We start from the raw sequence: 225,599 nt of genomic DNA, 5'->3' as shown, positions 1-225,599 counted from the left end.
TCCTGCATTTTGCGCGAGCTGACCGGTGTGGAGCACTACAAGATCGAGCGGCGCATCGCGCTGCAGGACTTCTCGGTGCCGGACACGGAAGCGTTCGTGAAGATGCCGCTGGAGGCGCAATGAAGCTGCGCAGCACGATCATCCTGATGACGACCTTCGCCGTCATCAGCGATGCGATCCTGATTCCCTTCTACCCGCAGTTCTTCGCCGCGCGCTATGGCGTGACGAGCCCCGTGCATGCGGGCGCTTACGTGGCGTTCATCTCCATTGTTGTGATGCTCACGCTGCCGCTCTGGGCGCGCATTGCGAAGCGCCTCGACGCCATGCATCTGCTCGTTTATACGCAGTGCGCCGCGGGCGTGCTTTCGGTCGCGAGCTATTTCGCGGCGACGGTGCCGCTCTTCTGGGTACTCTCGCTCGCGATGTTCATGTGCAAAAGCAGCTATCTGCTGATGTACCCGTACATGATGCGCCTCGAAGCGAAAGAATCGCATCCGCATACCATCGGCGTGCTTTCGGTGGTGGTGCACTTCGGCGCGATTGCGGGCGCGGTGGCGGGCGGCTTCGTCATGCAGGTCTGGGACGCGCATCACTGCATCTTCGCGATGGCCGCCGGCGACTTCGTGCAGATGGCGATCTGCCTTGCCCTGATCCGCACGCACCGCATTGCGCGGCGCTGCCGGTTTGCGGACTCTGCCGACGAAGCACCGGTCAAGCCGGGTCTGCGTGCGCGCATGCCGATCCTGCGTCTCGCACTGCTCATGCTCGCGTTCGACTTCTGCGTGTATCTCATCCGCCCGTTCATGGCGTCGTACTGGCAAGCCGTCACTCATGCGCCCGGCGAACTGGTTCCGGGGCTCGTGTTCGCCATTCCCGGCATGGTCGCGCTCGTCGCGCTGCGCCTGAACAAGCGCCTCGCCACCCAGGGCAAGCGCGTGCCCGACCACATGCTCGCGAACCTGCTGCTGTGCACCGCCGGCATGCTGCTGCAAGGCGTGGAGGCGCCGCTGTGGATCGTCGTGGGCCGCGTGATGTTCGGCTGGGCGCTGTTCCAGATCGTCGTGAAGCTCGACGTGACGATGTTCGCACTGAGCACGCCCGCCTCGTATGCCGCCGACTACAGCGTCATCAACTTCTTCCAGAACCTCGGCGTGCTGCTGGCTTCGTTCGCGGCCGGCGCGATCGTCGACGAAGCCGGCTTGCGTGCGCCGTTCTTCGTGGCGTCCGTGGGCCTCGTTTTCACGGCGCTCGCGAGCGTCTGGCTGCTCGCCCGGCCGCGCGCCCAGGACTCGGCCCTTTCCAACCCGATTGCCGAAACAGGAGTCACCGCCCGTGCGAACTGAAATCGATGCCGAGGAAATCGCGCTGTGTCATGTCCCGGCTGCACGCATGGCCATGCCCGAGGCCTTTCACATCCGCCCGCTCGACGCGCAACGCGACGCGCCCACGCTGCACCGCTGGTTCATCGAAGAACGCGCCGCGTTCTGGAACATGCGCGACAAGAGCGTGACGGAGGTGGCCGCGTTCTATCAGGCTATCGAGGACTCGGGGCACGCGCGCGCCTGGCTCGGTTCGCAGGATGGCGTACCCGCCTTCCTGTTCGAAAGCTACGACCCGGCTCACGAAGAGATCGGCGAGCACTACGACGTGTGCGAGGGCGACCTCGGCATGCATCTGTTCGTCGGCCCCGCGGCCCGGCGCATATCGGGCTACACGCGCCACGTATTCGAAACGCTCATGGCGTTCCTGTTCGAGCGCCTTGGCGCGCAGCGCATCGTCGTCGAGCCGGATGCGCGCAACGCACGCATCCACGCCCTGAATCGCGCGATGGGCTTCGTGTATACGAAGGACGTCGCGTTTCGCGAGAAGACCGCCTCGCTCGCTTTCTGCACGCGATCCGCTTTTTACGCCGCCATTACGCAGGATCACTAAATTCCATATGGACATCGCAACATGAATCACGTCGCAACCCAGGCTTCCATGCAACATGTGCTCCTCACGCCCCATGAGGCTACCGCCCACCTCATACCCGAGGTGTGGCAGCACGCGAACCGCATGTTGGTGCGCAAGGCCATTGCCGAGTATGCGCACGAGCTGATCGTCGAGCCACAGCGTGTGGGCGATGCGCCCGGCGAGCACTACGCGCGCTATGCGCTCGAATCCGACGACGGTACCCGCGTCTACACCTTCGACGCGCGCCTGCTCGCACTGCGCCACTGGAGCATTCGCCCCGAGACCATCGTGTGCTCGCAGGACGGCGCGCCGCAACCGCTCGACGCCCTCGCCTTCATCCTCGACGTGAAAGCGCGGCTTGGCATCAAGGAGGAGATGCTGCCCATCTACCTCGATGAAATCAGCAGCACGCTGTATGGCGCAGCCTACAAAGCGGTGAAAGATGGCCCGGACACAGCCGAACTCCTCGATGCCGATTTCCAGTCGATCGAAACCGCAATGAGCGAGGGCCATCCAGGCTTCGTCGCCAACAACGGCAGGCTCGGCTTCGACGCGGGCGACTATCGCGCGTTCGCGCCCGAGGCAGGCTCGCCGATTCAAATCGTCTGGCTCGCCGTGCACAAGGAGAACGCCGCGTTCCACAGCTCAGCCGACCTCGACTACGAACAGCTCATGGCAGAAGAACTGGGCGTGGAGACCATCGCGCGCTTTCGCTCGATCGTCGAAGCGCGCGGCGTGGACTTCGCCGACTATCGGTTGATGCCGGCGCACCCGTGGCAGTGGTTCAACAAACTCTCGATCGCGTTTGCGAGTTATGTCGCGACCAACCGCATCGTTTGCCTTGGCTTCGGCGCGGACCGTTATCAGGCCCAGCAATCGATCCGCACGTTCTTCAATCTCTCGGACCGTTCGAAACGCTATGTGAAGGCGTCGCTCTCGATTCTCAACATGGGCTTCATGCGCGGACTCTCGCCGTACTACATGTCGGGCACGCCCGCCATCAACGACTTCATCAAAGGCCTCGTGGCGAGCGACCCGTATCTGCAAGGCAAAGGGTTCACCATCCTGCGCGAAGTCGCGTCCATCGGCTTTCGCAATCGCTATTACGAAGCGGCCGTCCAGGTGGACAGCCCCTACAAGAAGATGTTTTCGGCGCTCTGGCGCGAGAATCCGCTCAGTCTCGCGGGAGACGGCCAGCGGCCCATGACCATGGCCGCGCTGCTGCATACGGACCGCCATGGCGCAGCGCTGCTGCCGGCGCTGATCGAGGCTTCGGGGCTCACGGCGCAAGCCTGGCTCGAGCGCTACATGGAGGCATATCTCGCGCCCCTCGTCCATTGCTTCTACGCACACGATCTCGTGTTCATGCCGCACGGCGAAAATCTCATCCTCGTGCTTGAAAACCATGTGCCCGTGCGCGCGATCATGAAGGACATTGCGGAAGAATCCGCCATCCTCAACAAGGATGCGCAGCTTCCGGAAAACGTCAAGCGCCTCGCCGTGGACGTGCCCGAGCGCGTCAAGCTGCTCGCGATCTTCATCGACGTGTTCGATGGCTTCTTCCGCTACATGAATCAGGTACTCGTCGAGCACGGCTGCTGCACGGAAGACGTCTTCTGGGACACGGTGGCGCGCTGCGTTGCACGCTATCAGGACGAGCACCCGCAACTCGCGCGCAAATACGCCGAATACGACCTCTTCGCACCCGAGTTCCTGCACTCGTGCCTGAACCGTCTGCAACTCGGCAACAACCTGCAGATGGTCAATCTCGCCGATCCCGCGGGCAATCTGAAGATGGCGGGCAATCTGCAGAACCCGCTGGCGGGCAGGCGCGGTGCGCCGCGAGACGCCGCGCAAGCGAATGGCATGAACGCCGAAGCGGTCGCGGCATAAGCATGGCGGCAAACCGCGCGCTCGACGACATGCTGCAACTCGCCGCGCGGCTCGTACCGGGGTTGCGGGGCGTGATAGCCGCGCGCCCCGCGCAAGGCATCGTGCATACGCGCCCGGCGCCGCCTGGCGGGGACGCCAATCGCGCTGCGCTCGATTCGCTCCTTGCCTTCTGGTCGCGCACCTACCCTGAAGCGGGCCGCCCGTACTGGTCGTCGCGCTGCTGGGGCATCCTGATCTGGCAACCGCTCTACTTGAGCGTAATCGGAGTGCATGCGGCAGGCGTGTCGCTCTCGCTTGCGGACATCGCGCAACCCATTGCCGAGGGCTGGACTCACGAGGTCCGCATACGCGATCACGAACCGGAGCAGGGCGACACGCACGCATTGATCGCGCACGCCGCACGCGAAATCGTCTCGTGCTGCGAGCAGATGCACGACGAGTTGATGCCGGTGATTCGCCTGAATGCGGCAGCAGCGCGCGGCACGCAAGCCGACGTAGTGCTCGCCGCACTACTTGCGGCACGCAAGGCGCGTCCCGAATGGAGCGACGCACAGGTCGAGGCGCATGGCCGGCAGTGGCTCGCAGCGCTCGGCCTGCAAGGCTGCTCAGGCTATTTCCCGTTTTCGCGCACGGACGGCGCAAACGCACTCGCGCTGGAGCGGCGCACCTGCTGTTATCACTATCGCCGCCGCGACGGCGAACTCTGCAGCACCTGCCCGCGGCTCGCAAAGCATGAACGCATCGTGCGCCTGAACGCGCAACACGAAACAGGATGAAACCGACCGATGAACGATATCAGTGACCTCGCGCATCTCGCGCTGCCGACCGATACGGAGGAGGTGCATGCGCAATTGCCCGCGAGCGCCTATTTCGACGAGACGCTGTTCGAGCGCGAGATGGCGCGTATCTTCGCGCACTCGGCGCTATACGTGAGCCACGAACAGTCGGTGCCCGAGCGCGGCGACTGGCGGCACCTGCCGCAGGACGAAGGCGGCCGCGTGCTGGTGCGCGGCGAACACGGCGTGCAATTGCTCTCGAACGTCTGCCGTCATCGCCAGTCGCTCATGCTGGGCGGCAAGGCCGGCAACGTCGCTGAGAGCGGCGGCCCGCCTGCGCAAGGCAATCTCGCCGCGAGCGGCGGCAACATCGTATGTCCTTTGCATCGCTGGACGTACGCGCCTGGCGGCGAGTTGATCGGCGCGCCCGAGTTCGAGCGCAAGCCGTGCCGCAATCTCGAACGTTTCGAACTGCGAAATTGTCATGGGATGCTCTATGAGGGACCTCGCGAGCCCGCGCGCGACATGGCGCGCGTGTTCATGCGCCCCGAGTTCGACTTCTCCGGGTACGTGCTCGATCACGTCGAAACGCATACCTGCCGGTACAACTGGAAAACCTTTATCGAAGTTTATCTGGAGGATTATCACGTCGCGCCATTCCACCCAGGCCTCGGGCGTTTCGTGACCTGCGAAACGCTCGACTGGGAATTCGCCGAAACGTACAGCATGCAACGCGTGGGCGTGCACGCCGCGCTTGCGCAGCCGGGTTCGGAAATCTATCGCGCGTGGCACGATCGATTGCTCGATTATCGCGGCGGCGAGGCGCCCGAGTTCGGCGCCATCTGGCTCGCGTATTTCCCCACGCAGATGATCGAGCTCTACCCGCACGTGCTCGTGGTCTCGACGCTGTATCCGAAGAGCCCGCAGGAAACGCTCAACGTGGTGGAGTTCTACTACCCCGAAGAAATCGCGGCATTCGAACGCGAATTCATCGAAGCTCAACGCGCGGCGTATCTGGAGACGATGATCGAGGACGACGAGATCGCCGAGCGTATGGATGCGGGACGACTGCGGCTCCACCGGCGCGGCATCAGCGACGCCGGGCCGTATCAGTCGCCGCTCGAAGACGGCATGCGCCATTTCCATGCGTGGTATCGGCGCGCCCTCGCGGGACCGCTCGAAAGAGCCATTGCGTAACCGCACAAGGCAGGCGGTTTCGCATTGGCGCAGCGAATGGAACGCACGCCCCGCGCCTTCTTGTTACGTCAGGCGTTAGCCACTTCGCTCAAGCTCGGGTAGTCCGTATAGCCTTGCGCGGCGCCCCCAAAGAAGCCGTTGCGATCCGCCGCGTTCATCGCCGCATTGCGCTGCAGGCGGGTGACGAAATCGGGATTCGCCAGCACCATCTGACCGTAGGATTCCAGGTCCGCCAGCCCCGTGGCCACATCTGCGCCAATCTGTTCGCGCGGGCGGCCAGCCCGGTTCACGATCAACGCGCCCTTCCAAAGCTTGCGAATGTCACCCAGCAGCGCCTCGTCGCCCTGATGCGCGATGTGCAGATAGGCGAGCCCCAGTTTGTCGAGTTCGGCCACCAGATAGTGATAAAGATCGGGGCCTTGGGCGCCTTCGTCGATGCCCCACAGCGTCGTGCCCGGTGAAAGGCGGATAGCCGTGCGGTCCGCGCCGATTTCGCCGGCAATGGCGCCCGCGACTTCGAGCGCAAAGCGTGCGCGGTTTTCGATCGGGCCACCGTATTCGTCCGTGCGCGTATTGGCGCTCGGCGCGAAGAACTGCTGAACCAGATAGGCATTCGCGCCGTGGATTTCGACACCGTGCGCGCCGGCATCAACGGCGTGGCGGGCGGCGGTACGGAAATCGTCGACGGTGCGGCGGATTTCTTCGATGGTCAAGGCACGCGGCACGGGAATGTCCTGCATGCCGCTGGCCGTGAACATGGCCGTACCCGGCGCAATCGCGGAAGGCGCAACGCCCACGCGGTGGTGCCGCGTATTGTCGGGATGCGACATGCGGCCGGCATGCATGAGCTGGATGAAGAGATGGCCGCCTCTCGCATGCACGGCCGAGGTGACTTTTTTCCATCCGGCGACATGCGCGTCGCTATAAATGCCCGGGGTCGTCATGTAGCCCTGGCCCTCATCCGAAGGCTGCGTGCCTTCGGTGACGATCAAGCCAACGCTCGCACGCTGGGCGTAATACTCGGCGGCCAGTTCGCCGGGCGTGCCGTCGGCCAGCGCGCGCGAACGCGTCATGGGCGCCATGACCAGACGGTTTGGCAGCGTGTAACGTCCGACGCGTACGGATTCGAAAAGCTTGCTCATGATGATCACCTCGACTGGTTTGGATGGTGCATCATCGCCTGCTTCACGATTGGGATAAATATGGTAGTTTGGATATCATTGATCCATTGATGGAGCAGTCAAGGTGGAACTACTGAACGACATGGCCTTGTTCGTGGAAGTCGTCAAAGCCAAGGGGTTTCGCAGTGCCGCCGACGCGACAGGCATGCCGAATTCCACCCTTTCACGCCGCATCAGCGGCCTGGAAAAGGCGATCGGACTGCGCCTGCTCCATCGCACGACGCGCAAGATCGAGTTGACCGAAGCGGGTCAGGTCTACTTCGAGCGCTGCAAGCGCATCGTCGATGAAGCCCGCCTCGCGCACGAGCAGCTAGGCGACATGGTCGCGCAGCCCAGCGGCGTGCTGCGGGCCTCGTTTCCGGTCGATTTCGCCGTCACCTACCTCGCGCCCCTGATCGCCGAATTCGCCAGTCTCTACCCAGCCATCTCTTTCGATTTCGAACTGAATCCGCGGCGTGTCGATCTGGTGAGCGATCCGTTCGACGTGGCGATCCGCATGGGCGAGTCCGAGAGCTCGCAACTCATTGCGCGTCCGCTGGCGTCGCTCACACCATATCTCTATGCGTCGCCGGGCTATCTCCGGCGCGCGGGCGAGCCAGGCAAGCCGGCCGACCTGGAACGGCACGAATGCCTGGTTATCCTGAGGGCTGACACGTGGACCTTGCACGACGCAAAGCGCACGAGCATGGTGAAGGTGGGCGGACGCTTTACGCTCAACAGCGTCGGCATGATCCGCCGCCTCGCTACGCTCGACATGGGCATCGTGCTGCTGCCGGAGGAAATCGTGGCCGACGAGGTGGCCAGCGGCGCGTTGCGGCGGATTTTGCCGCAATGGCATGGCACGCCCACGCCGGTCTACGCGATTACGGAAACGCGTCTGCTGCCGGCGAAGACGCAGCGCTTTATTGAGTTTTTGCGGGCGCGGCTGGCGCGGTAGCGCACCCAAAAAAAGGGCGATCACGCATCAGCAGAGTGATCGCCCTTTTGCCGCGTCGGGCCTGCACGCGGTCAATCAGCCATTAGAACGCGACGTAAGGCGCGGTCCCGCCGGGTGCCGTCCTGCCCGCAATCGCGAAGTAGACATTGCGCCCGAAGAAGAATGGCAATCCCCAGTCGAACGTCGCGCTGGTTGCGGTCCCCGCGAGATTGTTGAAAGCCGAGGCGCGCGTACTCGCAAGTATGTTTGCGTTGGCGACCATGAAGGACATGCTCACAGGCGTCGTGGCTCCCGCGTTGCCAAAGGCTGTCGCCGTCAACGCCTGGGTGGCCGTCGGGCAGTACCACCCGGTCCCGCCGGCGCACTGGGTTATCGAACTGTCGGCGAAAAACAGGCCATTGGATCCGCTGTCGACGTATGACTCGGCCAGCACCTGCCCGTTGTACTGGGTTGAGATGAACAGGCTCGCGTCATAGCCCAGCACCGAAGTCGCACCGAACGTGTTGTTCGATTGCGTTCCTATCCCGAACACGAGCGAACCATCGACGGACGCCTGTCCCGCAGCCGAAATGGCGGGCAACTCGACGATGACGCCGTTGTTGTCCTGCGGGAGAACTGCCACCGGGTTCTGAATCTGGGCCGAGGCGGCCACTGCCGTCGACGTGCAAGTTCCAGTCGTCGTGTTACAGGAATAGTAAATGTCCTTCGACGCATTGCTCGTGCAGCTCGGGCAATCCTCCACGAGATTCGCTACGCCCAGAATCCCGTTGGCGCCAATGACTGACGGCGTATCCGCGAGGGTGACGCCACAGGCACTGGGTGCGGCAGGAAATCCGCCGGGCGTGCCGTCGATCATCATCGGCACGTTGCTGGCAACTTCGCCAGCCAGCTTGATATCGGCGGTAGCCACCGGCCCCCAGAAATACCGGCCGTCCGCGAACGGGTAGCACTCGCCAAGCACATTGCCGCTGCTGTCCTTTTGCTGGGGCAGCGCACTCGCCAGGGCACCGAGCGCCGAGGACGTGAGACGCAGCCCGACCGAACCGGTGTCCACGATAACGTCACTCACGATCGTACATTGCGTGGTGCCATGGAGGCACACCGTCACCGTGGCTACCGGGAGATTGGGCGAATAGCCGCTACCTGAAGGCGCCAATGAGTTGTCCACCCTAATCGGCAGGACGTTACCGGTGCCCAGAGTAGGGTCGATCGAGTTCCCACCGTTGCTCGTGCCCGAACCCGGTGTGCTCGATTGCGCGGTCTGGCCGCCGTTACCGCTGCTGCCACCACCGCCGCCGCAAGCGGCCAGTACGGCACAGAGCCCCATTGCCCAAAACGCGTTGCGAGTCGAGTTCATTTCAGGTCCTCCGGCGTGACACCCGCAGGAACCGCAGCCGGCAACCAGGCCGTGCCTCGCATGTTGTTCATCCGTCCGCCTCCCACATAGCGCATCTGCGCCGACTCGACCGCTACGTGTCGATGCAGGTCAGCGTGGGTCGGCGTCTGCAGCGCGGCCTTGTATTCGGAGAAGTAAGTCCCGAACAATTGCGAAAGATCCGGCGGGCGCGGCCCGCTCCAGGACACGGCGAAAACTTGCCCTGCCGCATTTGCGTATTCGCGTACCGTCGTGCCCGTGGGCAGCGTGATGACCTGGGTGGTGTAGGTCGAGGTCGAGGTAGATGCCGTCGAGGACAACTGCCCCCTGAGCGCGGACGCTTCGATCTGAAGTGAGTCGATCTTCCCGCCCAAGGCGGCCTGTGCAGAAGACTGGCAAATTGCAAATGAAGCGACGCCTGCCAGTGCAGCAATTAGCAAAGCGCGTTTTCCCCGGAATTGATAAGGACGTACTCTCATGTTTTTCTCGTCTTTACTCTCTTTTTAATCGAGGCCACCCGCACAGGAAGTGGATATAGCCTCATGTTGGCACAGCATTTATTCGGTGATTATCTCAGTCGCCCTCAGTTAATTTCAGTCATTGAGCTTTTGTTTGCTGAGGCGCGCATCCCCTCGGCTATCCTGGGCGCTATCTTCGATCTGGTATACGCGCGTTCGCACCACGGGAAGCTCGGGCGGTTCCTGTGCGATTCCCCATGCGCTCAACAAGCCGTCAAACGATGCGCCGGCCGGCGATGTCCGTGGCTCGGGCAGAGGTACGCCAGTCGAGCGGTAACGCGCGGATCCTCGCGCACTCGCGCCCTTATTGACGCGTTCGGCGGCGCCGTTGCGCATGGCGTAGCGAACGACATCCGAGGCTTCGCGCGAACTCATCAATCCCGACGCAGTAATTTCGCTGACTGAGGCGCTTTCACGTTGCGCCAACCAGTGCAGCAGCGTGAGCGCACTAGCGTGAACCTTCATTACTGCCCTCTCCCGTCTTTGTCGTGTGCCTGTCCCCGGCGCAGATCACGCTCGCGGCGTAAGGACGGCGCTCGCCAGGAGGGGGTGAATAGCTCGCCAGGCGCGGGCTTACGCAGTAACCCCGGAGCGGCCGTCAATCCCCGTGTTTGCACTCATCTTTATCTGCACATCAGAGGGTATCGGCAACCGTCAGACGAATCTTTAGCGCACACGATCAACTTATGGCGGTCAGCTCGTTTTGTAATAAAAATGAAGGCATTCGAAATTCAATTGAATCAGCCACCGAGAACCTCAGTGCGCCATCCCGCTCACTCGCACCCCATATCCCGTCACAATCGACGCGGCGGCCGGGCCGCCGACACATGATGCAAAACACATAAACTCCGGACTGACGCTTCCAGACGACCGCAAATCACAACGCTATGCCAACACCCTGAAGGCGAGCCTGGCGCGCTGAAGCCCGCTCACGCTGCCGGCGCGCGCCGCGCGAACAGGCGCCGCGTCAGATCGAACGCTACGAGGTTGCCCGAGACGACCAGCAAAAGACCGATAACCGCAAGCAAGGACCACCGGTAGCCCTCGTAGACCGTCGAAACCGCCAGCGCGACGATCGGGAACAAGACCGTGCAATACGCCGCGCGCTCGGGCCCGATCCGGCCAACGAGCGTCAGATAGGCCGTAAAGCCGATCACTGACCCTGCTACGACGAGCCAGGCCAGCGCGCCGAGATAGCGCGCATCCATTTCGAGCCTGAACGGCAATCCGGCCGCGGCACTGCCGGCCACGAGCACAGCGGTGCCGATCAGCATGGCCCAGCCGTTCGTGACGAGCGGATTGAGCCCCATCGACTGCATGCGGCTGGATAGCAGATTGCCCGTGGAAAAGCACAGCGTGCCGAGGAAGGCCACGGCGAGGCCGAGCCACGCGGTCTGATCGCCGATATGGCCGGCCATCTGCTGCAGGAAAAGACAAACGATCCCGATCAGGCCCAGTACGGCGCCGCCCACGGCGGAGGGTTGCAGCGGCCGCCCCATGAAAATGCGTCCGTTGATCGAATTCAAGAGCGGCGCGGTCGAAAACACCACGGCCACGAGCCCGCTCGGCACGATGTTCTCGGCATAGTAAAAGCACAGGAAATTGAGGCAGAACAGCGCCAGCCCCTGGGCGACGAGATAGCGCCACGCCGCGCGCGGCGGCCAGATGGGGCGGCGCATCACGCCCAGCAGCGCAAACACCAGAAGTGCCGCGAGCCCGAAACGCCAGGCGATCGAAACGGGCGCGGGCACGACGCCAAGCTGCCACTTGATAGCGATCCAGGTGGTGCCCCAGATCAGGACGGTGAGCATGTAGAGTAAGAGATTCATTACGGGAAAGGACCTCGAGTCGATGCCCCAACTATGGCGCACGGGGCCGGCGCGGACTTGTCCAGGATTGCGCATTTCTTGCCTGCGCCCGGCCACGGCCAGCAACGGCGGGGGCGCGAGCGTATACTTTCAAAAGCCGCTCTGACTACCCGCTTTGTGGACCCCATCACCGCCTTGCAGCACGCCGCCCCGACCATGAACGCCCAGGTGCCGCTTCCCGCACCCGCCCTCGCCAATACGCCCTTTGGGCTGCATTCGGTGTGCCGCACGCTGAGCGAGGCCAATGCGACGCTGGAGCGCTTTGCGTGGCTCGGCGACCAGTTCGCGGCCGCCGTGTGGACGCGCGTCACGCGCGAGGCCGAAACCGTCTATGACCGGCCGGGCCATCACACGCTGTCGTGCTATCTCGACGGCGGCTACCGCACGGAGCGGCAGAAACTGCCTGGCGTGTACGGCGCGCCAAGCCGCCTCTGCGCGCTGCCCGGCGACCATGAATCGCGCTGGTGGGTGCGCGGCCACATGCATTTCATGCACCTGTATTTTCTGCCCGAGCACTTCACGCAGCGCGCGGTGCGCGAACTCGACCAGGAACCGCGCGAACTCACTCTCGCTGACCGCACGTATTTCGAAGACGAACGCATTGCCGTGCTCTGCCAGGCGCTGGCCAACGAGAACTGGGCCGATCCAGATGGACTTTTACGCAGCAACGAAACGGCGCACGAAGTGCTGAGCCTGCTGCTGCGCAGCCAGGGCGTGCGGCGCGCGGGCGCGGCCCTCAAGGGCGGCCTCGCCGTATCGACACGGCGGCGGCTGCGCGACTATATCGACGCCCACCTGGGCGAGACGCTGACGCTCGGCGCACTGGCCGATGTCGCGTGCCTTTCCGAGTACCATCTCGCGCGCATGTTTCGCACCTCGTTCGGGCGGCCGCCGCATGCGTGGATCGCCGCCCAGCGTCTGGAGCGCGCCCGCCTGCTGTTGCGCACGACCGCTCTGCCGCTCGCGCAGATTGCCGCAGAGTGCGGGTACGCGAACGCGAGCCACTTCAGCCATCGCTTCCGCGATGCATTCGGCGCCGCGCCGAATGTCTATCGTCAAGCATTCCTGAAGTAGTCGTATGTCCCTCGATCCCGCGGTGCGTGGCTCCATGTTTTGCCGCGCGGCTGGGTCTTGTCGCGACTGCTGGGCCTGCCTATCGTGACGTCATGCCCTCGACGTTCACCGCAAAGAGCCCGTCATGTTCCGAACCATCGTCGAACACACTTCGCGTTTTAGCGCCGTTTTCCCCTTATCGCCCGCTTTGCGCACGACCTTGCGCGGCGGCGCTATTGTGCTTGCGGCAGTCATGGCATTCACGCTTGCGCTCATGTTCGCGCCACACAGCACCCGCGCCAATCTTGCGCTGTGTGTTGCATCGCAGTCCGAATCACTTTCGGAACACGACAGGATAGATGCACACAACGCCCAGTCCCTCGCGATCGAACGCTGCATCGAGTAGCCGCGGCACTCCATCGGCAAAAATCCCCCATAACGCCGAGGCTTTGTCACAATGTGCGCTACGCGTCGGCAATGAGACGCCTTGTCAAAGGAGATCGTGATGGCGGAACTTGTGACTTGCCTGTGGTTCGATGAAGGTAGAGCACGCGAAGCGGCGGAGTTCTACGCCGCGACGTTTCCGGACAGCCATGTCGGGGCTGGCCATGTATCCCCGATACCAGGCATCGGTGCGGGGGCGGAACTGGTGGTCGAATTCACGGTGCTCGGCCGGCGCTTCGTGGGCCTGAACGGCGGCCCCAACTTCCAGGCGAACCAGGCCGTGAGCTTCATGGTCGAGACCCACAGCCAGGAAGAGACCGACCGCTACTGGAACGCCATCGTCGGCAACGGCGGCGAGGAATCGGATTGCGGCTGGTGCAAGGATCGCTGGGGTTTTTCGTGGCAGATCACGCCAAAGCGCCTGCTCGAATGCGTCTTCGGCACTGATCGCGAAGCCGGCAAGCGCGCGATGGAAGCGATGATGACTATGCGCAAGATCGACATCGCCGGAATCGAACGCGCCGCCGCAGCGAAGTAGGCAACACGCCGCCGGACACCGCAATCGCCACATAGCTGGCATGCAGATGGCGCCGACATGGCGCGCGTGTCATATCAGGCGCATAAAGCGCCAACTACGCCGCGAGCAGGGAACGATACCTGCGAGATGCCCTCGTACGCACAAGGGCGACGCTCACGATAAGTGAGCCGCCGCCCTGACATTCATCGAGCGGTCGACGCCAGCCTGAGCTGGCGCCGCCGCGATGCTTGCGAGGGCACCATGGAGTCTCGCCAGAGGCGTTCGATCGAAGTCGACTTTTTCCGCGGCGTCGTGCTGATTGTGATCGTGCTCGATCACATACCGGGCAGCGCCTTGGCGCAGCTGACGCTGCACGCTTACGCGCTGTGCGACTCCGCCGAAGTGTTCGTGTTTCTCGGCGGGTACGCGTCGGCCGCGGCCTTTATGGCCGTGCGCGCGCACCGTGGCATGAGCGCCGCGCAAGCGCGCTTCCTGCGCCGCGGCTGGGAGATCTACCGCGCCTATCTGCTGACCGCCCTCCTCACGCTGCTTTCTGGCGCGATGCTCGCGCTCCTGAACCTCAATCCTGCCGCCGCCGACCTGAGCGGCTGGGCGTCGTTTGCCACGCATCCGCTGCGCGAGACCCTCCACGTCGTCTTGCTCGCCCGCCAGCCGTATCTGTCCAGCGTGCTGCCGATGTATGTCATATTTGCGCTGTGCGTGCCCGCAGCCGTCCCTTTCGCCCGCCGCGCGCCGCTCGCCACGCTGATCTGCAGCCTGCTGCTCTGGGCCTTCGCGCCGCTGCTGGCTGCGCTCATCGGCGCGAGCACACTCGCGAACTGGCCGTTCAACCCATTCGCGTGGCAGTTGATGTTCGTATTCGGCATGCTCTGCCGGCTGCACCCGCTTCCGCCCGGCTTCAAGACCTCGGAAACCGCGCGCTGGCTGGTACGATGCGCGTTCGCCGCGGTGGTGCTGTTCGCGGCGGTTAAATGGTTCCTCCTGATTCAACCCATGCCTGGGGCAATGAAACAGCATCTGGCCTTCGCGCGCGTCGTCAACTTCATCGGCATTGCCATGGTGGCGGCGTATTTCGTCCATCGCGGCACGATCGCGCGGATCGCCGCGCGCGTGCCCGCCGTCGTGACCGTTGGCCGCACGGGACTCGTGTGTTTCGTCGGCGGCACGCTGATCTCGGTGATCGTCGACACCGCCACGCCACACGCGCTGCACGGCGCGGCGGCGTTCGCGGCAGCGCTGGCTGGCGACATCGTCGCGATCGGCGCGACGCTCATGCTCGCCAGGGCGTGGCGCGGCACCCTCGGGCGCCAGAAGGAGAAGGCCCGGGCGAGCGTCAACGGAGCCGGCTGCGGATGATACGACGGGGCAAGCGCGCACTCGGATCCCTCAAGGCGATCGCCATCGCCACGCTCACGCTCATCACTAGCGGCCCCGTTTTCGCCCAGCACACGCCTTCGCTGCCGCTGCATTGCACCGACCTTGCCGGCGCGCTGCTGCCGCCCACGAGCATCGGCCTGCCGACCAACGGTGCGCTCGTGCAGAGCGCCGCGATGATCTCCGCGACCGCCACAGGCAATCTCAACGGCGACTTCTGCCGCTTGACCGGCGTGATCCGCGCCCGGAGCGCCGGGACGCCGGACATCCGCTTCGAAGTCAATCTTCCGAGCCGCTGGAACGGCCGTGCGCTGCAATTCGGCGGTGGCGGCTACAGCGGCGTCGTGGTGACGGGAACCGGCCCGATGCCCTTCTCGCCCGACCGCGCGCCGCTCGCGCGCGGCTATGCGACCTTCGGCGACGACTCCGGCCACAACGGCACCTCGTCCGAGGCCAACTTCGGACTGCTCGAAGAAGCCGTGACCAACTTCGGCTACGCGCATTTGAAGAAAGCGCATGACGTTGCGCTCGCACTGATCACGCTCGGCTATGGCAAGCCGCCGGAGCACGTGTATTTCGCGGGCGGCTCGACAGGCGGCCGCGAAGGCTATACCGTGATCCAGCGCTATCCCGATGACTACGACGGCGTGATCGCGAATTCGCCCGCGCTGAACTTCTCGGGCGTGCGCTTGACGGGCGTCGTGGTGGGCCAGCACGAATACCGCACGCCGGGCGGCTATCTGTCGCCGCAACTGCTGGAGCGCGTGTACGAGCGCGTGATGCAGGCATGCGATACGCTCGACGGCGCGGCGGACGGCCTGATCAGCGACGTCGAAGCCTGCCGCACGAAAGAGCCCGAGATCATCGACTCGCTGCGTTGCTCCTCACAGGATCAGACGGATCGCCAGCACGCCCCCGACGACTGCCTGACGCCACCGCAACTGGCCACGCTGGAAAGCCTGCGAGACGGCCTGCGCCTGCCCTACGCGCTCGCCTGGAATGCGGACACCTATCGCGGCTACAACGTCTTCCAGGGCACGCGCTTCACGAGCATGCTGGGCCTCGCGCATGCGCCGCAGCGGCTGACTCAACTGGGGTTCGTCGCCAATGGCTACCTGTACGCGCAGGGCGATGCGTACCTCAAATACTTCATCACGCACGACCCGACTTTCGATTCGACGAACTTCGACGTAATGCATCCCGGCCGTCACCGCGAGCGCCTGTTTACGCTGTCGACGACGATCGGCGCGATGAATCCGGACGTGTCGCGCTATATCGCGCGAGGCGGCAAGCTCATCACCTTGCAAGGACTCGCCGATGAGGTCATCAGCCCAAACCAGACCATCGCCTACTACCAGGGGCTGGTGGGGCGCTACGGCGAAGAGCGCGTGGACAGCTTCATGCGGCTCTACATGGTGCCGGGTTACCAGCACGGCAACGGCGTGTTCATTCCGTCCGTCGATCTGCTGGGCGCGCTCGACGACTGGGTCACGCATAACAGCGCGCCGGAAACCTTGTTCGCGACCGACATTGCCCAGGCCACGAACGGCCGCACGCGGCCGCTGTGCCGCTACCCGGCGTTTCCGCGCTATCTGGGCAAGGGTAATCTGAATCGCGCGACCAGTTTCACGTGCGTGATGCCGCAATGACCGATGCGCGCTACGCGTCGCGCACCCGGCGAGCGGCACGCTGAGGCAGCACCACGATGCAGCCGACGATGAAGATCATCAGCAGCGCCGATGCATAAAAGCGGCTGAAGTGCAGGCCGCCGTCAGCGACGGGCTTGTCGAGCAGATCGCCCAGCGTCGCGCCGAGCGGACGCGTGAGCACGAACGCGAACCAGAAAAGTGCCGTGCGCGAAACGCGCGGCCACAACCACAGCAGCGCGACGACGACGAGGCCTGCGCCAAAGATCGCAGCGCCATATTCGTAGCCCACGCCAAGGCCGCCGCGGTCTTCGCCCGCCACCCAGTCGCCCAGCGCGGTGCCGAGCGTCTGCGAAAACAGGATCGTAATCCAGTAAAACCACTCGACGCGCGGCGTCGCGACGCTCTCGATCGACACCGTGCCTTCTACGCGGTACCAGATCGCGAGACTGGCCACGAGCAGCAGCAGAATGATCGATACGCCGCCGGGATAGCCTACGCCGAGCGAACGGTCGCAAAAGTCGGCGAGCGTCGTGCCGAGCGTGGTCGTGGCGACGATCGTCGCCCAATAAAGCCACGGGTAGAAGCGTTGTGCGCGGATCTGCGCCCCCACCAGCACGACGAAGCATGCGAGAAAAATGAGGGTGCCAACCAGATAGCCCAGATTCAGTGACATCGTCACCCAGTCACCGCCGGTTTCGCCGAGCGTGGTGCAAGCAATCTTGATGATCCAGAAGCCGAGCGTCACGGCGGGGACCTTGCTGACCGTATCTTCGATGAGACTTCGCGTGGTGGTGGACATGAACACTCCTTGCGCCGCATGACGGGCGGAACGAAACAGCTTGGGACTATATGCCGCCGTTGCTTAACTAAACCTTAACCACGGCCGAATATGCACTAGATGCGCATCGTTGCCCGCGCATAAGCAAACTCTAAGGTTGGCTGCGTAGCCTGTGGACATACGTCGCGGTGATCGGACGTCGCGATGTTGAATGCGCGGTTGCAAAACGGTTTTGCGATCCGTACATTTTTTAGTAATCCGAATTAACTTTTGTTACATGGAGTCTGTATCATGAAACTTATACTTGCTACTGCTATTGTCTCGCTTGCCGTCGCGTTGCCCGCCGCCGCCTTCGCACAGGACACTGAACCTGCGGCACAAACCAGGCAGATGCAGATGCAGATGCAGCAACCGGCAAACCCGCAGCGCGCCAGCACGCAACCCACCGACGATTCCGGCTATGGCATGGAAAGCTCGGGCACCTCGAATGCGTCGGTTGCGCAAGTGTCGCGCCACGACGCACTCATGTCACACGAGGGCCGCAACGACCTGTTCGCGCATCATTGATGTGCGAACAGGTCGCGCCGGCTGGCGTGACGATGGCCTGAAGCGCGGCACATGCGCGATCAACGCGTGAGTTCACCCGCCACCGCGCCGCTTGTCGCGCGCCAGTTCACTCGGCGGCATGGCGTCGCTTTCCTGCAGAGGTTCACCGGCAAACCGGCGCTTGCCGGCCTGATCGCTGGCGATGCTCGACGCTTCTCCTTCTGCGTCATATTCGGCGGCAACCTGTTTTTCGGCGCGGCTCCAATATTCGTCCGCCCGACCTTCCGGCGCGCCGTCGTCTTCCCAGAGTTGATAAGCGCGTCGCCGGATGCGCTCTTCCCGTTGCTCATTCATGGTCATTCCTCCGATGGTGCGTGTGTGAGCAGCGCGGCAACCGGCTAGCCGCGACTGCGGATGGCGCACTGCATGTACAGCGAGCAAACACGGTGCCCGATGCGTGCGTCATACTTACGCCACCCCCAATCGAATCCCTGTCGAAGAAGATCGCTCATGACCGACACGAACACGCTACGTCCCTTCGCTTTCGTCCTTGCCGTCCAGGACCTCGAACGCAACGCGGCATACTTTCGCGACGTGCTTGGCTTTCGGGTAGATTGGGCCGATTCGACCGACTGGCGAATCGTCGAGAGGGGCGGCCTGCGGATCATGCTCGGCCATTGCCCCGATGCGTTGTCCCCGGCGGCGACGGGCGATCACAGCTACTTCGGCTATCTGGAAGTCGATGACGTTCAAGCGTTTCACGATGAAATCGCGCAACGAGGTGCAATTGTCCTGCAGCCTCCGCTCGATCGCCCGTACGGCATGCGCGAATGCACCGTGGCCACACCGGATGGCCACCGGTTCGTAGTGGGTCAAAGCATTACGTGACCCACGCCTGGTGTCTCTCTACGATACCCGCCGCACGAGTGACGTTTCCCAACATTCGCATGCCAAAGTCAGTCAGCGCGACACGGCGAAACCGATGCGCGCAGCCCAGCGGTGCTGGTTGTAATCGAGAAGATCTTCGGCGTAGCCGTTGAAGTAGTTGAGGAACAGATACCCACCCCATGCATTGCCGAATAGCTTGGCAAGCGGGTATGTAAATTGCACATCGACGCTTCCATAGGTCGATCTCGTGCCTTTTCTCAGCGTCGTTGCGAGTTGCCAGCCATCAGGGCTGCCGTATTTGAACAGCAGATCGACATAGCCGCGATAGTGGGCTATATCCCCATTCGTCTCCTGGATGTGCTCATACGCGTAGATTTTCGGCTCGATGGTCAGGTGGTTCGCGTTGAGGTCGCCGAAATCCCAGATCGGCTTCACGTACACGATGTCGACGCCGCGTGAACCCGGACCGGGCGTACCGTTCGATTCGTGCTCGTAGCCGGTCTCGATACCCATCCGGGTGAACCAGCTGGACCTCCAACCGGTGTCCTCGAGGTAGTAGAAAAGCGCGGGCATGTAGCTCGTATCGTGGAACGGCGACTCGTCCCCGCGGACATCCCAAAGCGAAGTCTGCGTATAAGCAAAATAGAGGTTGTCGAGGAAACCGCGTGAGCGCGGATCGTCCGGCAAGATGAAGCGGAATTTGATACTGATCTGGAATCTTGCGAGATCCGCGTCGCTCGACGACCAGCCGTCCGCGAAATAGTTTGGCTGGTAGAACGAAAGACGGCCCGCGAGGAAAGTGCCAATATCGGGCACCAGCGAATTCGAGGGCTTTACGGTGGAAGGCGGCATTTGCGCCGCAAGTGAAGCATTGCCCGCCATGGGTCCTTCGGCTGGCGCCGTGGCGACCGGTTCCGATGCGGACGCAACCGTTGCCGCTGGCACCAAAGGCGCGGAGGCAGGCGCCGCGGCGTTCGCCGTTGCCGAAGCCGGCATGCGCGTGAGCAGGACCACGGAAGGCGAAACGTCCACGCCCGGCACGTCCACTCTCAAAGCGCCGCGCGCCCACTTGGGCCATGCCGCGCTATAGCTCACGGCCTTCATCTCTCCGGCGGCGAGCCGCAAATGCTCGGGTGCGCCGGGTTCGCGCGTGAGCAGCACGGCCTTCGGCAACGCCTCTCCATTGGTCAGCGTGATGCTCAGATCGCGCGGCACGTCGATCGAAGTGCCGGTCGGCGCATCGCCGGTATACACGATCGTCACGACGAGCGGTTCGTCCGATCTCGCCTCGCGCGGCGGGCGCATGATGGACACGGCGGCGCGGCTCGCAGGCACATAGCCCGCCAAAGTTGCCACGGCCAGCGTGGCGCACGCCAGTCTTCCCCACGCTAACCGGGCGACGGGAGCGGAATGCGAATGGGATGCCCTCTGAAATGCCAATCGAATCGCCACGTTGCCTCCTTGTATCGTCAGAATGACTCGCTGCCGGCCGAGCCACGCCGATTTTCTGCGTGAGTGAAGCGTGGTGCTTTGCGGGAATCGTGCCCTATTCCCTCTTTTCCCTGTTATTCGCTGTTACATAGAGGATGCCGAATTTGGTTGCCGCCGCTGCTATGATCAAAATGGTTCGTTCCGACTTGCCGGCCATTGCCGGCGAACGCTTTTCGCGAGGGCTGACAATGAAACCTGTCCTGCTTGCGCTAGCCCTGCTCGGCACTTCCACGTGCTGGGCGCAGGCCAGCGCTCCGGCTGCGTCGTCGCATCAGCATCACGTCGAAACTGTCGACGACCGCGTGAAAGAACTGCATGCCGAACTGAAGATTACTCCCGCCGAAGAGGATCAGTGGGCGAAAGTGGCCGACGTCATGCGCAATAACGCGAAAACGGTGGATGATCTGATCCAGCAGCGGCACGATAATGCCCAACAGCAAACCGCGGTGGAGAACCTTCAATCGTGGAACGAAATCGCCCAGGCGAATGCCGACGGCAGCAAGGCGATGCTCGATGCCTTCTCGGCGCTTTACGCGACCATGCCCGACTCGCAGAAGAAACTTGCGGACGCCGCTTTCCGGCCCGCTGAAGCGCACACGAAATAACCAGCCGCGAGCGTCCGCAACGCGCGCTCGCGACGGAGGATCGGCGATGAAACTCCGTGTGTTGAAGTTTGCATTCCTCTGTATCGCGACGACGCTGTGCGCGATGCAAACCGCACAGGCGCGCGTGAACGTCAATGTCGGCGTGGGCATCGGGATTCCTGGGGCGTTCTACGCGCCGCCGCCGCCCGTATTCTTCATGCATCCCGCCGCGCCGATGTGGCCGCCTCCCGTTGTGTATTCGCGGCACGGCTTTTCTCCGTGGCACCGCCCTCCGCATTTCATGGGTCCGCGACACGTCCGGCATCCCGGCTGGGGACCGCCACCGCCACGCTGGCGCTAGAGGCGCCGTGATCCACTACGTGGTAAACAAAAAAAGCCACGGCTCGCAAAAGCCGCGGCTCATCTCACTCCTCAGCGGTATCAGGCGCCGAGCGCGGGATCGCTATAGCTCGCGTGGCCCGTTTCGACATGCCCCGCAATGCGGCGCACGAACGTCGCATCGCTATCGACCGTGATCGTCAGGTCGTACCAGCCGTACGCGTTGCGCAGGTCGAGATAAAGCTGCTCGGTGTCGCCGCCGGGCACCGTGCGCTGGATCTTCGTGCCCGGGTCGTACGCGTTGACGATCGTGAACTGGCAGCGCGCGCCGCCCTTGTTCTCGAGGCGCAGTTGCAGGTTGCCGTTCGCCACGTCGTAGCCCTCGGCCACTTCGGGGCGCGCCGTTTCGTTGCCGCCGAACCGGTCCGACTTGACCTGCGTGCCCGCGAAACGGCGCAGAAACCCGTTCGGTCCATGCACGCTGAAGTCGTATGCGCCGCTCGCGCCAATCGCGAGCTTGTCCTGCAGATGCTTGCCGGCTTCGACCGTATAGGTGCGCGGCGCATCGGTGCTGCCCGCCGTGTAGACGAGGAACACCGCACCGGCGCGGCCCGAATTGACGAAGCGCGTGGAAACGTCGCCCGAGCTGGCGTTCGAATCGAAGCGCACGAACAGCTCGTACGGCAGCGCCCGCGCGTTGCGCACGCCCGCTTCCTGCTTCGGCACGCTGCCCACGACCGGCGGCACCGGCACGTAGTCGGGGTGACGCAGCTTGTCGGGCGGCGCATAGCCCGTCGTGGAAGGCAGCGCGGGAATCGCCGCGTTAGGCGTGGCGAAGTTGAATGCCGACGTGAGGTCGCCGCACACGGCGCGGCGCCATGGCGTGATGTTCGGCTCGCGCAGGTCGTGATGCAGACCGAAGCGCTTCTCGATGAAGCGGATCACGGAAGTATGGTCGAACGTCTCCGAGCACACCCAACCGCCGCGCGACCACGGCGAGACCACGAGCATCGGCACGCGCGGTCCGAGGCCGTACGGGCCCGCCGCGTACTTGCTGCTGCCCGGGAAAATTTCGTTCGTCGTGTCGACGGTCGAAAGGCCGTTCGCGCTCGAAGCCGGCGGGAACGGGGGCGCCAGGTGATCGAAGAAGCCGTCGTTCTCGTCGTAGTTCACGAGCAGCACGGTCTTGCTCCACAGGTCCGGGTTCGACGTGAGGATCTGCAGCACCTGGTCGACGTACCACGCGCCATAGTTGGCGGGCCAGTTCGGATGCTCCGAATACGCCTCGGGCGCGACGATCCACGAGACCTGCGGCAGCGCATTGTTCGCCACGTCCTGCTTGAGCACGTCGAAATAGCCGCCGCCCGCCAGCACGTTCGTGCCCGTGCGTGCGCGGTCATACAGCGGATTGCCGGGCTGCGCGTTCTGGTATTGATGGAAATACAGGAGCGAGTTGTCGCCGTAATTGCCGATGTACGGGTTGTCGCCCGTCCAGCCCCACGAGCCCTTGGCATCCAGGCCTTCGCCCGCGTCCTGATAGATCTTCCACGTAATACCCGCGCTCTGCAGGACTTCGGGATACGTGGACCAGCCATAGCCCGCTTCCGCGTTGTCGATCACCGGGCCGCCGCCGCTGCCGTCGTTGCCCACCCAGCCCGTCCACATGTAGTAGCGGTTCGGGTCGGTCGCGGTCATCGTCGAGCAGTGGTACGCGTCGCAAATCGTGAACGCGTCGGCGAGCTGGTAGTGGAACGGAATGTCGTCGCGCGTGAGGTAGGCCATCGTGGTCGTGCCCTTGGCGGGCACCCACTGGTCGTAGCGGCCGCCGTTCCAGGCAGCGTGCGTCGTGGTCCAGTCGTGCGGCAGGTCCTGGATGAACTGCAGGCCCAGGTTGGACGCCGTGGGATGAAACGGCAGCACTTCGCCCGCGCCGGCCGCGAGCGGCTGGTTCCACACCGGCTTGCCGGTAGGCAGCGTGATCGCGCGTGTGTCGCCGAAGCCGCGCACGCCGCGCAGCGTGCCGAAGTAATGATCGAACGAGCGGTTCTCCTGCATGAGGATCACGATGTGTTCGACATCGCGGATGCTCCCCGTGCGATTGTTCGCGGGAATCGCGAGCGCATTGCGGATGCCCTGCGGCAGCATCGTCAGGGCGGTGGCCGAACCGGCGCTCATCGCGGCGGTGCGGAGAAAGTCACGGCGGCTTCTCGAGGTCATCTTGTGGTTTCCATCTTCAGGTTGAGAAAGGCACGCACGGCACGCCGCCTTGACGGGCGGCAGGCGGCCAGGCCGCGCGGCCGGGTACGTCAGTCAGCGGTGTGGATAACGGGTGTGACAAGCGGTTCGATCTGCGCGGCTTGTGTGTCTTGCGCGCTCCCGCCGGCGGGTGGCTTCGCCGGCGAGCGCACGGCGTTCGCGGGCAAGGCGACGCCGGCGTTCACCATGCTGTTCGCACTATCTGGGAGATTCGATGCGCCCGCATCCGACGCCAGCGTGAATGCGTTGGCGAGCGCCGGGCGCTGTGGATTGGTACCTGGCTGCGCTTGCGCGAGTTCGCGTGCCGCGTTCGTGGTGAGCGCGACGCGCGCGTCGCTATCACGTGCGCTGCACGCGCCCAGCGTACACAGCGCGGCTGCGCATGCAAACAGCATGGCGGGCGCACGCATCGTTTTGAATGCAGCGGGCAGGCACAAACGTCTGCGCGACGCGCGTTGCCATGGCAAGCGCGCCGGCGCGGATTCGACCGTCATCGAAGTCTCCGTCCAGATAGAGGCACAACAACGGCTCGAGGAGCGGCCCGAGCGGGGCCTCGCGCGCAGCACGGACAGCGGCGAGGCAACGCCGAAGCATAGCGATGCCGCTTTTAAATTTTGTGACGGTGCGTGGGGTCGCGCGAATGGCGGCGCAGGCGGATCAGCCTGGCGCGTTGCGGATCTGCAGTTCCGCGTATCCGGTCGCGGAATCGAGCTCGCGTGAGAAACGATGGCCAGGCAGCAGCACCAGCAGCAGCTCCGCCGTGGTGCGCACGGTGCAGCCGCGCGCGACGTGGCCGCCCATCACGCGGCCTTGCGCGTCGGACACGGACATGTGCAAATGGGCGCCATCGGGCGACACCGAGCCCGCGAGCGTGAGGATTTCGAGGTCGCCGCGCAATGCGGTCGGCGTTTCGGCGCCGGCGAAGCGCAACTGCGCGACGCTCAGGCTGCCGATGCCCTGAATGACGAACGCCGCATGCGAGGCTTGCTGGCCCAGCAAGCTTTCGACGGCGGCGCGCAGATCGTCGCCGGGAGACAGCCGTACGGGATGGATTTGCATGCTGGCCTCGGGGGTCGTCGTATCCGGCACAGGTTAGGCCGGGACGAAGCACGAGGCAAGTCGCGACATGAACAACGGCCCGCTCGAAGCGGGCCGCTCTTGCACTCGCACCTTCACGCACCGATCATTGGTGCGCGTAGATCGAACCCAGGCCGGGAATGTCGTGCGACGCCGAAGCCGTAACCGCGCCCGCTGCCGACGACCCATTCGCCACGCCGCCGAACGCCGACGCCACCGCGCCGTTCTGCGCACTCACCTTCGCTTCGGCGGCCTCGATGTGCTGCGGATAGTCGTTGTAGTCGGCCGCCGGGTTGTAGCCGGCCTGTTGGAGCTGCACCAGTTCGGCGCGGACCTGGGCACGCGTGAGCGGCTCGGCCGACTGGGCGAAAGAGACGACGGGAACGGCGACAACAGCGGCAACGATCAGCGACTTGATGAGTTTCATGGTATCCACCTGTAAGCAATGAGTTGGTTCGGACCACGATGGCGTGGCTCGCGCGTCCAGTCTTTTTCGATGTCTCTTGTGCGACGTCGCTGACTGGCATGGGTGTATTTGAACTCCCGCACGTATCCCGCTTGTTTCCACAACCCCCTGCTTTTGCAAGCCTCTTTGTCCATTGCCACGGCGGATACACAACGATACAAAACCCCTCGCTACTCCCGCATTTCGCTCGATACCCGCCGCGCAATACAGATTGCGGCGAAGATCTGCATCTTGACCGAGCTGAGCGCGATCCGCACGCCGCCTCCCGCTGCGCGAGATGCGCGTACGTGCTGCGCGCCGGCTCCGCGAGCGCGCACATGCCGCGACCATAGCCGCGCGGCGGGCTGGAAGGCCGCCATCACCCGAAGCGCACGCAATACACCGGCGGCAAGTGCGCCGAAACGAGCCGCCAGTTTTCGCCGCCATCGTCCGAGGTCCAGAGCGCGCCCGTGGTCGAGCCCATGGCGAGGCGCGTGCCGGTACCGTCGATGTCGAGACCGTGGCGGTACACGAGGTCGTATGCCGGTGCGGCCGGCAAGCCGTTCGAGAAGCGCTCGAATGTACGCCCGCCGTCGCGCGTACGCGTGACGACGAACCGGCCGTCCACAGGAACGCGGTACTGGTCTTTTTGGGCCGGCACGAACCACGCGGTGTCCGGCTCGCGCGGATGCACCACGACCGCGAAACCGAAGCTCGACGGCTGCGCTTCGATGCGGCGCCAGTGGGCCGCGCCATCGGTCGAGCGGAAGATCGCGCAGTGATGCTGGGTCCACAGCACATCCGGATTCGCCGCGCATTGCACCACGCGGTGCGGGTCTTGCGCATTGGGTTCGCCGCGCCGCTCGGGCGGCATGTAGTCGGCCTCCATACCCTCGGCGGTGAGGCGCCAGCTCGCGCCGCCGTCGCCGGTCTGCCACACGCCGCCGCACGACACGCCCACTGTCACGTGCCGGCTGTCGCGCGGATCGACCATCACCGAGTGAATGCCCGGCGCGTCGTAGCCGCCGCCCGCCCATTCGCGGCGCTCCGGGCGGTCCCACAGCGGGCGGTTGAGTTCCCAGCTGTCGCCGCCGTCGCCGGAGCGAAACAGGCCGCCAGGTATCGTGCCCGCCCACAGCACGCCCGGCTCGTCCGCGCCGCCCGGTTCGAGCGACCAGATCTGCTGGAGCGACCACGGCGCAGGCAGGCGGCCCAATGCATCCGGTTCGCTGGCCTGAATCTCCTCGGCAGGCTGTGGCGGATAGACGGGCACCGCGCATTCTTCCCAGTGCACCATGCCCGCGCGCCGGCGATGCAGCTTCACGCCGAAGTGGCCCAGGTTGAGTGCGGCATAGAGCGAGCCGTCGCGCGTATCGGGCATCACCATGCTCACCGGCTCGCCGACGAATTCAGGTTCGCCGATTGTCCAGCCGCCCTCTCCATCGGCTTGCAGAACGAACAGCCCCTTGCGGGTTGCGACCAGCAGTCGATCGCTCATCTCGCGTACCCTCCTGTCGATCCAGAGTCAGCACTCCGGTCCCACGCAAAGTGGTGACTCATCCGCCGGACAGCGCCTGCACGACGTACACCCGGCTCTCATCGCCGAGCGCGTCGCTCAAATGTTCCCGATCGCGCAGGCGAACGCCGTCCACGAATACCGCCAGATGCTTACGCAATGCGCCCTGATCATCGAGGATATAGCCGCGCAAACGCGGCTGCTCGGCAAACACGGCATCGAACGCTTCGCGAAGCGTGCGCGCGTCGATCTCGCGCTCGGGCGTCGCGACGTGCCGCTGAATCGAAGCTGCGAAGAAGAGGTGCGCCATGGCGGGCCGGCGATGCGGAAACGGCCGCGTCCGCCGGATCTGTAGTTTAGGCCATTCGCCGTGGGCGTCGAGGCGTCGGCGCGCCCCGAAGCCGAAGTCCTGCGATGCACCGCAGCAAGCGCGGCGCCGTCAGCCCAGACCCGCCAGACGCAAAGCCAGCGGTTAAGGCGTGCTGCCTTCGGCCTTGGCCTTGCCGTGCAGGCAAGGTGTCGGCAGACGCATGCGGTACAGGGAAATCGCCTGAATCGTAAGCACGCAGATTATCGCTGTTCCGTAAGCAGCCAGTAAATTCCAGTGCGTGAGCGTGAGGCTCAGGACGAAGAAGAACGACGCAAATCCCAGCAGTCCCGTGCTCATGCCGCGCATCAGTTGCTGCGCCGCTTTGTGGCCGATCAGGCGGTGCGCGAACACGGCGAGGATGATCGCCATGAACGGGAACGATGCGAGCACGCCGCTCGCCTCGGGTCCGACGTAAGGCGCGATCAGCGTCACGCTCACCACGAGGCCGGCGATGAGCGCCATGCGCGACGGCAAATCCCACCACGGCGGCGAGAGGCGCATCGTTCTTGCCGGCTGGTTGGGAATCAGGTTGAGCGCAAGAGCAATGGCCAGAATGGCGAAGAGATAAAGACCATGCGTAGGCAGCGCGCCCCATTGCAGCACGAGGGCCACCAGGGCGAACGTGGCGCCTGCGCCTGCCAGCGCCACCTTCCACCCACGCGCCGCGAGCCGGCAATAGACGACGCAAAACGCCGCCTGCGCAGCCGTTGCGACAAGCGAACCCGCAGTCGCTTGCGCGGCGAACGCCGGTCCGTGCTCCAGCGCGAGAAAAACCGAGACCGGCCCCGAAGTAAGCGGCAGTCCCACGAGCAGCCCGCCGACCGCTTCGCCCCAGCGGCGAGCGGCGAGACTGGCGGCCAACAGCAACAACGGCGTAAAGACGAGCTTGAAAAGCAGAAGATCCATGATGAGCGACGCAATGCGGAGAATGCCAACTGTCAGGAATGCGCGGCGGGCGTCGCACTGGTTACGTTACGTCCCGCGGCTTTATGCCCATATTGAAGCCGGTCGATGTGGCTGACAAACCATTTGTCGTCATATAATGCGTGAGCAAAACTCACACGTCACGTACACCCCGGCTCCATGTTCGACCGCCTTCCCCCGCTGCAAACCCTGCGCGCCTTCGAAGCCACCGGGCGGCTCCTCAGCATGACGCTGGCGGCGCAGGAACTGCACGTCACGCATGGCGCCGTGAGCCGGCACATCAAGACGCTCGAAAGCCATTTGGGCGTGGCGCTGTTCCAGCGCCTCACGCGTCGCATCGTCCTGACCGAAGCGGGCGCCGAGTTCCTGCTGGCCGTGAACCGCGCGCTCGCTGAATTGACTAAGGAGTCCGAGCGCCTGCGCACGCACGACAGCGTCACGCGCCTGAAGATCAACGCCAGCGTGTCCTTTGCGAACCGCTGGCTCGCGCCGCGCCTGCATCGCCTCAAGGCTCGCCATCCGGAACTCGACGTCCACCTCGACGTGACCGACAAATACGTCGATCTCAACGACTCGGATGTCGATGTGGCGATTCGCTACGGCAGCGGACGCTATCCGCGCGTGCTGGCCGAGCGCATTCTCGACGAAACCGTGACGCCGGTTTGCAGTGCTGACTATCGGGCGAAGATGGGCGGCATGGCATCGGTCGAGAGTCTCGCGCGCTGCACCTTGCTGCATGAGGGCGGCATGCTTGCGAACTGGGAGCAATGGCTGGCGCTGGCGGGATTGAGCGGCGTGCGCAGCGATCGCGGCACGGCATACAGCCATGGGAGCCTCGCGATCGAGGCGGCGATTCGAGGGGAAGGCGTCGCGCTCGGGCGCAGCGTGATCGTGGCGGACGACATCGCGGCCGGCCGGCTCGTCGCGCCGTTCCCGGAACTGCGTCTCGAGTCCGAGCGCGGCCATGATCTCGTCTATCGGATTGGCAGCCGCGACGACCCCAAGGTGCGTGCCGTGCGCGACTGGCTCGCCGACGAAATCCGCGTCTTTCTCGCCCCGGCCGGTTGAGCGCGAATCAAGCGCAAGGTCTCAGTAACCGAGCGCCACCTTGGCGAGCATGCCGCACGCCACGCACACCAGAATGGCGGCAAAGCCCATCTGCGTATGCCGCGAGGAAACGCGGTGCGAAACGTGACGCCCCAGCATCATGCCGACGACGGTCGCGACGCTGAACCACAGCGTGAGGTCGAGCCGCAGCGGCACGCCGTGCAGCACCGTCGCCACCACGCCGCCGGAGCCCACGAGCGCGATGACCATCAACGACGTCGCGACGATGCCGTGCATAGAGATGTTCGTGAGCTTGCGCAGCATGGGCACGATGATGAAGCCGCCGCCCACGCCGAGCAGCCCCGTCATCAGTCCCGTCAACGCGCCGGCCGAGGCCAGCGCGAGCGCCGTCGCTTTCGACCACACGAGGCGGCCGGTGTCGGGATTGACGCGGCCCACGCAAAGCGGGGACGCTTCGGGCAGCGCGCGCTTTTTCCCGATGGTCTGACGTAGCAGCCGCACCGCCACGAACAGCATCACGCCGGCAAAGAGCGCGAGCAACAGGCGTTGCGGCATGGCTTGAGCGAGGCGCACGCCGAGCCACGTGGTCGGCACGCCCGCGAGCGCCATGCAGAACGCCGCGCGATAGCGCACGAGACGCTTGCGGAAGGCTTCGAGCGCGCCGATCCCCGCGCTGCTCGCCACGGCGATCAAGGCGACCGGTGTGGCCTGCTGCATGGGCCAGCCCATTCCCACCACGATGGCCGGCACGGCGAGAATGCCGCCGCCCGCGCCCGTGAGTCCCAGCATCGCGCCGATCATGGCGCCCAGTACGAGTGAAACGATCATCGGGTTTCGATGTTCATCGTGACCTTGACCGACGAAATCAGGCGGGCACAGCCGCCGGCAGACACGGCGCCACAACGCGACGAATGCAGTCCACCGCGAAATCGACGTCTTCCGGCTTCGTGAAGCGCCCGAGGCTCAGGCGCACCGTGCGGTTTGCCGCCGCTTCGCCAACCCCGATGGCAGTGAGCACGTGCGAGGGCGTGCCAGCAGCCGAGTTGCAGGCCGAGGTCGAGGAGATCGCGAGGTCGCCGGTCAGCAGAAACGGGAAGAAGCCCGGCAGATCGATCGTGAGGCTCAGCGTGTGGGGAATGCGCCGCGCGCGCGCGGCGTTGAGCGTGACGCCCGGCAACGCGAGCACCTCGGCCAGCAGGCGCTCGCCCAGCCGCGCAATGCGCTCGCTGTCCGCTTGCAGCGCCTCGCGCGCAATCACGCACGCCACGCCCATGCCGACGATCTGATGCGTGGCCAGCGTGCCCGAGCGCAGACCGCGCTCGTGACCGCCGCCATGCATTTGCGGCGCGATGCGCTCGAACGCCTCGCGGTTCACGTAGATCGCACCGATGCCCTTCGGCCCGTACACCTTGTGCGCCGACATCGAAAGGAGGTCGATGCCCATCGCTTTCACGTCGATGGGCGTCTTGCCGAGCGCCTGCGCCGCGTCGACGTGCAGCAGCGCGCCGGCGGCATGCACCACGCTCGCAATCGACGCGACATCGGTGAGCGTGCCCAGTTCGTTGTTGACCAGCATGAGCGAGACGAGACCGGTGTCGGGCGTGAGCGCGGCGGCCACGGCCGCTGCCGTGATTTCGCCCTGCGCGTCCGGTGCGAGCCGCGTGACGGTCATGCCGCGCGCTTCGAGGCTCGTCATCGTATCGAGAATGGCCTTGTGCTCGAGCTGGCTCGTGATGAGATGGCGCTTTTGCGTCGCGCGGTCCGCATAGCCCTTGAGCGCGAGATTGTTCGACTCGGTCGCGCCGGAAGTCCAGACGATCTCCTCGGCATCGGCGCCGATGAGCGCCGCCACGTCCTTGCGCGCCTGCTCGACGAGCCGGCGCGCCCGCTGGCCCGCGCCATGCGAGCTGGAGGCAGGGTTGCCGAAATCGCCTTCCATGCCCAGACAGCCGAACATCGCCTCGATCACCCGCGGGTCCGCCGGGGTGGTCGCGGCATAGTCAAAGTAACGCAAATCGCCCTTCTCGCTCATCTTCGTTTCTCGCACAACGGAATGTCGAAAATGCTACGCCCCGGGCACTAAAAAATGGTTCCAAAATTAAGTGGATTCTCCAGATGACGGAGTATTCGATTCTCTTCCGCCGACGTAACTTGAAATTAAATTCTCAAGACGGTCGACCAGGCAGCCTGGCGGCGCGAAACCGATCGCGCCCTGGATCGGCGCGTAGTAACACAAAGTGGGCGACAACGTTCCCGTGTACCGTATCCACTACGCGCTGTGCGAGCGAGAAAAACGCCCCGGGAAAAGCGCGCCCAATGCCGTCCCCTCCACCTCCGCGAGGTTCGCCATGCCGCTTTCCCGTCGCCGCTTCCTCGAACTGAGCCTCGCCGCGAGCAGCACCGCCTGGTGCACGCAGCGCGAAGCGATGGCTGCGGACATGCAGCCCGTGCCCGAAGAAGACCCGCAAGCGATGCAAAAGGCCCAGCGTGGCGGCCTCTACGCGAACCTGCGCGACCCCAACGCCACGCAGCTGCCACCCGAAGCGTTCATGCAGCGCTTCTTCTATTCGAGCGCTCCGCGCGCCACGCCGCAAGGCGTGTGGACCACGGCCGCGCCCTTGCCGCTGCCGCGCAGCGAAATGGCGTGGGCGACGAGCGAAGGCGAGCGCATGCATGTGATCGGCGGCTACGGCGCAGGCCAGGTCGCGCGGTCCTATCACCATGTATTCGATGCGGCGCGCGGCGCCTGGCGCAACGCCGCGCCCGTTCCGCGCGGCGCGAATCATATCGGCGTGGCGGCGCTCGACGGCGTGGTCTACGCGATGGGCGGTTTCGTCGAGCAGAACCGCATCGCCGTGCCCGACTGCTACGCCTATGTCGTCGCCGACGACCGCTGGCACGCGATTCACCCGCTTTCGCGCGGCTCGCGCGGCGCGATTTCCGTCGTGGCGCACGAGGGCATGCTGCATGCGATCGGCGGCCGCGACACGCGCTCGGTGGACTGGCACGAGGCGTACGACCCGAAGAGCGACACCTGGAAGACGCTCGCGCCCATTCCCGGTCCGCGCGACCACACGGCGGCCGTCTCGCTCGCGGGCTGGATACTCGTGGCGGGCGGGCGCATGGATACGTTCGACTTCAACACCGGGATGCACGTGGCCTACGACGCGAAGCGCGACGCCTGGGAAGAACGCGCGCCCATGCCCACGCCGCGCTCCGGCCACGGCGGCGCGGCGTGGCGCGGGCGGTTCTTCTGCATGGGCGGCGAAGGCACGCGGCGCGTCTTCGGGCAGAACGAGGGCTACGATCCGGCGACCGATTCATGGCAGGCCTATGCGCCCATGCTCACGCCGCGTCATGGCATGGGCGCGGCAGTCGTGGGCGATGCAATTCATGTGGCGGGCGGCGGCCCGATGAATGGCGGCGTGATTCAGACTTCGGTGCACGAAGTGTTTTCCCTTTGAGCTGGGCATGCTCCCCCTTCGGCGCGCAGGGTCTGCTCACCCTTCGGGCGTGGCAATGTCCGCGCGAATCAGCTCATCCGCGAGCGTGAGTGCCTGTTGCCTTGCCTGCGGACCGGTCGCGCACGGCCCCGGACGCGGACAGCCGTCGAACGGATAGATGAGCCGCCCATCGGTCTTGCGGCGAATCCGCAGCAATCCGTAGTAGCGGCCCGCGCCGTCGATCTGCTCGCCGCAGAAGACTTCATAGTCCTCCGCAGTGGTCGGACGGCGCACGGCCTCTTTCGGCCTTTTCTCTGGCATTTCGGCACTCCGGGACTATCCTGGGCGAGATAAGCGGAAGCTCAGCAAGCGCCGCGCCTGAGAGGGGCGTCGCACGGAAGTCGGCGATAACGGGCACAATACGCGCCTGCGCCGCCGCGCCGGACGCCGTGTTCGTGATCCGAACGTGCTTTCCGAACAGCTGCCCCAACGCCCCCCAGCGCCGCCGCACCGGAACCCGCCCTTTTCACGCTGTCATGACTCACGATCTGCCCGAACGTCCCGCCACCGCCGCACGCCAGGCGAACTCGCCGCGCTTCCTGCTGTTCCTGATCTGCCTGTTCGCCTCGGCCGGACAGCTCGCCATCGACATCTACGTGCCCGCACTGCCGGCCATGGCGCGCTACTTCGCGACGTCGCCACAGGCGATCCAGTCGAGTGTGTCCGTTTATCTCGCCGCCTACGCGTTCGGCCAACTCATCTTCGGACCGATTTCCGACGCGCTCGGGCGCAAGCGCGTGCTGGCTTTCGGCCTCGTGATCTATACGCTCGGCTGTCTGCTCTCGCTCGCCGCGCCGAATCTGGAAACTTTCGTGCTGGCGCGCTGCCTGCAGGGCTTCGGCATCGCCGCGACCAACCTGCTCGCGAAGGCCATCATCACGGATTCGTTCGTGGGCACCGCGCTCATGCACGCGTTCACCTACATGTCGATTACGTGGGGACTCGCGCCGATCATCGCGCCGGTGATCGGCGCGCATCTGCAGGAGCTATTCGGCTGGAAGGCCTGCCTCGTGTTCCTGCTCGTCTATTCGCTGGTAATGTGGGCGCTGCTGTGGCGCTTTCGCGAGACCTTGCGGCAACCGGTGCGGCTGGAGCCGCGCACGCTCATCGCGAACGCGGGCAAGGTGCTCGCGAGCCCCGTGTTCCAGAGCTGCTTTCTCGCCCAGGGCTTGTGCTACAGCATCCTGCTCGTCTTCAACGTCGTCGGGCCGTTCATGGTGCAGAACACGCTGCACAGGCCGCCCACCTTCTTCGGCTATCTCGCGCTCGGCATCGGCCTGATGTATTTCCTGGGCGGTCTCTCGAACCGGCTGCACGGCCCGCGCCTGCCTACCCCGGAGCAACGTCTGCGTGTGGGGGCGCGCGTGATGGCGGGCGCGGCCATCGCGATGCTCGTGCTCGCGCTCACGGTGGGCCTGCGCGTGTGGACGCTCGCCGTTCCTGTACTCGTGATGGGTCTGTGCGCGGGTGCGATGTATCCCACGCTGATGGCCAAGGGCAATTCGCTGTTCCCGCATATCGCGGGTTTGACGAGCGCGATTCTCGGCTGCGCGCTGCTGCTCGTTTCCTCGGCGATGATGGGGCTGGCCGGTTTCGTCTCCGTGCACGTGCTCACGCCGCTAGCGGTGTTCTTCGTACTGCTCGCGCTCACCGTCGTCGTGATGGTGACGAAGCTGCTGCGCCACCTCGCGCAAAGTCAGGCTGCTGCCGCCGCGCTCGCGCAGCGCAGCGGCGAGGCGGCGTGAGCCGCTAGCTCCCGGCCAAGCCGTTATCGGATCGCGCGCGCCACGTCCTGCAACTGCGTGAAGGCGCGGTAACGCGCTTCGTGCAGCGCCGCGATCTCGCCCGTGGCCGGTGCGTAGACCTTGCTGATCCGGGACATCGCGGCCATCGCGTCGCGCACGTTATCGTATAGGCCGCCAGCCACGGCGCCCAGCATGGCCGCGCCCAGCAGGACCGGCTCCTCGGCGTGGGTGGCCAGCACGGGCTTGCCCGTTGCGTCCGCCAGCAGCTGGCGCACGAGGTCGAGCCTGCCCGCACCGCCGCTGATCACGACCTGCTCGATCGGCGCGCCCGCCTGGGCCTGCACCTCGACGATCTGCCGCAGCCCATAGCCGATGCTGCCGATGCCCGCGACATAGAGCGCGACGAGGCTCTCCATGTCCGTCTCCATGCCGAGTCCCGCGATGACGGCCCGCGCCTGCGGATCGGCAAATGGCGCGCGGTTGCCGAGGAATTCGGGCACGACGTGCAGGCCGTGATCGTGCGCGAGGCGCACCGCGCCCGATTCGCTCTGCGCAGCCTGGACCGCCAGCCCGGCAAGCATCGTCGGCAGCGACTGGCCTTCGCTCGCCGCGCGGCTCGCGGCTTCTGCAGCGAGCGGATGCATCGCGAGCAAGCGCTCGATCGCCGCGCCCGCCACCGACTGCCCGCCTTCGTTGAGCCACGCCCCGGGCACCATCGCCGCGTAGTACGGCCCCCACACGCCGGGCACGAACACGGGGTCGCGCGTGGTCGTCATCGTGCACGACGAGGTGCCGAACACGTACGCGAGGCACGCCTCGGGCTGCCCCTGCGCGCCGACCGTGCCGATGCCGCCCGCATGCGCGTCGATCACGCCCGTCGCGACGGCAGTGCCCGCGCGCAGGCCGAGCTGCGCGGCAGCCTCGGGCGTGAGCCCGCTGCCGAGCGGCGTCCCGGGCTCGACGATCGTGCGGCCGATGCGCGCAAAGCCTTCATCGGCAAGCACGCCCAGACCCACGTTGCGGAAGTAGCTCTCGTCCCAGCGCTGCTCGTGCGCGAGATAGGTCCACTTGCAGGTCACGGTGCAGGTGGAGCGCGAAAGATCGCCCGTGGCGCGCCATGTGAGGAAGTCGGTCAGGTCGAAGAACTGCCAGGCCGCGGCGAACACCTCGGGCCGGTTTTCCAGCAGCCACAGCAGCTTGGGCGTTTCCATCTCCGGAGAGATCTTGCCGCCCACGAAGCGCAGCACGTCGTGGCCCGCGGCGTTGATGCGCTCGGCCTGCTCCACGGCGCGATGGTCCATCCACACGATGATGTCGCGCTCGGCGACTTCGGACGGGCCAACGGGCAACGGCGTGCCGCCCTCGCCCAGCACGACGAGCGAACAGGTGGCGTCGAAGCCGATGCCGGCGATCTGCTCCGGCGAGATCGCGGCCTGCGCGAGCGCTTCCTTCACGGCCTGGCAGACGGCGTTCCAGATCTGCGTGCTCGATTGCTCGACGATGCCGCCGCTCTCATGAAACACGCTGATGTCGTGTTTCGCCGACGCAAGCATGCGACCGGCGGAATCGAAAATGCCGGCGCGGGCGCTGCCCGTGCCCACATCGACACCGACGGTATGGCGTGCGCCGCCGGCCTGGTTAATTGAGGTCATGGCTCGTTGATTGTGGTTAGGGCCTGTTCACGCTGATAACAGGCCCTAAAGATCGACACTGTTCGGCAGGATCACGAGGTCGCGAATGGTGACGTTGCGCGGCCGCGTGAGCATGAATACCACGGAATCGGCCACTTCCTTCGGCTGCATGAGACTGCCCTGGGCCAGCGCTTCATCCATCTTCGCCTGGGGCCAGTCATCGAGCAAGGCCGTGACCACAGGGCCCGGCAGCACCGCGCCCACGCGCACGCCGTGCTTCGCGACCTGGCGGCGCACGGTGTGCACAAACGCCTGCACCGCGAACTTCGAGGCCGTGTAAATGGGCTCCCACACCACCGGCACGACGCCCGCCACCGAACTCGTGAAAACGATGTCGCCCGACTTCTGCGCGATCATGTGCGGCAGCACCGCATGCACCGAGCGGAACGCGGCGTTGATGTTCAGGTTGAGCATGCGATCCCATTCGTCGGGGTTGCCGTTCGCCACCTCGCCGCCGATATACGCGCCCGCGTTGGCGTGGAAGATGTCGAGCCCGCCCGCGAGATCGAGGATCCTGGGCAGCATCGTCGCATAGTCCGCCGCGTTGAGCAGGTCCATGGCGAGGGGCGCCGCGTTGGGCCCCAGCTCCGCGCAACATTTCGCGAGCCGGTCCTCTGCGCGGTCGATCAGCACGACTTTCGCGCCTTCGTCCACGAACGCACGCGCGCACGCGAAGCCGATGCCGGACGCCGCGCCGGTAATGGCGGCGACCTTACCCTTGATCGATTCAGACATGGGTGACTTTCTCCTTGAATCAGGTGCCGACGCCTCAGGCGCGGCCATGCGAAACACGCGACTGGCGGGCGAGCGAATCGACGATCACGGCAATGGCCAGCACAGCGCCGGTGATCATGAAGCGCAGCGACGACGACAGGTTCAGCAGCGTCAGGCCGCTCGCAATCGACTGGATCACGATGATGCCGAGCACGGCCGACCATGCGCTGCCGCGCCCGCCGAAAAGGCTCGTGCCGCCGATCACGGCCGCCGCGATCGCGTTGAGGTTGACGTCGCCGGTGCCGGCCTGCTGGCTCGCCGAAGCGAGTCGCGCCGCGGTCAGCACGCCGCCGATTGCGGCCAGGCTCGCGCACAGCACGAAGGCGCTCGTATAGATCGCGCCGACCTTGATACCCGCGCGCCGCGCGGCTTCGTGATTGCCGCCCACGGCGTGCATCGAGCGGCCCCAGCGCGTGCGCGTGAGCGCGTACTGCATGACGACGGCGAGACCCAGAAAGAGGCCGAACATCAGCGGCACGCCACGCCCGCGGTTGAGATAGGCCACGACGATTTCGAGGAACACGGTCAGCGCCGCCGCGCGCCCGAGCAGGCCTGCGACCGAAGGCGCCGAAAGCCTGGCCGCATGGCGGCGCGTGCGCGTACGCAGGCCGAGCAGCAGGAGCACGATACCGGGCAGCAGCGCGATCACGTGCGAGACGATCGGCGGAATCACCATCAGTTGTCCGAAGTTCACCATCGCCGAGCCGTAGGGCAAATTGATAGAGCCCGTCGAGCCGAGCACGTAGAGCTGCATGCCGAGGATGGCGAGCAGGCCCGCGAGCGTCGAGACGAAACTTGGCATGCCTATCCAGTTGAGCAGCAGCGCATACAGTGCGCCGATCACCGCGCCCACCGCAATGGCCGCGACGATAGCGAGCAGCACGGGCCAGCCGTCGTTGACCCACAGCGTGCCGACGAGCGCCGAGGCGAAGCCGCTCATGGAGCCCACCGAGAGATCGATCTGCCCGAGCAGCAGCACGCAGACGATGCCAAGCGAAATGACGCCGACCGTCGAGCAGTCGAACAGCATGTTTACGAGGTTGTCAGCGGAGAGAAACACGGGGTTCAGGCTCGTGAATACCGTCCAGATGATGACGAGCCCCGCGATGACCGGGAGCGAACCCAGGTCGCCCGAGCGCACGCGGTCGACGAATGCCGACACGCTCTCGCCGATTCCGCTCGCATGCTTCACGCGCACGTCGCTGCGGTCGAGCAGCGTGGATGGCTTCGCATCGGGCTTTGAGGCATCCGGGTTTTCAGGCTGCGCAGCGCCATGGATAGTCTTGCTCACGATCGTTCCTTTCACTGGACATCCTGTTGCGCCTGGCGGCGGCCCGCGCGGCGCGACACCGCGTTTTCCGTCGCGCCGGTGATCGCCGCCACGAGTTCGGCGTTGGAGGAGTCGGGATAGAAAATCCCGTTGTTACGGCCAAGGCGCAGCACGACGATGCGGTCGGCGACGGCGCGCACGTCTTCCATGTTGTGGCTGATCATGATGACGGCGTGCCCGCGGTCGCGCACGCGCTCGATCAGGTTCAGCACCTCGGCGGTCTGGGCCACGCCGAGCGCGGCGGTCGGTTCGTCGAGCATGATGAGCTTCGGGTCGAGCAGCAGCGAGCGCGCGATCGCCACGGTCTGGCGCTGGCCGCCCGAGAGCGAGGCGACCACGTCGCGCACGCTGGGAATACGCGCCGAAAGCTCGTTGAGGAGCGTCCAGGCCTTCACTTCCATCGTGACCTCGTCGAGCCGGTAAGGGCTCAATTCGCGGCCGAGGAAGATGTTCGCCACGACGTCGAGGTTTTCGCAAAGCGCGAGGTCCTGGAACACCGTCGCGATCCCCAGGTCGAGCGCCGTGCCCGGATCGGACAGGTTCACCGGCTGGCCACGAAACGTGATGGTCCCGGCGCTCGGCTGGTGCACGCCCGCAAGAATCTTCACGAGCGTCGATTTGCCCGCGCCGTTGTCGCCGACGAGGGCGACCACCTCGCCCGCGTGCACGTCGAGCTCGATATCCGTGAGGGCCGAAACCGCGCCGAAGTGCTTCGAGATGCCGCGCAGGCTCAGCACCAGCTCGCCGGGCGCGCCGTCGCTTGTCGTGGCTCGGTCCGTGGCGCTGTCCGTTGCGCGGTTGCTGGATTCGTCAGTCATGAAATGGGTACCTCTTCGTTGCTCTCAGGGCCCGGCGCGCGCCGGGCCCAGCCATGCGTATCAGCCGCCAATGCCGAGCTTCTTGCAGCCATCGGCGTAACGGCCCGTGCACAGATCCGACGCTTTCGCGAAGCCCTTGTCCACCACTTCCGCCTTGATGTTCTTCTGCGTGATGACGGCCGGCTTGAAGAGCTGCGTGGGCGTCTTGAAGAGCGTCGTTTCGCCCTTCACGGGCTTGCCGTCGAGGAAGCCCACGGCCACCTTCGCCGCCGCGCCCGCCACGATCTCGCTCGGCTTGAGGATCGTGTTGTACTGGTCGCCCGCGATGATCAGTTGCAGGCCCGCGGTGGTCGCATCGTTACCCGTGACCGGCGGAACCGGATTGAGTCCCGCCGCCTTGAAGGCCGCGATGGTACCGCCCGCCGTGCCGTCGTTGGCGGCCACGACGCCCACGATCTGCGGTCCGAAACGCGTGATCTGCCCGCTCACCCATTGCTGCGCCTTGGGCGGCGCCCACTCCGGCGTGTCGTACTCGGAGAGCGTCTTGTAGCCGCTGCCCTGCAGCCCTTCGTGAATGCCCTTCTTGATGAGCCCGGCGGCGGCGTCGGTCGGCGAGCCGTTCACTTCGAGCACGCCGCCCTTGCTCCCGGCCACGCCCGACTCCTTCAGATGCTGCACGAGCGATTGGGCGATGGACTTGCCGATTTCCTCGTTGTCGAACGAGACGTAGTAGTCGGCAGGCGTGGACGGCACCGGCCGGTCATACGCGATGACCTTGATGCCCTGGCTTTGCGCCATATGCACGAGCGAAGCCGCGGCCGTGGAGTCCACCGGGTCGAGCACGATGACCTTCGCGCCCTGGGCGATCACCGAATTGAATTGTTGCTGCTGCTGCGAGGCATCGGCATTCGCGTTCTGGTAGAGCACCTTGCAGTCGGGGCAGAGCTTGCCCATTTCGGCCTTGAAACCGGGGAAGTCGTGCTGCTCGTAGCGCGTGGAGGCCTGATCGGGCATCAGGAACGCGACCGTGCCGCTCGGCGCGGCGTAGGCCGACGTGATGCCCGCGAGGGCGAGACTGAGTGCGGCGGCGCGGATCAGTTGGGTGTGAAGTCGGGTCATTGGGTGTCTCCGTTTTTTGGTTGAATGCCTGGTAGAGTGGCCGGTGCTGTCGTGCTGCCTTGTGAACGTGTGAGTTCGTCCTGCGCAATGCCTGACATGCGCACTGCGCTTGAACCTCTTTTGCTGGGCGATCCGCTAGCCGATCGCGGGCACGCCGTACACGGCTTCGCTCTTGCTGGCCGCGCTCGCGGCGTTGAGCCGCTGATAGGATCGCCAGCGCGACGGCGACATTTCCTTGATCAACAGGAACTGGCGGTTGAAATTCGAGAGGTTGTTGAAGCCCACCTGATAACAGATGTCCGTGATGTTCAGTTCGCCCGACATCAGCAGCTGGCACGCCAGATTGATGCGCAGCTGGTTCACGTAACGCACGAACGACACGCCCGTATGGCGGCGGAAATAGCGCGAGAATGCGCTCACGCTCTGCCCGGCCAGTTCCGCCAGCTCCGTTTCGCGCAACTCCTGCGAGAGATTCTTGCCGATGAAGGCGAGCACGTGATTGATGCGCGTACCCGCATAGCGGGCCGGGTCGGCGCGATACGCCTCGCTTGCGAGCGCCGCGGGCTCCTCGCTTTGCACGAGCAGATCGAGCAGGTCGATGAAGAGCGTGACACGTCGCATGCCCTGTGCGCCCAGCATCTCGCGCAGGATCGGCTCGGCGGCCGCGCCCGTTTCCGGCGTGAACAGCAGCCCCCAGCGCGACGCATCGAGCAGCGCCTCCACGCGCCTGAATTCGGGAAACGCATCGATCGCGCGGGCAATGAAAGCCGCGTCGAACTGGAGGACGAGACAACGTTCGTCCACCGCCTCGCCGTGCGGCACGCTGCTCACCCAGTTGTGCGGCAGGTTCGGGCCGATCATCACGAGATTGCCGGGCGCGAAGCTGCCGATGAAATCGCCCACGAAATACTTGCCCGTGGTCGAGGTGATGAGGTGGATCTCGTACTCGGGATGGAAGTGCCAGCGCACCATCCGATAGGGGTAGCCGTGCGACCAGACCTTGAACGACTCGTCGCGCGGCACGGCGACCAGTTCGAGGTCAGGCTGGGAATGCGTGGCGCCGGGCGCGTTCGTGCGCGCCGCGGGTGCCCCAATGGTTTGCATCTCGACTCCTCCTGCACAGTTTTTTCTTGTTCTGCGACGGCTACTTGCGCATACGCTCGACCTGTCTTCGGACCGCGCGCCGCCATGTCTGAAAATTACCCGCCGCGGCACGCCTCCACCACTGAAAATCAGACCGCAGACTGATACTTTCTTGCATTCGGGTTAGTCCTGGGCCGGTTCCAGTGTGCCGGAAGTCAATTTTTGTGCATCGCAACAGTTGTCACTAGCGAACCGCGAGACAGCCCAACCACCAGAAAAACGGCAAATGTTGCTGCCGCTCGCTCGAGGGCGAATCCCGAAGAGCGGTCAAAAGTCGCCACCGCACCCGCTCGACAGGGACGCGCGATGCGCAGGCAGGGAAAGTCCCGATGCGAAATCGTCCTATGACATCGGAAACAGAAATTGACGGGACTAACTTGATCGCTCAAGCGCGCCATTCGGGCCGCGGTTCCTGACAAGAGGACGTCTTATGCGATTCGCCGAAACTTGGCATTCCCCCACGCCGGGCCGGTCCCTATGGGACGATACGTCGACTCCCGACCACGACCAGCACGCCGCCCCCACCGGCAGCGCGCACACGCTGCCACGCCGGGCCATTACCGCCGCTGCGCTCGGCAACGCAACCGAGTGGTTCGACTACGGGATCTACGCCTATGGGCTCGCGTATATCTCCGCGGCGCTGTTTCCGGGCAGCACGGCAAGCGCCACGCTGTTCGCGCTCGGCACCTTCGCCATTTCATTTCTGATTCGCCCGCTCGGCGGCCTGTTCTGGGGGCCGCTCGGCGACCGCTTCGGGCGCAAGAAAGTGCTCGCGCTGACCGTGCTGCTGATGTCGGGCGCCACGCTGCTCGTGGGCCTGCTGCCGACCTATGCGAAAGCCGGCTGGATCGCTCCGGCCGCGCTCATCGTATTGCGCATGATCCAGGGCTTCTCCACCGGCGGTGAATATGGCGGTGCAGCCACCTTCATGGCCGAATACGCGCCCGACGCGCGGCGCGGCTTCTGCGGGAGTTTCCTCGAGTTCGCCACGCTGGCCGGCTTTTCGCTAGGCGCCTTGCTGATGCTCGCGGCATCGCTCGCGCTCGGCAACGATGCGATGCATGCGTGGGGCTGGCGTCTGCCGTTCCTCGTCGCGGCGCCGCTGGGCTTGATCGGCTTCTATCTGCGTTCGCGCATCGAAGACACGCCGGTATTCCGCGAGATGGAAGAGAAGTTCGAGCAACAGGAGCGGGAGCGCCCGGCCATTTCGCTGCGCACCCTGCTGCGCGAGCATCGCGTGCCGCTCGTGCTGCTGGGCGGGCTCGTGGTCGCGCTCAATGTCGTGAACTACGTGCTGCTCGCGTATATGCCGACGTACATGCACAAGGAATTGGGCGTGAGCGAGAACATGTCGCTGCTCATTCCGCTCATCGGCATGCTGGCGATGATGGCCCTGCTGCCGTTCGCTGGCCGGCTCTCCGATCACGTGGGGCGCAAGACGCTCTGGTGGTTTTCGCTCGTCGGGCTTTTCGTCGCCACCGTGCCGATGTTCATGCTGATGCGCCACGGCGTGGGCGGCGCGCTGATCGGCTTCGCCGTGCTCGGCCTGCTCTATGCGCCGCAGCTCGCGACCATCTCGGCGATGTTCCCCGCCATGTTCCCGACGCAAGTGCGTTACGCGGGGATGGCGATTGCCTACAACGTCTCGACCTCGCTGTTCGGCGGCACCGCGCCGATCGTGAGCGACTGGCTCGTGGACAAGACCGGCAGCCCGCTCGTTCCGGCGTACTACATGATGGCCGCATGCGCGGTGGGCGCCGTCGCACTCTTCTTCGTGATCGAAACGAAGGGCTGTTCGTTGCGCGGGCAACAGGTGCCTGGCAAGGCCCAGCAGTAACGGCATGGCGGGCCGCTCGCGCCCGTCATGCTCCGATCGAAATGCCCGACCGCGTGTCGGGCATTTTCTTTTCGGCGACTAACGTTTGAAAATGACCTTCGTCGTCGCGGGATCGATCGGTGAAGACGAATGCTGGTGGAAGATCTTCCAGCCCTCGTCCGTTTGCCTGAGCGTCGCGGTGATGCGATTGTCCATCGAGCGCAATTCCTCGCCGTCCGCCGCGACTGCTTTGTAGCTCACGAAGGCGTACACCACGGCGAGTTCATGGGAGACGGTGGTGTGCACCTCGCTGAAATCCACGATCACGCGCTCGGCGCCCAGGGAGCCGAACCAGCCCTCCACCATGTTGCGCCATGACGCGACGCCCGCGTACGTCCAGACGCCCCACATGTCGAAGGCCAGGATGTCGGGGTCGTACAGCGCGACGAACGCATCGACGTCTTTGGCCAGCACCGCGGCTTTGTACTGGTGCAGCACCTGCAGGATCGGATCGGCGGCTTTGTCCACTGGGTTGTCTCCTGAACCAGGTTGCGTTAGCGAATGAACGGCTGTTTATTAAAGCAACGCCGCGTGGCCTCTGTCCAGTGAATTTGCCGCCCCGCCTTTCAGGTGCGCGAAGCGTTGGCGAGCACGCGGGCGCCCTTGCTCTGCGGACGCAGCAGCAAATAAAAGGCGGCGCCGTGCGTAATTGCCAGCAGCGGCACGACAATTACGGGAATCACGTAGGTCGCTGCCAACTCTCCTGCGTGTACAGGCACACCGGCCTGGATGGCGTGGTAGTAGGCAAGAACCAGGTCCACCGCGCCGACGAGATTGAACGCCACGACGAAGAACCAGAACACCGGCCGCTTTCTTGCCGCGAGTAGCGCCAGCATGGCCAGCGCACCCGTTGCGAGGTCCCCATAGGCCGTGGGCACGGCGAAACTCGCGGGCAGATCGGGACTCACGACGCCCGGCAGCATGAAGACCAGCCCGAAGAAGCGGAAGCTGTGCAGCATGGCGATCGCGCGTTGCGCCTCGAATGGCTCCATCGACCTGAGCCGGGGCCAGACGTAGACGGTAAAACAAAGGAGCCACGCGACATACCCGAGCGCGAGATGCAAGCGAAAGATCGATTCCGGTGACATGTTGCCTCCTGCAAGGTGCGTTGCGATGTGCGGATGAAATGAAGGGAGCTCACGCGGCGCGGCGCCGGAACAATTGACGCAGCGAAAGCGCATGCAACAGGATCGAACTGGGCACGACGAACGCGGGCGTCAGTACATACGGGTACGTGCCCGCGTTGAGGCTCGGCATATCCGGCGCGATCAGCTGGAATCGGCCGGGCGCCGTGATCATCCCCAGGGTCACGGCAACGGCGAAATCGATCAGCCCGAAAATGTTCCAGGCGATGGCGGCCTTGTGCCCCTGCGCCGTGCCGCTTGCCACCGCGATGGCCGCCGGCACGGCGAACAGGCCCGTCAGCAGGTCGCCGGTGCCTGCCGGCAACGCGTCCACGCCGGCCATCGCGCCGTGCAGCCACGCAGCGATCGCCCAACTGCCGAACACGCGATAAAACTGCAGCGCAATGAGCCATGCGGCCGGCATCGCGTCGAGTACTTGCCCGATTCGCTTCGACATCAGCAATAGCGGCGCGCCGACCATCACAGGCAAAAATATCGCCAACGGCAGCATGGGCAACGGCGGCGGGACGGCGCTCAGTCGAAAGACGCCATGGATCGCCGCACTCCAGACGACTGCGAACCAAAGCGCATGCGCCATGAGAATCACGAGCCAGGTCGCGCGGCGCTGGCTCAGCGTCAGGCCGGTGCGCTCGAGGCCGAGCCACAATCCGAGCGCCATGAACATCTGGGCGACGAGCTGGTGCGCCGTGGTTTGAAAACCGCTGCCAGGGATCGCCGGCAGCCAGTACATCACGGCAATCCACAGCAACGTGACCGGCGCAATCCAGCGCAGGCTGCGCCAGGCCGGGCGCGGCGGGATGATGCCAACGGGAACGGCGGGCGTGCTCATCAGCGGTTCTCCAGATGAATGCCAGACTTCGCGGCGGATCCTGCCTGCGCGCGAGGCGATTTGCGCGCGTCATCGGCTGGCACGTTAGGTGTACCATCGTTTGCCGCGAGCAACTATTCATCACAATGTTGATGCGCTATGAAGCAGAACTTCACAGTCAGGCAAGGTGCGCTCGATGGCGTGGAGGCGTTTCTGAGCGTTGCGAGGCACCGCAGCTTTCGCAAGGCGGCGGCGGAGCTCGGGGTGACGCCTTCGGCTATCAGCCAGGCAGTGCGTGTGCTCGAAGAGCGCATCGGCGCGGCGCTGTTCGTGCGCACCACGCGCAGCGTCGGCCTGACCGAAGCCGGCGAACGGTTTCTTTCGCGCGCAAAACCCGCCTTCGAGGAACTGGTCGCCGCGAGCGAAGTCGCGCGCGACCTCGGGCAGCGCCCTACGGGTTTGTTGCGGCTCTCCGTGCCGCGCGCGGTCGTCCCACTGCTGCTCGAGCCGCTGCTCGCTTCGTTTTGCCAGGCTTATCCCGAAGTGGAGGTGGAAATCGCCGCGAGCAAGGAAGTGGTCGATCTCGCGGCGGAAGGCTTCGACGCCGGCATCCGGCTCGGACAGCTCGTCGCCGCCGACATGGTGGCGGTGCCACTGACGCCGCCGTTTCGTCTCGTTGTCGTAGGTAGTCCTGCCTACTTCTCCGGCAATAAACGGCCCCGCCACACGGACGATCTGCGCGAGCACGCCTGCTTGCGCTGGCGGCGCTCCAACGGCGCGCTGGCCTCATGGTCATTCGATGACCACGGGCACGCCATGGAAATCGCCGTCTCCGGACCGCTGATCGCCAGCGACTTCCCGACCATGATGGGCGCGGCGCTCGAAGGCATCGGCCTCGCGCAGCTACCCGAGCCGATGGTTTCCGATGCCGTGAAAGCGGGCAAACTCGTGCGCGTGCTCGACGCCTACGCGCCGATGCTGCCGGGCGTGTTTCTCTGCTATCCCAGCCGCCGGCAGATCATGCCCAAGCTGCGCGCATTCATCGACCATGTGAAAAGCCGCAAGGCGGGCGCGGGTCAAGCCAAAACCCGTTGAACCCGCCCGCGGCGCTTCGACGTCAAGCAATGCTTTCCCAGGCGCCCGAGCGGGCCGAGCGGAACACGGCGTCGATTACGCGCATGTTCGCGCAGGCATCTTCCAGCGCAATCGCCTGGGGCGTGCCGTTCAAAATCGCCTCGGCAAAAACCGACGCTGCCACGCCGTATTGATCGCATACCGGAAGCTCCAGCCAGCGATCGGCTTCTCCCTGCTTGCTCAACAAGAGCCGTGTAGGCCGGTCATTCGGCGCATTGAATGGAATCTCGACCTCGACGCGCCCGGTCGCGCCGTGAAACTGCATGCGCTGGTAGGGATGAATCTGGGTGGAGTAAAAGAAGCTCGCTTGCACGCCGTCGAAATCCATGAGCACGGAGCCTAGACGGTCCACTTCGAACGACGGGTCGCGCTCCACGAGCGCGACCACGCGCTTCGGCTCCCGCCCGAGAATGAGGCGCGATGTCGTGATCGGATAACAGCCGATGTCCAGCAAGCCGCCGCCGCCCATATCGCTATGGTTGCGAATGTCCTGCGCATTGGTGTTGTAGTAGGTAAAGCCGCCTGTCACCGCCCGCAATTCGCCTATGGCGCCCTCTTCGATCAACGCCTGCACCTTCAGCCACTGCGGATGCGTACGAACCATGAAGGCTTCCTGGATATACCGCCCGCTCTTGTCGCGCGCGGCGATCAATCGTTGCGCCTGTTGCGCATCGAGCCCGATCGGCTTTTCGCACAGCACATGCTTGCCCGCCTCGACGGCCTTGATCGTCCACTCCACATGAAGATGATTGGGCAACGGGATATAGACCGCATCGATTTCCGGGTCTGCCAGCAGCGCCTCGTAACTGTCGTACGCCTGCGCGAGTCCGTATTTCGCCGCGGCAGCCTGGGCCTTCTGTGCTGAACGCGAAGCAATCGCTTTAACGCGGCACTTCGGCGCGTGGTGCATGGGCACGACGACCTTGTCGTTGATCTTCGACGTACCCAGGATACCCCAGACGATTTCATCCTTTGCCATGACGTTCCCTTTGGATTCGATTATGCGATGCCCGGAATGGACTGAATGGAACTCACTCTTAACGAGCGCTCCACCGCGAACCGTGAACACTCGAATGCAGGAGTCTACACCCGCGAAAACCCTCACTTCACGCGTCCGCAAACGTGTCTTGCAACAACTGATAACAACTGACGGCAAGATGAAAGCACGCCGTCACGAGAGATTCGCCTTCCAGCCCCACATTGCTCGGGCTGTGCGCAGGTCCCCACAAATGCAATACAAAAACGAGGTGAAAGATGGAGAATACGAGCCGGTGGTCGCGGTTAGGCGCAGTCGTTGGCGCGGGTGCAATGGCACTTGCGGGTGTGCACACAACGGCTTACGCAGGAGAAATGAAGGACGTGAAGCACGTCCTGCTCATCAGTTTCGACGGCCTGCACGAACAGGACGTAGCCCGTTGCATCGGCAGCAATTCGTGCCCCAACCTCGCGCTGCTCGCGAAGTCGGGCGTGACCTACACGAACGCCCACACGCCGCATCTGTCCGACTCGTTCCCGGGCCTCACGGCGCTGGTCACGGGCGGCTCGCCGAAGAGCGCGGGCCTCTTCTATGACGTGTCATATGACCGTACGCTCTACGCACCGCTCGATTCGCAGTGCAAGGGCCCGCAAGGCTGGAACGTCGTGTTCGATGAAACGACCGGCATCGACGGAGAGAACGGCGGCGCGCTGATTCACCTCGACGGCGGCGGCGCGTTCAATCCGCAAGCCATTCCCTACGCGAAGGTCAACGGCGTTTGCACGCCCGTGTACCCGCACAATTACATCAAGACGAACACCGTCTTCGAAGTCATCAAGCAGAACATCCACGGCGCGCGCACCGCGTGGGCGGACAAGCATGCGTGGGGCTATGACTGGGTCAACGGTCCGTCGGGCAAGGGCGTGGACGATCTGGCGCGCACCGAGATCAACTCGATCGATCCGAAGACCGGCACGTATTATCTGGACACCTACACGCATACCGAAGTCTTCGACAACATCCACGTGCAGGCGCTGATCAACGAGATCGACGGCCTCGACTCGACGGGCAAGACGAGCGCGCCGGTGCCCACGATGTTCGGCACGAACTTCCAGACGCTTAGCGTCGCGCAGAAGTCGCCTGTGGCGAAACAAGGCGGCTATCTCGACGCCGACTTCACGCCGGGCCCGCAGGTCGCCGCGGCCATCACGTATCTGGACAACTCGCTCGGCCGCGTGGTGCAGGAACTGAAGCAGCGCAATCTGTACTCGTCGACGCTCATCATCGTGACGGCCAAGCACGGCCAGTCGCCGACCGATCACTCGAAGCTGGTGAAGAACGGCGACACGCTCACGAAGCTGCTCGAAGCCAACAACTATCTGGACTCGACCGGCAACTTCGGCCAGAACAACACGAAGACGGGCAACCTGAACGACGGCTCGGGCCTCTCGGGCACGGGCATGGTGCAGACCGACGACGTTGGCCTGATCTGGCTGCGCGATCAGAGCCAGAAGGACGCCGTGGTGAAGACGCTGCAGGCGAACCTGAGCTGTAACGCGCCGGGCATTTGCGCGGATGGCCCGCAGGCGTACATCCTCACGGGCGACCGCCTTGCGGACTGGTTCGGCAATCCGTCGAACGGCCGCACGCCGGATATCATCGTGCAGCCGAATCCGGGCGTGATCTATACGTCGAGCACGGCGAAGGATGAAGAGCACGGCGGCAACGCGCCCGACGACAGCCACCTCGGTCTCGTCGTGTCGTTCCCCGGTATTCACCACGCCGGCCGTACGGACGACCACTACGTCTTCACGACCCAGGTCGCACCGACGATCCTGAGCGCGCTCGACCTGGATCCGCATCTGCTGCACGCGGTTCAGCTCGAAGGCACGCATCGCCTGCCGGGGCTGGGTCTCGACGAGAAGTAAGGCGTGGCTGGCTGCGGCAGTCATCGGAGGTTCGATGGCTGCCGCGTCGGCGGCCCGCTCAAACCGTCTGCAAGCCCTCGATATCGCAGATGCGGATCAGCTTGCCCTGCGCGTCGATGAGGCCACGCTTCTGGAAGCGCGACAAGATCCGGCTCACGGTTTCGAGCGTGATGCCCAGGTAGCTGCCCATGTCCTCGCGTGACATGCGCAGACGGAACTCGGCCTGCGAATAACCGCGCTGCCAGTTGCGCGACGACACGTCGAGCAGGAAGGCGGCCACGCGTTCTTCGGCGGTGAGCGAGCCCAGCACCATCATCTGCGAGGCTTCCTGGTTGAACTGGTCGCCCATGAGCCGGTGCAGCCGGTCCTGCATCGTGCCGCTTTCGCGGCACAAGCCCTTGAGCGCCGCGTAGGGAAGCGTGCAAATCGAGCTGTCTTCGAGCGCAACGGCGCTGAACGCGTGCACGTCGGTGGCGATGCCGTCGAGCCCCAGCGCGTCACCCGCGAGACGCAGCCCGGTGATCTGCTCGCGGCCGTCGCGGTTGACGATCAGCGTCTTGAGCGAGCCGGAGCGCACGGCGTACAGGCTGTCGAAGCGGTCGCCCGAGCGATACAGGGCCTCGCCACGGCGCACCTTGCGCGCCCCGCAGATCAGCGCCTCGAGCTTCGGCAGGTCTTCTGCCGGCAGACCCTGCGGCATGCAAAGATGGCGCATCGCGCACCCCGAACAGCGTGCGCTGGGTGGCGTTCCGGTGAGAGGAGCGCGGCTGCTTTGGCGCACGACGATAGCCGATCCTGCGACGGGTGAGAGCATCGAACGACTCCTTCTTTAACATTTTTTAAGATTTCGACGCATTGTCACACCATGCGCGTGCGTCAACGTGGTGGCAAAATGCCGCGCACTAGAACCGCGGGCTTTTGAGCCTTGTCAGGCAACGGTTTCACGGCCTATTGCGCAAGCGCAAGCGACCGAAAAGCAACACCTGCGCAAGCCCAGCGGGAACAAAAAAGCCGCCGTACTGGCGTACGGCGGCTCGTGGCATTGAACCGTCAACGGTTGACACGCCTCGCGGCTTACCCCGCCACCAGGCTGCGCTCGGCCACCTCGTCCACGGCCTGTCTGACGACGCCGACGATCTCGTCGGCGTCGGTGCGCGTCATGACGAGCGGCGGCGCGAAGCCCAGGATGTCGCCATGCGGCATGGCGCGCGCGATCACGCCACGCTCCAGCGCCGCCGCCGAAACCTTCGGCCCGATCTTCAGCGCCGGGTCGAACGGCTTGCGCGCTTCCTTGTCGGCCATGAATTCCAGCGCCGCCAGCATGCCCACGCTGCGCACCTCGCCCACGAGCGGATGCGCGCCGAACGCCTCGCGCAGCTTCGCGCCGAAGTACGAGCCGACCTGCGCCGCGTTCTCCACGAGCTTTTCACGCTCGAGGATCGCCAGATTGGCAAGCGCGGCGGCGGCACACACCGGGTGTCCCGAATAGGTCCAGCCGTGGCCCATCGGCCCGTGCTCCTGCGAGCCGCGCGCGATCACGTCCCAGACCTTCTCGCCCACGATCACGCCGGAAAGCGGCGCATATGCGCTCGTGAGGCCCTTCGCGACCGTGATGAGATCCGGCTCGATGCCGAAGTGCTGCGCGCCCATCTTCGAGCCCAGACGCCCGAAACCGCACACCACCTCGTCGGAGATCAGCAGGATGTCGTGCTTGCGCAGCACCGCCTGAATGGCCGGCCAGTAGCCTTTGGGCGGCTCGATGATGCCGCCCGTGCCCATCACCGGCTCGGCGATGAACGCGGCAACCGTGTCCGCGCCTTCACGCGCGATCAGCTTTTCGAGCTCTTCCACGCAGTACGCGACGAACTGCGCCTCGTTCATGCCCGCGGGCGCCTTGCGATACCAGTGTGGGCAGACCGTATGCTTCACGCGATCGATCGGCAGATCGAAATGCTGATGGAAGCTCGGCAAGCCGGTGAGGCTGCCCGTGACGATGCCCGAGCCGTGATAGCCGCGGTCGCGCGAGATGATCTTCTTCTTGTTCGGGCGGCCCAGCACATTGTTGTAGTACCAGACGATCTTGACCTGCGTTTCGTTCGCATCCGAACCGGACATGCCGTAGTACACCTTCTTCATGCCGGCAGGCGCCCAGTCGATGATGCGCGACGACAGCTCGATGATCGCATCCGACGAATGGCCCACATAGGTGTGGTAGTACGCGAGCTGCTTCGCCTGCTCGTACATGGCGTCCGCAACTTCGGTGCGGCCGTAGCCGATGTTCACGCAGTAAAGACCCGCGAAGGCGTCGATATACTGCTTGCCCTGATGGTCCTCGATGCGGATGCCCTTGCCGCCGCGCACGATCTTGCCCGGCAGCGCGCCGCTCTCGTGATCGTAGGCGTGCGTGGACGGGTGCATGAAGTGCGCGCGGTCCTGCTCGAAGAGTGCGTCGATACGTTGAGTCATGTTGTCCTCCTGATTCCGGTTCAGGCCATGGCCGCGAGCGGCAGGCCGAGATTGCCAAGACAAAAATATTTGGTTTCCACGAAGGGCTCGAAGCCCTCCGCGCCACCTTCGCGGCCCAGGCCCGAGGCCTTCATGCCGCCGAATGGAATGGGTGCGCCCGTGAACTTCACGCCGTTCACCGAGACCATCGCGAAGTCGAGCCGCCGCACCAACTGGAAGATCGTGTCCATGCGCGTCGCGCACACGTAGGCCGCGAGGCCGTATTCCGTGTCGTTCGCCTTGGCGATCGCTTCGTCGAGCGTGTCGAACGCGCAGACTGCCGAAATGGGCGCGAAGTTTTCCTCGTCGTACACGCGCATGCCGGGCGCGGCATCCGCGATCACGGTGGGCTCGTAGTACCAGCCGCCCAGCGCATGCGGCTGGCCGCCCGCCACGATGCGCGCGCCCTTCTCGCGCGCATCGGCCACGCGCTGTGCGGTGCTGTCGAACGCGACCTGGTGCATGAGCGGGCCAATATCCACGTCTTTCTCGAATGCGGGGCCGGTCTTGAGCTCGCGCACCGCTGCCGCATAGCGCTCGACGAACGCTTCGTACAGCGACCGTGCCACGAAAATACGGTTCGCCGCGCAGCAGTCCTGGCCCGAAGTCTGGAATTTCGCCCCCACGGCAATCCTTACGGACTGCTCGAGATCGGCGTCTTCCGTGACGATGAACGGTGCATTGCCGCCGAGTTCGAGCGCGACCTTCTTGATGCCCGCACGCGCCGCCGTCTGCGTGACCAGCGAGCCCACGCGCGTCGATCCCGTGAAACTCACGGCACGCACGCGCGTGTCGCCAACCAGCGTTTCCATCGCCATTTGCGGCTCGCCGAGCACCACGTTGTAGACACCAGCCGGAAAGCCGGCCTCCTCCGCGAGTTGCGCCAAAGCGAGCGCCGAATACGGTGTTTCGTGCGCGGGCTTGACGACGACCGTGCAGCCGGCGGCGAGCGCGGCGGCGGCCTTGCGGGTGATCATCGCCACCGGAAAATTCCATGGCGTGATGAGCGCCGCGACGCCCACCGGTTCCATCACCGTGCCCAGATGCGCGCCGTCGATATGGGTGGGAATCGTACGGCCTGCCAGGCGTTTCGCCTCGTGCGCATACCACTCGACGAAGCTCGCCGCATAGCGGATTTCGCCGCGCGATTCGGCCAGCGGCTTGCCCTGCTCCAGCGAGAGCAGCGCCGCCAGATCCTCCTGGTGCCGCACGATCCGCTCGTGCCAGCGCAGGAGCGCCGCGCTGCGCTGCGTTTGCGAAACCCAGCGCCACGATTCGAAGGCGCGCTGGGCGGCGTCGACTGCACCGGTGATCTGCGCGCGCACGAGCATAGGCACGTGGCCGATCACCGACTGGTCCGCAGGGTTCTGCACGGCCACGGTGGCCGCGCTGTCGCTATGTACCCAGCGGCCGTCCACGTAGCACAGCGATTTGAACAGAATGGGGTGTCGTGGCAGCATCTCGCCTACTCCTTGTCAGGTCTGTCGACATGCATTCCATTCTGGGGCCGGCGGCGTCGCGATTTTTTCGGTTTTCGGCCCCGCGCACTTGCGGTTTCTTTTGAACCACCCCGCGCGGGCACGAAAAATTCATGCGCTTTCCAGGGTCCACGCTGGCGCGTGACTCGGTGCACACTTCACCACCTTTGTCACGATGTAGGTGAAGTAGCGCTCGATCCCGAGATCCTCCATCAGCAGCGCGTCGATAAAGCGCTGGTAATGGTCGATGTCGCGCGCCATCACGTGCAGCACGTAGTCCACGCCGCCGCCTGTGGCATAGCACTGCATGACTTCTTCGGCCGCGCTCACGCGTTCTTCGAAGCGTCGCATCTCGGGCGCGGTATGGCGCGATAGCGTCACTTCCACGACGATACGGCTGCCACGCATCGCGCCGACCCAGTCCACCTCGGCGTGGTAGCCGCGTATCACGCCGCTTTCCTCGAGCTTGCGCACGCGTTCCCAGGCAGGCGAAATGGAAAGGTTGACCTCTTCGGCGAGCTTCGATTTCGTAATGCGGCCATCGCGCTCGAGGATGCGCAGGATGGCCAGATCGTAACGGTCGAGCTTGATCACGGCGTGCTCATGCCGCGACGGGTAGGTTGCGTTCGACCACGTCGGCAACCACGGCCACGGTGTCGCCCGCCTGCACGAGGCCGGGGAAATGGCGCGCAGCTAACAGCCCCCCGCATTGCGCGCGATATTCCACGGCGCGCCCTCCGGTTCGGTCGATGTCGTGCACGCGCGCGAGCACGTCGCCCGCCTCGACGGCATCGCCGAGATCGCGGCACATCTCGAGCATGCCGCGATGCTCGCTCGTGGTGTAGCAGGTGCCGTCGGGCATGTCGAGCAAGGTGGTCGTGCGCGGACCCCCACTGCGCTCGCTGGCCTTGCGCTCGATGACGCCGGCGTGCGCAAGAAAGCCGCGCACGCCGCGATCCGCAATCGCCACGCTCTGCGCGGTGGACGTGCCGCCACCACCCAGCTCGGTCGAAACGAACACCTTGCCCGCTTCCTCCACCGCGCTGTCGAACAGGCCCACGCTATCGAGTTCCAGCATGCGCATGGAGTACGGCGCGCCGAACGCACGCATCGCACGCTCGCAACGTGCCTGCTGATCACCATCGGGCAGCACATGAATCGCCGCGAACGGCACGAAGTCGAGCGTGCGCCCGCCCGCGTGAATATCGAGCACGTAATCGGCGCGCGCCAGCAACTCACGCTGGAAGTAGTCGGCGATCTTTTCGGTCACGCTGCCATCGGGGCGACCTGGAAAGCTGCGGTTCAGATTGCCCGCATCGATCGGCGAGGTGCGCGTGCCCGCACGAAACGCGGGATAGTTCATGTACGGCACGATGATCACGCGGCCATTCACGTCCGCGGCCTGCAACGAGCCCGCCAGCTTGGCGAGCGCGATCGGGCCTTCGTATTCGTCGCCGTGATTGCCGCCCGTGAGCAGCACCGTCGGCCCCTCGCCGTGCTTGACCACGGTAAGCGGAATCATGATCGCGCCCCACGCGGAATCGTCGCGCGAATAAGGCAGCCTCAAAAAGCCGTGTTGCACGCCATTGGCGTCGTAATCGACGGTCGGCGTAATCGGTGACGCACGCATCGGCCCTACTCCTTCACGAACAGTTTGCGCGGCGTGGTGCAAAACGCTTCGACGCCGGTTTCAGTGATCAGAATGCTTTCGGTGATCTCGAGGCCCCAATCGTCGAGCCACAGCCCCGGCATGAAGTGAAACGTCATGCCGGGTTCGAGCACCGTGCGGTCGCCCGGACGCAGGCTCATGGTGCGCTCGCCCCAGTCGGGCGGAAAACTCGCGCCGATGGGGTAGCCGCAGCGGCTGTTCTTCTCGATGCCCGACTTGCTCAGCACTGCAAAGAACGCATTGGCGATGTCCTCGCACACGTTGCCGGGCTTCGCGGCGGCAAGGCCGGCCTCGATGCCTTCCACCACGGCTTTCTCCGCATCGAGAAAGTGCTTTGGCGGCTTGCCGAGATAGACCGTGCGCGACTGCGGGCAGTGATAGCGGTGGTAGCAGCCCGCGATCTCGAAGAACGTGCCCGCGTTCGCCGCGAATACCGAATCGTCCCACGTGAGGTGCGGGGCGGCGGCATCGGCGCCGGTGGGCAGGAGCGGCACGATGGCGGGATAGTCGCCGCCGTGGCCCTCCACGCCGGTAATGCCCGCCTCATAGATCTGCGCAACGAGGTCGCACTTCCTCATGCCCGGCTCGACCACATCGAGAATGCGCGCATGCATCTTCTCGACGATGCGCGCCGCGACGCGCATGTACTCGATCTCGCGCGGCGACTTCACCGCGCGTTGCCAGTTCACGAGCGCGGTGGCGTCCACCCAGCGCGCCCTGGGCAAATGGCGCTGGAGCGACGCGTAGGCCGCCGCACTGAAGTAGTAGTTGTCCATCTCCACGCCGATGCGCAGCGTGTCCCAGCCGTGCGCGGCGATGACTTCCGTGCTCAGATAGTCCATGGGGTGACGCACGGGAGACTGAACGTAATGATCAGGATAACCGATGATATTGCCGTGCGACATGAACGCCGTGCGCTTCGCGCCGTTCGCGTCCTGGCCGCGACCGAACCAGACGGGTTCGCCGTCCATGGTCAGCAGCACGCATTGATGGACATAGAACGACCAGCCGTCGTAGCCGGTCAGCCAGTTCATGTTGGTCGGGTCCGTGACGATCAGCAGATCGATGCCTTCGTCCTGCATCGCGCGGCGCGTCTTCGCAATGCGCGCGTCGTATTCGCTGCGTGCGAACACGAGGCGCGGCGCCACCTCACTCTTTTCAGTTGCTGCGGACATCTTTCCCTCTCAAGGCGTGACTGCGTTGTGAAACACCGCGCCCGCACCGGTCGCGCGGGCGCGCTGCAAGGCGAGAACGGCAATGGCGGTGTCCTGCGCCCCGGTGCCGGTGAGGTCGCAGATCGTGATGTCGTTGGCACTTACGCGGCCCTCGCGGCGGCCCGCGATCACTTCGCCCAGCTCCGCGAAGCCGCGATCGGGCGCGACCTTGTGCGCTTCGATCGCGTGCCTGAGTTCGCCGAGCACGCGCGTTTGCTGCAAGCGGTCGCAGACATAGCGCGCCGATTCGAACACCGAGGGTGCGAGTTCGTTCTTGTACTCGGCGTCGGAGCCCATGGCCGTGAGGTGCAGACCGGCGTGCAGGTCCGCCGCGTGCACGAGCGGTGTGCGGCTGGGGGTGGTCGTCACGGCCACGTCGGCTTGCGCGAGTGCGTCGTGCACCGAAGCGGCGACGCGAGCGCGCACGCCGTGGCGGCGTTCGGCGTCGGCGGCGAAGACCGAAGCGCGCGCCGCATCGCGGGCCCAAACGCTCACGCTGTCGATCTTGCGCACCAGCATGAGCGCATCGAGTTGCAGGCACGCCTGCTCACCCGCGCCGATGATCGCCGCATGGCGCGCATCGGGACGCGCAAGCCAGCGCGCGGCCACGGCGCCCGCCGCGGCTGTGCGCACGGCAGTCAGATAACCGTTGTCGAGCAGCACGGCCTCGGTAAGACCCGTGCGCGCAGAGAGCACGAGCATCAGCCCGTTCAGGCTCGGGAGGCCCAACGAGGGATTGTCGAAAAAGCCGGGGCTGATCTTGATGGCGAACTGTTCGAAGCGTGGCAGATACGCCGTTTTCACATCGACCTCGCCATGCCGCTCGGGCAGCGCGAGATTGAGAATGGGCGGCATGACAACGGCTTCGGTTGCGAGCGCAACGAATGCGGATTCGACTTGATCGACGGCCGCAAGATCGAGCGGGACGAGTTCGCGCAGTTGCTGTGCGCCCAGCAACGTAACCTGCGGCAACTCAGGTGACAACTCGGAATGCATTTCAAACCTCCGTCACGAGACGGCGGTGCACCGTCATGTCGATGTTCGCGCCGCTCACGACGATCACGAGCGGGCCTTTGCTGCGCTCGATGTGCCCGTCGAGCAGCGCCGCCATGCCCATCGCGCCCGCGCCTTCCACCACGAGGCGTTCTTCGCGGTACGCATGGGCCACGCCGTGCGCGATCGAAGGCTCGCCGAGCAGGATGACTTCATCGGCCAACGCGCGAGTCAGCGCGAAGGTGTGGCGATTGTCGAGACCAATGCCGCCGCCCAGCGAATCGGCCAATGTTTCGCTTTCCTCAACGTCGACGGGATGGCCCGCCGCGAGGCTCGCATGCATGGCCGCGCCGCGCGCCATCGAAACGCCGATGGCGCGCACGTCCGGCCGGATCTGCTTCGCCGCAAACGCTGCGCCGCTGAACAGTCCGCCGCCCGAAAGCGGCACCACGAGGGTCGCGGTGTCGGGCAGCGCTTCGAGAATTTCGAGGCCGATGGTGGCCTGCCCGGCGATCACGTGCAAGTCGTCGAACGGCGGCACGAACGCATAGCCTTCTTCGCGCATGAGGCGTTGCGCTTCGATCTGCGCTTCGTCCTGGCTCTTGCCCGCGATCACCACGCGCGCGCCCAGCGCAGCCACGGCTTCGACCTTGTTGGGCGGCACGAGCGACGACATGCAGACGGCCGCCTCCATGCCGAGCGCGTGTGCCGCATACGCGAGTGCACGGCCATGATTGCCGGTGGACGCGGTGACGACGCGCTTCACGCCCGACTCGGCGAGATGCGCCACCGCGTTGGTCGCGCCGCGCAACTTGAAGCTGCCCGTGGGCTGCACGGTTTCGAGCTTGAAGTAGACCGGCACGCCCACGCGCGCCGACAACGTGGGAGACGCCACGAGCGGGGTCTGCACTACGCGGCCGGCGAGCCGCTGGCGCGCGCGGTAGACATCGGCAAGTGAAAGTGACGAAAACGAAAGCGACGACATGAAATGCACGTTCCTTCCAGTGAATCTGTGCAATCCAGTCTAATGAGCCAAAACGGGCTTTCTAATGTCCTGGTACAATCCGCGCGCCCGGATGGGCAGACGCAACGTCTAGTTGAAATCGTGCACGTGCGGATACTGCTCGAACACGCCCGCCATGGTCTGCAGCGCGTTGCGGCACGCGGTGTCCGACGCTTCCGCGCCAAGGCTGATGCGCACCGCATTGGGACGCGCTGTGCCGCCCACGAGAAATGGGTCCGGCGAAGTCACGGCAATCTGGCGATTGCGCAATTCGCGCACGAGGCGGTCCGCCTGCCAGTAGTCGGGCACGCGCAGCCAGGCGGACAGCGCGTTGGGATGCGCGCCGAGCACATAGTCGCCCAACGCCTCGCGCACCATCGCCTGGCGCGCGGCGAGCCGCTCCCGCTGCAGTTCCACGAGGCGCCGCGCGGTGCCGTCCATGATCCAGCGCGTGGCAATCTCCGCAATCGGCGAGGTCGCCATCCAGCTGCTCACGCGCAACACGCTTTCCACGCGCAGCGCAAGGCGGCGCGGCATGGCGAGATAGCCCGTGCGCAGACCGGTGAGCACCGACTTGGTCATGCTCGTGCAATAGAACGCCAGCTCGGGAATCAGGCTCGCGACAGGCGTGTTGGCTTTCGCGGGCAGCGCGCCATACACATCGTCCTCGATCACGTACACGCCATAGCGCTCCGCAATGCGCGCAATCGCGCGGCGCCGCGAATCGGGCAAGACGGCCATGGTGGGATTGTTGAAGGTCGGCGTGCACACGAGCGCGCTCACGCGCTCGCTGTCGCACATCTCCTCGAAATGCTCGGGACGGATGCCGTACTCGTCGATTTCGAGCCCCTTGAGCGTGAAGCCCAGCACGTTTGCCGAGCCGATTACGCCGTGGTCCGTGAGGCTTTCGCAGAGCACCGTGTCTCCGGGGCCCACCGTGGACGCGAGCGCGAGGAAAATGCCGTGCGCCGCGCCATTGGTGATGAGGAGCGATTCGGGTTTCACCGGCATGTTGAGCGAGGCGAGCCACGCCGCGCCTGCCTGGCGATGATGCTCGAAGCCCGCGATGGGGCGAAACGAGCGAATCCACGGTTGATCGTCCAGCGTGGCGAGCGTGGCGCACACATCACGCCACGCGGCGTCGTGCTGCGGCGTGTGAACGATGCGCGCAATGGAAAAGTCGACGATCTCGCGCTCGGCCGTGTCGAGAATATAGTTCGACATCGACTCGGTCACGCGCGCGGCGACGAAGCTGCCGCGCCCGACCTCGCAGCGAATCAGGCCCTGTCTTTCGAGTTCCTTGTAGGCATTGGTGACCGTCTGCACGCTCACGCCCAGTTCCGCGGCCACCTCGCGCTGCGGTGCGAGGCGCACGCCGGAAACGAGCGCGCCGCGCTCGATGTCCTGTGCAATCGCCTTGACCAGCCGTTTGTATTTGGACTCTGCGCCGTGCGCGGCCCCGACCGCGTCACGCCACTCGCCCGAAATCGTCGCCCACGCCATCTCGATCCGCTCCTCGGTAAGCGTTCATGGTCGCTCAGAAACGGGGCGGAAAATTATTGTCTCAGGACAATTGCGGGTAAAAAAAGGACAATCAGCGCGCCGCGCTCGCGCTGCGCCAGCGAACCCACTTCGGAGGCGACGAGCTGGCGAGCCTGGTTGGCATCTGACGATAAGCTTTCACTTCGCGCCGAGTTGTTTCCACATAGCGGCCGTAATCCGTTGGCGCGCCTTTTCGTAGCCGCTCCACGGATCGGCGCGCAGCGCTTCGAGCCGCCCGCGCACGTTCGCGACATTCCACTGGTCGCCGCTTGTGAGCGTGTGCAGTTCGTCCCAGTCGACCGGCACCGATACGCCAAGACCGGGCCGCGCCCGCGGCGCATAAGCCGCAGCTGTGCTCGCGCCGCGGTTGTTGCGCAAATAATCCACGAAAATCCGGCCCTTGCGGTTCTGCGCCCCCATCTTCGCGCTGAAGCGCTCGGGCAGCGTCGCCGCCATGTGGCCCGCCACCGCGCGCGCGAAGTCCTTCGCCTCGTCCCAGCCGGCATGGCGCGTGAGCGGCACCACCAGGTGCAGGCCCCGTCCGCCGCTCGTCTTGCACCATGCCCGTAGGCCCAGCGCCTCGAGCAGTTCGCGCGTGAGCTGCGCGGCCTCGAGCATGCGCTCCCAACCGAGCGAGGGATCGGGGTCCAGGTCGAAGACGATGCGGTCGGGCTTTTCGATGCTTGCCGCGAGCGCATTCCAGGTGTGCAGTTCGATCGTATCCATCTGCGCGGCGCCGACCAGCGCTTCGGTGGAATCGAGCGTGAGCAGAGGTGCATGGCCTGGATCGAGACCGGCGTGCTGCGTGGCATGGGGAATCTGCAACGCTTTGGCGTGTTTCTGGAAAAACAGCTCGCCTCCCACGCCCTTGGGCGCACGCGCAAGCGCAACGGGGCGCCCTTGCACGTGCGGCAGCAGCCATGCGGAAATCGCTTCGAAGTACTCAACGAGATCGATCTTGCGCAGTCCGCTTTGCGCGTCGATCACCCGCTCGGGATGGGTGATTCGCACGCCGGCGACTTCGGCTTCGTCGTGCGCGGCCCGGCGCGTGCGGCTCACAGTCTTTGGTGCGTCCGTCGAGGCTTGCTTCGCGACCTTCTTTTCGCGTTGGTTCGCCACCGCCTGCAAGGGCGTCGGCTGCCCTTCGCGCACGATGTCCTTTGCGGGCTTGTCCTCGCGCAGTCCGACGAACGACGCCTGGCGCACCACGCCCGCGCTCGTCCATGTCTTGAAGCGCACCTCCGCCACGAGTTCGGGCCGCACCCAGTGCACGCCCGCGCGACGCTCGGCCGCCGGCACCGCCGCGAACGGCGAGTTCTGGCGCTCGCGCGCACGCAGTTCGCCCGCCATCGCTTCGAGCCGCGCCGCGTCGAAACCCGTTCCCACTTTGCCGGCATATTGCAACGCGCCATCGTCGCCATACACGCCGAGCAGCAGTGCGCCGAACCCCTCGCGGCTGCCCTTCGGTTCCGTATAGCCGCCGATCACGAATTCCTGGCGCCGCGAGCAGCGCAGCTTGAGCCACGCTGCGCTGCGCGTGGACGTGTAGCGACTATCGCGCCGCTTGGCGACGAGTCCTTCGAGATTCGCCTCGCAGGCGGCTTCGAGCAGGGCCTGCGGTTCGCCCTCGAAGGCCGCCGAAAAGCGCAGCGCATCGTCAGGCTTTTGTGCGAGCAGCGCCGAGAGCTTATTGCGGCGCGCCTCGAGCGCCACGCCGCGCAAGTCCGCGCCGTCTAGCCAAGGCAGATCGAAGAGCCAGAACGTGATGTCGCCCGCACGGCCCGCGTCGAACGCGTTCTGCAACGCCTGGAAGTTGGGCACGCCCGCCGCGTCGAGCACAACGGCCTCGCCGTCCAGCCACGCCGATTCGACCTTCAGCGCGCGCAGCGCTTGCACCTGACGCGGAAACTTCGCTGTCCAGTCGTTGCCGGTGCGGGTAAAGATGCGCACATCGCCCTTGCCGCGCGCGTGGCGGTCGATGCGCGCGAGCACGCGGTAGCCGTCGAACTTCATTTCGTAGAGCCAGTTGTCGCCGTGCGGGGGAGCGTCGACCGGCGTAGCAAGTTCCGGGGCAAGTGTCTCTGGCATCGATGCGCGCACTGCGCCTTCCAGTGCCGTGGCTGCCTCCTGCTTCGCGGCCCGGTTGCCCGCGCGGGCGCCCTTTTTTGATGTTTTCGACGTATTCGACGTAGCAGGTTCGTCCTCGACTACATGGAATTCGTCTTCAGGCATGGCCTCGTCGTCGCGCTGCTTGATCAGCAACCAGCTCTCCTGTTTGCCGTCGTGCATGGGACTCCGCACGAGCGCCCAGCCGCCGTGCAGCCGCTCGCCCTCCAGCGTGAATTTGAGCTTGCCTTGCGCATACCCTTCGCGCGCGCCGCGCAAACCGCCCTCGGGGCGCCACACACCGTGGTCCCAGATCGCCACCGTGCCTGCGCCATAGCTGCCTTCGGGAATGCGCCCTTCGAACGAGCCATATTCGAGCGGATGATCCTCCACATGCACGGCGAGCCGTTTCACCGTCGGGTCGAGGCTCGGGCCCTTGGGAATAGCCCACGACTTGAGCGTGCCGTCCAGCTCGAGGCGAAAGTCGTAGTGCAGCCGCCGCGCATCGTGACGCTGTATCACGAACGATCCTTCACCCTCTCGCGGTTTCGCGCTGCGTCGCGCAGTGCGACCACGCGGCTCCGGGGTTTCATCGAAGCGGCGCTTCTGTTCGTAGACTTCGAGTTTGTGCTTCATCGTTCACCCTTGTTGCGCTCTCTGAGCCGCATTTGCGTTCATCATGCCGCGCGCCGTCCGCGCTTCGGCGCCGTTTTCCGCGGCGGCGCACTCGCGCCGCGCTCGCTGCGCTTGCCGAGACTCCGCTTGAGCAACTCGGAAAGGTCGACGATATTCGCGCCGCGCCGCTCGGGCGCGGGTGCCGCAACGGGCGTGAGTTCGTGCGCCTTGCCTTCGCGCGCCTTGCGCCCGGCCAGTTCGAGAATCGCGTCGAGGTAGGTGTCGCGATACGTTTCGGGGTCCCAGTCCGTGCTCATGTCGTCGATGAGCTTGCGCGCCATTTGCAGTTCCTGTGTGCTCACGCCCGCGGCTTTTGCACTGCTGGGCAGCCGCTTCACCGCATCGAACTCGCGCACCTCGGTGGCCCACCGCAGCGTTTGCAGCGCAAGCGCGGGGCCCACCGCCACGAGCGCCGCGAGATGCTGCCGGCTGTGCAGCACGACGCTCGCAATGCCGAGCTTGCCGCTCGCCGCGAGCGCGTCGCGCAAGAGCGCGTAGGTCTTGCCCGCGCGCTTATCGGGGGCGAGCCAGTACGGCGTGTCGAGGTAGAGAAAGGAGACCTGCGACGCCTCGACGAACGCGAGCAGCTCGACCGTCTGCGTCGATTCGGGACTCGCGGCCTTGATCTCCTCGTCGGACATCACCACGTAGGCGCCTTTTTCATACTCGTAGCCGCGCACGATGTCGGCGTGCTGGACCGCCTTGCCCGTGCGCTTGTTGATCTGCTGATAGCCGACTGGGTCCAGCGTGCGCCGATCGAGCAGGTTGAAGCCGGTACGCTCGCTCTGCGTAGCCGGGAACACTTCGACCGGCACATACACGAGCCCGAAGGTGATGGCGCCTTTCCATATCGCGCGTGGCATGCTCGCATCCTCCTCGCCTTCCGTATCGTGCGGCCATCACGCAAATACAATGCCCGCCGCCCTTGCGGCCCGTTCAGAAGTGCGCTGTGTTCAAAGGGACGCAACAAAACGTGCTGGCATCTCCCGGTTTTTATCTACGGGAATACGCGATGCTTACCCGCAAACACAATGGGCTCCACCTGCGTTAGCAACTTTGCACCGAAGATGCGAACGCCGGGGCGGCGGACGACTAAAGCGGAGGCAGCATGCAAGACAACGGCGCACCTGCGCTCACGGTCGAGGAAACGCTGATCACCGAAGCCCTGGTGAACCGCCCGAACCGACTGCCCGACTACCAGGGCGAGAGCCGTGCGCTTGCTGCGCTCGCGCATGAAATGGCGAACAATCCCTCAGGTGTGCTGCCTATGCTCGCGCGGCTCGCCCTCACGCTTTGCCGCGCCGAGTCGGCCGGCGTGAGCGTGCCCGAGCGCGACGGCCCCACGGCCCGCTTCCGCTGGGGCGCGGTGGCCGGCGAACTGGCTGCCGACGTGGACCGCACGCTTCCCGGCGACGATTGTCCCTGCGGCGTGACCGAGGGGCGCAATACCATGCTTCTCTTCGACCGGCCGGCACGCAGCTTTGCCTCGTACCGCGCGATCGATCCACCCATCAGCGAGGCGTTGCACGTGCCATGGCGCGTCAACGGCACGGTGGTCGGCACGGTCTGGGCCGTGACGCACGGCGAAGAAAGACATTTCGACGCCGAGGACGCGCGCCAGCTACAAGGTCTCGCCTCCTGCGCGAGCGCCGCCCACCAGTTGACGAGCGCGCTGAGCGACGCCCAGGACGCGGGCCGCAATCTCGCGCAGCAGGTGGCCGAACGCACGCGCACGCTGCAGAACATCAATACGAAGCTCCACGACGAAGCCGAGCACCGCAAGCAGGTCGAAGAGGCGCTGCGCGAGAGCGAGGCGCGCCTGCAGGCCGCCATCTCCATCGAAACCGTGGGCGTGCTGTTCTTCGACCTCGACGGCACCATGGTCGACGCCAACGGCGCTTTCGAGCAGATGAGCGGCTATAGCCGCGAGGATTTGCGCGCCGCGGCGCACTGGGACCGGCTCGTGCCGCTCGAATTTCTCGGCGTCACGACGCGTGCGGTCACCGACCTCGCCACCACCGGACGCACACAGCCTTATGAACGGCAGTTGATCCGCAAGGACGGCACGCGCTGGTGGGGCCTTTTCGCGCCCACGCGGATCTCGGGCACGGGCATGGCTTCCAGGTGCGCCGAATTCGCACTGGACATTACGGAACGCAAGCGCGTGGAAACTGAATGCGCTGACAGCGAGGAGCGCTTTCGCGCGTTGGTGGAAGGCTTTGCGCAGGCCGTATGGGAAGCCGATGCCCAAGGTCAGGCCGAGTCGGTCTCGCCGGGCTGGTCGGAATATACCGGGCAGCCCGGCGAAGAATGGCTCGGCGAAGGCTGGGCGAACGCCGTCCATCCCGATGACCGCGCCTACGCGCTGCGCCAATGGAAAGACGCGATTGCGGCACAACGCGTGGTGAACGCGGAATATCGCCTGCACGTCGCCGCGGGTGGCTGGCGCTGGACCAACGTGCGCGCCGCGCCGATCTGGAATCCGGACGGCACGGTGCGCAAGTGGGTGGGCATGAATATCGACGTGGACGACCGCCGCAGCGCACAGGAAGCGCTGCGCGAGAGCGAGGCGCGCTTTCGCGCGCTAGCCGAAGCGTCGCCCGCACTGATCTGGCAAATCGACACGCAAGGCAATACGGTCTATCTGAACCAGCGCTATCTCACGGCGATCGGCCTCACGCCCGGACAGCTGCTCGAAACCGGCTGGCAAACCATCGTGCATCCGCGCGATCTGCCCGGCTTTCTGTCGCGCCTACAGGCTGCGCAACTCGACCATTGCGCGTTCCAGAGCCGGCTGCGCGTGAAAATCAAGGATGCAGGCTGGCACTGGTTCGAAACCTGTTGTGCGCCGTGGTTTTCCGCGAACGGCGAGTTTCGCGGCCACGTATGTGTATCGATCGACGTGACCGAAGCCGTGAACGCCGAAGACGCGCTCAAGGAAGCGGACCGGCGCAAGGACGAATTCCTCGCCACGCTCGCGCACGAGCTGCGCAATCCGCTCGCGCCGATCGCCAATGCGCTGCACCTCATCCGGCACAGCGAGTTTCCACCGGACTCCGCGCCGATCCTCGACATGCTCGATCGTCAGGTGCATCACATGGTGCGGCTGATCGACGACCTGATGGAAGTGTCGCGCATCACGCGCGGCAAGATCGGCCTCGTGAAGGCGCCCGTGGCGCTCGCGGAAATCATCGAGAATGCCGTCGAGACGAGCCGCCCCGCCATCGATCAGGCCCATCATGAACTGAGCATCACGCTTCCCGACACGCCGCTCGTTCTCGATGCCGATCGCGTGCGGCTCACGCAGGTCTTCGCGAACATGCTCAACAACGCGGCGCGCTACACCGACACGGGCGGCCAGATCCGGCTCGACGCCACGCGCGAAGGCGAGTGGGTCGTCGTCGCACTGAGCGATACCGGAATCGGCATGTCGGCGGGGCAGATCGATCAGGTGTTCGAAATGTTCACCCAGGTCAGCCGCCCCGCCGACCGCAACCAGGGGGGCCTCGGCATTGGCCTCACCATGGTGCGCCATCTCGTGCGCATGCACGGGGGCACCGTCGAGGCGGCAAGCGCCGGCCCCGGCAAAGGCAGCACCTTCACGGTGCGCCTGCCGCTCTCGCAGCAGACACCCACGGAAGCGCGCGAGACCCCGGCGAGCGTGGCGCGCGCTGCGAAGCCGCTCGCGGGCAAGCGCATTCTCGTGGTCGACGACAACCGCGACGCCGCCGATTCGCTCGCCATGGTGCTCTCGGGCGAAGGCGCGCAGGTGCGCGTGGTCTACGACGGCGCCGCCGCGCTCGGTGCGCTGGCGCAGTCGGTGCCACATGCGGTCGTGCTCGACATCGGCATGCCCGGCATGGACGGCTATGAAATCGCGCGACAGATCCGTCAAAGCCCGCGCTACGCCGGCCTGCAGATCATCGCGCTAACGGGTTGGGGCCAGCACGCCGACCGACTGCGCTCGCGCATGAGCGGAATCGATTCGCATCTCACGAAGCCGGTCGATTTCCACACGCTATTCGAGCTGCTGGTCGCGCGCTGAAAGGCCCCTCACGCGCTTTACACGCCATTGCCCCCGAGCGTCTTGAGGCTCTTCCACTGGCCCTGCTGCACCTCGAAGAGCGTATAAGGCGGCTTGATGAGGTCGCCGTGCGGATCGAACGCGATATTGCCCGTCACGCCCACCACCGTCACCTTCGGGAAACTCGCGACGATCTTCGAGCGGTCGAGCGAATCGGCGTCGCGAATCGCCTTGATCATCGCGAGCGCGGCATCATAGGCGAACGGCGCATACAGTTCGACATCCTGATTGAAGCGCGCCTTGTAGCGCTTCGCGAATGCTTGCGCCGAAGGCAGCTTGTCGAGCGCCGGTCCCGGTTCGAGGTCCTGCGTGCCTTCGCCCGCCGGGCCCGCGATCTGCAGGAAGGCATTGCTCTTCAATGCGCCCGCGCCGAACAGGCGCGCCGGCATGCCGAGCGTGCGCATCTGCTTCGCGAGCATCGCGCCCTGTTCGTCGAGGCCGCCAAAGAAAATCACGTCGACGTTCTTCTGCTTGAGCGAGGTAAGAATGGCGCGAAAATCGACGGCTTTGTCATTGGTGAACTCGCGGTCGACGATATTGCCGTTGGCCTCCTTCGCGCCTTTCTCGAACGCGTCGGCGAGCCCCTGGCCAAAGGCCGTGCGGTCGTCGATGATGCCGATGCGCTTCGCCTTCAACTGCTCCACCGCGAACTTGCCGGCGATCACGCCGCCTATGCCGTCGTTGCCCATGGTGCGAAACACGTTCGCGTAGCCCTGCTGGGTCAGCGCCGGATTCGTCGAGCCCGGCGTGATCATCGCGACATTCGCATTGTGATACACCGTCGAAGCGGGAATGCTGCAGCCCGAGTTGTAGTGGCCGATCACGCCGACCACGCCGTCGTCCACGAGCTTTTGCGCCACCTGCACGGCCACGTGCGGATCGGCCTGGTCGTCCTGCACGTCGAGCACGTACTTCACCGGCTTGCCCGCAATCATGGGGTGTTTGGCGTTCTCCTCGTCGATCGCGAGCTGCGCGCCATACTGCAAGTCCTTGCCGACGCGCGCCACCGGGCCGGTGAGCGGACCCGCGAAGCCGATCTTCACAACCTCGGGGTCGGCCGCCTGCGCGGGGCCGTGCAAGCCCATCAGCCCGAGGGCCATCGTTAGTACGAGAGTGCGGCGGTTCATGTTGCTCATCCTCGCTGGGAGACTGTTGCGGTGGGTGTTATGTGGCGGTTGGCTGGAAAGTGGCTTGGATCACGGGTTAAAAGCGTCGCGGACTATAAGGCGCAAGATCGAAAGGAGGCGCACGCCTTGCAACGAGATCGGCGACCACGCTGCCCGTCACGCCGCCGAGCGTCACGCCCAGATGCTGGTGCCCGAACGCGTAGATCACGCGCGGCGAGCGGCTCGACGCGCCCACCACGGGCAACGCGTCGGGCAGGCTCGGCCTGAAACCCAGCCAGTCGCTGTCCGGTTCCGGCAGCCCGGGCAGCGCCTCCTGCGCGGAGCGCGTCAAGAGGCGCAGCAGGTCCGCGTTCTTGCCCGCGCCGCTGGCCGCCAGCTCGACGGTGCCCGCCGCGCGGATGCCGCCGTCCATCGGCGTCATGTAGAAGCCGCGTTCGGCCCAGCCGCACGGACGCGAAATTCGATTAGCGGTGCCAGGAAAGCGCACGTGATAACCACGTTCCACACCTAGCGGCACTGCGTCGCCGCATTGGCGCGCGAGGCGCCCCGAAAACGCACCCGCGCAGACAATGGCCTGTTCCGCGTCATGTGCCTCGCCCGCCGTATCGATCAGCTTCACCGCACCAGACGTTGGCTTCAGCGTATCGACCGCCACGCGCCGGTGCACCAGGCCGCGCTGCGTCAGCATCGCGTGCAAGGCCTGCAGAAAGCCGCGCGGATCGCTCAGAAACCAGCTGCCCTTGAAGAGCGTGCCTTGAGAAAAGAGCGGCGCGAGGCCGGGCTCCAGTTGCGCTATCTCATCGCGCGCGAGCGTTTCGAACGCCACGCCGAGCGAGCGCCGTAGCTCGAGCGCCGGCTGCGCGGCCTTGAACGACGCTGCGCTCGAATACAGGTAAAGGCATTCGCGTTCACGCACGAAGGCCGCGAGCGTGTCGACGGCCAGCATTTCGCGGTAGCCTTCGAAGGCGCGCGAAAGCAATTGCGCGAGCGCATTCACGCTGCCCTCATAGCGGCGAGGCGTCGCGCTCAGCAGGAAACGCGTGAGCCAGGGCGCGAGCGCCGGCACGTCGCCCCAGCGGATGCGCAGCGGGCTCGTCGACGAGAATAGAAAGCGCGGGATGTTGCGGAACACGTCCGGGTTGTTCACGGGAATGCACGCATAGTTCGCGAACGTGCCCGCGTTGCCGTATGAGGCGCCCTCGCCCGGCCCCTGCGCGTCGTACAGCGTCACGCTGTGCCCGTCGCGCATGAGCCAGTACGCGCACGACAACCCCACGAAGCCCGCGCCGATGACAGCCACTTGCGCCATTACTTCTTCCAGTTGGTTGCAGGCTCACGGAATTCCTGCACGTGAGTCCTCTTGCGTGTGAGCAGGTAAGCCGCCGACACCACCGCCAGGCTCGCCAGGCTCGCCATGAGCTGGCCCGCGAGCGCATGGTCGAAGCCCATCGCGCAGAGCACGCCGGCAATCGCGGCCACCACGGCCCACGACAGCCAGGGAAAGAGCCACATTTTGAATGTGAGCCGTTCGGGCGCCGTCGCCTCGAGGCGCCGGCGAATCACGATCTGCGAAACGGCGATGGAGAGATACACGAACAGCATGATCGCGCCCGATGCACTGACGAGATAGAGGAACACGACCTGGGGCGAAACGATCGCCGCGACGATGGCCACGTAGCCGACGATGCTGCTCGCGAGCACGGCGAGACGCGGCACGCGGCTCTTCGAGAGCGTGAGCAGCGCGCGCGGGGCGTCGCGGCGCTCGGCGAGCCGGAACACGATGCGCGAGGAGACATAGAGCCCGGAGTTCAGCGCCGAGAGCACGGCCACCAGAACGATTGCATTCATGATGTCCGCGGCGCCCGGGATATGCATGGTTTCGAGCGCGGCCACGAACGGCGAGTAGCCCACCTTGATGCTCGCCCACGGCACGATGCAGGCGATCACGAAGAGCGAGCCGACATAGAACGTGATGACGCGCAGGATGACCGAGCGCGTCATCGACGCCACGTTGCGGCCCGGATCGTCGGATTCGGCCGCGGCAATGGTCGCGATCTCCGCACCGCCCACCGCGAAAATCACCGTGGGCACGCCCGCGAAGATCGACATCGCGCCGAACGGCATGAATCCGTGGTCGCCGCTCAGGTTGTTCACGGTCTGGTGCCACGAGCTGAACCCGAACAGATAGCTCGCGCCCACCACGATGAACACGATGATCGCCGCCACCTTGATCGACGCGAACCAGTACTCGAATTCTCCATACGATTTCACCGAGAGCAGGTTCACGGCCGTCATGAGCGACAGGAGCACGAGCCCGATCACCCAGACCGGTGCGGGAATCCAGCGCTGCAGGATGCCCGCGCCCGCCACCGCCTCCACGGCGACCACGATGACCCAGAAGTACCAGTAGAGCCAGCCGTTCGTGAAACCGGCCCAGTCGCCGAGACCGATGCGCGTGAACTCCGTGAACGAGCCGACACCCGGATGCGCGAGCGCCATCTCGCCGAGCATGCGCATGACGAACAGCACGACGATGCCGGCCAGCAGATAGCTCAGGCAGGCAGCCGGCCCCATCGCGCTGATGGTCGCGCTGCTCCCGACGAAGAGCCCCGCGCCGATGATTCCGCCGAGCGAAATCATCGTGACGTGCCGCTTGCGCAGCGAGTGGCCAAGGGGTGTGGATGTTGCGTCTGAAGCGGGTGTGGGTTGCCGGGTTGCCACGAGCCTGTCCTCCTGTAATACAGTGCGTGTTGCGCCGAACTGCCGACCGAACAAAACCTTGAATTCATACTCACACAATAATTTTTTGTGTGCAATTAAAAATGCTTTGTGTGGAGACTAGGAAATTCCCTGGTGGGTGACCTTTCGGCCCGGGACAAAGGCAGCTAAACTCCGGCCAGATATCGTACTATTGGCGTAACGATGCGGCGGCGGCGCTAGCAGCCCATTTCACAGCAGCAAGGCAACGTGGCAGAGGATCGAATTTTGTATGGAGTTACTACTTGCATGAAAGCCGACGATTACCAGACAAAATCGGATGACGATCTCCAGACAAAAGGTCGACAAGCCACGTATCTGGAGGTCTCCCGCAATCTCGAGGAGCAGGTGCGCAGCGGTCAGTACCCACCCGGCAGCCGCCTGCCGCCGCAGCGCGATCTGGCCGTGGAACTGGGCATCAACGTCTCCACGGTCTCGCGCGCGTATAAGGAATTGCAGGCGCGCGGGCTGATCGTGGCGAGCAAGCGGCGCGGCTCGATCGTCACCGGCGGCGCCATGCCTGCCGTCGGCGCGGCGGCGCAGCGCGGCAGCCAGGCGAGCGGCGCTGAAGCGGGTGGCGTGGTGGACCTCACCGTCAACCGGCCGGCGACCGGCGAATTTCTCGCGCAGCTCGCCCGCACGATGGCGTCGATCTCGCGCGACCCGCGCTTTGCGGAAACCCAGGAATACCAGCCGCCCCAGGGCGCCGAATGGGCGCGCGCCGCGGGCGCGCAGTGGATCGCCGCGCCGGGCTTCACGCCCTCGCCCGAGAATCTCGTCGTGACGAGCGGCGCGCAGCACGGCCTCTATGCGGTCCTGAGCAGCCTGATGGGACACGAAGGCGTGATCCTTTCCGACAAGCTGACGTACTACGGCCTCAAGGCGCTCGCGCCCGTATTCCAGTTCGAGCTGGTCGGTATCCCGAGCGACGCCGAAGGCCTCCTGCCCGACCAGCTCGAAGACGCCTGCCGCCGCATGCCGGTGAAGGCCATCTTCACCGTGCCGAACCTGCAGAACCCCAGCGTGGTCACGATGAGCCTCGAGCGGCGCCTCGCGCTCGTGGAGATCGCGCGGCGACATCACGTCGCCATCATCGAGGACGACGTGTACGGGCCGTTGCTGCGCAAGCGCCTGCCGACCATCGCGAGCCTGTGTCCCGAGCTGACCTTCCACGTGGCCTCCACCTCGAAGGTGCTCGCGCCGGGGCTGCGCATCGGCTATCTGCTCACGCCGCCGCACGGTGCACCGCTCGCAGCCGAAGCCGTGCGCACGACGGCCTGGATGCCTGCGCCGCTCACCACGCTCATCACCACGCGTTGGATCGAGGACGGCACCGCTCACCTCATCCTCGAAGCGCAGCGTGCGGAGCTGCAGGCGCGCCAGGAACTCGCTCTCCAGATCCTGCCGCGCGAGTTGCTCAACAGCGACCCGGCGTGCATGTTCGTCTGGCTGCGCGTACCGGCGCCGTGGCGTTCCGACGACTTCGCCGCGAACGCGCTCGCGCGCGGCGTGAATACCATGCCCGCTTCGGCCTTCGCGGTGGACCGCTCGACGCTCGAGCACGGCGTGCGTATCAACCTCGCGTGTGCAACCTCGCGGGAGCAACTCGCGCGCGCACTGAAGGTTCTCGCTCGCACACTGCAGGACCGGCCGCGCGCGCTCTTCGGCACGATCTAGGCCGCACCCGGATTTTCCCCAATGGGTTGGCGTCGATGTGGCGTCGATGGGCTCGCCTGCTGCGTGAGCCCATCGAGCATGCGCACGTCCATGCGCAATTTCTTCCGCTGCGAGTGCGCCTCGCGCAGCTCGAATCGGTCATAACGTCCGCGATGTTAGGCAACGACGGTGCACGTCAACCGCGCTCTGGTGGACTTCGCATCCATCTGCATCGCGTACGCACACATTCGGCTGGCAGGAAGCAAATCAGGTACTAGAATGCATTGGTGCAAGTGATGCAAAGGCAGTCAGTTCGGCAGGAACGTTCGACAGTTTGATGTTTCGAGTTCGTCATTGGAGGCATGCTCATGACGTGCCTGAACGAAAAGATTGTCGGTGCAGCCTTTTTTATGCTGAGCGGTTACGCATTCGCTCAGAGCACCGGTTTGAACATTCCCGAAACCATGACGGTCGCCAATATCCCGTCAATGCCGATGGAAGTGGTTCCAGCGCTGCCGCCGGAACCCCAGGCGTACCTCCACCGGTACGAAATGGAATATCAGGCGAATCAGTCAAAGCCGTTTTACGCGGAAGTCGAAAGCTTTTATAGCGCGCCGGTAGCCCAGGACAAATACCATTACGACTTCGTGAAATCCGCGCCCGGAAGCCGTTACGGTGAGCAGCAGGCTGCACGGTCGAGTGCCGATTATCTGCAGATGGGCCCTTCCACAGCGCCGCAAATCTCGATTCTTCAGGTGCCGGACAGCACGCTGAACATCGGCGCGCAGCCTCAGCGCAGGCTCTCGCTGACCGTCGACGAGTGGGTGTTTTCCGCCACCGCACGCGTCGCCATTCTTCATTCGCATAGCACAGGCGCAACGGTTACCGTTCGGCGCGGCTTCTAGATTCGCGTATCTGATTTAACTGTCGAATCGAGAAAGACATTAATCGAAACAGGAAATGGCGCAACCGGAAGCAAGTGCGCTTTTGCAGACAACCTTCGGTAAGGATTGCAGACTTCCTGCAAGCCGACTTTTCGCAACTTCGGCTTATGGAATTCATTACTCAAGACAACTTCATACGTATTCGCGCTAGCGCACCGGCGACGACACCGCATAACGCACGAGCCTCGCGTCGCGCTGCATTTCGGCAATACTCGCAGCGGAGCCCGGCCGCCGGTAGAAATACCCCTGCCCATAGCGAATGCCCAGACGTTGCAACATCTCGTGTTGCGCCTCGGTCTCGACACCCTCTGCAATGATTTCCATTCCGAAGTGACTGGCCAGCGCCACGATCCCCTTGACAAGCTGATCGCCGCGCCGCTCGAGTTGTCGTACGAACTGCCCGTCGATCTTCACGTAGTCGAACGGAAAGCGCCCGAGCGTGTCGAGGTTGCTGTGATGCGTGCCGAAGTCGTCGATAGCGAATTTCACGCCGCGCGCCTTCAGCGTCTCGAACACCGCCTCGGTGCGAGCGCGCTGTTCGAGCAGGAAACGCTCGGTCACTTCGAGAATCAGGATGATGTCCGGCGGCAGGTGCTCGACTGCGCCGAGCACGTCCGCCACGAAATCCTTGCGTTCGAAGTCCAGCGGCGCAACGTTGACGGCGAGGTGAAACGGACGCTCGCTCGTCGCGCGCACCATCTCTGTGGTTGCGCGTTCGAGCACGAAGCGCGTGACCGGTCCGAGCAGGCGGCTACCCTCTACGTCGGCCATGAACACGGCGGGACTCACTGCGCCGAATTTCGGATGGGTCCAGCGAATGAGCGCCTCTGCGCCGCTCACGCGGCCGGTCGCCAGTTCGACCACGGGCTGGTAGACCACATGAAACTGGCCGTGCCGCAGGCCGCGGCGCACCGCCGAGAGCAGCAGCCGGCGCGGCGCGAATGCGATGAGCCAGGCCGCGCCGATCAGCAGATCGACGAGCAGCGCCGCCGCGCCAAAGCGCAGACCGTATTTCCAGCGCGCGTCGCGATGCGCGCTTGGCGCGAACGCCACGTCGACGGCGAAGCCCCAGCGCGAAGACGTGGCACGCGCACCCGCGTGGCGCGCCGCGTCGCCGGCGGCGAGCAGCGCGCCACGGTCGTCTATCGCCGCAGCGCCCGGCACGGAGAGCGTGACGCGGCCCGCGCCGTAGCGCACGCCGTGCGCGAGTGCATCGGTCAGATACGCCGACTCGATCACGTAAAGCAGGCCAACGTTCTCGCCGGTGGGTACATAGAGCGGCATGACCGGCACGTGGGCCTGCCAGGGCGAGCCGCCGATCAGCGTGACCGCTGTGCTCGCAGGTACATGCGCGAAGAACGGAGCGAGCGGCAGGTCGTAGGGGCCGAGCGCAGACGAACAGTAGAGCCGCCCGTTCGCCACGAGATTGATGCCGCGCACGTAGTTGACGTGCGTTCTCAGCTCGGCGAACTGCCGCGCCACACGCTCGCAGGGCTGCCCCGGAAGTGCGGCGAACGCGGCACTTTGTGCGGTGAGCACGCTATCGAGAATGTGCTCGATCGCGGACACCATATCCTGCGCGATCAGACCTTCATGCTTGCGGATCGACTTGTCGCCTTCCCTCACGCCGGCGGCCGCCGCGAGCAACAGCAGACTTGCGGCGCACACGAACGTGACGATGGCGGCGAGCGTGGGCGTGAGGCCCGACCAAAGGGACTTGCGAATCGAAGACCACGTAGCTGGTTTTGTCATGGGCACACCTGTGCATGGATGGCGTGCCCCGTTCCGGACATGATCCGGGCATAGGCTCCCTGCACGTCACCCGCCTTTTGTATGAACAGACGATACGTTACGTCAACCGCTTCCTCACATGTTGATTTTTCTGTTTTCACGCGCGCCCCGCCTTCCGGGAACGGCGCATGCTACTACGCATCCCGTGCTGAACCCGGCCTTGCCCGATGAATCCTCCCAATACGACCGAGACGACTGATAAGCCCGCCATCATCGCAACCACGCTGCCCGCGCGCCTCGATCGCTTGCCGTGGGGCCGCTTTCACGTGCTCATCGTCGTGGCGCTGGGCGTCACCTGGCTGCTCGACGGTCTCGAAGTCACGCTGGCCGGTGCGGTAGCGAGTGCGCTGAAAACAAGCCCGGTGCTGCATCTCGACAATGCGCAGGTGGGCCTGGCCGGCAGCGCGTATATTGCCGGCGCGGTGTGCGGTGCGCTCGGCTTCGGCTGGCTCACGGACCGGTTGGGCCGCCGCAAGCTCTTTTTCATCACGCTCGCCGTGTATCTGCTGGCCACCGCCGCGACAGCGTTTTCATGGAGCTTCGCGAGTTTCGTCGCGTTTCGCGCGATCACGGGCGCGGGCATCGGCGGCGAGTACGCCGCCATCAATTCGACGATCCAGGAGTTCACGCCCGCGCGCGTGCGCGGCTGGACCGACCTCAGCATCAACGGCACGTTCTGGGTGGGCGCGGCCATCGGCGCGGCGGGCTCGCTCGTGCTGCTCGACCCGCACCTGCTGCCCGCGGACTGGGGCTGGCGCGTGTGCTTCTTCATCGGCGCGGTACTCGCGCTCATCATCTTGCCCATGCGCCGCTGGATTCCCGAAAGCCCGCGGTGGCTGCTCACGCACGGCGAGCACGACGAGGCGAAGCACATCGTGGAAGGCATCGAGACGCGTTTTCGTGATGCGGGCCATACGCTGGAAGACCCGCCTGACGACCCGCTGCGTCTGCATGCGCGCGGCCATACCCCGCTGGGCGCGGTGTTTCATGCCATATTCGTGCGGCACCGCCGTCGCGCGCTGGTGGGTCTATCGCTCATGACCGCGCAGGCCTTCTTCTACAACGCGATTTTCTTCACCTACGCGCTCGTGCTCACCGAGTTCTATCACGTGCCGGGAGGCGACGTGGGCCTCTATCTGCTGCCGTTCGCACTCGGCAACTTCCTCGGTCCGATCGTGCTGGGGCGGCTCTTCGACGTGATCGGCCGGCGCACGATGATCGCCGCGACCTACGCGCTCTCGGGCGTGCTGCTCACGGCGAGCGGCTGGTTGTTCGAGCAAGGCATGCTCACCGCGACGATGCAAACCGCCGCGTGGATGGTGATTTTCTTTTTCGCCTCGGCCGCCGCGAGTTCCGCCTATTTGACCGTGAGCGAATCGTTTCCGCTGGAGATCCGGGCGCTTGCCATCGCCGTGTTCTATGCGTTCGGCACGGCGCTGGGCGGCATCATCGGCCCGGCGTTCTTCGGACGACTGATCGATACACACCAGCGCAGCGAAGTGTTCACGGGCTACGTGGTGGGATCGGCGCTCATGATCGCGGCTGCACTCGTAGCCGCGATCTGGGGCGTGGACGCGGAGCGCAAGTCGCTCGAACATGTGGCCGCGCCGCTTTCGTCTGTCGGCGAGGAGTAGGTTCGCGGCGTTACTGCGTTGCCTTTTGTGAAGGTGCGTCGCGGTCCAGCGCGTCGAGTTCGACGAACAGCTCGGGCAATGATTTCTTCATCTCAGGAATGTCGAACGACACCCGGCTATCGCTGATCTCACTGTGAGGCTTTCCGGGACGAGTCGTCTGCGACGAGGAGAAGCTGGTCGACGAGTTGGAGGTTCAGCGGCTTATCGGCGTCGAGCTTCGTTTTCTCGATCACGTATTTCCAGCCGTTGCCGTTACCCGGGTTCCGGTAGAACGCGACGATGGCCACGTACTTCGTGTCGGCCTTCATCGGCTGCGAGAGACTCGCGGACGCCCCCGGGTTCAACGCAGCGGCCATGCCGTCCTGCAGGTCCTGCGCGAGTACCGTGCGGTCGTTTTTCAGGAGATCGTCATAGGATGCGCCATCGAACAGCTTGCGGTCCCTGAGCTGGTAGATGCGTACCGCGACCGATGTCGGCCGGCCGGCATCGTCCGGATTCAGGGCCTCGCGCGCGGACAGATCGACGTTGAGTACCTTGACCTGTTTGTAGAACACGGCGTGCCAGGCACTCGACGACGTGTCTGACACGGCCTGCCAGGCCCCGCAGGCCGACAGCAGAAAGGCAGATGCAACAGTGGCAATGGCCAGGCGGATAGACATCATGGTTTCCCCGGTTATGTGCGTTTCGGACTCAGGTAAGGATTGGGCGCCGGTGCGGGGAACGCCTCGGTCACACCTAGCGGAATGGTAATCGTGCGCTCTTCCCCGGCAGGCAGCACCGTGGTCCAGCCAAGACGCGGTGCTGGCGTGGCCGATGCCGTGCTGATAGTGCCAATCGTGCCGATGGCCGGCAAAGGCGCGATCCGCGACGACACCTGCATGCGCAGATGAACGTCGGCCTTCACACCCACGTAAAGGCGCACGAATGCGAGCAGTTCACGATTCAGCCACGCCCCCGGCAGGAGATCGTGTGCCTGTTGTGCGTTGGCGGGACGCAGCGTCACCCGAACCGCACGACCACGCCAGGCCAGCCGCCTGCCCAGCACGTAGCCCCCACCCAGTCCCTGCTGGGCGCCGCTCCCCGATTCCTGCGCCGGAGGACGTGAGCCCAGCGGCCTCGGTTGGCCGGGACGGGCGTACACCGGGAAAAACTCGTCGGCGCGCACATCCACGCCCGGAACGGCCAGCGCAATCACTCCCGCAAGGCCCTCTGGCGTACGGGTCTTCAGGCATAGCAGGCCCAGCAGCGCCAGCATGCGGCAATCAGGCAAGCCCGCGCGCCCGGGCTTGCCGCCCCAGCCAAATCCGACCAGGCTCAGCAGGTTGCGTGAATGAGCGTCGGTCCCGCCCGGCCGGAAACTCTCCGGATAGCGGTACTTCTTCCATGCGCGGTACAGCAACGTGACGAAGCGGTGATCGAACCGGTCGAGAAACGACTCGACCGCCTCATGCCCCTCCTCGCGCAGGACGATGTCGTCGATCATGTGCGGCGGCACCGCCGAGTCGACGCCGTACAGACCCATGAAGGTCGTGCGCACGGTGGGCCGCACCGACCGCGCGGTTTCATCTGCCGCGTCGCCGAAGTCGACCGCGGCGACTTCGCCCGCAGGAAATCCGACGCGCGGCCACGACCCGAACCGCACGGGTTCGTGCTCGGGCGTATCGCGCGTGCCCAAGCCCGCTCGATCCGGCACGCTCACCTCGAGCAGGCGGCACAACTGCATGAAGTTCATCCGGGGCGCGCGGGCCAGCAGCGACGCAACCAGGGGCTCAAGATTGGGAAACTCCTCTGGCTTCATAGCGGGGAGCGCTCTGCCTTGCTGCGCGGCCATACTGTGCGGGTCTGCGATGGCAGGCTTACGATCGAAAGTTTCGTGAACAGGTTGATTTCCGCGTACAGCGCGAAGAACCGGTGCAGCAGTTCGCCGAACAGCATCACGTCGCCCTCACCCGCGAACGCATGGGAATCGAGCGTAACCTCGATCAGCACGCCACGCTCGACCGAGCCGCCCGAAACCTCCTCGAGTAGTTCCTCCGAAACCCAGAGGATGCCGTCCAGGCGCCGCCGGTTCAGTTCGTCGTCGGTCCAGTCGTAGAGGCCGAGCGCGCCGCGCAGCACCTCCGCATCCATCAGCGACAGGAAGTTGGGCGCCAGATGCGACAAAACCCGCCACTGAAACCGGTCATCCGTCGGGGGATAGAGCGGCAGCGTCGGCGCGACGAGGTTGCGCACGCCGGCGACGTTCGGCGTGCTCGCGGCGAGTTCGCTTAGACTCGCCTCGCGCAGCCCCTTGCGCGGCAGCATCCCGTTGGTGCCGGTCACGCGCAGCGAGAGGCTTTCTTCCGGCAACGTCTCCATCGTCTCCCAGGCGTGTCCACCCAGGACGACCCACGTCTCATGTAGTCCCGACATGCCGGGGCGCACCCGCGCGTGGAAATACCGCTCCGGCGCCTCGTGACGCAGCATGCCCCCGCGATGCCGGAACGTGGCAAACGGGACGTATTCGTAGCGCTCTGCCGTCACATGGTCGAAGGCCTCGATCGCATCGACTGCATACGTTTCGACGTGTTCACCCTGATGGCCCCCCGGCACGACACGGTATTCCGTCTCGTGGTGGTTGATCTCGATGGGCTCGGCGTCGAGTTCGAAGAGATTGATGACCGGCGAGCAGAACAGTCGTACGTTGTCACGACTGAAACGCTGGTCAGACGGGTAGGGCTCCCTCAGGACGAATTCCAGCTCGAAGCGTGTCGTTCCCGCGGGCAACCTGGCCACGTCGAGTCCACACAGATCGACGAAAAGGAACTTTTCCCTGAAAGAAAAATATTCGAGCAGGAGCTGGTATCCCGAGAACGCCGCGTCGGCCTTGGGCCACAGCCGCTCTTCGGGTGAAAAACCCGCGGGCTCCAGCGTGACGCCAGACAGCGGCAGCGCTTCGCCGTCGCGCAGTTCCGGGATACGCCAAAGGATCGAGTCGACCTGGCGTGTAAGCGCGAGGTGCATGGAAAACGCCACTGGCAGATCGGCGTTCAGGTGCAGGCGCACGCGCGACAGGTCGGTTTCTTCGCGCCGCGCTGAATGATGGAGCTCGAACCCCAGCCGGATGACCGAGCGGCCGTCGTGCCGCACCGACGGTCCGGCATGCGTGATAGTGAGCGGCTGCAGCGTCACTGACTGGGTGGTCCGGTAAAGGCATTGCACGGTGCGTGCCGTCGTACCCTCGGCGCCCGCGGCGAGCGGCATACTGATGGGCGCGGAACGCACCGGCACACCCGCCGGCACCACTTCGGTCCTCTGGAGTTTCTCCCGCAGCGGAATCAGCTCGACGACCGACAGCGACGGCATCATCCGCAGATAATGTGGCCATAGCAGGCTCACGAGCCCTTCTGTCAGTTCCGGCAATTCGTCGTCGAGCTTCTGCTGCAGGCGGCCGGTCAGAAAAGCAAAGCCCTCGTGCAGACGCTCGACGTACGGATCGCGATCGCCCACGCGATCCAGATTGAGCAGGCGCGCCCGGTCGGGATGCGCCTTCGCGAACTCCTTGCCGGATTCGTGCAGATAGCGCATCTGGGCTTCGTAGTAGCGCAGAATCGGATTGTCCATCGCAATACTTCCTGTTTTTAATTGGCAGTACAAATCAGACCGAAATCCATGCTCTTCCCTCATCTACAGGTTTCAGGTGCCGGTCAGTGTCGGGCTCGCATGCACGAGGCCACGCTTTCCGATGGCCGCCGCACGGATCCCGCGCGCCTTATTGGGCCAGCGCCAGTGCGCGTGCCGGGTCGAGTACCGTCATCTCGCCCTGCAGTTCGCCAATGCGACGCGCGAGCGCTGGCTTGTCGGCATCCTTGCGGTTGCTCGCCGCCTTCAGCGCCCGCAGCAGTTGATGCTTCACCTCGAAGACGAGCGCAGGATCCCAGCGCACGAGCGGCAGCGATCTGGCGGACGTGTCCAGTTCGACCAGCAGGGCAAGTGCGGTCTCAGCACGCCCGGCATGGTCGGCCAGGCGCGCCATCACGAGCCGCTGCAGGAAGCGGTGGCGGTCGGTCTTGAGGTCCGGCAGGGAGTCCAGCCACGCGAACGCAGCTTCGATTCCATCGCGTCCTGCGAGATCCCGCGCCTGCGCCTCGATCTCCGGCCAGTCGCCTGAGGCTTCGTTCTCACTACCGGCCGAGACCGGCAGCGGCGCGACACCCTCACCCGCTTCGAGATCGCGGACCACGGCGTGCCGCGCAATCCACTCGAGCGTCGTATCGTCGGCAAACGGCGTGCCGTCGCTGAACGACAGCCGTTCGAGCCCGGGCAGTCGTTCGAGAAAGAGCGCAAAGTCCGCGCGCAGCAGTTCGCGCCATGCGCTGTATGGCGCCCCCACGTGATCGAGGGCGACGTGCTGGAAGTACTGCAGGTCGAACCAGAGATGGTTGACGCCCTCCATGAACGCCCCCTCGACCCGCTCGAGCAGTTCGTGCCACTGCTTCTGCAACATGAGCCGCTTCATCTGCTGACGCAGCTCTGGGCGCGGCGCCGTGAGCCGCGTATGCGATGCGGCATCGGCCGGCGGCACATCGTGGAGCGTGTCCCAGCGGATGCTGCGCACGAGCCGCACCGAGGGCAGGTAGCCGTTCTCCTGATCGCGCAGCCACGCGGCCATCATGCGGGCCTGCTCGAGCAGGTCTCGCGTCGAGGCAATCGGGCCAGACGTGGCGCCTGCCATGGCGGGCGGCGATGATCCGGTCGATTCGGCCGCAACACTTCGAGCCTCGCTGTCCCTCCGCTCAAAACGCGACACCAGCGGCTGCAGATTCGGGCGGGCAGCCACCGGCCATGCGCCCGTGAGCGTCACCAGGACGTCGAGCGCCGCAAGCGCGCGTTCGAGGTCCGCCGGCACAAACTCGCCGCGGGATTCGAGCAGTTCCAGCACGCGCGCGGTGGCGAGCATTTCAAGGGCGCCCTTCTTCGCTTCGGCTCGCGCGGGCAGCACGGCAACGTCAAAGCGCTCGACGAGCGCGGCAGCCAGCTCCAGTCCGTCGGCAAAGCCCGCGGTGCCATCCTGCCGCAGCCGCGCGAACGCGTAGTAACCCGCGAGACGCAAATCCTTGCCGCTCTCCTTCAGCAACTGCTCGCACGACCGGGCGATCAGACTCTCGTCGATGCCCGAGAGCTTGCCCGCCTCATCCCGGAGCGTAAAGAACGCATCCTCGTAGCCGGGATCGCGGCCAACGCCCGCTTCGCCTGCGAACGGCTGCACCCACGGCGCCCACACGTCAAGCCGCGCGCGCGCCAGTTCGCCCGCATCCTTGCGCGCCGGAAAGAGGCTCCTGAACAGTTCGCCCAGCATCATTGCGCCTCCGGGACAATGCCTTGCGGCAGGGGCATTGCAGCGTGCTTCGCCGCGGCGATGGCTGCCGGCGGCAGCGGCGGCGCACTGCTCGCCATGGCCTTCGGCCCAGCCTTCGCGCTGCCGGTCAGAAAGATGCGCGCGGGCAATGCAACGTGCCGCAGCTGCAGGACGTCAAGCGGTCCGGCGCCGGCCTCGCTGCGCAACTGGAGCCTGAGCGCGATGCCCTGGCTTGCATCCGGCGTCCACGTGAGCAGCCAGCGCGCATTGTCCTGCCGGGAGACCTTCGCCCGCTCCAGCAGCCGGATCAGTCCGAACCGGCCCTGCGCATCGAGCGCCGTGCGCAGGCCGCCTTGTTCGGTCTTCCATTCGATGTGCGAGAGGTTCTCCAGCGACTGGCCCGGCCACTCGAACGGGACCCAGTCTTCCTTCTGGTTGAAGTAGTCGAGCTCACGCCCGGACAGCATCACTTTCATGTTTGTCACGCCCGGCGTCGCGACACCGCGCAGATCAAACCGGATATGCGCGTCGCCGGACGGAAACAGCACGCTCGAGACCCGCATCAAGCGGTTCAGCCCTTCCAGAAACGCCGGATCGAGCCGCAGGGCGTCCTGTTGCGTGCCCGCGCCCTGCGCGGCTGCCCAGCGGTCGCCCTGACGCTCGACGATGCCGGCCAGCTGTGTCGTGACGAACTGCGTGATCACGCCGTTGTCCGGGCGCATGAACCGGGCCATCTCGGGCAGCGACGCATCGTTGTCCGAATCCGCAAACGGGTAGCGGCCACCGAAGGCGGCGTTCCAGTCGGCAACGATCGAGCGGCGCCAGATGTCGTTCAGGCTGGCTGCCGCGGGCTGCACCACCGCCTGCCAGGTCTGGTCGAGCGGCGCCTGGAACAGCTGGCCGAAACCGGCCCATTGCTGGCCGAGGCTCGCCGCCACCCGGCTTGCGTAATCGCGGCTGTCCGCGATGTCGGACGTCTTACCCTGCAGCACCGCCTGCGCGGCGGCGCGCGACATCGCTTCCGTATCCGGGCTATTCACCATCTGCTCGAGCTTCAGGCGCATCGCCGTAACCCGTTCGAGATAGCGCGCGAGGCTCAGGTCACCGGTCGTTGCCACCTGCGCGGCGGCCTTGCCGGCCTGTGCCGGCAAGCCGGACAGGGGATCGCTGCCGCTGAGCCGCAGGATCGGACCGAATGCATTCGCGAGGGGGGCGAGCTGGGGCTGTGCCCGCTTCGACGGATCTTTCTCGTCGGCGCCGACCAGCTGCTGTGCCTTGCTGACCAGCGTATCCGAAAGCGATTGCGCCGTGACGCCCGCGCCGGCCTGATACACGATGGCATTCATGAGCGCAACCAGCGGCGAGCGTTGCGGGTCGCCCAGCAGCGAGAGCTGGTCGGCGGTGGCAGACAGTGTCGAGGCCCTCTGCCAGCGCAGGCTGTTGAGGAACTGCGCCCATGCGCGCGCATAGTCGTCGAAGTAGCGTTGACGCAGTTCCGCTTTCAGCGTCGACGATGTGGCGCTGGCCGCCTTTGTGTCGGAGAGCACCCAGTCGCCGGCGACGTCTCCCTGGCTGCTCGCCTCGTCGATCGCTTTCGAGATGCGCTGCTCCCACGCTTCGCGCGTGAAGACGCCCGGAATGGTCTGGCTCGTGTTGAACAGGCCGCGCCCGGTGGTGTCGCCAAGCAGGCCGGCCAGGGAGACCGGCGGATACTTCGGCTTTGCGTCGTCGAGGATCTGCTGGTAGGTCGCGTCAGTTGAGTTCTGGATGCCGCGCACGCCAATGACGGTCTGCCGCGTGGCGGCGACCAGGCTGCTGTCCGGCACGATGGCGAGCGTTGAACCGTTCGCAGCAGGTCGACGGCCCAGGTGATCCGCGAAGAATTGAATGGCGTGCTGGCGAAGGTCCTCCCACGTGCCGGACGACAGCGGCGAGGCGGGCGGGCGGGCAGGCGCCTGCGTTGCCAGAAGCTGGGGCGTGAGGAAGGACGCGACGGCCCGCTCGGGCCTGGCGAGCATCAGGTAGGCCTTGAGCGTATCGTAGGCGGCCTGCGCCTGGGCGTTGCCGCCGCTTGCGATCTCCGCGTCGGACATCGACGCAAGCTGGCGCAGGCGATCCTCCAGTTTCTGGCGGATCGGACCAACGAGGATACGGCCCGCAGCATCCTCATAGCCGGGCCACAGCACAGCGAGTACGGCGCTGTCGCGATTCAGACCGAAGCGCGCGGTCCAGGGCGCGCCGTCGCGCTGACGAGTCTCTAGCGTGTCGATCTGTCTGTCGAGGCTGTCGAGTGCCTGCATGCCCTGCGCCGGGCTCAGGGTTCCAGACAGTTTCGCGAGCGTGTCCTGTGCTGCGGCGATCGTGGCGCGATTCGAAAACCCCGAGACCATCGTGCCCACGATCCAGAGGGCGGCCACGCCTGTTGCCATCCACGCGGCGAGAATCGACGGTGAAAAGCCAACGCGGCGACCGTGGATTTTTCGGCTGTGCTCGGCGACGGTCTGCCAGATCGAGCGGTGCTGCAGGGCGATGGGATCGTCTCCCCCCTCTTCGACGGCTTTACCCGTAGCCGCAGGTGGGGGCAGCTCCCGCTCGCTGAATAGCGGTGCGAAAAGCAGGCCGTGAACGGCGTGGCGCCAGTAGCGCGAGCGGGCCGTCTGCACCACAAGTCCCGACAGGGCGCTACCTAGCCGCTCGATATGCTGCGAAAGTTCGGCCGGGTAGCGGTCGTGATTGTCCCGGGCAATGCGTTCGACCCCGGTGTCGGCGAGATTGCGTATGAGGCTGCGTAGCGACGTGTGGACCTCGTCCGCGTTCACGCGGGCGTTCGACCACGTGAAACCAATGGCCTCGTCCGGGCCCGTGGGCACGGTGCCAAAATCCGTCACGTTGACCAGATAGGTCGGCGCCGCCCAGCGCAGCGCGCGGGCGTGGCGCGCCAGGCGCTGGGCAAGCTCGTCGGCGTCGAACGCAGCCCTCGCCGACGTGCGGTTGCGGGTCACTGCCACGATCGCGTCGATCGGCCGGCGGGAGCGCAGGCGGCGAATCTGGTTGAGCCAGTCGGTGTCGAGTCTGTCGGTGGTCTGCTTCGCGTAGAGCAGGACGGTGCCGCCGGTGATCAGGTAGCCGGTGGCGACAAGGCCGGGGGCGAGACGCTTGACGAGTGGTTCGTCGCCAGACACAAGCACCCAACGATCGCGGTAACGCCAGCGCCTGCCATGGCGGTCCCGGAGCGCTTCTACCAGCGACACGGATCTGGATGAACGGGTAGCCTGATCTGATTTCGGAACGTTCGATTGCGCGTCATATCGCATCAGCCATCGGGTCGCCCGCATGGAAGCGATCCAGAGGAGAATGGCCTCAAACAATTTCACAAGAATCAGGGACAGCAGCAGCCCCGAGAGGAGTGCCAGCTCAATATTGATGCGTGTGTTTTGACTCCACCCCTGTTCCATCCCCCCGAACCACGTCGCAAGGCCAAGAATAGCAAACAGGATGGTTATCGCAATACCAATGAAAAGCGCTGCCGGCCGCGGCTTGTGATCGTTCATGTCTGTTTCTGGCATACCAGTGCAACCAGGTCATCGCCTTCCTGCGCAATAACCAGCTGGGGTTCGTTCATAAGTGCTGCGTTTGCAGCGGCCAGCGTTGTCGCAAGCCACGCGCGTGCCGCGCCGGCATTGCCAACCGTCTCATTTACGTCGACAGGCCTCATCCGGTGTCCGAACCGGCACGACGATCGGATGGTCCTTGAGGCATCCTTGCCGAGTCCGGTGCGCCATGTCATTCCGGTTTTGTCGAACGATGTCCTTCCCCAACGGAAAGCAAGCTTTAGTACGTCCGCCACTTTTTCCAGGGTTCCCCTCGCCGGGCGATGGATGCGTAGCGCAGGCTTTTCGCTCATCTGTCCGGCAACGGCAGGACTGCCAACAAGCAGCATGACCGCTGCCTCGGCCACCCCGTTAGCAAGCACTTCACTTGCCGCCTTGCGCAACTGGACGGAAACGAGAAGGCGAACTACATCAGGGCGAATTCCGTCGTGCCACGAATCGGCATGGAATAGCGAAAGCTCCCTGGTCGCGGGATTCACCTCGGCGCGCAACGACGGAAATTTTTCTTTCAGAAGAGACTGCAGACGTGCAACCCATGTGCCAGGCTGCAATACAGTGTCAACGCAGACGTCCACACTCATTGACACTCTCCGGGGAAGCTGAAGAATCTGGGGGGCTACGTCGCTCATCAACTCGTTCAGTAGCCATTCACAGACTTCCGTCTGACGCGCATGTTCGGTTCGGGTGTTACCCCCATAGAACTGCTTGCCCGGTATCTCGAACCAACGGGCCATCACATCGGTGTTGGGCCTGACCTGGCTGGCAGCCGGGCGCAGCCTGGTTTTCTCGTCAACCAGATCCTCGACGGAGTTCTCTTCCTCGCTGCACGAAAATCGCCAGGCGTGCCCCAGAACTGCCAATGGCTGACTTGAAAGGTCGTGACGCTGCATTTCTATGTCATCGGCGGTCCGGTTTGTCGCCAGTGCTGAGTTCACGCGCGCATATGTCCAGGCGAATCGGCAAGCCAGTAGGAGTCCCCATATCAGGACCGGTAGTGCGCCCGCGCGGAACCAGAACCAGACCGTGTTCATTGGTTTGCCTGCAGGCCAGAGGAAAACGGTCAGGAACGCGCCCGCCGCAAGCATGAGGCAAAGCAGAATTGCCCAGACGAGAATCGACGGCCGCGGTGCTTCCGGAACCCTGACCCGCGGCGGAATACGTGCAAAATCAACGGGCATCGCCTTATCGGACCTTTGCGCCGTCAGTCGAGGCTATCAGGACACTACCGCACTGCGTCGCGTCGCTATCCCTCGACAAGGGCGTACCGGCGTCCTTCATGCTGCTGCTTCCTTCAATGATTTCGTTGTCGCCGTGGATTGGACAGGACACAAGGATGCCAACCTTCGCAGCACGCCGTCCCTTCACCTTGATACGGTCGGAACCCGAAAGTACCTTGCCACCGTGGCTTGTGCTGTCACCTTCGTATGCAAGTTTTTTCATCTTTTAATAGTCCTTGGTCGGTCGACCTGATTCACACTGAAAATGGATTCAATGTACTGTGTGCAGTCAGAATTACAGCCTTATATTGTCATCCTCGAGTGCCATCCACAGTAAAGCACTGTGCATTTCATTTTTAGGCAGCAATCCTTCTCATGATAGCCATTCCATCAATCGACTAATTTCTATTCTTTTCTTGCACGTTGGCATCCAGTGCATGACACATTAGCCACATCACTAAGGGCTTCGTCCCGCCAGAGTACGCAATTTGGCACCATCCCGCAGTAGCCTTATCAACAGTGGCCCGATCTCCTTTGATCAAGTATTTTCTAGTCTTGCTCTTAACGTTGGGGTCTTCAAAAAGATAGCTCTTACTCTTCAATCTTACGGAAATAAGCCCGTCCGTACTCATCAGCGTGGCGAAAGGAGAATTCATTGCCTGCTGAACATCATTCTTTGATTTGTAAGGATATTCATAAATCTTCTTTCGTTCATCCGATACCCAGCTGTAATCGGCTCCAAACCACTCAGAAGCGCGCTCATCACGACGTAAAGTGTTCCCAAACGGAGCAAAGACAGCAACCGAGTAGAATTTCCCGGACGAATTCGGCTCCACGAGAGATTCTCGTATATCCACGGAATGAATTACGAATATCTCTTCCCGATGACCGTGAGCTACCATCAATGAAAATGCGTCAACAATCTCACCAGGCGTATCATCATAAAGGAGCCCCCGGCCTTCCGCTTTCACGGGGGCGTTCCCATTGGAGATGTAGTACATCGAAATTGCGTCTGCACCGATTTGTGTCCCAGTCTTAGGGTTTAGCACTGGTTCCTGAACAAAGCAAATCGTCCCGGCTTTAATGTCCAGCGGCGGATAGCTTTGCTGCCCATGAATATCGGCACATGTACTCTTCGCAAATGTCGAACCGCATGTGAGAATAACCACCCCCCAAAAAAATCCCTTAATCATCCGTACACCCTGATGAAAAAATTTCATTGAATATTAGAGATATCTCTCTATGGTATTGCTGCCGCTCGGAAAGGGCTTTATATCCTGAGTTTATCGGATAAGTAACCTTCCTAACTCCCTCATCACCGGTAGTGGCGGGATTGTCGGCAATCGAGCCAATCCCCCTGCTACGCCAATACCATAGACCAGTTTCTATAATAGTATTTGGATTACTTTCGACAAGTTCCGGCTGACTATCAATAGCGTAATCAATATCTCTGGCGCACTGCTTATAGGTTTCGTAGTGAGTCAACTGCAGCAGGCCGCGACCGCGAAAGTCCTTTCCAGGCTGCTCGCTCGCACCAAAACAGTGTTCTCCATAGGCAGAGTCATTTGCAATCAAATGATTTTTAATCCAAGCTATTTTCTCTGCATGAGTTGAAAAAGTCATATGCTTGCGCGCGAATCCGTTATTAATCGCAGTGGGGGCCATATTGTACAAACTCTGCCCCGTGTAGCTCACATAATTTAGCGATTCTCTGAACGAAGTGAAGTGGGTTGTTTCAACCTTTGCTTGCGCAAGTAGATGTTTTATTTGCCGGCAACTGTTGACGCCATATTTTTGAAATAAATCGATTGAAGCAGCCCGAGGCAATTCATCAACGAAGGCACCATTTGCATTTGGCGCAATTCTCTTCATGAAGTCTTTAGTCAACGTGATTGACGCACCGCACCTCTTGCAAATAAGATTTTTGGCAGCGAAATTCCCCACCAGCGCAACCGGATGAATATGAAAAACATCCGAACCCGGAAATCCCGGCACCCCGGCCTTGACCTCATCCCACCACACGAGATTGGCGACGCGCTTTTTTTCCTCTTCGTGTTCGGGACGAGGGCCAGTGTGCTGCTCAATGGCGGCGATCAGGTCCTGCCACTTGGCCGGGTTGGCCCATTCACTCTCGTGCTTCGGAATCAGGCGCGAAGCCCGGAATGCAACCCATGGGAAACCGGAACCCTGCGCGCTTTGCCCGATGCTGGAGAGTTCGTCCACAGCGTGCGCACCGTCGCCCGTCGGGAAAAGCACACCGTAGATTGCAGCCATGAGCGAGCTAAGTTTGGCCTTGGAGCCCCGGTCGGGTGTCTGCTGCTGTCCTGCCTGGTAGGCGACATAGTCCTGCGTGTTCGCGAAGATGGTGTGCGCTGGATCGTGGTCCTCGTCGTGACACTCGAAGTCCACCCAGCTTTGGGCATGTTCGCGGGTCACCATGCCACCGGCAAAGCTTTGCTCCCGCACCCAACCTGAAACCGGGTTGCGTTGAATATCCTCGCTGTCGATTTTCCACCAGGTGCGCTTGTGCCCGTCGTTGCCAGGCTGCGTTTCCGTGACCATGTGGCTGGAATCGTGCGGCAGCGTGGCAAATCCACAGACCTGAATCACATCGGTCGGATTCGGCTCTTCGCCAGGTTGTGCGGGGGGCGGGGCCTGGTACAGATGCACGCCACTGTTCACGCGCAAAATGGTGGGGTCCGGTGACACACCCAGCTGGTTCCACTGATTCCTGTTCCCGGTCGTTTCCTCGATGTGCGTGTCGACCCAGTTCCGCCCGTCTTCGATGAACTGTTTGATGGTGTCATCACAGAACACCTCAATGTGCACCATCCGGGTGGAAGTTGAATTGCGAAGGGAGTCGAAACGCCCAAGGTAGCCGAGCACATCACCCGCCTTGACCTTGACCCGTCTTCCCTCCGGTACGACGTTCACCGAATCGAAGGACGAATCCGGCACAACGTTTTTTACGACAGGGCCGTCGTGCCCGCGCTCCTTGCCCAGAAATATCCATTTACCGATGGCAACGGCTGGATCTACATGCTCACCAACCTTGGGTGCGTACAGCGCTCCGGGCGCGTCCGCTACTTGTCCCCAGGATCCCTCGCGTTTAGAGAGACTCACCTGTGTTCCCACCGGGAGAATCCCGAGCACGGCTCCGTAGGGTTTGCTTGCGCGGACATTCAGTCCTGTCTGCCCGTCAGGCAACGGCTGGCCGTTGGCGCCGGGTTTGGGTTTGTCGGACGCCTCCTGCGTCACTTCCACCTTCGCGGCCCAGTACGCCGGCCACGGCAATGCCGGATCACTTTCGTAGCCGGCGAAGTCCTGCAGATGCATGTACAGGCTGAAGAATGTGAGCGTCGTGCCACGAGGAAATTCCATCGTGTGCTTCACAAGTGCAAAACCCGTGCTGTACGACGCGTTGATCGCGGGCTGGCCATCGGTGGCCGGGATCCGGTTGACCGGATAGGCCCGATTCAGGCGCCACGCAACAACTTCGCCATCAGCAATACAGCGCACCCCAGCCTTGAGGTCCATTGACTGCCCGGCACCCGCCTCGGTGACATGGATGCCGCCGTGCCACATCCCCCCGCTGCTTACCGGAAACGAGCCTGACGATTCCCGCTTCAGAAGCCGGTATATCTCGTGTTCGTCGGTAAAGTCTGCTGCAGCGCCACCATTGCCTTGTCCCTTCTTGCGAAACGGAAAGGCGAACGTGATCTGCTTCAGGGGCTGTGTCGGTGTAGCCGCTGGCGAACTGTTTGCCATGAAATATCCTATTCAGAAAAACCAAAACCCAGGTTGTCCTTGACATCCGTCAACGGTGTACCGTTCCAGTTCGGAAACGTGAAGTTGCCGCCGGCCGCGTCATCCACTTCCAGATTGCCCTTCGCATCGATCTGGCCGCTTGGGCTGGCCAGTTCAATCCGTCCATTGGCGACCTTGACATACGCGCCGGACCCATCACCGAGCGTGATGCCTTTTGACGCAGTGATCATGACTTCGCCAGTGGAGGAGCTAACCACCACGTTCTTGAGCGCCATCAGTTCCAGCTCGTCGCCCTGCGCCTGAACCTGTACTTTTCCCTTCGCCGAAAAAATCCGGATCCCAAGCTTCGCCGCAAAGAACGATATGGCCTCGCCCGCAGCAAGGGTGATGCGTTTGAACGCTCCCATATCGAGCCCTTCACCTGCAGTGACAAACATCTGCTTTTGGGCCGCCAGTTGCATGTGCTGACCGCTGGCGATACCAACGCCGTCGGGCGCACTCGCGACGATCACGGACTTCTTGAGCTGAATGAGCCTCTGTTCAATAAGGTCTCGCTGCTGGTCAATTTCAGCCAGCCACGCTTTGGCGGCATTGGCCGAATCGTTGAGCGAGCGCAGCAGATCTTTGGCCTGCTGGAGCGTTGCGTTCGCATCGTTCATCGCGAGCTGCTGCCCCGAAGCACCAGGTTGCGCCTCAGCCGAAACGAGCACGCCCTTCGCCCCCCGAACTGACACGTGTCCGTCGGTGCGCAGTTCGACACCCTGCCCTCGCTCCTTGCGATTGCCGTCGACCATATGCCCAAGATTGAGCTCGCTAGTCTGAAACGGCGTCGTCAGGTGAATATGCTCGACGCCTTCCTTGTCCTCCATGCGCATCTCATTCTGCGCGGCCGTGCGAATGAGATTGCGCGTATTGTTCAGGTTGTTGACGAGATCGGGATGCAGGCTGTCATGCAGCGCTCCGATGATGATGGGCCGGTTTGGATCCGCGGCCGTAAATTCGAGCGCGACCTCCGCGGAATCGATCAACGGGAAGTGGTGACCGTAGTTGTCGCCGCTGTAGGGCTTGGCAAAGCGCACCGGCCGGCTCGTGCCACCCGGGCTCCACTCATCGAGATCGAACGGCAGCTTGATGACGTACCAGCCTTCTTCCGTCAGATAGGCATATTTGTAGTTTCCGGGTGACGTGATCCGGGCCGGCAGAATGCCCTTGATTTCCGGTTTCGGGATCGTGTCCATGGATGTTCGCCAGACCCGATCCGAAGGAATCCCCTCGAACGTCACGCGGTACGACTTGTTGCGCCCACCGTGCGAGCGTACCGACGTGATGAAGATCCCGTGCTTCGCATCGACCTGAACCGGATCGACCAGCATGACCTCCCCGGCTTCCAGCCAGAACGGATTGCCCGTGCCGATGAACGTCACCTGACTCGCGAGGTGAGCCTCGTGCCGCAGGCGGGCAACGCGCTGGCCTTCCTCCGGCGTCTCGTAGTGCTCGCCCCAGTGATAGTCGACGGCGTTGGTGGTCTTGTCGCCACGCGCCGTGTTCTCCTCGACCAGCAGTGAGACGTCGGCCTGGCGATGGTTGTAGTCGTGCAGGCGCACGGATTGTGGCACGCGCCGGGTACGCCGCCGCAGCGACTTGATCGAGTCGGCACCCACGCTCTCGAGCCCGGAGTCACGACGATGCGGCACTGTACGCTGCTTGCGCGCGTACGCATCCAGATCGTCGCCGAACACCATCACCGCGTAATCCTTTTTCTGCTCCCACCGAAACCAGATGCCTTCTTCCGCACAGATGCGCTGGATAAACGCGAACGTCGTCTCGTGGTACTGGGTGATGTACTCGTGCCGCTTGTATGTACCGCGCAGGTTGAACCTGAAATCGACACCGGCCCGGTAACCGTAGTGCCGCAGCGTGTCGGTAATGATCTCTTCGACCGACTGCTTCTGGAACAGCCGGCTTGTCCTGCCACGGTTCAGGTCCGCCATCGCAGGCTCGAGCCTGACGCGGTAGCGCGTCTCGTCGGCGGAGGTCTCGTGCTCATCGAACTTCGTGATGATGCCGTGGACGGCCTGTGCGGGCGGCCTTTTGCTGAACTTTTCAGCGTTCTCGCCAAACATGCGTTGCAGGTGGCCCATGTTCGGGTCGACCGGATCGATGATGAACCGGGCTGGACGCCCGAGTACCTGATCCATCGGAATACCCGCTATCGGGCTTGTGAATTCAATCTCGTACTCGTAGAGCTGGCTGATCCGGTCATGGCCCGCGAACTTCACTATCGAGAATGGCGCCGGATGCGGCGCCAGCTTCAATTCATAAGCCTGTAACGGCATGAGCCACGACATCGAAAACCTCCCGGATACGCAAAACGCAAAAGCACCGCCGGAGCACCCACGGGCACCCCGGCGGCTTGCACAGAAAACGTCAGATCAGCGCCGGGTTCACCCCTTGGCCTTCGGCATCTGCGACACCAGCGATAGGCCGATGTCCATGCCTTCGACCTGGAAGTGCGGGATGATGAAGAGCTTGATGCGGAAGAACCCGGGGTTGTCCTCGATGTCCTCGACCGTGACCTTTGCCTCGCGCAGCGGGTGCGACGCCTGGAGTTCGTCGCCCGGGTCCTTCATCTCGGTCACCAGACCCTTGATCCAGTTGTTCAGCTCCAGCTCGAGTAGCCGGCGATCCTTGGTCGTCCCGATGTTCTCGCGCTGAATGAGCTTCAGGTAGTGCGCAATACGCGAAAGCAGGAAAATGTACGGCAGGCGCGAATTGATGCGGCTATTGGCCGTGGCTTCTTTTGTTTCGTAGAGCGCAGGCTTCTGTGCCGAGTTCGCCGAGAAGAAGCAGGCGAAGTCGTGGTTCTTGTAGAACGAGAGCGGAATGAAGCCCAGGTTCGCGAACTCGAACTCGCGCGTCTCCGGAATGAGCACCTCCGTGGGAATCTTCGGCTGGGAGCCGGTCCCGAGGTCATACAGATGGACCGGCAGGTCTTCGACCTTGCCGCCCGCCTGCGGTCCACGGATCTGGACACACCAGCCGTTGTTCACAAAGCTGCGCGTCATGTTGGCTGCAAACGCGAAGGAGGCATTCACCCAGAGATACCGGTTGTGATCCGGGCCTTTCACCGCTTCTTCGTAGTTGAAGGCGCGCACTGGCACCGTATCCTTGCCGTACGGCAGGCGGCCAAGCACGCGCGGCATGGTCAAACCTACGTAACGGGCGTCATCGGTATCGCGGAAGCTCTTCCACTTGATGTACTCGGCTCGGTCGAAGTAGTTGCCGATGTCCTGGATGGCAGCGACTTCCTCCATCGTCTTCTTGCCGAAGAACGCCGGGCCTACCGAGCCGATGAACGGCATGTGGGCAGCTGCCGCAACCTTCGAGACGTTGCGCAGCAGGGCGATATCCTGCGGCGAGTTCTCGAATTCGAAGTCGCTGATCATCGCGCTGACCGGCTGGCCGCCAGGCGTGTCGTATTCCTCGATGTACGTGAGGCGATAAAGACCGCTCTGGATGAGTTCGGACGCGTCCTCGAAATCGCGTTGCAATGCCTCTTTCGAGACGTCGAGCAGTTCGATGCGCGCGTTGCGGCGGAAGTCGGTGCGCGAGACCAGCATCTTCACGCCGCGCCAGCGACCCTCGAGCGCCTGGAATTCGGGCGCGTGCATCACCGCGTCAAGCTGGCGACTGATCTGGCGATCGAGTTGCCCGATATGGAAGTCGAGCAGCGACTTGTCGAGGCGATCGACCGGGCGGCTCGACTTCGCCACCAGTTCGAGAAACGCGCCCATGCCGCGCGCGATGCGCTCGCCAGCCGAAGCTTCGGAAAGCGTGTCGCCGTCGCGGAACGCTTCAAGCGGCCGCGCCTCAGCGACGGGTTTGAGATTGATCTTGCTGCACAGCGCGGCGTACACGCTGTCTGCGTCGAGCACTACGGTCTCGGTTGCGCTCGCGGCGCCTTTGTTCTGGCTCATTGCTGTTCCTGTCTGCGTTTGAAACACAAGCTGATTGCGGAAAGCGGTGAATGCCGCTTTGGCCCGGCGCCTTTCAGGCATGCCCTTCCGGCTGGGTAGCAGCCGTCGCTAGCTGCGCCAGCTCGCCGCGCAGTTTGTCGGACAGACGCTTGTCCTTCAGGACCTTCTCGAATTCGCGGCGGAATGTCCCGTTATCCAACAGATTCGATTTGAGGTCGCGCAGCAGGTTGCGCATGGCGAGCAGCGCCTGGAGTTCGGGAATCTGTCGGGCCACCTGCTCCGGATCGAAGTCCTTCAATGAGCGGAACGAAAGATTCACGGGCAATTCGCTGCCATCTCCAGCCAGCGTATTATCGACGCCAAACTTTAGATTCGGCGCATAATCGCCGAGCACGGCATCGAAATTGTTTTTATCAATATTGACCTTCTTTCTTGCGGCGAGCGGTGCATTTTCCGCACCCGCGCTAAAATTAGCGGCAACAAGCAACTTGAGTGGCAGCTCAACCTTCTTCTGGGCTCCGCCGGTGTGAAGATCCAGCGTGATCGACACGCGGCTTTTTGGGATTTCTCGCTGAAAGCTATCCATAGTATGTCTAATTAATTAGTGTTCAAGATTCCGCAGAACTTGACGGTCGCGATGCGGTGTCGTGCGTTGCATGTGTGGTCCTTCGCCACATGCATACTCGCAGGGATCTAGTACAGAAGGCACCCCATGGCGTGGTCTCCATTCGTGCGACCTGTTTGCGACGGCCCATTAAATCCGAATACATTCATGCCGTCAATTGGAATTTCTTTTCGCCTTTATCTCTAAATACTCAATTGTTAATTTTTGAATAAAATTAAAAACTTTCCGCAACGGCGCCCACCACAAAATTAGGACTTTCGAAATTGACATCCATCATGCTCCCTTGCCTATATCAATATCGAGATACGCGTTCAGCATATTATTTTTATGCGAGTTGTTAACGTTTGTCAGATCTCAAACTTAATTCAATACAAAATCCGGTTTACCTTGTATAAAGCCGTTCGACATCTCCAATTGAAGCCACTTTCTTAAAGAAGATAAGTACAAACCAAAAGAGACCATCACCAATGCGGATCCATAAACCTCTTTGGCACGACGGCCTGATCCTTTCGCAGCAGCACTTCCAGCAGATGGAGCGCGCGAGCGGATTCGCCGTGCAGCAGTTCGTGGCCGCGGCTTTCGCCGAGCCATGGGGCACGCTGGGTGTCGTCGTGGATGAAGAAGCGCTCAAGACGGGCCGACTGAAACTCGAGCAACTCAAGCTGCGCCTGCCCGACGGAACCCCGTTCGATTCGACGGTCAGCGACGCGATTCCCGGAGGACGCGATCTGACGCAGGGTATCCCCGCGGACCGCCAGAGCTTGATCGTTTACGCTGCGCTCGCGCTGCCCGACGCCAATGGGAACAACTGTCGTTTGGATGAAACCGCGCTCGCGCGGCCGCGGCGCTCCTATCGCGAATTCGTGAAGGTCATGGATCTGAACGGCACGGCCGAGACCGAGATTGCGGTCGAACGCCACGCGCTGCGCCTGCTCTTCGATTTCGAGCCGCATGCCGATGACACGGTGTGCGCGGTTGCACGGCTCACGCGCGCGCCGAACGGTCAGTTCCAGGTCGATCACCGCTTCGTGCCGCCGTGCCTCACGCTGGCCAGTCATCCGCTGCACATCGAGCGACTCAACCGCCTCGCGGACATCCTGCAGGCAAAGAGTCTCGCGCTTGGCGCGCGTCGCAGCGAGCGCGTCGAGCAGGTGACCGAATACGGCGTGGCCGACGTGCAGCTGTTCTGGCTGCTGCACTGCATCCACGCGGCGTGGCCACAAATTCGGCTCTTCTTGACGCATCCCGCGCGGCCACCCGAGCAGCTTTATGTCACCCTCACCCAGCTGGTCAGTGCCCTGACGACGTTCTCCACCGCCGTGCAGCTTGCCGATATTCCCGCGTGGGACCACGAGCACGCCGATAACGTGTTCACGAAGCTGGAATCGATGATCCGGGAACTGCTCGATGCAATCATTCCGTCCCGCGTGATCCCAATTGGCCTCACGCGCAAAACCCCGACGACATGGTCCGGACAGTTCCTTGACGAGCGCATCGTCGGTGGTGTGTCCGACTGGTACCTGTCTGTCAACGCGCGCATGACTGCATTTGATCTAGTCGAACAGTTTCCGCGTCTGTGCAAGATCGGCGCACCGGATGATGTCGAACACATCGTCAATTCTGCACTGCCTGGCATTCCACTCAAGGCGGTCCAACGCGTGCCCGGTGCGATTCCGGTGCGACTGGACAACCAGTATTTTTCGCTGGACTCCAGCAGTCCTGCCTACGAGAAAATGCTTGCCTCGAGAGCCTGTCAGATCTATTTGCCGGGGTCCGTCGCTGATGCCTCGCTCGAACTTTACGCGGTGCTGCGCTCATGAAAGTCCTGACCGATCGCCACGACACGCCCGCGTATCTGTCTGAGCCTGGCTTTGTTCGCGCGAGCAACCCTGGCATCCGGGCCCTGCTGCGTGACACCGGACTGCTCGTCACATCACTCGGCGACCACGGGACCGTAAAAAACGCGGAGCAATTCCGCAACGACTGCCGCAAGCTGATCCAGAAGTTCTCGGATGCCCTCACGCAGCATGGCTATCCCGAAGACGTCAAGCACGAAGTCTCGCTGGCGCAGTGCGGCCTGATCGATGAAACGGCGCTACGCCATCTCCCCGAAAGCAGCCGGGCAGCGTGGGCACTCAACCCGATTCAGGTCGAGCGGTTCAAGGTGCATGACGCCGGCGAATTCGTCATTGACCGGATCGAGGCACGCCTGCGGGAAGCAACACCGAATGCAGACCTGCTCGAAAGTTACGCCGCGATCCTCGGCATGGGTTTTAAGGGCCGCTATGCGCTCGATGGCGAAAGCAGGCTCGTCGAACTCATGGGCACACTCAACGCGCGCCTGAGAAAGCTTCGCCCGCATGAGGCGCAGTCGTTTGTCTCAGACCGTGCAGGACGCCCGCTTTCCGACTGGTTCCGCCGACTTTCGCCGTGGGTTTTAGCCGCGGTCGTCTGCGTGATTGCAGCGGTCATCTGGAGTACGTGGGCCGTTGCACTGAATGCGCAAGTCACGCGCGTTCCATCGGCAAAGGTTGCGCAGCCGTGAAGTCAGACCTCCCCTTGCTGACTTCTGCGCCCAACGGTGCGCCGCTTCGCAGCGACGAAGGACTCGATTATCCGTTCCGGCTCCAGGTTCTTCTTGCAAGCGCTCTGGCGCTCGTCCTGGTCTGGTTCGTGGCGCGAATCGGACCGGTGCTTGCGTGGCTGCTCTCCTGCGCGGTCCTGTCTGTCGCCATGCTGCTCGTGGTCCTGTATACCCGGCGAATTTCCATCGCGCGCAGGCAGGGCGCGCAGGTACTCTGCGCACTTGGACAAGCAACCGCCGGCATACCGGTCGACCTCCGTACCCGAATGCCGCTCGTGCTGGTGACAGGTGATGATCTGCCCGCACTGTTCAACAGGAATGAAGGCGAGCGTTTCGCCTATGTTGGCGAAGGCGCAATCTGGCTACGCGTGGACAGCCCTAAAGACCTGGCACGTCTGGCCATCGCCGTGAAGCAGTGGCGTGACGGGCGCGCTCCTGATGGCGTCGTGGTCTCGGTTGTGCCGGCAAGATACACGGATGTCGATCTTCTAACCCAGTCACTGCGCGCGGCGCGCCAGGCAGTTGCAGACGCCACGCGCATGCTCGGCGCGCGCGCCCTGCCCGGCTATGTCGCTGTGTACCAGCGACTGACAACCGAAGCCGTTGGGCTTGCCGGGCCGCAATGGCACGGTGTTTCTTCGGCTACCCGCATGGTTGACGCGCAGCGGTTCGAGACCGTGATACGGGCGGCGGAAGACGAGATCATGAGCGCACCTAACCGATGTGTAGCGGCCACGCGGGCCGCCGCACTTGCGTCGCTCATTGGCTGGACGCAACGCGTCGTGCTTTACACGCTTACCGACCCGCGGCAGCCGGCTAGGCCGCTGGCGCTATTCGGTGCCGGCTGGATCGACTGCGGCCCCGCGGGCCGTGCCGGCAGCCCATGGAACGTGGATGTGGAAATGCAGACGAGCGTCGTGCGCAACACGGCGTCGACATCGCCCGCGCCATGGCCGCTACCGCAGCCGCTGATCGAGGCACTGCCTGTGCGGCACTGGAGATCGCCCCGGCTCCTGGCGCTGATGCATGCCCTTGCGATGTTCGCTTGCGCGTCCGGCATCGCGTTTTACTGCGCCGGAAAAAACAATCAAACGCTGCTCGCACGCATTCAAGCCGATCTTGGCCGTTACTCGATGATTCCGGCCGACCACGACGCGGCAAGGCGTGAAGCGCTCAAGACCCTCGTGAACGATCGCGACGAACTTGATCGCTACGCTCGAAGGGGGGTCCCACTCGATCTGTCGTTCGGCCTGTACCGCGGCGCGAGACTTGCCCCGGCGCTCAACGACGCGATCGCTTCCTATCAGCCTCCCCCGCCGCCAGGCGTTCTCACGTTTGACAGCATGTCGCTGTTCGACAGCGGCAAGGCCCAACTCAAAGGCGGCTCGACACGGATCATGGTCAACGCGCTGGAGATGATCAAGGCGCATCCGGACAGGAGGATTCTCGTGGCGGGCCACACGGACAACATCGGTAAACCCGACCGCAATCTGCGGCTTTCAACCGCGCGCGCCCAGTCCGTGCGCGACTGGCTCATTGATGCCTCCGGCATCCCGTCGACGCAATTCGCGATCCAGGGCTACGGCGACACCCGCCCTCTTACGGACAACGACACGGCCGCCGGGCGTGCGAGGAATCGACGTGTAGAAATCACTCTCCTACCTGATGCGGCACAGCCCGCCCCGGCGGCTATCGCCACGCAAACGGCAGCGTCCGGAGCGGCGCCCAGGTAGGCAGGAGCCTTTGTCCCCGAAGCCCAGGCTTCGGGTTTCGCGAGCCCGGTCACTGTCTCCGGGCGATTCGTAGTACGAAAAAAGGGAGTTAAGGAATGGCAATTCCGTCATACATGTGGCTCAAGGACGATGGTGGCGCCGACATCAAGGGTTCGGTGACTGTTCAGGGGCGCGAGGGCAGCATCGAGATCACGCAGTTCAACCACGACCTGCATATTCCGACCGACGGCAACACCGGCAAGCTCACCGGCACGCGCGTGCACGCGCCGATCACGCTCGTGAAGGAAACCGACGCGTCGACGCCGTATCTCTACAAGGCGGTGACGAGCGGCCAGACGCTCAAGTCGGCCGAGATCAAGTGGTACAAGATCGACGACGCCGGCAAGGAGAAGGAATACTTCAACACGAAGCTCGAGAACGTAAAGGTCGTGGCGGTCCGTCCGAGGATGCTCGACATCAAGATCCCCGACTACGAGAAGCACAACCACCTCGAGGAAGTCGAGTTGCGTTACGAGACCATCACGTGGTCCTACAAGGACGGCAACATCATCCACAAGGACACCTGGAACGAGCGCTCCTGAGCCCTGCTTCCTGACGATAGTCCGGGGACCGTCATCGCATGACGGACCTCTTTCGCCAGTCCGCACAAGCGGACTGGTGTTTTTGCTGCATCGGACGGCCACTTCCAGTGGCCGCATCCCTTCTCCCTTGGCCCGCACAGCCAGCCACGACATGACCCTGTACAACGACCGAAGCACACATACCCGGGATATCAGCCAGCTCCTGCGCAGGCTCAGTCCGCATTGCACGACCGCGCTCGAGGCAGCAGCAAGTCTGTGTCAGACGCGGCTTGCGGATGAAATCACGGTGGAGCACTGGCTACTCAAGCTGCTCGAGGCCGGCGACGGTGATATTTCCGCAATCATGGATCACTACGATGTGGACGTCGACGCCATATGGAGCGCGTTACTTGGTGCCATTGAGCACACCCCGCGCAACCTGCGGGGCCGGCCGAGCCTTTCCCCGCAACTAGCCGCTGTCCTGCAAGACGCCTGGTCTCATGCGCTAAGCCTCGCAGACGCACATGAGACGGAGATCCGCTCGGGACATATTCTGCAAGCGATCGTCGAAGCACCTCACGTTCTGCGCACATGCGCCACGTGGCCGCTGCTCTCCGTGAGCAGCGCGCAAATCCAGCGTCTACTGCCTCGTCTCGGGTCCCGTACCAGCGAAAAACCGCCCGAACTGCCAGAACCGCAAACAGGCGCTATTACCACGGCGTCAGCCGCTGCCAGTGCAGATCATGCGGAGGAGGCAAAAGCACCGCCGCCGGTGGCGCGCAGCGTTGAGGGTGACGCGCTCGCCCGCTTTGCAGTGGACATCACCGGTAAGGCGCGAGACGGCAAGATCGATCCGGTCTTTGGGCGCGATCGCGAGATCCAGCAGATGGTCGACGTGCTCGCGCGCCGGCGCAAGAACAACCCCATCCTCGTGGGCGAGCCGGGTGTGGGAAAAACAGCGCTCGTCGAAGGCCTCGCGCTTCGTGTGGCCGAAGGCACGGTGCCCAACGTGATCCGCGACGTGCGGATCCTCACGCTAGACCTTGGTCTGCTTCAAGCGGGCGCTGGAGTAAAAGGCGAATTTGAGCAACGTCTAAAGAATGTGATCGACGAGGTGCAGGCGTCCAGCGTGCCGATTCTGCTCTTCATCGACGAAGCGCATACGCTCATCGGCGCAGGCAATGCCGCCGGCGGCGCCGACGCGGCCAACCTGCTCAAACCCGCTCTCGCGCGCGGCGAGTTGCGCACAATTGCGGCGACCACGTGGTCGGAATACAAGGAATACTTCGAGCGCGACGCCGCGCTCGAGCGGCGCTTCCAGATGATCAAGGTCGATGAGCCCGATGATGACGCAGCGTGCCTGATGCTGCGCGGGCTCAAGAGCCGTTACGCGCAATATCACAACGTGCACATTCGCGATGAAGCGCTCGTGGCCGCAGTCAAGCTCTCTCGTCGTTACATCCCGGCCAGGCAGCTGCCGGACAAGGCTGTCGACCTGATTGACACTGCGGCAGCGCGCGTACGGATGGGTCTCGAATCGCCGCCGGCCGACCTGCAGCGCGCACGCGCTGCCGTTTCAGCGCTGGAGTTGGAACGCTCGATAGTGGAAGACGACGCCCGCGCGGGCATCGTAGAGATGAAGACACGTCAGGCAGAACTCGGCGCGGCACTCGTCGAGGCACAAGCCGCGCTTGAGACGTTGCAGCATCGCTATAACCATGAACTCGCGTCCGTGCGTGCACTGAATGAATTACGGGTTCCTGCATCGGGTAACGAGCCCGGCACCCTCGTGCAGGCACATCAAGCACTCCAGCACATCCAGGGCAAGACACCCCTGATATTCGCCGACGTGGACGCGCAGGCGGTCGCGCGCGTTGTCGCCGAATGGACCGGCGTGCCGGTTGGGAGCCTCGTCGAGGACGAACTACAGAGCCTTCTCACGCTCGAGGCGCAGCTCGCGAAAAGGGTGGTCGCCCAGGACGACGCGCTCGTCGCACTCGCGGAAAGCCTGCGAACCGCCAAGGTCGGATTGAAGACCGAGCACGCACCGCTCGGCGTGTTTTTGCTCGCGGGGCCTTCCGGTGTGGGCAAGACTGAGACCGCACTCGCATTGGCCGACCTGCTGTTCGGGGGCGAGGCGGCACTCACCACGATCAACATGTCGGAGTATCAGGAAGCCCACACGGTTTCGCAGCTCAAGGGCTCGCCGCCGGGCTATGTCGGTTATGGCCGCGGCGGCGTGCTCACGGAGACGGTGCGACAGCGCCCCTACAGCGTCGTGCTGCTCGACGAAGTCGAAAAGGCTCACCGCGACGTGCTGGACCTGTTCTACCAGGTATTCGATCGAGGAGCGATGCGCGACGGAGAGGGACGTGAGATTGATTTTCGCAACTGCGTGATCCTGATGACCTCCAACCTCGGCAGTGCGCAGATCGACGAGATGACGGCCGGCCATCCGGACAGCGCGCAACCGGCGCTACTCGATGCCATCCGGCCACAGCTCGTCGCGCACTTCCAGCCTGCGCTGCTCGCGCGTTTCCAGACGCTGGTGTACAAGCCGCTCGACGTCGTCGCACTTGGCGCCATCGTGCGCATGAAGCTCGACAAGGTGGCCGCGCGCCTGAAATGTCAGCACGGTGTCGAACTGGATTGCGACGATTCCCTGATTGCGTCCATGGCCGAGCTTTGCCTTGCCCGTGATTCTGGCGCACGCACCGTCGATGCCTTCCTCAATCAGCGCGTACTCCCGACGGTGTCGCGCGAGTTGCTCACCCGCATGGCGAGCGGCACAACGCCAGCAAAGATCGTCCTGTCGAGTTCGGCTGAAGGCAGTCTCACGATTGATTTCGTGGATCAGGCTCAGCCGGTCGCAATCACGACTGAAACAACATCCGGCTAATGGAGGCCTCCCCATGCCGACAGGCCCTTCCCTCTATGACATGCTGCTTGGCCACATCAATGGCGAGGCACTCGAAAACCACGATGACAAGACGCTCGAAATCCTGAGCGTCCAGGCAAACATTGGGCGAATCCTGAACACGCGTGCGGGTGCGCTCAAGCATGTGCCCGACTTCGGATTGCCGGACCTGACCGACGTCTACAAGAACCTGCCAGCGTCAGTCCACGATTTGCGCAACCAGATGGAGAAGACGCTGCTCAAGTTCGAGCCACGTCTGCGTTCGATTGACATCGAGATCAGCGACAAGCCCGATCCAGGGCTTCTCGTGAGCTTTACGATGGTCTGCCATCTCCGGAAGGCCGGGCTGGTTCGGTTCGGAACTTACTTCGAGCCACCCGGGCGCATGCGTATCGAGCGGCTCGTCATTCGTGAGCCTAAGCGCTAGTGCGTTTTCGATCAACTTGCGCGACAGGGCCTCGAGTCCGAAATGGCACCGCGAGATTTACAGTAGCCTTTCACATGAAATCGCCACATCGAGCCCGATGCCCGACGGCGCCCGCCCCAATCGGCTAAGATACGGCTCCACAAAAGCCATTTTTCGAACCAACGGAGTGTTTTCAGTGATTCAGGCAATTCAACCGGGCGCCGTCTTCAAGGACAATCTCGCACTGCTGCCGGGCATCGACGGCATCGAGCGCATCGATCTCGTGGACGCTCAGGGCAACATCGCCGCGAGCATCGAAAACAAGCCCGGCAAGCAGGGCTCACTCGCGGTCTACCACTATCTGCGCGAAGCTTTCGGCACGCTCGACTCCAACGCCGCCGAGCATGGCCTCGCCGTATTCGCCGAGCACACCGCCGACGCGAGCAACCGTCCGGGCGCACACCCGAACGTCGATCGTCTGCTCGAAATCGCAGCAGGCGGCCCGACGCTGCGCATCGACGTGATCGCCGCAGCCTGAGCGTTGCCTTCGCAGGCGTGCCAGCCGGCGCGCCTCCTTGCCTGGCAACTCAAGCCGAAAGTTCTTCCAGCCGAACGCCATTCGTGCGCGGCCCGAATCCGCCGATCGAAATCATCACCGCGAGCATGCACACGGTGATGCCGGCGAACACACCGCTCACGCCAAAATCGCGCAGCAACGCGGCGATGATGAAACCCGACATCATCGCGCCCACGCGGCTCGCGGAATAAACGATGCCGTTAGCGCTGCACCGCACCGCAGTGGGGAAAAGCTCGGCCTGATAAGCGTGATAGCACACAGATATGATCTGCCCCGCCAGACTGATCAGGACACCGAGCGAAATCAGCGCGAGCGGCCCGCGCGCCTGCGAGAACAGCAAGCCGAACACGATCACCGCAAAGGCCGAACCGACGATGAGCCACTTGCGCTCGATGCGATCGGCCACAAGCATCGCGAGCAGCGGCCCGCACGGCAGCGCAATGGCGATCACGACCGCATAGAGCAGGCTCTTGGTGACGCGATGCCCACGCCGATGCCGGTGATGAAGCGCCACAGGATCAGCCCCTGCGAGGTATGCTGAAACGCCATCGCCACCGAGCCCACCGAATACCAGAGCAGCGAGAACGTAAAGACGCTTCGTCGTCCGAATCGGTCGGGCAACCAGCCGAAGCAGAAGGTGCCGACGAAAAGCCCCGCGAAGGTCGCGGCGACGAAGGCCCCGATGCCGTTGAAGCCGAAGAATGCATGCGTGGTGGTTTGCAGCATGCCGCTTTTTGCCATGCCTGGGGCGATATAGCCCGTGAAGATGAGATCGTAGACCTCGAAGAAGCCGCCCAGCGAGATCAGCATGACCAGCATCCAGAGCTGGCGCGTGGCGGGCAGGCGGTCGAGCCGCGCGGAAAGCGCTGCCGCCGCGCGATTGCCTGCGGGTGGGGCCGTGACGGCGTCGAGCGGGGCGTCCGCGCCGAGGGTTCGTTGCATGCTTGTCTCCGTGACGACGCCTCGCCGGGCGTCATTCTTGTGAACGCCGGGGCCGCGAGCGTGCGGCGCGTGCGAGCTTCTGCCGGCTCGTGGCACGCGCAACCGTATGGCAGACCGGCGGGGGAACTGCGAACCTACTGCTTCTACTTCGTCTGCCGCTCGCTCAGGGCGCTGCGTGTGACTTCAGGCCCGCCAGCACCGCTTCGGTATGCTCGCCCACCTTTGCTAGCGGCTGACGCACGCCGGGACGGCGACCGCCCATCATGAGCGGCAGCAGTACGACTTCGGTCATGCCGCCGTCGTCGGTCTGCATCGGCACGAGTCCGCCGCTCGCCTTGAGGTGCGGGTCGTCGAGCAACTGGTCGGGGCGCACGATCGGCGCGTACGGAATGCCGGCCGCTTCGAGACGCGGCATGAGTTCGGCCACCTGTTGCGTGGCGAGCGCAGCGCCGAGACGCTCGAGCAGTTCGGGCCGCACCGCCACGCGCAGCGCGTTGTTCGCGAAGTGCGGCTCGTCGGCGAGCTGCGGGCAGCCGATCACGTCGCACAGCGTCACGAACTGCTTGTCGCTCACCGCGCCGATGAAGAGCTGTTCGCCTTCGGCAAGCGTGAACACGTCGTACACGCTCCAGGCCGACACGCGCGAAGGCATGGGCGGCGGCGCTTCGTGCGTCATAGCGTACTGCTGCATGTGCTGCGCGCTCAGGAACACGCAGTTCTCGAACAACGCGCTCTGCACCTCCTGGCCGCGCCCGGTCGCGTCGCGCTCGCGCAGCGCGGCCAGCACGCCGATCGCACCGAACATGCCACCCATGATGTCGTTCACCGATGTCCCCGCGCGCAGCGGCCGCCCCGCAGGCCCGGTCATATACGAGAGGCCGCCCATCATCTGCACGACTTCGTCGAGCGCGAGACGCTTTTCATAAGGGCCGGGCAAAAAGCCCTTGTGCGAGACGTAAATGAGGCGCGGGTACCGCTGCGAGAGCGTGACGTAATCGAGGCCGAACTTTTCCATCAGGCCGGGCCGGAAGTTTTCGAGCATCACGTCGCACTCGCCGATCAGCTCGACGGCTGCCGCGCGGCCCGACTCGGTGTTGATGTCGAGCACCACGCTCTTCTTGTTGCGGTTGAACGAGCGGAAAAAGCCGATGCCGAGGCCCGGCAAATTGCGCGTCTTGTCGCCGCCGGGCGGTTCGATCTTGATGACTTCGGCGCCCAGGTCCGCGAGGATCATCCCGCAGGTGGGGCCCATGACCATGTGCGTGAATTCGACGACGCGCACGCCTTCGAGCGGCAAACGGTTTTGCGTATTCATAAGGATCTCAAACTAGTCGGACGTGCTGTGCAATTGCGCCAAAGGTCTTCGGCAGGCCGGCGCGCCAGAGCGTGCCGTGCAGCGTTTCGCCCGCCAGCCACTGGGCCACGCGCGTGCGCAGCGCCAGCAGCCGTTCGATGTCGATGCCGGTATCGATGCCCATGTCGGCGAGCATGAACGCAAGGTCTTCGCTCGATGCATTGCCGCTCGCGCCCGGCGCATGCGGACAGCCGCCGATGCCGCCGAGCGTGGCGTCGAAGCGCGTGACGCCCGCCTCCAGCGCCGCATAGACGTTGGCGAGCGCGAGGCCGCGCGTGTCGTGAAAATGCGCGCAGCACAGCCGCTCGCCCGCGATCTCGCGCGCGGCCTCGAAGAGTTCGCGCACGGCGGCGGGATTGGCGTAGCCCACGGTGTCGGCGAGGCTCACGCGGTCCGCGCCCGCATCGAGCAGCGCCTGCATGCAGCGCAGCACCTCGGCGGGTTCGACGCGCCCTTGCAGCGTGCAGCCGAACGCCGTGCCGATGCCGCCTTCGATCAGCGTCTTCGCGCCGCTCGCGTCGCGCGCGGCGCGGATGCGCGCCACTTCGGCCACGACTTCATCGGGCGTCTTGCGCAGGTTCGCGAGGCTATGCGCCACACTCGCGGAAAGGGGCACGAGCAGCAGGTCCGCTTGCGCGTCCAGCGCTCGCTCGGCGCCCTTCAGGTTCGGCACCAGCACCGAGACGAAGAGGTCCGGCAGCGTCTTTGCGTAAGCGACGAGTTCCGCCGTGTCCGCGAGTTGCGGCAGGAGGCGCGCAGGCACGAACGAACCCACTTCGATCTCGCGCTGGCCGGCTTCGTGCGCGGCGCGGATCCATTCGATCTTGTGTTCGGTCGGCAGCACCGTCTGGATGCTCTGCAGGCCGTCGCGCAGGCCGACCTCGCGTATCACGGCACGCGTCCGGGCCCATTGAGGTAATGGGGGCATGAGGGTGTCTCCGTTGTTGTCTCCAGCGATGTGCTAACTTTAGGCATTCCGCAAAATACATATAGCGGTATTTTGGAAGCTTTAGGATTCCAATCTGGAAACGTACAGAACGCAGTCAGGAGACACCGTGCACGACATCGACCTCAAGACCCTGCGCCTTCTCGTGAGCGTGTGCGAGTACGGCAACATGGGGCGCGCGGCGCGCGAGGAACACATCGAGCCCTCGGCCATCAGCAAGCGCATCGCCCAGCTCGAAACTGAATTCGGCGTGCCACTGCTCACGCGCTCGCGCCGCGGCGTGCAACCCACAGCGGCAGGCGTCGCTCTGCTCGAACACGCGCGCAGCGTGATCTTCACGCTCGAGCGCGCGGCCAGCGACGTCGCCGCGCTCGGCAGCGGCCTCTCGGGCAGCGTGAGCGTGTGCGCCTCGGCCTCCGCGATCGCCGAGGCCCTGCTCGACGATCTCGCGTCGTTCATGCGCTTGCCCGCCTACAAGAACACTCGCGTGAACGTGGAAGAGCGTACCTCGCACGAACTCGTGGAACGTGTGCGCGACGGCGCGGCCTCGCTAGGCGTGTGCTGGGACAACGTTGATCTCGGGGGGCTGCAATCGCGCCCCTGGCGCGAAGACCGGCTGGTGCTCGCCGTGCATCCCGAGCACCCGCTCGCGAAACGCCGTACGATTGCCTTCGAGGAAACGCTCGATTACGAGCACGTGGGCCTGCCGACCTCCACGGCCGTGCATACGATGCTGCGGCAGTCGGCGGCGCGCGGCGGGCGCACGGTCGCCTATCGCGCGGTGGTCTCGACGCTCGACGCTGCGTTTCGCGTGGTGGCCGCCAATCTCGGCATCAGCGTCGTGCCCCAGGAGGTGAGCAACACCTACCGGCGCATCATGGACGTGCACACCATTCCCCTCACCGACGCCTGGGCGCGGCGGCGTTTCATCGTCTGCTTTCGTGCGTTCGACACGCTTCAGCCCGCGGCGCAGCGCATGGTCGAACATCTCGTGGAACGCGCGGCGCAGAAGAAGCGCGGCGCGAAGAGCAACGCCTGAGCGCGCGCCTCAAGCCGCCGTCAAGCCGCCGCTTTCTTCGCGCGTTTGCGCGCGGGCTCGCGATCGGCGGTTTTCATCTGCGCAATCAAACCGTCGTGGTGCTCGCGAAGCACCTCGACGAATTCGGCCACGAGACGCTCGCGCGGCCGATTCGGCGGAAACAGCAGGTATGTGGGGAACAGCACCGCCGGCGAGAACGGCCGGATCGCGATGTCCGGCCCCGCGAAATCGCGCGCGACGATGGGATGCGCGAGCGTCACGCCCATGCCGCAGCGGACCATCTCGCAGCAGATCGCCGTGTACTGGGCCTCGATGGCGAGCACGCGCTCTACACCCGCACGCTGGAACACTTCGTCCATTTGCGTACGCGTGCCGTCGCCGTGGCACAGCGAGATGAACGATTCACCTTCCAGGTCGGCAGGCCGGATCGTGGCCTTTTTCGCGAGCGCATGCGTGGCAGGCATCACGCAGACGGCCGCAACCTTCGAAAGCAGTTCGACCTCGCAGTTCGACGCTTCGCTGATATACACCGCCACACCCAGATCGCAGAACTGCGAGCCGGTCCAGTGGTTCACCGTGCCCGACGTATTCACGTGCAGCGAGACCGTCACGCCCGGAAAGAGGCGGCGAAACTTGTCGATGGCGTGTGGCACGAGCGTGAGCCCCGCGGAAGGCATGGCGGCAATGCGCAAACGCCCGCTGCCGAGATTGCGGATTTGCGCGGCGGCGTTACTGAGTCCCTGCAGGCCCACGTACGCGCGCTCGACTTCGCGAAAAAACGCATTGCCCTCGCTCGTGGGAATCAGGCGGATGCCCACGCGCTGAAACAGCGTAAGCCCGGTCTCGCGCTCCAGTTGCCCGATCAGGCGGCTCACGTTGGGCTGGGAGGTGTAGAGCGCCTTCGCGGCGGCCGTCATCGAGCCTGACACCATCACCGCGCGAAACGCCTCGACGTGCTTCAGATTCAAGGTGATCTCTCCTGGGCTTAACCCTGATTCGTGCGCCAGGGCCTAACCCTGGTCCATATCATTCCCGTATAGGTTGGCATTTTATTCGTATTGGACGATATGGCCAGCCCGGCACAGACTGCGATGCATCGGCGCACTGTCCGGTTCGCCGCTCCCCACATTCGAATGGAGATCGTCGTCATGAGAGCCGCGATGCGCCGTCGTTCAACCTTCCCTCCCAAAGCCGCATTCGTCGCACTTGCCGTCGCCGGCACGCTCGCCGCGGCCTCGCTCGCCCAGGCCGAAACCACGCTGTATGTCGCCAACGTCGGCGGCTCCAACGAGCAGCTCTATCGTCAGAAGATCATCCCGGCGTTCGAAAAGGCGCATGACGTCAAGATCGTGTACGTAGCGGGCAATTCGAGCGACACGCTCGCCAAGCTCCAGGCGCAAAAGGGCCACGAGCAGATCAACGTCGCCGTGATGGACGACGGCCCGATGTATCAGGCGATGCAACTCGGCCTGTGCGGCAAGCTCGACGACGCCCCGGTCATGAAGGACCTCTATCCGCTCGCGCACATCGGCCCGACCGCCGTGGGCGTGGGCATGGTGGCGACCGGCATCGGCTATAACGAACAGGCGTTCAAAAAGCTCGGCCTGCCCGCGCCCGATTCGTGGAAGTCGCTCGAAGACGCGCGCGTGAAGGGCAAGCTCGGCGTGCCGCCCATCACCAACACTTACGGCCTGCATACGCTCGTGATGCTCGCGCGCCTGAACGGCGGCGGCGAGAAGGACATCGACCCCGGCTTCAAGGCCATGACGAAACAGGTCGCGCCCAACGTGCTTTCGTGGGCACCCACGCCCGGCGAAATGGACGGCCTCATGCAGTCCGGCGACGTGATCATCGCGCCTTACGGCAGCGGCCGCGCGGTGGCACTGCAAAACACCGGCTTCCCGCTCAAGTTCATCTACCCGAAGGAAGGCGGCGTGGCGCTGCAGGTGGCCGCGTGCTCCATTGCCCAGAACGCCCAGCCGCAGCTCTCGCAGCAGTTCATCCAGTTCCTGTTGAGCCCCGAGGTGCAGGCGCAGCAGGCGGCGGACATCGGCCTCGGCCCCGTCAACAAGAACGTCAAGCTCACGCCTGAAGTGGCCGCGCGCGTGCCTTACGGTCCTGACCAGATCGCGAAGCTCACGGCGATGGACTGGACCACCATCAACGAGCATCGCACCGAGTGGACCGAGCGCTGGAACCGTTCGGTCGAGCGCTGATGCGCGCGCTCTCCGCCCCGCACCCAACGCACAGCGAGGACCGACGCTCATGAGCTTCCTCACCCTGCAAGGCATCTCGAAGCGCTACGGCGACTTCACGGCGATCGAGCAGCTCGACCTCTCGGTCGAGCGCGGCGAGTTTCTCTCGCTGCTCGGTCCCTCGGGTTGCGGCAAGACGACCACACTGCAGATGATCGCGGGTTTCGTCACGCCGAGCACCGGCCGCATCATGCTGGACGGCCGCGACATCACAAACGAACGGCCGGAGAAGCGCGGCATCGGCGTGGTGTTCCAAAGCTATGCGCTCTTTCCGCACATGACCGTGGCCGGCAACGTGGGCTTCGGTCTCGAGATGCAGAAAATGAAGCGTGCGCAACGCGCGGAGCGCATTGCCGAGGCGCTCGAACTCGTGCGTCTGCGCGGGCTCGACGCGCGCTACCCGAAGGAGCTGTCGGGCGGCCAGCGCCAGCGCGTGGCGATCGCCCGCGCCCTTGCGATGCAGCCCGAACTCTTGCTGCTCGACGAGCCGATGTCGAACCTCGACGCCAAGCTGCGCGAAGAGATGCATATCGAGCTGCGCGCTATCCAGAAACGCCTTGGCATCACGACCCTGCTCGTCACGCACGACCAGGTGGAAGCGATGACGATGAGCGACCGTATCGCCGTCATGCACCGCGGCACCATCGCGCAGTTGAGCACGCCGTTCGACGCTTACGAGCGCCCGGCCACACCCTTCGCTTCCACCTTCCTTGGCCGCACCAACACGCTCGCTGGCGAAGTGCTGCGCCGCAATCCGCGCTGCGCCGAGGTCGAGGTCGGCGGAACGATGCTGCACGTGCCCCATGAAGGCCGCGAGGTGGCGGGCGCCGTGAACGTGTACATCCGCCCCGAAAAAGTGCATCTGGCCAACGGCGACGCGCGCCTCAGAGGGCGTGTGACGACGCGCGTGTTCGTCGGCAATCAATGGCTGCTCGCGGTGGAAACCTCACTCGGCAAGCTCCACGTCGCACAGCCCAACCACGGCGCACCGCCGCCCGAGGAAGGCCACGAAGTGGGACTCGCCTGGACCGACGACGATCTGCGCGTGCTCACGCGGGAGGGCACCCATGGCAACGCTTGACGACTCGCGCGCGGGCGCCGCGCCGTGGCTGCTCTCCGCCCCTGCGCTGCTGCTTTTTCTCGCGCTGCTGCTGGTGCCGCTTCTGCTCACCTTCGTGCTCTCGTTTCACGTTTTCAGCGACATCGCGGGTGTGCAACGCGGCTGGACCGTCACCAATTACCTGGAGGTCCTGAGCGATCCCTACTACGGCGAAATCTTCCTGCGCACCGCCGGACTCGCATTCGCCGTCACGCTGCTTTCCATCGTGCTAGGCGTGCCCGAAACGCTGGTGCTCGCGCGCATGCGCAGGCCCTGGCAATCGGTTTGCCTGCTGATCGTGCTCGGGCCGCTGCTGATCTCGGTGGTGGTGCGAACGCTCGGCTGGCAAATCCTGCTGGGCAATAACGGCGTGCTCAACAACGCGCTGCAGGCACTCCACATCACCGACGAGCCCATTCGCCTCGTCTATACCATGACTGGCACCATCATCGCGCTCACACACGTGCTCGTGCCGTTCATGGTGATGTCGGTCTGGGCGACGCTGCAAAAGCTCGATCCGCAGGTGGAATGGGCCGGGCGCTCGCTCGGCGCCTCGCCACTGCGCGTGTTCCGCCGCGTGATCCTGCCGCAGATCATGCCGGGCGTGCTCTCGGGCTCGATCATCGTGTTCGCGCTTTCGGCCTCCGCGTTCGCCACGCCCGCGCTGATCGGCGGACGCCGCCTGAAGGTCGTCGCCACGGCCGCCTACGACGAGTTCCTCGGCACGCTGAACTGGCCGCTGGGCGCGAGCATTGCCGTGCTGCTGCTGATTGCCAACGTGGCGATTGTGATGGGCTGCAGCCGACTCGCCGAACGCCGTTTCAAGCACATCTTCGACTGACGGGGCCCCGCCATGAAACGCAACGGATTCCTCGGGCTCGCGTTCAACGCGCTCTTTCTCGCCTTCATGCTCGCGCCGATCGTCGTGGTGCTGCTCGTGGCCTTCACGGACAAGGGCTATATCTCCATGCCGTTCGACGGCGCCTCGCTGCGCTGGTTTCGCGCGATCTGGCTGAACGGCGACATCGTCTCGGCTTTCTGGCTCTCGGTGCGCCTCGCGTTCGCCGCGGCCACCATCGGCGTGGCGCTCGCGGTGCCTGCCGCACTCGCCATCGCGCGCTACCGCTTCGCGGGCCGCGGTGCGCTGGTGAGCTTCTTCCTCTCGCCGATGATGATTCCCGCCGTGGTGCTCGGCATCGCGTTCCTGCGCTTTCTCTCGCTGCTGAACCTGAACGGCTCGTTCTGGGCACTCGTCGCCGCGCACGTGGTGATCGTGCTGCCGTATGCGCTGCGTCTCGCGCTTTCTTCGGCGGTCGGCCTCGATCGCGACGCCGAGCGCGCGGCGCTTTCCTGCGGTGCGAGCCGCTTCACGGCATTCCGCCGCGTAGTACTGCCGATGATCCGCACGGGCGTGGCGGGCGGCTGGGTGCTGTCGTTCATCCAGAGCTTCGACGAGCTCACCATGACCATTTTCGTCGCGACGCCAGGCACCACCACGCTGCCCGTCGCCATGTACAACCAGATCGCGCAGACGATCGATCCGCTCGTCACCTCTGTGTCGGCGGTGCTGATCGTCGGCACGATCCTGCTGATGCTGCTGCTCGATCGCATGGTCGGGCTGGACCGCATCCTGATCGGAGAAGCCCGATGACACAAAACTCCACCGCGAGCCCCGACGTACTCGTGATCGGCGGCGGCCTCGTCGGCTCCGCCGTGGCCTACGGGCTCGCCCGCGAAGGCGCGCGCGTGACCGTGCTCGACGAGGACGACGGCGGCTTTCGCGCCTCGCGCGGCAACTTCGGCCTCGTCTGGATTCAGGGCAAGGGTTACGGCCTTTCGCCCTACGCTCGCTGGTCGCGCAGCTCGGCGCAGCGCTGGCCGCTGCTCGCGCAAAGCCTCGCCGACGAGGCGCGCGTGGACGTCGCGCTACGCCAGCCTGGCGGCTTTCACATCTGCTTCTCGGACGAAGAACTCGCCGAGCGCCACAAACGGCTGTCCACCCTGCAGGCCGAGATCGGCGATTATCCGTTCGAACTGCTAAATCATTCCGAACTGCGCGAGCGGCTGCCTGGCATCGGGCCCGCGGTCGTTGGCGCGAGCTATACGCCGATGGACGGCCACGTCAACCCGCTCAAGCTGCTTCGCGCGCTGCACGTCGCCATGCAGCGGCGCGGCGTACGGCTCGTCTCGGGCGAGCGCGCCGAGCGTATTGCCGCCGGGCCGGGCGGGTTCAGCGTGCAAGGGCGGCGCGGCTTGTATCACGCTGCACGCGTCGTGCTCGCGGCCGGCCTCGGCAACCGTGCGCTCGCGCCGCACGTGGGCCTCAATGCCCCCGTTGCGCCCAATCGCGGCCAGGTACTCGTGAGCGAGCGCGTCGAGCCATTTCTGCGCTATCCGACCATCAATGTGCGGCAGACCGACGAAGGCACGGTGCAGTTCGGCGACTCGATGGAAGAAGCCGGCTTCAACGACTTCACCACCACGCCGATCCTGCGCCAGATCGCGGCGCGCGGCGTGCGCGCGTTTCCCATGCTCGCCCATGTGCGGCTCGTACGCATGTGGGCCGCGCTGCGCGTGTACAGCCCCGATGGCTTTCCGATCTACGACCAGTCCGAGGCGCATCCGGGTGCCTTCGTCGTCACCTGCCATAGCGGCGTGACGCTCGCCGCGGCCCACGCGCTGCGCATCGCGCCGTGGATCACGGGCGGCCCGATGCCCGCCGAACTGCCCGCTTTCTCCGCGCGCCGCTTCGCGACCGACGCGGCTGCCGAACCGATCCTCGCTCACTAATCCCGCCATGACAGCCCAATCTCCCCAGGCGCCCGCGCCACTGTTCAAGACACTCTCCGACGCCGAAACGCGTGTCGATATCTGGTTCAACGGCCAGCCGCTGTCCGTGCCCGTCGACCGCTCCGTCGCCGCCGCGCTGCTCGCCGCGGGCGTATCGCGCTTTCGTGCGACGCCCGTTTCGGGTGCGCCGCGCGCGCCGTTCTGCATGATGGGCGCGTGTTTCGAATGCCTCGTGGAGATCGACGGCGTGCCGAGCCGCCAGAGCTGCATGGTGCCCGTGCGCGCGGGCATGCAGATCCACTCGCAGGAAGGCGCGCGCGACTTGCCGCCCGAACCCGGCACGCATGCCGACACGCTCGAGGAGAACGCTCATGCCCGGTGATTATCAAGGCGATGCCAGAGCCGATTTCAATGCGCAAGCCGTCGATGTCGTCGTGATCGGCGCCGGTCCCGCCGGGATGAGCGCGGCCACCCGTTCGGCGCACGCCGGACTCTCAGTGGTCCTGATCGATGAGCAGGACGCCGTGGGCGGCCAGATCTATCGCGCGATAGGCCGCGCCGACGCGCGCCGCAAGGAGATACTGGGCCCCGACTACGCGGCGGGCGACGCCATCGTCCAGGCGTTCGCGCGCTCCGGCGCGCAGCATGTCGCCCATGCCTCCGTCTGGCAGGCCACGCGCGAACATGCCGTTCACTACCTCAAGGACGGCAAAGTAGGCAGTTTCCAGGCCAAGCGCGTGATTCTCGCGAGCGGCGCGCTGGAGCGGCCGTTTCCCATTCCGGGCTGGACCCTGCCCGGCGTGCTCACGGCGGGCGCAGCGCAGATCCTGCTCAAGAGCGCGGGCGAGGTGCCCGCCTCGCCGCCCGTGCTCGCGGGCTGCGGGCCGCTGCTCTACCTGCTCGGCTGGCAATACGTCCGGGCAGGCGTGCCGATTCGCGCGCTCGTCGACACCACGCGCCACGAAGACCGCTGGCGCGCGAAACGCCACCTGCTTGCCGCGCTGCGCTCGTGGCCGTTCCTGAGCAAAGGCCTGCATCTGATCCGCACGCTGCGCGAGGCCAAGGTTCCCATTTTCGAAGCCGCCGACGACCTCGCCGTGGAAGGCCGCCTGGGCAGCGACGGCGTGCAGCGCGCAGCGGCGCTCACGTTCACGTCGCAAGGCCGCGCGCACCGCGTCGAGGCCGATGTGATCCTGCTGCACCAGGGCGTGGTGCCCAACACGCAGTTCACGCAGGCGCTGCGCGCTACGCATTGCTGGGACAACGGGCAGCTTTGCTTCGCACCGCAAACGGATGCATGGGGCGAACTCGACGTGCCCGGCATCTTCGTGGCCGGCGACGGCGCGGGCATCGGCGGGGCCCAGGCCGCGGCGCAGCAGGGCGTGCTCGCGGCGCTCGCCGCCGCCGCACAGCTAGGCTCGATCGATTCAGCCACGCGCGATCGCGAGGCGGCCTCCCATCGCGCGGAACTCGAGCGCGTGATGCGCATCCGCCCGTTCCTCGACAGCCTCTACCGCCCGCGTGACGCAAACCGCATCCCCGCCGACAGCACCATCGTCTGCCGCTGCGAAGAAGTGACGGCGGGCGAGTTGCGCGGCTTCGTCGGGCTCGGCTGCCTCGGCCCGAACCAGGCGAAGTCGTTCGGCCGCTGCGGCATGGGCCCCTGCCAGGGCCGCATGTGCGGCCTTACCGTGACCGAAGTGATCGCCGAGGCGCGCAAGGTGCCGCCAGCCGAGGTGGGCTACTACCGCATCCGCCCGCCGATCAAGCCGCTCACGCTCGGAGAACTCGCCGGTGAATGACGCCCGTACTCCCCCTGCGAGCGCCGTGCAGGAAGCGGATGTGCTCGTGATCGGCGGCGGCCTGCACGGTTCGAGCAGCGCCTTTCACATGGCGCGGCGCGGCGCGAGCGTGATCGTTCTCGAAGCCGACTACGTGGGCCGACATTCGTCGGGCGTGAACGCGGGCGGTGTGCGCACGCTCGGCCGCCCGCTCGCCGAGATTCCGCTTGCGCTCATGTCGCGCGAAATCTGGCACGCGCTGCCCGACAGCGTCGGCGACGACGGCGGCTTCGTTCCTTCCGGACAACTGAAGATTGCCGAGACCGAAGCCGAACTGGAAGAGTGCCGCGAGCGCGTCGCGCTGCTCGAATCGCACGGTTTCACGCACGAAAAGCTGATCGACCGCGAAACGGTGCTCGAACTCGAACCGGCACTGGCGAAGCACGTGACGGGCGGCATCTGGGTCGAACGCGACGGCTATGCGCTGCCCTTTCGCACCACCACGGCGTTTCGCCTCGCCGCGCAAAAGCACAGCGCGCGCTTCTACGAAGGCACGGCGGTCACGCACATCGAGCCGCGCGGCGAGCGCTGGATCGCGCAAACCCCGCGCGGCGCCTTTGCCGCGCGCAAGCTGCTCGTCACGGCGGGCGCGTGGTCGGGCGAACTGGCGCGCCAGGCCGGCGAGCCTGTGCCCGTTTATCCCGAGGGTCTGATGCTGATGGTTACGCACCGCGTGGCGCCCTTCTGCCGCGCGACGCTCGGCGCAACCGGACGGCCGCTTTCGTTCAAGCAGTTCGACAACGGCACTGTGGTGATCGGCGGCAAGCTGATCGGCATCGCAGATCTGCCGGGGCGGCACGGCGAAGTCGATTTCATGCGGCTCGTGAAAAGCGCACAGACCGTCGTCGAGCTGTTTCCGCATCTGCGCCATCTGGGCGTGAACCGGGCATGGGCCGGTGTGGAAGCGTTCACGGCCGACTCGCTGCCGATCATTTCGGCGAGCCGGCGTGCCGCGAATCTGTACTACTCGTTCGGCTATTGCGGCAGCGGCTTTCAACTCGGGCCCGCGTGCGGGAAGCTCGTTTCCGAACTCGTGCTCGACGGCGCGCCTTCGCTCTCGCTCGATGCGTTCGCGATCGACCGCTTCGAGCGCCGCGCGGTGCAGGCGCCGCTAGCCGGCGTCGCCGCGCACTGACGCCTTCGATTCCCTCACCCTGTCTCGCCATTACGGCGAAGGAGCTTGCAGACACATGAACGATATTGTTCGTATCGAAACCAATCAGCGCATGAGCCGAGTCGTGAAAGCCGCCGGGCTCGTGTTCGTGGGCGGCCAGACGTCGGCCGATCCGTCGCCCGACGTGAAGGTCCAGACCGCCGCCGTGCTCGCGAAAGTCGATGGCTTTCTCGCCAAGGCGGGCATCGACAAGACGCGGCTCGTCTCGGCGCAGGTCTGGCTTGCGGATATCGCGCGCGACTTCGCCGGCATGAACGAAGTGTGGGACGCGTGGGTGCCCGAAGGTTGCGCGCCCACACGCGCGACAGTGCAGGCGCAGCTGGCGTCGCCGCAACTGCTCGTGGAAATCGCGGTCGTGGCGCTGGCCTAAGCGCCGTGTGAAGCTGCCGGCGCCGCCGTGAAAGCGCGTCGACAGCCGCAGTCGAGCAACCGTAAAGCGACGGGGGCACGGCATCGCGCGCACGCTGTAAGCGCAAGTTCACGTTCGCGCGGCACAATGGCGAACCCACCCGAACTTAGAGGAGCGCGCGATGGCCCTTCCTTACGGCTACGTCAAGGCGAAAATTGTTTCCGCGCCGCAGTTGAAGGCCACGCGGCGGCCACACGAAGTCCAGTATCACCTGCACTTCGGTGTGACGGTCAACGGCACGCGCTGGGACATCGCTGTGAACGTCGGCACCACGGACGCGGATGACCTGCTCAAGTACAAGCTCGTGTTCGACTTCAACCACAACGTGCTGACCACGCTCGAGGGCGCGGCCGAAGGCTCGACCGATCTCACGGGCACCGAAGCGCTGCCGGCCATCGACTTCGAGCGCAGCGACTTCCTCGCCAATACGGGCGCGTGGCGCAACAGCGACGTGATGGACGGCTCCGACCAGGTGGAGCCCGTCGCGTCGCTGCAGCGCCTTCTGTTGCGCGCGCAACAATCGTCGCTCGACATCTACGTGTTCGGCCGCTTCTACAGCGAAGGCGACGGCATCCACGACGTCCACATGAACCAGGGTTCGAAGGGCGAGTTCATCCACAAGGCAGGCAACGACGCGAACGACCACAACGACATCTGGCAGGACGGCGCGCTGCTCGTGGACCTGGGCGACCCCGAATGGGCCTTGTATGTGGCGGCGTTCGATCAGCAATACGTGCCCACCGACAATCTCGGCAACCCCACGCCAGATTCGCAGCCGATTTCGTAAAACGGCAAGCGGGCGCATGCCGGAATCCCGCCATGCGCCCGCTCGTTGAAGCGAATCGACCGTTTAGAAGTCGATCTTCGCGTTGAGGCTGACCGTGCGCGGATCGCCCGGTGCGATGTAATCGGAATACTGGAACATCCAGTAACGGCGATTCGTGATGTTGTCGATGGCCGCGCGCAGCGTCACGTCGTGGCCGCCAATGCGGGTGAAATAGTTCGCGCCCACGTTCACGAGCATGTAGCCGCCCGTTTCGAGATTGTTGGCTGGGCGCACCTGCGTGCTGCCCGTGAACTTCGCATCCGCGCCAAGCTGCAGGCCTTGCACGTAAGGCACGTCGTAAGTCACGCGGCCCGCGGCGACGAAGGTCGGCGCGCCAGCCACACGATTGCCGTTGTACGACTGTCCCTTCGCGTACCACGTGTCGAGCAGCGTGACGCTGCCTGCGACCTGCCAGCTTCGGCCGAGCCGCACGCTCCCGGCCGCCTCGACACCTTCGTAAATCGAATTGCCGTCCTGCACGTAGACGTTGTCAGCGTTCGCGTAGGCCGCGCCGCGCTCGATGCGGAACAGGGCCGCGGTTGCGCTCCAGCGCTCGTGTTCGCTCTTGATGCCAATTTCATACTGACGCGAGCGCAGCGGACGCAGCATCGCGCCGCCGTTCGCGTAGATGCTGTCCACGATCGCGCCCTGCTCCAACGCCTCGACGTAGCTCGCGTACAGCGTCGTGTTCGGCTCGAGGTTGTACATCAGCGCGAAGGTCGGCGTGAGCACGCCGTTCTGGCTGTACTGGGACGTCTTTTCGCCCGTGGTTGCGTAGTTGTTCTGACTATAGTTCGTGTAACGCAGGCCAGCGAGCACCGACCAGCGGCTCGTGATCTGCATCGTGTCGCTCACGAACGCCGAAGCCTGCGTGATGTCGCTCGTACGGTAGGTTTCGAGCCCGCCGCCCGAATAGAAGCGCCACGGGTTGGGCTGATACAGATTGCCGTTACCGAGCACCGTATAGATCGAGTTCAACGCGTAGTTGTTGGTCTGGTGCTGGTATGCGCCGCCAATCACGAGTTGATGCGTGAACGGCCCGGTCTTCACCTTGCCTTCGAACATGCCCTGCCAGTAAACGTCCTGATGGGCTTCGTCGCCGTTCCAGCGCGCGTCGGTGTAGTCGCCTGCCTGGTTGAGCAGCGTGAGCGTACTCTCGTTGCGGTCGCGCGCCGACTTGCTGTAGCTGCCCGAGGTGGTGAACGACCAGTCGGGCGTGATCTGGTAGCGCACGCCCGCCGTATAGAGCTGCAGGTTGGTGTTGATGTGCTGGTCGGTGCCGCCGAGCAGGTTGCTGCCGCCGCTGATCACCGCGGGCAGGCTCGACGCCGTGTAGCTGCCCGTGTAGATCGCGGGCGTCTGGCCGCTGGAACGGATCGTCTGGTAGAGCGCGTTGAACCATACCTGCAGGTCGCGCGTGAGCTGGCCGTCGAGTGCGAGCGAAACCGAGTTGCGGTTGATATCGCCGGCGTTATAGGTCTTGCCCGCTTCCTTCGTGTAATTCAGGCGCGCGCCGAACATGTCGTCCGGGCCGAATCGGCGGCTCAGGTCGACGTGCGTGCTCAGCACGCCGTCCATGCGATAGCCCACGTCGAGGCTCGTGACCGGGTCCTTTTCCGGCCGCTTCGTCACGTAGTTGACGAGGCCGCCCGGCTGCGCGAACCCGTACATGAAGCCGCCCAGGCCCTTGAGCAGTTCCACGCGCTCCAGTTGCTCGTAGGGCATGGTGATGCCGTACGAGATGAACGGATTGCCGTCGATGCGAAAGCCGTTTTGCCAGTCCACCGGCAAACCGCGAATGGTGATGTAGGTGGCCCACGCGTTATAGGCGTTGCTGTTGTTGGTGACCGAGGCGTCGCCGGCAAACACATCGCCGAGCTTGTAGACCTGGCGCTCGGCCAGATTCTCGCCCATCACGACCGTGGTCGAGAACGGCGTGTCGAGCTGCGAGCGCGTGCCGAGCGCGCCGCTGTTCACCGGCGTGTTCAGGTTCAGCGGCGAATCGGCGACCTGGCTTGCGCTCACCTTCACGGCGGGCAGCGCCTGCTCCGTGCCGGCCGTACCGGTTATGGCGGCTCGAGGCAGTACCTTCTGGGTTGTGCTTGCCGCGGCGCTGTCCTGCGTCGATGTTTGGGCGACAGCGGCCTGAGCCGCCGCGAAAGTAAGCCAGGCCGCAATATGCAACGGTCGCGGCAGCGTGCGTCGCGCTTGCCGCGCGTGTTCTCGGTTGTTCATGTCGTTTTGGAAGGGTCGTCTCGCCAGTGCTGGCCGGATACTTCAATGAGAAGCATTCTCATTGCCACTGGCGGGCGATATTAACAAACCCTTACGACTTTTCCTAGAACCCGCGACTCATTCGTCGGATTTGAGGGATTCCCTCGAAATAGTGCTCAAAACGGACGCCAGGCGGCCCGACCATGTCCATTTCGCGCAAGAATCACCGAAAATCGTCTGGATTGGACAGAAGTACGAACGTAGCGCGCTCGCGCCCGGCTTGCTGCTGTGCGTAATGCCCGCGTCTGGAAATACGCTAAGTCGCGACATAAAATAAAGAGCCAGTCAGTGCATTCACGTGGTGACCGCGTATGAGACACGCTACGTTCCCCGTGCTGATCGTTCTGGCTTCGGTCCCGGCCGCATGGGCCATGGGCTTCGCCGCAGCGAACGAAATCACGGATCTGCCCTCTCCCCAGAGCGTGGCGCCTGCCACGCTACATTGGCCTCCCGCCTCGCCCTCGTCCATCCCGCCGGGCATTTCGCGCGCCGCGTTGCATACGGGGCCTCAGAAAGACGACAAGTCGTATTTCGAAGCGCTCCCGGGCGGCGATAAAAAGCTCGACGATAACGGCGACGGCGCCCGCTTGCGCGGCGATCGTTTCCACTGGCAGCAGCCCTAGCGCCTGTTCACGCGATGTATGCTTGCGCCTGTTCAGCCCAGCACGCTTGCACTCTTACGATATTCAGCTTTCCTGATTATATTTGCCGGCCGCCAGAATGAACTGGCGGCTCTCTGCTGATGCGCGTGCTTACGCTTTCACAGCCGGCGCGTGTGGCGGTGCGACCGCTGGCGGTTGTCCCGATGCAGGCGCTGGCGCATGCCCCGGATAGACGACGATCACAGGCCCCGGCATTGCCCATGCGGGCACCGCGAACAGCACAGGCATCGGTGTGGGCATCGCGAATTCACCGCTGAATGCCGCTTGCTGGAACTGCTGCATCTGGGCCTGCATGGCCCACATCTGCATGGTCATCGCGCGCATCTGCTGCAGCGCCCACGCGGGCGGCGGTCCGCCGCTGCTGCTCTGAACCTGAATGCTACCGGCGCCGTTCGGGCTATGCCAGCTCCACGTGCTGATCTTGACCGGGCCAGCAGAGGTCTGGACCACATGGGTCTCGCCTTGAGCCGGAACGAGGTGGCCGTCGACGTTGACGAAAAGCGGCTGGGCCGCCAATGCGAGGGCCGGTGCGCACACCAGTGCGGCCGCCGCCATAGCAGTGCGAAAACGCATCTCATCCTCCATTGTTCGAGCCTCCACGCGCGGTTTGCGCCGGGAGGCGTCTTTTACTATGTCGAGCGAGAATTAAAATTCGCTTAAAACGCGCCGGTGCCTTTGCATTAATCCACGATTAAGAATCCGTGCGCCAGATCGTCGACGAAAGATTGGGCATGTTGGGCGTGGTGATGCCGAGCGGCACGCTCACCTAACGCATGACGCTCGCCACGCTGAGCAAGCTCGATCTCAAACCCGGCGCGCCCGTGATGAAGCTCACGATCGATTCGGGCCAGATGTATTCAGGCGAGGTGGCGGGCAATGTCGTGGCGACGCCGTCGTTCAAGTTCATGCCTGCGCCGGCACCTTGATCGCCTCGCGGCCATTCACGCTTATTTGGCGAACAGCTGGCCGATGTCCTTGAAGGCCTTGAATTCGAGCGCGTTGCCGCACGGGTCGAGGAAGAACATCGTGGCTTGCTCGCCCACCTGCCCCTTGAAGCGCACGTAAGGTTCGATCACGAACTTCACGCCGAAGGTCTTGAGGCGCTCGGCCAGCGCCTCCCAGTCGCTCCAGCTCAGCACGACGCCGAAATGCGGCACCGGTACGTCGTGGCCGTCCACGGGGTTCGTGTGCGCATGGTCCTGCGAAGCCGTTTTCGGGTGCTCGTGAATCACGAGCTGGTGGCCGAAGAAGTCGAAGTCGACCCACTGCGCGCTGGAGCGCCCCTCTGCCAGCCCGAATACGCGGCCGTAGAAGTCGCGCGCGGCGGCGAGGTCATAAACGGGAATGGCGAGGTGAAAAGGGGAAAGCGACATGCGTGTCTCCACTGTCGTCGAAAGCGATCCCGCCATGGTAGACAGGCCAAAGTAAAAACAAAATCAATATATAATTTTCCAATACACAAATATTATTGATGGATGATACGCGAACTCAGAACCCTCGTTGCCGTGGCGAGAGAAGGCACGTTCGCCGCGGCGGGACAGAAGATCGGCCTGACCCAGGCCGCCGTCAGCGCACAAATGCAGCGCCTCGAGGCGGAGCTGGGCTTCGCGCTGTTCGACCGAGAGGGGCGCAACGCGCGTCTGAACGCGATGGGCCAGCAGATCCTCGCCCAGGCGCACGAAGTCATCAGGCTCTATGAAAACCTGAGTTCGAGCGCGGCGGGTCCCGCGGCGACAGAGCGCGTCACGCTCGGCGCAATCGCTTCCGTGCAGCGCGCGCTGGTGCCGGAGGCGCTTGGCGAATTCCACCGCCGCTGTGCCGGCTGCCGCACGCGTGTGATCCCCGGCGTTTCGATGGAGCTTCACAATCTCGTGGATGCGGGCGAAATCGACATGGCGGCCATCATCCGGCCACCCTTCGCACTGCAAAGCGATTTGCGCTGGACCACGCTCGCGCGCGAGCCGTTCCGGCTCATCGTGCCGCGCCATGTGAAAGGCCACGACTGGGCCGAACTGCTCGCGACGCAACCCTTCATCCGCTACGATCGGGCATCGTTTGGCGGACGCCAGGTAGACCGCTTCCTGCGCCGCATGCACTACACCGTGCAGGACCTGAGCGAACTCGACGAACTGGAAGCCATCGTCGGCCTCGTTGCGAACGGCGTGGGCGTCGCGCTGGTGCCGCAAACGTCGGCGTGGCGGCGCTGGCCTGCCAAAGTGCGCGCAATCGATCTCGGGCAGCACACGTTCCACCGCGACGTCGGCCTCGTGCATCGCGCGCCGGGCACGCTGAGCGACCCAGCGCGCCTGCTGATCCAGCTGCTCGAATCGCGCGCCCGCGAGCAACAGCCAGCGGACGAGCCGCAATGAACCCATCATGCCTTGCAGGCCCACCGGAGAAACACACGTGAGCGCCCCCGAGATGCGTGACGAATTGCGGCTTCTCGAGCGCCGCGCGTACGGCGATGACGTCGGTCACGTCCGGCGGCATCGACACCGCGGCGCTCGGCGCGCAAAACTGGCGCGCGAGCGACACGAGCGCCTTCCCGGAGTGGTTCGTCTCGTTCCATACGGACCTTTCGAACCAGATCGCCAGCATCACCCAGCCGGCCCTGCTGCTTTGGGGCGACAACGATCCCTTGAGTCCCGTCGCGGTCGGCGAGCGGCTCAACGCCCTGCTCGCCAATTCCGCGCTGCACGTGGTGCGCGGCGGCGAGCACGATCTCGCGAGCGTCCACGCACAAGCGTTGGCGCCGCTCGTGGATACCCATTTGATGGCGGACTGACCGGATGCATGGCGGGGACGAGCGACAGTCGTTTCAACCAAATTCGTCGAAAAATACATTAAATATAACTGGACGAAAATCAATACGATTGCACAAACCACTAGACCGTCGCCGTCCAACCCACAGGAACGCCTATGCCGCGCCCCATCGTCGCCCGCATTCAACCCGACGCCATCCGTCACAACCTGCAGCTGGCGAAACAAAGTGCCGCCGGCTCGCGCGCCTTCGCCGTGATCAAGGCCAATGCGTACGGACACGGCATCGAGCGCATCTATCCGGCGCTCGCGGGCGCCGACGGCATCGCCCTGCTCGACCTCGATGAAGCCGTGCGCGTGCGCGAACTGGGCTGGACCAAACCCCTGCTGCTGCTCGAAGGCGTGTTCGAACCCGCCGACATCGAGCTGGCCGCAACGTACCGGCTCACTGTGGCCGTGCATTGCGACGAGCAACTCGATCTGCTCACGGCAGCGAAGCCGCAGCATCCCATCGATATCCAGCTGAAGATGAACTCGGGGATGAACCGCCTGGGTTTCCGTCCCCATGCGTATCGCGCCGCGTGGGAGCGCGCACGCGCGATTCCGTCGATCGGCGCGATCGGCCTCATGACGCACTTCGCGAACGCCGACGACGGCCACATCGACTGGCAGCTCGACACCTTCGACGCGGTGGTGCAGGACCTTCCCGGCGAGCAGTCGGTGTCGAATTCGGCAGGCGTGCTCTGGCACCCGCGCGCGCATCGCGACTGGGTGCGCCCCGGCACGATCCTTTATGGCGCGTCGCCCACGGGCGTGGCGCGGCACGTGGAAGGCTTCGGCCTGCGCGCGGCCATGACGCTCACGAGCCGCATCATCGGCGTGCAGACGCTCGCACCGCAGGAAACCATCGGCTATGGCCGCACCTTCGAGGTCGACCGGCCCATGCGCGTCGGCGTGGTGGCGTGCGGCTATGCGGACGGGTATCCGCGCCACGCGCCCACCGGCACGCCGATTGCCGTGGATGGCGTACGCACGCGCGTGGTGGGTCGGGTGTCGATGGACATGCTGACGGTCGATCTCACGCCGTGCCCGCAAGCGGGCATCGGTTCGAGCGTCGAACTGTGGGGCGAACACGTGCGCGTGGACGAGGTGGCCGAAGCGTCGGGCACCATCGGCTATGAGTTGATGTGCGCCCTCGCGCTGCGCGTGCCGGTGGTCGTGGCCGACGGCGCGGATACGTCCCGCGCAGCGCGAACGAGCGGCGAGCGCGCAGCAGCCTGACGCCGCCGAAAAAGCTCGCTGACGAAATTTCGTCAAACTTCCGGTTGAGCCCCGGCCTTGCGTCACCTATTTTTGTGTTGACACGCGCAGCGCACCGCACGCCGCACGCCGCGCGCTGCCAACACTTCAAGGAGACACTCGTGGCCGACCAGGAGACTCACGCCTACGCGCCGCATCATGCGGACTACCGGCTCATCGGCGGTGCAGGCGAACGCGCGCGCGCAGCGGGCCTCGTCAACGCGGACTGGTACCGGTGCGCCGTGCCGCGCCCCGTGATGAAGCAGTTGATGCAGCGCAGCGACGCGCGCGCCATACGCGACACCGTGATCTGGTATGCGGCCATCGTCGCGAGCGGCGTGCTCGCCGGGTTCCTCTGGCACGCGCATTCGTGGTGGGCCGTACCCGCGTTTCTCCTCTACGGCACGCTCTATTGCAGTCCCGCCGATTCGCGCTGGCACGAAGCGGGTCACGGCACCGCATTCAAGACGCGCTGGATGAACGAGGTGCTTTATCAGATCGCGTCATTCCAGGTGTTCCGCTGCGCGACGATCTGGCGCTGGAGCCACGCGCGCCATCACACCGACACGCTGGTGGTTGGCCGCGATCCCGAGATCGCCGCGCCGCGCCCCACCGACTGGCTCTCGCTCGCCCTCAACATCTTCGCGCTCAAGCACGCCTCGCGCGAGTTGCCGCGCATGATCTCCGCTGCGTGCGGACGCCTCGGCGAGGAAGAACAAAGCTTCGTGCCCGCCTCTGAATGGCCCAAGGCCATTCGCGAAGCGCGCCTGAGCCTGCTCGTGTACGCAATCGCGATTGGCGCCTGCATCGGCTTTCGCACCATCCTGCCGCTGCTTTATATCGGCCTGCCGAGCCTCTACGGCGCGTGGCTTTATCTCTACTTCGGCCTCACGCAGCACGCCGGCATGCCCGAGAACGTGCTCGACCACCGGCGCAACTGCCGCACGGTGATGATGAATCCCGTATTCCGTTTTCTCTACTGGAACATGAACTACCACGTCGAGCATCACATGTTTCCGATGGTTCCTTTTCACGCGCTGCCGCGCCTGCACGAAGTCGTGAAAACGGACATGCCGCCGCCTTATCGCAGCAGCCTTGCCGCCTACGCGGAAATCATTCCCGCGCTCGTGCGGCAAACACGCGACCCCTACTATCACGTGGCGCGCCCGGTACCGGGCCACGCCGAAGCCTGAGCCGTTGCGCACACAACGTTCAATATCAATCTGGAGACACTTCATGGCCCAATGGATCGACGCAGCCGCACTCGACGATATCGAAGACGAAGACGTCATGCGCTTCGACCACGGCGGACGCACCTTTGCGATCTACCGCGTGGAAGATCAGGTCTACGCGAGCGACGGGCTCTGCACACATGAACATGTGCACCTGAGCGACGGGCTCGTCATGGGCCATGTGATCGAATGTCCGAAGCACAATGGCCGCTTCGACGTGCGCGACGGCAAACCGCTTTGTGCACCGGTATGTGAGAAGCTCGCCACGTACCCGGCCAGGGTCGAAGACGGACGAATTTATATTGAAGTGTGATGCACCGAAACCTTGCAAAGGGAAGCGAAAAAAAACGCGCAAACGTTAGCGTGGCACTCGCCGATCATTATGGTGTATTAAACAAGCCAACTTAGGCGCTTACTCTCGTCCATGTAACGAGAATGTCATAAATAGCCATTAGCGTGCTGATTCTCCATATTAATCGGAATGGATAGTCATGCACCCCGCGCTCGCGCAGTTTCGTCGTCCGGGTCTTCCCGTAGGCCCGCGCAGCGCCGGAGATCTGGCTCTGGAAGTGCCCGCCATCGACGCTTCGGATTCGAATTCTCTCGTCATGGAGATTTTCTATTCGAGGCGCGACATGGCCAGTCTCGCGGTGACCGAAAACGATCGCCCCATCGGGCTCATCAACCGCGATATTTTCATGTCGCAAATGAGCAAGCCGTTTCATCGCGAGCTATACGACAAGAAGAGCTGCATCGCGTTCATGGACAAGGAACCATTGATCGTCGACGCGGCCATGAGCATCGAGGCCCTCACGTTCAAAACCGTTGAAGTCGGCGAAAAGGCGCTGGTCGACGGTTTCATCGTGACGCGCGAAGGCCGCTTCGCTGGCGTGGGCAACGGCTTGCGCCTGCTGTCCATCGTCGCGGAGATGCAGGCGGAAAAGAATCGGCAGATCATGCAGAGCATTGAGTATGCGAGCGTGATCCAGCAAGCCATGCTGCGCGCCTCGCGCGAGACGCTTGCGACCATGTTGCCCGATGCCGCGCTCGTCTGGGAACCGCGCGACGTGGTGGGCGGCGACTTCTACCATTTCGCTGCGTTCGCCGACGGCTGGTTCGGCGCGGTGGCCGATTGCACGGGACACGGCGTGCCCGGTGCGTTCATGACCTTGCTCGCCTCGGCGTCGCTCTCGCAGGCCCTCGAGCAGATCGGCCCGCGCAACCCCTCCGCGCTGCTGGCAGCCGTCAATCGCAATGTGAAGGGCCTGCTCGGTCAAATCAACGGCGCGGGCGACGCCCCGCAGTCCAACGACGGCCTGGACGCCGCGTTCTTCTGGTTCGACGCCGCCAGCCAGGTGCTCCACTTTGCAGGTGCGCGCGTCGCGCTGCATGTCTTGCGTGCGGACGCTCAACAGTTCGAAAGCATAGCCGGCGACCGCATGGGCGTGGGCTATGTCGACAGCCTCGCCGATTACACGTGGACCCAGCACGCCGTCGCCCTACCGCACGGCAGCCTGCTGTTCGTTTCCACCGATGGTCTGACCGATCAGATTGGCGGCCCGCGCAAGATCGCGTTCGGCAAACGCCGGACGCTCGACCGGATTCTCGCTGAGCGCGAGAGCGCTTCTTCTTTCATCTGCGCACGCCTGCTCGAAACCTTTGCCGAATGGCAAGGCTCGCAAGCGCGCCGTGACGATGTCACGCTTTTCTTCGCACGAGTTTGAGGTAGTTCACCAATATGTCTGGAATTCTGGATCAAAACTGCTGCTTCTTCGAAATCGCACAGAAGCGCAATTTGCTCTTCTATCACAAAGGCTATTTCTCGCACAGCATCGTCGCGGCGATGAGCGAGGTCGTCAAGCTGCAACTGGAAGTGGCGGGACTGAGCTCGTCCACGCGCAGAAAGATCTTCTCCTCGTTCATCGAGCTTTCGCACAATATCGTGCACTACTCGTGCGAGGCGCTATCGGAAGATCAAGGCCAGGGCGGCGCAATACGCGAAGGCGCGATGTGCATTTCCGCCGAAGGCGAGCGCCACCTCATGGTATGCGTGAATCCCATCGCCACGGCGGCCGTGGACGACTTGCGCAAGAAGCTGGAGCCGCTGCGCAACATGTCGATCGAAGAAATCAGGCAGGCCTACAAGATGTCGCTGCGCGCCGACACGCCTGCCGATAGCAAAGGCGCGGGACTGGGTTTTCTGACGATGGCGCGCGACGCCAGTGCGCCGCTCGAATTCGCTTTTCATCCACGCGAAGACGATACGGGCACCACACTGTTTTGCCTCAAGACCATCATCTGACCAGGGCACGCGTACAAAATGGAAAACCTTTTTATCGCCGCCACGGCAACGTCACCGGAAATCGACTTCCGCTTCGACGAAAACGTGCTGTCACTGCGAGGCGAATCGTATCCCGAGAATGCCGCCGCGTTTTATGCGCCGATCATCGAGCGGCTCAATCTCTGGCTCAAGGATTGCGAAAACGCCGCGATCACGGTCGAGGTCACGCTCACCTACTTCAACAGCTCGAGCACGAAAATGCTGTTCAGCGTGTTCGACGCCCTGGATCGCGCCGCGGCGGCGGGCAACCAGGTGCAGGTGAACTGGTACCGCGACGAAGAAGACGAAACGATCCTCGAATTCGGCGAGGAACTGCAAACCGACTTCACCGCAATCAAGTTCAATGATTGCCCGGTTGCAACGTGAGGATGCTTTGAGGACGACGCGCGTGGAAACGACTGGCTTGCGGGACGCAATGAAGGATCACTACCTCGACCTGTTCCGCAGCGAAAGCGAGGCGCTGGAGCGGGCCCGGATGATTGCCGAGGCTCCGGAGGCGTACGCGCACAGTCATCGCGAGGCGCTCATCGAGCTGATCCATCACTACGAGCGCCTGATGCGCGAAACGCGCCGCCTGATCGGGCGCAGCGATCGCGCCGAGCGCGAAATGCAGGCGCTCACGCAGCAACTGCAATATCGCGCGACGCACGACGCGCTGACCGGCGTGCTCAATCGCAGCGCCGTGATCGAACGCACGGTGAAGGCGCTGCGCGCGAATCGGGCGGTGATGATCCTGCTCGACATCGACGACTTCAAGAAGGTCAACGACGACTTCGGGCACCCGGCCGGCGACAGCGTGATCTCGGGCATCGTGAACTGCCTGCGCCGCATTCTCGGCGAGACCGGCATCATCGGACGCGTGGGCGGCGAAGAGTTCACGGTCGTCTTGCCGGGCTTCGACATCGCCGATGCCTTGCAACTCGCCGAGCGTATGCGCGAAGCCATTGCGAATCACGCGTTCCCGGCGCCGGTGTGTCGCGCCATTACCGCCAGTTTCGGTGTCAGCGACAATCCGGCCGGCACCGATTTCGACACGGCATACGGACTCGCCGATTCCGCGTTGTACACCGCCAAGCGCGGCGGCCGCAACTGCGTGACGTTCGAAGGGCAAATCGCCTCGGCAGGTTGAGGGACGGCGGCCGGTTGGGCCGTTGCCACGCAACGCTCGTCTTTTCCGAACGCCACTACAATGGTGCGGAGAAAACGGCGACGCGTATGAAGAATGCAGGTCACGAAAACGCGCGTCGGTCGAGCAAAACAGCGAGGCGATCGATGACAGCGAAGCAGCCGGCAAGCCTGGCATTGCCAGGGCAAGTCGTACTCGTGTTGCAGGGTGGCGGCGCATTGGGCGCCTATCAACTCGGCGTGTATGAGGCGATGCACGAAGCCGGCATCCATGTCGACTGGGTGATCGGCACTTCCATTGGCGCCATCAACGCTGCATTGATCGTCGGAAACGCTCCCGAGCACCGCTTCGAGCGTCTGGACGAATTCTGGCATCGCGTCACGGACCGCACCCGCCTCGACGTGGCAGCAACGTGGCCTGGCTTCGCGCCCGGCTGGGACAAGACGTTTGCAAAGCTGATGATCATCGGCGGCGGCATTGCCGGGTTCTTTCAGCCCAACCCGGTATCGTGGTTCGGTCCGCTCGCACATCTCGGCGTCGATCGCGCGTCTTATTACAGGATCGCCCCGCTGCGCGACACGCTCGTTTCCCTGGTCGACTTCGAATTGCTGAACGCCGGGCACCCGCGCCTTACCGTGGGCGCGGTAAACGCCCGCACGGGCGCGATGCGCTATTTCGATTCGCGCGACCAGCGCCTGAATGTCGAACACGTCATGAGCTCGGGCGCACTGCCGCCCGCGTTCCCGGCGGTGCGCATCGACGGCGAGCCGTACTGGGACGGCGGCATCTACTCCAACACGCCGGTCGAGGTCGTGCTGGACGACAAGCCGCGCCACAGCTCGGTGATCTTCTCGGTGCAGGTGTGGAATCCAGCGGGCCCCGAACCGCAAAGCATCTGGCAGATCGCAGAACGGCAAAAGGACATTCAATACGCGAGCCGCACGGAAAGCCATATCGCGCGTCAGCAGCAGATCCACCGCTTGCGCCACGTTATCCGCGAACTGGCGAAGCGCGTGCCCGCTGACGAGCGCGACGCACTCGATGTGAAGGAGCTGGCGGCATGGGGCTGCGAGACCACCATGCGGCTCATCAAGCTCGCGGCGCCACGACTCGACGGCGACGACCAGTTGAAGGATATCGACTTCACGCCGTCCGGCATTGCCGCGCGCCGGCGCGCGGGCTACGAAGCCGCCATGCGCGCGATCGACGCAAGACCCTGGGATGCCCCGATGGACCCGATAGAAGGCCTCAGCGTCTACAGCGCGGATGAAGAATAAAAGAAAGCGATAGAGCACGAAGCCATAGCGCCCCACTCTGGCGTGGTTTTCCGCGTTGCGCCGAGCCCGAGATATATATCCTGCCGACCACCCCCTTGATCGGGTGCGTGAAGCGATGCGCGCCGCACACTCCGCTGTCGGTTGCATCCATTTCCCGTTTACGATACTTTATGCTCGTTTTTGCTCGATTTGACGAGCAAGCCAACGAGCAAGCGGGAACCGAAACCCATGCAACGAACACGGCTGGAGGCCAGTGAAGGCCTGCTCCCCGACGAGCGCGAGCGCCTGATCCTCGAAACACTGCGCGCCGAGGGCCGCGTGCTGGCCACCGAACTCGCCGCGCAGTTCGACACCTCGGAGCACACGATCCGGCGCCATTTGCGCGACCTCGCCGAAGCGGGGCATTGCAAGCGCGTGTATGGCGGAGCGCTGCTCATCTCGCCCGCCAACAAACCCGCCTCCGTGCGCATGCGCGAGCAACTGCCCGCCAAGGCGCGCCTTGCGCGCGCCGCCGCCGCACTCGTCAAGCCGAACCAGGTAATCCTGCTCGACGCGGGCTCCACGAACGTCGAGATCGCTGCGGCCCTGCCCGAGAACGCCGGCCTCACGGTCGTCACCACTTCGCCCCAGGCTTGCGTGCGCCTGCTCGAGCGCCCGGGCATCGAAGTCATTCTGATCGGCGGGCGTGTGAGCGCACAGGCCGCGGGCGCGCTGGGTGCGACGGCGCTCTTGCAGATTCAGCAGATCAAGGCCGATCTCTGCTTTCTCGGCGCGTGCGCGCTCGATCCGTCCGAAGGCATCGCGGCCTTCGATGCAGAGGATGCCGAAATGAAGCGCGCGATGGTCGCGGCAAGCGGCCAGATCGCGGCAGCAGTCACCACGGAAAAGCTCATGACATCCGCGCCCTTCGTCATCGCGCCGTGCGCCTCGCTCGACTATCTGGTCGTCGATGCTGATGTGCCGAAGCTCCATCTGAAACAGCTGAAAGCCGCATGCGGCGACGTGACGGTGGCGCGATGAGGCCCCTGCGCGAACGCTACGCCACCACGGCGGTCTTTCTGGCGAACGGCTTCGGCATTGGCGCGTGGGCCGTCGAGGTGCCGCGTGTGAAGGACAAGCTGCTCCTTGGCGACTCCCTGCTTGGCGTCGCTCTGTTTGCCTTCGCGCTCGGCGCCATCGTCGCCATGCCGCTTGCGGGGCGTCTCGCGCCGAAGTTCGGCGGTGGCCGCGCGACCGCCCTGCTCGGCGTGCTGTTCGTCGCCGCGTTTCCCTTGCCTGCGCTCGCGCCCAACGCGGCGCTGCTGTGCGCCGCGTTGCTGCTGCTCGGCGCGCTCAATGGCGCGCTCGACGTTTCCATGAACGGCCATGCCAGCGCAATCGAAAAAATCTGGCATGCGCCCATCATGTCGTCGTTTCACGCGGCCTGGAGCGCGGGCGGTCTGGCGGGCGCGGCCGTTGGCACGGTGCTGCAGAAAGCAGGATTCGGTGTGCTGAGCGGGCTTGCGCTGCCCGCCATTCCCATCGCCGTGCTGATCGTCGGCGCGGCGCTGTTCTCGCTGCGCGACGTAGGCACGCGCCCGGAGGCTGCGTCGGGCGGCGGCTTCGCGCTGCCGCAGGCGGGCGTCGTCAAGCTCGCCGCGCTCGCGTTCCTGTGCATGATGACCGAGGGCGCCATTGCCGACTGGAGCGCCGTGTACCTGCGCACCGCCTTGCCCGCTCATGCGGATAGCGCGGGCATCGGCTATACGTCGTTCGCGTTCGCGATGGCGGCCTGCCGCGTGGTGGGCGACGCGTTCGTACGGCGGCTGGGCGCGGTGCGCGTAGTCGCGCTGGGCGGCCTGCTTTCGGCTGCGGGCCTTGCCGCCGTGCTCGCTGCGCCGGCGCTCGCCACAGCAGTGGCAGGGTTCATCTGCGTCGGCATTGGGCTCGCCAACGTGGTGCCGGTGATCTTCAGCGCGGCCGGGCGTACGACCGATCCGCCCGTGACCGGCGTGTCGATGGCGGCCACTGCGGGGTATGCGGGCTTTCTCGTAGGGCCGCCGATCATCGGCTTCGGTGCGGGGCTGATGGGGCTGCAGCTCGCGCTCGGGGTGCTGGTGCTCGCGACGCTCGCGGTGTGCTTTGCGGGTAGTCGTGCGGTTCGCGATGTCGATGCGTCGCGCGGCGAATCGGCAACGCATGCGCCGGTGCGCAAAGATTCGCGCGACGCCGATCGTATCGAGGCGGACTGACCTGCGTTCGCCCGGCGCATCGAATATCACCACAAGATCCGGATATCTCCACCCAGGCGCCCTGCGTAGACTCGATCCCGAAGCTCAAACCACCGCATCCGGCCCACGCCGGATCGATCTTCGGGACATCGATAATGGGCATCACAACCGGTAGCGCGACGCCACAGCGTGTCGTCGTCAATCTCTCGCACGCGAGTCTCGCGGCGCAATTGAGCGAGCAGATGGCCATTGCGGTCATCCCGATCGTCGCCGTGGTGGCATTGGGCGCTACGGCGCAGCAAAGCGCGTCGCTCCAGGCCATCAATACCCTGCCGTTCCTGCTACTCTCGCTGCCCGCCGGTCTCATCGCCGATCGCAGCAGGCGCAGGCCGCTCATGATCGCAACCGAACTGCTGCGCGCCGCCGCCCTCTTCGTCCTGTTCGCGTTGTTCCATGCGCGCATGCTTTCGCTCTATACGCTCGGCACGCTGGGCTTCGCCATCGCGACCGGCACGGTGGTATTCAGCGTAACCGCGCCCTCGCTCGTCGCAGCCATGGTCGAAACGGGCGACCTGCTCGCCGCCAACCGGCGGCTCGAAATCGCACGCAGCATCGCCTATACGGCGGGGCCTTCCGTGGGCGGCATTTTTGCGGGCTGGGCGTCGGGCGTGTTCGCGTTTCTCGCAGCGTTCGTCCTGTCACTCGCCAGCGCATGGTGTCTCGCACGGCTGCCCGCCGAGGCGCCGCGTCCACGTTCGCGTCGCGCGCTCGCACACGAACTCTTCGACGGCGTGCAGTTCATCGCTCGCAGCACGCATCTGCGGCCCATCGTGGCGACGGCCTTCGTCTTCAACACGTCGTGGTATCTGCTGCTTGCCGTGTTCGCGTGGTACGCGATACACCGGCTCGCGTTCGCGCCATCGGCAGTAGGCGTTGCACTCGGCGTGTATGGCTTCGGGATGGTGGGCGGCGCGTTTCTCTACAAGATCATCGCAAAGCGCCTGGTGTTCGGACGGCAAATCCTGCTCGGCCCGACGAGCGCCGCGCTTGCCTCCCTGTTGATGGCGAGCACCGCCCTCACGCATTCGCGCGCCACCGTGTTCCTGGCTTTCTTTTTGTTCGGCTTCGGGCCGATTGTCTGGACCATCTCGACCACGGCGTTGCGCCAGGTCGTTACGCCTCGCGATCTGATCGCGCGCGTCTCGTCGGTCATCATGATGGCGACGTTCGGCGCGCGTCCGCTCGGCGCCCTGCTCGGCGCGTTCCTGAGCACGCGCCTTGGCATGACGAGCTGCCTCGTAGGCGCGGCGTGCGGATTCGCCCTTCAGCTCGCGATCATCGTGTTCTCGGCGCCCGCGCGGCTGCGCTCGATCGAAGGTCTCGATGAAGCGCGAGCCGAGCCGCGCAACGTGAAGGCAATGCGCTTCGCGGCTGAGAGCCGCCAGGAGTAAGGCGACCGAAGTCGCACCTTATTGCTTAGTCGTTCGAACCGTCGAAATCCACCACTTCGACCCAGTTCGCACCCTTGCCCACCGGGTACTTGCCAAGCTCATGCAGCGCACCGCTCTTCACATCGATGCGGTACGCGCTCAGCGTGGGCGAGAGTTGGCCCACGGCAAGCAGATACTGGCCCGACGGATCGATATTGAAGCCGCGCGGCTGCTTCTCGGTGGCGTACGTGCCGATGCGCGTGAGCTTGCCCGTTTGCTGGTTCACGCGGTACGCACCCAGCGTGCTCGACGTGCGCTCCGAGATGTACAGGTGGCGGCCATCGGGCGTGAGGTGGACATCGGCGCCCCACGGCTTGTCGCCGTAGAAACCGGCGGGCAGGATCGAGATCGTCTGGATCGGCTTGACTGTATTGTTCGCCGCGTTGAAGGCGAGCACGTGCAGCTTGCCGTCGAGTTCGTCGATCAGATATACGAAGCGCTGGTCCGGCGAAAACTGGAAGTGGCGCGGGCCGGAATTCTTGGGCAGCGAGTACGCGGGCTTCGCGTCTTCGGTGAGCGCGCCCGTCGAGGCGTCGAATTTCAGGCGCAGCCAGGCGTCGGCGCCGAGCACCGACGCGAACGCATAGCAGTTGTCCGGCGAGGTGCGAATGATGTGCGCCATCGGGCCCGTCTTCACGGTTTGCTGCACGTCGCCCACCACACCGTTTTCGCCGATGGGGTTCACCGCCAGCAAATTGCCGCCGTACGAAGCGGAAAGCAGATAGCGCCCCGTGCCATCGGTGGAGACATAGGCCATGCTCTCGGCGAGCGGCGCGCGGCCGAGTTCGACGAGACGGCCGTCGAGCGGATTCACGGCGAAGCTCACCACGCGATACGGCTTCGAGCGCAGCGCCGCGTACAAATGGTGATGATCGGGCGAGAACGCCATCGGCATCACCGTGCCGCCCACAGGCACGGTCTCGACCGCGGCCAGCGCGCCGTTTTGCGCATCGAGGCGAAACACCGAAATGTCCTGGCTGTCGGCGTTCGACACGTACACGTAGCTAGCCGCATGCACGGCCGCCGATGCCGCGAGGCCCAAAGCGGCACCCACCACGCTGCGCAAGATTGCCTTCTTCTTCATGTCGTCCTTTCTGGTTTGTTAGTTCTATTGATTGGTCTTGCGCATATCCATCTTCACCCAAGCGCGCCGACGCGAAACACCGAAACTGCTTCCTTCATCGATTGCGCCTGATGCTCGAGCGCGCTTGCGGCGGCAGCGGCCTGCTCGACGAGCGCGGCGTTCTGCTGCGTGACCTGATCCATCTGACTCACGGCCATGCCCACCTGCTGAATGCCCGTGCTCTGCTCGGCGGTGGCCGTCGTGATCTCGGCCATGATGGTGGCGACGTTGCGTACCGAGTTGACGATCTCGCTCATCGCCTCGCCTGCCTGCGCGACGAGCGCGTTGCCGTTGCGCACGTCCTCCATCGAAGCGCCAATCAGCTCCTTGATCTCGCGCGCGGCGCCTGCACTGCGCTGCGCGAGCGTGCGCACTTCGCCCGCGACCACGGCGAAGCCGCGTCCCTGCTCGCCCGCGCGCGCCGATTCCACGGCGGCGTTGAGCGCAAGAATATTGGTCTGGAACGCGATGCTGTCGATCATGCTCGTGATCTCGGCAATCTTCTGCGAGCTGGCGCTGATGTCCTGCATGGTCTGCACGGCGCGTCCCACCACGTCGCCGCCGCGCTGCGCGAGTTCGGCCGCGCCCGTGGCGAGCGTGCTGGCCTCGGATGCGTTCACGGAGTTCTGCTTCACCGTGGAGGTGAGTTCTTCCATACTCGCGGCCGTTTCTTCGAGCGAGGCGGACTGTTCTTCCGTGCGGCTCGACAGATCGAGATTGCCCGCCGCAATCTCGCGCGCGGCCGTGTGAATTGCGTCACAACTGTCGCGCACGCCGGCCACGGTGTGCGAGAGCCCCGCCTGCATCCGTCGCATGGCCGCGAACAGCACGCCGATTTCGTTGCGGCCTGCTTCGGGCACGCGCACGGTGAGATCATTCGAGGCAATGCGATCGAGCACCGCCGCGGCGTCGGCCAGCGGGCGCGACACGATACGCTGCAAAGCAAAATGCGTGACGACGACGAGCGCCAGCGCGATGGCCACGCCCACGCCCACGAGCGTGACGATCCATCCATAGCGCGCGTTGCCGTCGTCGAGCGTCGCCTCGGCGAGCGCGTTGGCGAGCTTCTGGAACTTCTCCACGTTCACCGAATAGGCTGCGCCCGCGGCGGTGATGTCGGTGTCGTTCACTGCCACGTACGCGGCCGTGTCGCCGTTGCGCAGCGCGTCGGTGGCGCGCGTGAGCGTGTTCGAGAGTTGCGCCGCCGACTCGAGCAACTGCCGCTTGAGGTCCGCGTCCATGCCGTCGAAAGCCGGCGCATTGGCGAAGGCCTGCGTCTCGCTCGTCGAAAGCTCGAAGCTGTGGGCCGCGCTCTTCAGCGCGGAGTCGCGCGTCGCCGTGTCGTTGCGTTCCTTGAGCGCGCTGTAGCCGCGCACGAGCGCCGAACGCGTGCGTGTGGTGTCCTTGTAGGCGTCGTTGACCAGAATGGTCTGACGCGCGATTTCATGCAGGCGTTGGGCGCTGGCGTTCGACTCCCTGAGCGAGAACACGCCCGCGAAGCCGCCAATCAGGATCATCACGCCAAAGATCACCAGCACTGCAAGGAGGCTGGCTCGTACCGTCGTGTTGCGCATGTTGCTTCAATCCCCGGTTTCCATGGTGTTCTTCTTTACGGCTCAAATGCCGGAGTCTTGAGGGGCCAATCGCCATGTTGTCCAACAACTTGGCCGCATCATCCATAATCGCGCGACTATCCTGAAATTCGAGTTTACCCTGAGGCCGACTCAAGAGGCATACGGTCCGGTTGCATCGGCTTCCCGGGCGTTGTACGATTAGCTCAGACAACTAGTCACGATGTCAAACAACTTTCTGACAACTGACTGAACAAGCAGCGAATCAGGTCCACAAACAGAACGCGCTTGACGCGAGTCAGGCGCGTTCTTGCGTAAGTAGATGCGGCGTGCACGAGGCGCGCCGTCCGGAGACAGCAGAGGCAGGCCGCGGCGTGAGCGCAGCGGCCTGCCTCTCGCGCACGAGAGAGGTCGATCCCCATGTCGTTGAGCCGCACCGCCACGCAGTCCGATGTCGCCAGGCGCACCAGGGTGCGCTACCTGATCCTCTCGCTGATCTTCATCATCACCACGCTCAATTACGCTGACCGCGCCACGCTCTCGGTCACGGGTTCGGCCATGCGAACCGAGTTCGGGCTCGACGCCATCCACATGGGCTACATCTTCTCGGCGTTCAGCTGGGCCTATGTGCTCGCGCAGGTGCCCGCGGGTTGGGTGCTCGACCGCTTCGGCGCGCGCAGAGTGTACGCGGGCAGCATCTTCCTGTGGTCGCTCTTCACGCTGCTGCAAAGCTCGATTGGCCTGCTCGGCAGCGCGGGCGCAGCGATTGCGGGCCTTTTCGCGCTGCGCTTCGCGATGGGCGCGGCCGAAGCGCCCGCCTTCCCCGCCAACGCGAAAGTCGTGGCGAGCTGGTTCCCGGCGAAAGAGCGCGGCACGGCGTCGGCGATTTTCAATTCGGCGCAGTATTTCGCAGCCGTCGTGTTCACGCCGCTCATGGCGTGGCTCACGCATGCGTATGGCTGGCATCACGTTTATATCGTGATGGGCGTGGGCGGCCTCGTGCTCGCCTTCGCGTGGATCCGCTTCATGAAGAATCCGGCCGATCATCCGGGCGTGAACCAGCAGGAACTCGAATACATCGAGGCGGGCGGCGGCATCGTGAACGGGCATCAACGCGCAGCGCGCGGCGAGCGCAAGGAACGCAAGGGCGCGAACTGGGCGGTCATCCGCCAGCTGCTCGGCAACCGCCTGCTGCTGGGCGTCTATCTCGCGCAGTACTGCATCAACGTGCTCACGTACTTCTTCCTCACGTGGTTCCCGATCTACCTCGTGCAGGCGCGCCACATGACCATCCTGAAGGCTGGGCTCATTGCTTCGCTGCCGGCGATCTGCGGCTTCCTGGGCGGGGTGCTGGGCGGCGTGGCTTCGGACGCCCTGGTCCGCTCGGGCCGCTCGCTCACCATGGCGCGCAAGGTGCCGATCGTCGGCGGCATGGTGCTCTCGTCGTGCATCGTCGGCTGCAACTATGTGAACAGCGACTGGATCGTGGTCGCGCTCATGTCGCTCGCGTTCTTCGGCAAGGGTCTGGGCGCGCTCGGCTGGGCCGTGATCGCCGATACCGCACCGCGCGAAGCCATCGGCCTCTCGGGCTCGATCTTCAACATGTTCGGCAATGTGGCCGGCATCGTCACGCCGATCGTGATCGGCTATCTCGTGGCGGAAACCGGCTCGTTCAACGGCGCGCTCGCCTTTGTCGGCATCAACGCGATCGTTACGGTGATCAGCTATCTCGTGATCGTGAAGGACATCAAGCGCGTGGAGTTGAAGCCCGCCTGATAGTGCGTGATTGCGCGTGCTTGTGGGTAACCGTGCGGCGCGCTATGGCTTCTCGTGGGCCCGCCGCGCGAGCGTGCGGGCCGCGACGATCGCCGCCGCGAAGCCTGAAGCCGCGCCGACCAGCAAGGCCCAGCGCGGCCCCCAGTGGTCGGCGACCCACCCCACGATCGGCGCACCGATGGGCGTGCCGCCCAGCGCCACGGCCAGCCGAATCGCCAGCATGCGGCCGCGCATGCCGGGCTCGGTGGAAAGCTGCATGAGGCTGTTGGTTTCGGTGGTGAACGTGAGCGCCGCGATGCCGATCATCACGAGCGCGCCGCCGAACCACCAGTAGCCCGGCGCAACAGAAGCCAGCACGCAACCCACTCCGAACGCCGCCGCTGCGAACAGCAGCGAGATGAAACGCGGATGGCTGCGCCCCGCTCCGAAGAAGGCGCCGCTCATGGTGCCCACCGCCATCATCGAAGACAGGAGTCCATAGCGTCCCGCGTCGGCGTGAAAGACGTTCACGGCCATCGTCGAGATGAAGATCGGAAAATTCAGCCCGAAGGTGCCGATCAAAAACAGCATGACGAGAATGGCCCGCAGGTCCGGACGCGCCCACACGTAGTGGAACCCCGCGGCAATCCCGCCCTTCGCGGGTTGCGTACGTCTTGCCGAACGCAGTTCGTCCACGCGCAGACGCGTGAGCGAGATCAGCACGGCCACGAACGACAGACCGTTGAGCAGGAAGGCCCAGCCCACGCCCACCGACGCAATGACGATTCCCGCCACGGCCGGGCCGATCATGCGCGCGGCGTTGAACGAGGTGGAATTGAGCGCGACGGCGTTGGAGAGATCGGCGTCGCCCACCAGCTCCGAGACGAAGGTTTGCCGCACCGGGGCATCGAATGCCGTCGTGCAGCCGAACAGGAACGCGAACACGTACACGTGCCAAAGCTGTACGAGCCCAGTTGCCGTGAGCACGCCCAGTGCAATGGCCAGCGTGCCGAGCAGCGCCTGCGTGACCATGAGCAGCTTGCGCTGGTCGAAGTGGTCGGCGGCGAAGCCCGACCAGGGCATGAACAGCATTTGAGGGCCGAACTGCAAGCCCATCACGATACCGACCGCCGCTGCGCTGTGATGCGTGAGCCCGGTGAGCACGAGCCAGTCTTGCGCCGTGCGCTGCATCCACGTGCCGACGTTCGAGACGAGCGCGCCAGCGGACCACACGCGATAGTTGTAAGTCCTGAGCGAACGAAAGAATCCGAATGCTGGAGCGCCCATGTGACCGCCTCGCCTTAGTCGGCCACGAGCCGCTTCAGCAGTTCGACTGCCGCGGCTAGCTGCTGTTGCTCGGCGGCCGAAAGGCGCGTGTCGATCCTGCGCGAGAGCCAGTCCTGGCGCGCCGCCCGCCCTTCCTTGAGCCACTCGCGAAAGGCTTGAGTGAGCGACCAGAGCGTTTGGCGCCCGTCGTTCGGGTCGGGTGCGCCGCTGATATGGCCCGCCGCCTCGAGCGGCGCGATGAGCGCCCCCATGGACTGCGGGCGCATGCCCTCCGCGCGCGCGAGGCTCGACACCGTGGACGGCCCCTCGCGCTCGAGTCGCTGCAGCACGGCCATCTGGGAAGGCGTGAAGTCGCCGAGGATCGCCTGCTCGCGAAAACGGCGGCGCAACTGCCCGACCAGTGCGCGCAGGTCGCCGGCAAGTGCCGCGGCAAGGTCGGGAGGGGGAGTTTGGGCGCGTTCGGTCATCCCCGCATTCTAGGTGATGTGAAGGTAAACTGCAAAGATAACCTTCACATCTCCAGTGACGTGGAAAGTACGCCCGAACGAATCACCGACGTGATGCGAAACAATTGAGTCTGTCGCGAAGCAATTGAGTCGGCCGGACTACTGTTGGCTATTTGCAGGACTCAAGACCGCCAAGGTAGCCGCGTCGAGTTGCCCGAAACGGACGGGCTTATCGACGATACGTCGAGCGCCGATCGCGCCGAAAACACCCGATTCGCAAACCAAACCGTGCTACTTTTAGGATGTGGTAGCGGACAGGTTTCTACCGCGCAAATTCCGGTAGTTCTTGCTGCAATACCACAAATCCCATCAACCCAACCGGCGTCCAATTTCCGGCGTCGTGCAAGCTGAGCAAGGAGGTCTTCAGTGGCAGTTGCAGCAAATAAAAGATCGACTCTTAAGGTATGTACTAAAAGCTCAGTTGGCTCCGGGTGTCTCTTCGGAGCCAGAAATGAAAGAGCGAAAGATCAGAAAGATTCTCAAGAACTGGAAGAAAGCGGATAAGCACACCAGGAAGGCGGGAAAGAAAAGCAGGGTTAAAACGTGGTTGAATGCAAAGACAATCGCGGCAGTCGCAGTCTCCATCCTTCTTATGGTGGCAAAGCTTTGTGGGACCTTTGCGCATGAGTTTCACCCCATCGACCGGTTACGAGGCGCAGACAGGGCAACGGTCAAAGCGCTAGGGGCGGAATACCCGCGAGGCAAAATCAGGAACAAACTGAGCGTTGGACGCAGAACCGAAAACTGCCAAGGCGCCGGGAGCAGGACGCCGGCCAGACTGAAGCAGAAGTAACGAGCCGGAAATGCAGGAAACGCCTCCTGAAATAAGGCGACACACAGGATTCGCAGTCTTCTATTGACGTGGTGGGCGCCGCCGGTGCGGCGCCTGCCACATCTGTGCCGATGCCCTGGCGCGTGCGCGCACACCAGAGGGCGTCAACGCCTACCTCAAACACATCTCGCATCGGAGCATGTCGACCAGTCTCGGATCCTCCTTGACCGGGTTCGACAGACTTTAGGCGCAGTTTGCCAATCGTACCGATTAGTCAATTTACGGACGGAACGCCCGCCGGAGCCTGCTCTAATACCGAAGAGTTTCAACAGCCTTAGTTGTCCCCATCACCGGCGCGCACGCAGCCACTTTTCCCGTTCACCCAGGCGCCGCTTCCAGTCAGGCGCAAGGCCCGGAACGGCGATCAACTCGACCAGCGCATCGATGGACGGACGATGCGACAACTGCACCTTCCAGAACTCGTCGATGGAGAAGCGCTCCGTTTGCCGGTCGACGAGCGTGACAGCGTCGCCTGGCGCAATCATGCCGGGGCGCAGGACACGGTAATACCACCCGGTGATTCGCCCCTCGGCGATATGCATCGACATGCGCTCGACGCCGAAGCGATGATTAATCTTCCAGCACGGGCTGCGCGGTTGCGAGACCTGCAGTATGGCGCCGCCGACCTCGTAGATATCGCCGATGTGCACGTTGCGTTCGGACAGCCCCCGAGCCGAGATGTTCTCGCCGAGACTGCCGGGCACCAGGGCCGCGACGCACTCCGCGAATGCCTCCGCGATGCGGACGTAATTCTCAGCCGCGTAGTGATGAACGGCCTTTTCCGGGCCGCCGTGGATGCGCGGATCGCCATGCTCGTCGCCGACAATCCCGTGCACTTCCACGCGAGCCGGTCCGGCCATGGGCCGTTTGAAAATGCCGCTGCGCTGCCCTTCGTGGTCCAGATAACCCATCCCGCCGGCGAACAGGCACTCGATGTTCGTACTCGACACCATCTCCACGTGCATCCCCCCGTTCGCGTTTACGACACTGTGCTCGCGCCGTTCAATCCAGTAAAGTGATGGAAAGTGATGAAATCCATCATTAATTGTGATTCCTGGAATTCGCCATGGAGATGCGTCAGCTGAAGATTTTCTGTGCGGTGGCGGAGCACGGCAGCTTCACAGCGGCGGCCGAGAAAGTGCACACCGTGCAGTCCAACGTCACGATGCGCGTCAAGGAACTCGAAGCCGAACTCGGTCAGCCACTGTTTATCCGGCAGAAGAGCGGCGTGGTCCTCACTTCGGCCGGGCAAACGTTTCTGGGCTACGCCCAGCGCATCCTCCAGCTCACTGAAGAGAGCCGCAACGCGCTGCTCGATACCGCAACGCCGGCAGGCACGCTGAGGCTCGGCTCGATGGAGACGACCGCTGCGATACGCCTGCCCCAGGTGCTGGCCAGATACCGCGAGAAGTATCCTCAGGTCCACTTGTCACTGCTCACCGGCACGACCGCCGAACTGATCAAGGCCGTCGAAAGCCATCGCCTCGACGGCGCATTCGTCGGCGGTCTGCACCAGAATCCGGTACTTGCGCAAGACGAGGTCTTCCAGGAGGAGCTCGTCCTCGTGAGCAGTTGCGAGTTCGCCTCGCTCGGCGAACTCATTCACGTCATGCCGCAGCAGACGGTGCTGGTCTTCCGCACGGGCTGCTTCTATCGCTCCACGCTCGAACACTGGTTCTATCAGGTCGGGCTCGTGCCCAACCAGGTGCTCGAACTGGGCACGCTCGACGGCATCCTCTCATGCGTGGCCGCAGGCATGGGCGTGACGTTGTTGCCAAAGGCCGTTGCGCAAAACTATGCAGCGCGCCAGGCGATCGCCCTTCACGCGCTGCCGCGCGAGTTCGCCACCGTCAAGACGGTCTTCATCCGCCGCAACGACACGCTCGCGACACCGGCATTGAGCGCGTTTGTCGCGCTCGCGCGCGACCAGCTCGCGCTTTCCAGTGACGACACGAAAGCGAAGCGCACGAATACGCCGAATCGCAAGAGCACGCGGCGTTCGACGGCAGCGGCCTGAGCACCGCCGTCGAACGCACCAGGGTCAGAATGCGGCGCGGCACTCGGCCGACTCCACTTGCGGCAATGCACGGCTTGCGCCGTATGCCAGGCCATCGAGCATCGCCTGGGCATTCGCCGCAACCGTCGACGGCGGCAGACCCGCCACCAGTTCCGCCACGCGCTCGGCCGCCGGCACCACGCTGTCGATCTTGCTTACGCCCTGCCCCGCATAGAGCGAAAGCTTCTGCGCCATGCGCGGTTTGTCGATCATGCGTGCACCGCCGCCAACGAAGCGCAGCAGGTTCCATTTGTCGCGATTGGGAATCACACAATGGGGCGTGCCGTACGGCCAGCCGAACGAATACCCGGTGCGATATTCGATGTCGTCCACGCTGGCCTCGACGATCTTTTGCTTGTATAGCGGGTGCGCATTCGATTCGTCGGTCGCAACGAACGCGGTGCCCACGAGCACCCCTGACGCGCCAAGCAGCATCGCAGCCCGGACATCATCGCGCGTCGTGATGCCCCCAGCCGCCAGCACGGGACGCCCCTGCGCGACCTCGCAGATCGCGGGCAACAGCGACATGACGCCGATCGTCCCCCGGTTGAGGTGGCCGCCGCTTTCGCTGCCCTGTGCGACGACGATATCCGCGCCGTTCCGGATCGCGTGCCGGGCGAGCGCAACAGACCCCACCTGAACCATGACGATCATGCCTGCATCCTTGGCACGAGGGATCATGTCCGCCGCATAGTCTTCGGCGTAGAACAACGAGAGCATGCGCGGCCGCTCCTGCAATACGACCTGGAACTGCGCTTCGAACACGGTCGGGCCGCCAAACTTCGGCACGAGATTCACGCCGAAGGGCCTGTCCGTCTGCTCCCGCGTTTCCCGTATCCACTTGCGCAGCGCGAGCGGCGGCAAACGCAGCCCGCCAAGCGTCCCCATGCCGCCGGCATTCGCCACCGCGGCAACGAGCTTCGGGCCGGAGATCGCCGCCATGCCGCCGAGGAAGACGGGATAGCGGACACCGCACAGTCGCGTGACCGCGTTCCCGCCGAATACCGATACCGATTTGAATTCGCTCATCGCTCAAAGCTCCACGTGTTTGCCAAGCATCCGCTTGAGGGCGTCATTTCCCAGAGCGAAATGATTCTTCAGTGCTCCGAACAGATGCAACGAAAAGCCCAGCAGAAACGCCGTCGCCCCGATATCGAAGAGAATATCCACGACCCGTTGCACCGCTACGCTGGGCTCGATGAGCGTGGGGATCGCCAATCCCCACGGCAACTCGACGGCGACACCGGCTGCCGCTCGGGAAAGCCATACGGCAACCGGCAGCAGCACCATGGCGAGCGCGAGGCCTACGGCAACGGAGCGGCTGACGATCACTTCGACGGGGTTCGGCGTGCCCACGGGCAGCGGATGATACGAAGAAAGCCGCGCCCAGAGCCGGTAGCTCGACACGACGAACAGCACGGCCCCCAGCAGATTCTGCGTACGCACGAGACTCAGTCGTTGCGCGTCGTCCGCGGTGAACATGAGCGCGATGCCGCATCCGGCGATCGACAGCAGCAGCGCTGCGACGACCCAGTGCAGCGCGATCGTGATGGGCGAAAAGCCCAGACCGTTGTCACGCATTTGCATGATTGTCTCCTTGTTGGCGTTCTCTAGTGGCTCACCGCTCCGGACGCGCCGAAGCCGGTCTGCGCGCGGATGGCCTGTTCGCCGAAGTCGTCCCGCTCGCGCTGCGCGCGCTGGCTGCGGTCCGTAACGGAACCCAGCCAGGCGCACAGGAACGCGATGCTCATCGACACGATGGCGGGATAGTCGTAGGGGAAGATCGCCTTCGCATGGCCCAGCACCGTGACCCAGATGGCGGGCGACAGAATGACGAGCGTGACGGCGCTCACGAGGCCCGCGATGCCGCCGGTGAGCGCGCCGCGCGTCGTCAGCCCATTCCAGTACATCGAAAGCGCGAGAACCGGAAAATTTACCGAGGCGGCGACGCCGAAAGTCAGTGCGACGAGGAAGGCGATGTTCTGATCCTTGAACACGATGCCCAGCAGCACCGACACCACGCCTATGCACACCGATGCGATTCTGGAGACCCGCCGCTCGCTCGCGGGATCGGCCCGGTTCTTCTTGAGCACCATCAGGTAGAGGTCATGCGAGATGGCGGAAGTACCCGCCATCGTGAGCCCGGACACGACAGCGAGGATGGTCGCGAACGCAACGGCCGAGAGGAAACCGAGCAGCAGATTGCCGCCGAGCGCCTGGGCGAGATGCATGACTGGCATGTTGCTGCCGCCGATTAGCTTGCCGCCCGTCAGGCCGCCCACATAGAACGACGGGTTGCTGCCGACAATCGCGATCGCCGCCACGCCGAGCACCATGATGACCAGATAAAAGAAGCCGATGAAGCCCGTGGCAACGAACACCGACTTGCGCGCTTCTTTCGCATCCGGCACGGTAAAAAAGCGCATGAGGATGTGCGGCAGCCCCGCCGTGCCGAACACCAGGCCGATCGCGAGCGAAATCAGCGCAATGGGATCGGACACCTGCCCGCTCGGCAGCAGAATGTGCGTGCCGTTCCTGTGCGCGGCGACCGCCTGCCCGAACAGCGCGTTCAGCGAAAAGCCAAACCGGTACAGTGCGAGAACGGCCAGCAATGTGCCGCCGAACAGCATCAGCGCGGCCTTGATGATCTGCACCCACGTGGTGGCCACCATGCCGCCGAAGGTCACATAGACCACCATCAGCAAGCCGACCACGATAATCGCGTCGTTATAGGGAAGACCGAACAGCAACTGGATCAACTGCCCCGCACCGACCATCTGGACAACCAGGTAAAAGCAGACGACGGTCAACGAACCGAAGGCGGTCATCGTCCGGATCCGGTTCTGGTCTAGCCGGTACGATGCGATGTCGGCAATCGTCACGCGGCCCAGATTCCGGATGCGCTCCGCGAACAGGAACAGCAGCAGCGGCCACGCGACGAAAAAGCTGATCGCGTAGATCACGCCGTCGTAGCCGTGGAAAAAGATCATGCTGGTCACGCCCAGCAACGCCGCCGCCGACATATAGTCGCCGGCCAGCGCCATGCCGTTCTGGAATCCGGTGATGCCGCCCCCGGCGGTGTAGAAGTCGTCCATCGAACGGGTGCGCGACGCCGCCCAGTACGTGATGCCCAGCGTCGCCACGGCGAAGACCAGGAACATCGCGATCGCGGTGAGATTGAGGGGACGCCGTTCGACGTCGTGCAGGACCTCAGCAGCCGCCACGTGAGTCGCGACGCCCAGCAGGAGCGGGAAAACGAGAGCAAGACCGGCGCGCTTCATGGTTTCGCTCCCGCCAGGATCTCAGCGGTGAGCGCGTCGAATTCGCCATTGGCGCGGCGAACGTACAAGCCCGTGAGACACCAGCTGCCGACGATCAGCGCGACGCCGATCGGCCAGCCGATATTGACGATACTGTCTGCGGAAAGCCGGATGGCCAGCAAAGCGGGGGCGAATCCAACTAGCGCGATGAACGCGCAATAGGGAATCAGCGTGATGGCCGTCAGCCAGGCAATGTATCTGCGCCGGCGTTTGACCAGCGTGGCGAACAGGGGATTGCTACGAATCCCATGCAGGGTCGTGGGGTTCATCCGATTGTCTCCGTCCATGGAAGGTGTCCGACATGCCCTCTCCCGTGATATCGCCGTTGATCCACTGGGGGCCGCCGCTTCTCGTGAACTTCACAATAGGTCGAACCAAAAATCTCATCAAATGATGTTTCGTGATGGCTGCAATCTGTTTGAGTGAAGCGTGGCGCTTGCCATCACGATTCAATCAGACGCGCTTGCCAGATTCCGCTTGCCTGTGCGCCTCGAGCAGCGCGGCAAACCGTTCCAGCGCGGCCACGCTGCTGTGAACGGAGTGGTATTCCTGCTGGCCGATGCGTGCGTCGAGCACAACCGCCATGCCGGATTGTCGGGCGAGATTGAGGATATCCATCTCATACTCCTTGCCTGAAAACTGGGCGAATCGCGTCGCGTGATATGCAGCGCCTCTTGATAGTCAGATTACGCGCGGCACCACAAAGATCAACGCGGCGCCGACGAAATCACCGTTATGAAACGCCGAACAATCTCGCGTCTCACGATGCTTCGCCGCCGCCCCATGTTTTCGGCAACACCGCATGCTCAGAAGCCTTGTGCGGTTCCCGTAGAATGCGCGACCAGCAGCACGACGCCCAGTATGCAAGCCCCGATCATCGCGGCCAGCGCGACCGCCACGAACGGCAGCCACTTGAAGTTCACGCTGGCCAAATCGGCTTCGTGCGACGCGCTCTTGCGCACGCCGAAAAAGCTCCACAGAACCATGCGCATCATTCGAACGAGTTCCATCATTGACTCCGGTTACGTCGATCAGGTGGATCGGATAGCCTGATCTTCAACCTTGCGCGTTGCCAAAAAAAGCAGCAGTTGCGAACGATTCGAGCGACGCAGCCGATTCACGCGCCGGTAGAACCCGACAAAGAAACGCCCCGGTACTTGCGCACCGGGGCGAAAGGCTTGCCACGCTACAGGCAAAAAGAGCCGCAAGCTCTGCGGGTTTAGGTGATGATCCAGGCACTCGCGCAGTTATCCCGGCGCATCCCGGGAGAACAGACCCGGACTGCGATGCGCACTGGCCGCAATGATCCGCCCTCCCAGCAAGCGCGTATAGAAGCAGTCGACGCATAATTGACCGTAGCAGATCGGATTCGCGGTCGTGCGCACCATGAGAAAATCGCTCGAAGCACGAGTCCACCCATGACCTCTTTGGAAGAACCGGCACGCATGACACGCTACGAACGCCTCGCGCAAAGCATGGCCGCCGAGATTCGCTCCGGCAACCTGAAGCCGGGCTCGCGCATGCCGTCGCTGCGGCAAATCATTGCGCAGCACGGTGTCAGTCAGTCCACGGCCGCGCGTGCCTACTACGTGCTCGAGCAGTGGGGCCTCGTGCGCGCCGAAGAACGTTCGGGCTACTACGTCGCGCCGCTCTCGAAGCCCAACAAGACGGACTCGCGCGCAACGACGGGCGAGTCCGCCACCGTCGATATCAGCGAGCTGGTGTTCTCGGTGCTCGACGCCGCCAAGCGTCCCGGTATCGTGCCGCTCGGCTCCGCCTTCCCTTCCCCGTTGCTGTTTCCGCTGTCGCGCCTGGCGAAATCGCTCGGCCAGGCCGCGCGCAGCGTGAGCCCGTGGAGCACGGTGGTCGATCTGCCGCCCGGCAACGAGAACCTGCGGCGGCAAATTGCGCTGCGCTACATGCGGGTTGGCATCTCGCAGCCGGCCGAGGACATCATCATCACCAACGGCGCGCTGGAAGCGCTCAATCTTTGTCTGATGGCGGTCACGCAGCCCGGCGATATCGTCGCCGTGGAATCGCCGGGTTTTTACGCGGCGCTTCAGGCGATCGAACGGCTCGGCCTGCGGGCAGTCGAAATTCCCGTGGATACCGCCACCGGGCTCGACCTCGACGCGCTAGCGCAAGCGCTGGACAAGCACCCCATCCGTGCCTGCTGGTTCATGACGAATTTCCAGAACCCCACGGGCGTCACGTTGTCGGCGGCGAAGAAAGAAGCGTTAGTCGAGCTGCTCGCGAAACACGAAGTCCCGCTCATCGAAGATGATGTGTACGGCGAGTTGCACTACGCGCCGAACTATCCGCCGCCGGCCATCGCGTTCGACCGGCGTGGCCTCGTCATGCACTGCGGCTCGTTCTCGAAGAACCTGGCGCCGGGTTATCGCGTAGGCTGGGCGAGCGCTGGGCGCTTCGCGGAACGCGTGCAGCGCCTGAAGCTCATGACGACGATCTCGGCCAGCATTCCCGCCCAGGCCGGCATTGCCGACTACCTCGAGCATGGCGGCTACGAGCGTCATTTGAAGAAGATCCGGCTGGCCATGCAGACGCAGCGCGATGCGATGATCGAGGCGATCCGCCGGTGGCTGCCTGAAGGCACGCAGTACACGCGGCCCGAGGGCGGCTATTTTCTGTGGCTCACGTTTCGCGAGCGCATCGACGCCATGGCGCTCCATCGTCTCGCGATCGAACGCGGGATCAGTGTCGCGCCCGGCCCGCTCTTTTCCGCGTCACGCGCATTCGAAAACTGCATACGGCTCAATTACGGGCATCCCTGGTCGGCGCGCATCGATGAGGCGATCCGCACGCTCGGTGAACTGCTCGTTCATCCCGATGTGTGTGCACGATCGCGCTCGATCGATGCGCGCGGCACCAACCCATAGCGACCTTAACTGCCAAAGAACAGGTTGCAGAAACTCACCGGGCCCACACAGGTATTGGCGTCCCGTGCCTGCGTCTTGGCCGGACGCTGCGGCGCCTGATACGTATTCGCCCGGGACGTATTGGTCTGGGCCGTTTGTTGAGCATCCGTCTGCGCGGGAGCGACGGATTCGGCGTGGACAGCGAAGCTGGCCGACAGCGAACAGGCGAAGAGGACAGCAGTAAGCAATTTCATTTCAATCTCTCTAGCAAGGTGATGGAGGCGACGCCTCCGGGGAAACAGCCTGGCCAGATTAATCACTTTCACTACTCAAGAGAATCCTGCAACCGCGGGAATGATCCTTCCATTCCATGGGAGTATCGAGAATCCGGCTCGCGCACAACACGCGGACGCTCACAGCAGACAAACACGGCTCAAATCCACCGTGCGGCGATAGACATTCCTGTTGAGCCAGGGAACGAAGGTGTATTCGTCATAAGCAGTACTGCCAACGAATATCCAGTTGTGCAATACGTAAGACATCGCTACCTCTTCGGCGTAGAACGAATTCGTTTGCCTCTCGCGGCAAGCCGTCACGACATCATCGCGTGAGCTTCACTTCGCTTCATCGTTTGCGGTATGCGTATGACGTCATCGGTACCCGCCTTCGCAGGCGCCCGAAAGAACTCGATGCAAAAGTCGACGAACATTCTGAGCCGTGCCGGGATCAGTTCACGGTGAGCATAAAAAAGGCATAGTTCAACGCGGCTATCGGATGCCGTGCATTCCGGCAGGACGTGCACGAGATGTCCCATATCGATATCTTCGCGAATCATGGTTTCAGGCAGCGTGGCAATGCCGGTGCCGTCGAGCGCTGCCGCGCGCAGCAGCACGTCGTTGCCTTCCATCGACGAATTGGGCGAAATACTCACTTTCCGGCCGCCCTCATGAAGTTCGATGAAGTCCGCACTCTTCTTTCTCGTTTCCGGATCGACGAGCAGAAAATGGTTGGGGAGCTCCGCAGTGGATTCCGGCACACCGTATTGCTCGAGATACGCGGGCGCGGCTACGAGAATGCGTGGCGAGCGCAATAGCGTGCGGCGAATCACGGTGGACTGCTCGACGAGCTGAGGCGGAAGAATGGCGATATCGAAACGGCCGTCGAACAGATTCGTGACGTGGTCCTCAACGGAAACCACCAGACTCACATGAGGAGCGATGGCGCGATAGCGCCGCATCAACCGCGAAAACGCGCCGTTCACCAGTGTGGGGTGCACGACGAGCCGCAACTTTCCGCCATTGACCTCGTGCTCCATCGCAATGCGCCGATTCGCTTCGTCCAGTTCTTCGAGCAGACGGCAGCAAATCAGGTAGTACGATTGCGCGGCGTCCGTCAAGGAAACGGACCGCGTAGTCCTGAGCAAGACTCGCGTCTGGACGCATTCTTCGAGCTTTGCGATCGCTTTCGACACGGACCCAGTCGTCACATTCAATGACTCGGCGGCCTTGCTGAAACTCTGATACCGCGCAGCGGCGACGAATGCACGCAACATGTAAAGCTGATCCATCTCGCACCTCACAAGTGTTTTGCCCTGCCCGACGATTCAAAGCGTAGGCGCGCAAGCCGCGCGACGGTATCGTCCGATGTGGTGTGATGTCCTATGCAGCCGCGTGCGCGTCTAATACATCCGGATGGCCTGCATGGGCGGCCGGCATAGCCGCCGTTTCGCCAGGCCCGGCAGCGCCCGAATTTCAGGCGTTCGGCCGCATCACTTTTTCAGCAATTCACTAATCCGTGCGAGAAGTCCTGCGTCATCCACGGGCTTCGAAAAGAAACCGGCGGCGCCGTTATTTTTTGCGCGCTCGCGCACGTCCTCGGTCACATACGCCGTCACGAAAATGACGGGGATGGGACGCTTCCATCGCTTGATCGACTCGAGCAGCGCAAAGCCGTCCATGCCCGGCATCTGGATATCGGCGACGACGAGTTTCAGTGTCGAGCGGCGCGCATCGTCCAGAAGATGGTGTGCAGATGCGTAGTCGATCACGTTCCAGCTTGCCGAACGCAGCGAACTGGACAGCGCCATCCGGACGAATTCATCGTCGTCCACCATGCCGATCGTCGCAGGCGGCCGCGCTGGTTTTATCTGGGGTCCGGTGGCCATCGAAATGAGGCAGAAAGGTAGAATCTTTCTGCAAAGTACAGGCGCGCCGAGGGGGCAGCAATCACACTATCGGATGATTCTTGTGACAGTGCGTATTAGCGGGGCGAGATCCGTGCGCCGACGCAGGCAGCCATGGCGCAGCGAATGCAAAATGCCTATCTGGCGCTCTGCGGAGCCGGCTGCACCTGCTGCAACTTCTTGATGAGTTCGGCCACGGAGCGCGCATTGAGTTTGTGCATGGCCTGGGCCCGATGGATCTTGACCGTGACCTCGCTCAGGCACAGCAGGTCCGCGATCTGCTTGTTCAACAGACCTTCCGAGACCAGACCGATGACTTCGCGCTCGCGCGCCGTGAGCGAATCGTATGCTTGACGAATACCCGCGACGAGCCTCGCCTGGCGCCGCAATTCGCCATCGCGTTTGAGCGCGGCGGCGATCGTGTCGAGCAGATCCTGGTCCTTGAATGGCTTCGTCATGAAATCGAAAGCGCCCGCTTTCATCGCCTTGACGGTCATGCCGATATCGCCATGTCCCGTCAGGAAGACGATGGGAAATCGAATGCTCTCCTTGAAGGCTTCCTGCTGAAGCGTGAGGCCGCTCTCGCCGCGTAACCGGATGTCGAGAATGAGGCAGCTCGGCACGTCCGGCATTTGCACGGCGAGAAATTCGTCAGCCGATTCGAACGCCCGCACCTCGATGCCCACTGACATGAGCAGACTGGTCAGCGCACCACGAATGGACTCGTCGTCGTCGATCACGTACACGAGCGAGTCCGGTAGTTGTTCACTTCGCGTCCCAACGCTATCGTGTTTCATCGCTCGATCTTCGAAAAGTTCGTGATGGCGAAAAAGTGCCGATGCTCGCCATATGGTAAGCAATAGCAAGACTTATCGCCACCGCTTGCACACCGTGGGCGATGACTTCCTTTGAAGCAGGCACCCACATAAATCATACTTTTCAGCCTCGCTCTTTTTCGCGTACCACGCCTGGGACCTACGCGGCTCATCCCTGCGTATGAGGGACCACATGCCGGCAAGATGCAGCTTCAGCCATTCGGAGAATGGTCAGCCTGGCGCTGCACGCCTAACCTTTTTCCAGTGGGCCATCGCGCTATCGGGATCACTGCTCAGGTTGGGTGTGCAAAATGAAAGTCGCTATTGTGGTGCTTGACGGTGTACAGGCCATGGATATCGCAGGCCTGCTCGACGTGTTCTGCGAAGCGAACCGTTTGCTCGGCGAGACGCGCCAGTATCAGGTGCCCCTCGTTGGCGAGCACGCAGGCGCGGTCGCCTGCTCGAACGCGATGCAGCTTTGCGTGCCGTGGGTCTATGGGGACTTTCGCGCGAACATCGACGTGCTGCTGGTGACAGGCTCCGCACACGCCACGCACGACGGGCCGAAACCGGATTTCCTGGACTGGCTGCGGCGCCGCGCACTCGAGTCGAAGCGATACGGCTGCGTCTGCAACGGCGCATGGCTGCTCGGGCGCGCCGGTCTGCTCGATGGCAGGGAGATTGCCACGCGCTGGACCGACGCGAGCCGTATGGCCGGCGAATTCCCGCGTGCCCGCATACGTCCTGACAAGAACCTGATTCGCGATGGACGCCTGATTTCGTCTGCCGGCACGACCGCCGGACTCGATCTGGGCCTCGCGCTCGTCGCGCAAGACTGGGGCCAGAAGCTCGCCGAACAGGTGGCAAGACGTCTTGGCGCCAATCTGCAAAGCGAGCCCTACCAACGTCATCCTTACGTTGCGCCTCCAGGCGATGAAAGTTCGATTATCGGAAAAGTACATCGCCATATCGACGACCATCTTTCCGATGTGCTTTCGATAGAGCAGCTCGCCGAGGCGGTCTACGTGAGCCGGCGCACGTTATCGAGAATCTTCGCGAAGTATCTCCACACGACCCCTTCCGCATTCGTGGACCAGGTCCGTGTCGGTGCCGCAAAGCGGCTATTGGAGGAATGCAACATGCCGATGAAAACCGTCGCGTTCGACTGTGGCTTTCATAACGCCGCGCACATGCGCATGGTGTTTCAACGGCGCCTCAAGCTCACTCCCCGGCAATACCGCCAACAGTCCCACACGACCGAGGCCGCCGCCTGAGTGATTGCCACGGGCGCAATCGCCATCCCGCCGCGATTTGTTCTCGCGGCGCAAGACTCTTTGTCCATGGTGTGTGTTCGCACTCGCAACGGATACGCCTACAGTGGTTTTCCATCGGATCCATCGATTCGAACGGCCACCCGGCCGACTTACCCATACTATGAGACACACAATGAGCACTTCCAGGGTCGTCATCGTCACCGGAGCATCGCAAGGCATCGGCGCCGAAACCGTCAAGGCCTTCCGCGCGCAGGGCCATCGCGTGGTCGCCACGGCCCGCTCCATCACGCCGGCCGCTGAGGCCGACTATGTCGCCGTGGCCGGCGACATCGGCGACGCCGCCACGGCTCGCCGCGTGGTGGACGCCGCCATCGAGCACTTCGGCCGTGTCGATACGCTCGTCAACAACGCGGGCATTTTCATTGCGAAGCCCTTCACGCAGTACACCGCCGACGACTACGCCGCAATCCTGAACGTCAACCTGAACGGCTTCTTCCACATCACGCAATATGCGATCGAAGCGATGCAGAAGCACGGCAGCGGCCACGTGGTGAACGTCACCACCACGCTTGCCGACAAGGCGAACAGCAAAGTCCCGTCCGTTCTTGCCTCGCTCACCAAGGGTGGTTTGAACGCTGCGACGCGCTCGCTCGCAATCGAATATGCGCGCGCGGGCATTCGTGCCAACGCGGTTTCGCCTGGGATCATCAAGTCGCCGATGCATGCTCCCGAAACGCACGCCGCGCTCGGCGCGATGCATCCGGTCGGTCACATGGGCGAAATGAGCGACATCGTCAATGCGATTCTCTATCTCGACTCGGCACCGTTCGTGACGGGCGAGATCCTGCACGTGGACGGCGGCCAGAGCGCAGGTCACTAAGCGGTTGAGCATTGCCCGCGCCCCGGCCTCGATGGCTCGCCGGGGCGCGGGCGCGTGGCGGCCGCTTATTGCACGTTGGTCAGCGTCTTCGTGATGACGAGCCATCTGTCGCGCTGGCGCATGATCGAAAAATAATTGTAGTAATTGAAACCCAGCATGCGCACATGCAGTTTCGCCGTCGCGATGTTCTGCTGGACATCGAGCATCAGCAGTTCTGTTTCGACCCGTTCGCCCAATTCGGCCGGCGATTTCCTGATTGCCACACCCGCAAGATACTCGTCGATCGTCTTGTAGTAGGGCTGGCCATTCACCTCCCCCGCCACGATCGCGCGCGCGTCGAACACCTTTCTCAGCTGTTCCACATCGCCGCGCCAGGTGGCATCGAAATAGCGCTGCACGAGTTCGACGATTTCGTTGCTGTCGTTCATTGCATCACACTCCTTATTGATTCCCGACTCGGTCCGTCAATTCGAAGCGGGCTGCGCAATCGCTTGCGCAGCCCGCTTCGAACAACCCGGATCAAAACGATCAGGCAAGCGGCCCCTCGATCTCATTGAGCCTTTCTTCGAGTACGTTGACGCTCGCATAGCCCGAATGCACGGCGTACGTCCGGCCTTGTTCTTCAAGCATCAAGGTCGGGAACGACGCGACGCCAAGCGCTCGCGCACGGGCGAAATCGCGCTGCGTTTCTTCCTGCGTTTCCGCTGCTTCCCACGCCTGGTAGAACGCGTCGGCACTTACCTGAACGCCTACAGCATCCAGCGCGGTCACGGCGATATCGCTCAGCACGCGACCGTCGGTCGTATCCAGCCCTTGCACGTAGAAGCCGTTCTGCAGCGCACGGAACACCGAAAGCAAGGCATCGCCACTGGCGAAGCGGCGCGCCGCCACAACAGCGCGGCAAATCGGCTCGGTATCGTAGACGAACCCCTCGCGCGCCATGAACGCTTCGCGATTGAACGGCAAGCCGCTCAGCGCTTCCACACGTTGCCAGTGCTGCAACCGGAAACACTTGCCGGTCGCATCGAGCACATCGGTCGCGCCGGCGCGAATCCCGCCGACCACGATTTCCAGTTTCAAGTCCGGCACGCGCGCGACAAGCGCGGAAAGCTCCTTGCCAAAGCCATAGCACCACGAACACATCGGATCGCCAACATAGATCAATTTCATTGCTCGCTCAAGTGAAGAGACAACGCGGGGCCCGCAGGACCCCATGCCCCGCATCGCTCCCAGCCATCAGAGTGACTATAGGTTTCTGGCCTCACTCGATAAACGCCGTAGCCAGAACTTCTTTTGTTACATGGCGGAAAGACGAAAGGCTCTTCACAAGCAGAGTGGCGTTGCCATGCTGGCCTAGAACATGTCAGAAGCCGCTTGATGACCTGCACGCGCGCCCCCCGACTCCTCGCCATCCCTCGACGGGATGAACGGGCCGGTGATCATCTCCGAATAGCTCATGCCGGGCCCAACCATCGGAAACACATCGGCATCCTGATCGATCATGACTTCGAGGAAAGCCGGACCGTCGAACGCCACGAAAGCCCGGAGCGCTTCCTCGACTTCGCTCAGGACCTCGACGCGCTGCGCGAATTCGAACCCGTCGGCACGCGCGGCCATGACAAAGTCCTTTCGATGAAGCGACTTGTCGCTCACGCACAGGCGCCCGTCGTAGAAAAGACGCTGCCACTGCCGGATCATCCCGTCACCGACATTGTTGAACAGCAGCACTTTGACCGGCACGCCATACGTGGTCGCGGTCTCCAGATCGCCGATATTCATGCGCATGCTGCCGTCACCGTCGATGTCGATCACGAGGGCATCCGGGCGTCCCATCTGGGCGCCGATTGCAGCGGGCAGGCCAAAGCCCATTGTCCCCATGCTGCCCGACGTGAGAAAGCTGCGCGGCTCCACGAAATCGAAGAACTGCGCGGCCCACATCTGGTGCTGGCCCACGCCCGTGGTGACAATGGCCCGGCCGCCGGTAATCTCGCTCAGCTTTTCCACCACGAACTGCGGCTGAATGAGCGGGCTCGCGCGGTCATAGTTCATGCCGTAGCGCTGCTTCAGCTCCCTGATGTGGTCGAGCCAAGCCAAAGGCGCTTGCACGTGCGCTTCGTGTTGCATCAGAGAAAGCAACGCGTCTTTCGCGTCGCCCACGTGAGTCCAGTGCGCGCGCTTCACCTTGTTGATTTCGGCTTCGTCGATATCGATGTGCGCAACATGGCGCGCTCGCGGAGCAAATGCATTGGGGCGGCCACCGGCGACCCGATCATCGAATCGCGCGCCCACGGCAATCAGAAAGTCGCAGTCTTCCACCGCGTAGTTCGCGCAGGCCGCGCCGTGCATGCCCAGCATGCCGAGCCCCAACTCGTGCTTCACGGATATCGTGCCGAGCCCCATCAACGTGTTGACCACGGGAATGCGGTAGCGCTCGGCGAACTGGCGCAATTCCGCCGTGGCGCCGGCCGTGATGATGCCCCCGCCCACATACAGCAGCGGGCGCTTGCTTTGCGCCAGCAGATCGAAGAATTCGTCGCGCTTGCCCGCTTCGAGACGTGCTCCCTTCGCCACCTTGCGAAGGCGGTCGGAGTAGCCGCGAAACGCCAGCGTGCCATGCCCCTGCCAGGTGCCGGTCCAGTTCTGGATGTCTTTGGGCACATCCACTACCACTGGGCCGGGACGGCCGGTGCGCGCGACTTCGAACGCCGTGCGCAGCGTTTGTTCGAGCTTGTCCGGGTCGGTAACGAGAAACACCTGCTTGGCGCACGCCGACATGATGTTGAACACCGGCGCTTCCTGGAAAGCGTCGCTGCCGATAGCGGCACGCGGCACCTGCCCGCAGATGAGAACCACCGGGACCGAGTCGCCATTGCAATCGGCAATCGGTGTCACCGCATTGGTCGCGCCGGGACCGGACGTCACCATGAACACACCGACCTTTCCGCTCGCGCGCGCGTATCCCGCGGCCATGAAGCCGGCGGTCTGTTCGTTGGCGGGTACGACGAGGTTGATCTGACGCTCGGGCTTGTCGGCGTGCAGTTCGTTGAAACGGAACACGGCGTCGTAGGTCGGCAGGATCGCGCCGCCGCTATAGCCGAACACGGTATCGACACCCTGTTCGCTAAGTACGCGCAAGATGATGTCGGCGCCCGACATCGGTTCGCCGGGAAGTGGCGCTTTCTGGGAGCTTTCTGGAGCAATAATCGGGTTCTGGGACATACGAGGCTCGCACGGAAACGGGCGCTGATGCGGTCAGCGGCCAAACACAACGGATCATTTCCCTTCCGACTCAAGAACAGCGTATGTCCCCTACCAGCTCGTGGACGACAGCGTCAGCGGGTTCTCCGCATGAAGCACAGTCCACCCGGCACTCTTTTGACGTGCGCCTGGAAATACTGTGAGAAAGGGTTCCAAGAATTCTGACAACGATTGAAGCGGCGCGCGTCAGCAATACGGCTGTTTATGGGCCAGGATGCGTCGCATCCGGGCCACCGTGGCTGACGGCTGACTGTTTCCTACCACTCGGCAATGCCGACATCCATGTCCTCGTCGTAGAACGCAACCAGAAACTCTTCGGGCATCAACCACGAATCGACGCTCACGGTTTGCGCGCCAACATCGACATCGACCTTCGCGTCGGCGTCCACCGACTTCATCGCATGGACGATCGTCGAAAGATCGTCCGGGCGGATTTCAGTTTTCATCGCGAACTTCATTTTTCACCTCTCTGTCTGGATATCCAGTCTCGATAACTATAGGATCAACGCCCCATGCCACCAACCAGGCCAGCCTCAATTCACTCTTTACATCGCGTAACCCAAACCGGAGGCACAGGGCAGTCATTCAACCGGGTCGAGCAGGTCTACCGCTTCGGTGAACGCCAGGACGGCTTCCCGCACGCCTGCGACTCCCAGACCATTCAAACGGAGCAGTTCGGCACGGTCGCCGTGCGGGACAAAGGCGTCGGGAAGTCCGAGCCGCAGCATACGTACGGCCCACCCTTCCGCCGCGATCCGCTCGGCGCATGCGGCGCCCGCTCCGCCGAGCACGGTGCCTTCTTCGATCGTCACGATCACCTCGTGCTCGTTGGCAACCGTCAGCAACAAGTCTTCATCGAGCGGTTTGACGAAGCGCATATCGACCACGGTCGCATCGATCTCCCTTGCGACTTCCATCGCGACCGAGAGCAAGGGCCCGAACGCGAGAAACGCCACCCGCGCGCTGTCCCGCTTGCCGGAGACGCGGCAAACCACGCCTCTTCCGAGCGGCAGTGTTTCTTTCGTCTGCTCAATGACTTCAGATCCCGTTGTCTCCCGCGGGTATCGCACGGCGCACGGTCCAGGCCACGCAAGGCCGGTGTTCAGCATGCGATAGCATTCCTTTTCGTCGGACGGGGTCATCACCACCATATTCGGCACGCAACGCAGGGCCGCGATGTCGAACGCACCCAGATGCGTGGCGCCGTCGCCCCCGGCAATCCCCGCGCGGTCGAGCGCGAACAGAACCGGCAGATTCTGCAGGGCGACGTCGTGAATCAGCTGGTCATAGCCGCGCTGAAGAAACGTCGAGTAGATGGCGACGACGGGCCTCATTCCCTCAACGGCGAGGCCGGCCGCCAGCGTGACGGCGTGCTGTTCTGCGATACCCACGTCGATGTAGCGATCCGGATAACGACGCTCGAATCCGGTCAGGCAGGATCCTTCGCTCATCGCGGGCGTGATGCCGAAGATGCGCTCATCCGTTGCCGCCGCGTCGCACAACCATTGACCGAATACCTGGCTATAGGTCAGCTTGCCGCCCTTCTTGCGCACCAACCCGGTATCGGGTTTGAACGGGCTCGGCCCGTGGTACGCAACGGGCTCCAGTTCCGCAGGTCGATAACCTTTTCCTTTCTTCGTCACCACGTGGATGACGTGCGGCCGGTTGCGTGTCTTCGCGTCCCGCAGCGTGGCGAGTAGATTCGCCATATCGTGGCCATCGATGGGACCGACGTAGTCCAGACCTAGCGTTTCGAATAGCGTGGATATGGGGACGTTCGCTTCGTCGCGCCAGCGCGTAACCAGCGCCTCGAGATGATCATTCAGTCCGCCGACCGCCGGTGAAATCGACATGCGGTTGTCATTCAGAACGATCGTCAGCGGCAGCGTTTCGCAGGACCCTGCGTGATTCAGCGCTTCATACGCCATCCCCGCGGACAATGAGCCATCGCCGATCACCGCAACGACGCGGGCGTCCCGACCGCGCAGGCCCAGGGCCATGCCGACCGCCGCCGAAATCGACGTGCCGGCGTGCCCGACACCGAACGCGTCGTAAGGCGACTCTTCGCGCGCGGGGAAACCGGCCATCCCGCCCACTTTCCGCACGCTTGCCATGGCCGCTTTTCGGCCCGTCAGGATCTTGTGCGGGTAGCATTGGTGCCCCACGTCCCACACCAGGCGATCTTGCGGCGTGTCGAATACATAGTGAAGGGCAACCGACAACTCCACCACACCGAGGTTCGATGCCAGGTGGCCGCCGGTACTCGACACACTTTCGATCACGAATTCCCGAACCTCGTCCACGAGGCGCTGAAGCTCACGCTCATCCAGATCGCGCAGATTGCTCGGGAAATCGATCATGTCAAGCAGGTTCATGACGTTGCTGTCCTTGTTGTATGAAATTCAACCGGCCTTCAGGTCGTCCGTGGTCCAGCCGCCGCCGAGCGCGTGAATGAGGTCGACATTCGCATCCAGTTGCCGCGTGCGAAGCGCGATGACACTGCGTTGCGATTCCAGCTCGGCCGATTGAGCCTCGACCACATCCAGGTAGCTCACCGCGCCGCGCTGATAGCGCGCGAGCGCCAGGTTGAGCGCGGTTTGGGCGGCATTGGCGGCGTCCTGCTGCTGATTCGTCGCGGTGCCCAGATCGTCGAGCAACGTGAGGTTGTCTTCCACCTGCCGGAACGACGCCAGCACCACGCTGCGATAGCGTGCCCCCGCCTCCGCCGTGGCCTCCTTCGCCGAATCCAGCTGCGCGTGGCGCTTGCCGCCGTCCAGCAGATACACCGCCAGCGACGGTCCGATCGCCCAATACGAACTGGAAAGACTGAGCAGATTGCCGAGCACCGAGCTTTGCACGCCGCCCTGCGCGCTGAGCGTGAGCGTCGGGAAATACGCCGCGCGCGCCACGCCAATTTTTGAATTGGCCGCCGCGATGCGCCGCTCGGCTGCGGCGACGTCAGGCCGCCTTTGCAACAACGTCGACGGCACCCCGACCGGAATCACGGGCAACGCGATCGAATCGGTACTCGGTGCGAGCTGGAACTCAGAAGGCGAAGCGCCGACCAGCACCGCCACCGCGTGTTCGAGCAATGCGCGCCTTGCCTTGATCTGGGTGAGTTCGGACTGGACCGATGACAACTGGTTGCTGGCGCGCGCCACGTCGAGACCTGACACGATGCCCGCGCCATGCCGGTTGCGGGTCAGGTCGAGCGCCTTCTGGTACGCCTCCTGGGTCCCCTCGATCAGCTGAATCTGCTGATCGAGACCCCGCATGTCGATATAGCTTCGGGCCAGCTCGATTTCCAGGCTCAACTGCGTCGAGGCGAGATCCGCTTTCGACGCCTGACCTTCGTCCTTGCTTGCGGCGACGGAATCGCGCACGCGTCCCCAAAGGTCCACTTCGTAGTCGACTTCGACACCCAGCGTGGCTGAGTTGTAATCGGTCGGCCCAGTCGGGCTGCGCAACGGCCGCGAGTCCGACTCGCGGTCGCGCTGGACATTGCCCACAGCGGAAACCTGCGGGTACATCTGCGACTTGACCTGCCTGATGTACGCCTGCGACTGCTCATAGTGAAACAGCGCCGCGCTCAGGTCGGGGTTATTCGCGATCAGCCGTTGCTCGAGGTCGTCGAGTTCCGGCTCCTTGTACAGCTTCCACCATCCCGCGCGATCGAGCTGGTCAGCGGGGCTGGCCACGGTCCATGGTCCCTGGGTCTGGTACTGCGCCGCCACGGGTGTTTCCGGAACCTCGTAGTGCGGCGCGAGCGAGCACGCGGCGAGCACCACGGCACTCACCAGCGTGGCGAGTTTCAGATACTTAGTCATGCTTGTCACCTTTGGCCGTGGACGCGATCACCTGAACATGGTCGCCTTCGACAAGACCATCGGGCGGCGCGTCGACCACGCGGTCGCTCTGCGCCAGCCCCGAGCCGATATCGACCGCGTTGCCGAGGTCCTGCACGATCGAAACGGGTTTGAAGTGAACGGTGTCGCTGCGATCGACAGTGGCCAGCCGCAGCCCCCGGTTGTCGAATATCAGCGCGCTCGCCGGCACCCGCAGTGCGTTGGCGCGCGCCGGCAGCGAAAAATGCAGATTCACGAAGTCGCCCGGCAACAGCAAATGACCGGGGTTATCGACCATCAGCTGGACGAGCGACGTGCCCGATGCGGCGTTCACCGAGTCGGCCTGACCCACCACCGTGGCGGTGAATGTCTTGCCCGGATACTCCGGTACGGTGAAGGTGCCAGTTCCACCGGGCTTGACCGCCGGCACGTATTCCTGCGGCACGCGTACGTACACGCGCAGCTTGTCCACGCTCGATACAGAGAAGAGTTGCGGCCCCGTACCGCCGCCCGCATTGATCAATGCGCCAACGTCGGTGTTGCGTGCAGTGATCACGCCGTCGAACGGGGCGACGATCCGCGCGAAGCTCTTGGTCGCGACCAGCCGGTCCAGATTGGCCTGCGCTGCCGCCACGCGGGCCTGCTTCGCCACGTAGTCCTGCGTGCGGTCATCGACCTCCTGGCGCGATACTGAATCGGAGTCCAGAAGACTTTGCCAGCGTGCCGCGGTCGTTTTCGCGAGCGCGGCATCGGCTTGCGCGCTCGCGAGGTCGGCCTTCGCCTGGATCAACTGCTGATCGAGTTCGGGCGTTTCGATCTCGGCGAGCGTCTGGCCTGCCTTCACCGGTGTGCCGATGTCGACGCTCCACGATTTCAGGTATCCGCTCACGCGTGCATAGATGGGCGCGCTTTCGAAAGCCTCCAGTCTGCCGGGCAGATCCAGCGCGCCGCCCGGCGCCTCTGGCGCGGGCACGACGACATTCACGGACGGCACGGCTTGCGCCTCGGTCCAGTCTTTGAGCTGGTGCTCATGCTTCATGCGAAGCGAGACGCCACCAGCCACGATGAGGACGGCGAGCGCACCGCCAACGATGCCTGTTAAAGAAAGCTGACGCTGCGCGAGTGCGGCGCGCGTTGTGGGTTCAGAGGACATGGATCGAATCTCCGGTAATCTGCGCGGCCGTCGATGTGCGACCCCGACGCGAGTGGATCATGCAAAAAATAGCGGGCACGAGAAAAAGCGTTGCGGCAGTGGCGAACAGCAGTCCGCCAATCACCGCTCGGCCCAGCGGCGCGTTTTGCTCTCCGCCCTCGCCAAGACTCAATGCCATCGGCGCCATGCCGATGATCATCGAGAGTGCCGTCATGAGGACCGGCCGAAACCGGGTCGTACCGGCTTCCAATGCAGCCTTGAACGCGTCGCCGTGCTCGGTCAGACGTTCGCGGCAGAAACTCACCACCAGAATCGAATTGGCCGTAGCCACGCCCATGCACATGATTGCGCCGGTCAGTGCGGGCACCGAGAGCGTGGTATCCGTCGCAAACAACATCCAGACGATGCCGGCCAACGCACCAGGCAATGCCGCCACGATCACGAGCGGATCGGACCACGACTGGAAATTGACGACGATGAGCAAGTAAATCAGCACAACCGCGCCCAGAATCCCGAACGACAACCCGCCGAAGGCGTTGTTCATCGTCTGAGCCTGGCCAAGCAGAACGACCTTCGCCCCCTTGGGCGCTTCCTTGGCATTGGCCGAGACGATGTGGCGAATGTCGGCGGCGACGGCGCCGAGATCGCGGCCCTGGGTCGTGGCGAACACCTCGACCATCGGCTGCACGTTGTAGTTGCTCACCACTTCGTTGCTGGCCGTGCGGTGAATGCTCGCGACCCCGCCGAGAATTTGCCCATCGTTGGCCTCGGCCCCGCCGCTCACCGGCAGATTCACGAGCGACGAGAGCGAATCCACGCTGTACTGCGGCGTCTGCAGCACGATCGAATACTCCACGCCATTGGCCGCGTTGAGCCAGTAGGTCGGGGCGATCTGGCTCGAACCCGCCATGTGCACCACGAGGCTGTTGGTCACATCGCGTTCGGTGAGGCCCTGAAGCGATGCGCGGTCCCGATCGACGTCGATATTGAACTGCGGATTGGCCTGCGACTGCTCGATGCGCGCATCGACGACGCCGGGCACGTGGCGGATCTGACGCAGTAACGAGTTCGCGTAGGCGAAGTCGGCCGGCAGATTGTTGCCGCGAATCTGCAGGTCGATCGGTGCGGGCGAACCGAAGTTCAGGATCTGGCTCACGATGTCCGCGGGCGGGAACGAGAACGTCACGCCGGGGAACGCGCGCGGCAGCGATTCGCGCAGCTTGCGCACATAAGCGGCCGTCGGCCCATGGCCTTCTTTCAGCGAGATCTGGATGTCGCCGTCCTGCGGGCCGATCGTGCCCGTGTTGTTGTAGGCCGTATTGATGGAGCTGGTGGAAAGTCCAATGTTGTCCACCACGGTGCCGAGTTCGGAGGGCGGAATCGTCGCGCGCACCTGCGCTTGCACCTCGGCGAAGATCTCGGCGGTTCGCTCCACACGCGTACCCACGGGCGCACGCACGTGCAGCAGGATCTGGCCCGCATCGACGTCAGGGAAAAAGTTGCGCCCGAGCAGCGGCATCAACGCGAACGACACCACGACGAATGCAAAGAAGCCAATCACGAACGTGCGGCGACGTTCCAGCACCCGTTCGAGCATCGCGGCATAGTTCGCACGCACGCGTTCGAAGCGCTGCTCGAATCCACGATGAAAGCGCGCCCACACGCCGGCAGACTCGTGATGTCCTTGCTCATTCGCATGGGACTTCAGCAGGTACTTCGCCATCGTCGGCACGAGCGTGCGCGAGAGAATGAACGAGGAAATCATCGCGAAGATCACCGACTCGGCCATCGGCACGAACAGGAACCTCGCCACGCCATTCAGGAAGAACATCGGCACGAACACGATGCAGATGCAAAGCAGCGAGACGAACGCGGGTGTCACGATTTGTGCCGCGCCGTCGAGAATCGCGCTTTCGACGTCCTTGCCTTGCTCCAGGTGCCAGTTGATGTTCTCGATGGTCACGGTGGCGTCGTCCACGAGAATCCCCACCGCTAACGCGAGCCCGCCGAGCGTCATGATATTGAGCGTTTCGCCGAGCACCGAGAGCACTGAAATCGACCCGAGAATCGCGAGCGGAATCGAGGTCGCGATAATGATCGTCGAGCGCCAGCTACCCAGGAACAGCAGGATCATCACGCTCGTGAGCAAGGCGGCAATCAAGCCCTCGCGCGCCACGCCCTTGATTGCAGACCGCACGAAGATCGACTGGTCGCCAATTGCGTCGATCTGGAGCGCGTCCGGCAAGGAGGCCTTCGCGTCGGCAACCTTCTGACGAATGCCGCCGATGATCGACAATGTGGATGCCGAACCGTTCTTGAACACGGTGAGCAGCACCGAACGCTTGCCTTCCACGTGAACGATATTGGGCTGCGGCGGGCTGCCGTCGGTCACGTCAGCCACATCGTGCATGTGCACCACGGTGCCATTGGCGGACTTGATCGGCAGGTTCGCAATGGCCGCGATCGTCTCCGGCGCGTCGTTCAGCTGCAGCGTGTACTCGTAGTTGCCGATCTTTTCGGTGCCGACCGGCGTCACGAGGTTCTGCGCCGTCAACGCATTGAGCATGTCCTCGGCCGACAAGGAGCGCGCTTCGAGTTCGGACGGCTTGATGTTGATCTGAACCTGGCGGTCCTTGCCGCCGAACGGAAACGGGATCGCAGCGCCGTTCACGGTCGCGAGAATCGGCCGCAACTGGTTCTTGCCGAGGTCCGCCAGATTCTGTTCCGAGAGGCCTTTGCCCGAAAGCGCGAGCTGGATGATCGGAACCGTCGACGCGTTGTAATTGATGATGAACGGCGGCGTCGCCGAGGGCGGCAGCTGCTTCAAAATCTCCTGCGAAATGGCGGTCACCTGCGCATTCGCGGTACCAATGTTGGTGCCAGGCTGAAAGAAGATCTTGACAATGCCGTAGCCGGTAAGCGACGTGCCTTCGATGTGCTGAACGCCGTTCACGGTGGTCGTCAACACCCGCTCATACGGAGCCATCACGCGACCTTCCATCTGGTCGGGCGAAAGCCCCGTGTACTGCCATACCACGCTAATCACAGGGATATTGATCGGAGGAAAAATATCCGTAGGGGTACGAAACGCCGACAAAACGCCGACGATCAGGATAAACACGGCCAGAACGACAAATGTATAAGGCCGTTTCAGCGCGACGCGCACGATGCCAATCATGATAATTCCAGTATTGAAGCTGGCATCGCCCCTAACCGCGGCGGATTCCAGCAAGCAGATTCTCGATGCCTTGAATCAATCTGCGTTTGACGGGATCCGGCCCGCGGACTCGCGAGGCGCACCGATCCAGTGGATAGCGGAAGCCACAATTCCGAGCACAACGCCGAAGGCGACGATGCCCGACCAGCCAAAGCGGCTCATGAGCCAGCCGCTGACCGTCGCACCGACTGCGCCGCCGAAAAACGTGGCCGTCATATAGAGGCTGTTGATTCGGCCTTGTGCTTTCGGATCGACTGAGAAAGCGCGAGTCTGGTTAGAAACGAGACCGGACTGCACGCCGATATCGAGCACGATCACGCCCACGATCAGCAGCGTGAGCGACGTGGCCGCGCCGGAAAGAAGCACGTAGGCGAGCGTCGCGATGACGATGCTCGCGCCGATGACCTTGCGAAAGCCCACGCGGTCGGTGGCATTGCCACCCAGCGATGCGGCGAACGCGCCGGCTGCGCCGATGATGCCGAAGCCGCCCGCCCACGCGCTGCCGAGGTGCCACGGCCCGCTCTTGAGCAGCGCCGCGAGATTGACCCAGAAGGCGTTGAAACAGGCCCACAGCAGCGCCTGGATAATCATCGATTCGCGAATCGGGCGATTGTCGCGAACGAGCGGCCACAGCGAAGCAAGCAGACGTCCATACGAAAGATTCGTGGAGGGCACGCCCTTCGGCAGCAACGCAGCGGCGGCGATAAAGACCGGCACCATGAACGCGGCTTCCACGCCGTACACCGCGCGCCAGCCCCACGCCGCGCCAATTGCGCCCGCGATCGTGCGGCCGACGAGGATGCCGACCATGATGCCGCTCACGACGGTGCCGACGTTACGCCCCCGCTCGCTCGGCAACGACATGACGGCGGCGAAGGGCACGAGCTGCTGTGGCACGCAACTCACGATGCCAAGCGCAAACGAAGCCGCGATCAGTGCCCAGATGCCGGGCGCCACCGCCGCTGTCGCCGCGAAAACGAGTGCGAGCGCGATTTGAGTGAGCACGAGCTTGCGCCGGTCGAAGCGGTCGCCAAGCGGCAGCAGCAACGCGAGACCGGTCGAGAAGCCGAGCAGCGCCGCCGCTGCGACGAGATCCACCGTTGTGATGTTGACCCGCAGGCCCGCTGCGATCAGCGGCAGAATCGGCTGCGTGCAATAGATGTTTGTGATCACTGCTCCTGCGATGATCGCCATCATGACGATCTTGCCGCGCGATGCGACGGCGGGCGTAGCTGCACTTTCTCGGGTGCTGGGTAAGCCGCTCACGACAACCTCCTTATTCGTTGAATTTCTCCGGTCGTTGCAGCGATTTGCCGCGATCCAGATTGAGGTCGAACGTTACGCGCTTGCATTTACGAAGAGAATCCCTCACGATCAAGATTCATCCTTCCACTATTTGATAGGGTCCATGAATCGCCTCGAAGCCATGGCCATCCTCGTTTCGGTCGCTGATGCGGGCAGTCTCTCGGCTGCCGCGCGGCATCTCGACATGCCGCTCGCCACGGTCAGCCGCAAGGTTGGGGAACTGGAAGCACACCTGAAGACGCGTCTCTTTCACCGCACGACGCGCAAGCTTTCGTTGACGGAAGCCGGCGCCGCATACGTGGCCGCCTGCCGGCGCATTCTCGAAGACATCGGCGAAGCCGAGCGTGCAGCCACGGGCGAATACGCCGCGCCCAAAGGCGAACTCGTGGTTACCGCGCCCGTTGCGTTTGGCCGCTTGCACGTGGTGCCGGTGGTGGCGGAATTCCTCGCGCAGTATCCGGAGATCGACATCAATCTCCTGCTGACCGATCGTGTCGTTCATCTGATGGATGAACACGCGGACGTCGCGGTCCGCATTGGCGAGTTGCCCGATAGCACGTTGATCGCAACGCGCGTGGGCACGGTGCGCCGCGTCATTTGCGCCAGCCCCGCCTATCTCGCGAAGCACGGCGTGCCGGCCGAACCCGCGGACCTGGCAGGCCATCAATGCATTACCTTCGAGGCGCTCGCGTCGCTGCGGGCGTGGTCTTTCGGCTCCGGCAAGTCGGAGCAGTCCGTGCCCGTTCATTCGCGGCTTGCCGTGAATACGGCGGACGCCGCCATCGAAGCCGCGATCCTCGGCGTGGGTTTGATACGCGTGCTGTCCTACCAGGTTGCACGCGCCGTTCGGGCCAACGAGCTTCGCGTCGTGCTCGACACATTTGAAGCCGCGCCGCTGCCCGTCAATCTCGTGCATGCGGGGCAAGCACCCCTGCCGCTGAAGCTGCGCGCGTTCCTCGACTTCGCATCGCCGCGCCTGCGCGAGCGCACTGCGGGCGAACTCGTCAACGCCGAGAGCGCATGACGGCCTGAGCCGCGCGCGCAAAGGCGCTGCGCGCTCGCGCCGGAAGAGAATCCGCTAACATCGGGAATCTCCCTTCCAGTGATCGAGAAGACCATGGACCGTCTCGAAGGGATGTCCATCCTGGTCGCAGTCGTCGATGCAGGCAGTTTGTCAGCCGCGGCCCGGCAACTCGGCCAGCCGCTGGCGACAGTCAGCCGCAAGGTCGGCGATCTCGAAGCGCACCTGAAGACCCGCCTGCTCCATCGCACCACACGGCACCTCTCGCTCACCGAGGCCGGCGAGGCTTATGTCGCGTCGTGCCGGCGCATTCTCGAGGACATCGGCGAAATCGAACGCGCCGTGACCGGCGAATACGCGGCGCCGAAGGGCTCGCTCGTGGCCACGGCGCCCGTGGTCTTCGGGCGGCTGCATGTGGTCCCTGTGATGGCGGCCTTTCTCGCGCAATATCCAGAGATCGACGCCCGCCTCGTGCTGACCGATCGCAACGTCAATTTTCTCGAAGACCACGTGGACGTTGCGGTACGCATCGGCCAGCTGCCGGACAGCAGTCTCGTGGCGATACGCCTCGGCGAAACGCGCCCTGTGGTGTGCGCGAGCCCCGCGTATCTCGCCGAGCGCGGCACGCCGCAAAACCCGGCTGATCTCGCCGATCATGCGTGCATCGGTTTCGAGGGAATCAATGCGTCGCGCACGTGGACGTTTGCCGGCGAAAAGTCGGAGCAGAACGTGCCGATCCACGCGCGGCTCGTGACAAACACGGCGGAATCGGCCATCGATGCCGCGACGCTCGGGACCGGTTTGACGCGGGTTCTCTCTTATCAGGTCGCGAACGCCGTGCAGGAAGGCCGCTTGCAGCTCGTTCTGGAAACTTTCGGGCTGGCGCCCATGCCGATCCATCTCGTCCATGCCGGCCAAACGCCGCTGCCGCTCAAGCTGCGCGCGTTTCTCGACTTCATGTCGCCGCGCCTCAAGGCGCGCATGTCCGCTGTTTGAATTCCCCGCGTTATTGAGCGCGAGTATCAACTGTTGTTCATCGCCGGTGGTTTTTATCAGCGCCGTTCGTGCGTAACCTTGGTTCGCAAATGGGAAAGCGCAAGGCGAAACGCAATGGATATGTCAGCAATCACCGCAATGAAGGCTTCCGCGCCCGCCGAGCATGCGCTTTCAGCGCAGCCCGCGTGGCGCCGCGTGTTTCGCGAGGACGCGCTCACGGTCGGACTGATCCTGCCGCTCGAAACGCATCCGGACTCGCCGGTTCCGACCATGCGCGATCACATCGCCATGGCTCAGCGCGCCGAAGCAATGGGCGTGGCCGCGCTGTGGATGCGCGACATTCCGTTCTACGATCCTGCGTATGGCGATGCGGGCCAGATCTTCGAGCCGCTGGTGTATATCGCCAGCCTCGCGGCAGTGACGAAGGAAATCGCGCTCGGCACGACAGGCATCGTCTTGCCGATGCGCGAACCGCTTTTGCTGGCCAAGCAGGTGAATTCACTCGACCAGTTGACGAATGGAAGGCTTCTGTTAGGGATGTCCTCGGGAGACAGACCTTCCGAGTATCCCGTTTTCGGCATCGACTTCGATACGCGTGGCGAGCGGTTTCGCGACGCGTTCGAGACCTATCGAACAGTGAGCGAGCAGCCCTTTCCCGTGTTTTCCTCGCCACGCTTCGGTAAATCGGGCGGCACGCTCGACATGTTGCCCAAGCCGCCTTACGGACGCACCCCGGCCATTGCCGTCGGCCGGGCACAGCAGAGCCTCGAATGGATCGCGGCACATATGGACGGCTACCTCGGCTTCGTGCCCGGCCCCGCCGCGCTCGACGCATTCGTGCGCAGCTGGCAGGATCAGGTCGCCCGGTCGATGGGCCGCGATGCCTTCAAACCGGTTGCCTTTGGCGGGTACCTCTATCTGCATCCGCGGCCCGATTACCCGTTCCGCGCCATCAAGGGCGGCTTCGCTATCGGCAGCCGTTCGCTCAGGCATTTTCTCGAAGCGGCACGCGAAGCGGGCGTAAGCCACGTCGCGCTGAATCCGAAAGTTACGCCGCGCCCGTATGCCGACGTACTCGACGAGTTGCACAGCGAAGTGCTGCCGTACTTTATCCCGGAGGTGTTTCATGCAACACGCGAACATAAGTGAAGCGCTCAATGCGCACTGGCAGGCGTCGGCGGCCGGCGACCTCGAAGCCGAACACGACATCTACGCCGACGGCGCCATCTGCGACTACCCTCAATCCGGCGAACGCATTCTCGGGCGCAGGAATTTGCAGGCCCTGCGCGGCCATCATCCCGGCAAGCCGTCCGGTTTCGAAGTCAGACGAATGCAGGGCGAAGGCAATCTGTGGGTGACCGAATACATCATCGCTTACCAGGGGCGATCCGCTTTCACCGTGAGCATCATGGAATTCCATGACGGCAAGGTCGTTCACGAGACCCAATATTTTTCGGATCCCTTTGAAGCGCCCGCCTGGCGCAGCCAATGGGTTCAGAAGATCACGGCCAGCTAACGTTCGCTTCGAAAAATCGATTACGCAAATTGCAAAGCGAGATAGCCGGCCATGACCGCGCCGGCCATCTTCAAGCGCGCGCGGCGTTTTCACGCCGCGCCCGACTTACTTCGAAGCGGGCATGGCGAACTCCGCGCCCTTGTCGATGCTGCCGGGCCAGCGCTGCGTCACGCTCTTGTAGCGCGTGTAGAAGCGCACGGCTTCCTCGCCGTAGGCGTGATGATCGCCGAACAGCGAGCGCTTCCAGCCCCCGAACGAATGCCACGCCGACGGCACCGGACTCGGCACGTTGATGCCCACCATGCCGATCTGAATCTGCCGCGTAAACGTGCGTGCCGCGGCGCCATCGGCCGTGAACAGCGTGACGCAATTGCCGAGTTCGTGTGCGTTGACAAGCTCGATAGCACTGGCCAGATCCGGCACGCGAACCACCGAAAGCACCGGCCCGAAAATCTCTTCGCGATAGATCTTCATATCCGGCTTCACGTCGTCGAAAAGCGAGCCGCCCAGGAAGAAGCCCTCTTCGTGTCCCGCCACGGTATGGCCGCGCCCGTCCACGACGAGCTTCGCGCCAGCCTCGACGCCCGCATCGATGTAACCCAGCACCTTGGTGCGATGCGCGGCGCTGATGAGCGGCCCCATGTCCAGATCGGGCTCCATGCCCGCGCCGATGCGCAGCGCGCGCACGCGCGGCGCGAGACGCTCGATCAGTTCGTCGCCGATGCTGCCTATCGCCACCGCGACCGAGGTCGCCATGCAGCGCTCGCCCGCCGAGCCGTATGCGGAGTTGATCAGCGCATCGACGGCCTGATCGAGATTCGCGTCTGGCATGACGACGAGATGATTCTTTGCACTGCCCAGCGCCTGCACGCGCTTGCCGCGTTTGGCGCCCTCTGCGTAGATATATTCGGCCACCGGCGTGGAGGCGACGACGGACATCGCGGCCACATCGGGATGCTGGATCAGCGCGTCGACGGTGCCCTTGTCGCCGTTCACCACGTTGAACACGCCTTTGGGGAAGCCCGCCTCGATGAAGAGTTCCGCCAGCCGGATCGACGACGACGGCGTGCGCTCCGAGGGCTTGAGGATGAACGTGTTGCCGGTCGCGGCGGCCATGACGAACATCCAGCACGGCACCACCACCGGGAAATTGAACGGGGTGACGCCCGCAATCACGCCTACGGGCTGACGCAAATTCCAGCTGTCGACGCCGCTGCTGCTTTGATCGGTGAAACCGGTCTTGAGCAGGTTCGGAATGCCGCACGCGAATTCGACGATTTCGATGCCGCGCATGACTTCGCCCCTCGCGTCCGAAAACAGCTTGCCGTGGTCGCGCGTAATGAGTTCGGCGATTTCGTCGAGATGCGCCTCTAGCAGTTCCTTGAACTTGAACATCAGGCGCGCACGCTTGAGCGGCGGGGTTTCGCTCCACGCCGCAAACGCGCTTTTGGCGGCCGCGACGGCGGCGGCAACCTCACTGGTATTCGCAACCGGCACGCGCGCCGAAATGCGGCCCTGCGCGGGATCGTAGACGTCGTTGAATCGCCCGCTCACGCCAGCGGTGTATTGACCGTCGATGAAATGTTTCAGTTGGCGCACCGCGCCCTGGTTTGCTTCGCTCATACGACCTTCCTTTAGGGAATCTGGGCACTGCGCGCGGACCGAAGAGAGTCCGCATCGCAGCGCGCGTCAAGTCGAGTGGCCGGGCATCTCCATGACTCCCCGCCAGGACCGGCAGTCATTGACCGCCGACGAGAACAGTCTACGTTTTACGGCTCCCGGCCGAGGGACTAGCTGCGACGGTTTGGGGACATTCCCGGCGCGTTTCCGGCCATCGCGACAAGGCGGAAATCGCGGCGATCCGAAGGGTCGAATGGTTTCGCGAGGCGGCGCTAAATGCGCGCTGGGGGCGAAGCGTTACCTTGTGCAGGAAGCGTGAAATGGAAGCTGACGCCAACGGGGGCGTTCGGCGTCACCCACAGGCACCCGCCGTGGCTTTGCACGATCGAGCGGCAGATGGGCAGCCCCATGCCGAGACCGTCGGGCTTGGTGGTAAAGAACGCCTCGAATACGCCCTCGAGGTTGCCGGCGGCGAGTCCCGGCCCGGAATCCTGCACGGTGATGCAAAGTTCGTTATCGTCATTCCTGCCGGTTCGGATCACTAACGTGCGCTCGCCGGCTTTCACTTCGCTCATCGCCTCGAGGGCGTTGATCATCAGATTGAGCATGACCTGCTGCAATTGCACCCGGTCGCCCTGCACGCGCGGCAAGCCCTCGGCGAGTTGCACCGTGAGTTCGACCCCGCACTTGCTGGCTTCGCCGCGCACGAGCGCGATCAGTTCCCGAATCATGTCGTTGACGTCGAGCCCATCGGTGCGCAGCGGCTCTTTCTTGAAGTAGGCGCGGGTCCTGTCGACGATGCCGTTGGCGCGGTCGCTATCCGCGACGATGCGGGTCAGCGCGAGACGCACTTCGTCGAAATTCGGCGGGCGCGCCGCGAGCCAGCGCAAGGCTGCACTCGCGTACGCCGCGATGGCGGTGATCGGCTGCTTCACTTCATGCGCGATCGACGCCGACAACTGCCCCATGGTCGCCACGCGGTTCGAATGCGCCAGCACCGTCTGGAGTTCGCGGTAGCGTCGTTCGCTGTCTTGCACTTCCTGTTGCGCGCGCTTCTGGTCGGTCAGGTCGAGTATGAACGCGACGCCCTGCCCCTCGCGGTCGCCAAACGCCGCCGCGCCGACCATGACGGACACGCGGCTGCCGTCCTTGCGTATATATTCCTTCTCGATCGGTTTGGCGCTACCCGTGGCCTGCAATTCGGCCTTCACCTGTTCGTCGCGCTCATGCCATTCCGGCGGCGTCAGGTCGGGCCAGCGAATCTGCCCGGAGCGCAGGTCTGCGGCCGTGTAGCCCACGATGCGCAGAAACGCATCGTTGGCTTCGACGACATTGCCTTCGAAGTCCCAGATGTGGATGCCAATGATATTGGAGTCCACGAGGCGCCGCACCTTTGCTTCGCGTTCCTGAAGATCCGCATACAGGTGGGTATTCTCCAGGGAAATGGCGGCCTGGGACGCGAGCAAATCGAGCAGTGCGGAGCGGCGTGCGGTGAACACGTGCGAGGTCTCGGTGTTCTCCAGATACAGCAGCCCACTGAGTTCGCCCTGCCTGACGAGCGGCAGACAGAACACGGAGCGCGTGGCGCCGCTCGCCAGATACCCGTCTTCGGGAAAGAGACCGGACGTCACGGCATCGTCGATGATGACGCGCTTGCCCGTGTGCATGACGTAGCGCAGTAGCGCGGCTGGGGTGGCCGAGCCGCTGCCTGGTAATCGCCTCACCTCGATCCCGTTGCCGTCGATACGCGCCTCCGCCTCGATGCGGTAGCCGTCCGGCTGCTCGGGCACGATCAGCAGCCCACGGTCGGCGCCTGCGGTTTGCAGCGCGATCGTCATCAGGCGTTCGACCAGCCGCTTCAGTTCGATCTCGCTGGAGAGCGCGTGAGAAGCCTTGAGCAGTGTTGCTGCGTCGAACTCGCGCCAGTCGAAGCTGTGCGTCGACGTCAGCGTGCTCCCTTCCAGGTCGGCGAGGCGCGGGAATTCGCTGTCGAGCTGCATGATCTTGCTTTGCGCGCCCCACGCGTCGAAGCACCGGCGCGCATTGCGCAAATGACCTTCGTGAAGAGGAGTGAGATATTCCCAAGGGTTCCGGCGAGATATTTGCCGGACTAGCCTGAACAAAGTTGGACTTTCCCGGACGGACTTTGCAAACCGATTGCATGGGTTGAAAACGCAATATCTCTCAATTGGACAAGGCCCGCACGGGCCGCGTCAGGCCGAAGGCGAAGCTCGCGAGGAGACAGTGGGTAACGGTGGCACCGCGTAGCGGTTGTCCCCGCCCTTGCGGTGGGGGCAACACCGTTATCCATTGGCGGACGCGGGAATACCGCTCGTCGACGAGCACAGCGATCAGGGCCGTAGATAGTCCATTAAGTTCTCAATGACCGCCCGTTCCGCCGGCTCAGTGAGCCGTAGATCACTACCTGTGCCTCGCAACGGTAAGAACCGCCGCGCCGGGATGTCTCCCCAAGGCAAAGGATGGTTACGCCGGTCTCGGCCGAATTGGCCTTGCTTGGCCCCGTAAAACATCGTGGCGGCATATTCGACACTGGTGGTCACCCGCGCGTCGCGCGAACTATGAGCCGGGGTAAGGCTACGCACCAGGTTGTTTGTGTTGACAAGAATCTGCATCAAGCCGCTACGAGCCGCAGTGTAGCTCTTCAGTTCCTTGCCGTTCTTTCCGTATTGGCGACCGCTCCTGGTATTTCCTAGCGCCCGGCGGTGCTTCGTCACCTCACTCAGCGGCTGCCACTCTTCATCGAGGCCAACCCCCTTTCCCTGGGCCGCGAAGATACGCTCGGATTCCCGCAGGAGCGTCATCGATACCGACCGCATGGCCGGCTCGGCGTTGCTGCCCCGGTCTGCGAGCTGCTGGAGCACCTGGCGAAGACGGTCGCCGCCGATAAATTGGACGTCTGCGCTCATGCCGCCATCCTCGGGTAGTTCGCTGCAGCGTTGTAATCCCATCCTGGATCAGGCCGGAACGGGCGTGGCATGTCGGGCAACCGGATTTGTCGTACGGTCATGGGCTGGCCGTTCGGCAGGAGACGCGGTTGGCCGCGTCGATCGATGACGGTCACTTCCTCAATGTGGCCCGCCGCGCTCTCGACAGTGAGTCCATCCCGCTCGACGTCGCGGTAACTGAGCGGAATTGCACGGCATCGGCAACCCCAGCCGCACGGCGGAAAGACGACGCCCCAGGCGACGTCGTCGTACCGGAAGACCCGGCCGTGCATCGCGGCATGTGCCGGCCGCGTGCGGCTGTCCATGACGGCCGTGTATTGCCAGAACGGGTGGGAATCGGCGGCGGCCATCATGGCCCGAAAGCGCCCGGCCATATAGGCCGTCTGGAGATTCTGCTCGTAGATCAGACGAAGCCGTGCCGGCGTGCCATATTCCACCGGCCGCGTGGTCCCCGGATACATCTTCGTGATTTCGCCGGTCTCCGGGTCAATCGCCTTTCCCCACCACCCCTTGGCGCGCAGCACCGGCTCGACGTCCTTCCTGAACTCCTCATACGGCTGGCCGTCTTCAAGCGCTTTAACAAGCGCGTCTCGAATGTCCCCTGCAACATCGAAGCCGGCCGATTGCGCGACCGTGAACGCTCGCGAATGCGCTTCCCGCCACAGGTCCGTCCAGCCGTCGCTGACCACAACGCCCTTGGACTTCAGGTACTCGATAGCCTGCTCGGGCGGCATCTTGAATGCCGCGTAGATCGTTGGGGCGTCGACCGGCCCCCTGTTATTCACCGCCACGGTCAATCTCCTGGCGGACCGCTTCGGTACCGAGCAGGTCGACGACGAACATCGCGCGTGCAATGGCCTCGACCAGGACAGTATCGTCGACCTTCAGGTGATCAGCCGACAGTGCCGCGAGTGCTTCACTGAAGTCGCCAGCATCGGCCACGGCCTTGAGTGCTGCTCTCGCGAGGTCGCGGCCCTGTTGCGGCAGTTCCTTCATGAGCATCGCGAGCGCCTTGTCGATTTCGACCTGCTGCGGGTCGATGGCTTCTAGCGGATCCGCTGCGGTGGCTACCGGCGGCGTAGCTGATGCGGCGGCGATGCTTTTCGCGTCGCGCAGCGGCTTCACGTCCGCTACAGCGATCTGCAGCACATCTTCGTCGTCGGTCGGCACCGGAATGTGCAGCTTTTCATGCAGCCACGCACGGCCGATTCGCATGTCGCTTGCCACCAGCTTGGGAACCGCGTCGGCATAAATTTTGATGTCCTCGGGTTCGGTGTTGTCGAACACGAGGCGGGGACAACGGCGAACATCAGCAAACCCCTTGTTCAGTGCAAGGATCGGATAGATCAACTGTTGCGTGATGGTTGAAGCCAGCACCTTGCAGTCCGCGTCACGGATGTCCGCGCGCACCTCGCCGTGCAGCTTCGCATTGCCGCTACCCAGGCCGCTCGCGTGCGCTTCGGCGCTCATCGTCTGGCCCAGGATCGCCTTGCTCTCTGCGCGGTCGCAATAGTTGATCATCGCGAGAAACGGGGAATCGGTACCCTTTGCCGCTTCCTCGAATTCGATCGCCATCGTCTGCGGGACGATGCCGGCCGCGTTGTGCCCCATGCTCAGAATTGCACGCATCAACGCCCCCTTTTCCTGCTCGGTAGCATTCTTGGGGTATTTGCCGACGCGCATCGGGAGACCATAGATGTCCAGGAATTCGGCGAGGTCCCCCAGCGCGTAGTTCTTGAACAGGTATGGCCAGACCAGCACGCGCATGAGACCCTGCCGCGCCGTGTAGCCCGACATGGACTTGTGGCGATGCAGAATCCAGCCAAACGGCAGGAGCGGCGCGCCATCGGGCGTGCCGTCGCGCAGGTTGATCTGCATGCGGGTTTCATGGTCGAGCTGGAACCAGTACTGCGGGCGCCAGTGGTGCTTTTCGAGCACCCAGGTGCTGCCGAGCCGCGCCCATTGCAATTCAAGCGCAGAAAAGCCGTTCAGGATCGCATCAAGGCAATCGAACAGGAGGTCCTCGAACTCGGCCGTATCCAGTAGCTGTTCCCCGACGAATGCTGCGAGCTTCTTTTCTTCGGCGCTGGCATTGCGGGGCGGCTGCACGGTCCAGTTCAGCTTGACGACGGCACGGATGCGCTTGACGAGCTCGGCATGCAGGTGCGCATCGCGTTCCTGCATGTCGCGCGCAAGCTCGTGCTGACGGATCAGGAACCCGAATTCGGCCTGCTGCAGGATGTCGTTAAGACGCCGGGGTGTGAGGCCGCGTGCCGGGTGCTCCGCAACCTGGTGCGTGAGCCAGGGAATGCGATCGCTCTGCTGCTCGTCGAGCACCATCTTTTCGAACGGCCGGCCGTACTGGTCGACGATCTTGCCCATTACCAATCTCCACGCCCCGCATGCTGGGGCAAATCATCACGTTGGTCGTCGCGCATGAAGTCGCGCCCGGTTTGATCGCGCGCCCGCCTGGGCACCTCGATGCACTCCATTGACCCACCGTCCTGTTCGCTGGCGTACCAGGCTAGCGCGAACGCGATCGCCGCATCGCCGTGGCGTTGCTGCCCGGTAGCTGACTTTGTGCGCGCGTTCTCTGCGAGCTTTGGAATGCCCTTGTTCATCACGATCATGCGCAGATCGCTTTTCACGTCGGCATCCTTCGGCAACTGGTCGAGTGTGCCGTCTTCGAGCGCGGCCTTGAACCTGGGCATGTTCTCCAGATACCAGGTGTTCGTGAGCATCACCTGGGCAATGCTGGCCGCGCCGTACTTCTGCATCGCGACCTCGGCGAGGTACTGGCCGTTGCCGCGTGCGTCGAGCGCTCCGAAGGAAAAGCGCGGCAAGCGGTCGACCACCCAGAAGAGAATCTGCTCCTGCTGCTTGAACGGCACATTGCCCAGTTCAATGATGAACGGGCAGACGCGCTGAAGCGCCTGCAGCTCCAGCAGTGGTGCGAACACAGACAGGTCGCCAGTGCGGCCGAAGTCATGCCCGAAACTGCTGCTTACCGCTTGAGGCAGTTTTTCGAGGACCGGCGCCACGTCGGCCTCAAGCCAGTCGAGTGCGGCCTTCTCACGCACGTCGTCGCCGAGCTGCTCGAAGCCTTCCTTGCATGTAAAGCGCAGGATGGGTGTCCCGGCCGACATGCGCGACTCGATCAGTGCGCTGGACAGATAGGCGCCTCCGCTGCTCGCCGGAATGCAGTCCAGTTCTTCGGCGTCGTTTGGCCGGTAGAGCGTGCGGATTTCGTTGCACCACTTTGCTTCGGCTTCAGTGGACCACGGCTTGTCGGTGGCGAGGAACACCCGTTTGCACAGACCTTCCTTCACCGCGTCGTCAAACGTGATGCGATGAAGGCTATAGGGCTTGCGTCCTTCGCGAACTTCCTGCACCAGTTCGTTAAAGGGATTGTCGACGCCGTTATGCGTCGAGATGACGGATACCGAACCGCCCCAGATCAGCAATGCGAGCGCAGCCTTCAGCAGTTCGGCAAGGTTGTCGTGGAAAGCCGCCTCGTCGATGATGACGCGACCCTGCTTGCCGCGAAGGTTGGCCGGGCGCGACGACAGTGCGGTCACGCGGGCGCCGCTGGCGAACTGGATACGAAACGCAAGGATGTCGCGGTCTTCGTCTTCGATCGCGATTTCTTCCATTGCCTCGGCGGCAAGCTGGAAGTTTTTGGCCCATTCCGCGCAGTCGCGGATAAATTCGAGAGCCATGTCCTTGTTGTAGCCGATGTACCAGGTGTCCTGGCCACCCTTGCGTGACGCTTCGAGCGCACTGTCTCCAGCCTCCGACCAGGACAGGCCCACGCGGCGGGATTTTTCGCACACGCGCACGCGCGAGGTATCCGCGCACCAGCGCTGCTGATATGGCAGCAGGACGTCCATGTCAGGCCGCCTTGCCGAGTATGCGCGTCTTGATCAGGTCGACCGCATCATCGGTCAGGCCCATGCTGCGCGCGGTTTCTCCAGCTTCCTTCGCAGCCTCTTCGAGCGCCTGCCGGCGTGCCTCGGTTTGCCAGCGCTTTTGCATCACCGATGCCTTGCCGAGTTCGGCCACCGCGCGTGCTAGCTTCGACAGATCGACCTTCTTCGGATCGACCTCGATGTCCATCAAGATACCGAACATCTTTTCCTGGACGAGCCGGGTCAACGCGTCGTTCACGGCGCCTTCGTCATCGGGCGACGCCTCGACCACTGCGCGTGCCTGCTCGGACACTAGACGGACGGCCTTCAATCGCTCATCAAAGGATTTGCCGTATTGATGCACGCCAGTCTTGCTGACCTGCATGTCGTACGGCCTCAACGCTTCATTGAGCTGCGCGGCAATACCTTCGTAATCGGAGAAATTGCTCTTGACCAGCAGCTCGTCGAGCCATGACTTGACCTCGGGGGGAAGCCGGTCGATTTTTGAACGTGGGGGCATGTCACTCCCCCGGCCGCAACGGACGCACACCCGGCACCGTTGCACGGCCGGTCGCGACGTCGCCGCCGCGTGCGGTCAGCAACACGGCGTTGTCGCGCAGGTTGACGAGCCCCATTTCGCCGAGCCAGGCAACATCGGCGTCAACGCGGTCCGTCGACACCGAATGTCCGCCCGCATCCAGAAAGGTCTTGATCAGGCCACGGTTGGCGCCAAAGCCGTCTGTTTCAGAGAGCGCCCGGAGAATCATGAGGCGGCGGTCGGCGTCGACCAGTTGTGCGAAGCTCATTTCGATGATGTACCGGAAAGAAGGTGTTGCTGGATGAGCATCAGGGTGCGGTGCATGCCCCGGACCTCGCCAGTCAGCGTATGAACGCCTTGCCCCATTTCGTTGATACGCGTATGCACCGAGCCAAGGTCTTCATGCGTGGGGACGTGCAGGATCGCTTCCTCCACGCGTGCGACGCGCTCGCCGTGATTGTCCAGGCGGTTATCGACGCTGGCCTCAAGGGTGGAAATCCGGTCATTCGTGACCTTGTCCTTGTTGCTCAGATAGACGTAAATGCCGACGGCTGCCGTGGCGAGTGCGTCGCACACCTGGAACGCAAGGCTGAAATACTCAATGTTCATCGGCAGTAGTGCCCGTTACGGTGAGGTTTTACGGGACGCGCGAGGACAGTTCCGATCGAGCGCGAGATCGAGCGCGAGAATCTGCTGCTTCGTTTCGATCGTGTCGGCGGGGCTGGCAGAAATTGGCTTGACCCATTCACACGCTGTGTCGATCACGCGGGTCGGAACTACCGGCTGCTTCGGTACCGGGCCCTGCGTCGCGCAGGCGGCAAGCGCCAGCGTGAGTGTGAGAACGATGGTTCGCATGACCGTTACTCCTTGCGCAAGGCGCCCAGATCTTCTAGCCGTGCGTCGAGGTCCGAAGGTGGCGTAGTGCTTGCGGCCTGTTCGGCTTGTGACGCGTTGACGACGGCCGTCTCACCCGCACGCGCAGCGGCGGCATCGGCCTGCGCCTGCGCATTGCCTTCGTCGGCCACCTGCTGCTGTGCCTGTGCAACGACGGCGTTGGCCTGTGCAACTTTGGTCTGAGCCGATTTCGTCTGGACGAAGCCAACCAGCACGCCGGCACCAATGCCACACGCGCCGACAATCGCCGGCCAGAACTTCGCGAATAATGAAACGAAGATGGTGAGCATGTGCGGCCTCCTTAAGCGTCAAGCGCGCTGAGGTTGTGGGCGGCGATCACCGACTTGAGCTTTGCGGCGTAGAGCGGGTCGGTGGCATAGCCGCATGCCGCGATCGCGGTTGCGAATGCCGGTCCCGACGTGCATGCAAATGCCGGCCGGTAACGCGGGTTCGTGGCGAGAAACGTACCGTGATCCTCGATGCTTCCCTGCCAGTCGCTATAGGCGCGGAACTCCGCATGAATCGCGATCGTCTTGTAGTCCTCGACTTCATGCGTCAGCTGGACCGTGAATGGGCCGTGCCACGACGCGTCCGCCTTGATGCCGAACAGGTTCATGCCCGGCGCGTGCACACCCCAGCTTGACTCGAGCGCTGCCTGGGCGACCGTGACACTGGCCGGTACGTGGGTGCGACGCGCGCATGCCTGTGCGGCTGGCGCAATCGCGGCGATGAACTCGGCAGGCGTCATCGGGCGCGCCGCTGCGGGCGCCGATACCGGCTGCGCAACAGTGGTCGCGGGTTGCGCAGCCGCGCCTTCGACAGGCGTATTCGCCGGGGCGACGTCCGCCGTGCTCTGCACAGCAGGGGCCGGGCCGACTGGCACGATGTCTCCGCCGACGTTGAGCGGGGGAGCGGGACGGAAGAGGCGCGTGATGGCCGCGAAAAAGTCACTGAGCGGCATCTTGCTGCCCCCCGTCGACGGTCACGATGCGGGCAACGAGAACGAGTACAAAACCGCCCGTCGCGATGACGCGGCCCCAGCCCTGGGGGAGCTGCGTTTTCAGGTCATCGGGCAACTGCGACCATGCCGCGAGAACTGACGGACCGATACCGATCAGCGCGGCCATCAATGCGGACAGGCGCACGCTTGCGAAGCGATGCGCCTGCCGCCATTCGTCGATCAACTTCAGTTTCATGGGTGCATCCGGGTCAGGGTAGAGACGCTGTCATATTGGCGTCTACCTGGGGGCCGGGGCTTCTAAAGCGTTTGAGTAACGCCGCGCGCCCCGCCCGGATGCGAAAGGAAGGTTAGAACAGGTCTTGCTGCCGCGTGGAGCGGTCGAAGGCGATTGCGTCGCGAATGATATTGCGGACCTGCATTTCCGTCAGCCCGGTTTCACGCGCAAGCTGGGTGTAGTTGTCGCCCTTGAATCTGGCAAAGATACCGGCGTTGCGCAGCGAGATTTCATAACTGTGGCCGCGCGGAATATAAAGGTGCATGCCTGATATCTGCTTGCGCACGGACTCGGCGGTACTGAATGCCAGTTCCCCGGCCTTCTGCTTGTCCAGACCATGCTCGATGAGCTTCTGATAGATCACCTGGCCAATGTGCTCCAGCAGCTCGGGATACTGTGGCGGAAAAGAAAACCTCTCTGGCTGGTTCATGGCGTCGCTCCCTGTTGAACACGTGCAATCCATTTCTTGAGCGCTTCGATGACATGGCTCGCCTGCATCGTTGAGAGCCACTGCAGCGCGGCGATGCCCGTCTGGCGCTTGACATAGCTGGCCAGCGCCGCGTCTGACGGATTTCGGACGGCGCCAAGCTCGTGGAGTTGACGCCAGAGCATTCGAAGCTTGTCGCTCTGGGCGTCATCGGGCACCCGGCCGGAGCGGGTCTTGTCGTCCCCACCATTGCGCGTGGGCCTGAACCCGCAACGCTTCAGATGTGACAGCACCGCGTCTGCGCCGGCCTTGTTCAGGTCCCTGGCCGACTCAGCGCCACCGACTGAGCGGAGCATGGTCCGGTACGTGTCGTCGTCCATCGCGAGCTGCTTCTTCGCGATGTGGATTTTCGCGAGATCAGACCGTGAAATCATCGCCTGCTCCCGATGGCGCGCCGTAGTTCCTTGCGACACAGAATCGCGAGGAATACAAGACCCGCAACAATGATGAAATCGTCGCTCACGGCTGTTCTCCTGACGACTCGCGCGGGCTGACGCTCTGCATTGCCCTGAAGAACGAACCGATGACGTTCACGCGGATGGTCTGTGAGACGGCCTCGCACGAGACCAGACCGTTGCCGATTTTTGCCATCCGGGCATATCTATCCGCGAACTCCGTCAGCGTACGAACGGCGGCGTCAATATCGTCGTCCCGTTGCGGTATTGGCCGCCCATTCCAGATATCGACAACGCGCTGCACCGCCTCCGCTTCGCTTGCCGAGCCGTGCTGTTCCGTGACAGAAAGATCGCATTCGTCGCAATCTATGCTGCCAACGTAGGTCACCGTATCGATCTGCTGAACCTCGGGCTGTTGGGCGGTACCGTCGCAGCATGGACAGCGCTTTAATTCGTAATTACGGTGGTCGCTCATAACATTCGTCCCTCGGGTTCCTCTTCAAGATCGGCAATCCAGCCCTGCAATGTCTGCAGTTGCTCTGCCGTTTCGATGTCCACATGTTCGTGCCCGATGACCGGACGCAACAGCGCACACATGAGTTCGATGCCTGCGATCGCTTGCGCGACGTCGGCGGCTATGCCGACTCGTTCGACGTACACGCGGTCAAGCGCGGCAATCAGTTCGTTACAACGCAGCACGGTCATGCGAGCCTGACCGGGGATACCAATCTTCTCCCGAATGCGTTTCGACAGTGGATCGAGATTCATGCGTACGCTCCGGTCGCTCAGATCGCAGCAAGGTCGAGACTGATTGCGCGGTACTCCTCCGTCGCTTCATCGCGTTCATAGAGGCGCACATACGGCTTGCTGCCCGTCACTCGAATGCTGTCGACGATCGCGCGCATCGCCGTGGTCCAGGTGGGGTCGTCGATCGCAAGGCGACGCAGGCCGAGAATGCGACCGGTGTTCACGTTGCCCTCCTTGTCGACCTGGAACGCCTCGTTGATGAGTGCCTTGATCTTGTCGTTGCTGCCCTCGGTCCATTCGCGGATGCACTCATCGATCAGTTCCTTCGCGGCCTGCAGGCGCTCGTCGAACTGGATGCGCTCGGCGATCTGGCGAACGATCTTGTAACGGCCGTCGAACGTGATCAGTGAAATATTGCCCTTCGTGCCGCCGACCTTGACGCCGTATTGCTCGTTGCTTGTCTCAACAAAGGCCGCGATATCGGTGAAGGCACGACGCTTGAACTCAACAAGTTTCGCCTGCAGCTGTTTGGCTTCGGCAATCAGGGACTGGATCGTCTGATCGCGAAGCTGGTCGACAGGCTTGACCATCGATTCGGGAACGAGGTGGCCGCGTGCATCCTTGACGTAGCCGGCCGGAATGGTGATATCGCTCAAGCTGTTCTCCTGAAAATTCATTGGTTGCCGTTACAACGGCAGGTGGTAGCGTGGCGCTGCCGCAAGCGTGACGGACGGACCGGACTGCAACCAGCACACCGTGACACCCTCAAATTCACCACTTACTTCTGTGCCGGCGCCGCTCGCGCTGAACCGACGTGGACCCATCCGATCGAGCAACGGCTTGAGCGAGCGATTCGAGAGGCGCTCAATGCGCAATTGCGGGCCGCTTTCAGCCCACGTGATGCTGCGCACGGAAAACCCCATGCACCGCAGTTCGCGCCATGCGCGGTTCGTGCGAGCCAGGCGGTCAAGGACGGGGGCCGTGAAAACGCGTGGCTCCGGTTCCGCGCGTCGCGTCGGCGTCGCGTCCTCTTTGTCCACCAGCTTCAGGTAGCCATTCATGGGGCCGCTCCTGCTCAGTAGTCGCGATACTCGCGCACGATCTGCGTGTACGCGGCGTCAATGGTGTCGGCGCTGATCTGCTTCGCGCCGATCTTCGCCGCGATATTCATTGCAGCGGCCGCCCAGTTGTCGACAGCAAGCGGGTACAGGTACGACCGTTGGGTCTTCGCGTCCATCAGACGGGCCGTCAGCGCGTCGACCGCGTCAGCACGAAACGCCTGCGCTGCTGCGCCAAGGCGAAACTTCAGGTAGTCCGTCAACTGACGGTCGAGCGGGTCCAGCCGGACCATTTCGCAGCGCTGCCACACCTCGCGGATTTCCATGTCGAACGGCGAGAGACGACGTGCCAGTTCAGGCTGACCGAGCAGAAGAATCGACAGCAACTGCTTCGAGCCCGCCTTGAGTTCATAAAAGTTCTTGAGGTGCTTGAGTGTCGGTATCGGAAGACGGTGTGCCTCTTCGATGACGAGCAGGTGCCGGCGCTTTGGGTTGTCCTTCGTTGCGCGGATGAGCGCATCGCGAATCTGGACGCTACGAGCCTCCAGCGAACGCTTGGGACGCTCGTACGGTGCGACCTCGCGCAGGATTGCCTCGGCGATATGCGCAGCCTTCAGCGTCTTGCCGCGCACGTCGTTTTCCTCCATGCCGATGATCATCGGTTCGATCGTGACAATCTCGCCACGGTCGGCCAGTTCGTCAAGCAGCACATCCTTCAGCGTTGTCTTGCCGGCGCCGGATTCGCCGATAATCGCGAGGAAGCCACCATGCCGCGCCTTCGTCATCATGTGCTCGTAGCCGACGCGCAGCGCTCGGCCCATGAAGACCTCATCACGTGTTTGTGGCGGCATGAAGGGGTCGCGGTTCAGGCGGAAGAAATCGAGCGCTTGCGCGCCGAGGGACACCTTGCGGATTAACATATCGACTCTCTCATTGTGAATGTCGCCTTCGGGCGATTTCGCTGCATGCGGGGCTCCGTTCGCGCTGGGCTCCGCCACCTCACCAAAGGCGTCTGCGGCATCGGCCGCATTCACGCCCATTTCGACCAGCGCGCCCAGAAGGGCGTGCTGTACATCCTGTTTTGAACGGCTTGCGGGATACAGGCCGCGATTCGCCAGCAGGCTGACTGCGGTACGAGACAGGCCGGCATGCCGCGCAAGTACGCTGTATTGAATACCGTAGCCGGCTACGACCTGAGTGAGTTTCAGCATGCCTGCGCCTCCTTTTCAGTGTTGTCGCCTGACCATTGCGCGGCGAGCCGCTCAAGATGGTCCTCGGCAATGCCATCCGGATAACGTTGTGCTATCCACTGGAAATACTCTGGACGCCATGCATCGCCGAGCAATTCCTGCAACTGGATCGCCGCGGCCGTCGTGGTCAATTTCCTCGCCTCGACACGCGTGATGACGACGTCCAACTCGGTGCCGGCACGCGGAACGACGGGCGGTAGCTTCGCTTCGCGTGCGGCCTTCAGCGCATTGAATTCACCGTTGAACGGCCTGTAGCTGCGCCCCTTTCTGACTGCTTCGGTCGCCGTAATCGTGTCCGTCCCCGCCGCACGCTTCATGACCTCCTTGCGGTTCGTCTCGAGCACGGTGTCCGGCATCGCGCGATGTCCGTTCGCGATCTGTACGGCGTTCGATGGGAATCCCCATTCGTCACGCGTGACTTCCGGTAGGGGGAAGTGCGTCTCGCGGCCGTCCGCGTCTTCGATCACGGCCATCGCCGTATCGGCCTGGAACGGATGCCAGTGCACGTGCACAGTGCCGCCGCGCGTAACGCCCGGCACATCGACCACGTTCCACGTACGGTTGCGGAAATTCACCGTCATGTCGCCACTCACGCTCCGCTTCTCGGGCTGCTTTGTCGCGAGCGACAGCAGCACGTCCTCCGGCGGCGTGACGCGCAGTTGCTCGGGGAGAATCTTTCCCCAGGCGTCGAAGCGCGACATGCTGTGGCGCGAATGCGCGAACCAGTACTTGCCGGTGTGGGCATCGCGGTCGCCACCGCGATTGAAATGGAGCTGGAAGAGTTCAGCCTCACGGTTCAGGTCGTCGAACGAGTAGATTTCGTGGCCGTGGAATTTCAGCCGCGACTCGAAGGTGCGCTCGACGATGTCCTGCCCTTTCTCAACGCTGCCGTTCACGCGGGCAGCGCCGGGCTCATGCACGAGTAGCTCGATCTCCATGCGCTGACAGAAACGGCGCACGATTCCAGCCTTGGTTGCTCCCGGGTCGACCATCAGGTAGCGGGGCGCACCATGAAACGGATCGGCGAGATTCGCCTTGCGCGCCATTGCCCAGGCAAGCAGGCGTACGGTGTGCTCGCCCGACTCGGCGCCTGGGTAGTAGCGCCAGCGCACGACGCCCGAGCAGTGGTCGGTGACGACGTAACGGATCACGCGCTGCCGCTCGATCGCCTCCAGGTTCTCCGGCTTGTTCTTGTAGTGCACGCCAGGCTTGAGCTCCTGGATGTGCACGGCGCCTCCCGGGAGGTAGTACACCACGCACACAGACGCGTCGGCTTGCCAGCAGTAGTTCGGATGCGGGCTCGACAGGTTCACGTGCGGCGTCGGTATGGCGAGCTGGTCCGGATGCACCTGATAGGCGCGCAGCGCACGGTGGAGGGTGGACTCCGACAGCTTGACCAGCTCGCCGGTGCTCATGTCGACGCGCTCGGCCTTGATGAGGTTTGAGCAGCGCAGAGCTTCCGCGTATTGCTTCACCGAACCGTTCCGTTTGCCGTTCGCGCGCGTTGTTTCCACGAGCGCGGCCGCGAGCGTGATCGCCTCGGTGCGCGAAAGCGAGGATTTGCCCGCGTCACTGCGGCGCTTACGGTCGCGCACCAAGTACGAACCGATCATCCGGTACGCGGACTTCTCGGAGACGCCCAGCTCGGCGGCAAGGCTCCGAATCAGGTCACCTTTGCCGCCATGTGCCGCCGCCTCCAGGCGCGGCACATACGACAACAGGATCGTTTGCTGGTAGGGTGTCGGAGGCATGGCCGTTACGCGGTTTGCTTGCTGTGTTTCCGGTTTGCGGGCTTCTGCGCCGCGCGCTCCGATGCCACTGCCTGCCACGCTGCGCTGGCCGGCAGCGTGTCGGTACCGACATTGTCGGGAAGCTGCGGTGATACGGCGTACTCGTCGACCAGGTCGCGCGCGGCGGAAAGCACGCGACCGAGGGCAGCGGCGACCGCTTGTTCGATGAGCTGCCGGTTCGTGCCGCCTTCGCCCTCGCCAACCTGGTCCAGGGCGCGTGCGATCCGGCCGCGCAGAGCCGTGGTGATCTGCTCCGCCGCGCGCAGCGCTTCCTTGTCCAGATCCTCCAGCGCCTTTTGCTCGATGAACGATGGCGTCGCGCCGGCCAGTTGCTCGTGCAGTTCGAGGTTGCGGGCCTGAATGCTGGCGATCACATCGTTCTTGCTTTCGAGATTCTTACGGGTTTCGCGTACCGCCGCGCGCAGTTCCTTGACCGACATCGAGGCGACGTCGTCGAGCTTCAGTGCACCGGTTTCGCCCGTCGTGGCGAGTTCGTCGATCTGTTCGTCATCGAGCACGAGCATCTCGAAGAGCGCGGTCTGGGAGCCCAGGGCTTTCGTCAAAACGGTCGTTGACGACCGTTTTGAGAATTTCTCGGCCGCTCGCATGAACTTGCGGGCCACGCCGTCGTCGACGCCCAAAACCTCAAGCCGAGCCGTGAAATTGCCGTGCCCGCAGACCTCCTTGAGCATGATTAAACCGCGCCCGACCTCAAGGCACGCTTCAACGCTACGGCGCATGTTGGCAGCGACGTCGCGCTGGATCAGGTCCGGATCGGTCGCGTCGCCGGGGAGCTGGTAGCCGATGCGCGTTGCAACGGCGCGCACACGCGCTTCCAGTTCAACGCGCGCGGATGACTCGATCGCGTTCGTCTCATCGAGTGCGGCGATCGCAGCCGTCACACCGGGCAGTTCCTCTCTCGCCACCGTGGTGCCAGACGGCACGTTCTTGGTTCTTCTTCCTGCGGCCATGCTGCTTACTCCTCGATTGTGGTGATGTCGTAGGCGCGCACGATGTCGGTCCGCGCCGCTTGGGTCTGGAATGCCTTGAGCGTACTAACCATGCATGCGACGGCTTGGCGAGAGACTTCCTCAGGTGTGTCGCCCGCCACACCTGGGACGACGATGCGAAGCGACGAGTCGCCGGCCGGAAAGACCGCGACGTCGTAGAGCTTGAAGTTGATCGGCTCGCTCACGGGCGTCCTCCTAGGCTTGTCTTCAGCCGCTCAAGGCTGGCGCTAGCAGCGTCGAGGTCGCGCAGAATCGCCACGGCGTACCGGGCGAACTCCCGCGACGGCCGGATGCGGCCCGTCTCCTCAATACGTTCGGCGAAGCCCTTCTCCTCGAGCGTATTGATGTAGCGTGTGATCGAACTGTTGTCGTGACCGGTTAGCTTTGCTAGGTCGCCCGGCATCAAGCCGTGCGTGAAGTGGCCGAGCAGTACGCGCAGCACATCCAGCACTTTGCCGGCCGACTGACTGGTGGGTTTTTGTTCGGTGGACATATCAGCTATTCAATTCGCATATTGGGCTGGACGGTGATGTAGGCTTGACTTTTCTTCACATGCAATCTGTTTGCAGAGAATGAGACGATCAGCGCATAATCGTTTGCCGTCTCTCTCCTTGTGCAACCGTCAGCAGTTCAGCGGGCAAGCGCTGTGGTCGGATCGGTGCAGACCTCGCCTGCCTTGAGACCGAGCTTGACTGCGATGTCATGGGACTGGCCTCGGGTCGCTTTCTTGCGACCACTCAGCACCTCGTAGACGAGGGCCGGCGAGAACTTGTTTGCAAGCGCCCATTTGGTGATTGAAACGCCCTTGCGGTTGAGTTCCGCGCGGGCTTCCTCGGCAGTGCGTAGGGTCATGGTGGACTCCGTTATCGGGGTTGCCGCGCTCGTAAGAGCGCGAACTGGTTACTGTTGGTTTCCAACAGTGTGAGTTAAGTATGGTAACTATATCGTTACCTGTCAAGCTGAATGAGGGTGTTTTTGGTGACCATTGGCGACAGATTGCGGGAAGAGCGGGAGCGGCTGGGTTTTGCCCAGCCTGCATTCGCCGCCTTGGCGGATACAACGAAGAAGAGCCAGATCGACTATGAAAAGGACGTAACGCAGCCTAAGGCAGGGTACCTAGCTGCGATCTCAAAGGTCGGCGCTGACGTGCAGTACATCGTGACGGGCGTTCGCTCGGTCGCAGCTTTGACCAATGACGAAGCTGAGCTGTTAGAGCGGTTCCGTGCTGCGTCGCTTGAGGTGAAGGCCGCCGCGATCGGCGCGCTCAAGGGCGGCACGTCCTCTAAAGGCGAATCCTCTCGGTCATCAACGAAGGAGCGAAAGGCGCAGCGAATCGAAGGATCAATGCAGGTGTTTCATAAAGCGCCCAAGGGCGACATTGCGGGGCGGGACATTAACAAAAGGAAGTGAAGCGTGGTGCAGAACGAGAACGAAGGCGGTGAACTGAGATTGGTCCGGCAGGAATTCAATGGTTCAGTTGGCGATGTGGCTGGTCGCGATGTGGTCCATAACCACGGTCGTAGCCGACCGCTCACGCGGGACGAGCGTCGAGAGCTGAACAAGCTCGTTAAGCAGCTCGAAGTGGAATTTGCTCAATCGGGCAGAGAGACCTGGACGTCAATTCATCGGATTCTCGGTATCGACAGTATCGAGGGCATGCATTGGGAGCAATACAGCCCGGCGGAAGCGATCCTGCAACTGTTGATTGAAAACGCTCAGCTGCGTGAGTTCGTTACGTGTGGTGCGCTTAATCATCCGGCGACAAACAATGCGGTTCAGTGCCAGCATCATTCGGATTTTTCCGCTGAGATTCGCCGTCTTCAGGTGGCAAACGCTTCTCTCGCCGAGCGCATCGAGGGTGTTTCCTTTGAGCTGCGTCGATCGCAAACGTCGCACGCGCAGGCGGTTGATGCTCTGCAAACCGCGAAACAAGAAAGACAAACATTCGCGAATCGCCTTAGCCGACTTTCTAGTGACTATCAAATTGTTGAAGCGCAACTGAAGTCGCGCGTTCTGGACGTGCAGCAAGCCGTTGCTACGCGTAAAGAGATCGCGTGGATGAGCATCGGGATATTCACGATGGCCATCTGCGCAATGACGTATGTGGGGTACAAGGCCTTCGGCTTTCGTCATGACCTGCAGCTCGCGCAGGCTCAGGTGTCGGGGTGCGTGTATGACGGAAAGGCGTATTCCGACGGGAGCCTTGTCGACGGCAAGGGCGGCCGCCTTCGCTGCGTGACCGGCAATGGCTCGCCGCCATCATGGAAGGTCGCGTCGGTGGCACGTAAGACGCGATCGGTCTCGTAAGATGCGAAACCGATCACGTGTACCAGGCGTCCGGCGGGCAGATCGCGCGGACGACATAGTCGCCGTGCTTGAGATGGAAAAGTCCGACTATGAGGAGGTGCTGAGGCGCGCGACCCCCTATGCCCTCCATCCAACCTGGGAGGCATATTGCGCCTGGACGAAACAGCTCGTTGAGAACGGCACGCGTCGCGGCTGGCCCGTTGCAGTGGAGCGTGGCACGCATATAGGTCTCCACGCCTTTTGCTTCGCGGCCCGGATGGAGCTCAATACTGATGCCATGCTTGCGTATGCGGCGCATTTGCACCGCCGTCAACGTGGCTAGACCGAGTGGCACATCTCGCTTTTCCTTATAGGGAAGATAGCTCATGGATTTAACTAAGGCACCCATGTTTGTTGAGAGCGTCGGGGAGTGCACATACCAAGCCCAATCGGGTGAACTGGTGTTACGTATTTCACTACCGGAGAATCCGATGCTTCAGACGATGAATCTATGGTTATCTCCAGCAGCCACACGCCAACTGTTCGACCACGTAGGTAAGCTGCTACAGATGCCGGAGATTCTCGCAGCAGTAGGCGAAGGATCACCCAGCGACGCAAAGCACTGATTCGCGACTTCATGGGAAGGCACCTCATTGCTGGAAAGGAATATTCACCAGATCTTGCACGATTTAGATCTTCGAGAATCTGACGGAGCGCCTCATTCCCGCCCCGGCACGTAGGACTCACGTTACTCATTGCCGTTACTCCACCAACGAATTGAATGGGAACGCGCCTCACGCGCCGAACAGGTCGACGGTGTATTCACACCGCGCCTTCGGAACGGGCGCGCCAGCTTCGTGAAACGCGGTGCAAGTTGGCTGACCAGTAGCCGAGTACTGCCATTCGCGCGGATAGTCCGGGTCATCCCTGCAGTAGTGCATGGTCATCACCATGACTTGACAGGGATTGCCGTGCTCGTTTGTAAGGCTTCCGCAGCGTTCGCACATGGATTCGCGAAACAGATCGCCCTCCAGGCCGTTCGACGGCCGGTATGGCTGGCCCGCGCACGGTTTCTGCATGTCAGCCTGTTTGGGCGGCAAGATGTCAGCTGTCGCGGTCATTTCTTTAAAAGAGTTGGTCGCGTGCGAAAAAAGCCGGGCGGCCATCAATACACAGAGGCTGCCCGGCATCGCGCGCCGGCCGGTAGCGCCAGCGCCTACTTCAGAAGTTCGAACAGCTGCTCCAGCCGGTCGAGATCGCCGTGCAGGTGTTCAACGGTTGCACGTTCAAACGACTCCAGAAAATTCCGCAACCGCTGCGAGATGCCGTGCGCCTCGCCATGCGGACAGAAGTCACCACCATCCACGCGCGCGTCTGTATCCTGCGATTGCTGCGACGACGCATCCGGCTGTGCCGATGAAGTCGACGCGTCGGCTGCGCCGGACAGTGAACCGTTTCCCAGGTCAGCGTCCGTTACCGCGTCTACGTCAGGGCTGTTCACCTCGTTCGATGCAGCCGAGGATGCGGTCGAACTCGTTTGCGTTGCGGCCGAGGTAGTACCCGCGTCGACGTTTCCCGCATCACCTGCCGCTACGGAACCAGACTGGTCGCCCGTCGACGAGACGCCCGACGAATCCGGCGCGGACGTGCCGTTTCCCGCGTCACCCGCCGCTGCGTCAGTGGCAGGTGAAGACGAGGTGCCGGCCGATGAAGTCGACGAGGACGCTGCCTGCGATGCATCCTGCGCCGCCGAGTCCGATCCCGATTGCGACTCCTTCGGCAACCCATCGGAGCCGCCTCCAGCTTCCCCCGGTTGCGCGACCGCCGACGCGTCATTGGCCTGCGTCGTCGGCATACCACCAGCAGAGTCCGAGGTGGGCGCCGCGACCGCCGTCGTGGACATGGTATTCGCGTCCACAGTCGTAGCAGTGTCGCCAGTATCCGAAGGGGTCGCCTGGCCACCAGTCTCCCCCGACGACGCCGTGCCCTCCTGCACGGTCGTGGTCGTGGCCGCAGCCGTGCTGTCCGCTTGCGTGCTGCCGGTCGTTGTCGTGCTTTCGTTTTGCGTGTCATCCATGATTTGCCTCACTGGCGTTGAAAAGACTGTTGAGAAGAACGCCGAGCTCGTCTGAAGCCCGGCGGTGACGCGGTGTTCGTGAACGGCGGGCAAGCTTGTGTAGCCGCGCGAACACCGATGCAGGTCTGCTGCCCCGGCTCGTCGTGAGCAGCAGCGCGATGAACGCGAGGTCGTCATCGCTGAATTCGAGGTCATCGAGGAGCGCATGACACGTCGCGCGCAACTCGTCCTGCCGGCCCTCGCTCATGCGGGTTCCTGGGCGGATGGGGCACTCTTGAAATCCGGGGTGCCAACGCCGCTGGGCGAGCGCGACGCGGCCCACATACCCATTTGTCCCGAGCCGGCCGTCGTAACGGCGTTAAACGCGCCCGTTGCGGCGATCGATACGGCGCGAGCATCTGGATAAGCAGTGAGTGGCTTTCTCACGATGACTTCCTCCCGATCAAGGTGACCGCGTAGCGGTCAGTGAGGTGTCACGTTATCGACGCACCCGCGCCGAAAAAATCAAAGGCCTTTGGTATTGGCGCAATTACCGAACAGGCAAATTGGCGACATGAAACACGTCGCCATTCACTCCCGCTCTGCTTCGATTGGTACCGCGGTCTGCACGCTCAACGTGCAGGAAGCGCTGGCCGGCCGCGCACAGATTTTCCCGATGGGCGCATTCCGGGCTGAGGACGGCCGCCCGTTCGAATGTGCCGCGTGGCAACTCACGCCCGCAATCGCCGAGGAGCTGGTGGCAGCAGCTGCACAACGGACCACGCCGTACTGCTTCGACTACGACCACCAGACCCTGCTTGCGAAGGACAACGGTCAGCGCGCACCGGCCGCCGGCTGGTTCAGCACGCTGGAGGTTTGCGAGGACGGTGTGTGGGCAACGGGTATCAAGTGGACGGCCACCGCGCGCCAGATGATCGAATCGGAGGAATACCGCTTCACGAGCCCGGTATTTGGCTACGACAAGAAAACCGGCGCGGTGACGAGTCTCTTCAACGCTGCACTTACCAACGTGCCCGCAATCGATGGCATGGCCTCTGTGGCAGCGGCCAGCCTTTGTGCGGCGCTCTCACTTTCACCTTCCCAGGAGAACCCAATGGATGAGCTGCTGGAGCGGCTGCGCTACCTGCTGAATCTGCCCGTCACGGCGACGGCCGACGACATCGTGGCGCACCTCGACAAGATCAAGGAAATGATCAAGCCGGCCGACGGCACCGCTGCGGCAAGCGTATCCCTCGTCGATCACCTGGCTACGTTGCGCCACGACCTCGACACCGCGCGCACCGCTGCTGCGTCGGCGACGACGCCCGATCCGGCGATGTTCGTGCCGATGGTCCAGTTCGTCGGCATGCAGAACGAGGTCGCGGCGCTCACGCGTCGCCTTGAGGACGCAGAGCACGCCGAGCTACTCGAGGCGGGCATCTCCGATGGCCGCATTCTCGACGCGCAGAAGGACTACTGGTCCAAGCAGCCGGTCGCGGCTCTTCGCTCGTACCTCGATGTGGCGCAGCCGATCGCCGCGCTGTCGCGCACGCAAACCGGCGGCAGGACGCCGGAGGGTGTCGCGGCCGGCATGCTTAGCGCAGAACAAAAGGCGGTCTGCACGCAACTCGGCCTCGATCCGAAGAAGTACGCCGAGTCGCTGGCCGGCCAGAGCTAACCAGCGCGTCGTCCGTCCATTTCGATGAACTGAAAAGGAGCAGCACATGACAGCAGCAACTTCGGACCGCGACTCGCAACACCGGGAAGCGGTCAACTTTGCCTATCCGGCAAAGGGCGGAAAGGTCTTTTATGTCGGCGCGATGGTCGCGGTGGACAACGGGACGGGATTCGCGGCTCCGGCGACAGGCGCCGGCACTGAAATGATCGTCGGCGTGTGCCAGAAGCGGCTCGATACCACGAGTCTCGCTGACGGCGCCGCGACGGTGGCGGTTCGTCGCGGCTGTTTCCGCGTCATCAACGATCCGGCCTTTCCGTACACGCTCAAGGACGTGGGCACCAGCGCGCGCGTGCTCGATGACTCCACGTGCAGCAAGGCCGCGAATGCCGATGCCATCGGGCCGATCGTGCGAGACGTGGACGCCCGTGGCGTCTGGATCGAAATCTAAACGGAGCTTTACCAGATGGAACTCAATCAGGACAACGTTGCCGCGCTGACCACTGGATTCAACCAGGTCTTTTCGCAATGGTTCCAGCAGACCGAAACGCAGGTGGAACGCTTCACGATGCGAACCACCTCGACCACTTCGCGGTCGATCTATCCGTGGCTCGGCCAGACCACAACGTTCCGTGAATGGCTCGGCGACCGCGTTCTTCAGAACCTGGCGCTGCACGACTTCTCGATCCAGAACAAGTCGTATGAGAACACCGTCCCGGTAGACCGCGACGCTATCGAGGACGACCAGTACGGTGTGTTTTCGCCACTCTTCGCCCAGCTCGGTCAGGATTCGAAGCGCCACCCGGACATGCTCGCGTATTCGCTGCTCAAGGCCGGCACGACGACCCTCTGCTACGACGGTCAACCGTTCTTTTCGACGGACCACCCGGTGGGTCTGCAGGGCGAAGAAGTCTCGTTCTCGAATGATCAGGGCGGCACAGGCCTGCCCTGGTATCTGTTCGATACGTCGAAGGCCATCAGGCCCATCATCCTGCAGTTCCGTCGCGACTACCAGTTCGTTGCCCTCGACAAGGTCGACGACTGGCGCAACTTCATGGGCAAGGAACTGCTGTACGGCGTCGATGCGCGACTCAATGTTGGCTTCGGCCTGTGGCAGCTTGCATGCCGAAGCGCGCAGGATCTGTCGATCGACTCGTACGCCGCCGCGCGCGCAAACATGATGAGCGTCAAGTCGGACGCAGGCGCCGCGTTGAACGCGAAGCCGTCGCTGCTCATCGTGCCGCCCGCGCTCGAAGAGGCAGCGCTGAAGACCGTGATGGTCGAGCGTCTGGCGAACGGCGCCACCAACCCTTACTACAAGAGCTGCGAGGTGCTGGTCGCCCCGTATCTCGCCTGACAGGAGCTGTTGATATGGCAACGAAGTCCAACGCATCTGCATCGACCACGGTGCCCGGCATCCGGCTGGTTCCCACGACGGGTCGAGGTACCTACCGCGCGATTGGCCGACCGATCGAGCGCACCGGTCTCGACATCCCGCTTTCGGAGCTTTCCGACGAACAGGTCGCGGCCGTCAAGCGCGATCCGTGGCTTGTCGTGACTGATATCCAGATCACGCCCGACGACGGCACCGACGACTCGTCGACGGACAGCGACACGACCGGTCAGCAGTAGTCCGCTTCAATGCAGCAATCGTGGCGTCGTGGGCCGGTTTCTACCCACGACGCCGCGCCACTAAACCTCAACTTCCCTGACGTCCTGTCATGAGCTACGCAACCGTTGACGACCTGCAGGCGCGTTACCTTGAGCGGGATCTCATCGCGATTACCGACGAGACCAATCAGCAGGTCATCGTCCCGCGCCTGCAGGACGCGCTCGATGATGCCTCGGCGGAAATCGACAGCTATCTCGGCATGCGGTACGTGCTGCCGCTCGCTGACGCGGTCCTGCTGACACCCCTGTCGACGCCCACCGTACTCGTACGCGCCTGCTGTGACATCGCGATCTACAACGCGCAGTCACTGCGGCCACAGGACGACATCAAGGACGCGCGCAAGCGTTACGAGGACTGGATGAAGGTGCTCAAGCTCATGAGCACCGGCGACACCCAGATCACCGGCGCGTTGCTGAAAACCGGCCAGGCTACGGCACCGGCCGACGCATCACTGTCGCCCGGCATGGCGCAGATCGAGTGTGGCGAATCACACAGTCCGTTCGCGCGGAGGTACCGGTAATGGCGCTCGTCACGACGATCGAAGACGCGCTGGTTGCGCAGCTCACCGCCGCGTTCACGGTAGCCGGCGAAGCACGACCGTGGCTGAAGGTGGAGTCGTGGCCCAAGCGTCCGGAGGGGTACGCGCTGAGCGGAGCCGGTGACGTGCTGGTGATTTACAAGAGCGGCGACTACAAGCCGCGTGCGACGTCGTCGGCCTTCTACGACACCGGCCTCGAATTCGAGATCGTGCTCCGTTCGAAGAACCTGCGTGGCCACCAGGGCGCCTACGACATGCTGGAAACCGCGTTCAGGGCGACCTGTGGCAAGCGCATTCCGGAGGCGGCCGGCATCACGCTCGCGGTCCGCGACGGTCTGAGTGACTACGGCGAGGGCGTCTACACATACGTTCTGGTCGTCAAGGTGCCCGTCGTCATCGTCCAGGACATCGAAGCGCCGCCGGGCGACTGGATCACCGATAGCGACTACGACGCACCGCTGGCCCGGATTACTTTCACACGCCCCTGACCATCACCGGAGAATGCAATGCAGTACATCTATATCGGCCCGGCAACGGGCATCACGCTCAATGACAACGGCGAGAAGAAAGAGGTCCTTCTCTTCACCGGCCGCAAGGTCGATCTGCCTGACTGCGCTGAAGTGAAAACGCTGGTCGCGATGAAGCGCCTTTCGCCCGTGACGGTTGCAGCTGCGCCGCAGACGGCGGCAACAGCCACCGCGTCGTCCAGCGCAAGCGCCTCGTCGTCGTCGACGCCCGCAACAGCCAGTGCCGCAACTGCGACGACGGCGAGCGCTGAGACTGCCGCGCCGGCTTCCGCCGACGCCACTGCCTCCACTGCCTCCACGGACACCAAGGGAGCCTGACGCATGAGCTATCTGCATGGAGTGGAAACGATCGAGTCGGAATCGGGCGGCGCTTCCGTCACGATCGTCAAGACCGCTGTCATCGGTCTCGTTGGCACGGCAGTCGGTGGCGCGGTCAACGAGATCATCGTCGTGTCGAGCGACACCGACTTTGCGCAGTTCGGGCCGGCCGCCACGAACTCGACCATCGTCGATGCGCTCAACGACATCTTCGACCAGAAGCCGACCGTCGTTCAGGTGATCAACGTACTTGATCCGGCCGTTCACAATACGGCTGTGACTGGCGAGCTGATCACGCTCAATGCGGCCGACGAGGCGACGCTGGCCAATCCCGGTGTCGTGACCGCGCTGGCCTATGACGTCAAGAGCAAGGACGGCGCGACAACGTACACGCTCGACACCGACTACACGCTCGACGCGTTGAGCGGTCTTGTTACGCGCGTTGTGGGTGGCGCCATCAAGGCGGGCGCGACGCTGAGTGTCGATTACAGCTACGCCGATCCGAGCCAGGTGACGGCTGCCGACATCATCGGCACCATCAACGAGGCCGGCCTGCGCACGGGCATGCAACATTTCCAGGACGGCTATTCGCTGCTCGGTTATTTCGCCAAGCTGCTCGTTGCGCCGGTCTACTCGACGCAGGATTCCGTGGCGGAAGCACTCACCACGCTCGCGACGAAGATTCGGGCGATCAGCTACCGCGATGCGCCCGCTGGCCTGACGCCACAACAGGCGATCACGGCGCGCGGGCCGGCAGGCACCGTGAACCTCTACACGTCGAGCGAGCGCGCCGCGCTGTGCTATCCGTATGTCAAGGTGTACGACACGGACACGGACACAAACGTTTTGCGTCCGCTGTCCGCGCGCGCGGCCGGCCTGCAGTCGATGATCGACCAGACGAAAGGCTACTGGTGCTCGGCGTCGAACAATGAAATCCAGAATATCGTCGGGCTGGAACGTCCCATCTATGCGATGGTCAACGACCCGAACAGTGAAACGAACCTGCTGAACGCGGCGGGCATCATCACGGTGTTTTCATCATTTGGCACAGGCTACCGTCTTTGGGGCAACCGCTCGGCCGCCTATCCGGCGTCGACGCAGCCCACGCAGTTCATCCCGATCCGGCGCACCGCTGACATCATCGAAGAGAGTCTGGAGTACTTCACCCTCCAGTATGTCGACGGAGCCGTCTCGAATGCGTTAATCGATGCTGTCATCGAATCGGGCAAAGGATTCCTGCGCAAGCTGACCGGCGATGGCGCCGTGCTCGACGGGAACGTTTGGTACGACGCGAAGCTGAACCCGACCACGCAGCTTGAGAGCGGCTGGATCCAGTTCTCGTACGACTTCATGCCGCCGCCGCCGGCCGAGCGCATCACGTATCGCGCCAACATCAACGTCAACTATCTGTCCAAGCTGGGGAGCAACTGAACATGGCAGGCATCAAGATCAATCGCATCACCAATGCGAACGTCTACATGAACGGCAGCTCCCTGCTGGGTCGCGTCGATGAAGCTTCGTTGCCGGTCCTGTCGATGATCGAGGCCGATGTGAAAGCGCTTGGCCTGGTCGGCAAGATCACGCTGCCTTCCGGTTTCGACAAGCTGACCGGCAAATTCAAGTGGAACAGCTTTTACGACGACGTCTGGCTGCAGTTCGGCAATCCGTTCGTGCCGGTCAGCGTGCAGGTGCGTTCATCGGTCGACACGTACAACAGCCAGGGGCGTAGCGCGCAGACCGCGATGGTGACGTTCCTCACGCTGAGCATGACGAAGATTCCGCTCGGCGTGTTCAAGCAGAACGACGCGGCCGAGTTTGAATCGGATTTCACCGCGACCTACGTCCGGCAGACGGTCGGCGGCAAGGACATCATCGAGCTGGACGTGCTCGCAAATATTTTCAAGGTGGGTGGCGTCGACCAGCTCGACATCTACCGCGCCAACATCGGAGGCTAAATGAAGACGTTCAAACTGAAATTCCCGTACGCACTCGCCGACGGGCGCGAACTCAAGGAAGTCACGCTACGTCGTGGCAAGGTGCGTGAGCTGAAGCCCATCCAGTCCGCGCACGCGGGCGACCCTTTCGGCATGATGCTCGCGCTGTTGTGCCTGCTCTCGCCTGACCAGCTGACACCCGAAGACATCGAAGAGATGGACATCGCCGATTTCACGATGCTGCAGGACTATTTTCGCGACATCATGGGTGAAGCTGGACGAAATCAAGAAGCTGTCGGGGCTGCTGGCTAAGTGGTTCAGATTCCAGCCGTCTGAAATCGACGATCTGACGATCGACGAATTCATCGGCTGGTGTGAGACCGCGTGCGAACAGATCGACGCGGCTAACGGGAAGTGAGTTTGTGTTTCTGCAAGGGTGTCGACCGTGAGCAACATGATTGAGCTTGGGATTCTGTTGAGCCTGGTCGACACTGCCAGCCAGCCGCTGCGTATGCTCGGCAGCACGCTGGAACAGACCGCAACGCGTAGCGGCAACGCTTTCCAGCGCCTGGGCCAAACACTTGACCGCATATCGGGCAGGCTGACCGCGATGGGCGCGGTGTCCGCGACGCTCGGTCATGAAATCATGCACCTGGCCGAAAAGCCCGTTCATGCGTTCATCGAGATGGACACTGCGATGAACGATCTGGCGGTCGCGACGCTCGATCACACGGGCAGGATCGGCGCCGGCTTTGACCAGCTTCGCGAGAAGGTTCTGTCGATCGACAACCGCCTGCCGATGACGACCGCACAGGTGGCCGAAATCGGCACCGCGCTGAAGGATTCGGGCGTCACGATGCAGCAGATGCTCTCGGGCGCCTACGACGCCGCGGCGAATCTGGCGGTGGTGCTCAAGCTGCCAGGGGAAGAAGCCGGCACGATGGTCGCCCGCCTGCGTGAAGCGCATGGCCTCGCGGGCAACCAGCTGAACGCGATGGCAGACCTCATGCAGCGCGCCCGCTTCGCGTTTGGCATCTCGCCGGTAGAACTGAAATACGCGAGCGCCTACGCCGCGCCGAACATCAACATGCTCGGCCTGACCGGCCTCGACAACGCTAAGAAGCTGCTCGCCCTGCAGGGTATGGGCGCCGCCTGGAACTTCCAGGGCTCCAGCTTCGGCACCAACTTCTCCATGTTCCTGCAGCGCCTCTCGAAGGGGCCGGAAATGGTCGAGATGGCCACCAAGGGCATGAAGGGCAAGGCGCGCGAGGCGATGGAAAAGGCGCACGTCCATTTCGACTTTTACGACGGGAAGGGAAAACTCAAGGGCATCGACGACATGGTCGCGCAGTTGCAGGACGCCTACAGGAAGCTCACTGCCGTCGGCAAAGACAAGATGGCGCTCGACGTTTTCTCGACGGTGTTCGGCGCCGAGGCCGGCCGCGTCGCGCAGATGCTCGCGGTCAAGGGGACGGCGGGCTATCAGGACGCGCAAAAGCGCATTGATGATCAGGCCAGCCTCGACCAGCGCATCCAGCAGACGATGCAGAGCGCACAGAACATCTGGACGGTGTTTTCCACGAACGTCACCAATGCGCTTGCTGCCTTTGCTGAACCGGCGGTCAAGTGGCTGGAACCCATGATCATGCGCATGGGCGACGCTGTCGCGCAAACGCGCCATTGGGTCGAACAGCACCAGACGTTCGCGAAATGGACAATGGTCGTCGTGGGCGGCCTCGGCGTCATGCTGACCACGTTCGGTTCGATCGCGCTCACGGCCGGCCTGTTTGCGAAAGTGCTGGCCGGCCCGCTCGGCATGATCGGTTTCCTGATCCAGCGTGTGCCGTTCGCTGCAGCGTTCCGCGCGCTCGGCGATTCACTTGGGTTTCTCGCACGCGGCCTGCCCGTTGTGCTGACGGGCTTGCGTGCGCTCGGGCTCGCGCTGCTCGGCATTCCGGGCATCGGCCTGATTGCAGCGGGCGTTACGCTCGTGGCCTTCCTCGTCTGGAAGTACTGGAGCCCGATCAAGGCGTTTCTCGGCGGCATGTGGGACGGTCTGGTCAAGGGTTTTGCGCCTGTGGGCGCCGTCCTCGGCCCGGCGTTTTCGCAGCTCGGCCATTCGCTCATGTCGCTCCTTACCGCGCTCAAACCGGTCGGCATCGCACTTGCCGGCATGATGCTTCCGTTGATGCCATTGCTCGGACCGGCCATCGACATGCTTAAAGGCGCATGGCAATGGGTCGTTGCGCTGCTGCGTCCCGTCGATGCCACGGGCAATGCCGCGCGCAACATGGGGCTGCGGGTTGGCGAGGCGATTGCGGGAGCGCTTGGCTGGTTTGCGAAGCTCTACGCCTCCATGCTGTCGCTGCCGACCCGGTTCTTCCAGCTGGGCGCCGATCTGGTTAATGGGCTCGTATCCGGCATTACCGGTCGTCTCGCCGCCGCGCAGGCAACGATTGTCGGCTTCGGCAACAACATCAAGGGCTGGTTCGCGCATACGCTCGGCATCCACTCGCCAAGCCGTGTCTTCATCGGGTTCGGCGAGAACATCGGCATGGGCGCTGAGATCGGCATCCTGAACCGCCTGTCGGGCGTCCGGGGCGCGACTGGCCAGATGGCGGCCGCCGCAACGGGAATGATGGCCGCCAAGCTGCGTGCGCTCGACACGGTGGACCGGCATCTTGCGACGGGACGCCTGGGCGGAGCTGACGCTGCCGGCGGCGCATCGTCGCCGGTCATTCACTTTTCGCCGACGATCCACGTCAGCGGCGGCGCTGACGCGGGCAATCAGGTGCACTCCGCCATGCAGACCTCGTACACCGAGTTCGAACGGATGATGAACCGGTATTTCGCTAACCGTCGGCGCACCGCGTTCTGAACAGCGTATGGCGATCAATCCCTTTTCGACCGTCACCAACGCGCTGCAAGGCGTCGTGATCGGTTCGACGGCTTCGGTCACGCAGTTCGTCAACCAGTTGCTCGGTCAGGTTCAGGGCGGCGTCCTGTACGCGCTGCTCGGCGATGTTCAGTTCGGCCTGCCGGCGTACTTCACTGGCAGCGAGACGCGATTCGGTGCGGAGTACGCCGAGCACAAGCTCATCGACGGCAAGCCCCGGCTGCAATCGACAGGCGACAAGCTCGATGAGATCACCTGGAACGTGGTCTTTCACGCGGGGTTCTGCGACCCCGAGGCCGAACTGCAGAAGCTTCGCAAGCTCATCGCCAGCCACACGGCCGCACCGCTGCACTTCGCGAACGGTGACTACAAGGGCACGTTCGTCGCAACAGATTGCACGGTGACGACACGGCAGACGATGCGCGACGGCACACTGGTGTGGCTCGAAGGCACCGTCTCCCTGAAGGAATACGTCGAGCCTCCTGTGCTGGTCGAACAGACAGCCAGCCAGACACCCGTCGCGGCACAAACCCGCAGCGGTAACGGCATCACCACGCCACCCAATACGGTAACGGCATCCGCCACGGCGCGCCCGTCGACGGCGTCTGCCACGAGGAACTGAGATGGCGAAGATTTCCGCCTTGCGCCATGTGACCGTCGATGGCGAGCGATGGGACACGATCGCGTGGAACTACTACGGCGACCCGACCGCCTACGGCCGCATCATCGAAGCCAACCCGGCCGCTGACATCAAACCCACGCTGCTGGGCGGCATGGTGCTGCTCATCCCGATCCTGACGGCCGACGAGGTCGACACGCAACAGACCACCCAGGATTTACCACCGTGGAAACAGTAAGCAACGAGTCGGCATCGACGCTACTCTCCCTTGCCGACACGGTCGACGTGCCGCAAGGCAAGGTCGTCGTCGTGTACAGGTCGAAGGACATCACCAACGCGATTTCGCCGTACCTGCTGGAGGCCGTCTATACCGACCACATCGGCGGCGAATCGGACTCGGTCGAACTCGAGCTAGAGGACGCCGACCGCAGATGGCAGAACGCGTGGTATCCGAGCTTTGGCGACACCCTGACGGTGTCGATCGGATACGAGGGGCAACCGCTGCTGCCATGCGGTGTCTTCGAAATCGATGAAATCGAACTCAAGGGGCCGCCCGATACCGTGCGCGTCAAGGCCCTTGGCGCCGGCGTCAAGCGGCCGGTTCGCACGCGCGCCGGCCGCGCCTATGAGGACGTGACGCTCGCCGATATCGCTGCCACGATCGCGCGACGAAACAAGCTCACGCTCAGGGGCAAGATCGAGACTATCCGCATTACGCGTGCCACGCAGACGTGGGAAAGCGACCTCACGTTTCTCAATCGCATCTCAGCGGAGTACGGCTACGAATTTTCGGTACGCGGTGCACTGCTCACGTTCTGCAAGCGCAGCACGCTCAAGGCCGCAACCAGTGTGCTGGTCGTCGGACGGGCGGACCTCATCTCGTACCAGTTCCACGACAAGGTGCATTCGATATTCCTGGCCAGCACGGTGACGTATCACGACCCGCACGCGAAACGTACGCGCAGGAAGCGCGTGAGCGACCCGTCGTCGAAACTGTCGGCCTACGACCACTACAGCGCGGACGAACTGAACCTGAACGTGCGGGCCGAGGACGATACACAGGCGCACCTGAAGGCACAGGCAGCGCTGGAGCGGGCCAACGACGACCAGACGGGCGCCACGCTCACGCATTACGGCAATACGAAAATCGCAGCGGGCATCAACATCCTTGTCCAGGACTTCGGCAGGATGAACGGCAAGTACAGCGTCACCCAATCGAGGCACCGCTTTTCACGCGCGAGCGGTTACTCGACCGAAACTGAACTCAAGCGCGTGCGGGAGGCAGCGAACGGTGGGTAAAAACAATCACGCGGCAACAGGCGGCGTCCTCTTCAAGACGGGCGTCGTATTCGACGTCGGCGACGACGGTCGCGTCAGGGTCCGTTTTGATGACATCGGCCTGACGAGTCACTGGCTGACGGTGTGCTATCCGAAGACGAACCAGGACAAGTTTTACTGGCCGCTCGATGTTGGCGATCAGGTTCGCTGCATCATGGACCAATACCTGGAGGATGGCGCGGTGCTTGGCGCGATCTACTCGGAAGTCGATGCCGTTCCGTGGGCTTCGAAAGATCAGGTGGGCATGACGCTGCGCGACGGCGGCAGTTTCACGTATGACCGCTCGACGGGGACAGCATCCGTCCTCACCATCGGCGACCTGTCGGCGACGGTCGGTGGCGCACTCAAGGCGACAGTGACGGGCGACGCGGTAGTCAAGGCATCGCATATCGAGCTTGACGCAGAAGAAACCGTGATTGGCGGCAACCTCCGCGTCAAGGGCGCGACGATGCTTGAGGGCGGCGTCGGCGGCGCACCCGGGGCTGGTACGCCAATTCCTGGTGACGTCGTTGCAGAGAATGACGTGGTCGCGGGCGATATCAGCGTACGTGGCCACCATCACGATGATCCGCAGGGCGGCGAGACCAGCGAAGCCAAAGCCTGACCGGCAATTTTCAAAGTCCTTTTCTATCGCGTGCTGCAGTGTGTCGCCACACTGCAGTCATGCAATCGTCAATCCTCTCCACCATCCAGACCCGGTTCTTCCAGCTGGCGCTCTCCACGGCGGCCACGCCGGGTTCGTCCGGACTGCTCGGGAACCATCTCGGCAAGGTGGCGACGGACGTCGACGACATCGCGCAATGCATCCCGATCATCCTGCATACGCCGCTCGGCAGCGATCCGCACCGGCCTGACTTCGGCAGCAGCGTCGACGACTACCTCGACTATCCGATCAACGTAGCGCGCCCCTACATCGCGCGCGAGTGCCGGCGCGCGCTCGGCCGATGGGAGCCGCGCCTTGACCTCGTGCGCGTGAAGGTCGAGCCCTCAGACGTGGCGCAACTCGCAGTTGGCATCTACTGGCAGATCGCGGCGGCTTATCAGGGCGAGATTTTTGTCACTAACCTGGCGTTTGGCCAGCTCACGACATGAGCCTCCTCGACACATCGCTGCCGGAACCCGACTTCATCACGCGCGACCCGGCCCGGGTGACGGCCGACATGGTCGCGCAGTTTGAGTCTGATACGGGCCGCACGCTTTTTCCTGCCCAGGTCGAGCGCCTGCTCATCAATAACGTCTCGTATCGCGAGAGCCTGATGCGCGAGGCGATCCAGGATGCGGCAAAGCTGAATCTGGTGCGCTACTCGCGCAAGCCGATTCTCGACATGCTCGGCGAGAACGTCGATTGCGGTCGTATCCTCGCGACGGCTGCGACCTGTACGCTGCAGTTCACGTTTGACGCGCCGGGCGTGGCGACCGTGATACCGGCTGGCACCCAGGCAGGAACGGATGTTGTCTTTGCAACGACGGCCGACGTGACGGTCGCGGCCACCGATACGTCCGCGACCGCGTCAGCCGACTGCACCGTCGCCGGCACGAGTGGCAACGGCTTTGTTGCCGGGCAGATCAGCGGCCTGGTCGGTGCCGTTAGCGGGCTGAACATCACAGCCGCGCAAAACAGCACGACGACGGCAGACGGCACCGACGACGAGGAAGACGACAATTACCGCGAGCGCATCGTCCTCGCACCGGAAAGCTTTTCGGTTGCCGGTCCGTCTGACGCGTACGTCTACTGGGCACGCTCGGCAAACGCGAACATCTGCGACGTGGCCGTGCGTTACCCGCAGCTCGCGCTCGTCAACGGCCAGCTCACGTCACTCAATGACGTGCTGCCCGGTTGCGTCTTTATCTACGTGCTGACCACGTCGGGCCTGCCCGATCAAACGATTCTCGACCAGGTGCTGGCCAACTGCACGCCTAAAACCCGCCGCCCCTTGACCGACTATGTCGACGCGTTCGCCGCCGACGAAGTTGACTACAAAATCGTTGCTCAGTTGACGCTGTACAAGTCGGCTGACGCGGCTACGGCGCTGTCTCAGGCGCAATCCACGATGGCAAAGTGGGTGGCGGCAAGAGAGAAGCAGCTCGGCATCGACGTCATTCGCGAGCAGATCATCGGTGTGCTCAATGGCCCCAGCGCATATGGCGTCTATGACACGAACCTCATCGAGCCCGCGCAGAGTCAGGTACTGACCGAACAGCAGTGGGGACACTGCACGTCGATCGAAATCACGATCGCGGGTACGGCGGACGGCTGACATGGCGGACTTTGCCTCTCCCTCGCTGTTGCCGCCGCCACTGGCGCGTGACCTGACCTGCCGCGCGACCGAAACCCTCGGCGCGCGCATGTCGGCGATCGACCTCACGCCGCTGCTCGTCTACGACTTCGATACGGTGGCCGCCTCGGCGCTCGCGTCGCTTGCCGAACAGTTGCGCGTGCTCGGCGACGCAGGATGGAATCTGGCGACGACCGAAGCGCAGCAGCGCGCGCTGCTCAAGAGCGCAATCAAGCTGCACCGCATGCGTGGCACATCGTATGCCGTGACGCGCGCGCTGGAAATCCTGGGCGTCAATGCCGACACGGTCGAATGGTTCGAGGACACGCCACAGCGCGCCCCGTACACGTTCGCCGTCGACATCGATACCACGAACCAGCCCGCCGACGCTCCATTGATCACGCTTGACCGGTGGGCGCAGATCATTCGCGTCGTCAACTACTGGAAGAACGCGCGCAGCGGGTTCAGCGTGCGCCTGTCGAGTACCGGCCTCGCGCTCGGCATGGGCGTGGTGATGGTTGCCTGCGGCGAGGAATCCGAGGCCATCACTGCGAATTTTGACGGCGACGCGATCGGGCTCGCGCTGCCTGCTGCAACCGTCGCCACCGGGACCGAACGACAGATCATTGGAGCCACCTTCGCATGACACAACGCACTATCACGCTCACGTTGACCGACGTCGGCCGCGCGGCCCTCGTCAACAAGGCCCAGGATGGGCTGGACGTGGAATTTACCGCGCTGGCTCTCGGCTCCGGCACCGTAGCACTCGACAACACCGCGAAAGCGCTGACAACCCAGCAGGAACAGAAGCCGATCTTTTCGGCCTATCAGCTTGCACCCGGCCAGTTGCGTGTCAGCTCGCTCTTTAGCGATGATCCGGCCGCCACGTATGCGGCGACGGAACTCGCGCTCATCGGCGACGGCGTGGTGTTCGGTGTCTGGAGCACCACCGATCCGACTCAGGCGCTGGTTGTGCGAACACCCGGCGTGCCCTACACGGCGACGATTACCGTGGGCTATGCACAGCTGCCTTCGCAAAATGTGACGGTCGTGATTCAGCCCTACGACAACGCCATGCAGGCGCTCGTCCAGGACGCGGTCAATGCCGAGTTCGACTCGCGTCTGTCGGCCGGCGGATCGACGACGTCCGGTGCTTCGCTGGTCGGATGGGACAACGGCAACCTCGCGCAGCAGTTGATGTACCGCATTTTCCATGTGGTCGATAGCGTCGTCGAGTTGCAGGCGCTCGACGAATCGGTCTACACGCGAGCCTTCGCGCTCGGCTATTACGCGCCGGGCGATCTCGGTGGCGGCCCGTACTACTACGTGAATGGTTCGACGGCGGCCGTCGACGGCGGCAGCGTGCTACCCACAAAAGGCGGCACCGGCCGCTGGAATCTCCAGATTGTCGGGCCGGTCTCAATCCGCCAGTTCGGGGCGAAGGGCGACAACACCGCCGACGACCGCGGCCCAACGCTGTCGTGGTCGAAGTTCGTTTTGACGAACGGCATCAAGGGCTTTGCCGACGAGGGACGCTACAGGATCACACAGGAATTCGTGATGGACTGGGCATTGGCTCCCAAAAATGGCGCGTCGTTTGAAGGAGCAGGCAGGAACCGGGCGGTGTTTGACCTGACGACCGTGCAGACCGCGCCCGCGTGGTTCATGACGAACACGGCGTCAGACGGCGCCGCGTTCGACGGCGCGTTCAAGGGAATCGGTATCGTCGGAAATTGTCCTGGTCCGGTGTTTCAGGTGGGCCGCGAGGACTACGTCGACGCCTTCAACGAATTCGAGTTCGACGTCGGTGTCGAGAACCATAATGCGACGACTAACGCCTGCGCGATCGAGCTGAACGGCGTCTATAACTGCGACCTTTTTCTCGTCGGGAACAACGCGGGCTACGGTACGGCGTTGCGCCTGCGGGCGCTGCAGTTCTCCGACCTGCGCGGCAGCTTCGGTAACGCCGAGCGTGCCATGCACCTGACGGCCGGTTACGTCTACGGCAATGACTTCATCTCGCTTGACCTGGAGGTCGTGAACAACTGCGTGGTGATTGACAGCGCAGCGGCCACCCGCAACACCTGGATCGGTGGCCAGCTCGTCTGGAGCAACGGCGTGGGGCCAGCGGGCTACGGCGTCGTCGCCTCGGCAGGCAATACGAACCGCTTCGTCGGGACGAACCCGGCCAGCTCAGGCAATGTCGTTGATCCGGCCAACGCAGTGGGCATCGAGTTTGACGGACAGGGCGTCGGCGCGCACGTGTCGGGCGGGGTTACGGTCGTGCCTGTTACAGGGGACGGCGCTGTGGCCGTTGACTCCCCGTCGACGAACACGTCGCTGGTCGAATATCGTCGTGGTGGCAAGCGGCGCTGGTTGGTCGGACGCAATACGGCTGCCGAGGCGGGTTCGAACGCGGGTTCAAATCTTTTCATCGGCCGCTGTGACGACACAGGGGCGCTCATCGATGACCCGGTGTCTATCGACCGACAGACTGGCATCGTGGCAGTAACCAAACTTGCCGTGTCGCAAATCGCGCTTTTCGGCGGCGGCCTGATGACTGGCCCCGTTACGCTGACAGGCTCGCGGGGAGGCAGCACTTTGCTCAGCCAGATCGTGAATCTGCTGGCGGAAGCCGGATTGGCCGTCGACGAAACCACGGCGTAACCACTAAAGATGAGAGCGACGGTTCCGGTGCGCTAACACCGGAACCGCCACCTCCACCCACAGCCGCAACTGTGGTTTTTGGCCGAGGCCCTCAAAGCCGTGCACGGCGGGCGTAAGGCTACCACAATGAAAATATGCGGCAACGGGGTTACACAATATGCAGGTGCCGGGTAACGGTGAGCAGGCAAACGGGGCGCACGCGGATCACGATGAAATCCGCTGCGGGAAATGCAGACGCAAGCTCGCTACGGGGCGATACCTTGAACTGACGATCAAATGTCCGCGCTGCCGGACACTGAACCACTTGAAGGCCACGAGCCTCGAACACGCGCGCCGCAGAGCGCCCGATGAAACGGAGCAACGTCGTGAGCGTTCGAACAGTGGCCCGGAATAAGCCGCCGGGCATCAATGGTTTCAAATACAAACCGCAATACGGCATCGTCGTGGTATGCCGTGACGAAGCGCAGCAGCAGCAGGCCTATCGGGCCCTGAACCAGCAGGGCTACAAGCTCAAGGTGGTGTGCGTATGAAACTGGGCATCCACCACCGCTGTGCTGACGCGAAGTCCTACCGGGCCGCTCGCGTCAAATCCTTGTTCAATGTCGATGACGGTCGCCAATTCGATCTCGATGTCGATCTGCCGGTCGAAGGACTGGACTGGCAGATCGGCGTGATCGTCGGACCGTCCGGCTCGGGCAAGACGAGCCTTGGCAACGCGATCGGACCGCTCTACGCGCCGGAGTGGCCAGCACGCAAGCCGATCATCGACGCGATTGCGCCGCGCGGGTCATTTGACGAGGTGACGGGCGCGCTATCGGCGGTTGGCCTGGGCAGTGTGCCGACATGGCTGCGGCCGTTCCCGGTGCTCTCCAACGGCGAGCAGTTCCGGGCGACGCTGGCGCGGCTGGTATGCGATGCGCCGCCGCTTGCGGTCGTCGATGAGTTCTCGTCGGTCGTCGATCGCCAGATAGCACGCATTGGTGCGGGCGCCTTCGCGAAGGCGTGGCGGCGTACCGGCGGCCGGGTCGTGCTGCTCTCGTGCCACTACGACATCCTGGACTGGATTCAGCCGGACTGGGTTTTCGATACCGCCACCGGCAAGTTCGAACGGGGGCGCCTTCGGCGTCGGCCAACCTTCGAGCTGGACATCCGGCAGACAGACTGGCGCTACTGGCCCATGTTTGAGCCGCATCACTATCTGAAGCTGCCGAAAATGATCGCGGCAACCAACTACGTGGGCTGGGTGGACGGCGCACCCGTTGCGCATCTGGCGGTCAGCACGCGGCCCGGTCTCACCGAGGCCCGCGCGTGCCGGCTGGTCGTCATGCCCGAATGGCAAGGCGCGGGTGTCGGCATGCGCTTCCTGAACGCGATCTGCGACGCCTGGGCACGCGGCGAGAACCGCTACGGTTTGCCGCTGCGCACGCTGTTCCACACGAGCCATCCGGGCCTCGCGAACGCGCTGCGCCGGGACAGGCGATGGACGCAGGTATCCGCGTGTCTCATCGGCGATAACCGCCAGCGCTCGATGGATTCGCTTGCGGCCTCGCACGCGCGGTCTGGCCGCGACACGAAGCAGAACAGCGGCTTTGGTGGCCACTTCCGCGCCGTACAGGGATTCCGTTATCTCGGAGAGGAGGCCGCATGCGCCTGATGATCGTCGGTCAGAAGTGGTTCGGGGCCGAGCTGCTCAGGCAATGCGTTGCGGCTGGCCACGACGTCGCGGCGGTGGCCGCACCGGGCGCCGTCGACGAGGAATACGACCGGCTCTACGCCGCCGCCCAGCAGCTCGGCGTGCCGGCGTCCATCGTGGGCCGGCGGCTGGAGCCTTCAGCCGTCCCGGACGGCGTAGACGTCATCCTGGCGGCCCACGCCCATGCGTTCATCCCGCGCGTGGCACGCGAGCGTGCCCGCCTGGGCGCGCTGGGCTACCACCCGTCGCTGCTGCCCCGTCACCGTGGCCGGGACGCCGTCCGGTGGGCAATCCATATGCGCGAGTCCGTAACGGGCGGGACGGTCTACTGGATGGACGACGGTGCGGATACCGGCCCTGTCGCGGTGCAGGACTGGTGCCACGTGCGGCCGGACGACACGCCGGCCATGTTGTGGCGGCGGGAGCTGGCCCCGATGGGGCTGCGCCTGTTCGCGACGGCGCTCGGCCTGGTTGAACGGGGCGACTGCCCGCGCCTGGAGCAGGATCAAGCGCTTTCAACATGGGAGCCGGCTTTCCATTCCCGGCCGCTTGGCTCAGTGACGTAACTGTCAGGCTTGGTCAAATCGGCGTAAGGCGACGTCTGCGACGTCGCCTTCGCCGCTAGGATGTGCTTCCCGATTGGCAATCGATGGAGGCACCCCGTCTATGGGCTTCAACAGCCTTTATGTCCCGCTGGATATCGGCACGTGGCACTGCGAGCTGGTGCCCGCGAGCGAGTTCTACCACGGCTGGGGCTACCGCCGGCTATGGGACCCGTTTGCGGATTACGAAAAGCGCAAGGAAATGGAGCGCCAGATCGAGAAGGACGCGCGCGCCTTCGACCTGTACTTCCGGCCAGACTACGATTTCAGGCGGCTGATTGCCACCGACACTAACGCGATCCGGTCGTTCCTGAGCGATCATCTGAACGTCGTCCATTGGGACTTGCCAACCGACAATGCCGGCATCGAGCGCTTGCTCAAGCAGGCGGTCCGCGACGGCAAGCTCGTGCCGATTGTCAACCGCGACGCGGGAGCCAACCGGAGGACGTACCGACCGGCGCCCGCGCCGGAGCGTTGGCCGCAGTCAGGGGGCGGCGGTTGGGCACCACGCGTCGAGCCGTACGCCGGCGCTTACGGCGGGCTATCGGCGCTCGTAAGCTCCGCGCCGACGCTCGCGGGCGAGGTGGCCAGCAGCGCGACCGACGACGGTGGCGGCTTCGACTGGCTCGGTGCGGTGCAGTCGGCAGCCGGCGCGGTGCTCGGCGATGACGGCGACCCGGACGCGGATAACGTTGCGGCCGACGCCGACGGAGACGCGTCGTCGACGCCACTCGGCGACGCGCAGCCATTCGAGTACAGTGAGGATGCTCCGGGCGCTGATGTTCAGGACCTCGCCGCGCGCGGCGTCAGCGAAGCAGAAGAGGCCGAATGCCATGATCAGTTCGAGCGTGACTTGGATTTGTGCCGTGCACTAGGTGGCCCGATGGGTGGTGCGCGTGGCCAGGCTCTTTGCGAGCAGAACGCGTTTCAAAACTATCAGCAATGCAGGGGATATTAATGGCAACACATCCGCCTTATTCGGTGGTCTTAAGCTACGCGGAAGATCGCCAGATGTTCACGGTTCAAACGGTCGATCCGGCCAAGCTGGCCCCGCTCGTGGCCGGTAAGCTCGAAATGCCGATCCAGCTGGAGGAGTTCGATTACAAGATCGACGACGAATTCGCACGCCGTCTTGGTGTCGCGATGCTCAATCTCGTCGCCTTGGGGAAGCCCGATCTGAAGCAGTTCATGAGCGTTACGCCGGGACCCATCCCAAGGGATGAAGACAGGCGGTAGCGTGGGGTGACCGTATTCAGGAACCGCCTTCGGGCGGTTTTTTCATGCCAGCGTGCAGCATGTGCAATTATGTATTGCCTGTTGCAAGCTCGAATGCGTCCATTTATCTCGCGTGGTGCCCGTCAAATATCGCGCCGCGCTTCACCTTCGGCGCTCGTCGCGAGGCCCATACGCAAGTAGAAACGGCCCGCCAGTTCGCTCGCAAGTCCTTCATGCTGCGCAAAGCCGTTCTCGCGGGCAGAGCGAATGGCCTCCTCGTACAGGCGCATGGCGTCGAGCTCGCGCCCCTCCAGACGCGCGAATTCCGCGCTGAGCAACGCATGGCGGTTCTGATAGTTTTCGGGACACTGTCCGGCCCACATTTCAAACTTCTCGAGTGTCTCTGCGAGCATGCGTTTGTACATTTCCTGCTGCTCGGGAGATGACTCGGGAAAAAGGGCCGCCAAGGTGAGCATATGAAAAAAGTGAAAGGTCGGTTCGATCGCCAGCGCCATCACCGAATTCAGCACGGCCTGCGCCTGCTGCACGGCCGCCAGCGCGTCGACGTAGCGGCCGTCGAGAAACGCGAGCATGACCTTGATGATTCGATAGACGCCAATGGCGCAACCAAAATTCGACCTGACGATCGCCTCGAAACAGGCGGTTTCGTCGAAGGTCTCGTCATTCAAATCGAACGGTTTAGTGGTCCTGCCCCGCAGACAGATGACGCATTGCCGTTCGACCCGAACCAGTTCGTAGACGGCGTCGTTGTGGCTCTGCCGCATGAGCGACGCGTACTTCTCGGCGATCGCCTGCACGTCTTCGAGCGCAGCGCCGCTCTCGAGCGACTGCCAGACGGCATTGAACGCCACGTTGCCGGCAAAAACGAAATCGCCCACTTCCATGCACTCGGCGGTCGCCCTTTCCAGCACCGGGAGATTCGCGGCGATGTGGCGGCGCCAGAAATTGACATGGGCGCCATACAGATGAAGCAGCTTTCCATTCAGGTGCCGATTGCCGAACCTCTCGTTGAGCTTCAGTGACATCTCCGAAACCTGAACCGCCGTGGGAATATCGCCGATCAGCGAAACCAGCATGAGCGCGTAATTGCCGAACGCAAAACTCGAGTTATCGGTCATGCCATGCTGCAAGGACAGATTGACCGCCTTGAGCGTGATGAGCGGATAAAACGCGGGCCGCGCGGCAAACGCGCAGTTCATCGCCTGAAGGAGCAGATTGACGATCGCGTGGATCGCGGGGTCCGTCGCCACCGGTGCCGCGACGAGTTCGGCGATGGCACGGGCCGCCTGATTGACCTGAACGTCGTGCAGGGCGGCATGGAACGCCGCCTGAATACCCTCTTCGGTCTCGGGAAAGTGGATATCAAAGCCGCGCAGCGCAACGAGCGCGACCGCGAAGCTTTCGTCATATCGTCCGGCAAGCTGGTACAACTCGATGCGTAAGCTGTAGACCCTGGCGCGATCGAGACTGGAGCGGGCTCTCGCGAGCATCATGTCCGCCAGGGCATCTGCTTTCGCAAAGTCGCCCACCAGATATTCGCACTCCGAAAGCGCGAGATAGAGTTCGAACGTGCTCTCGTAGCGTTGCGTCCACGCATCGGGCGACAGCAACGCCACGCCTTGCGCAAGATAGCCGCGTGCGGCCACATAGGCCGTCGACCCCATGGCCCGCCTGCCCGCGACGAGGTTCAAGGCAACCGCCTGCTCGCGCTCCGTTGCGTCCGCGATCAGCGCCGCGCCGCGATTGAGGTGGTTCACGATGTCGAAAATCGCAGCTTCCAGTGCGTCCGGCGGCGTGCGCGACGCCAGTGCCCGCCCGATCCGCAGATGCGCGGCAGCACGGTCGTTGGCGGGAATCAGCGCGTACGCTGCCTCCTGCACGCGATCGTGCGCGAATTCATAGACATTGGCCTCGCGAAAGACGAGCCCCGTTCGCACGGCTTCCCACAGGTCCGCGTGCAGCTTCTCTTCGGAGCCGCCCTGAACCCAGGCCAGCGCGGCGACTTCGGCGACGTTGCCAAGGCACGCCAACTGGCCCAATGCGTCGCGAACCGCGGGCGGCAGCCGGCCCAACCTTCCCGCCATGAGATCGGCGACATTTTCCGTGTAGGCCTTCGCGCGAATGCGCGGCAGTTCCCAGCCCCATTTCGCGGCGCGCGGGTCGAATGCAAGCAGGTTTTCATCGGCGAGCGCGGTTAGAAACTGAATCGTGAAGAACGGATTGCCGCCGCTCTTTTCATGTGCCAGTTCCGCCAGCGGAGCGGCGCTCGCGCGGTCACAGTGCAGCGCATCCGCCACGAGTTGTGTCACGCTGTCCCTCGTGAGCGGCGCAAGCTCGATTTGCTGCACTTTGCCTTCGGCGCGGGCAATCGACTCCAGCGTGCGCGCGAACGGGTGCGAAGCGTCGACCTCGTTGTCCCGATAGGCGCCCACGAGCAGCACGTGCCGCACGTCCGGATGCGTGGCGAGATGCGCGAGCAGGTCGAGCGTCGCCGTATCCACCCATTGCAGATCGTCGATAAACAAGGCGAGCGGATGCTCCGGCCGCGCAAATACACCGAGAAAGCGTCGAAATACGATCTGAAAGCGGTTTTGCGCGTCTTGCGGCGGCAGCGTCGGCGCAGCCGGCTGTTCGCCGATGATGAGCGCAAGTTCAGGAATCAGATTCACGATCAGCTGACCGTTAGGCCCGAGTGCTTCCATCAGTGCGCGACGCCACGGCACGACCTCGGCTTCCCGCTTGCTCAGCAGGTTGCGCACCAGTGTCTGGAAGGCTTGCGCGAATGGCACATACGGAATGCCGCGCCGGTACTGGTCGAACTTGCCGGATGCGAAGAGACCACGCGGCGGGACGAGCACCCTGTGCAGCTCGTTCACGACCGACGACTTGCCGATGCCCGGATAGCCCGAGATAAGTACCAGTTCGACCGAGCCGCTGCCCACCACGCGATCGAACGCGCTGGTCAGCGCTTCGATTTGCGGCTCGCGCCCGTACAGCTTTTCGGAAATCAGCAACTGGTCGGACGCGTCGTGCTCCCCCAGTGGGAATGGATCGATGCGATGGTGCGCTTCCCATGCCGTGAGGCAAGAACGCAGATCGGCCTCGAGTCCCGCCGCGGTCTGATAGCGGTCCTCGGCGGCCTTCGCGAGCAGCTTGAGCACGATGCCCTCGAGCGCCTGTGGAATTGCGTCGCGGCGCGCCCGGGGCGGCGTGGGCTTGCGCGCGATATGGCAGTGAATCCACTCCATCGCATCCGAGGCCTTGAACGGCAGCGCCCCGGTGAGCATCTCGTACAGCGTGACGCCGAACGAATAGAGATCGCTGCGCGTGTCGATCGAACGATTCATGCGACCGGTCTGCTCAGGCGCCATATAGGCAAAGCTTCCGGCGACGATCTCGGGCGGTGCAGGCGGCTGATGTTCATGCGCCAGTTGCGAAGCAATACCGAAGCCGGTGAGGCGCACGTTGCCGCCACTGTCCACGAGCACATTCGCTGGCTTGATGTCTTTGTGAACGAGGCCGCATCGATGCACGTGGCCGACCACCTTCGCGAGATTGACCGCAATGCGCAACAGCCGTGCGAGTTCGAACGGGCCAGCAAGCGAGCGATCGAGTGGTTCTCCGCCGTCGTCGTCGAGCACGAGCATGGGCGGCTCCCTGTGCCGGTAGAACGCAAGCGGCCGCGCTGCCCAGCTGGAATCGAGCAGCTCGGCGAGGGCGTATTCGCGCTCGAGCCGCTTCACGCCCACCGGGTCCGCCCGTCTGGCGACCAGCGTGAGCACCGAGCCGGGATGGCTGCGTTTGCGGGCGCGATACAGTGAAAAATCGCTGTCATCGCGCAGCGGCACCAGCTCATATCCAGCGAGATCCACGACGGACGCTCCTGTCATGATGCGATCTTCATCCGGAAATGATTTTGCACGCGCGCCATGGCGAGCGCCGCGGAATCATTGATTGTCCTGAACAATGATGAGCGGATGCACCTAACCTTCGATGCATCGACGTAAGGCAACATAGGAATCAACAGCCGGCCAGAAAGCTGAAGAGATAGTCGGCGAACACCTTGATTCTCAAAGGCGTGCGAGGCCGGTTGCGGTAGCAGACGAAATAGCCTACACCCATTCGGCAGTCCGGCCCGAATCTGCGTTTCTCTGCAAGATCAGCCTGTGCCGCAGCAGATCGTCGATGGCAAGCGGCGCGCCGTGTTGCGCAAGACAGGCCAGCGCGGCGCAGACCACGAGCCCCGACTCGCAAAGACGGCGCGCCACGAAGCACCAGCAAGCGTACATTCAACTGGGGACTCAAGCCGCGCGATGCTCTTGCTCAACGAAGGCGAGGAAACACCCAGCTGGCGTGAAGCCTCGGCAAGACTGCCCGTGAGCGCGACGTTGATGAAGCCGATCACGCTGGAAAAGTTGCGCGCAATCCCCGGCCGGCGTCGTGCTGTCGATTCCCATACGTCGTCGTGTCCGGACATACGAATCATTGTTATCGTTAAACGGCGCGCGTTCCGAATGACAAGCGCGCATCCGGGCTATGGCTTACCCGCCATATGTCGACTCCCATCCCCCTCCCAGCGCTTTACAAAGCGTAATGAGATTCGTAGCCGCCGTAGCTCTGCTTTGTTCGAGATTGCTTTGTGCTTCGAGCAGTTGCTTCTGCACGTTCAAGACGTCGAGATAGTCGAGCGCCCCGGCCTTGTACCGCTCCCGCGCGACCGAGAGCGCGCGCTCGTTCATCGTCACGGCCTGGGCCAGCCGGTCGCGGCGGCGCTGTTCGGCGTCGTAGGTGACGAGCGCGTCGTCCACCTCCTGCCACGCGCGCAGCACCGTCGCCTTGTAGGCAATCGCCGCCTCCTGCTGTTGCGCCTCGCGCAACTGGAGCGTTCCTTTCAGGCGACCGCCTTCGAAGATAGGAAACGTAATGGAAGGGCCAACGACGAACTGCCCTGACGCCCAACTGGCCAGACTCGAGAGCTGAAGACTCTGAAAGCCTGCACTGCCATTGAGCATGATGCGCGGATAAAAATCGGCCTTCGCCACGCCAATCGACGCCGTCGCCGCGTGCAGTTCGGCTTCCGCCTTGCGGATATCCGGACGGCGCTGCACGAGTTCGGAAGGAAAGCCGATCGGCACCTGCGCCGGCAGTACGGGCACCTCCTGCGTTGCGGCGAGCGTCTGACGCAGCGCGCCCGGTTCCTCGCCGAGCAGCAGGCCGATGGCATTGATCGTCGTTTCGGAGTGCGATTCGAGCGTGGGAATCAGGCTTTCGATATTCTCCACCTGCGCCGAAGCGTTCGAAACATCGAGATCCGTCGTGACGCCCTCATGTGCACGGACCAGCGTGAGCTTCAGCGCGTCGTTGGCGATGTCCAGGTTTTGATGCGCGATCTGCAGGAGTTCCTGCGTGTCGCGCAGTTCGATATAGTCTCGCGCAAGCTCCGCACGCGCGCTCAGCAAGATCGAGTTCCGGTCCTCATAAGAGGCTTCCGAAAGCGCCGTCGCCGCTTCCACGCTGCGTCGCACACGCCCCCATATGTCGACTTCCCATGAAGCGTCGAAGCCGACCTGATGCAGGTTATAGGCGGGCGAACCCTTCGAGCCCGGCATGGCCGCCACGCCGAGCGGCGCGCTGCCCGAGGCCGACTGCGGCTGACTCTGCGTCGGCGTCACGCCAAGCAGCGAGAGGATGCCGTTTTCACTGCCGCGTTCGCGGTTATACGATGCGGCGCCGTCCAGCGTCGGATATTCGGCTGCGCCCGCTACGCGGCGCTCGGCGCGGCTTTGCAGCAGGCGCGCGGAGGCAGCTGCCACGTCCAGGTTCGCATCGGCGAGTTGCTTTTCCAGACCGTTCAGCACCGGATCGTTGAAGAGCGTCCACCATTCCGGACCGAACTGGCCTTCCACGGCTTTGCTCGGCGCCTGCGCCGTCTGCGTGCGGTTGAAGACCTCAGGCGTTGGGGACTTTGACGGTTCGAAGTTGGGACCGACGGTGCAAGCCGCCATTGCGAGACACGCGAGAACCGGGAGAAGGATCGCGCGAACAGAATATTGACTCGTGTTCATTTTCTTTCCGCTCCCTCAGCCGTCGCTTCTGCACCCCGGCCAACGGCCACTTCAGCTTCCACCGAGAGCCCAACGCTCAATGCCGCCGCAGCAGGCTGCCCGCGATCGATCGTGATCTTGACGGGCACGCGCTGCACCACCTTCGTGAAGTTGCCCGTGGCGTTGTCGGGTGCGATCGGCGCGAAGCTCACGCCGGTCGCCGGTGCCAGGCTGTCGATGCGGCCATGGATCACGACGCCGGGAACGCTGTCGACCGTCACGCGCACGCTTTCGCCGGGCCGCATATTGGTGATCTGGCTCTCCTGGAAGTTGGCGACGACATACGCATCCGAAAGCGGCACGATTGCCAGCACCGGGGCGCCGGGCGTCACGAAGGCGCCGACCCGCGCCGAGCGGCGTCCTACCTTGCCGTCAACGGGCGCGCGGACCTCCGCATAGGAGAGGTTGAGCTTCGCCTGTTCGAGCACCGCTTCGGCGTGTCGAAGCGCGCCAGCGGCCTTGTCGCGTTCGGTGCGCAGGACGTCCAGATTCTGCTGGGTGGCCGTCAGCACCGCCTGGTCGTGCGACTGCTGCGCAAGCTGCTCGGCGAGCGTGCTCGAAGCCTGTTGCTGCTCCTGCGCGGTCCCTGCCCCCGCCGTCGAAAGATTCTGGTAGCGCGCCGCGTTGGCCCGCGCGAAGCCGATCGACGCGTCGTCGGAGCGCAGCGTGGCACGCGCCTGATCGACGAGAGAGGGCTGGCGCGCGATCTGCGCGTCGAAGTTCGCCACCGACGCCTTCGCGCCCGCCACCTCGGCCTCGGCGCTCATCAACGCGGCGCGATAGTCGCGGTCGTCGATACGCACCAGCAGCTGCCCCGCCTTCACGTCCTCGTTATCGTTCACCAGTACGTCCATGATTTGCCCCGCGACTCGCGGCGCGACGAGCGTGAAATCCGCGGTGACGTAGGCGTCGTTCGTGGATTCCGAACTGGAGTGAGACAGGAGCTTCGCGCCGGCCCAGCCAGCGACGCCGACAACGGCGACGACTGCTGCAATACGAAGCCATTTCAACCTGGACGGTGCGAGGGTGGGTTGAGTCGATGACATGGAAAGCGGACCTCATTTCGAAGCGGGCGGCGTCGTGCTCCACGGCGGATAAATCCGCACCGGCAGCACTGGAACAAGAAGAAGCAGAACGAGCGCAACGCACGCCATCACCCGGTAGAGATCGGCGGAAGTCAGCACGACGGCCTGCTCGTGAATACGGTGCGCGAGTTGCCCCAGCGCGTAGGGGGTGTCGAGACCGGGGCTTGCCACCAGCGCGCGGTTGCCCAGCTGGTCGACGAGCATGCTCGAATGGAAATGTTCCCGTGCAGTGCCTACCCCCTCGATCAGTCCCGTCGCGATGGCGGCGGCGAACGTCTTGACCGTATTGAACATGGCCGAAGCGAACGGACCCTCCGTGGGGGGCAGCCCCGTCGTGACGCCCATGAGGATCGACATGATCACCATGGGCTGCGCGATGACCTGCAGCGCCTGAAGCACATAGAAGTTGTCGCGAATCCACTCTGACGTCATGAAGCTGCCGAGTGCGCAGGTCGTGAACATCAGCGACAGACCGATTGCGATCACCCAGCGGTGATCCGCGCGCTGCGTGTTCAATAACGCCGCCGTCAAGGGAAGCGTAATCAGCAGCGGAATGGCGAGCAGCAGCGAGAGCGGCGCCGTCTGCAGCGGCCGGTACGCATGAACCTTGGCGAGAAACTGCCCGGGTATAGCGGCGACGCCCACCAGCAGGATCACGGTGCCGACCAAGGTCGAGAGCCCGTGCGTGAAATTCCTGCGCTCGAGTAACTGGAGCTTGAAAAAAGGCACGGGCTGAAACCACTCGTTGACAAGGAAGACCGCGAGCAGCAGAGCGCCGCCGCCCAACATCACGCGGATAAGCTCCGATTCGATCCAGTCGAGCCGGTCGCCTTGCAAAAGCCCGGTCACGAGCATGGCGAACGCCGGGAAGCCCGTGACCAAACCTATCCAGTTAAAAGTACGAAAGCGCTCGAGCTTGACCGGATCGGCGGGCAGCCCCTGCTGAATCGCGATACAGCACAGCACGCCAAGCGGAACGATTTGCCAGAACGCCATGCGCCAGCTCACGAACTCCGTCCACAACGCGGCGAGCGGTGTGCCGAGCGCCGGCCCGAAGGTCGCCGTGAGCGCATAACCAGCGAGACCGTACAGCTTGAATTTTGGCGGCAGATAACGCAGCGCCACGATGATCAGCATGGGGGGCAGACAGCCGCCCGCGATTCCCTGGAAGATACGCAAGACGTAAAGCGTCGCCAGATTTGGCGCGAACGGGCACAACAATCCGAAGAACATCGTGGCGAGCACGGCGCCGATCGTGAAGCGTTTGAGCGTAAAAGTGATGCCGAACCAGGGGGCGAATACCATCGTCGCGACATTGGCGGCTTCGAAGAGCGAGGTGAGCCACGTCCCGTCGTCATGCCCGATCAGGAACGCGCCCTGGATATCGGCCATCGCTGCCGCGGTCACCTGTTCGTTGAGGATGGCCAGCAACGAAGCGAACAACATGCCGAGCAGGCCCACCACGATGCGCCCCGTGAACGCCACCTGCGCGGGGGCGGGCTGCGCCGGCGCCGCGGCTTCGCGCACAGCGCGTGGTTCCAGCGCCCGTGGGGCCGTTGCCGCTTCCGTTCCAGTCGTCAAAGGGTTCGCAGTTGTCATGGCGATCAGCAACTTCCCGGGTTTCGTTAGCTGTACTGTTTGATGTGGCTAGTTCACTGTGAGGCTATTCAGCGTCCTGCATCCTCACGCCAGGCGATGACCACACCTCCGGTTTCGCCGCGCATTGTTGCTGTTCACTGACGGCTTTATTGTCAGAGATGAACCCAATTTCTTAAAGTCTCGCCTGGTCTGATTTTGGGCCATCTAGTACGAGAATTTTGCCAGGCTGTCCGGTCGTGATCTGCCCGGCGCGTATGCGCTGCGTCAACGCAAATCTGTCTGATGACGCGCGGGTCATTTCTGCACGCTTTTGGGCCAATTGAGGTCGTACGGCGATACCAGACGGCACACGATGCTTAGAATCGCGGCGTAGGCATTCAGGCCGCGCGTTGATCGCGATAGACACGATTTACGAAGGTTTGAAAACGAACCGGCAACGGTAGACGCCAAACGGTTTTTACTGTTGTTTTCCGTTTGCAAGAGATTCAGATTGGGAAGTCAAGATGGACAGATTACGTGAGATGGAGGTGTTTGTAGCCATCGTCGAACGCGGCAGCTTCAGCGCCGCATCCGATAAATTCGGCTTATCGCGCGCGGCGGTCTCGCGGGCGGTCAACTCGCTCGAAACGCGCCTGGGCGCCCAGCTGCTCGCGCGTACGACACGCTCAGTCCGGCCCACGGACGCGGGTGTCGCTTACGTTGAAGCCTGCCGCAAGCTGCTGGATGGCATCAGCGATGCTGAGTCGCATATCGCCACGGGTCTCGCCAACCCGGTGGGCACGCTCACGATTACAGCCCCGGTGCAACTCGGCCAGCGCTTCATCGCGCCGCTCGTCAACGCCTACACGCTGCGCTATCCCGACGTCAGCGTGAACGCTGTTTACCTCGATCGTCCCACGCGCCTGCTCGAAGAAGGCGTGGATATCGCCATACGGATTGGTCATCTCGAAGACTCGTCGACATTCGCGGTGCGCCTGGGGTCCGTGCGGCGGCAGACCTTTGCGTCCCCCGCTTATCTCGCCGCGCATGGAGAGCCCATGTATCCGCGAGACCTGGTCGGCCACCATTGCGTTTCCTTTACCGGCGTCTCCCAACCGCTCGAGTGGACGTTTTACGAAAATAACGCAAAGATTCCTGTGCGGCTGCAGCCGCGCCTGATCGTGAATCTGGCGCCCGCCGCCATTTCGGCCGCGGAAGACGGCGTGGGTATCACGCAGTTGCTGTCTTATCAGGCCGCAAGCGAAGTCGCGTCCGGAAATCTGGTGCCGATTTTGCGGGCCTACGAGCCCGAATCGACGCCGGTCAGCCTGCTTCATGTCGAACGGCGCGGGACGAGTGGAAAGATCCGCTCCTTCGTGGAGTTCGTCACCGAAACGCTGCGCAACAACACGTATCTTCAATGTGCGAGCGGATTGACGAGCGAAGGCGAATGCGTTCCATGTCAAGGCAATCGCGAACTCGCCACGAGGCATTCCGAAGCGCATGCCCCATATCTACAACCGCTTGTTCATTCACTCGGCAACTGATGACAATTGAGCCGCAATACGAAGTTCGCGGTACGCGCTCGCCAGCGCGTCGAGGCTGAATGCGCGATTCAAGCCGCTCGGGTTCGGCAGCACCCACGCCTGCGCACCGCCGAACCTGCTGGATTGCAAACCCCACTGGATATCCCGCTTGCCGGACATTTCGGCAAGCGCCATCTTGCCGAGAAAGGCGATAAACCGCGGCGCGTAGTGTTGAACCTTCAACTCGAATTGCGCCGCGGCAGCCTGTATCTCCGCTCTCGACAACTCGTCCGCGCGCGCCGTTGCGCGCGAGACCGCCGTAGTCAGACCAAAGCCATGCCGCAGCAACTCACAGTCGTTCTCGGGACGAAATTCTTCGGGCGTAAAGCCGGCGCGATGGAGCACTCGCCAGAAACGGTTCCCTCGGCCATCGAAGTGGCGCCCGGTGGCCGCCGCACGCATGCCTGGATTGATTCCGCAAAACAAGATCGACAAACCGGGTTCGATGATATCGGGAAGGAATGGCGCGGCATTGGCGTTTGCCAGCTCCGCCAGGGAATCGTCGCTATGCACTCGCCTCCCCGCGGAATCGCAGGCGATATTGTTTTGGCGTAACGTTCAGGCGCCGCGAAAACGTCGTGCGCATATGGGTGGCGCTATGAAAGCCGCATTTGAATGCGACCGTCTTGAGCGGCGCATCCGTATCTTCCAGAAGCTTTCTCGCCGTGTCGACGCGAACCTGCTCGACGAATACGGAGGGCGTGACCTTGGCATTTTTGGCGAAGATGCGCGACAAGGTGCGCCGGCTCACGGCAGCCGCACTCGCCAGCGCCTCGATCGAAAGCGTATCGGTGATATGTTCGCTCACGTAGCGATACACCTTGCTGAGTATGGGGTCCTCGTCCTTGCCGGCGCCGATATACGGGCTGTACTGCGACTGACCGCCTTCGCGCTGGATATACACCACCAGCCGCTTCGCCACCCGCACCGCCAGTTCGTGTCCCCAGTCTTCCGCCACCAGCGCGAGGCACAGATCGATGCCCGCGGTCACGCCCGCCGACGTGAACAGCCGCCCGTCGCGCACGAAAATGCGGTCCGGCTGCACGTTGGCGTGCGGGAATTCGTTGGACAGGCGCCCGGCATCCGACCAGTGGGTCGTCACTTCCTTGCCATCGAGCAGCCCCGCATGCGCCAGCACGAATGCGCCGTTGCACACCGAACCGAAGCGGCTCGCGCTGCGCGCCTGACCTTGCAGCCAGGCCAGAAACTCATTCGACGGATGAACGTCGGGCAACTGCGGGCCGCCGGCCACGAGCAGCAGGTCCCATTGCGTGTCGCTGTCCGCATAGCCGCGCGAGACCGCCAGTTGCATGCCGTTCGAACAGGTAACGGCGCCCGCCTCGCGCCCGACGAGCGTCACCT

The 225,599-nt window shown here is 63.6% G+C and carries 216 protein-coding genes and 3 pseudogenes (2 of these 219 cut by a window edge); 97 read left to right on the top strand and 122 right to left on the bottom strand.

Annotated features, from left to right (window positions below; genetic code table 11):
* The 6 genes in view from AB3X98_RS19750 to AB3X98_RS19725 are tightly spaced (at most 48 nt apart) and all read left to right on the top strand, a layout consistent with a single transcriptional unit that may run on beyond the window.
* On the top strand, positions 1-123 hold the final stretch of the coding sequence (locus tag AB3X98_RS19750) for a lysine N(6)-hydroxylase/L-ornithine N(5)-oxygenase family protein (protein WP_368605261.1). It extends 1,233 nt beyond the left edge of the window; 123 of the gene's 1,356 nt are visible here — the last part of the coding sequence; the start codon falls outside the window, past its left edge; it ends in the stop codon at positions 121-123.
* On the top strand, positions 120-1,343 hold the full coding sequence (locus tag AB3X98_RS19745) for an MFS transporter (protein WP_368605260.1): 1,224 nt from the start codon (positions 120-122) through the stop codon (positions 1,341-1,343). Before AB3X98_RS19750 ends, AB3X98_RS19745 begins: the two co-directional genes overlap by 4 nt.
* On the top strand, positions 1,333-1,932 hold the full coding sequence (locus AB3X98_RS19740) for a GNAT family N-acetyltransferase (RefSeq protein WP_368605259.1): 600 nt from the start codon (positions 1,333-1,335) through the stop codon (positions 1,930-1,932). The genes AB3X98_RS19745 and AB3X98_RS19740 overlap by 11 nt, the downstream gene beginning before the upstream one ends.
* Positions 1,933-1,980: 48 nt before the next feature.
* Complete coding sequence (locus AB3X98_RS19735) at positions 1,981-3,846, top strand: IucA/IucC family siderophore biosynthesis protein (protein ID WP_368605293.1); 1,866 nt, start codon at positions 1,981-1,983, stop codon at positions 3,844-3,846.
* A 2-nt stretch (positions 3,847-3,848) separates the two neighbouring features.
* Complete coding sequence (locus tag AB3X98_RS19730; RefSeq protein ID WP_368605258.1) at positions 3,849-4,622, top strand: siderophore ferric iron reductase; 774 nt, start codon at positions 3,849-3,851, stop codon at positions 4,620-4,622.
* A 9-nt stretch (positions 4,623-4,631) separates the two neighbouring features.
* Positions 4,632-5,819: an aromatic ring-hydroxylating dioxygenase subunit alpha gene (locus AB3X98_RS19725; RefSeq protein WP_368605257.1), complete on the top strand. Its 1,188-nt coding sequence runs from the start codon at positions 4,632-4,634 to the stop codon at positions 5,817-5,819.
* A gap of 68 nt (positions 5,820-5,887) precedes the next feature.
* On the opposite strand, the gene AB3X98_RS19720 is transcribed toward AB3X98_RS19725, so the two are convergent.
* Positions 5,888-6,961, bottom strand: coding sequence for an alkene reductase (locus AB3X98_RS19720; protein WP_368605256.1), 1,074 nt, complete (start codon positions 6,959-6,961; stop codon positions 5,888-5,890).
* 103 nt (positions 6,962-7,064) lie between these two features.
* On the opposite strand from AB3X98_RS19720, the gene AB3X98_RS19715 reads away from it, so the two are divergent.
* Positions 7,065-7,937 carry a LysR family transcriptional regulator gene (locus AB3X98_RS19715; RefSeq protein ID WP_368605255.1) on the top strand — a complete coding sequence of 291 codons (873 nt, stop codon included), beginning with the start codon at positions 7,065-7,067 and terminating at the stop codon, positions 7,935-7,937.
* Between the two features lie 82 nt (positions 7,938-8,019).
* Here AB3X98_RS19715 and AB3X98_RS19710 read toward each other — a convergent pair whose 3' ends face one another.
* The 3 genes from AB3X98_RS19710 to AB3X98_RS19700 form a co-directional block, all read right to left on the bottom strand.
* On the bottom strand, positions 8,020-9,294 hold the full coding sequence (locus AB3X98_RS19710; protein ID WP_368605254.1) for a DUF3443 family protein: 1,275 nt from the start codon (positions 9,292-9,294) through the stop codon (positions 8,020-8,022).
* The gene (locus tag AB3X98_RS19705) at positions 9,291-9,791 is read right to left on the bottom strand and encodes a DUF2844 domain-containing protein (protein ID WP_368605253.1); all 501 of its coding nucleotides are present in this window, start codon (positions 9,789-9,791) and stop codon (positions 9,291-9,293) included. Before AB3X98_RS19705 ends, AB3X98_RS19710 begins: the two co-directional genes overlap by 4 nt.
* A gap of 968 nt (positions 9,792-10,759) precedes the next feature.
* Positions 10,760-11,659, bottom strand: a complete 900-nt coding sequence (locus AB3X98_RS19700; protein WP_368605252.1) for a DMT family transporter — start codon at positions 11,657-11,659, stop codon at positions 10,760-10,762.
* 195 nt (positions 11,660-11,854) lie between these two features.
* Here AB3X98_RS19700 and AB3X98_RS19695 point away from each other — a divergent pair, with 195 nt between their 5' ends.
* The 5 genes from AB3X98_RS19695 (at position 11,855) to AB3X98_RS19675 (ending at position 16,756) form a co-directional block, all read left to right on the top strand.
* Positions 11,855-12,772 (top strand): helix-turn-helix domain-containing protein, encoded by a 918-nt coding sequence (locus AB3X98_RS19695; protein ID WP_368605251.1) that lies wholly within the window; start codon positions 11,855-11,857, stop codon positions 12,770-12,772.
* Between the two features lie 124 nt (positions 12,773-12,896).
* On the top strand, positions 12,897-13,157 hold the full coding sequence (locus AB3X98_RS19690) for a hypothetical protein (RefSeq protein WP_368605250.1): 261 nt from the start codon (positions 12,897-12,899) through the stop codon (positions 13,155-13,157).
* A 99-nt stretch (positions 13,158-13,256) separates the two neighbouring features.
* Positions 13,257-13,733 carry a VOC family protein gene (locus tag AB3X98_RS19685; RefSeq protein WP_069263777.1) on the top strand — a complete coding sequence of 159 codons (477 nt, stop codon included), beginning with the start codon at positions 13,257-13,259 and terminating at the stop codon, positions 13,731-13,733.
* 240 nt (positions 13,734-13,973) lie between these two features.
* Entirely contained in the window at positions 13,974-15,089 is a 1,116-nt protein-coding gene (opgC, locus tag AB3X98_RS19680) for an OpgC domain-containing protein (RefSeq protein WP_368605249.1), read from the top strand.
* Positions 15,086-16,756 carry a tannase/feruloyl esterase family alpha/beta hydrolase gene (locus tag AB3X98_RS19675; RefSeq protein WP_368605248.1) on the top strand — a complete coding sequence of 557 codons (1,671 nt, stop codon included), beginning with the start codon at positions 15,086-15,088 and terminating at the stop codon, positions 16,754-16,756. The genes opgC and AB3X98_RS19675 overlap by 4 nt, the downstream gene beginning before the upstream one ends.
* Positions 16,757-16,766: 10 nt before the next feature.
* Here AB3X98_RS19675 and AB3X98_RS19670 read toward each other — a convergent pair whose 3' ends face one another.
* Positions 16,767-17,555, bottom strand: coding sequence for a hypothetical protein (locus tag AB3X98_RS19670; RefSeq protein ID WP_069263771.1), 789 nt, complete (start codon positions 17,553-17,555; stop codon positions 16,767-16,769).
* A 270-nt stretch (positions 17,556-17,825) separates the two neighbouring features.
* Between AB3X98_RS19670 and AB3X98_RS19665 the strand changes: the two genes are divergently transcribed.
* Positions 17,826-18,101 (top strand): hypothetical protein, encoded by a 276-nt coding sequence (locus tag AB3X98_RS19665; protein WP_141710641.1) that lies wholly within the window; start codon positions 17,826-17,828, stop codon positions 18,099-18,101.
* Between the two features lie 72 nt (positions 18,102-18,173).
* On the opposite strand, the gene AB3X98_RS19660 is transcribed toward AB3X98_RS19665, so the two are convergent.
* Complete coding sequence (locus tag AB3X98_RS19660) at positions 18,174-18,434, bottom strand: DUF2934 domain-containing protein (protein WP_069264161.1); 261 nt, start codon at positions 18,432-18,434, stop codon at positions 18,174-18,176.
* A 156-nt stretch (positions 18,435-18,590) separates the two neighbouring features.
* Between AB3X98_RS19660 and AB3X98_RS19655 the strand changes: the two genes are divergently transcribed.
* A complete protein-coding gene (locus tag AB3X98_RS19655; RefSeq protein WP_368605247.1) occupies positions 18,591-18,968 on the top strand; it encodes a VOC family protein in 378 nt (125 codons plus the stop codon).
* Between the two features lie 72 nt (positions 18,969-19,040).
* Here AB3X98_RS19655 and AB3X98_RS19650 read toward each other — a convergent pair whose 3' ends face one another.
* Positions 19,041-20,273: a phospholipase A gene (locus AB3X98_RS19650; RefSeq protein ID WP_368610301.1), complete on the bottom strand. Its 1,233-nt coding sequence runs from the start codon at positions 20,271-20,273 to the stop codon at positions 19,041-19,043.
* A gap of 290 nt (positions 20,274-20,563) precedes the next feature.
* Between AB3X98_RS19650 and AB3X98_RS19645 the strand changes: the two genes are divergently transcribed.
* The gene (locus AB3X98_RS19645) at positions 20,564-21,064 is read left to right on the top strand and encodes a Spy/CpxP family protein refolding chaperone (protein ID WP_256094627.1); all 501 of its coding nucleotides are present in this window, start codon (positions 20,564-20,566) and stop codon (positions 21,062-21,064) included.
* Positions 21,065-21,110: 46 nt separating this feature from the next.
* The gene (locus AB3X98_RS19640; RefSeq protein ID WP_035512844.1) at positions 21,111-21,404 is read left to right on the top strand and encodes a hypothetical protein; all 294 of its coding nucleotides are present in this window, start codon (positions 21,111-21,113) and stop codon (positions 21,402-21,404) included.
* 80 nt (positions 21,405-21,484) lie between these two features.
* Here AB3X98_RS19640 and AB3X98_RS19635 read toward each other — a convergent pair whose 3' ends face one another.
* The 7 genes from AB3X98_RS19635 to AB3X98_RS19605 form a co-directional block, all read right to left on the bottom strand.
* Positions 21,485-23,599 (bottom strand): phosphocholine-specific phospholipase C, encoded by a 2,115-nt coding sequence (locus AB3X98_RS19635; protein WP_368605245.1) that lies wholly within the window; start codon positions 23,597-23,599, stop codon positions 21,485-21,487.
* Positions 23,600-23,688: 89 nt separating this feature from the next.
* Entirely contained in the window at positions 23,689-24,132 is a 444-nt protein-coding gene (locus AB3X98_RS19630) for a hypothetical protein (protein ID WP_342947569.1), read from the bottom strand.
* A 163-nt stretch (positions 24,133-24,295) separates the two neighbouring features.
* On the bottom strand, positions 24,296-24,697 hold the full coding sequence (locus tag AB3X98_RS19625; protein WP_069263762.1) for a PPC domain-containing DNA-binding protein: 402 nt from the start codon (positions 24,695-24,697) through the stop codon (positions 24,296-24,298).
* Between the two features lie 124 nt (positions 24,698-24,821).
* Positions 24,822-25,142, bottom strand: coding sequence for a DUF4148 domain-containing protein (locus tag AB3X98_RS19620; RefSeq protein ID WP_069263760.1), 321 nt, complete (start codon positions 25,140-25,142; stop codon positions 24,822-24,824).
* A 397-nt stretch (positions 25,143-25,539) separates the two neighbouring features.
* A complete protein-coding gene (locus AB3X98_RS19615; protein WP_368605244.1) occupies positions 25,540-26,658 on the bottom strand; it encodes an exo-alpha-sialidase in 1,119 nt (372 codons plus the stop codon).
* 58 nt (positions 26,659-26,716) lie between these two features.
* Positions 26,717-26,986, bottom strand: a complete 270-nt coding sequence (locus AB3X98_RS19610) for a MoaD/ThiS family protein (protein WP_069263757.1) — start codon at positions 26,984-26,986, stop codon at positions 26,717-26,719.
* Between the two features lie 162 nt (positions 26,987-27,148).
* Positions 27,149-27,952, bottom strand: a complete 804-nt coding sequence (locus AB3X98_RS19605; RefSeq protein ID WP_368605243.1) for a hypothetical protein — start codon at positions 27,950-27,952, stop codon at positions 27,149-27,151.
* 177 nt (positions 27,953-28,129) lie between these two features.
* Here AB3X98_RS19605 and gcvA point away from each other — a divergent pair, with 177 nt between their 5' ends.
* The gene (gene gcvA, locus AB3X98_RS19600) at positions 28,130-29,038 is read left to right on the top strand and encodes a transcriptional regulator GcvA (protein WP_069263753.1); all 909 of its coding nucleotides are present in this window, start codon (positions 28,130-28,132) and stop codon (positions 29,036-29,038) included.
* A gap of 21 nt (positions 29,039-29,059) precedes the next feature.
* Here gcvA and AB3X98_RS19595 read toward each other — a convergent pair whose 3' ends face one another.
* Positions 29,060-29,866, bottom strand: a complete 807-nt coding sequence (locus AB3X98_RS19595) for a sulfite exporter TauE/SafE family protein (RefSeq protein ID WP_368605242.1) — start codon at positions 29,864-29,866, stop codon at positions 29,060-29,062.
* A 70-nt stretch (positions 29,867-29,936) separates the two neighbouring features.
* Positions 29,937-31,070 (bottom strand): annotated as a pseudogene (locus tag AB3X98_RS19590) (cysteine desulfurase family protein); the annotation flags it as partial.
* A 316-nt stretch (positions 31,071-31,386) separates the two neighbouring features.
* Between AB3X98_RS19590 and AB3X98_RS19585 the strand changes: the two are divergent.
* Positions 31,387-32,502, top strand: coding sequence for a Kelch repeat-containing protein (locus AB3X98_RS19585; protein ID WP_368605241.1), 1,116 nt, complete (start codon positions 31,387-31,389; stop codon positions 32,500-32,502).
* A gap of 36 nt (positions 32,503-32,538) precedes the next feature.
* On the opposite strand, the gene AB3X98_RS19580 is transcribed toward AB3X98_RS19585, so the two are convergent.
* Positions 32,539-32,802, bottom strand: coding sequence for a DUF6723 family protein (locus tag AB3X98_RS19580; RefSeq protein WP_069263747.1), 264 nt, complete (start codon positions 32,800-32,802; stop codon positions 32,539-32,541).
* 215 nt (positions 32,803-33,017) lie between these two features.
* On the opposite strand from AB3X98_RS19580, the gene AB3X98_RS19575 reads away from it, so the two are divergent.
* A complete protein-coding gene (locus AB3X98_RS19575) occupies positions 33,018-34,286 on the top strand; it encodes a multidrug effflux MFS transporter (protein WP_069263745.1) in 1,269 nt (422 codons plus the stop codon).
* A 23-nt stretch (positions 34,287-34,309) separates the two neighbouring features.
* Here AB3X98_RS19575 and AB3X98_RS19570 read toward each other — a convergent pair whose 3' ends face one another.
* The 6 genes from AB3X98_RS19570 to AB3X98_RS19545 form a co-directional block, all read right to left on the bottom strand.
* A complete protein-coding gene (locus tag AB3X98_RS19570; protein ID WP_368605240.1) occupies positions 34,310-35,938 on the bottom strand; it encodes an FGGY-family carbohydrate kinase in 1,629 nt (542 codons plus the stop codon).
* A gap of 45 nt (positions 35,939-35,983) precedes the next feature.
* Positions 35,984-36,712: an SDR family oxidoreductase gene (locus AB3X98_RS19565; RefSeq protein ID WP_368605239.1), complete on the bottom strand. Its 729-nt coding sequence runs from the start codon at positions 36,710-36,712 to the stop codon at positions 35,984-35,986.
* Positions 36,713-36,746: 34 nt separating this feature from the next.
* Entirely contained in the window at positions 36,747-38,042 is a 1,296-nt protein-coding gene (locus tag AB3X98_RS19560; protein ID WP_368605238.1) for a sugar ABC transporter permease, read from the bottom strand.
* 11 nt (positions 38,043-38,053) lie between these two features.
* Positions 38,054-38,899, bottom strand: a complete 846-nt coding sequence (locus AB3X98_RS19555) for an ATP-binding cassette domain-containing protein (protein ID WP_368605237.1) — start codon at positions 38,897-38,899, stop codon at positions 38,054-38,056.
* Positions 38,900-38,959: 60 nt separating this feature from the next.
* Positions 38,960-40,018: a sugar ABC transporter substrate-binding protein gene (locus AB3X98_RS19550; protein WP_368605236.1), complete on the bottom strand. Its 1,059-nt coding sequence runs from the start codon at positions 40,016-40,018 to the stop codon at positions 38,960-38,962.
* Between the two features lie 135 nt (positions 40,019-40,153).
* The gene (locus tag AB3X98_RS19545) at positions 40,154-41,122 is read right to left on the bottom strand and encodes an AraC family transcriptional regulator (RefSeq protein ID WP_368605235.1); all 969 of its coding nucleotides are present in this window, start codon (positions 41,120-41,122) and stop codon (positions 40,154-40,156) included.
* A gap of 469 nt (positions 41,123-41,591) precedes the next feature.
* Between AB3X98_RS19545 and AB3X98_RS19540 the strand changes: the two genes are divergently transcribed.
* Positions 41,592-42,998 carry an MFS transporter gene (locus AB3X98_RS19540; protein WP_368605234.1) on the top strand — a complete coding sequence of 469 codons (1,407 nt, stop codon included), beginning with the start codon at positions 41,592-41,594 and terminating at the stop codon, positions 42,996-42,998.
* Positions 42,999-43,076: 78 nt separating this feature from the next.
* Here AB3X98_RS19540 and AB3X98_RS19535 read toward each other — a convergent pair whose 3' ends face one another.
* The 3 genes from AB3X98_RS19535 to AB3X98_RS19525 all read right to left on the bottom strand — a co-directional run bounded on the left by AB3X98_RS19535 (position 43,077) and on the right by AB3X98_RS19525 (position 45,011).
* The gene (locus AB3X98_RS19535; RefSeq protein ID WP_368605233.1) at positions 43,077-43,505 is read right to left on the bottom strand and encodes a nuclear transport factor 2 family protein; all 429 of its coding nucleotides are present in this window, start codon (positions 43,503-43,505) and stop codon (positions 43,077-43,079) included.
* 98 nt (positions 43,506-43,603) lie between these two features.
* Positions 43,604-44,125 (bottom strand): hypothetical protein, encoded by a 522-nt coding sequence (locus tag AB3X98_RS19530; RefSeq protein ID WP_368605232.1) that lies wholly within the window; start codon positions 44,123-44,125, stop codon positions 43,604-43,606.
* A gap of 49 nt (positions 44,126-44,174) precedes the next feature.
* Complete coding sequence (locus AB3X98_RS19525) at positions 44,175-45,011, bottom strand: MFS transporter (protein ID WP_368605231.1); 837 nt, start codon at positions 45,009-45,011, stop codon at positions 44,175-44,177.
* Between the two features lie 138 nt (positions 45,012-45,149).
* Between AB3X98_RS19525 and AB3X98_RS19520 the strand changes: the two genes are divergently transcribed.
* Entirely contained in the window at positions 45,150-46,085 is a 936-nt protein-coding gene (locus tag AB3X98_RS19520; protein ID WP_368605230.1) for a LysR family transcriptional regulator, read from the top strand.
* A gap of 22 nt (positions 46,086-46,107) precedes the next feature.
* Here AB3X98_RS19520 and AB3X98_RS19515 read toward each other — a convergent pair whose 3' ends face one another.
* On the bottom strand, positions 46,108-47,103 hold the full coding sequence (locus tag AB3X98_RS19515; RefSeq protein ID WP_368605292.1) for a Gfo/Idh/MocA family protein: 996 nt from the start codon (positions 47,101-47,103) through the stop codon (positions 46,108-46,110).
* A 275-nt stretch (positions 47,104-47,378) separates the two neighbouring features.
* Between AB3X98_RS19515 and AB3X98_RS19510 the strand changes: the two genes are divergently transcribed.
* Positions 47,379-49,028: an alkaline phosphatase family protein gene (locus AB3X98_RS19510; protein WP_368605229.1), complete on the top strand. Its 1,650-nt coding sequence runs from the start codon at positions 47,379-47,381 to the stop codon at positions 49,026-49,028.
* 58 nt (positions 49,029-49,086) lie between these two features.
* Here the strand turns inward: AB3X98_RS19510 and AB3X98_RS19505 are convergent, their stop codons facing one another.
* From AB3X98_RS19505 to AB3X98_RS19455, 11 genes are all read right to left on the bottom strand, one after another.
* A complete protein-coding gene (locus AB3X98_RS19505) occupies positions 49,087-49,743 on the bottom strand; it encodes a helix-turn-helix domain-containing protein (protein ID WP_028203801.1) in 657 nt (218 codons plus the stop codon).
* Positions 49,744-50,102: 359 nt separating this feature from the next.
* The gene (locus AB3X98_RS19500) at positions 50,103-51,494 is read right to left on the bottom strand and encodes an aspartate aminotransferase family protein (protein WP_368605228.1); all 1,392 of its coding nucleotides are present in this window, start codon (positions 51,492-51,494) and stop codon (positions 50,103-50,105) included.
* Positions 51,495-51,514: 20 nt separating this feature from the next.
* A complete protein-coding gene (locus AB3X98_RS19495; RefSeq protein ID WP_368605227.1) occupies positions 51,515-52,993 on the bottom strand; it encodes an NAD-dependent succinate-semialdehyde dehydrogenase in 1,479 nt (492 codons plus the stop codon).
* A 129-nt stretch (positions 52,994-53,122) separates the two neighbouring features.
* A complete protein-coding gene (locus AB3X98_RS19490) occupies positions 53,123-53,605 on the bottom strand; it encodes an Lrp/AsnC family transcriptional regulator (RefSeq protein ID WP_368605226.1) in 483 nt (160 codons plus the stop codon).
* A gap of 7 nt (positions 53,606-53,612) precedes the next feature.
* On the bottom strand, positions 53,613-54,641 hold the full coding sequence (doeB, locus tag AB3X98_RS19485; RefSeq protein ID WP_368605225.1) for a N(2)-acetyl-L-2,4-diaminobutanoate deacetylase DoeB: 1,029 nt from the start codon (positions 54,639-54,641) through the stop codon (positions 53,613-53,615).
* A 5-nt stretch (positions 54,642-54,646) separates the two neighbouring features.
* On the bottom strand, positions 54,647-55,855 hold the full coding sequence (gene doeA / locus AB3X98_RS19480; RefSeq protein ID WP_368605224.1) for an ectoine hydrolase DoeA: 1,209 nt from the start codon (positions 55,853-55,855) through the stop codon (positions 54,647-54,649).
* Between the two features lie 9 nt (positions 55,856-55,864).
* The gene (locus AB3X98_RS19475; protein ID WP_368605223.1) at positions 55,865-56,890 is read right to left on the bottom strand and encodes a cyclodeaminase; all 1,026 of its coding nucleotides are present in this window, start codon (positions 56,888-56,890) and stop codon (positions 55,865-55,867) included.
* A gap of 1 nt (position 56,891) precedes the next feature.
* Positions 56,892-57,872: a hydroxyectoine utilization dehydratase EutB gene (eutB, locus tag AB3X98_RS19470; protein ID WP_368605222.1), complete on the bottom strand. Its 981-nt coding sequence runs from the start codon at positions 57,870-57,872 to the stop codon at positions 56,892-56,894.
* Positions 57,873-57,980: 108 nt separating this feature from the next.
* Positions 57,981-59,393: a PLP-dependent aminotransferase family protein gene (locus tag AB3X98_RS19465; protein WP_368605221.1), complete on the bottom strand. Its 1,413-nt coding sequence runs from the start codon at positions 59,391-59,393 to the stop codon at positions 57,981-57,983.
* 177 nt (positions 59,394-59,570) lie between these two features.
* A complete protein-coding gene (gene ligD / locus AB3X98_RS19460; RefSeq protein ID WP_368605220.1) occupies positions 59,571-62,174 on the bottom strand; it encodes a DNA ligase D in 2,604 nt (867 codons plus the stop codon).
* Between the two features lie 41 nt (positions 62,175-62,215).
* Positions 62,216-63,076 (bottom strand): Ku protein, encoded by an 861-nt coding sequence (locus AB3X98_RS19455; RefSeq protein WP_368605219.1) that lies wholly within the window; start codon positions 63,074-63,076, stop codon positions 62,216-62,218.
* A 245-nt stretch (positions 63,077-63,321) separates the two neighbouring features.
* Between AB3X98_RS19455 and AB3X98_RS19450 the strand changes: the two genes are divergently transcribed.
* Positions 63,322-66,258 (top strand): PAS domain S-box protein, encoded by a 2,937-nt coding sequence (locus tag AB3X98_RS19450; protein ID WP_368605218.1) that lies wholly within the window; start codon positions 63,322-63,324, stop codon positions 66,256-66,258.
* A 17-nt stretch (positions 66,259-66,275) separates the two neighbouring features.
* Here the strand turns inward: AB3X98_RS19450 and AB3X98_RS19445 are convergent, their stop codons facing one another.
* The 3 genes from AB3X98_RS19445 to AB3X98_RS19435 form a co-directional block, all read right to left on the bottom strand.
* Positions 66,276-67,424, bottom strand: a complete 1,149-nt coding sequence (locus AB3X98_RS19445; RefSeq protein WP_342947600.1) for a branched-chain amino acid ABC transporter substrate-binding protein — start codon at positions 67,422-67,424, stop codon at positions 66,276-66,278.
* A 76-nt stretch (positions 67,425-67,500) separates the two neighbouring features.
* Positions 67,501-68,733, bottom strand: a complete 1,233-nt coding sequence (locus tag AB3X98_RS19440) for an NAD(P)/FAD-dependent oxidoreductase (RefSeq protein WP_368605217.1) — start codon at positions 68,731-68,733, stop codon at positions 67,501-67,503.
* On the bottom strand, positions 68,733-70,064 hold the full coding sequence (locus tag AB3X98_RS19435; RefSeq protein ID WP_368605291.1) for an amino acid permease: 1,332 nt from the start codon (positions 70,062-70,064) through the stop codon (positions 68,733-68,735). Before AB3X98_RS19435 ends, AB3X98_RS19440 begins: the two co-directional genes overlap by 1 nt.
* Positions 70,065-70,430: 366 nt before the next feature.
* On the opposite strand from AB3X98_RS19435, the gene AB3X98_RS19430 reads away from it, so the two are divergent.
* Positions 70,431-71,858, top strand: coding sequence for a PLP-dependent aminotransferase family protein (locus AB3X98_RS19430; RefSeq protein ID WP_342947602.1), 1,428 nt, complete (start codon positions 70,431-70,433; stop codon positions 71,856-71,858).
* A gap of 347 nt (positions 71,859-72,205) precedes the next feature.
* A complete protein-coding gene (locus AB3X98_RS19425) occupies positions 72,206-72,742 on the top strand; it encodes a hypothetical protein (RefSeq protein WP_368605216.1) in 537 nt (178 codons plus the stop codon).
* 186 nt (positions 72,743-72,928) lie between these two features.
* Here AB3X98_RS19425 and AB3X98_RS19420 read toward each other — a convergent pair whose 3' ends face one another.
* Entirely contained in the window at positions 72,929-74,533 is a 1,605-nt protein-coding gene (locus AB3X98_RS19420) for an EAL domain-containing protein (RefSeq protein WP_368605215.1), read from the bottom strand.
* A 206-nt stretch (positions 74,534-74,739) separates the two neighbouring features.
* Between AB3X98_RS19420 and AB3X98_RS19415 the strand changes: the two genes are divergently transcribed.
* Entirely contained in the window at positions 74,740-76,206 is a 1,467-nt protein-coding gene (locus tag AB3X98_RS19415) for an MFS transporter (protein WP_368605214.1), read from the top strand.
* A 128-nt stretch (positions 76,207-76,334) separates the two neighbouring features.
* Here AB3X98_RS19415 and tssJ read toward each other — a convergent pair whose 3' ends face one another.
* From tssJ to tssB, 12 genes are all read right to left on the bottom strand, one after another.
* On the bottom strand, positions 76,335-76,865 hold the full coding sequence (tssJ, locus tag AB3X98_RS19410; protein ID WP_368605290.1) for a type VI secretion system lipoprotein TssJ: 531 nt from the start codon (positions 76,863-76,865) through the stop codon (positions 76,335-76,337).
* A 14-nt stretch (positions 76,866-76,879) separates the two neighbouring features.
* A complete protein-coding gene (gene tssG / locus AB3X98_RS19405; RefSeq protein WP_368605213.1) occupies positions 76,880-78,037 on the bottom strand; it encodes a type VI secretion system baseplate subunit TssG in 1,158 nt (385 codons plus the stop codon).
* Entirely contained in the window at positions 78,001-79,815 is a 1,815-nt protein-coding gene (tssF, locus tag AB3X98_RS19400) for a type VI secretion system baseplate subunit TssF (RefSeq protein ID WP_368605289.1), read from the bottom strand. Before tssF ends, tssG begins: the two co-directional genes overlap by 37 nt.
* A 142-nt stretch (positions 79,816-79,957) precedes the next feature.
* A complete protein-coding gene (gene tssA / locus AB3X98_RS19395) occupies positions 79,958-81,547 on the bottom strand; it encodes a type VI secretion system protein TssA (RefSeq protein ID WP_368605212.1) in 1,590 nt (529 codons plus the stop codon).
* Positions 81,544-85,095 carry an ImcF-related family protein gene (locus tag AB3X98_RS19390; protein ID WP_368610300.1) on the bottom strand — a complete coding sequence of 1,184 codons (3,552 nt, stop codon included), beginning with the start codon at positions 85,093-85,095 and terminating at the stop codon, positions 81,544-81,546. The genes tssA and AB3X98_RS19390 overlap by 4 nt, the downstream gene beginning before the upstream one ends.
* Complete coding sequence (locus AB3X98_RS19385; protein WP_368602588.1) at positions 85,092-86,333, bottom strand: hypothetical protein; 1,242 nt, start codon at positions 86,331-86,333, stop codon at positions 85,092-85,094. Before AB3X98_RS19385 ends, AB3X98_RS19390 begins: the two co-directional genes overlap by 4 nt.
* Before the next feature lie 4 nt (positions 86,334-86,337).
* Positions 86,338-86,595, bottom strand: coding sequence for a PAAR domain-containing protein (locus AB3X98_RS19380; RefSeq protein ID WP_368602587.1), 258 nt, complete (start codon positions 86,593-86,595; stop codon positions 86,338-86,340).
* 175 nt (positions 86,596-86,770) lie between these two features.
* Positions 86,771-87,592: a hypothetical protein gene (locus AB3X98_RS19375; RefSeq protein ID WP_368602586.1), complete on the bottom strand. Its 822-nt coding sequence runs from the start codon at positions 87,590-87,592 to the stop codon at positions 86,771-86,773.
* Positions 87,558-90,140 (bottom strand): glycoside hydrolase family 19 protein, encoded by a 2,583-nt coding sequence (locus tag AB3X98_RS19370; RefSeq protein WP_368602585.1) that lies wholly within the window; start codon positions 90,138-90,140, stop codon positions 87,558-87,560. Before AB3X98_RS19370 ends, AB3X98_RS19375 begins: the two co-directional genes overlap by 35 nt.
* 8 nt (positions 90,141-90,148) lie before the next feature.
* Complete coding sequence (locus tag AB3X98_RS19365) at positions 90,149-92,488, bottom strand: type VI secretion system Vgr family protein (RefSeq protein ID WP_368602584.1); 2,340 nt, start codon at positions 92,486-92,488, stop codon at positions 90,149-90,151.
* Between the two features lie 96 nt (positions 92,489-92,584).
* Positions 92,585-94,117, bottom strand: coding sequence for a type VI secretion system contractile sheath large subunit (gene tssC / locus AB3X98_RS19360; protein ID WP_368602583.1), 1,533 nt, complete (start codon positions 94,115-94,117; stop codon positions 92,585-92,587).
* 73 nt (positions 94,118-94,190) lie between these two features.
* Entirely contained in the window at positions 94,191-94,703 is a 513-nt protein-coding gene (gene tssB / locus AB3X98_RS19355; RefSeq protein WP_368602582.1) for a type VI secretion system contractile sheath small subunit, read from the bottom strand.
* 506 nt (positions 94,704-95,209) lie between these two features.
* Here tssB and tssK point away from each other — a divergent pair.
* The 7 genes from tssK (at position 95,210) to AB3X98_RS19320 (ending at position 103,480) form a co-directional block, all read left to right on the top strand.
* A complete protein-coding gene (tssK, locus tag AB3X98_RS19350; RefSeq protein WP_368602581.1) occupies positions 95,210-96,562 on the top strand; it encodes a type VI secretion system baseplate subunit TssK in 1,353 nt (450 codons plus the stop codon).
* Positions 96,559-97,287: a DotU family type IV/VI secretion system protein gene (locus AB3X98_RS19345; RefSeq protein WP_368602580.1), complete on the top strand. Its 729-nt coding sequence runs from the start codon at positions 96,559-96,561 to the stop codon at positions 97,285-97,287. The genes tssK and AB3X98_RS19345 overlap by 4 nt, the downstream gene beginning before the upstream one ends.
* Positions 97,284-99,059: an OmpA family protein gene (locus AB3X98_RS19340; protein ID WP_368602579.1), complete on the top strand. Its 1,776-nt coding sequence runs from the start codon at positions 97,284-97,286 to the stop codon at positions 99,057-99,059. The genes AB3X98_RS19345 and AB3X98_RS19340 overlap by 4 nt, the downstream gene beginning before the upstream one ends.
* Positions 99,060-99,154: 95 nt before the next feature.
* Positions 99,155-99,640 (top strand): Hcp family type VI secretion system effector, encoded by a 486-nt coding sequence (locus AB3X98_RS19335; RefSeq protein WP_368602578.1) that lies wholly within the window; start codon positions 99,155-99,157, stop codon positions 99,638-99,640.
* Between the two features lie 151 nt (positions 99,641-99,791).
* Positions 99,792-102,518, top strand: a complete 2,727-nt coding sequence (gene tssH / locus AB3X98_RS19330; RefSeq protein ID WP_368602577.1) for a type VI secretion system ATPase TssH — start codon at positions 99,792-99,794, stop codon at positions 102,516-102,518.
* A gap of 13 nt (positions 102,519-102,531) precedes the next feature.
* Entirely contained in the window at positions 102,532-102,963 is a 432-nt protein-coding gene (tssE, locus tag AB3X98_RS19325; RefSeq protein WP_368602576.1) for a type VI secretion system baseplate subunit TssE, read from the top strand.
* Between the two features lie 178 nt (positions 102,964-103,141).
* Positions 103,142-103,480, top strand: a complete 339-nt coding sequence (locus AB3X98_RS19320; protein ID WP_342949096.1) for a DUF2322 family protein — start codon at positions 103,142-103,144, stop codon at positions 103,478-103,480.
* Between the two features lie 49 nt (positions 103,481-103,529).
* Here the strand turns inward: AB3X98_RS19320 and AB3X98_RS19315 are convergent.
* From AB3X98_RS19315 to AB3X98_RS19305, 3 genes and pseudogenes are all read right to left on the bottom strand, one after another.
* Positions 103,530-104,461, bottom strand: a pseudogene (locus AB3X98_RS19315) (MFS transporter).
* Between the two features lie 163 nt (positions 104,462-104,624).
* The gene (locus AB3X98_RS19310; protein ID WP_368602575.1) at positions 104,625-105,776 is read right to left on the bottom strand and encodes a CaiB/BaiF CoA transferase family protein; all 1,152 of its coding nucleotides are present in this window, start codon (positions 105,774-105,776) and stop codon (positions 104,625-104,627) included.
* A 7-nt stretch (positions 105,777-105,783) separates the two neighbouring features.
* Positions 105,784-106,743 carry a hydroxymethylglutaryl-CoA lyase gene (locus AB3X98_RS19305; RefSeq protein ID WP_368602574.1) on the bottom strand — a complete coding sequence of 320 codons (960 nt, stop codon included), beginning with the start codon at positions 106,741-106,743 and terminating at the stop codon, positions 105,784-105,786.
* Positions 106,744-106,870: 127 nt separating this feature from the next.
* Between AB3X98_RS19305 and AB3X98_RS19300 the strand changes: the two genes are divergently transcribed.
* Positions 106,871-107,800 (top strand): LysR family transcriptional regulator, encoded by a 930-nt coding sequence (locus AB3X98_RS19300; RefSeq protein ID WP_368602573.1) that lies wholly within the window; start codon positions 106,871-106,873, stop codon positions 107,798-107,800.
* 20 nt (positions 107,801-107,820) lie between these two features.
* On the opposite strand, the gene AB3X98_RS19295 is transcribed toward AB3X98_RS19300, so the two are convergent.
* On the bottom strand, positions 107,821-108,768 hold the full coding sequence (locus AB3X98_RS19295) for a LysR substrate-binding domain-containing protein (RefSeq protein WP_069263667.1): 948 nt from the start codon (positions 108,766-108,768) through the stop codon (positions 107,821-107,823).
* Positions 108,769-108,948: 180 nt separating this feature from the next.
* Between AB3X98_RS19295 and AB3X98_RS19290 the strand changes: the two genes are divergently transcribed.
* The 10 genes from AB3X98_RS19290 to AB3X98_RS19245 all read left to right on the top strand — a co-directional run bounded on the left by AB3X98_RS19290 (position 108,949) and on the right by AB3X98_RS19245 (position 118,155).
* Entirely contained in the window at positions 108,949-110,016 is a 1,068-nt protein-coding gene (locus AB3X98_RS19290) for an ABC transporter substrate-binding protein (RefSeq protein ID WP_368602572.1), read from the top strand.
* Between the two features lie 49 nt (positions 110,017-110,065).
* Positions 110,066-111,136, top strand: coding sequence for an ABC transporter ATP-binding protein (locus AB3X98_RS19285; protein WP_368602571.1), 1,071 nt, complete (start codon positions 110,066-110,068; stop codon positions 111,134-111,136).
* The gene (locus AB3X98_RS19280; protein ID WP_368602570.1) at positions 111,123-111,995 is read left to right on the top strand and encodes an ABC transporter permease; all 873 of its coding nucleotides are present in this window, start codon (positions 111,123-111,125) and stop codon (positions 111,993-111,995) included. The genes AB3X98_RS19285 and AB3X98_RS19280 overlap by 14 nt, the downstream gene beginning before the upstream one ends.
* 12 nt (positions 111,996-112,007) lie before the next feature.
* The gene (locus AB3X98_RS19275) at positions 112,008-112,805 is read left to right on the top strand and encodes an ABC transporter permease (RefSeq protein ID WP_368602569.1); all 798 of its coding nucleotides are present in this window, start codon (positions 112,008-112,010) and stop codon (positions 112,803-112,805) included.
* On the top strand, positions 112,802-113,944 hold the full coding sequence (locus AB3X98_RS19270; RefSeq protein ID WP_368602568.1) for an NAD(P)/FAD-dependent oxidoreductase: 1,143 nt from the start codon (positions 112,802-112,804) through the stop codon (positions 113,942-113,944). The genes AB3X98_RS19275 and AB3X98_RS19270 overlap by 4 nt, the downstream gene beginning before the upstream one ends.
* Positions 113,945-113,951: 7 nt before the next feature.
* Entirely contained in the window at positions 113,952-114,326 is a 375-nt protein-coding gene (locus AB3X98_RS19265) for a (2Fe-2S)-binding protein (RefSeq protein ID WP_368602567.1), read from the top strand.
* Positions 114,316-115,746 carry an FAD-dependent oxidoreductase gene (locus tag AB3X98_RS19260; RefSeq protein WP_368602566.1) on the top strand — a complete coding sequence of 477 codons (1,431 nt, stop codon included), beginning with the start codon at positions 114,316-114,318 and terminating at the stop codon, positions 115,744-115,746. The genes AB3X98_RS19265 and AB3X98_RS19260 overlap by 11 nt, the downstream gene beginning before the upstream one ends.
* Complete coding sequence (locus AB3X98_RS19255; RefSeq protein WP_368602565.1) at positions 115,739-116,920, top strand: NAD(P)/FAD-dependent oxidoreductase; 1,182 nt, start codon at positions 115,739-115,741, stop codon at positions 116,918-116,920. Before AB3X98_RS19260 ends, AB3X98_RS19255 begins: the two co-directional genes overlap by 8 nt.
* Positions 116,921-116,975: 55 nt before the next feature.
* Positions 116,976-117,329, top strand: a complete 354-nt coding sequence (locus tag AB3X98_RS19250; protein WP_342948892.1) for a RidA family protein — start codon at positions 116,976-116,978, stop codon at positions 117,327-117,329.
* A gap of 160 nt (positions 117,330-117,489) precedes the next feature.
* Positions 117,490-118,155, top strand: coding sequence for a DUF2278 family protein (locus AB3X98_RS19245; RefSeq protein ID WP_368602564.1), 666 nt, complete (start codon positions 117,490-117,492; stop codon positions 118,153-118,155).
* A 63-nt stretch (positions 118,156-118,218) separates the two neighbouring features.
* Here the strand turns inward: AB3X98_RS19245 and AB3X98_RS19240 are convergent, their stop codons facing one another.
* A complete protein-coding gene (locus tag AB3X98_RS19240; protein WP_368602563.1) occupies positions 118,219-120,429 on the bottom strand; it encodes a TonB-dependent siderophore receptor in 2,211 nt (736 codons plus the stop codon).
* A 350-nt stretch (positions 120,430-120,779) separates the two neighbouring features.
* On the opposite strand from AB3X98_RS19240, the gene AB3X98_RS19235 reads away from it, so the two are divergent.
* Positions 120,780-121,091 (top strand): hypothetical protein, encoded by a 312-nt coding sequence (locus tag AB3X98_RS19235; RefSeq protein ID WP_141710638.1) that lies wholly within the window; start codon positions 120,780-120,782, stop codon positions 121,089-121,091.
* Positions 121,092-121,220: 129 nt separating this feature from the next.
* Here the strand turns inward: AB3X98_RS19235 and AB3X98_RS19230 are convergent, their stop codons facing one another.
* On the bottom strand, positions 121,221-121,703 hold the full coding sequence (locus AB3X98_RS19230; protein WP_368602562.1) for a hypothetical protein: 483 nt from the start codon (positions 121,701-121,703) through the stop codon (positions 121,221-121,223).
* A gap of 127 nt (positions 121,704-121,830) precedes the next feature.
* Positions 121,831-121,929 (bottom strand): annotated as a pseudogene (locus tag AB3X98_RS19225) (choloylglycine hydrolase); the annotation flags it as partial.
* Here AB3X98_RS19225 and AB3X98_RS19220 point away from each other — a divergent pair.
* Positions 121,904-122,056: a hypothetical protein gene (locus tag AB3X98_RS19220; protein ID WP_342949108.1), complete on the top strand. Its 153-nt coding sequence runs from the start codon at positions 121,904-121,906 to the stop codon at positions 122,054-122,056. The pseudogene AB3X98_RS19225 and the gene AB3X98_RS19220 sit on opposite strands and share 26 nt — an antisense overlap.
* 21 nt (positions 122,057-122,077) lie before the next feature.
* On the opposite strand, the gene AB3X98_RS19215 is transcribed toward AB3X98_RS19220, so the two are convergent.
* On the bottom strand, positions 122,078-122,503 hold the full coding sequence (locus AB3X98_RS19215; RefSeq protein ID WP_069263638.1) for a VOC family protein: 426 nt from the start codon (positions 122,501-122,503) through the stop codon (positions 122,078-122,080).
* 102 nt (positions 122,504-122,605) lie between these two features.
* On the opposite strand from AB3X98_RS19215, the gene AB3X98_RS19210 reads away from it, so the two are divergent.
* The 13 genes from AB3X98_RS19210 to AB3X98_RS19150 all read left to right on the top strand — a co-directional run bounded on the left by AB3X98_RS19210 (position 122,606) and on the right by AB3X98_RS19150 (position 134,826).
* Positions 122,606-123,499 (top strand): LysR family transcriptional regulator, encoded by an 894-nt coding sequence (locus AB3X98_RS19210; protein WP_069263636.1) that lies wholly within the window; start codon positions 122,606-122,608, stop codon positions 123,497-123,499.
* 56 nt (positions 123,500-123,555) lie between these two features.
* Complete coding sequence (locus AB3X98_RS19205) at positions 123,556-123,915, top strand: alpha/beta fold hydrolase (protein ID WP_368610299.1); 360 nt, start codon at positions 123,556-123,558, stop codon at positions 123,913-123,915.
* A gap of 134 nt (positions 123,916-124,049) precedes the next feature.
* On the top strand, positions 124,050-125,171 hold the full coding sequence (gene alr, locus AB3X98_RS19200; RefSeq protein WP_368602560.1) for an alanine racemase: 1,122 nt from the start codon (positions 124,050-124,052) through the stop codon (positions 125,169-125,171).
* A gap of 140 nt (positions 125,172-125,311) precedes the next feature.
* The gene (locus tag AB3X98_RS19195; protein WP_368602559.1) at positions 125,312-126,382 is read left to right on the top strand and encodes a fatty acid desaturase family protein; all 1,071 of its coding nucleotides are present in this window, start codon (positions 125,312-125,314) and stop codon (positions 126,380-126,382) included.
* Positions 126,383-126,425: 43 nt separating this feature from the next.
* Positions 126,426-126,734: a non-heme iron oxygenase ferredoxin subunit gene (locus AB3X98_RS19190; protein ID WP_069263630.1), complete on the top strand. Its 309-nt coding sequence runs from the start codon at positions 126,426-126,428 to the stop codon at positions 126,732-126,734.
* Between the two features lie 178 nt (positions 126,735-126,912).
* Complete coding sequence (locus AB3X98_RS19185) at positions 126,913-128,145, top strand: SpoIIE family protein phosphatase (RefSeq protein ID WP_368602558.1); 1,233 nt, start codon at positions 126,913-126,915, stop codon at positions 128,143-128,145.
* A 14-nt stretch (positions 128,146-128,159) separates the two neighbouring features.
* Complete coding sequence (locus AB3X98_RS19180; protein ID WP_368602557.1) at positions 128,160-128,723, top strand: SiaB family protein kinase; 564 nt, start codon at positions 128,160-128,162, stop codon at positions 128,721-128,723.
* An 18-nt stretch (positions 128,724-128,741) separates the two neighbouring features.
* Positions 128,742-129,128 carry a DUF1987 domain-containing protein gene (locus AB3X98_RS19175; protein WP_342921995.1) on the top strand — a complete coding sequence of 129 codons (387 nt, stop codon included), beginning with the start codon at positions 128,742-128,744 and terminating at the stop codon, positions 129,126-129,128.
* A 49-nt stretch (positions 129,129-129,177) separates the two neighbouring features.
* Complete coding sequence (locus tag AB3X98_RS19170) at positions 129,178-129,891, top strand: GGDEF domain-containing protein (RefSeq protein WP_368602602.1); 714 nt, start codon at positions 129,178-129,180, stop codon at positions 129,889-129,891.
* Between the two features lie 143 nt (positions 129,892-130,034).
* On the top strand, positions 130,035-131,165 hold the full coding sequence (locus AB3X98_RS19165; RefSeq protein WP_342948903.1) for a patatin-like phospholipase family protein: 1,131 nt from the start codon (positions 130,035-130,037) through the stop codon (positions 131,163-131,165).
* A 228-nt stretch (positions 131,166-131,393) separates the two neighbouring features.
* A complete protein-coding gene (locus tag AB3X98_RS19160; RefSeq protein ID WP_368602556.1) occupies positions 131,394-132,185 on the top strand; it encodes a DeoR/GlpR family DNA-binding transcription regulator in 792 nt (263 codons plus the stop codon).
* The gene (locus AB3X98_RS19155; protein ID WP_368610298.1) at positions 132,158-133,396 is read left to right on the top strand and encodes an MFS transporter; all 1,239 of its coding nucleotides are present in this window, start codon (positions 132,158-132,160) and stop codon (positions 133,394-133,396) included. Before AB3X98_RS19160 ends, AB3X98_RS19155 begins: the two co-directional genes overlap by 28 nt.
* Before the next feature lie 134 nt (positions 133,397-133,530).
* Complete coding sequence (locus AB3X98_RS19150; RefSeq protein WP_069263616.1) at positions 133,531-134,826, top strand: MFS transporter; 1,296 nt, start codon at positions 133,531-133,533, stop codon at positions 134,824-134,826.
* A gap of 25 nt (positions 134,827-134,851) precedes the next feature.
* Here AB3X98_RS19150 and AB3X98_RS19145 read toward each other — a convergent pair whose 3' ends face one another.
* Positions 134,852-135,949, bottom strand: coding sequence for a lactonase family protein (locus AB3X98_RS19145; RefSeq protein WP_368602554.1), 1,098 nt, complete (start codon positions 135,947-135,949; stop codon positions 134,852-134,854).
* Between the two features lie 53 nt (positions 135,950-136,002).
* Entirely contained in the window at positions 136,003-137,562 is a 1,560-nt protein-coding gene (locus AB3X98_RS19140) for a methyl-accepting chemotaxis protein (RefSeq protein WP_368602553.1), read from the bottom strand.
* Between the two features lie 417 nt (positions 137,563-137,979).
* On the opposite strand from AB3X98_RS19140, the gene AB3X98_RS19135 reads away from it, so the two are divergent.
* Positions 137,980-139,335 (top strand): MFS transporter, encoded by a 1,356-nt coding sequence (locus tag AB3X98_RS19135; RefSeq protein ID WP_368602552.1) that lies wholly within the window; start codon positions 137,980-137,982, stop codon positions 139,333-139,335.
* Between the two features lie 42 nt (positions 139,336-139,377).
* Here AB3X98_RS19135 and AB3X98_RS19130 read toward each other — a convergent pair whose 3' ends face one another.
* From AB3X98_RS19130 to AB3X98_RS19120, 3 genes are all read right to left on the bottom strand, one after another.
* Positions 139,378-140,601, bottom strand: coding sequence for an MFS transporter (locus AB3X98_RS19130; protein WP_368602551.1), 1,224 nt, complete (start codon positions 140,599-140,601; stop codon positions 139,378-139,380).
* A gap of 14 nt (positions 140,602-140,615) precedes the next feature.
* Positions 140,616-141,068 (bottom strand): MarR family winged helix-turn-helix transcriptional regulator, encoded by a 453-nt coding sequence (locus AB3X98_RS19125; protein ID WP_368602550.1) that lies wholly within the window; start codon positions 141,066-141,068, stop codon positions 140,616-140,618.
* 1,158 nt (positions 141,069-142,226) lie between these two features.
* A complete protein-coding gene (locus tag AB3X98_RS19120) occupies positions 142,227-142,904 on the bottom strand; it encodes an MOSC domain-containing protein (protein WP_368602549.1) in 678 nt (225 codons plus the stop codon).
* 101 nt (positions 142,905-143,005) lie between these two features.
* Between AB3X98_RS19120 and AB3X98_RS19115 the strand changes: the two genes are divergently transcribed.
* Complete coding sequence (locus tag AB3X98_RS19115) at positions 143,006-143,956, top strand: LysR family transcriptional regulator (protein ID WP_069263602.1); 951 nt, start codon at positions 143,006-143,008, stop codon at positions 143,954-143,956.
* Between the two features lie 24 nt (positions 143,957-143,980).
* Here AB3X98_RS19115 and AB3X98_RS19110 read toward each other — a convergent pair whose 3' ends face one another.
* The 6 genes from AB3X98_RS19110 to AB3X98_RS19085 all read right to left on the bottom strand — a co-directional run bounded on the left by AB3X98_RS19110 (position 143,981) and on the right by AB3X98_RS19085 (position 148,325).
* The gene (locus tag AB3X98_RS19110) at positions 143,981-145,024 is read right to left on the bottom strand and encodes an NAD(P)H-dependent flavin oxidoreductase (protein WP_368602548.1); all 1,044 of its coding nucleotides are present in this window, start codon (positions 145,022-145,024) and stop codon (positions 143,981-143,983) included.
* A 3-nt stretch (positions 145,025-145,027) separates the two neighbouring features.
* A complete protein-coding gene (locus AB3X98_RS19105; RefSeq protein WP_368602547.1) occupies positions 145,028-145,582 on the bottom strand; it encodes a cytochrome b in 555 nt (184 codons plus the stop codon).
* A gap of 23 nt (positions 145,583-145,605) precedes the next feature.
* The gene (gene actP, locus AB3X98_RS19100; protein ID WP_368602546.1) at positions 145,606-147,276 is read right to left on the bottom strand and encodes a cation/acetate symporter ActP; all 1,671 of its coding nucleotides are present in this window, start codon (positions 147,274-147,276) and stop codon (positions 145,606-145,608) included.
* Positions 147,273-147,584, bottom strand: coding sequence for a DUF485 domain-containing protein (locus tag AB3X98_RS19095; RefSeq protein ID WP_368602545.1), 312 nt, complete (start codon positions 147,582-147,584; stop codon positions 147,273-147,275). Before AB3X98_RS19095 ends, actP begins: the two co-directional genes overlap by 4 nt.
* Before the next feature lie 184 nt (positions 147,585-147,768).
* Entirely contained in the window at positions 147,769-147,933 is a 165-nt protein-coding gene (locus AB3X98_RS19090) for a hypothetical protein (protein WP_368602544.1), read from the bottom strand.
* Between the two features lie 188 nt (positions 147,934-148,121).
* Positions 148,122-148,325: a DUF2970 domain-containing protein gene (locus AB3X98_RS19085; protein WP_069263591.1), complete on the bottom strand. Its 204-nt coding sequence runs from the start codon at positions 148,323-148,325 to the stop codon at positions 148,122-148,124.
* Positions 148,326-148,760: 435 nt separating this feature from the next.
* Between AB3X98_RS19085 and AB3X98_RS19080 the strand changes: the two genes are divergently transcribed.
* Complete coding sequence (locus AB3X98_RS19080) at positions 148,761-150,212, top strand: PLP-dependent aminotransferase family protein (protein WP_368602601.1); 1,452 nt, start codon at positions 148,761-148,763, stop codon at positions 150,210-150,212.
* A gap of 5 nt (positions 150,213-150,217) precedes the next feature.
* On the opposite strand, the gene AB3X98_RS19075 is transcribed toward AB3X98_RS19080, so the two are convergent.
* The 4 genes from AB3X98_RS19075 to AB3X98_RS19060 all read right to left on the bottom strand — a co-directional run bounded on the left by AB3X98_RS19075 (position 150,218) and on the right by AB3X98_RS19060 (position 153,170).
* Positions 150,218-150,445: a hypothetical protein gene (locus AB3X98_RS19075; RefSeq protein WP_368602543.1), complete on the bottom strand. Its 228-nt coding sequence runs from the start codon at positions 150,443-150,445 to the stop codon at positions 150,218-150,220.
* Between the two features lie 338 nt (positions 150,446-150,783).
* The gene (locus tag AB3X98_RS19070; protein ID WP_368602600.1) at positions 150,784-151,743 is read right to left on the bottom strand and encodes a LysR family transcriptional regulator; all 960 of its coding nucleotides are present in this window, start codon (positions 151,741-151,743) and stop codon (positions 150,784-150,786) included.
* Positions 151,744-151,959: 216 nt separating this feature from the next.
* The gene (locus AB3X98_RS19065; protein ID WP_368602542.1) at positions 151,960-152,304 is read right to left on the bottom strand and encodes a response regulator; all 345 of its coding nucleotides are present in this window, start codon (positions 152,302-152,304) and stop codon (positions 151,960-151,962) included.
* A gap of 206 nt (positions 152,305-152,510) precedes the next feature.
* Entirely contained in the window at positions 152,511-153,170 is a 660-nt protein-coding gene (locus tag AB3X98_RS19060; RefSeq protein WP_069265964.1) for a response regulator transcription factor, read from the bottom strand.
* Between the two features lie 329 nt (positions 153,171-153,499).
* On the opposite strand from AB3X98_RS19060, the gene AB3X98_RS19055 reads away from it, so the two are divergent.
* The gene (locus tag AB3X98_RS19055) at positions 153,500-154,462 is read left to right on the top strand and encodes a GlxA family transcriptional regulator (protein ID WP_368602541.1); all 963 of its coding nucleotides are present in this window, start codon (positions 153,500-153,502) and stop codon (positions 154,460-154,462) included.
* 172 nt (positions 154,463-154,634) lie between these two features.
* Entirely contained in the window at positions 154,635-155,342 is a 708-nt protein-coding gene (locus tag AB3X98_RS19050) for an SDR family NAD(P)-dependent oxidoreductase (protein WP_069265962.1), read from the top strand.
* Positions 155,343-155,407: 65 nt separating this feature from the next.
* Here AB3X98_RS19050 and AB3X98_RS19045 read toward each other — a convergent pair whose 3' ends face one another.
* From AB3X98_RS19045 to AB3X98_RS19005, 9 genes are all read right to left on the bottom strand, one after another.
* The gene (locus tag AB3X98_RS19045) at positions 155,408-155,770 is read right to left on the bottom strand and encodes a nuclear transport factor 2 family protein (RefSeq protein ID WP_342948921.1); all 363 of its coding nucleotides are present in this window, start codon (positions 155,768-155,770) and stop codon (positions 155,408-155,410) included.
* Between the two features lie 100 nt (positions 155,771-155,870).
* Positions 155,871-156,512: a DsbA family protein gene (locus AB3X98_RS19040; protein WP_368602540.1), complete on the bottom strand. Its 642-nt coding sequence runs from the start codon at positions 156,510-156,512 to the stop codon at positions 155,871-155,873.
* A gap of 183 nt (positions 156,513-156,695) precedes the next feature.
* Positions 156,696-158,561: a biosynthetic-type acetolactate synthase large subunit gene (ilvB, locus tag AB3X98_RS19035; RefSeq protein WP_368602539.1), complete on the bottom strand. Its 1,866-nt coding sequence runs from the start codon at positions 158,559-158,561 to the stop codon at positions 156,696-156,698.
* A 296-nt stretch (positions 158,562-158,857) separates the two neighbouring features.
* Complete coding sequence (locus AB3X98_RS19030) at positions 158,858-159,058, bottom strand: hypothetical protein (RefSeq protein ID WP_069265958.1); 201 nt, start codon at positions 159,056-159,058, stop codon at positions 158,858-158,860.
* 123 nt (positions 159,059-159,181) lie between these two features.
* Complete coding sequence (gene dxs, locus AB3X98_RS19025; RefSeq protein WP_069265957.1) at positions 159,182-160,975, bottom strand: 1-deoxy-D-xylulose-5-phosphate synthase; 1,794 nt, start codon at positions 160,973-160,975, stop codon at positions 159,182-159,184.
* Between the two features lie 27 nt (positions 160,976-161,002).
* Positions 161,003-162,427 carry an efflux transporter outer membrane subunit gene (locus AB3X98_RS19020; RefSeq protein ID WP_368602538.1) on the bottom strand — a complete coding sequence of 475 codons (1,425 nt, stop codon included), beginning with the start codon at positions 162,425-162,427 and terminating at the stop codon, positions 161,003-161,005.
* Positions 162,420-163,598: an efflux RND transporter periplasmic adaptor subunit gene (locus AB3X98_RS19015; protein WP_368602537.1), complete on the bottom strand. Its 1,179-nt coding sequence runs from the start codon at positions 163,596-163,598 to the stop codon at positions 162,420-162,422. The genes AB3X98_RS19020 and AB3X98_RS19015 overlap by 8 nt, the downstream gene beginning before the upstream one ends.
* Positions 163,588-166,776 carry an efflux RND transporter permease subunit gene (locus AB3X98_RS19010; protein WP_368602536.1) on the bottom strand — a complete coding sequence of 1,063 codons (3,189 nt, stop codon included), beginning with the start codon at positions 166,774-166,776 and terminating at the stop codon, positions 163,588-163,590. Before AB3X98_RS19010 ends, AB3X98_RS19015 begins: the two co-directional genes overlap by 11 nt.
* A gap of 75 nt (positions 166,777-166,851) precedes the next feature.
* On the bottom strand, positions 166,852-168,081 hold the full coding sequence (locus AB3X98_RS19005; RefSeq protein WP_368602535.1) for an MFS transporter: 1,230 nt from the start codon (positions 168,079-168,081) through the stop codon (positions 166,852-166,854).
* A gap of 142 nt (positions 168,082-168,223) precedes the next feature.
* On the opposite strand from AB3X98_RS19005, the gene AB3X98_RS19000 reads away from it, so the two are divergent.
* The 4 genes from AB3X98_RS19000 to AB3X98_RS18985 all read left to right on the top strand — a co-directional run bounded on the left by AB3X98_RS19000 (position 168,224) and on the right by AB3X98_RS18985 (position 171,653).
* Complete coding sequence (locus AB3X98_RS19000; RefSeq protein WP_368602534.1) at positions 168,224-169,144, top strand: LysR family transcriptional regulator; 921 nt, start codon at positions 168,224-168,226, stop codon at positions 169,142-169,144.
* Positions 169,145-169,237: 93 nt separating this feature from the next.
* The gene (locus tag AB3X98_RS18995; RefSeq protein ID WP_069265951.1) at positions 169,238-170,137 is read left to right on the top strand and encodes a LysR family transcriptional regulator; all 900 of its coding nucleotides are present in this window, start codon (positions 169,238-169,240) and stop codon (positions 170,135-170,137) included.
* A gap of 114 nt (positions 170,138-170,251) precedes the next feature.
* Positions 170,252-171,286 (top strand): LLM class oxidoreductase, encoded by a 1,035-nt coding sequence (locus AB3X98_RS18990; protein WP_368602533.1) that lies wholly within the window; start codon positions 170,252-170,254, stop codon positions 171,284-171,286.
* Positions 171,264-171,653: a nuclear transport factor 2 family protein gene (locus AB3X98_RS18985; protein ID WP_368602532.1), complete on the top strand. Its 390-nt coding sequence runs from the start codon at positions 171,264-171,266 to the stop codon at positions 171,651-171,653. The genes AB3X98_RS18990 and AB3X98_RS18985 overlap by 23 nt, the downstream gene beginning before the upstream one ends.
* A gap of 105 nt (positions 171,654-171,758) precedes the next feature.
* Here the strand turns inward: AB3X98_RS18985 and AB3X98_RS18980 are convergent, their stop codons facing one another.
* The 25 genes from AB3X98_RS18980 to AB3X98_RS18860 all read right to left on the bottom strand — a co-directional run bounded on the left by AB3X98_RS18980 (position 171,759) and on the right by AB3X98_RS18860 (position 190,403).
* A complete protein-coding gene (locus tag AB3X98_RS18980) occupies positions 171,759-173,276 on the bottom strand; it encodes a CoA-acylating methylmalonate-semialdehyde dehydrogenase (protein WP_069265948.1) in 1,518 nt (505 codons plus the stop codon).
* 269 nt (positions 173,277-173,545) lie between these two features.
* Positions 173,546-175,273 (bottom strand): ATP-binding protein, encoded by a 1,728-nt coding sequence (locus tag AB3X98_RS18975; RefSeq protein ID WP_368602531.1) that lies wholly within the window; start codon positions 175,271-175,273, stop codon positions 173,546-173,548.
* Between the two features lie 351 nt (positions 175,274-175,624).
* On the bottom strand, positions 175,625-176,200 hold the full coding sequence (locus AB3X98_RS18970) for a hypothetical protein (RefSeq protein WP_368602530.1): 576 nt from the start codon (positions 176,198-176,200) through the stop codon (positions 175,625-175,627).
* Positions 176,197-177,030, bottom strand: coding sequence for a phage minor head protein (locus tag AB3X98_RS18965; RefSeq protein ID WP_368602529.1), 834 nt, complete (start codon positions 177,028-177,030; stop codon positions 176,197-176,199). The genes AB3X98_RS18970 and AB3X98_RS18965 overlap by 4 nt, the downstream gene beginning before the upstream one ends.
* Positions 177,017-178,621 (bottom strand): DUF935 domain-containing protein, encoded by a 1,605-nt coding sequence (locus AB3X98_RS18960; protein WP_368602528.1) that lies wholly within the window; start codon positions 178,619-178,621, stop codon positions 177,017-177,019. The genes AB3X98_RS18965 and AB3X98_RS18960 overlap by 14 nt, the downstream gene beginning before the upstream one ends.
* Positions 178,621-180,129 (bottom strand): terminase family protein, encoded by a 1,509-nt coding sequence (locus tag AB3X98_RS18955; protein WP_368602527.1) that lies wholly within the window; start codon positions 180,127-180,129, stop codon positions 178,621-178,623. Before AB3X98_RS18955 ends, AB3X98_RS18960 begins: the two co-directional genes overlap by 1 nt.
* A gap of 1 nt (position 180,130) precedes the next feature.
* Positions 180,131-180,667, bottom strand: coding sequence for a DUF3486 family protein (locus AB3X98_RS18950; protein ID WP_368602526.1), 537 nt, complete (start codon positions 180,665-180,667; stop codon positions 180,131-180,133).
* 1 nt (position 180,668) lies between these two features.
* Positions 180,669-180,953, bottom strand: a complete 285-nt coding sequence (locus AB3X98_RS18945) for an ArsR family transcriptional regulator (RefSeq protein ID WP_368602525.1) — start codon at positions 180,951-180,953, stop codon at positions 180,669-180,671.
* Positions 180,950-181,294 (bottom strand): hypothetical protein, encoded by a 345-nt coding sequence (locus AB3X98_RS18940; protein ID WP_368602524.1) that lies wholly within the window; start codon positions 181,292-181,294, stop codon positions 180,950-180,952. The genes AB3X98_RS18945 and AB3X98_RS18940 overlap by 4 nt, the downstream gene beginning before the upstream one ends.
* A gap of 15 nt (positions 181,295-181,309) precedes the next feature.
* Positions 181,310-181,540 carry a hypothetical protein gene (locus AB3X98_RS18935; protein ID WP_368602523.1) on the bottom strand — a complete coding sequence of 77 codons (231 nt, stop codon included), beginning with the start codon at positions 181,538-181,540 and terminating at the stop codon, positions 181,310-181,312.
* A 5-nt stretch (positions 181,541-181,545) separates the two neighbouring features.
* Entirely contained in the window at positions 181,546-181,869 is a 324-nt protein-coding gene (locus AB3X98_RS18930) for a hypothetical protein (protein ID WP_368602522.1), read from the bottom strand.
* A gap of 11 nt (positions 181,870-181,880) precedes the next feature.
* Positions 181,881-182,540 (bottom strand): glycoside hydrolase family 73 protein, encoded by a 660-nt coding sequence (locus AB3X98_RS18925; RefSeq protein ID WP_368602521.1) that lies wholly within the window; start codon positions 182,538-182,540, stop codon positions 181,881-181,883.
* Positions 182,527-182,775 carry a hypothetical protein gene (locus tag AB3X98_RS18920; protein WP_368602520.1) on the bottom strand — a complete coding sequence of 83 codons (249 nt, stop codon included), beginning with the start codon at positions 182,773-182,775 and terminating at the stop codon, positions 182,527-182,529. The genes AB3X98_RS18925 and AB3X98_RS18920 overlap by 14 nt, the downstream gene beginning before the upstream one ends.
* 112 nt (positions 182,776-182,887) lie before the next feature.
* Positions 182,888-183,244, bottom strand: coding sequence for a Mor transcription activator family protein (locus AB3X98_RS18915; protein ID WP_368602519.1), 357 nt, complete (start codon positions 183,242-183,244; stop codon positions 182,888-182,890).
* Positions 183,241-183,675 carry a gp16 family protein gene (locus AB3X98_RS18910; RefSeq protein WP_368602518.1) on the bottom strand — a complete coding sequence of 145 codons (435 nt, stop codon included), beginning with the start codon at positions 183,673-183,675 and terminating at the stop codon, positions 183,241-183,243. The genes AB3X98_RS18915 and AB3X98_RS18910 overlap by 4 nt, the downstream gene beginning before the upstream one ends.
* Before the next feature lie 85 nt (positions 183,676-183,760).
* Positions 183,761-184,171 carry a hypothetical protein gene (locus AB3X98_RS18905; RefSeq protein WP_368602517.1) on the bottom strand — a complete coding sequence of 137 codons (411 nt, stop codon included), beginning with the start codon at positions 184,169-184,171 and terminating at the stop codon, positions 183,761-183,763.
* Positions 184,168-184,464, bottom strand: a complete 297-nt coding sequence (locus AB3X98_RS18900; RefSeq protein ID WP_368602516.1) for a hypothetical protein — start codon at positions 184,462-184,464, stop codon at positions 184,168-184,170. Before AB3X98_RS18900 ends, AB3X98_RS18905 begins: the two co-directional genes overlap by 4 nt.
* A gap of 17 nt (positions 184,465-184,481) precedes the next feature.
* A complete protein-coding gene (locus AB3X98_RS18895) occupies positions 184,482-185,099 on the bottom strand; it encodes a DUF3164 family protein (RefSeq protein WP_368602515.1) in 618 nt (205 codons plus the stop codon).
* A gap of 30 nt (positions 185,100-185,129) precedes the next feature.
* Positions 185,130-185,504, bottom strand: coding sequence for a hypothetical protein (locus AB3X98_RS18890; RefSeq protein WP_368602514.1), 375 nt, complete (start codon positions 185,502-185,504; stop codon positions 185,130-185,132).
* A 14-nt stretch (positions 185,505-185,518) separates the two neighbouring features.
* Positions 185,519-186,712 (bottom strand): ExeA family protein, encoded by a 1,194-nt coding sequence (locus tag AB3X98_RS18885; RefSeq protein WP_368602513.1) that lies wholly within the window; start codon positions 186,710-186,712, stop codon positions 185,519-185,521.
* Positions 186,706-188,502 (bottom strand): integrase, encoded by a 1,797-nt coding sequence (locus tag AB3X98_RS18880; RefSeq protein WP_368602512.1) that lies wholly within the window; start codon positions 188,500-188,502, stop codon positions 186,706-186,708. Before AB3X98_RS18880 ends, AB3X98_RS18885 begins: the two co-directional genes overlap by 7 nt.
* 5 nt (positions 188,503-188,507) lie before the next feature.
* Positions 188,508-189,512: a hypothetical protein gene (locus AB3X98_RS18875; protein ID WP_368602511.1), complete on the bottom strand. Its 1,005-nt coding sequence runs from the start codon at positions 189,510-189,512 to the stop codon at positions 188,508-188,510.
* Positions 189,513-189,517: 5 nt separating this feature from the next.
* A complete protein-coding gene (locus AB3X98_RS18870) occupies positions 189,518-189,736 on the bottom strand; it encodes a hypothetical protein (RefSeq protein ID WP_368602510.1) in 219 nt (72 codons plus the stop codon).
* A complete protein-coding gene (locus tag AB3X98_RS18865; RefSeq protein ID WP_368602509.1) occupies positions 189,733-190,044 on the bottom strand; it encodes a helix-turn-helix domain-containing protein in 312 nt (103 codons plus the stop codon). The genes AB3X98_RS18870 and AB3X98_RS18865 overlap by 4 nt, the downstream gene beginning before the upstream one ends.
* A gap of 137 nt (positions 190,045-190,181) precedes the next feature.
* Positions 190,182-190,403 carry a DNA-binding protein gene (locus AB3X98_RS18860; RefSeq protein ID WP_368602508.1) on the bottom strand — a complete coding sequence of 74 codons (222 nt, stop codon included), beginning with the start codon at positions 190,401-190,403 and terminating at the stop codon, positions 190,182-190,184.
* A gap of 126 nt (positions 190,404-190,529) precedes the next feature.
* Here AB3X98_RS18860 and AB3X98_RS18855 point away from each other — a divergent pair, with 126 nt between their 5' ends.
* Both AB3X98_RS18855 and AB3X98_RS18850 read left to right on the top strand, forming a co-directional pair.
* On the top strand, positions 190,530-190,961 hold the full coding sequence (locus tag AB3X98_RS18855; protein ID WP_368602507.1) for a helix-turn-helix domain-containing protein: 432 nt from the start codon (positions 190,530-190,532) through the stop codon (positions 190,959-190,961).
* A gap of 3 nt (positions 190,962-190,964) precedes the next feature.
* Complete coding sequence (locus AB3X98_RS18850; protein ID WP_368602506.1) at positions 190,965-191,858, top strand: hypothetical protein; 894 nt, start codon at positions 190,965-190,967, stop codon at positions 191,856-191,858.
* Positions 191,859-191,871: 13 nt separating this feature from the next.
* Here the strand turns inward: AB3X98_RS18850 and AB3X98_RS18845 are convergent, their stop codons facing one another.
* From AB3X98_RS18845 to AB3X98_RS18830, 4 genes are all read right to left on the bottom strand, one after another.
* Positions 191,872-192,225 carry a hypothetical protein gene (locus AB3X98_RS18845; protein ID WP_368610297.1) on the bottom strand — a complete coding sequence of 118 codons (354 nt, stop codon included), beginning with the start codon at positions 192,223-192,225 and terminating at the stop codon, positions 191,872-191,874.
* Positions 192,226-192,631: 406 nt separating this feature from the next.
* Positions 192,632-193,027, bottom strand: coding sequence for a hypothetical protein (locus AB3X98_RS18840; protein WP_368602505.1), 396 nt, complete (start codon positions 193,025-193,027; stop codon positions 192,632-192,634).
* 26 nt (positions 193,028-193,053) lie between these two features.
* The gene (locus tag AB3X98_RS18835; RefSeq protein WP_368602504.1) at positions 193,054-193,914 is read right to left on the bottom strand and encodes a hypothetical protein; all 861 of its coding nucleotides are present in this window, start codon (positions 193,912-193,914) and stop codon (positions 193,054-193,056) included.
* The gene (locus AB3X98_RS18830) at positions 193,907-194,161 is read right to left on the bottom strand and encodes a hypothetical protein (RefSeq protein ID WP_368602503.1); all 255 of its coding nucleotides are present in this window, start codon (positions 194,159-194,161) and stop codon (positions 193,907-193,909) included. Before AB3X98_RS18830 ends, AB3X98_RS18835 begins: the two co-directional genes overlap by 8 nt.
* 306 nt (positions 194,162-194,467) lie before the next feature.
* Between AB3X98_RS18830 and AB3X98_RS18825 the strand changes: the two genes are divergently transcribed.
* The 26 genes from AB3X98_RS18825 to AB3X98_RS18700 all read left to right on the top strand — a co-directional run bounded on the left by AB3X98_RS18825 (position 194,468) and on the right by AB3X98_RS18700 (position 213,884).
* The gene (locus AB3X98_RS18825; protein WP_368602502.1) at positions 194,468-195,571 is read left to right on the top strand and encodes a phage protease; all 1,104 of its coding nucleotides are present in this window, start codon (positions 194,468-194,470) and stop codon (positions 195,569-195,571) included.
* Between the two features lie 46 nt (positions 195,572-195,617).
* Positions 195,618-196,019 (top strand): hypothetical protein, encoded by a 402-nt coding sequence (locus AB3X98_RS18820; protein ID WP_368602501.1) that lies wholly within the window; start codon positions 195,618-195,620, stop codon positions 196,017-196,019.
* A gap of 15 nt (positions 196,020-196,034) precedes the next feature.
* Positions 196,035-196,925 carry a Mu-like prophage major head subunit gpT family protein gene (locus AB3X98_RS18815; RefSeq protein ID WP_368602500.1) on the top strand — a complete coding sequence of 297 codons (891 nt, stop codon included), beginning with the start codon at positions 196,035-196,037 and terminating at the stop codon, positions 196,923-196,925.
* 14 nt (positions 196,926-196,939) lie between these two features.
* The gene (locus AB3X98_RS18810) at positions 196,940-197,200 is read left to right on the top strand and encodes a hypothetical protein (RefSeq protein ID WP_368602499.1); all 261 of its coding nucleotides are present in this window, start codon (positions 196,940-196,942) and stop codon (positions 197,198-197,200) included.
* A gap of 89 nt (positions 197,201-197,289) precedes the next feature.
* Positions 197,290-197,760 (top strand): gp436 family protein, encoded by a 471-nt coding sequence (locus AB3X98_RS18805; protein WP_368602498.1) that lies wholly within the window; start codon positions 197,290-197,292, stop codon positions 197,758-197,760.
* Positions 197,760-198,266: a Gp37 family protein gene (locus AB3X98_RS18800; RefSeq protein WP_368602497.1), complete on the top strand. Its 507-nt coding sequence runs from the start codon at positions 197,760-197,762 to the stop codon at positions 198,264-198,266. Before AB3X98_RS18805 ends, AB3X98_RS18800 begins: the two co-directional genes overlap by 1 nt.
* 18 nt (positions 198,267-198,284) lie before the next feature.
* Positions 198,285-198,623 (top strand): hypothetical protein, encoded by a 339-nt coding sequence (locus AB3X98_RS18795; RefSeq protein WP_368602496.1) that lies wholly within the window; start codon positions 198,285-198,287, stop codon positions 198,621-198,623.
* A 3-nt stretch (positions 198,624-198,626) separates the two neighbouring features.
* Complete coding sequence (locus AB3X98_RS18790) at positions 198,627-200,054, top strand: phage tail sheath family protein (protein WP_368602495.1); 1,428 nt, start codon at positions 198,627-198,629, stop codon at positions 200,052-200,054.
* Positions 200,055-200,056: 2 nt separating this feature from the next.
* The gene (locus tag AB3X98_RS18785) at positions 200,057-200,578 is read left to right on the top strand and encodes a phage major tail tube protein (protein ID WP_368602494.1); all 522 of its coding nucleotides are present in this window, start codon (positions 200,057-200,059) and stop codon (positions 200,576-200,578) included.
* The gene (locus tag AB3X98_RS18780) at positions 200,579-200,869 is read left to right on the top strand and encodes a phage tail assembly protein (RefSeq protein WP_368602493.1); all 291 of its coding nucleotides are present in this window, start codon (positions 200,579-200,581) and stop codon (positions 200,867-200,869) included.
* Positions 200,826-200,975, top strand: coding sequence for a hypothetical protein (locus AB3X98_RS18775; RefSeq protein ID WP_368602603.1), 150 nt, complete (start codon positions 200,826-200,828; stop codon positions 200,973-200,975). Before AB3X98_RS18780 ends, AB3X98_RS18775 begins: the two co-directional genes overlap by 44 nt.
* Positions 200,976-201,011: 36 nt before the next feature.
* Positions 201,012-203,435 carry a phage tail tape measure protein gene (locus AB3X98_RS18770; RefSeq protein WP_368602599.1) on the top strand — a complete coding sequence of 808 codons (2,424 nt, stop codon included), beginning with the start codon at positions 201,012-201,014 and terminating at the stop codon, positions 203,433-203,435.
* Positions 203,436-203,442: 7 nt separating this feature from the next.
* On the top strand, positions 203,443-204,075 hold the full coding sequence (locus AB3X98_RS18765) for a phage tail protein (RefSeq protein WP_368602492.1): 633 nt from the start codon (positions 203,443-203,445) through the stop codon (positions 204,073-204,075).
* A gap of 1 nt (position 204,076) precedes the next feature.
* Positions 204,077-204,310 (top strand): tail protein X, encoded by a 234-nt coding sequence (locus AB3X98_RS18760; protein ID WP_368602491.1) that lies wholly within the window; start codon positions 204,077-204,079, stop codon positions 204,308-204,310.
* On the top strand, positions 204,298-205,371 hold the full coding sequence (locus AB3X98_RS18755) for a phage late control D family protein (protein WP_368602490.1): 1,074 nt from the start codon (positions 204,298-204,300) through the stop codon (positions 205,369-205,371). Before AB3X98_RS18760 ends, AB3X98_RS18755 begins: the two co-directional genes overlap by 13 nt.
* Positions 205,364-206,014, top strand: a complete 651-nt coding sequence (locus AB3X98_RS18750) for a phage baseplate assembly protein V (RefSeq protein WP_368602489.1) — start codon at positions 205,364-205,366, stop codon at positions 206,012-206,014. Before AB3X98_RS18755 ends, AB3X98_RS18750 begins: the two co-directional genes overlap by 8 nt.
* 59 nt (positions 206,015-206,073) lie before the next feature.
* Positions 206,074-206,502, top strand: coding sequence for a GPW/gp25 family protein (locus AB3X98_RS18745; protein WP_368602488.1), 429 nt, complete (start codon positions 206,074-206,076; stop codon positions 206,500-206,502).
* Positions 206,499-207,668 carry a baseplate J/gp47 family protein gene (locus AB3X98_RS18740; RefSeq protein WP_368602487.1) on the top strand — a complete coding sequence of 390 codons (1,170 nt, stop codon included), beginning with the start codon at positions 206,499-206,501 and terminating at the stop codon, positions 207,666-207,668. The genes AB3X98_RS18745 and AB3X98_RS18740 overlap by 4 nt, the downstream gene beginning before the upstream one ends.
* Before the next feature lies 1 nt (position 207,669).
* Complete coding sequence (locus AB3X98_RS18735) at positions 207,670-208,332, top strand: phage tail protein I (protein WP_368602486.1); 663 nt, start codon at positions 207,670-207,672, stop codon at positions 208,330-208,332.
* Positions 208,329-210,353 carry a hypothetical protein gene (locus AB3X98_RS18730; protein ID WP_368602485.1) on the top strand — a complete coding sequence of 675 codons (2,025 nt, stop codon included), beginning with the start codon at positions 208,329-208,331 and terminating at the stop codon, positions 210,351-210,353. The genes AB3X98_RS18735 and AB3X98_RS18730 overlap by 4 nt, the downstream gene beginning before the upstream one ends.
* Positions 210,354-210,510: 157 nt before the next feature.
* Positions 210,511-210,747 (top strand): Com family DNA-binding transcriptional regulator, encoded by a 237-nt coding sequence (locus AB3X98_RS18725; RefSeq protein ID WP_368602484.1) that lies wholly within the window; start codon positions 210,511-210,513, stop codon positions 210,745-210,747.
* Positions 210,719-210,883, top strand: a complete 165-nt coding sequence (locus tag AB3X98_RS18720; RefSeq protein WP_368602483.1) for a hypothetical protein — start codon at positions 210,719-210,721, stop codon at positions 210,881-210,883. Before AB3X98_RS18725 ends, AB3X98_RS18720 begins: the two co-directional genes overlap by 29 nt.
* Positions 210,880-212,007, top strand: a complete 1,128-nt coding sequence (locus tag AB3X98_RS18715) for a GNAT family N-acetyltransferase (RefSeq protein WP_368602482.1) — start codon at positions 210,880-210,882, stop codon at positions 212,005-212,007. The genes AB3X98_RS18720 and AB3X98_RS18715 overlap by 4 nt, the downstream gene beginning before the upstream one ends.
* A complete protein-coding gene (locus AB3X98_RS18710) occupies positions 211,998-212,612 on the top strand; it encodes a formyltransferase family protein (protein WP_368602481.1) in 615 nt (204 codons plus the stop codon). The genes AB3X98_RS18715 and AB3X98_RS18710 overlap by 10 nt, the downstream gene beginning before the upstream one ends.
* 100 nt (positions 212,613-212,712) lie before the next feature.
* Positions 212,713-213,606 (top strand): hypothetical protein, encoded by an 894-nt coding sequence (locus tag AB3X98_RS18705; RefSeq protein ID WP_368602480.1) that lies wholly within the window; start codon positions 212,713-212,715, stop codon positions 213,604-213,606.
* Complete coding sequence (locus tag AB3X98_RS18700; RefSeq protein WP_368602479.1) at positions 213,606-213,884, top strand: hypothetical protein; 279 nt, start codon at positions 213,606-213,608, stop codon at positions 213,882-213,884. The genes AB3X98_RS18705 and AB3X98_RS18700 overlap by 1 nt, the downstream gene beginning before the upstream one ends.
* A gap of 122 nt (positions 213,885-214,006) precedes the next feature.
* On the opposite strand, the gene AB3X98_RS18695 is transcribed toward AB3X98_RS18700, so the two are convergent.
* The 5 genes from AB3X98_RS18695 to AB3X98_RS18675 all read right to left on the bottom strand — a co-directional run bounded on the left by AB3X98_RS18695 (position 214,007) and on the right by AB3X98_RS18675 (position 222,672).
* Positions 214,007-217,756, bottom strand: a complete 3,750-nt coding sequence (locus AB3X98_RS18695) for an AAA family ATPase (protein WP_368602478.1) — start codon at positions 217,754-217,756, stop codon at positions 214,007-214,009.
* A gap of 287 nt (positions 217,757-218,043) precedes the next feature.
* Entirely contained in the window at positions 218,044-218,361 is a 318-nt protein-coding gene (locus AB3X98_RS18690) for a LysR family transcriptional regulator (protein ID WP_368602477.1), read from the bottom strand.
* 64 nt (positions 218,362-218,425) lie between these two features.
* On the bottom strand, positions 218,426-219,949 hold the full coding sequence (locus AB3X98_RS18685; RefSeq protein WP_368602476.1) for an efflux transporter outer membrane subunit: 1,524 nt from the start codon (positions 219,947-219,949) through the stop codon (positions 218,426-218,428).
* The gene (locus AB3X98_RS18680; protein WP_368602475.1) at positions 219,946-221,034 is read right to left on the bottom strand and encodes an HlyD family secretion protein; all 1,089 of its coding nucleotides are present in this window, start codon (positions 221,032-221,034) and stop codon (positions 219,946-219,948) included. The genes AB3X98_RS18685 and AB3X98_RS18680 overlap by 4 nt, the downstream gene beginning before the upstream one ends.
* Before the next feature lie 12 nt (positions 221,035-221,046).
* Complete coding sequence (locus tag AB3X98_RS18675; protein ID WP_368602474.1) at positions 221,047-222,672, bottom strand: MFS transporter; 1,626 nt, start codon at positions 222,670-222,672, stop codon at positions 221,047-221,049.
* A 503-nt stretch (positions 222,673-223,175) separates the two neighbouring features.
* On the opposite strand from AB3X98_RS18675, the gene AB3X98_RS18670 reads away from it, so the two are divergent.
* Entirely contained in the window at positions 223,176-224,198 is a 1,023-nt protein-coding gene (locus AB3X98_RS18670; protein WP_368602473.1) for a LysR family transcriptional regulator, read from the top strand.
* On the opposite strand, the gene mug is transcribed toward AB3X98_RS18670, so the two are convergent.
* Together mug and AB3X98_RS18660 are read right to left on the bottom strand one after the other, a co-directional pair.
* A complete protein-coding gene (mug, locus tag AB3X98_RS18665; RefSeq protein WP_368602472.1) occupies positions 224,184-224,750 on the bottom strand; it encodes a G/U mismatch-specific DNA glycosylase in 567 nt (188 codons plus the stop codon). The two genes, AB3X98_RS18670 and mug, sit on opposite strands and share 15 nt — an antisense overlap.
* On the bottom strand, positions 224,743-225,599 hold the 3' portion of the coding sequence (locus AB3X98_RS18660; protein ID WP_342948937.1) for a GlxA family transcriptional regulator. 109 nt of this gene lie beyond the right edge of the window; 857 of the gene's 966 nt are visible here — the last part of the coding sequence; its start codon lies off the right edge, out of view; its stop codon occupies positions 224,743-224,745. Before AB3X98_RS18660 ends, mug begins: the two co-directional genes overlap by 8 nt.

The organism is Paraburkholderia sp. BR14312, from assembly GCF_040948675.1.
Classification (GTDB): domain Bacteria; phylum Pseudomonadota; class Gammaproteobacteria; order Burkholderiales; family Burkholderiaceae; genus Paraburkholderia; species Paraburkholderia nodosa_A.
The sequence above is the reverse complement of the archived record's forward strand: the minus strand, read 5'-3'. Positions and strand labels throughout refer to the sequence as shown.

What these genes read in the sequence shown, in the direction of transcription:
- AB3X98_RS19260 (WP_368602566.1), top strand. Translation starts at nt 114,316, where the DNA reads ATGCCCGGTGATTATCAAGGCGATGCCAGAGCCGATTTCAATGCGCAA.
- AB3X98_RS19040 (WP_368602540.1), bottom strand. Translation starts at nt 156,512, where the DNA reads ATGAAATTGATCTATGTTGGCGATCCGATGTGTTCGTGGTGCTATGGC.
- AB3X98_RS18680 (WP_368602475.1), bottom strand. Translation starts at nt 221,034, where the DNA reads ATGTCATCGACTCAACCCACCCTCGCACCGTCCAGGTTGAAATGGCTT.
- AB3X98_RS19125 (WP_368602550.1), bottom strand. Translation starts at nt 141,068, where the DNA reads ATGACCGAACGCGCCCAAACTCCCCCTCCCGACCTTGCCGCGGCACTT.
- AB3X98_RS19165 (WP_342948903.1), top strand. Translation starts at nt 130,035, where the DNA reads ATGACAGCGAAGCAGCCGGCAAGCCTGGCATTGCCAGGGCAAGTCGTA.
- AB3X98_RS18885 (WP_368602513.1), bottom strand. Translation starts at nt 186,712, where the DNA reads ATGCTGAAACTCACTCAGGTCGTAGCCGGCTACGGTATTCAATACAGC.
- AB3X98_RS18985 (WP_368602532.1), top strand. Translation starts at nt 171,264, where the DNA reads ATGCAACACGCGAACATAAGTGAAGCGCTCAATGCGCACTGGCAGGCG.
- AB3X98_RS19685 (WP_069263777.1), top strand. Translation starts at nt 13,257, where the DNA reads ATGGCGGAACTTGTGACTTGCCTGTGGTTCGATGAAGGTAGAGCACGC.
- gcvA (WP_069263753.1), top strand. Translation starts at nt 28,130, where the DNA reads ATGTTCGACCGCCTTCCCCCGCTGCAAACCCTGCGCGCCTTCGAAGCC.
- AB3X98_RS19280 (WP_368602570.1), top strand. Translation starts at nt 111,123, where the DNA reads ATGGCAACGCTTGACGACTCGCGCGCGGGCGCCGCGCCGTGGCTGCTC.
- AB3X98_RS18705 (WP_368602480.1), top strand. Translation starts at nt 212,713, where the DNA reads ATGGGCTTCAACAGCCTTTATGTCCCGCTGGATATCGGCACGTGGCAC.
- AB3X98_RS19095 (WP_368602545.1), bottom strand. Translation starts at nt 147,584, where the DNA reads ATGAACCCCACGACCCTGCATGGGATTCGTAGCAATCCCCTGTTCGCC.
- AB3X98_RS19445 (WP_342947600.1), bottom strand. Translation starts at nt 67,424, where the DNA reads ATGAACCGCCGCACTCTCGTACTAACGATGGCCCTCGGGCTGATGGGC.
- AB3X98_RS18690 (WP_368602477.1), bottom strand. Translation starts at nt 218,361, where the DNA reads ATGTCCGGACACGACGACGTATGGGAATCGACAGCACGACGCCGGCCG.
- AB3X98_RS18745 (WP_368602488.1), top strand. Translation starts at nt 206,074, where the DNA reads ATGCAATCGTCAATCCTCTCCACCATCCAGACCCGGTTCTTCCAGCTG.
- AB3X98_RS19610 (WP_069263757.1), bottom strand. Translation starts at nt 26,986, where the DNA reads ATGGCGCACCTCTTCTTCGCAGCTTCGATTCAGCGGCACGTCGCGACG.
- AB3X98_RS19020 (WP_368602538.1), bottom strand. Translation starts at nt 162,427, where the DNA reads ATGACTAAGTATCTGAAACTCGCCACGCTGGTGAGTGCCGTGGTGCTC.
- AB3X98_RS19305 (WP_368602574.1), bottom strand. Translation starts at nt 106,743, where the DNA reads ATGCCCCCATTACCTCAATGGGCCCGGACGCGTGCCGTGATACGCGAG.
- AB3X98_RS19730 (WP_368605258.1), top strand. Translation starts at nt 3,849, where the DNA reads ATGGCGGCAAACCGCGCGCTCGACGACATGCTGCAACTCGCCGCGCGG.
- AB3X98_RS19380 (WP_368602587.1), bottom strand. Translation starts at nt 86,595, where the DNA reads ATGAAAAAACTTGCATACGAAGGTGACAGCACAAGCCACGGTGGCAAG.
- AB3X98_RS19060 (WP_069265964.1), bottom strand. Translation starts at nt 153,170, where the DNA reads ATGAAACACGATAGCGTTGGGACGCGAAGTGAACAACTACCGGACTCG.
- AB3X98_RS19055 (WP_368602541.1), top strand. Translation starts at nt 153,500, where the DNA reads ATGAAAGTCGCTATTGTGGTGCTTGACGGTGTACAGGCCATGGATATC.
- AB3X98_RS18785 (WP_368602494.1), top strand. Translation starts at nt 200,057, where the DNA reads ATGGCAGGCATCAAGATCAATCGCATCACCAATGCGAACGTCTACATG.
- tssJ (WP_368605290.1), bottom strand. Translation starts at nt 76,865, where the DNA reads ATGTCTATCCGCCTGGCCATTGCCACTGTTGCATCTGCCTTTCTGCTG.
- AB3X98_RS19725 (WP_368605257.1), top strand. Translation starts at nt 4,632, where the DNA reads ATGAACGATATCAGTGACCTCGCGCATCTCGCGCTGCCGACCGATACG.
- AB3X98_RS19050 (WP_069265962.1), top strand. Translation starts at nt 154,635, where the DNA reads ATGAGCACTTCCAGGGTCGTCATCGTCACCGGAGCATCGCAAGGCATC.
- tssE (WP_368602576.1), top strand. Translation starts at nt 102,532, where the DNA reads ATGCCGACAGGCCCTTCCCTCTATGACATGCTGCTTGGCCACATCAAT.
- AB3X98_RS19110 (WP_368602548.1), bottom strand. Translation starts at nt 145,024, where the DNA reads ATGAGCGAATTCAAATCGGTATCGGTATTCGGCGGGAACGCGGTCACG.
- AB3X98_RS18945 (WP_368602525.1), bottom strand. Translation starts at nt 180,953, where the DNA reads ATGAGCTTCGCACAACTGGTCGACGCCGACCGCCGCCTCATGATTCTC.
- AB3X98_RS18960 (WP_368602528.1), bottom strand. Translation starts at nt 178,621, where the DNA reads ATGGGCAAGATCGTCGACCAGTACGGCCGGCCGTTCGAAAAGATGGTG.
- tssK (WP_368602581.1), top strand. Translation starts at nt 95,210, where the DNA reads ATGCGGATCCATAAACCTCTTTGGCACGACGGCCTGATCCTTTCGCAG.
- AB3X98_RS19570 (WP_368605240.1), bottom strand. Translation starts at nt 35,938, where the DNA reads ATGACCTCAATTAACCAGGCCGGCGGCGCACGCCATACCGTCGGTGTC.
- AB3X98_RS18975 (WP_368602531.1), bottom strand. Translation starts at nt 175,273, where the DNA reads ATGCAGCTCGACAGCGAATTCCCGCGCCTCGCCGACCTGGAAGGGAGC.
- AB3X98_RS19105 (WP_368602547.1), bottom strand. Translation starts at nt 145,582, where the DNA reads ATGCAAATGCGTGACAACGGTCTGGGCTTTTCGCCCATCACGATCGCG.
- ligD (WP_368605220.1), bottom strand. Translation starts at nt 62,174, where the DNA reads ATGAAGCACAAACTCGAAGTCTACGAACAGAAGCGCCGCTTCGATGAA.
- AB3X98_RS18800 (WP_368602497.1), top strand. Translation starts at nt 197,760, where the DNA reads ATGGCGCTCGTCACGACGATCGAAGACGCGCTGGTTGCGCAGCTCACC.
- AB3X98_RS19665 (WP_141710641.1), top strand. Translation starts at nt 17,826, where the DNA reads ATGAAACTTATACTTGCTACTGCTATTGTCTCGCTTGCCGTCGCGTTG.
- AB3X98_RS19440 (WP_368605217.1), bottom strand. Translation starts at nt 68,733, where the DNA reads ATGGCGCAAGTGGCTGTCATCGGCGCGGGCTTCGTGGGGTTGTCGTGC.
- AB3X98_RS19530 (WP_368605232.1), bottom strand. Translation starts at nt 44,125, where the DNA reads ATGTCACCGGAATCGATCTTTCGCTTGCATCTCGCGCTCGGGTATGTC.
- AB3X98_RS19420 (WP_368605215.1), bottom strand. Translation starts at nt 74,533, where the DNA reads ATGACAAAACCAGCTACGTGGTCTTCGATTCGCAAGTCCCTTTGGTCG.
- tssA (WP_368605212.1), bottom strand. Translation starts at nt 81,547, where the DNA reads ATGATGCTGGGCGAACTGTTCAGGAGCCTCTTTCCGGCGCGCAAGGAT.
- AB3X98_RS18795 (WP_368602496.1), top strand. Translation starts at nt 198,285, where the DNA reads ATGCAGTACATCTATATCGGCCCGGCAACGGGCATCACGCTCAATGAC.
- AB3X98_RS18730 (WP_368602485.1), top strand. Translation starts at nt 208,329, where the DNA reads ATGACACAACGCACTATCACGCTCACGTTGACCGACGTCGGCCGCGCG.
- AB3X98_RS19265 (WP_368602567.1), top strand. Translation starts at nt 113,952, where the DNA reads ATGACAGCCCAATCTCCCCAGGCGCCCGCGCCACTGTTCAAGACACTC.
- AB3X98_RS19505 (WP_028203801.1), bottom strand. Translation starts at nt 49,743, where the DNA reads ATGCGCCATCTTTGCATGCCGCAGGGTCTGCCGGCAGAAGACCTGCCG.
- AB3X98_RS19335 (WP_368602578.1), top strand. Translation starts at nt 99,155, where the DNA reads ATGGCAATTCCGTCATACATGTGGCTCAAGGACGATGGTGGCGCCGAC.
- AB3X98_RS18865 (WP_368602509.1), bottom strand. Translation starts at nt 190,044, where the DNA reads ATGTCCACCGAACAAAAACCCACCAGTCAGTCGGCCGGCAAAGTGCTG.
- doeA (WP_368605224.1), bottom strand. Translation starts at nt 55,855, where the DNA reads ATGTCCGCAGCAACTGAAAAGAGTGAGGTGGCGCCGCGCCTCGTGTTC.
- AB3X98_RS19245 (WP_368602564.1), top strand. Translation starts at nt 117,490, where the DNA reads ATGGCCCTTCCTTACGGCTACGTCAAGGCGAAAATTGTTTCCGCGCCG.
- AB3X98_RS19365 (WP_368602584.1), bottom strand. Translation starts at nt 92,488, where the DNA reads ATGTCGTGGCTCATGCCGTTACAGGCTTATGAATTGAAGCTGGCGCCG.
- AB3X98_RS19290 (WP_368602572.1), top strand. Translation starts at nt 108,949, where the DNA reads ATGAGAGCCGCGATGCGCCGTCGTTCAACCTTCCCTCCCAAAGCCGCA.
- AB3X98_RS18670 (WP_368602473.1), top strand. Translation starts at nt 223,176, where the DNA reads ATGGACAGATTACGTGAGATGGAGGTGTTTGTAGCCATCGTCGAACGC.
- AB3X98_RS18805 (WP_368602498.1), top strand. Translation starts at nt 197,290, where the DNA reads ATGAGCTACGCAACCGTTGACGACCTGCAGGCGCGTTACCTTGAGCGG.
- AB3X98_RS18905 (WP_368602517.1), bottom strand. Translation starts at nt 184,171, where the DNA reads ATGAGCGACCACCGTAATTACGAATTAAAGCGCTGTCCATGCTGCGAC.
- AB3X98_RS19540 (WP_368605234.1), top strand. Translation starts at nt 41,592, where the DNA reads ATGCGATTCGCCGAAACTTGGCATTCCCCCACGCCGGGCCGGTCCCTA.
- AB3X98_RS19465 (WP_368605221.1), bottom strand. Translation starts at nt 59,393, where the DNA reads ATGGCGTGGGCGACGATTTCGGGCGAGTGGCGTGACGCGGTCGGGGCC.
- AB3X98_RS19180 (WP_368602557.1), top strand. Translation starts at nt 128,160, where the DNA reads ATGTCTGGAATTCTGGATCAAAACTGCTGCTTCTTCGAAATCGCACAG.
- AB3X98_RS18990 (WP_368602533.1), top strand. Translation starts at nt 170,252, where the DNA reads ATGGATATGTCAGCAATCACCGCAATGAAGGCTTCCGCGCCCGCCGAG.
- AB3X98_RS18950 (WP_368602526.1), bottom strand. Translation starts at nt 180,667, where the DNA reads ATGCCCCCACGTTCAAAAATCGACCGGCTTCCCCCCGAGGTCAAGTCA.
- AB3X98_RS19190 (WP_069263630.1), top strand. Translation starts at nt 126,426, where the DNA reads ATGGCCCAATGGATCGACGCAGCCGCACTCGACGATATCGAAGACGAA.
- AB3X98_RS18955 (WP_368602527.1), bottom strand. Translation starts at nt 180,129, where the DNA reads ATGGACGTCCTGCTGCCATATCAGCAGCGCTGGTGCGCGGATACCTCG.
- AB3X98_RS19390 (WP_368610300.1), bottom strand. Translation starts at nt 85,095, where the DNA reads ATGAACGATCACAAGCCGCGGCCGGCAGCGCTTTTCATTGGTATTGCG.
- dxs (WP_069265957.1), bottom strand. Translation starts at nt 160,975, where the DNA reads ATGAACCTGCTTGACATGATCGATTTCCCGAGCAATCTGCGCGATCTG.
- AB3X98_RS19090 (WP_368602544.1), bottom strand. Translation starts at nt 147,933, where the DNA reads ATGGATATCCTCAATCTCGCCCGACAATCCGGCATGGCGGTTGTGCTC.
- AB3X98_RS19210 (WP_069263636.1), top strand. Translation starts at nt 122,606, where the DNA reads ATGATACGCGAACTCAGAACCCTCGTTGCCGTGGCGAGAGAAGGCACG.
- AB3X98_RS18970 (WP_368602530.1), bottom strand. Translation starts at nt 176,200, where the DNA reads ATGAGCGCAGACGTCCAATTTATCGGCGGCGACCGTCTTCGCCAGGTG.
- AB3X98_RS19310 (WP_368602575.1), bottom strand. Translation starts at nt 105,776, where the DNA reads ATGAATACGCAAAACCGTTTGCCGCTCGAAGGCGTGCGCGTCGTCGAA.
- AB3X98_RS19240 (WP_368602563.1), bottom strand. Translation starts at nt 120,429, where the DNA reads ATGAACAACCGAGAACACGCGCGGCAAGCGCGACGCACGCTGCCGCGA.
- AB3X98_RS19000 (WP_368602534.1), top strand. Translation starts at nt 168,224, where the DNA reads ATGAATCGCCTCGAAGCCATGGCCATCCTCGTTTCGGTCGCTGATGCG.
- AB3X98_RS19575 (WP_069263745.1), top strand. Translation starts at nt 33,018, where the DNA reads ATGACTCACGATCTGCCCGAACGTCCCGCCACCGCCGCACGCCAGGCG.
- AB3X98_RS19220 (WP_342949108.1), top strand. Translation starts at nt 121,904, where the DNA reads ATGACGCTCGCCACGCTGAGCAAGCTCGATCTCAAACCCGGCGCGCCC.
- AB3X98_RS19230 (WP_368602562.1), bottom strand. Translation starts at nt 121,703, where the DNA reads ATGCGTTTTCGCACTGCTATGGCGGCGGCCGCACTGGTGTGCGCACCG.
- AB3X98_RS18790 (WP_368602495.1), top strand. Translation starts at nt 198,627, where the DNA reads ATGAGCTATCTGCATGGAGTGGAAACGATCGAGTCGGAATCGGGCGGC.
- AB3X98_RS19710 (WP_368605254.1), bottom strand. Translation starts at nt 9,294, where the DNA reads ATGAACTCGACTCGCAACGCGTTTTGGGCAATGGGGCTCTGTGCCGTA.
- AB3X98_RS18820 (WP_368602501.1), top strand. Translation starts at nt 195,618, where the DNA reads ATGACAGCAGCAACTTCGGACCGCGACTCGCAACACCGGGAAGCGGTC.
- AB3X98_RS18930 (WP_368602522.1), bottom strand. Translation starts at nt 181,869, where the DNA reads ATGCTCACCATCTTCGTTTCATTATTCGCGAAGTTCTGGCCGGCGATT.
- AB3X98_RS19385 (WP_368602588.1), bottom strand. Translation starts at nt 86,333, where the DNA reads ATGCCCGTTGATTTTGCACGTATTCCGCCGCGGGTCAGGGTTCCGGAA.
- AB3X98_RS19130 (WP_368602551.1), bottom strand. Translation starts at nt 140,601, where the DNA reads ATGGGCGCTCCAGCATTCGGATTCTTTCGTTCGCTCAGGACTTACAAC.
- AB3X98_RS19120 (WP_368602549.1), bottom strand. Translation starts at nt 142,904, where the DNA reads ATGCACGTGGAGATGGTGTCGAGTACGAACATCGAGTGCCTGTTCGCC.
- AB3X98_RS19450 (WP_368605218.1), top strand. Translation starts at nt 63,322, where the DNA reads ATGCAAGACAACGGCGCACCTGCGCTCACGGTCGAGGAAACGCTGATC.
- AB3X98_RS19690 (WP_368605250.1), top strand. Translation starts at nt 12,897, where the DNA reads ATGTTCCGAACCATCGTCGAACACACTTCGCGTTTTAGCGCCGTTTTC.
- AB3X98_RS19670 (WP_069263771.1), bottom strand. Translation starts at nt 17,555, where the DNA reads ATGTCCACCACCACGCGAAGTCTCATCGAAGATACGGTCAGCAAGGTC.
- eutB (WP_368605222.1), bottom strand. Translation starts at nt 57,872, where the DNA reads ATGTCGTCGCTTTCGTTTTCGTCACTTTCACTTGCCGATGTCTACCGC.
- AB3X98_RS18940 (WP_368602524.1), bottom strand. Translation starts at nt 181,294, where the DNA reads ATGAACATTGAGTATTTCAGCCTTGCGTTCCAGGTGTGCGACGCACTC.
- AB3X98_RS19370 (WP_368602585.1), bottom strand. Translation starts at nt 90,140, where the DNA reads ATGGCAAACAGTTCGCCAGCGGCTACACCGACACAGCCCCTGAAGCAG.
- AB3X98_RS19635 (WP_368605245.1), bottom strand. Translation starts at nt 23,599, where the DNA reads ATGACCTCGAGAAGCCGCCGTGACTTTCTCCGCACCGCCGCGATGAGC.
- doeB (WP_368605225.1), bottom strand. Translation starts at nt 54,641, where the DNA reads ATGCGTGCGTCACCGATTACGCCGACCGTCGATTACGACGCCAATGGC.
- AB3X98_RS19565 (WP_368605239.1), bottom strand. Translation starts at nt 36,712, where the DNA reads ATGTCTGAATCGATCAAGGGTAAGGTCGCCGCCATTACCGGCGCGGCG.
- AB3X98_RS18740 (WP_368602487.1), top strand. Translation starts at nt 206,499, where the DNA reads ATGAGCCTCCTCGACACATCGCTGCCGGAACCCGACTTCATCACGCGC.
- AB3X98_RS19625 (WP_069263762.1), bottom strand. Translation starts at nt 24,697, where the DNA reads ATGCAAATCCATCCCGTACGGCTGTCTCCCGGCGACGATCTGCGCGCC.
- AB3X98_RS19160 (WP_368602556.1), top strand. Translation starts at nt 131,394, where the DNA reads ATGCAACGAACACGGCTGGAGGCCAGTGAAGGCCTGCTCCCCGACGAG.
- AB3X98_RS19010 (WP_368602536.1), bottom strand. Translation starts at nt 166,776, where the DNA reads ATGATTGGCATCGTGCGCGTCGCGCTGAAACGGCCTTATACATTTGTC.
- AB3X98_RS19065 (WP_368602542.1), bottom strand. Translation starts at nt 152,304, where the DNA reads ATGGTGGACGACGATGAATTCGTCCGGATGGCGCTGTCCAGTTCGCTG.
- AB3X98_RS19030 (WP_069265958.1), bottom strand. Translation starts at nt 159,058, where the DNA reads ATGAAGTTCGCGATGAAAACTGAAATCCGCCCGGACGATCTTTCGACG.
- AB3X98_RS18835 (WP_368602504.1), bottom strand. Translation starts at nt 193,914, where the DNA reads ATGGATGACACGCAAAACGAAAGCACGACAACGACCGGCAGCACGCAA.
- AB3X98_RS18735 (WP_368602486.1), top strand. Translation starts at nt 207,670, where the DNA reads ATGGCGGACTTTGCCTCTCCCTCGCTGTTGCCGCCGCCACTGGCGCGT.
- tssG (WP_368605213.1), bottom strand. Translation starts at nt 78,037, where the DNA reads ATGGCCGCGCAGCAAGGCAGAGCGCTCCCCGCTATGAAGCCAGAGGAG.
- AB3X98_RS18910 (WP_368602518.1), bottom strand. Translation starts at nt 183,675, where the DNA reads ATGATTTCACGGTCTGATCTCGCGAAAATCCACATCGCGAAGAAGCAG.
- AB3X98_RS19045 (WP_342948921.1), bottom strand. Translation starts at nt 155,770, where the DNA reads ATGAACGACAGCAACGAAATCGTCGAACTCGTGCAGCGCTATTTCGAT.
- AB3X98_RS19345 (WP_368602580.1), top strand. Translation starts at nt 96,559, where the DNA reads ATGAAAGTCCTGACCGATCGCCACGACACGCCCGCGTATCTGTCTGAG.
- AB3X98_RS18770 (WP_368602599.1), top strand. Translation starts at nt 201,012, where the DNA reads ATGATTGAGCTTGGGATTCTGTTGAGCCTGGTCGACACTGCCAGCCAG.
- AB3X98_RS19015 (WP_368602537.1), bottom strand. Translation starts at nt 163,598, where the DNA reads ATGTCCTCTGAACCCACAACGCGCGCCGCACTCGCGCAGCGTCAGCTT.
- tssC (WP_368602583.1), bottom strand. Translation starts at nt 94,117, where the DNA reads ATGAGCCAGAACAAAGGCGCCGCGAGCGCAACCGAGACCGTAGTGCTC.
- AB3X98_RS18715 (WP_368602482.1), top strand. Translation starts at nt 210,880, where the DNA reads ATGAAACTGGGCATCCACCACCGCTGTGCTGACGCGAAGTCCTACCGG.
- AB3X98_RS19525 (WP_368605231.1), bottom strand. Translation starts at nt 45,011, where the DNA reads ATGAGCACGCCCGCCGTTCCCGTTGGCATCATCCCGCCGCGCCCGGCC.
- AB3X98_RS19620 (WP_069263760.1), bottom strand. Translation starts at nt 25,142, where the DNA reads ATGAAACTCATCAAGTCGCTGATCGTTGCCGCTGTTGTCGCCGTTCCC.
- AB3X98_RS19495 (WP_368605227.1), bottom strand. Translation starts at nt 52,993, where the DNA reads ATGCTGCCACGACACCCCATTCTGTTCAAATCGCTGTGCTACGTGGAC.
- AB3X98_RS19285 (WP_368602571.1), top strand. Translation starts at nt 110,066, where the DNA reads ATGAGCTTCCTCACCCTGCAAGGCATCTCGAAGCGCTACGGCGACTTC.
- AB3X98_RS18980 (WP_069265948.1), bottom strand. Translation starts at nt 173,276, where the DNA reads ATGAGCGAAGCAAACCAGGGCGCGGTGCGCCAACTGAAACATTTCATC.
- AB3X98_RS19215 (WP_069263638.1), bottom strand. Translation starts at nt 122,503, where the DNA reads ATGTCGCTTTCCCCTTTTCACCTCGCCATTCCCGTTTATGACCTCGCC.
- AB3X98_RS19555 (WP_368605237.1), bottom strand. Translation starts at nt 38,899, where the DNA reads ATGACTGACGAATCCAGCAACCGCGCAACGGACAGCGCCACGGACCGA.
- AB3X98_RS18685 (WP_368602476.1), bottom strand. Translation starts at nt 219,949, where the DNA reads ATGAACACGAGTCAATATTCTGTTCGCGCGATCCTTCTCCCGGTTCTC.
- AB3X98_RS18760 (WP_368602491.1), top strand. Translation starts at nt 204,077, where the DNA reads ATGGCGAAGATTTCCGCCTTGCGCCATGTGACCGTCGATGGCGAGCGA.
- AB3X98_RS18915 (WP_368602519.1), bottom strand. Translation starts at nt 183,244, where the DNA reads ATGAACCAGCCAGAGAGGTTTTCTTTTCCGCCACAGTATCCCGAGCTG.
- AB3X98_RS19655 (WP_368605247.1), top strand. Translation starts at nt 18,591, where the DNA reads ATGACCGACACGAACACGCTACGTCCCTTCGCTTTCGTCCTTGCCGTC.
- AB3X98_RS19080 (WP_368602601.1), top strand. Translation starts at nt 148,761, where the DNA reads ATGACACGCTACGAACGCCTCGCGCAAAGCATGGCCGCCGAGATTCGC.
- AB3X98_RS19745 (WP_368605260.1), top strand. Translation starts at nt 120, where the DNA reads ATGAAGCTGCGCAGCACGATCATCCTGATGACGACCTTCGCCGTCATC.
- actP (WP_368602546.1), bottom strand. Translation starts at nt 147,276, where the DNA reads ATGAAGCGCGCCGGTCTTGCTCTCGTTTTCCCGCTCCTGCTGGGCGTC.
- AB3X98_RS18875 (WP_368602511.1), bottom strand. Translation starts at nt 189,512, where the DNA reads ATGGCCGCAGGAAGAAGAACCAAGAACGTGCCGTCTGGCACCACGGTG.
- AB3X98_RS19275 (WP_368602569.1), top strand. Translation starts at nt 112,008, where the DNA reads ATGAAACGCAACGGATTCCTCGGGCTCGCGTTCAACGCGCTCTTTCTC.
- AB3X98_RS19650 (WP_368610301.1), bottom strand. Translation starts at nt 20,273, where the DNA reads ATGCGCCCGCCGCGCGAGGCGAGATCGGACGAACCGCTCGTCGTGACG.
- AB3X98_RS19430 (WP_342947602.1), top strand. Translation starts at nt 70,431, where the DNA reads ATGAAAGCCGACGATTACCAGACAAAATCGGATGACGATCTCCAGACA.
- AB3X98_RS19415 (WP_368605214.1), top strand. Translation starts at nt 74,740, where the DNA reads ATGAATCCTCCCAATACGACCGAGACGACTGATAAGCCCGCCATCATC.
- AB3X98_RS18830 (WP_368602503.1), bottom strand. Translation starts at nt 194,161, where the DNA reads ATGAGCGAGGGCCGGCAGGACGAGTTGCGCGCGACGTGTCATGCGCTC.
- AB3X98_RS19170 (WP_368602602.1), top strand. Translation starts at nt 129,178, where the DNA reads ATGAAGGATCACTACCTCGACCTGTTCCGCAGCGAAAGCGAGGCGCTG.
- alr (WP_368602560.1), top strand. Translation starts at nt 124,050, where the DNA reads ATGCCGCGCCCCATCGTCGCCCGCATTCAACCCGACGCCATCCGTCAC.
- AB3X98_RS18825 (WP_368602502.1), top strand. Translation starts at nt 194,468, where the DNA reads ATGAAACACGTCGCCATTCACTCCCGCTCTGCTTCGATTGGTACCGCG.
- AB3X98_RS19705 (WP_368605253.1), bottom strand. Translation starts at nt 9,791, where the DNA reads ATGAGAGTACGTCCTTATCAATTCCGGGGAAAACGCGCTTTGCTAATT.
- AB3X98_RS18925 (WP_368602521.1), bottom strand. Translation starts at nt 182,540, where the DNA reads ATGCCGCTCAGTGACTTTTTCGCGGCCATCACGCGCCTCTTCCGTCCC.
- AB3X98_RS19520 (WP_368605230.1), top strand. Translation starts at nt 45,150, where the DNA reads ATGAAGCAGAACTTCACAGTCAGGCAAGGTGCGCTCGATGGCGTGGAG.
- AB3X98_RS18765 (WP_368602492.1), top strand. Translation starts at nt 203,443, where the DNA reads ATGGCGATCAATCCCTTTTCGACCGTCACCAACGCGCTGCAAGGCGTC.
- AB3X98_RS18725 (WP_368602484.1), top strand. Translation starts at nt 210,511, where the DNA reads ATGCAGGTGCCGGGTAACGGTGAGCAGGCAAACGGGGCGCACGCGGAT.
- AB3X98_RS19630 (WP_342947569.1), bottom strand. Translation starts at nt 24,132, where the DNA reads ATGACGGTCGAATCCGCGCCGGCGCGCTTGCCATGGCAACGCGCGTCG.
- AB3X98_RS19270 (WP_368602568.1), top strand. Translation starts at nt 112,802, where the DNA reads ATGACACAAAACTCCACCGCGAGCCCCGACGTACTCGTGATCGGCGGC.
- AB3X98_RS18845 (WP_368610297.1), bottom strand. Translation starts at nt 192,225, where the DNA reads ATGAGCTATCTTCCCTATAAGGAAAAGCGAGATGTGCCACTCGGTCTA.
- AB3X98_RS19075 (WP_368602543.1), bottom strand. Translation starts at nt 150,445, where the DNA reads ATGAAATTGCTTACTGCTGTCCTCTTCGCCTGTTCGCTGTCGGCCAGC.
- AB3X98_RS19425 (WP_368605216.1), top strand. Translation starts at nt 72,206, where the DNA reads ATGACGTGCCTGAACGAAAAGATTGTCGGTGCAGCCTTTTTTATGCTG.
- AB3X98_RS19150 (WP_069263616.1), top strand. Translation starts at nt 133,531, where the DNA reads ATGGGCATCACAACCGGTAGCGCGACGCCACAGCGTGTCGTCGTCAAT.
- AB3X98_RS19500 (WP_368605228.1), bottom strand. Translation starts at nt 51,494, where the DNA reads ATGACTCAACGTATCGACGCACTCTTCGAGCAGGACCGCGCGCACTTC.
- AB3X98_RS19720 (WP_368605256.1), bottom strand. Translation starts at nt 6,961, where the DNA reads ATGAGCAAGCTTTTCGAATCCGTACGCGTCGGACGTTACACGCTGCCA.
- AB3X98_RS18995 (WP_069265951.1), top strand. Translation starts at nt 169,238, where the DNA reads ATGGACCGTCTCGAAGGGATGTCCATCCTGGTCGCAGTCGTCGATGCA.
- AB3X98_RS18815 (WP_368602500.1), top strand. Translation starts at nt 196,035, where the DNA reads ATGGAACTCAATCAGGACAACGTTGCCGCGCTGACCACTGGATTCAAC.
- AB3X98_RS18675 (WP_368602474.1), bottom strand. Translation starts at nt 222,672, where the DNA reads ATGACAACTGCGAACCCTTTGACGACTGGAACGGAAGCGGCAACGGCC.
- AB3X98_RS19375 (WP_368602586.1), bottom strand. Translation starts at nt 87,592, where the DNA reads ATGAAATTTTTTCATCAGGGTGTACGGATGATTAAGGGATTTTTTTGG.
- tssH (WP_368602577.1), top strand. Translation starts at nt 99,792, where the DNA reads ATGACCCTGTACAACGACCGAAGCACACATACCCGGGATATCAGCCAG.
- AB3X98_RS19435 (WP_368605291.1), bottom strand. Translation starts at nt 70,064, where the DNA reads ATGATTTCGCTCGGCGGAATCATCGGCGCGGGGCTCTTCGTCGGGAGC.
- AB3X98_RS18935 (WP_368602523.1), bottom strand. Translation starts at nt 181,540, where the DNA reads ATGCGAACCATCGTTCTCACACTCACGCTGGCGCTTGCCGCCTGCGCG.
- AB3X98_RS19140 (WP_368602553.1), bottom strand. Translation starts at nt 137,562, where the DNA reads ATGCGCAACACGACGGTACGAGCCAGCCTCCTTGCAGTGCTGGTGATC.
- AB3X98_RS19250 (WP_342948892.1), top strand. Translation starts at nt 116,976, where the DNA reads ATGAACGATATTGTTCGTATCGAAACCAATCAGCGCATGAGCCGAGTC.
- AB3X98_RS18810 (WP_368602499.1), top strand. Translation starts at nt 196,940, where the DNA reads ATGGCAACGAAGTCCAACGCATCTGCATCGACCACGGTGCCCGGCATC.
- AB3X98_RS19155 (WP_368610298.1), top strand. Translation starts at nt 132,158, where the DNA reads ATGCGGCGACGTGACGGTGGCGCGATGAGGCCCCTGCGCGAACGCTAC.
- AB3X98_RS19115 (WP_069263602.1), top strand. Translation starts at nt 143,006, where the DNA reads ATGGAGATGCGTCAGCTGAAGATTTTCTGTGCGGTGGCGGAGCACGGC.
- AB3X98_RS19605 (WP_368605243.1), bottom strand. Translation starts at nt 27,952, where the DNA reads ATGGATCTTCTGCTTTTCAAGCTCGTCTTTACGCCGTTGTTGCTGTTG.
- AB3X98_RS19175 (WP_342921995.1), top strand. Translation starts at nt 128,742, where the DNA reads ATGGAAAACCTTTTTATCGCCGCCACGGCAACGTCACCGGAAATCGAC.
- AB3X98_RS19070 (WP_368602600.1), bottom strand. Translation starts at nt 151,743, where the DNA reads ATGTTGCGTGCATTCGTCGCCGCTGCGCGGTATCAGAGTTTCAGCAAG.
- AB3X98_RS19515 (WP_368605292.1), bottom strand. Translation starts at nt 47,103, where the DNA reads ATGGCAAAGGATGAAATCGTCTGGGGTATCCTGGGTACGTCGAAGATC.
- AB3X98_RS19595 (WP_368605242.1), bottom strand. Translation starts at nt 29,866, where the DNA reads ATGATCGTTTCACTCGTACTGGGCGCCATGATCGGCGCGATGCTGGGA.
- tssB (WP_368602582.1), bottom strand. Translation starts at nt 94,703, where the DNA reads ATGGATAGCTTTCAGCGAGAAATCCCAAAAAGCCGCGTGTCGATCACG.
- AB3X98_RS18710 (WP_368602481.1), top strand. Translation starts at nt 211,998, where the DNA reads ATGCGCCTGATGATCGTCGGTCAGAAGTGGTTCGGGGCCGAGCTGCTC.
- AB3X98_RS18860 (WP_368602508.1), bottom strand. Translation starts at nt 190,403, where the DNA reads ATGACCCTACGCACTGCCGAGGAAGCCCGCGCGGAACTCAACCGCAAG.
- AB3X98_RS19235 (WP_141710638.1), top strand. Translation starts at nt 120,780, where the DNA reads ATGAGACACGCTACGTTCCCCGTGCTGATCGTTCTGGCTTCGGTCCCG.
- AB3X98_RS18780 (WP_368602493.1), top strand. Translation starts at nt 200,579, where the DNA reads ATGAAGACGTTCAAACTGAAATTCCCGTACGCACTCGCCGACGGGCGC.
- AB3X98_RS18880 (WP_368602512.1), bottom strand. Translation starts at nt 188,502, where the DNA reads ATGCCTCCGACACCCTACCAGCAAACGATCCTGTTGTCGTATGTGCCG.
- AB3X98_RS19550 (WP_368605236.1), bottom strand. Translation starts at nt 40,018, where the DNA reads ATGACCCGACTTCACACCCAACTGATCCGCGCCGCCGCACTCAGTCTC.
- opgC (WP_368605249.1), top strand. Translation starts at nt 13,974, where the DNA reads ATGGAGTCTCGCCAGAGGCGTTCGATCGAAGTCGACTTTTTCCGCGGC.
- AB3X98_RS19475 (WP_368605223.1), bottom strand. Translation starts at nt 56,890, where the DNA reads ATGCATTCCGAGTTGTCACCTGAGTTGCCGCAGGTTACGTTGCTGGGC.
- AB3X98_RS18920 (WP_368602520.1), bottom strand. Translation starts at nt 182,775, where the DNA reads ATGAAACTGAAGTTGATCGACGAATGGCGGCAGGCGCATCGCTTCGCA.
- AB3X98_RS18700 (WP_368602479.1), top strand. Translation starts at nt 213,606, where the DNA reads ATGGCAACACATCCGCCTTATTCGGTGGTCTTAAGCTACGCGGAAGAT.
- AB3X98_RS18900 (WP_368602516.1), bottom strand. Translation starts at nt 184,464, where the DNA reads ATGAATCTCGATCCACTGTCGAAACGCATTCGGGAGAAGATTGGTATC.
- AB3X98_RS19615 (WP_368605244.1), bottom strand. Translation starts at nt 26,658, where the DNA reads ATGAGCGATCGACTGCTGGTCGCAACCCGCAAGGGGCTGTTCGTTCTG.
- AB3X98_RS19145 (WP_368602554.1), bottom strand. Translation starts at nt 135,949, where the DNA reads ATGAAGAAGAAGGCAATCTTGCGCAGCGTGGTGGGTGCCGCTTTGGGC.
- AB3X98_RS19660 (WP_069264161.1), bottom strand. Translation starts at nt 18,434, where the DNA reads ATGAATGAGCAACGGGAAGAGCGCATCCGGCGACGCGCTTATCAACTC.
- AB3X98_RS19700 (WP_368605252.1), bottom strand. Translation starts at nt 11,659, where the DNA reads ATGAATCTCTTACTCTACATGCTCACCGTCCTGATCTGGGGCACCACC.
- AB3X98_RS19580 (WP_069263747.1), bottom strand. Translation starts at nt 32,802, where the DNA reads ATGCCAGAGAAAAGGCCGAAAGAGGCCGTGCGCCGTCCGACCACTGCG.
- AB3X98_RS19640 (WP_035512844.1), top strand. Translation starts at nt 21,111, where the DNA reads ATGAAACTCCGTGTGTTGAAGTTTGCATTCCTCTGTATCGCGACGACG.
- AB3X98_RS19735 (WP_368605293.1), top strand. Translation starts at nt 1,981, where the DNA reads ATGCAACATGTGCTCCTCACGCCCCATGAGGCTACCGCCCACCTCATA.
- AB3X98_RS19545 (WP_368605235.1), bottom strand. Translation starts at nt 41,122, where the DNA reads ATGCAAACCATTGGGGCACCCGCGGCGCGCACGAACGCGCCCGGCGCC.
- AB3X98_RS19135 (WP_368602552.1), top strand. Translation starts at nt 137,980, where the DNA reads ATGTCGTTGAGCCGCACCGCCACGCAGTCCGATGTCGCCAGGCGCACC.
- AB3X98_RS19510 (WP_368605229.1), top strand. Translation starts at nt 47,379, where the DNA reads ATGGAGAATACGAGCCGGTGGTCGCGGTTAGGCGCAGTCGTTGGCGCG.
- ilvB (WP_368602539.1), bottom strand. Translation starts at nt 158,561, where the DNA reads ATGTCCCAGAACCCGATTATTGCTCCAGAAAGCTCCCAGAAAGCGCCA.
- AB3X98_RS19455 (WP_368605219.1), bottom strand. Translation starts at nt 63,076, where the DNA reads ATGCCACGCGCGATATGGAAAGGCGCCATCACCTTCGGGCTCGTGTAT.
- AB3X98_RS19185 (WP_368602558.1), top strand. Translation starts at nt 126,913, where the DNA reads ATGCACCCCGCGCTCGCGCAGTTTCGTCGTCCGGGTCTTCCCGTAGGC.
- AB3X98_RS18840 (WP_368602505.1), bottom strand. Translation starts at nt 193,027, where the DNA reads ATGCCGGGCAGCCTCTGTGTATTGATGGCCGCCCGGCTTTTTTCGCAC.
- AB3X98_RS19675 (WP_368605248.1), top strand. Translation starts at nt 15,086, where the DNA reads ATGATACGACGGGGCAAGCGCGCACTCGGATCCCTCAAGGCGATCGCC.
- AB3X98_RS19085 (WP_069263591.1), bottom strand. Translation starts at nt 148,325, where the DNA reads ATGGAACTCGTTCGAATGATGCGCATGGTTCTGTGGAGCTTTTTCGGC.
- AB3X98_RS18890 (WP_368602514.1), bottom strand. Translation starts at nt 185,504, where the DNA reads ATGAATGGCTACCTGAAGCTGGTGGACAAAGAGGACGCGACGCCGACG.
- AB3X98_RS19695 (WP_368605251.1), top strand. Translation starts at nt 11,855, where the DNA reads ATGAACGCCCAGGTGCCGCTTCCCGCACCCGCCCTCGCCAATACGCCC.
- AB3X98_RS19585 (WP_368605241.1), top strand. Translation starts at nt 31,387, where the DNA reads ATGCCGCTTTCCCGTCGCCGCTTCCTCGAACTGAGCCTCGCCGCGAGC.